General features: G+C 62.5%; 197 protein-coding genes and 1 tRNA gene. 106 read left to right on the forward strand and 92 right to left on the reverse strand.

The window, feature by feature from the left end:
* Positions 1-29: 29 nt before the first annotated feature.
* From ACCO56_RS25945 to ACCO56_RS25955, 3 genes are all read right to left on the reverse strand, one after another.
* On the reverse strand, positions 30-827 hold the full coding sequence (locus ACCO56_RS25945; RefSeq protein WP_433643796.1) for an FAD binding domain-containing protein: 798 nt from the start codon (positions 825-827) through the stop codon (positions 30-32).
* A 78-nt stretch (positions 828-905) separates the two neighbouring features.
* A complete protein-coding gene (locus tag ACCO56_RS25950; RefSeq protein ID WP_433643797.1) occupies positions 906-3,260 on the reverse strand; it encodes a xanthine dehydrogenase family protein molybdopterin-binding subunit in 2,355 nt (784 codons plus the stop codon).
* A gap of 48 nt (positions 3,261-3,308) precedes the next feature.
* Positions 3,309-3,797: a (2Fe-2S)-binding protein gene (locus tag ACCO56_RS25955; RefSeq protein ID WP_433643798.1), complete on the reverse strand. Its 489-nt coding sequence runs from the start codon at positions 3,795-3,797 to the stop codon at positions 3,309-3,311.
* 170 nt (positions 3,798-3,967) lie between these two features.
* Here ACCO56_RS25955 and ACCO56_RS25960 point away from each other — a divergent pair, with 170 nt between their 5' ends.
* Complete coding sequence (locus ACCO56_RS25960; protein WP_433643799.1) at positions 3,968-5,188, forward strand: FIST N-terminal domain-containing protein; 1,221 nt, start codon at positions 3,968-3,970, stop codon at positions 5,186-5,188.
* A gap of 8 nt (positions 5,189-5,196) precedes the next feature.
* Complete coding sequence (locus tag ACCO56_RS25965; RefSeq protein WP_433643800.1) at positions 5,197-6,537, forward strand: ATP-binding response regulator; 1,341 nt, start codon at positions 5,197-5,199, stop codon at positions 6,535-6,537.
* A gap of 316 nt (positions 6,538-6,853) precedes the next feature.
* Here ACCO56_RS25965 and ACCO56_RS25970 read toward each other — a convergent pair whose 3' ends face one another.
* The 3 genes from ACCO56_RS25970 to ACCO56_RS25980 form a co-directional block, all read right to left on the reverse strand.
* Entirely contained in the window at positions 6,854-7,531 is a 678-nt protein-coding gene (locus ACCO56_RS25970) for a response regulator (protein ID WP_433643801.1), read from the reverse strand.
* 220 nt (positions 7,532-7,751) lie between these two features.
* A complete protein-coding gene (locus tag ACCO56_RS25975) occupies positions 7,752-8,945 on the reverse strand; it encodes a Gfo/Idh/MocA family protein (RefSeq protein ID WP_433643802.1) in 1,194 nt (397 codons plus the stop codon).
* An 86-nt stretch (positions 8,946-9,031) separates the two neighbouring features.
* On the reverse strand, positions 9,032-10,090 hold the full coding sequence (locus ACCO56_RS25980; protein ID WP_433643803.1) for a sugar phosphate isomerase/epimerase family protein: 1,059 nt from the start codon (positions 10,088-10,090) through the stop codon (positions 9,032-9,034).
* A gap of 143 nt (positions 10,091-10,233) precedes the next feature.
* Here ACCO56_RS25980 and ACCO56_RS25985 point away from each other — a divergent pair, with 143 nt between their 5' ends.
* Positions 10,234-11,490, forward strand: coding sequence for an RNA polymerase sigma factor (locus ACCO56_RS25985; protein ID WP_433643804.1), 1,257 nt, complete (start codon positions 10,234-10,236; stop codon positions 11,488-11,490).
* Between the two features lie 72 nt (positions 11,491-11,562).
* On the opposite strand, the gene ACCO56_RS25990 is transcribed toward ACCO56_RS25985, so the two are convergent.
* Entirely contained in the window at positions 11,563-13,569 is a 2,007-nt protein-coding gene (locus tag ACCO56_RS25990) for an acyltransferase family protein (protein WP_433643805.1), read from the reverse strand.
* A gap of 272 nt (positions 13,570-13,841) precedes the next feature.
* Between ACCO56_RS25990 and hpaR the strand changes: the two genes are divergently transcribed.
* Together hpaR and ACCO56_RS26000 are read left to right on the forward strand one after the other, a co-directional pair.
* Entirely contained in the window at positions 13,842-14,321 is a 480-nt protein-coding gene (gene hpaR, locus ACCO56_RS25995; RefSeq protein WP_433643990.1) for a homoprotocatechuate degradation operon regulator HpaR, read from the forward strand.
* A 14-nt stretch (positions 14,322-14,335) separates the two neighbouring features.
* Positions 14,336-15,055 (forward strand): fumarylacetoacetate hydrolase family protein, encoded by a 720-nt coding sequence (locus tag ACCO56_RS26000; RefSeq protein ID WP_433643806.1) that lies wholly within the window; start codon positions 14,336-14,338, stop codon positions 15,053-15,055.
* 212 nt (positions 15,056-15,267) lie between these two features.
* On the opposite strand, the gene ACCO56_RS26005 is transcribed toward ACCO56_RS26000, so the two are convergent.
* The 3 genes from ACCO56_RS26005 to ACCO56_RS26015 are packed head-to-tail and all read right to left on the reverse strand — an operon-like array spanning position 15,268 to position 18,739.
* Entirely contained in the window at positions 15,268-15,588 is a 321-nt protein-coding gene (locus tag ACCO56_RS26005; RefSeq protein ID WP_433643807.1) for a hypothetical protein, read from the reverse strand.
* The gene (ctaD, locus tag ACCO56_RS26010) at positions 15,585-18,068 is read right to left on the reverse strand and encodes a cytochrome c oxidase subunit I (protein WP_433643808.1); all 2,484 of its coding nucleotides are present in this window, start codon (positions 18,066-18,068) and stop codon (positions 15,585-15,587) included. The genes ACCO56_RS26005 and ctaD overlap by 4 nt, the downstream gene beginning before the upstream one ends.
* Positions 18,065-18,739: a cytochrome c oxidase subunit II gene (locus ACCO56_RS26015; RefSeq protein ID WP_433643809.1), complete on the reverse strand. Its 675-nt coding sequence runs from the start codon at positions 18,737-18,739 to the stop codon at positions 18,065-18,067. The genes ctaD and ACCO56_RS26015 overlap by 4 nt, the downstream gene beginning before the upstream one ends.
* A 21-nt stretch (positions 18,740-18,760) precedes the next feature.
* On the opposite strand from ACCO56_RS26015, the gene ACCO56_RS26020 reads away from it, so the two are divergent.
* Complete coding sequence (locus tag ACCO56_RS26020; RefSeq protein WP_433643810.1) at positions 18,761-19,279, forward strand: DUF2231 domain-containing protein; 519 nt, start codon at positions 18,761-18,763, stop codon at positions 19,277-19,279.
* Here ACCO56_RS26020 and ACCO56_RS26025 read toward each other — a convergent pair.
* From ACCO56_RS26025 to ACCO56_RS26035, 3 genes are all read right to left on the reverse strand, one after another.
* Positions 19,246-19,761 carry a CopD family protein gene (locus tag ACCO56_RS26025; RefSeq protein WP_433643811.1) on the reverse strand — a complete coding sequence of 172 codons (516 nt, stop codon included), beginning with the start codon at positions 19,759-19,761 and terminating at the stop codon, positions 19,246-19,248. The genes ACCO56_RS26020 and ACCO56_RS26025 overlap by 34 nt on opposite strands.
* Positions 19,758-20,465 carry a cytochrome c oxidase assembly protein gene (locus ACCO56_RS26030; RefSeq protein WP_433643812.1) on the reverse strand — a complete coding sequence of 236 codons (708 nt, stop codon included), beginning with the start codon at positions 20,463-20,465 and terminating at the stop codon, positions 19,758-19,760. Before ACCO56_RS26030 ends, ACCO56_RS26025 begins: the two co-directional genes overlap by 4 nt.
* A gap of 409 nt (positions 20,466-20,874) precedes the next feature.
* A complete protein-coding gene (locus tag ACCO56_RS26035) occupies positions 20,875-21,357 on the reverse strand; it encodes a MaoC family dehydratase (protein ID WP_433643813.1) in 483 nt (160 codons plus the stop codon).
* Between the two features lie 213 nt (positions 21,358-21,570).
* Between ACCO56_RS26035 and ACCO56_RS26040 the strand changes: the two genes are divergently transcribed.
* Positions 21,571-22,359 carry an esterase/lipase family protein gene (locus tag ACCO56_RS26040; protein WP_433643814.1) on the forward strand — a complete coding sequence of 263 codons (789 nt, stop codon included), beginning with the start codon at positions 21,571-21,573 and terminating at the stop codon, positions 22,357-22,359.
* A 483-nt stretch (positions 22,360-22,842) separates the two neighbouring features.
* Here ACCO56_RS26040 and ACCO56_RS26045 read toward each other — a convergent pair whose 3' ends face one another.
* Together ACCO56_RS26045 and ACCO56_RS26050 are read right to left on the reverse strand one after the other, a co-directional pair.
* Entirely contained in the window at positions 22,843-23,283 is a 441-nt protein-coding gene (locus ACCO56_RS26045; protein WP_433643815.1) for a phasin family protein, read from the reverse strand.
* 58 nt (positions 23,284-23,341) lie between these two features.
* Positions 23,342-24,640 carry a DUF445 domain-containing protein gene (locus ACCO56_RS26050; RefSeq protein WP_433643816.1) on the reverse strand — a complete coding sequence of 433 codons (1,299 nt, stop codon included), beginning with the start codon at positions 24,638-24,640 and terminating at the stop codon, positions 23,342-23,344.
* Positions 24,641-24,840: 200 nt separating this feature from the next.
* Here ACCO56_RS26050 and ACCO56_RS26055 point away from each other — a divergent pair, with 200 nt between their 5' ends.
* On the forward strand, positions 24,841-25,323 hold the full coding sequence (locus ACCO56_RS26055) for a phasin family protein (protein WP_433643817.1): 483 nt from the start codon (positions 24,841-24,843) through the stop codon (positions 25,321-25,323).
* Positions 25,324-25,384: 61 nt separating this feature from the next.
* Here ACCO56_RS26055 and ACCO56_RS26060 read toward each other — a convergent pair whose 3' ends face one another.
* A complete protein-coding gene (locus ACCO56_RS26060) occupies positions 25,385-25,879 on the reverse strand; it encodes an anthrone oxygenase family protein (RefSeq protein WP_433643818.1) in 495 nt (164 codons plus the stop codon).
* Between the two features lie 62 nt (positions 25,880-25,941).
* Entirely contained in the window at positions 25,942-26,496 is a 555-nt protein-coding gene (locus tag ACCO56_RS26065; protein WP_433643819.1) for an N-acetyltransferase family protein, read from the reverse strand.
* A gap of 267 nt (positions 26,497-26,763) precedes the next feature.
* Here ACCO56_RS26065 and rirA point away from each other — a divergent pair, with 267 nt between their 5' ends.
* Positions 26,764-27,225, forward strand: coding sequence for an iron-responsive transcriptional regulator RirA (gene rirA, locus ACCO56_RS26070; RefSeq protein ID WP_433643820.1), 462 nt, complete (start codon positions 26,764-26,766; stop codon positions 27,223-27,225).
* Between the two features lie 19 nt (positions 27,226-27,244).
* Here the strand turns inward: rirA and ACCO56_RS26075 are convergent, their stop codons facing one another.
* The 5 genes from ACCO56_RS26075 to hemP form a co-directional block, all read right to left on the reverse strand.
* Entirely contained in the window at positions 27,245-28,036 is a 792-nt protein-coding gene (locus ACCO56_RS26075; protein WP_433643821.1) for a heme ABC transporter ATP-binding protein, read from the reverse strand.
* Between the two features lie 265 nt (positions 28,037-28,301).
* Positions 28,302-29,402 (reverse strand): FecCD family ABC transporter permease, encoded by a 1,101-nt coding sequence (locus ACCO56_RS26080; RefSeq protein WP_433643822.1) that lies wholly within the window; start codon positions 29,400-29,402, stop codon positions 28,302-28,304.
* A gap of 6 nt (positions 29,403-29,408) precedes the next feature.
* Positions 29,409-30,308: a heme/hemin ABC transporter substrate-binding protein gene (locus ACCO56_RS26085; RefSeq protein WP_433643823.1), complete on the reverse strand. Its 900-nt coding sequence runs from the start codon at positions 30,306-30,308 to the stop codon at positions 29,409-29,411.
* Between the two features lie 10 nt (positions 30,309-30,318).
* On the reverse strand, positions 30,319-31,377 hold the full coding sequence (locus tag ACCO56_RS26090) for a hemin-degrading factor (RefSeq protein WP_433643824.1): 1,059 nt from the start codon (positions 31,375-31,377) through the stop codon (positions 30,319-30,321).
* A gap of 11 nt (positions 31,378-31,388) precedes the next feature.
* A complete protein-coding gene (gene hemP, locus ACCO56_RS26095; RefSeq protein ID WP_433643825.1) occupies positions 31,389-31,589 on the reverse strand; it encodes a hemin uptake protein HemP in 201 nt (66 codons plus the stop codon).
* Positions 31,590-31,783: 194 nt separating this feature from the next.
* Here hemP and ACCO56_RS26100 point away from each other — a divergent pair, with 194 nt between their 5' ends.
* From ACCO56_RS26100 to ACCO56_RS26110, 3 genes are all read left to right on the forward strand, one after another.
* Entirely contained in the window at positions 31,784-33,982 is a 2,199-nt protein-coding gene (locus ACCO56_RS26100) for a TonB-dependent hemoglobin/transferrin/lactoferrin family receptor (protein ID WP_433643826.1), read from the forward strand.
* Between the two features lie 4 nt (positions 33,983-33,986).
* Positions 33,987-34,427: a hypothetical protein gene (locus ACCO56_RS26105; protein WP_433643827.1), complete on the forward strand. Its 441-nt coding sequence runs from the start codon at positions 33,987-33,989 to the stop codon at positions 34,425-34,427.
* Between the two features lie 301 nt (positions 34,428-34,728).
* Complete coding sequence (locus tag ACCO56_RS26110) at positions 34,729-35,043, forward strand: antibiotic biosynthesis monooxygenase family protein (protein ID WP_433643828.1); 315 nt, start codon at positions 34,729-34,731, stop codon at positions 35,041-35,043.
* A 240-nt stretch (positions 35,044-35,283) separates the two neighbouring features.
* On the opposite strand, the gene putA is transcribed toward ACCO56_RS26110, so the two are convergent.
* Positions 35,284-38,901 (reverse strand): bifunctional proline dehydrogenase/L-glutamate gamma-semialdehyde dehydrogenase PutA, encoded by a 3,618-nt coding sequence (gene putA, locus ACCO56_RS26115; protein WP_433643829.1) that lies wholly within the window; start codon positions 38,899-38,901, stop codon positions 35,284-35,286.
* A gap of 170 nt (positions 38,902-39,071) precedes the next feature.
* On the opposite strand from putA, the gene ACCO56_RS26120 reads away from it, so the two are divergent.
* Positions 39,072-39,524 (forward strand): Lrp/AsnC ligand binding domain-containing protein, encoded by a 453-nt coding sequence (locus ACCO56_RS26120; protein WP_433643830.1) that lies wholly within the window; start codon positions 39,072-39,074, stop codon positions 39,522-39,524.
* Here the strand turns inward: ACCO56_RS26120 and ACCO56_RS26125 are convergent, their stop codons facing one another.
* On the reverse strand, positions 39,525-40,727 hold the full coding sequence (locus ACCO56_RS26125; protein ID WP_433643831.1) for a cytochrome-c peroxidase: 1,203 nt from the start codon (positions 40,725-40,727) through the stop codon (positions 39,525-39,527).
* A 5-nt stretch (positions 40,728-40,732) separates the two neighbouring features.
* Positions 40,733-41,164 (reverse strand): FixH family protein, encoded by a 432-nt coding sequence (locus tag ACCO56_RS26130; RefSeq protein WP_433643832.1) that lies wholly within the window; start codon positions 41,162-41,164, stop codon positions 40,733-40,735.
* A 132-nt stretch (positions 41,165-41,296) separates the two neighbouring features.
* On the opposite strand from ACCO56_RS26130, the gene ACCO56_RS26135 reads away from it, so the two are divergent.
* Entirely contained in the window at positions 41,297-42,220 is a 924-nt protein-coding gene (locus ACCO56_RS26135; RefSeq protein ID WP_433643833.1) for a sugar kinase, read from the forward strand.
* A gap of 142 nt (positions 42,221-42,362) precedes the next feature.
* Here the strand turns inward: ACCO56_RS26135 and ACCO56_RS26140 are convergent, their stop codons facing one another.
* The 4 genes from ACCO56_RS26140 to ACCO56_RS26155 form a co-directional block, all read right to left on the reverse strand.
* Positions 42,363-43,382, reverse strand: a complete 1,020-nt coding sequence (locus ACCO56_RS26140; RefSeq protein ID WP_433643834.1) for an aldose epimerase family protein — start codon at positions 43,380-43,382, stop codon at positions 42,363-42,365.
* Between the two features lie 13 nt (positions 43,383-43,395).
* The gene (locus ACCO56_RS26145; protein ID WP_433643835.1) at positions 43,396-44,853 is read right to left on the reverse strand and encodes an NAD-dependent succinate-semialdehyde dehydrogenase; all 1,458 of its coding nucleotides are present in this window, start codon (positions 44,851-44,853) and stop codon (positions 43,396-43,398) included.
* A gap of 182 nt (positions 44,854-45,035) precedes the next feature.
* Positions 45,036-45,986: an AEC family transporter gene (locus ACCO56_RS26150; RefSeq protein WP_433643836.1), complete on the reverse strand. Its 951-nt coding sequence runs from the start codon at positions 45,984-45,986 to the stop codon at positions 45,036-45,038.
* Positions 45,987-46,075: 89 nt separating this feature from the next.
* Positions 46,076-46,684 carry a class I SAM-dependent methyltransferase gene (locus ACCO56_RS26155; protein ID WP_433643837.1) on the reverse strand — a complete coding sequence of 203 codons (609 nt, stop codon included), beginning with the start codon at positions 46,682-46,684 and terminating at the stop codon, positions 46,076-46,078.
* A 197-nt stretch (positions 46,685-46,881) separates the two neighbouring features.
* Here ACCO56_RS26155 and ACCO56_RS26160 point away from each other — a divergent pair, with 197 nt between their 5' ends.
* The 6 genes from ACCO56_RS26160 (at position 46,882) to ACCO56_RS26185 (ending at position 52,419) form a co-directional block, all read left to right on the forward strand.
* Complete coding sequence (locus tag ACCO56_RS26160; RefSeq protein ID WP_433643838.1) at positions 46,882-47,436, forward strand: histidine phosphatase family protein; 555 nt, start codon at positions 46,882-46,884, stop codon at positions 47,434-47,436.
* A 171-nt stretch (positions 47,437-47,607) separates the two neighbouring features.
* Positions 47,608-47,889, forward strand: coding sequence for an acyl carrier protein (locus ACCO56_RS26165; RefSeq protein WP_433643839.1), 282 nt, complete (start codon positions 47,608-47,610; stop codon positions 47,887-47,889).
* Between the two features lie 11 nt (positions 47,890-47,900).
* Positions 47,901-49,091 carry a beta-ketoacyl-ACP synthase gene (locus ACCO56_RS26170; RefSeq protein WP_433643840.1) on the forward strand — a complete coding sequence of 397 codons (1,191 nt, stop codon included), beginning with the start codon at positions 47,901-47,903 and terminating at the stop codon, positions 49,089-49,091.
* Between the two features lie 15 nt (positions 49,092-49,106).
* A complete protein-coding gene (locus tag ACCO56_RS26175; RefSeq protein WP_433643842.1) occupies positions 49,107-50,378 on the forward strand; it encodes a beta-ketoacyl-ACP synthase in 1,272 nt (423 codons plus the stop codon).
* A 34-nt stretch (positions 50,379-50,412) separates the two neighbouring features.
* A complete protein-coding gene (locus tag ACCO56_RS26180) occupies positions 50,413-51,441 on the forward strand; it encodes a zinc-binding dehydrogenase (RefSeq protein ID WP_433643843.1) in 1,029 nt (342 codons plus the stop codon).
* Between the two features lie 33 nt (positions 51,442-51,474).
* Positions 51,475-52,419, forward strand: coding sequence for a lipid A biosynthesis lauroyl acyltransferase (locus tag ACCO56_RS26185; protein WP_433643844.1), 945 nt, complete (start codon positions 51,475-51,477; stop codon positions 52,417-52,419).
* A 17-nt stretch (positions 52,420-52,436) separates the two neighbouring features.
* On the opposite strand, the gene ACCO56_RS26190 is transcribed toward ACCO56_RS26185, so the two are convergent.
* From ACCO56_RS26190 to ACCO56_RS26205, 4 genes are all read right to left on the reverse strand, one after another.
* Positions 52,437-53,342, reverse strand: a complete 906-nt coding sequence (locus tag ACCO56_RS26190; RefSeq protein ID WP_433643845.1) for a dimethyl sulfoxide reductase anchor subunit family protein — start codon at positions 53,340-53,342, stop codon at positions 52,437-52,439.
* Positions 53,343-53,577: 235 nt separating this feature from the next.
* Positions 53,578-54,345, reverse strand: a complete 768-nt coding sequence (locus ACCO56_RS26195) for a 4Fe-4S dicluster domain-containing protein (RefSeq protein ID WP_433643846.1) — start codon at positions 54,343-54,345, stop codon at positions 53,578-53,580.
* Positions 54,342-57,191, reverse strand: a complete 2,850-nt coding sequence (locus ACCO56_RS26200) for a molybdopterin oxidoreductase family protein (RefSeq protein ID WP_433643847.1) — start codon at positions 57,189-57,191, stop codon at positions 54,342-54,344. The genes ACCO56_RS26195 and ACCO56_RS26200 overlap by 4 nt, the downstream gene beginning before the upstream one ends.
* Before the next feature lie 86 nt (positions 57,192-57,277).
* Complete coding sequence (locus ACCO56_RS26205) at positions 57,278-57,703, reverse strand: L,D-transpeptidase (protein WP_433643848.1); 426 nt, start codon at positions 57,701-57,703, stop codon at positions 57,278-57,280.
* 300 nt (positions 57,704-58,003) lie between these two features.
* Between ACCO56_RS26205 and ACCO56_RS26210 the strand changes: the two genes are divergently transcribed.
* The 8 genes from ACCO56_RS26210 (at position 58,004) to ACCO56_RS26245 (ending at position 67,322) form a co-directional block, all read left to right on the forward strand.
* Positions 58,004-59,605 (forward strand): flavin monoamine oxidase family protein, encoded by a 1,602-nt coding sequence (locus ACCO56_RS26210; RefSeq protein WP_433643849.1) that lies wholly within the window; start codon positions 58,004-58,006, stop codon positions 59,603-59,605.
* A 46-nt stretch (positions 59,606-59,651) separates the two neighbouring features.
* Positions 59,652-60,056, forward strand: coding sequence for a c-type cytochrome (locus ACCO56_RS26215; protein WP_433643850.1), 405 nt, complete (start codon positions 59,652-59,654; stop codon positions 60,054-60,056).
* 88 nt (positions 60,057-60,144) lie between these two features.
* A complete protein-coding gene (locus ACCO56_RS26220) occupies positions 60,145-60,645 on the forward strand; it encodes a RidA family protein (RefSeq protein ID WP_433643851.1) in 501 nt (166 codons plus the stop codon).
* A 116-nt stretch (positions 60,646-60,761) separates the two neighbouring features.
* Positions 60,762-62,045 (forward strand): acetylornithine deacetylase/succinyl-diaminopimelate desuccinylase family protein, encoded by a 1,284-nt coding sequence (locus ACCO56_RS26225; protein ID WP_433643853.1) that lies wholly within the window; start codon positions 60,762-60,764, stop codon positions 62,043-62,045.
* Positions 62,046-62,167: 122 nt separating this feature from the next.
* Positions 62,168-63,649: an ABC transporter substrate-binding protein gene (locus ACCO56_RS26230; protein ID WP_433643854.1), complete on the forward strand. Its 1,482-nt coding sequence runs from the start codon at positions 62,168-62,170 to the stop codon at positions 63,647-63,649.
* A gap of 237 nt (positions 63,650-63,886) precedes the next feature.
* Positions 63,887-64,834 (forward strand): ABC transporter permease, encoded by a 948-nt coding sequence (locus ACCO56_RS26235; protein ID WP_433643855.1) that lies wholly within the window; start codon positions 63,887-63,889, stop codon positions 64,832-64,834.
* Complete coding sequence (locus ACCO56_RS26240; RefSeq protein ID WP_433643856.1) at positions 64,831-65,700, forward strand: ABC transporter permease; 870 nt, start codon at positions 64,831-64,833, stop codon at positions 65,698-65,700. The genes ACCO56_RS26235 and ACCO56_RS26240 overlap by 4 nt, the downstream gene beginning before the upstream one ends.
* On the forward strand, positions 65,697-67,322 hold the full coding sequence (locus tag ACCO56_RS26245; RefSeq protein ID WP_433643857.1) for an ABC transporter ATP-binding protein: 1,626 nt from the start codon (positions 65,697-65,699) through the stop codon (positions 67,320-67,322). The genes ACCO56_RS26240 and ACCO56_RS26245 overlap by 4 nt, the downstream gene beginning before the upstream one ends.
* 84 nt (positions 67,323-67,406) lie before the next feature.
* On the opposite strand, the gene ACCO56_RS26250 is transcribed toward ACCO56_RS26245, so the two are convergent.
* Positions 67,407-68,009: a cupin domain-containing protein gene (locus tag ACCO56_RS26250; protein WP_433643858.1), complete on the reverse strand. Its 603-nt coding sequence runs from the start codon at positions 68,007-68,009 to the stop codon at positions 67,407-67,409.
* Between the two features lie 413 nt (positions 68,010-68,422).
* Here ACCO56_RS26250 and ACCO56_RS26255 point away from each other — a divergent pair, with 413 nt between their 5' ends.
* From ACCO56_RS26255 to ACCO56_RS26310, 12 genes are all read left to right on the forward strand, one after another.
* Entirely contained in the window at positions 68,423-69,514 is a 1,092-nt protein-coding gene (locus tag ACCO56_RS26255; RefSeq protein ID WP_433643859.1) for an ABC transporter substrate-binding protein, read from the forward strand.
* Positions 69,484-70,596, forward strand: coding sequence for an ABC transporter ATP-binding protein (locus ACCO56_RS26260; RefSeq protein ID WP_433643860.1), 1,113 nt, complete (start codon positions 69,484-69,486; stop codon positions 70,594-70,596). Before ACCO56_RS26255 ends, ACCO56_RS26260 begins: the two co-directional genes overlap by 31 nt.
* Entirely contained in the window at positions 70,596-71,456 is an 861-nt protein-coding gene (locus ACCO56_RS26265; RefSeq protein ID WP_433643861.1) for an ABC transporter permease, read from the forward strand. The genes ACCO56_RS26260 and ACCO56_RS26265 overlap by 1 nt, the downstream gene beginning before the upstream one ends.
* A gap of 62 nt (positions 71,457-71,518) precedes the next feature.
* Positions 71,519-72,244 (forward strand): ABC transporter permease, encoded by a 726-nt coding sequence (locus ACCO56_RS26270; RefSeq protein WP_433643862.1) that lies wholly within the window; start codon positions 71,519-71,521, stop codon positions 72,242-72,244.
* A gap of 116 nt (positions 72,245-72,360) precedes the next feature.
* A complete protein-coding gene (locus ACCO56_RS26275; protein WP_433643863.1) occupies positions 72,361-72,612 on the forward strand; it encodes a hypothetical protein in 252 nt (83 codons plus the stop codon).
* Positions 72,613-72,631: 19 nt separating this feature from the next.
* Positions 72,632-73,114, forward strand: a complete 483-nt coding sequence (locus ACCO56_RS26280) for a (2Fe-2S)-binding protein (RefSeq protein ID WP_433643864.1) — start codon at positions 72,632-72,634, stop codon at positions 73,112-73,114.
* On the forward strand, positions 73,101-74,090 hold the full coding sequence (locus tag ACCO56_RS26285; RefSeq protein WP_433643865.1) for an FAD binding domain-containing protein: 990 nt from the start codon (positions 73,101-73,103) through the stop codon (positions 74,088-74,090). Before ACCO56_RS26280 ends, ACCO56_RS26285 begins: the two co-directional genes overlap by 14 nt.
* A gap of 1 nt (position 74,091) precedes the next feature.
* Positions 74,092-76,248, forward strand: a complete 2,157-nt coding sequence (locus ACCO56_RS26290) for a xanthine dehydrogenase family protein molybdopterin-binding subunit (RefSeq protein WP_433643866.1) — start codon at positions 74,092-74,094, stop codon at positions 76,246-76,248.
* A 96-nt stretch (positions 76,249-76,344) separates the two neighbouring features.
* A complete protein-coding gene (locus ACCO56_RS26295; protein WP_433643867.1) occupies positions 76,345-77,547 on the forward strand; it encodes a M24 family metallopeptidase in 1,203 nt (400 codons plus the stop codon).
* A gap of 377 nt (positions 77,548-77,924) precedes the next feature.
* Positions 77,925-79,013, forward strand: coding sequence for an ABC transporter substrate-binding protein (locus tag ACCO56_RS26300; protein ID WP_433643868.1), 1,089 nt, complete (start codon positions 77,925-77,927; stop codon positions 79,011-79,013).
* 65 nt (positions 79,014-79,078) lie between these two features.
* Positions 79,079-79,558 (forward strand): GAF domain-containing protein, encoded by a 480-nt coding sequence (locus ACCO56_RS26305; protein WP_433643869.1) that lies wholly within the window; start codon positions 79,079-79,081, stop codon positions 79,556-79,558.
* 103 nt (positions 79,559-79,661) lie between these two features.
* On the forward strand, positions 79,662-80,897 hold the full coding sequence (locus ACCO56_RS26310) for a M20/M25/M40 family metallo-hydrolase (protein WP_433643870.1): 1,236 nt from the start codon (positions 79,662-79,664) through the stop codon (positions 80,895-80,897).
* 125 nt (positions 80,898-81,022) lie between these two features.
* Here ACCO56_RS26310 and ACCO56_RS26315 read toward each other — a convergent pair whose 3' ends face one another.
* Positions 81,023-81,448, reverse strand: a complete 426-nt coding sequence (locus tag ACCO56_RS26315; protein WP_433643991.1) for a TerB family tellurite resistance protein — start codon at positions 81,446-81,448, stop codon at positions 81,023-81,025.
* A gap of 182 nt (positions 81,449-81,630) precedes the next feature.
* Between ACCO56_RS26315 and ACCO56_RS26320 the strand changes: the two genes are divergently transcribed.
* The 3 genes from ACCO56_RS26320 to ACCO56_RS26330 all read left to right on the forward strand — a co-directional run bounded on the left by ACCO56_RS26320 (position 81,631) and on the right by ACCO56_RS26330 (position 83,768).
* The gene (locus ACCO56_RS26320) at positions 81,631-82,416 is read left to right on the forward strand and encodes a TSUP family transporter (RefSeq protein ID WP_433643872.1); all 786 of its coding nucleotides are present in this window, start codon (positions 81,631-81,633) and stop codon (positions 82,414-82,416) included.
* A 44-nt stretch (positions 82,417-82,460) separates the two neighbouring features.
* Positions 82,461-83,273: a helix-turn-helix domain-containing protein gene (locus ACCO56_RS26325; RefSeq protein ID WP_433643874.1), complete on the forward strand. Its 813-nt coding sequence runs from the start codon at positions 82,461-82,463 to the stop codon at positions 83,271-83,273.
* A 78-nt stretch (positions 83,274-83,351) separates the two neighbouring features.
* A complete protein-coding gene (locus tag ACCO56_RS26330) occupies positions 83,352-83,768 on the forward strand; it encodes a VOC family protein (protein WP_433643875.1) in 417 nt (138 codons plus the stop codon).
* An 8-nt stretch (positions 83,769-83,776) separates the two neighbouring features.
* Here the strand turns inward: ACCO56_RS26330 and ACCO56_RS26335 are convergent, their stop codons facing one another.
* Complete coding sequence (locus tag ACCO56_RS26335; RefSeq protein ID WP_433643876.1) at positions 83,777-85,246, reverse strand: cobyric acid synthase; 1,470 nt, start codon at positions 85,244-85,246, stop codon at positions 83,777-83,779.
* A gap of 196 nt (positions 85,247-85,442) precedes the next feature.
* Between ACCO56_RS26335 and ACCO56_RS26340 the strand changes: the two genes are divergently transcribed.
* Both ACCO56_RS26340 and mmsB read left to right on the forward strand, forming a co-directional pair.
* Positions 85,443-86,618 (forward strand): isobutyryl-CoA dehydrogenase, encoded by a 1,176-nt coding sequence (locus tag ACCO56_RS26340; RefSeq protein ID WP_433643877.1) that lies wholly within the window; start codon positions 85,443-85,445, stop codon positions 86,616-86,618.
* Positions 86,619-86,637: 19 nt separating this feature from the next.
* Positions 86,638-87,519: a 3-hydroxyisobutyrate dehydrogenase gene (gene mmsB, locus ACCO56_RS26345; protein ID WP_433643878.1), complete on the forward strand. Its 882-nt coding sequence runs from the start codon at positions 86,638-86,640 to the stop codon at positions 87,517-87,519.
* A gap of 553 nt (positions 87,520-88,072) precedes the next feature.
* Here the strand turns inward: mmsB and ACCO56_RS26350 are convergent.
* From ACCO56_RS26350 to ACCO56_RS26360, 3 genes are all read right to left on the reverse strand, one after another.
* On the reverse strand, positions 88,073-89,458 hold the full coding sequence (locus tag ACCO56_RS26350) for an aspartate aminotransferase family protein (RefSeq protein WP_433643879.1): 1,386 nt from the start codon (positions 89,456-89,458) through the stop codon (positions 88,073-88,075).
* Between the two features lie 267 nt (positions 89,459-89,725).
* On the reverse strand, positions 89,726-90,871 hold the full coding sequence (locus tag ACCO56_RS26355) for an MFS transporter (protein WP_433643880.1): 1,146 nt from the start codon (positions 90,869-90,871) through the stop codon (positions 89,726-89,728).
* 96 nt (positions 90,872-90,967) lie between these two features.
* Positions 90,968-91,777: a DUF72 domain-containing protein gene (locus ACCO56_RS26360; protein WP_433643881.1), complete on the reverse strand. Its 810-nt coding sequence runs from the start codon at positions 91,775-91,777 to the stop codon at positions 90,968-90,970.
* Between the two features lie 171 nt (positions 91,778-91,948).
* Here ACCO56_RS26360 and ACCO56_RS26365 point away from each other — a divergent pair, with 171 nt between their 5' ends.
* The 3 genes from ACCO56_RS26365 (at position 91,949) to ACCO56_RS26375 (ending at position 96,766) form a co-directional block, all read left to right on the forward strand.
* On the forward strand, positions 91,949-93,526 hold the full coding sequence (locus ACCO56_RS26365) for a trimethylamine methyltransferase family protein (RefSeq protein WP_433643882.1): 1,578 nt from the start codon (positions 91,949-91,951) through the stop codon (positions 93,524-93,526).
* Between the two features lie 193 nt (positions 93,527-93,719).
* Complete coding sequence (locus tag ACCO56_RS26370) at positions 93,720-94,184, forward strand: endonuclease domain-containing protein (protein WP_433643883.1); 465 nt, start codon at positions 93,720-93,722, stop codon at positions 94,182-94,184.
* Complete coding sequence (locus tag ACCO56_RS26375; RefSeq protein ID WP_433643884.1) at positions 94,181-96,766, forward strand: GcvT family protein; 2,586 nt, start codon at positions 94,181-94,183, stop codon at positions 96,764-96,766. The genes ACCO56_RS26370 and ACCO56_RS26375 overlap by 4 nt, the downstream gene beginning before the upstream one ends.
* 312 nt (positions 96,767-97,078) lie before the next feature.
* On the opposite strand, the gene ACCO56_RS26380 is transcribed toward ACCO56_RS26375, so the two are convergent.
* On the reverse strand, positions 97,079-97,882 hold the full coding sequence (locus ACCO56_RS26380) for a phosphate/phosphite/phosphonate ABC transporter substrate-binding protein (protein ID WP_433643885.1): 804 nt from the start codon (positions 97,880-97,882) through the stop codon (positions 97,079-97,081).
* Between the two features lie 186 nt (positions 97,883-98,068).
* The gene (locus ACCO56_RS26385; RefSeq protein WP_433643886.1) at positions 98,069-99,070 is read right to left on the reverse strand and encodes a fatty acid desaturase; all 1,002 of its coding nucleotides are present in this window, start codon (positions 99,068-99,070) and stop codon (positions 98,069-98,071) included.
* 218 nt (positions 99,071-99,288) lie between these two features.
* Between ACCO56_RS26385 and ACCO56_RS26390 the strand changes: the two genes are divergently transcribed.
* Complete coding sequence (locus ACCO56_RS26390; RefSeq protein WP_433643887.1) at positions 99,289-100,125, forward strand: helix-turn-helix domain-containing protein; 837 nt, start codon at positions 99,289-99,291, stop codon at positions 100,123-100,125.
* A 43-nt stretch (positions 100,126-100,168) separates the two neighbouring features.
* Here ACCO56_RS26390 and ACCO56_RS26395 read toward each other — a convergent pair whose 3' ends face one another.
* Both ACCO56_RS26395 and ACCO56_RS26400 read right to left on the reverse strand, forming a co-directional pair.
* On the reverse strand, positions 100,169-100,627 hold the full coding sequence (locus ACCO56_RS26395) for an N-acetyltransferase family protein (protein ID WP_433643888.1): 459 nt from the start codon (positions 100,625-100,627) through the stop codon (positions 100,169-100,171).
* Positions 100,628-100,776: 149 nt separating this feature from the next.
* Positions 100,777-102,030 carry an OmpP1/FadL family transporter gene (locus tag ACCO56_RS26400; protein ID WP_433643889.1) on the reverse strand — a complete coding sequence of 418 codons (1,254 nt, stop codon included), beginning with the start codon at positions 102,028-102,030 and terminating at the stop codon, positions 100,777-100,779.
* 297 nt (positions 102,031-102,327) lie between these two features.
* Here ACCO56_RS26400 and bmt point away from each other — a divergent pair, with 297 nt between their 5' ends.
* Both bmt and ACCO56_RS26410 read left to right on the forward strand, forming a co-directional pair.
* A complete protein-coding gene (gene bmt, locus ACCO56_RS26405; protein WP_433643890.1) occupies positions 102,328-103,341 on the forward strand; it encodes a betaine--homocysteine S-methyltransferase in 1,014 nt (337 codons plus the stop codon).
* 312 nt (positions 103,342-103,653) lie between these two features.
* Entirely contained in the window at positions 103,654-104,634 is a 981-nt protein-coding gene (locus ACCO56_RS26410) for an SDR family oxidoreductase (RefSeq protein WP_433643891.1), read from the forward strand.
* A gap of 13 nt (positions 104,635-104,647) precedes the next feature.
* Here the strand turns inward: ACCO56_RS26410 and ACCO56_RS26415 are convergent, their stop codons facing one another.
* Positions 104,648-105,226 (reverse strand): hypothetical protein, encoded by a 579-nt coding sequence (locus ACCO56_RS26415; RefSeq protein WP_433643892.1) that lies wholly within the window; start codon positions 105,224-105,226, stop codon positions 104,648-104,650.
* Between the two features lie 494 nt (positions 105,227-105,720).
* Positions 105,721-106,452, reverse strand: a complete 732-nt coding sequence (locus tag ACCO56_RS26420; RefSeq protein ID WP_433643893.1) for a dienelactone hydrolase family protein — start codon at positions 106,450-106,452, stop codon at positions 105,721-105,723.
* A 402-nt stretch (positions 106,453-106,854) separates the two neighbouring features.
* Between ACCO56_RS26420 and ACCO56_RS26425 the strand changes: the two genes are divergently transcribed.
* Positions 106,855-107,637 (forward strand): SH3 domain-containing protein, encoded by a 783-nt coding sequence (locus tag ACCO56_RS26425; RefSeq protein WP_433643894.1) that lies wholly within the window; start codon positions 106,855-106,857, stop codon positions 107,635-107,637.
* 12 nt (positions 107,638-107,649) lie between these two features.
* Here ACCO56_RS26425 and ACCO56_RS26430 read toward each other — a convergent pair whose 3' ends face one another.
* Together ACCO56_RS26430 and ACCO56_RS26435 are read right to left on the reverse strand one after the other, a co-directional pair.
* Positions 107,650-108,279 (reverse strand): hypothetical protein, encoded by a 630-nt coding sequence (locus tag ACCO56_RS26430; RefSeq protein WP_433643992.1) that lies wholly within the window; start codon positions 108,277-108,279, stop codon positions 107,650-107,652.
* A 137-nt stretch (positions 108,280-108,416) separates the two neighbouring features.
* Positions 108,417-109,991: a trimethylamine methyltransferase family protein gene (locus tag ACCO56_RS26435; protein WP_433643895.1), complete on the reverse strand. Its 1,575-nt coding sequence runs from the start codon at positions 109,989-109,991 to the stop codon at positions 108,417-108,419.
* Between the two features lie 252 nt (positions 109,992-110,243).
* Here ACCO56_RS26435 and ACCO56_RS26440 point away from each other — a divergent pair, with 252 nt between their 5' ends.
* Entirely contained in the window at positions 110,244-110,942 is a 699-nt protein-coding gene (locus ACCO56_RS26440; protein WP_433643896.1) for a corrinoid protein, read from the forward strand.
* Between the two features lie 30 nt (positions 110,943-110,972).
* Here the strand turns inward: ACCO56_RS26440 and ACCO56_RS26445 are convergent, their stop codons facing one another.
* Positions 110,973-111,107 (reverse strand): EncA/B family entericidin, encoded by a 135-nt coding sequence (locus tag ACCO56_RS26445; protein ID WP_433643897.1) that lies wholly within the window; start codon positions 111,105-111,107, stop codon positions 110,973-110,975.
* A 63-nt stretch (positions 111,108-111,170) separates the two neighbouring features.
* On the opposite strand from ACCO56_RS26445, the gene ACCO56_RS26450 reads away from it, so the two are divergent.
* The 9 genes from ACCO56_RS26450 (at position 111,171) to ACCO56_RS26490 (ending at position 119,611) form a co-directional block, all read left to right on the forward strand.
* Positions 111,171-111,797, forward strand: coding sequence for a DUF1638 domain-containing protein (locus tag ACCO56_RS26450; RefSeq protein WP_433643898.1), 627 nt, complete (start codon positions 111,171-111,173; stop codon positions 111,795-111,797).
* Between the two features lie 58 nt (positions 111,798-111,855).
* A complete protein-coding gene (locus ACCO56_RS26455) occupies positions 111,856-112,431 on the forward strand; it encodes a DUF4893 domain-containing protein (RefSeq protein WP_433643899.1) in 576 nt (191 codons plus the stop codon).
* A 129-nt stretch (positions 112,432-112,560) separates the two neighbouring features.
* Positions 112,561-113,217, forward strand: a complete 657-nt coding sequence (locus tag ACCO56_RS26460) for an exopolysaccharide biosynthesis protein (RefSeq protein ID WP_433643900.1) — start codon at positions 112,561-112,563, stop codon at positions 113,215-113,217.
* A gap of 145 nt (positions 113,218-113,362) precedes the next feature.
* A complete protein-coding gene (locus tag ACCO56_RS26465; protein WP_433643993.1) occupies positions 113,363-113,665 on the forward strand; it encodes a virulence factor in 303 nt (100 codons plus the stop codon).
* Positions 113,658-114,245 (forward strand): methylenetetrahydrofolate reductase C-terminal domain-containing protein, encoded by a 588-nt coding sequence (locus ACCO56_RS26470; protein ID WP_433643901.1) that lies wholly within the window; start codon positions 113,658-113,660, stop codon positions 114,243-114,245. The genes ACCO56_RS26465 and ACCO56_RS26470 overlap by 8 nt, the downstream gene beginning before the upstream one ends.
* A complete protein-coding gene (locus ACCO56_RS26475; RefSeq protein WP_433643902.1) occupies positions 114,242-115,339 on the forward strand; it encodes a methylenetetrahydrofolate reductase in 1,098 nt (365 codons plus the stop codon). The genes ACCO56_RS26470 and ACCO56_RS26475 overlap by 4 nt, the downstream gene beginning before the upstream one ends.
* Before the next feature lie 46 nt (positions 115,340-115,385).
* Positions 115,386-116,345, forward strand: a complete 960-nt coding sequence (locus ACCO56_RS26480; RefSeq protein WP_433643903.1) for a methyltetrahydrofolate cobalamin methyltransferase — start codon at positions 115,386-115,388, stop codon at positions 116,343-116,345.
* 256 nt (positions 116,346-116,601) lie between these two features.
* The gene (locus tag ACCO56_RS26485; RefSeq protein WP_433643994.1) at positions 116,602-118,626 is read left to right on the forward strand and encodes an ASKHA domain-containing protein; all 2,025 of its coding nucleotides are present in this window, start codon (positions 116,602-116,604) and stop codon (positions 118,624-118,626) included.
* 70 nt (positions 118,627-118,696) lie between these two features.
* Positions 118,697-119,611, forward strand: a complete 915-nt coding sequence (locus tag ACCO56_RS26490) for an alpha/beta hydrolase (RefSeq protein ID WP_433643904.1) — start codon at positions 118,697-118,699, stop codon at positions 119,609-119,611.
* On the opposite strand, the gene ACCO56_RS26495 is transcribed toward ACCO56_RS26490, so the two are convergent.
* Positions 119,589-120,488 (reverse strand): LysR substrate-binding domain-containing protein, encoded by a 900-nt coding sequence (locus ACCO56_RS26495; protein WP_433643905.1) that lies wholly within the window; start codon positions 120,486-120,488, stop codon positions 119,589-119,591. The genes ACCO56_RS26490 and ACCO56_RS26495 overlap by 23 nt on opposite strands.
* A 122-nt stretch (positions 120,489-120,610) precedes the next feature.
* Here ACCO56_RS26495 and ACCO56_RS26500 point away from each other — a divergent pair, with 122 nt between their 5' ends.
* The 3 genes from ACCO56_RS26500 to ACCO56_RS26510 all read left to right on the forward strand — a co-directional run bounded on the left by ACCO56_RS26500 (position 120,611) and on the right by ACCO56_RS26510 (position 122,391).
* The gene (locus ACCO56_RS26500) at positions 120,611-120,796 is read left to right on the forward strand and encodes a hypothetical protein (protein ID WP_433643906.1); all 186 of its coding nucleotides are present in this window, start codon (positions 120,611-120,613) and stop codon (positions 120,794-120,796) included.
* Positions 120,797-121,099: 303 nt separating this feature from the next.
* A complete protein-coding gene (locus tag ACCO56_RS26505) occupies positions 121,100-121,240 on the forward strand; it encodes a hypothetical protein (protein WP_433643907.1) in 141 nt (46 codons plus the stop codon).
* 212 nt (positions 121,241-121,452) lie between these two features.
* Positions 121,453-122,391 (forward strand): GlxA family transcriptional regulator, encoded by a 939-nt coding sequence (locus tag ACCO56_RS26510; RefSeq protein ID WP_433643995.1) that lies wholly within the window; start codon positions 121,453-121,455, stop codon positions 122,389-122,391.
* Between the two features lie 3 nt (positions 122,392-122,394).
* Here ACCO56_RS26510 and ACCO56_RS26515 read toward each other — a convergent pair whose 3' ends face one another.
* Together ACCO56_RS26515 and ACCO56_RS26520 are read right to left on the reverse strand one after the other, a co-directional pair.
* Positions 122,395-123,237 carry a DUF1194 domain-containing protein gene (locus tag ACCO56_RS26515; RefSeq protein ID WP_433643908.1) on the reverse strand — a complete coding sequence of 281 codons (843 nt, stop codon included), beginning with the start codon at positions 123,235-123,237 and terminating at the stop codon, positions 122,395-122,397.
* A 114-nt stretch (positions 123,238-123,351) separates the two neighbouring features.
* Positions 123,352-125,913: a GcvT family protein gene (locus tag ACCO56_RS26520; RefSeq protein WP_433643909.1), complete on the reverse strand. Its 2,562-nt coding sequence runs from the start codon at positions 125,911-125,913 to the stop codon at positions 123,352-123,354.
* A 243-nt stretch (positions 125,914-126,156) separates the two neighbouring features.
* Here ACCO56_RS26520 and ACCO56_RS26525 point away from each other — a divergent pair, with 243 nt between their 5' ends.
* Positions 126,157-126,819, forward strand: coding sequence for an adenylate/guanylate cyclase domain-containing protein (locus ACCO56_RS26525; RefSeq protein ID WP_433643910.1), 663 nt, complete (start codon positions 126,157-126,159; stop codon positions 126,817-126,819).
* An 18-nt stretch (positions 126,820-126,837) separates the two neighbouring features.
* Here the strand turns inward: ACCO56_RS26525 and ACCO56_RS26530 are convergent, their stop codons facing one another.
* The 8 genes from ACCO56_RS26530 to ACCO56_RS26565 form a co-directional block, all read right to left on the reverse strand.
* Positions 126,838-128,019 (reverse strand): hypothetical protein, encoded by a 1,182-nt coding sequence (locus ACCO56_RS26530; protein ID WP_433643911.1) that lies wholly within the window; start codon positions 128,017-128,019, stop codon positions 126,838-126,840.
* A 220-nt stretch (positions 128,020-128,239) separates the two neighbouring features.
* Positions 128,240-129,700: an aspartate aminotransferase family protein gene (locus tag ACCO56_RS26535; protein WP_433643912.1), complete on the reverse strand. Its 1,461-nt coding sequence runs from the start codon at positions 129,698-129,700 to the stop codon at positions 128,240-128,242.
* Positions 129,701-129,713: 13 nt separating this feature from the next.
* Positions 129,714-130,721, reverse strand: a complete 1,008-nt coding sequence (locus ACCO56_RS26540) for an NAD-dependent epimerase/dehydratase family protein (RefSeq protein ID WP_433643913.1) — start codon at positions 130,719-130,721, stop codon at positions 129,714-129,716.
* Positions 130,718-131,146: an EamA family transporter gene (locus tag ACCO56_RS26545; protein WP_433643914.1), complete on the reverse strand. Its 429-nt coding sequence runs from the start codon at positions 131,144-131,146 to the stop codon at positions 130,718-130,720. Before ACCO56_RS26545 ends, ACCO56_RS26540 begins: the two co-directional genes overlap by 4 nt.
* Positions 131,147-131,252: 106 nt before the next feature.
* Positions 131,253-132,602 (reverse strand): FAD-binding oxidoreductase, encoded by a 1,350-nt coding sequence (locus tag ACCO56_RS26550; protein ID WP_433643915.1) that lies wholly within the window; start codon positions 132,600-132,602, stop codon positions 131,253-131,255.
* Complete coding sequence (locus ACCO56_RS26555) at positions 132,599-134,041, reverse strand: UbiA family prenyltransferase (protein ID WP_433643916.1); 1,443 nt, start codon at positions 134,039-134,041, stop codon at positions 132,599-132,601. The genes ACCO56_RS26550 and ACCO56_RS26555 overlap by 4 nt, the downstream gene beginning before the upstream one ends.
* 193 nt (positions 134,042-134,234) lie before the next feature.
* Positions 134,235-134,498 carry a hypothetical protein gene (locus ACCO56_RS26560; protein WP_433643917.1) on the reverse strand — a complete coding sequence of 88 codons (264 nt, stop codon included), beginning with the start codon at positions 134,496-134,498 and terminating at the stop codon, positions 134,235-134,237.
* Positions 134,499-134,650: 152 nt separating this feature from the next.
* Positions 134,651-137,152: a mechanosensitive ion channel domain-containing protein gene (locus ACCO56_RS26565; RefSeq protein ID WP_433643918.1), complete on the reverse strand. Its 2,502-nt coding sequence runs from the start codon at positions 137,150-137,152 to the stop codon at positions 134,651-134,653.
* A gap of 196 nt (positions 137,153-137,348) precedes the next feature.
* Between ACCO56_RS26565 and ACCO56_RS26570 the strand changes: the two genes are divergently transcribed.
* From ACCO56_RS26570 to ACCO56_RS26585, 4 genes are read left to right on the forward strand one after another with little or no spacing between them, the layout of a single operon-like run.
* Positions 137,349-138,608 (forward strand): sarcosine oxidase subunit beta family protein, encoded by a 1,260-nt coding sequence (locus ACCO56_RS26570; RefSeq protein WP_433643920.1) that lies wholly within the window; start codon positions 137,349-137,351, stop codon positions 138,606-138,608.
* 43 nt (positions 138,609-138,651) lie between these two features.
* Positions 138,652-138,921, forward strand: coding sequence for a sarcosine oxidase subunit delta family protein (locus ACCO56_RS26575; RefSeq protein WP_433643921.1), 270 nt, complete (start codon positions 138,652-138,654; stop codon positions 138,919-138,921).
* Entirely contained in the window at positions 138,918-141,908 is a 2,991-nt protein-coding gene (locus ACCO56_RS26580; protein WP_433643922.1) for a sarcosine oxidase subunit alpha family protein, read from the forward strand. The genes ACCO56_RS26575 and ACCO56_RS26580 overlap by 4 nt, the downstream gene beginning before the upstream one ends.
* Positions 141,901-142,491, forward strand: a complete 591-nt coding sequence (locus ACCO56_RS26585; RefSeq protein WP_433643923.1) for a sarcosine oxidase subunit gamma — start codon at positions 141,901-141,903, stop codon at positions 142,489-142,491. The genes ACCO56_RS26580 and ACCO56_RS26585 overlap by 8 nt, the downstream gene beginning before the upstream one ends.
* 244 nt (positions 142,492-142,735) lie before the next feature.
* On the opposite strand, the gene ACCO56_RS26590 is transcribed toward ACCO56_RS26585, so the two are convergent.
* Positions 142,736-144,487, reverse strand: a complete 1,752-nt coding sequence (locus tag ACCO56_RS26590; protein WP_433643924.1) for a hypothetical protein — start codon at positions 144,485-144,487, stop codon at positions 142,736-142,738.
* 318 nt (positions 144,488-144,805) lie between these two features.
* Here ACCO56_RS26590 and ACCO56_RS26595 point away from each other — a divergent pair, with 318 nt between their 5' ends.
* Positions 144,806-144,976 (forward strand): hypothetical protein, encoded by a 171-nt coding sequence (locus ACCO56_RS26595; protein ID WP_433643925.1) that lies wholly within the window; start codon positions 144,806-144,808, stop codon positions 144,974-144,976.
* A gap of 205 nt (positions 144,977-145,181) precedes the next feature.
* Here the strand turns inward: ACCO56_RS26595 and ACCO56_RS26600 are convergent, their stop codons facing one another.
* On the reverse strand, positions 145,182-145,922 hold the full coding sequence (locus ACCO56_RS26600) for an SDR family NAD(P)-dependent oxidoreductase (RefSeq protein ID WP_433643926.1): 741 nt from the start codon (positions 145,920-145,922) through the stop codon (positions 145,182-145,184).
* A gap of 99 nt (positions 145,923-146,021) precedes the next feature.
* Between ACCO56_RS26600 and ACCO56_RS26605 the strand changes: the two genes are divergently transcribed.
* The gene (locus ACCO56_RS26605) at positions 146,022-146,627 is read left to right on the forward strand and encodes a TetR/AcrR family transcriptional regulator (RefSeq protein ID WP_433643927.1); all 606 of its coding nucleotides are present in this window, start codon (positions 146,022-146,024) and stop codon (positions 146,625-146,627) included.
* 12 nt (positions 146,628-146,639) lie between these two features.
* Here the strand turns inward: ACCO56_RS26605 and ACCO56_RS26610 are convergent, their stop codons facing one another.
* Positions 146,640-147,350: a nitroreductase gene (locus ACCO56_RS26610; RefSeq protein ID WP_433643928.1), complete on the reverse strand. Its 711-nt coding sequence runs from the start codon at positions 147,348-147,350 to the stop codon at positions 146,640-146,642.
* Between the two features lie 175 nt (positions 147,351-147,525).
* On the opposite strand from ACCO56_RS26610, the gene ACCO56_RS26615 reads away from it, so the two are divergent.
* From ACCO56_RS26615 to ACCO56_RS26630, 4 genes are all read left to right on the forward strand, one after another.
* Complete coding sequence (locus ACCO56_RS26615) at positions 147,526-148,119, forward strand: helix-turn-helix domain-containing protein (protein ID WP_433643929.1); 594 nt, start codon at positions 147,526-147,528, stop codon at positions 148,117-148,119.
* Between the two features lie 17 nt (positions 148,120-148,136).
* On the forward strand, positions 148,137-150,587 hold the full coding sequence (locus tag ACCO56_RS26620; protein ID WP_433643930.1) for a GcvT family protein: 2,451 nt from the start codon (positions 148,137-148,139) through the stop codon (positions 150,585-150,587).
* A gap of 124 nt (positions 150,588-150,711) precedes the next feature.
* A complete protein-coding gene (locus tag ACCO56_RS26625; RefSeq protein ID WP_433643996.1) occupies positions 150,712-151,893 on the forward strand; it encodes a pyridoxal phosphate-dependent aminotransferase in 1,182 nt (393 codons plus the stop codon).
* Positions 151,890-154,334: a GcvT family protein gene (locus tag ACCO56_RS26630; RefSeq protein ID WP_433643931.1), complete on the forward strand. Its 2,445-nt coding sequence runs from the start codon at positions 151,890-151,892 to the stop codon at positions 154,332-154,334. The genes ACCO56_RS26625 and ACCO56_RS26630 overlap by 4 nt, the downstream gene beginning before the upstream one ends.
* A gap of 42 nt (positions 154,335-154,376) precedes the next feature.
* On the opposite strand, the gene ACCO56_RS26635 is transcribed toward ACCO56_RS26630, so the two are convergent.
* The gene (locus ACCO56_RS26635) at positions 154,377-155,657 is read right to left on the reverse strand and encodes an extracellular solute-binding protein (protein WP_433643932.1); all 1,281 of its coding nucleotides are present in this window, start codon (positions 155,655-155,657) and stop codon (positions 154,377-154,379) included.
* Between the two features lie 193 nt (positions 155,658-155,850).
* On the opposite strand from ACCO56_RS26635, the gene ACCO56_RS26640 reads away from it, so the two are divergent.
* Positions 155,851-156,501, forward strand: a complete 651-nt coding sequence (locus ACCO56_RS26640) for a GntR family transcriptional regulator (protein ID WP_433643933.1) — start codon at positions 155,851-155,853, stop codon at positions 156,499-156,501.
* Between the two features lie 10 nt (positions 156,502-156,511).
* Here the strand turns inward: ACCO56_RS26640 and ACCO56_RS26645 are convergent, their stop codons facing one another.
* Positions 156,512-157,903 (reverse strand): FAD-dependent oxidoreductase, encoded by a 1,392-nt coding sequence (locus ACCO56_RS26645; protein WP_433643934.1) that lies wholly within the window; start codon positions 157,901-157,903, stop codon positions 156,512-156,514.
* A gap of 95 nt (positions 157,904-157,998) precedes the next feature.
* Here ACCO56_RS26645 and ACCO56_RS26650 point away from each other — a divergent pair, with 95 nt between their 5' ends.
* From ACCO56_RS26650 to ACCO56_RS26670, 5 genes are read left to right on the forward strand one after another with little or no spacing between them, the layout of a single operon-like run.
* A complete protein-coding gene (locus ACCO56_RS26650; RefSeq protein ID WP_433643935.1) occupies positions 157,999-159,423 on the forward strand; it encodes an NAD-dependent succinate-semialdehyde dehydrogenase in 1,425 nt (474 codons plus the stop codon).
* Between the two features lie 54 nt (positions 159,424-159,477).
* Positions 159,478-160,347: a carbohydrate ABC transporter permease gene (locus ACCO56_RS26655; RefSeq protein ID WP_433643936.1), complete on the forward strand. Its 870-nt coding sequence runs from the start codon at positions 159,478-159,480 to the stop codon at positions 160,345-160,347.
* Positions 160,344-161,183 carry a carbohydrate ABC transporter permease gene (locus ACCO56_RS26660; RefSeq protein ID WP_433643937.1) on the forward strand — a complete coding sequence of 280 codons (840 nt, stop codon included), beginning with the start codon at positions 160,344-160,346 and terminating at the stop codon, positions 161,181-161,183. Before ACCO56_RS26655 ends, ACCO56_RS26660 begins: the two co-directional genes overlap by 4 nt.
* A 48-nt stretch (positions 161,184-161,231) precedes the next feature.
* Positions 161,232-162,905, forward strand: a complete 1,674-nt coding sequence (locus tag ACCO56_RS26665) for a GMC family oxidoreductase (protein WP_433643938.1) — start codon at positions 161,232-161,234, stop codon at positions 162,903-162,905.
* Positions 162,902-163,972: an ABC transporter ATP-binding protein gene (locus ACCO56_RS26670; protein WP_433643939.1), complete on the forward strand. Its 1,071-nt coding sequence runs from the start codon at positions 162,902-162,904 to the stop codon at positions 163,970-163,972. The genes ACCO56_RS26665 and ACCO56_RS26670 overlap by 4 nt, the downstream gene beginning before the upstream one ends.
* A 68-nt stretch (positions 163,973-164,040) precedes the next feature.
* Here ACCO56_RS26670 and ACCO56_RS26675 read toward each other — a convergent pair whose 3' ends face one another.
* Positions 164,041-164,862 (reverse strand): creatininase family protein, encoded by an 822-nt coding sequence (locus ACCO56_RS26675; RefSeq protein WP_433643940.1) that lies wholly within the window; start codon positions 164,860-164,862, stop codon positions 164,041-164,043.
* Between the two features lie 114 nt (positions 164,863-164,976).
* Here ACCO56_RS26675 and ACCO56_RS26680 point away from each other — a divergent pair, with 114 nt between their 5' ends.
* From ACCO56_RS26680 to ACCO56_RS26700, 5 genes are all read left to right on the forward strand, one after another.
* Positions 164,977-165,210 carry a hypothetical protein gene (locus ACCO56_RS26680; RefSeq protein ID WP_433643941.1) on the forward strand — a complete coding sequence of 78 codons (234 nt, stop codon included), beginning with the start codon at positions 164,977-164,979 and terminating at the stop codon, positions 165,208-165,210.
* Positions 165,211-165,434: 224 nt separating this feature from the next.
* Positions 165,435-166,439 (forward strand): ABC transporter substrate-binding protein, encoded by a 1,005-nt coding sequence (locus tag ACCO56_RS26685; RefSeq protein ID WP_433643942.1) that lies wholly within the window; start codon positions 165,435-165,437, stop codon positions 166,437-166,439.
* Positions 166,440-166,445: 6 nt separating this feature from the next.
* Positions 166,446-167,267, forward strand: coding sequence for an ABC transporter ATP-binding protein (locus tag ACCO56_RS26690; RefSeq protein ID WP_433643943.1), 822 nt, complete (start codon positions 166,446-166,448; stop codon positions 167,265-167,267).
* Positions 167,254-168,105 (forward strand): ABC transporter permease, encoded by an 852-nt coding sequence (locus tag ACCO56_RS26695; protein ID WP_433643944.1) that lies wholly within the window; start codon positions 167,254-167,256, stop codon positions 168,103-168,105. Before ACCO56_RS26690 ends, ACCO56_RS26695 begins: the two co-directional genes overlap by 14 nt.
* The gene (locus tag ACCO56_RS26700) at positions 168,105-168,692 is read left to right on the forward strand and encodes an NAD(P)H-dependent oxidoreductase (RefSeq protein ID WP_433643945.1); all 588 of its coding nucleotides are present in this window, start codon (positions 168,105-168,107) and stop codon (positions 168,690-168,692) included. Before ACCO56_RS26695 ends, ACCO56_RS26700 begins: the two co-directional genes overlap by 1 nt.
* Here ACCO56_RS26700 and ACCO56_RS26705 read toward each other — a convergent pair.
* The gene (locus ACCO56_RS26705; RefSeq protein ID WP_433643946.1) at positions 168,658-169,884 is read right to left on the reverse strand and encodes a winged helix-turn-helix domain-containing protein; all 1,227 of its coding nucleotides are present in this window, start codon (positions 169,882-169,884) and stop codon (positions 168,658-168,660) included. The genes ACCO56_RS26700 and ACCO56_RS26705 overlap by 35 nt on opposite strands.
* 1,540 nt (positions 169,885-171,424) lie before the next feature.
* On the opposite strand from ACCO56_RS26705, the gene ACCO56_RS26710 reads away from it, so the two are divergent.
* From ACCO56_RS26710 to ACCO56_RS26720, 3 genes are all read left to right on the forward strand, one after another.
* Complete coding sequence (locus tag ACCO56_RS26710) at positions 171,425-171,682, forward strand: DUF982 domain-containing protein (protein ID WP_433643947.1); 258 nt, start codon at positions 171,425-171,427, stop codon at positions 171,680-171,682.
* A 65-nt stretch (positions 171,683-171,747) separates the two neighbouring features.
* A complete protein-coding gene (locus tag ACCO56_RS26715; protein ID WP_433643948.1) occupies positions 171,748-172,026 on the forward strand; it encodes a DUF982 domain-containing protein in 279 nt (92 codons plus the stop codon).
* Between the two features lie 335 nt (positions 172,027-172,361).
* Positions 172,362-172,625, forward strand: a complete 264-nt coding sequence (locus ACCO56_RS26720; RefSeq protein WP_433643949.1) for a hypothetical protein — start codon at positions 172,362-172,364, stop codon at positions 172,623-172,625.
* 25 nt (positions 172,626-172,650) lie between these two features.
* Here the strand turns inward: ACCO56_RS26720 and ACCO56_RS26725 are convergent, their stop codons facing one another.
* Positions 172,651-172,926 carry a hypothetical protein gene (locus ACCO56_RS26725; protein WP_433643950.1) on the reverse strand — a complete coding sequence of 92 codons (276 nt, stop codon included), beginning with the start codon at positions 172,924-172,926 and terminating at the stop codon, positions 172,651-172,653.
* Between the two features lie 467 nt (positions 172,927-173,393).
* Positions 173,394-174,338 (reverse strand): homocysteine S-methyltransferase family protein, encoded by a 945-nt coding sequence (locus tag ACCO56_RS26730; protein ID WP_433643951.1) that lies wholly within the window; start codon positions 174,336-174,338, stop codon positions 173,394-173,396.
* Between the two features lie 348 nt (positions 174,339-174,686).
* Here ACCO56_RS26730 and ACCO56_RS26735 point away from each other — a divergent pair, with 348 nt between their 5' ends.
* The 5 genes from ACCO56_RS26735 (at position 174,687) to ACCO56_RS26755 (ending at position 177,224) form a co-directional block, all read left to right on the forward strand.
* A complete protein-coding gene (locus ACCO56_RS26735; RefSeq protein ID WP_433643952.1) occupies positions 174,687-175,031 on the forward strand; it encodes a hypothetical protein in 345 nt (114 codons plus the stop codon).
* A gap of 181 nt (positions 175,032-175,212) precedes the next feature.
* Positions 175,213-176,106, forward strand: a complete 894-nt coding sequence (locus ACCO56_RS26740) for an oxygenase MpaB family protein (protein WP_433643953.1) — start codon at positions 175,213-175,215, stop codon at positions 176,104-176,106.
* 157 nt (positions 176,107-176,263) lie between these two features.
* The gene (locus ACCO56_RS26745) at positions 176,264-176,449 is read left to right on the forward strand and encodes a hypothetical protein (protein WP_433643954.1); all 186 of its coding nucleotides are present in this window, start codon (positions 176,264-176,266) and stop codon (positions 176,447-176,449) included.
* Between the two features lie 10 nt (positions 176,450-176,459).
* Positions 176,460-176,660, forward strand: coding sequence for a hypothetical protein (locus tag ACCO56_RS26750; protein ID WP_433643955.1), 201 nt, complete (start codon positions 176,460-176,462; stop codon positions 176,658-176,660).
* Between the two features lie 231 nt (positions 176,661-176,891).
* Positions 176,892-177,224: a hypothetical protein gene (locus ACCO56_RS26755; RefSeq protein ID WP_433643956.1), complete on the forward strand. Its 333-nt coding sequence runs from the start codon at positions 176,892-176,894 to the stop codon at positions 177,222-177,224.
* Between the two features lie 387 nt (positions 177,225-177,611).
* Here ACCO56_RS26755 and ACCO56_RS26760 read toward each other — a convergent pair whose 3' ends face one another.
* The 3 genes from ACCO56_RS26760 to ACCO56_RS26770 form a co-directional block, all read right to left on the reverse strand.
* Positions 177,612-177,851 carry a hypothetical protein gene (locus ACCO56_RS26760; RefSeq protein ID WP_433643957.1) on the reverse strand — a complete coding sequence of 80 codons (240 nt, stop codon included), beginning with the start codon at positions 177,849-177,851 and terminating at the stop codon, positions 177,612-177,614.
* Between the two features lie 239 nt (positions 177,852-178,090).
* On the reverse strand, positions 178,091-179,290 hold the full coding sequence (locus tag ACCO56_RS26765) for a GGDEF domain-containing protein (protein ID WP_433643958.1): 1,200 nt from the start codon (positions 179,288-179,290) through the stop codon (positions 178,091-178,093).
* Between the two features lie 288 nt (positions 179,291-179,578).
* Positions 179,579-179,654, reverse strand: a tRNA-Lys gene (locus ACCO56_RS26770).
* 154 nt (positions 179,655-179,808) lie between these two features.
* On the opposite strand from ACCO56_RS26770, the gene ACCO56_RS26775 reads away from it, so the two are divergent.
* Positions 179,809-180,417, forward strand: coding sequence for a cysteine hydrolase family protein (locus ACCO56_RS26775; protein ID WP_433643960.1), 609 nt, complete (start codon positions 179,809-179,811; stop codon positions 180,415-180,417).
* A 13-nt stretch (positions 180,418-180,430) separates the two neighbouring features.
* On the opposite strand, the gene ACCO56_RS26780 is transcribed toward ACCO56_RS26775, so the two are convergent.
* Positions 180,431-181,348, reverse strand: a complete 918-nt coding sequence (locus ACCO56_RS26780; protein WP_433643961.1) for a PhzF family phenazine biosynthesis protein — start codon at positions 181,346-181,348, stop codon at positions 180,431-180,433.
* Between the two features lie 140 nt (positions 181,349-181,488).
* Here ACCO56_RS26780 and ACCO56_RS26785 point away from each other — a divergent pair, with 140 nt between their 5' ends.
* From ACCO56_RS26785 to ACCO56_RS26795, 3 genes are read left to right on the forward strand one after another with little or no spacing between them, the layout of a single operon-like run.
* The gene (locus ACCO56_RS26785) at positions 181,489-182,784 is read left to right on the forward strand and encodes an efflux RND transporter periplasmic adaptor subunit (RefSeq protein ID WP_433643962.1); all 1,296 of its coding nucleotides are present in this window, start codon (positions 181,489-181,491) and stop codon (positions 182,782-182,784) included.
* Positions 182,781-183,488 (forward strand): ABC transporter ATP-binding protein, encoded by a 708-nt coding sequence (locus tag ACCO56_RS26790; protein WP_433643963.1) that lies wholly within the window; start codon positions 182,781-182,783, stop codon positions 183,486-183,488. The genes ACCO56_RS26785 and ACCO56_RS26790 overlap by 4 nt, the downstream gene beginning before the upstream one ends.
* Entirely contained in the window at positions 183,488-184,699 is a 1,212-nt protein-coding gene (locus ACCO56_RS26795; protein WP_433643964.1) for an ABC transporter permease, read from the forward strand. Before ACCO56_RS26790 ends, ACCO56_RS26795 begins: the two co-directional genes overlap by 1 nt.
* 225 nt (positions 184,700-184,924) lie before the next feature.
* On the opposite strand, the gene ACCO56_RS26800 is transcribed toward ACCO56_RS26795, so the two are convergent.
* The 3 genes from ACCO56_RS26800 to ACCO56_RS26810 form a co-directional block, all read right to left on the reverse strand.
* The gene (locus ACCO56_RS26800) at positions 184,925-185,911 is read right to left on the reverse strand and encodes an MBL fold metallo-hydrolase (RefSeq protein WP_433643965.1); all 987 of its coding nucleotides are present in this window, start codon (positions 185,909-185,911) and stop codon (positions 184,925-184,927) included.
* 81 nt (positions 185,912-185,992) lie between these two features.
* Positions 185,993-186,709, reverse strand: coding sequence for a hypothetical protein (locus tag ACCO56_RS26805; RefSeq protein ID WP_433643966.1), 717 nt, complete (start codon positions 186,707-186,709; stop codon positions 185,993-185,995).
* 8 nt (positions 186,710-186,717) lie between these two features.
* Positions 186,718-187,830 carry an endonuclease/exonuclease/phosphatase family protein gene (locus ACCO56_RS26810; protein WP_433643967.1) on the reverse strand — a complete coding sequence of 371 codons (1,113 nt, stop codon included), beginning with the start codon at positions 187,828-187,830 and terminating at the stop codon, positions 186,718-186,720.
* Between the two features lie 200 nt (positions 187,831-188,030).
* On the opposite strand from ACCO56_RS26810, the gene ACCO56_RS26815 reads away from it, so the two are divergent.
* A complete protein-coding gene (locus ACCO56_RS26815; protein WP_433643968.1) occupies positions 188,031-188,324 on the forward strand; it encodes a PilZ domain-containing protein in 294 nt (97 codons plus the stop codon).
* 309 nt (positions 188,325-188,633) lie between these two features.
* On the opposite strand, the gene ilvC is transcribed toward ACCO56_RS26815, so the two are convergent.
* The 4 genes from ilvC to ACCO56_RS26835 form a co-directional block, all read right to left on the reverse strand.
* Positions 188,634-189,653: a ketol-acid reductoisomerase gene (gene ilvC / locus ACCO56_RS26820; RefSeq protein ID WP_433643969.1), complete on the reverse strand. Its 1,020-nt coding sequence runs from the start codon at positions 189,651-189,653 to the stop codon at positions 188,634-188,636.
* Positions 189,654-189,677: 24 nt separating this feature from the next.
* Positions 189,678-190,307, reverse strand: a complete 630-nt coding sequence (locus ACCO56_RS26825; protein ID WP_433643970.1) for a TetR/AcrR family transcriptional regulator — start codon at positions 190,305-190,307, stop codon at positions 189,678-189,680.
* Positions 190,308-190,499: 192 nt separating this feature from the next.
* Positions 190,500-192,437, reverse strand: coding sequence for a potassium transporter Kup (locus ACCO56_RS26830; RefSeq protein ID WP_433643971.1), 1,938 nt, complete (start codon positions 192,435-192,437; stop codon positions 190,500-190,502).
* 459 nt (positions 192,438-192,896) lie between these two features.
* The gene (locus ACCO56_RS26835) at positions 192,897-193,637 is read right to left on the reverse strand and encodes a pyridoxine 5'-phosphate synthase (protein ID WP_433643972.1); all 741 of its coding nucleotides are present in this window, start codon (positions 193,635-193,637) and stop codon (positions 192,897-192,899) included.
* A gap of 138 nt (positions 193,638-193,775) precedes the next feature.
* Here ACCO56_RS26835 and ACCO56_RS26840 point away from each other — a divergent pair, with 138 nt between their 5' ends.
* Positions 193,776-194,168 carry an STAS/SEC14 domain-containing protein gene (locus tag ACCO56_RS26840; protein ID WP_433643973.1) on the forward strand — a complete coding sequence of 131 codons (393 nt, stop codon included), beginning with the start codon at positions 193,776-193,778 and terminating at the stop codon, positions 194,166-194,168.
* 6 nt (positions 194,169-194,174) lie between these two features.
* Here ACCO56_RS26840 and ACCO56_RS26845 read toward each other — a convergent pair whose 3' ends face one another.
* From ACCO56_RS26845 to ACCO56_RS26885, 9 genes are all read right to left on the reverse strand, one after another.
* Positions 194,175-195,302 (reverse strand): ATP-dependent DNA helicase, encoded by a 1,128-nt coding sequence (locus tag ACCO56_RS26845; RefSeq protein WP_433643997.1) that lies wholly within the window; start codon positions 195,300-195,302, stop codon positions 194,175-194,177.
* 141 nt (positions 195,303-195,443) lie between these two features.
* The gene (locus tag ACCO56_RS26850; protein ID WP_433643974.1) at positions 195,444-197,693 is read right to left on the reverse strand and encodes a molybdopterin cofactor-binding domain-containing protein; all 2,250 of its coding nucleotides are present in this window, start codon (positions 197,691-197,693) and stop codon (positions 195,444-195,446) included.
* Positions 197,690-198,187, reverse strand: coding sequence for a (2Fe-2S)-binding protein (locus ACCO56_RS26855; protein ID WP_433643975.1), 498 nt, complete (start codon positions 198,185-198,187; stop codon positions 197,690-197,692). The genes ACCO56_RS26850 and ACCO56_RS26855 overlap by 4 nt, the downstream gene beginning before the upstream one ends.
* Before the next feature lies 1 nt (position 198,188).
* Positions 198,189-199,586, reverse strand: a complete 1,398-nt coding sequence (locus ACCO56_RS26860; protein WP_433643998.1) for a cytochrome c — start codon at positions 199,584-199,586, stop codon at positions 198,189-198,191.
* A 70-nt stretch (positions 199,587-199,656) separates the two neighbouring features.
* Positions 199,657-202,803, reverse strand: a complete 3,147-nt coding sequence (locus ACCO56_RS26865) for an efflux RND transporter permease subunit (protein ID WP_433643976.1) — start codon at positions 202,801-202,803, stop codon at positions 199,657-199,659.
* Positions 202,800-204,020, reverse strand: coding sequence for an efflux RND transporter periplasmic adaptor subunit (locus ACCO56_RS26870; protein WP_433643977.1), 1,221 nt, complete (start codon positions 204,018-204,020; stop codon positions 202,800-202,802). The genes ACCO56_RS26865 and ACCO56_RS26870 overlap by 4 nt, the downstream gene beginning before the upstream one ends.
* Before the next feature lie 216 nt (positions 204,021-204,236).
* Complete coding sequence (locus ACCO56_RS26875) at positions 204,237-204,833, reverse strand: LysE family translocator (RefSeq protein ID WP_433643978.1); 597 nt, start codon at positions 204,831-204,833, stop codon at positions 204,237-204,239.
* A gap of 47 nt (positions 204,834-204,880) precedes the next feature.
* The gene (ilvN, locus tag ACCO56_RS26880) at positions 204,881-205,453 is read right to left on the reverse strand and encodes an acetolactate synthase small subunit (RefSeq protein ID WP_433643979.1); all 573 of its coding nucleotides are present in this window, start codon (positions 205,451-205,453) and stop codon (positions 204,881-204,883) included.
* A 106-nt stretch (positions 205,454-205,559) separates the two neighbouring features.
* On the reverse strand, positions 205,560-207,341 hold the full coding sequence (locus ACCO56_RS26885) for an acetolactate synthase 3 large subunit (RefSeq protein WP_433643980.1): 1,782 nt from the start codon (positions 207,339-207,341) through the stop codon (positions 205,560-205,562).
* A gap of 396 nt (positions 207,342-207,737) precedes the next feature.
* Between ACCO56_RS26885 and ACCO56_RS26890 the strand changes: the two genes are divergently transcribed.
* Positions 207,738-209,540: an NAD(P)/FAD-dependent oxidoreductase gene (locus ACCO56_RS26890; RefSeq protein ID WP_433643981.1), complete on the forward strand. Its 1,803-nt coding sequence runs from the start codon at positions 207,738-207,740 to the stop codon at positions 209,538-209,540.
* A gap of 21 nt (positions 209,541-209,561) precedes the next feature.
* On the opposite strand, the gene ACCO56_RS26895 is transcribed toward ACCO56_RS26890, so the two are convergent.
* Positions 209,562-209,858 carry a hypothetical protein gene (locus ACCO56_RS26895; protein WP_433643982.1) on the reverse strand — a complete coding sequence of 99 codons (297 nt, stop codon included), beginning with the start codon at positions 209,856-209,858 and terminating at the stop codon, positions 209,562-209,564.
* Positions 209,859-209,863: 5 nt separating this feature from the next.
* Complete coding sequence (locus tag ACCO56_RS26900) at positions 209,864-210,430, reverse strand: helix-turn-helix domain-containing protein (RefSeq protein ID WP_433643983.1); 567 nt, start codon at positions 210,428-210,430, stop codon at positions 209,864-209,866.
* A gap of 199 nt (positions 210,431-210,629) precedes the next feature.
* On the opposite strand from ACCO56_RS26900, the gene ACCO56_RS26905 reads away from it, so the two are divergent.
* Both ACCO56_RS26905 and ACCO56_RS26910 read left to right on the forward strand, forming a co-directional pair.
* Entirely contained in the window at positions 210,630-211,385 is a 756-nt protein-coding gene (locus tag ACCO56_RS26905) for a hypothetical protein (RefSeq protein ID WP_433643984.1), read from the forward strand.
* A 122-nt stretch (positions 211,386-211,507) separates the two neighbouring features.
* Complete coding sequence (locus tag ACCO56_RS26910) at positions 211,508-213,322, forward strand: ATP-binding protein (RefSeq protein WP_433643985.1); 1,815 nt, start codon at positions 211,508-211,510, stop codon at positions 213,320-213,322.
* A 260-nt stretch (positions 213,323-213,582) separates the two neighbouring features.
* Here ACCO56_RS26910 and ACCO56_RS26915 read toward each other — a convergent pair whose 3' ends face one another.
* Entirely contained in the window at positions 213,583-214,371 is a 789-nt protein-coding gene (locus tag ACCO56_RS26915; protein WP_433643986.1) for a GGDEF domain-containing protein, read from the reverse strand.
* Positions 214,372-214,508: 137 nt separating this feature from the next.
* Complete coding sequence (gene miaA / locus ACCO56_RS26920) at positions 214,509-215,414, reverse strand: tRNA (adenosine(37)-N6)-dimethylallyltransferase MiaA (protein ID WP_433643987.1); 906 nt, start codon at positions 215,412-215,414, stop codon at positions 214,509-214,511.
* Here miaA and serB point away from each other — a divergent pair.
* Together serB and ACCO56_RS26930 are read left to right on the forward strand one after the other, a co-directional pair.
* Complete coding sequence (serB, locus tag ACCO56_RS26925; RefSeq protein WP_433643988.1) at positions 215,413-216,300, forward strand: phosphoserine phosphatase SerB; 888 nt, start codon at positions 215,413-215,415, stop codon at positions 216,298-216,300. The genes miaA and serB overlap by 2 nt on opposite strands.
* Positions 216,297-216,857, forward strand: coding sequence for a GNAT family N-acetyltransferase (locus ACCO56_RS26930; RefSeq protein WP_433643989.1), 561 nt, complete (start codon positions 216,297-216,299; stop codon positions 216,855-216,857). The genes serB and ACCO56_RS26930 overlap by 4 nt, the downstream gene beginning before the upstream one ends.
* Positions 216,858-216,924 lie beyond the last annotated feature (67 nt).

Consider the following 216,924-nt stretch of genomic DNA (forward strand, 5'->3'; position numbering starts at 1 on the left):
GGGGTTCGCGACGCCGGGTGCTCGACCGGTCAGCCGTTCGCTGCCGCGACGGCCCTCTTCGCCATGACGGCGATCAGGTTGGCGCGATATTCCGGAGAAGCGTGGATATCGCTCATGAGACCGTCCGAAGGGATCTGGATACCGTCGAGCGCGGACGCATCGAACTTCTTGGCAAGCGCTGCCTCGATCTCCTGCGAGCGGAACACGCCGTCTTCACCGGCTCCCGTGACGGCAACCCGGACACCGTCGTTGCCCTTGACCACGAACACGCCAGTCACGGCATAACGCGACGCCGGATTGGGGAATTTGGCGTAACCGGCCGTGCCCGGCGCGGCGAAGCGCACTGCCGTGACCATCTCTCCCTCCTCGAGGGCGGTCTCGAACAAACCTGTGAAGAACTCGTCGGCGGGGATCTCGCGCTGGTTCGTCACGATCGTGGCTCCGAGCGCCAGCATCGCGGCGGGATAGTCCGCAGCCGGATCGTTGTTGGCGATCGACCCGCCGATCGTGCCGCGATGCCTGACATGAGGATCGCCGATATGCGCGGCAAGATGGCTGATGGCCGGGCAGAGCTTCTTGAGCGCCTGGTCCGCAGCCACTTCGGCATGAGTGGTCGCCGCGCCGATCGTCACGTCGTTGCCGGAAATCGTGATGCCCTTGAGACCGGGGATGTGCATGAGATCGATGACATCCGACGGCGCTGCAAGGCGCGTCTTCATGGCAGGGATGAGCGTCATCCCGCCGGAGAGGAACTTGGCATCGCCGCCCTGTGCCTTCTTGACTGCATCGTCGACCGAAGCTGCTCGCTGATAGTTCACTGAATACATGTGGGGTGCCTCCCTTCCGGAGCCGGCGAGCGTATTGTGACAGGCGTCAACCCTGCACTACGGCCGCTCGCCCTTCGCTCAATGTTTTGTCGTCGCCTTGATCGCCGCCCAAACCTTGGCGGGCGTCGCCGGCATGGTGAGGTCATTGGTACCGATGGCGTCGGTGATCGCGTTGATGACGGCCGGCGGCGAGCCGATCGCTCCGGCCTCGCCGCAGCCTTTGATACCGAGCGGATTCCCTGGACAAGGCGTCTCGCTGGTCGACACCTTGAAGGAAGGCAGGTCGCTGGCGCGCGGCATGGTGTAGTCCATGTAGCTTGCCGTGATGAGCTGCCCGCTCGAGGCGTCGTACTGGCATCCTTCCAGCATCGCCTGGCCGACGCCTTGCGCGATGCCGCCATGCACCTGGCCTTCGACGATCATCGGATTGATGATCTTGCCGAAATCGTCCGCCGCGACGAACTGCACGATCTCGGTCGTGCCGGTCTCCGGATCGATCTCGACCTCGCAGATGTAGCAGCCGGCCGGGAAGGTGAAGTTGGTCGGATCGTAGAAGGCGCCTTCCTTGAGCCCCGGCTCCATGCCCGAAGGCAGGTTGTGGGCGGTATAGGCGGCTAGCGCCAGTTGGAACCACGGAACGTTCTTGTCGGTTCCGGCCACCTTCAGGGCGCCGTTCTCGATGACGATGTCGCCCTCGTCCGCTTCCATCAGATGCGCGGCGATCTTCTTTGCCTTGGCCTCGACCTTGTCGAGCGCCTTGACGATCGCCGACATGCCGACCGCGCCGGAACGCGAGCCATAGGTGCCCATGCCCATCTGCACCTTGTCGGTGTCGCCATGGACGATGGAAACGCTGTCGATCGGCACGCCGAAGCGCTCGCTGACGAGTTGCGCGAACGTCGTTTCATGACCCTGGCCATGGCTGTGGGAACCCGTCAGCACCTCGATCGTGCCGACGGCATTGACGCGAACCTCCGCGGACTCCCAAAGCCCGACGCCCGCCCCGAGCGAGCCGACCGCGGCAGAGGGCGCGATGCCGCAAGCCTCGATATAGCAGCTCATGCCGATGCCGCGCAGCTTGCCCCTCTGGGCAGCCTCCGCCTTGCGCCTGGCAAAACCCTGGTAGTCCGCCGCCGCCATCGCCGCGTCGAGCGAGGCAGCATAGTCGCCGGTGTCGTAGTTCATGATGACCGGAGTCTGATACGGGAAGCTCGTGATGAAATTCTTCCTGCGCAGCTCGGCCGGCGAGACTCCAAGTTCCCGCGCCGCCGTCTCGACGATGCGCTCGAGCAGGTAGGTCGCCTCGGGGCGCCCTGCTCCGCGATAGGCATCGACCGGAGCAGTGTTCGTGTAAACCGCCCGGACGTTGGCGTGAATGGCCGGGATGGCGTACTGGCCCGACAGCAGAGTGGCGTAGAGATAGGTCGGGACCGAAGACGAGAAGAGCGACATGTAGGCGCCGAAATTGGCGATCGTGTCGACCTTCAATCCCGTCATCCTGTTGTCCTTGTCGAAAGCGAGCTGCACTTCCGTCACATGGTCCCGGCCATGGGCGTCGGTGAGGAAGCTCTCAGTGCGATCGGCAACCCATTTGACCGGAACGCCGGTCTTCTTGGAAGCCCACAGGCAGACGATCTCCTCGGGATAGATGAAGATCTTGGAACCGAAACCGCCGCCGACATCGGGGGCGATGACCCGCAACTTGTTCTCCGGCGCGATGTTGTAGAAGGCGCTCATGACAAGGCGGGCGACATGCGGATTCTGCGACGTCGTCCAGCAGGTGTAGTGATCCTCTCCCTTGTCGTAATGGCCGAGCGCGGCGCGCGGCTCCATCGCGTTCGGCACAAGCCTGTTGTTGACGATGTGCATCCTGGTCACATGCGCGGCGTTGGCGATGGCCGCGTCCGTGACCTTCGCGTCGCCCAGTTCCCAATCGAAGATGAGGTTCCCATCGGCCTCCGGATGAAGCTGGGGCGCACCTGGCTTCAGGGCTGCCACGGCATCCGTAACGGCCGGCTTTTCCTCGTAGGTCACTTCCACGGCTTCGGCCGCGTCGCGTGCCTGTCCCTTGGTTTCAGCCACCACGATCGCGACGGCGTCGCCGACATAGCGCACCCGATCGACGGCAAGAGGCGACCACGCCCCCATTTTCATGGGTGTTCCGTCCTTGGAATGGACCATCCATCCGCAGATGAGATTGCCGATGCCGTCGGTTTTGAGTTCCCTGCCCGTCAAAACGCCGATGACGCCGGGCATGGACTGAGCCTTCGTCACATCGATCGCCGTTATATCGGCGTGCGCGTAAGGACTGCGTACGAAGGCGGCATGCTTCATGCCGGGAACCACCATGTCGTCGACATAGCGACCCGTACCGGTGATAAAGCGCCTGTCTTCCTTGCGCGCCACCCTGGCGCCAATGCCTTCCATTCCCATCAGAGTCCTCCTCCCGAACCAGTAAGCGAGTAGCGAAGGATACCGAGCCTAGGCGGCCGTCCTGGCGTCCTTCGCCATGGCCTGAGACGCGGCCAGGATCGCTTTGACGATGTTGTGATAGCCGGTGCAGCGGCAGATATTTCCTTCGAGTTCCGCCCGCACCGTCGGCTCGTCGAGCCCCTCGGGGTGGCGCCGAATCATGTCGGTGGCCGCCATGATCATGCCAGGTGTGCAGAAGCCGCATTGGAGGCCGTGGTGCTCGCGGAACGCTGCCTGCACCGGATGGAGGTCGGCCCCGTTGGCCAGCCCCTCGATCGTCACCACGCTGGAGCCTGAAGCCTGCGCGGCAAGCATGGTGCAGGATTTGACCGCCTTGCCGTCCACATGGACGACGCAGGCGCCGCATTGCGAGGTGTCGCATCCGACATGGGTGCCGGTCAGCCCGACATGCTCGCGCAGGAAATGGACAAGCAGGGTCCGGTCTTCCACCGACTTGGTGACACTTCGACCATTTACCGTGATCGTGACTTCAGACATTCAAGTCCTCCTCCCAAAGGCCTGCCGAACGGCCCAGCCCGCTCCATTTTCGTCCTTCGGCGAAACAATGCCGAGGGGGCAAATATGCGTATATTATACTTTCGGTCGCAAGGGCCTCGAATGGACATCTCCACCAAAGGGCATTGTCAAAACAGCCGGTCCGGACAAAGATGTCCACCCATGACGGCGCACGGCAGAAGGCGCCGCGGAAATGGAAGGAGGAAACCGCGCTGGCTGTTTCGCACACGACGTATGGCTGTGGGATGACGGTCCTGGCGGCTGGCGATGCCGACGCCGAAAGCTTCGCCGAATCGATCGCCGACGCGGCCGGCACCATCGGCGCGGGCTTTGCGCTGCTTTTCTTTTCGCAGTCCTGTATCCGCGCGGAGGATCTGGTCGGCGCGCTTCGCCGCCATGCACCGCACCTGCCTTACGCCGGCTGCTCGACCGCCGGCGAGATCACGCCTCATGGGATCGGCGACGGCGGAGCGGTTGCGATCCTCTTCCCGAGTGGCGCTTTCACGGTCGCGTCGGCGATGGTGAAGCAGGTTTCCTCGTCGGGATTGGACCTCGTCGCCGAACACGTCGCGCGCCTGAGAAGGCAGCTCGCCGATGCCGGCGCTCGACGGCAGGTCTTCGCGCTCTGCTTCATCGACGGCCTGTCCTATGCCGAAGAAGCGGTGACCTCGGCTATCCATTGGGGACTCGACGACATCCCTCTGATCGGCGGCTCCGCCGGCGACAACCTTCATTTCGAAACGACAAGCCTGATCGCCGACGGCGAGGCCGGATCGGACTGTGCCATCATCGCGCTTGTCGCGACCGACGTTCCCTTCCATGTGTTCAAGACCGAGAACTTCGTTCCGACCGGCGAAAAGCTCGTCGTCACTTCCTCCGATCCCGGCCATCGCATCGTTCGCGAATTCAATGCCGGGCCGGCCGCCGACGAATATGCCGCGGCGATCGGGATCGACGCCCAATCCCTGACGCCGATGAGCTTCGCCTCCCATCCCGTGGTGGTGCGGGTGGGCGGCGAGTATTACTGCCGGTCGATCCAGAAGGTTCATCCCGACGGTTCCCTTTCCTTCTTCTGCGCCATCGACGACGGCATCGTTCTCACGGTCGCCCAACCGAAGGGCATGGTGGAATCGACACGCACGGCATTGCGCATGGTCGACGAGAAGCTCGGAGGAACCGACGTCATTCTCGGCTTCGATTGCGTGTTGAGACGCCTCGATGCCGAGAACCGCCAGATCCTCCGCGACATTTCGGAGCTCTATCGGGCCAACCATGTCGTAGGCTTCGGCACCTATGGCGAACAGTATCGCTCGATGCATCTCAACCAGACCTTTACCGGCATAGCCTTCGGCCGTCGGCAGGCCGCGGAATAGGAGCCGCCATGGCCGCGCCGGAGATCAACGACGTCGACAGGCTGAAGCGCATCAACCAGGCGCTGATGTCGCGTGTCGAACGCGCCATGGACCAGCAGGGCAACGCCTTCTCGCTGTTCCAGACCGCGATCAATCTCGAGAACCGTGTGAAGACCCGCACCGAGGAATTGCGGGCCACGCTGCGCCGCCTCGAACAATCGAACATCGATCTCGTGGCAGCCAAGGACAACGCCGAACGGGCGAACATTTCCAAGACCCGTTTCCTGGCGGCGGCGAGCCATGACGTACTGCAGCCGCTGAACGCGGCGCATCTTTCCATATCCGCTCTCGCGGAACTCCAGACGAGCGAGGAAGGCCGCAAGCTCGTGCGGCAGGTCGAGCGCTCGCTGGAGACCATGGACGACCTTCTGAGGACACTGCTCGACATCTCGAAGCTCGACGCCGGCGTCGTGCGCCCGGAGGTCGGCGATGTCGCCCTCGAGCCGCTGTTTGCCGGGTTGAAATCGGATTTCCAGCCGCTGGCCGAAAAGAAGGGGCTCAGGCTTCGTTTCCGCCCGACATCCCTCAGCGTGCGCTCCGATCGCACCCTGCTTCGGCGCATCCTGCAAAACATCGTCTCGAACGCCATACGCTACACCGCCGAAGGCGGCGTGCTGGTCGGCCTGCGGCGCACGGACGGAATGGCGCGCATTGCCGTCATCGATACCGGCTGCGGGATTCCCGATCATGAGCATGAAGCCGTGTTCGAAGAGTTCCATCGTGTCGAGACGCCGCTTCGTGGCGATGCGGCGGGCGGCGGGCTGGGGCTCGGCCTGTCGATCGTGCGGCGCATGGTCGACGCGCTCGGTCATCGCCTGACCTTTTCGTCGCGGCTGGGTCACGGCTCCGTCTTCCGGCTCGAATTGCCGCTCGCCAGCGGCCCCGCGCCTGAACCGCAAAGCGTGCCGTCCGAGACGGAAGGGCCGCGCGGCTACGGCCTCTTCGGCACGAAGGTCCTGCTGGTCGAGGACGACGATGCCGTCCTGGAGGCGACCGGCGCGCTGTTGCAGCGCTGGCAATGCGTGGTGCGCGCCGCGACGTCGACCGAAACGGCACTGGCCGCGCTGGGCGACACGGACTGGGTGCCCGACATCATCATCGCCGACCAGCACCTCGATCATGGCGACCTCGGCAGCGAGACGATCGCCAGTGCCCGCCTCTACCTCCAGCGCGGCGTTCCCGGCCTAATCATCACCGCCGATCCATCTGACGAACTCCAGCAGGTGACGAAAAGCCTCGGTATCGAACTGATGCGAAAACCGGTCAAGCCTGCCCAATTGCGGGCATTGCTGGCGCATCTCTTGGCGTGAATGGGGACAGGTTCCTCCGGCTGGGATTTATAGCCACGGTCAATAAGATTACGGTGGGTATACCCCTTGTATGAGCGCCGCCAGATGAGGGGTGGTATCATATTTTTGCGGCTTCAAGCCTCACAAGCACAACGTTCACGGAAGAGTGCTATCTGTATTCTGATTCTGTATTCTTATTATGCGGATACATTTCGCCGAATTCGCTTGAATCCGTTTGTCTTTTCGGCGCGATTTCGACGAACTTCCTCCGCCTTTCTTCCGAGTTTTGAACGAGTTTCGATCGCTTTCACGCAGTTCCAGCGGACGCGCACGCCGCCTAGAAGCCCGTCGAATCCCGGAACAGATCCGCATTGTCCAGCTTCGACACCTCGATCACGGCCTGGGTGCGGCTGTAGACGTTGAGCTTGCGCAGGATCTCCGAAACGTGGGCCTTCACGGTCGTCTCGCCGACCTGAAGCTCATAAGCGATCTGCTTGTTCAGCATCCCCTGCTTCAACATTTGCAGGACACGCAGTTGTTGCGGCGTCAGTTTCGCCAGGCGCTGGAGCATTTCGGCGCGGTCGGAACCGTCGGTCTCCGGCGTCTGGCCGCCATAATTCTCGGGCACGTAGATGGCGCCGTCCATCACGCTGCGTATCGCCTGGGCAAGCTCGTCCTTGCGCACCGATTTCGGGATGAAGCCGGCGGCGCCGTAGGACAAAGCTTCCGAGATGATTTTCGGCTCCTCGTGGCCCGAGACCACGACCACCGGCAGGCGGGGATAACGCGTTCGCAGTTGCAGCAGCCCTTCGAACCCTTGCACGCCCGGCATGCTGAGATCGAGCAGTGCGAGATCGAAGGGCTTGGGATCGGCAAGGAACTCGAGCGCCTCTGCGACGCTGCGCGCCTCCACCGTATCCACGTCCGGATAGGCTATCCGGACCGCGCTATGGAGTGCCTCGCGAAACAAAGGATGGTCGTCGATGATCAGGAAGCGGGCCGTCTCGCTGGCCATGCTGCAACCTCTGCGGTTCGATCCGGCGGAAGGTCCCGAGTGTTTCCGGGACCCGAATTGACATGTCGGCCTGGCGCGACCCATGCTGCACGGCAAGATTAGCCGACGCCGGCGCGAGCGATTATTGTCAAATAGTACACTCCCTCCTGCGCCGATCGCGGCTTGCACTTCTCCAGAAACGCCGCGTTTCCCGTCGAACAGCCTTTCGCCTGCCGTCGTACTACAGTTTCACCCAGGCGCCGTTCTTGGCGGAGGACTTCACGCAGGCTTCCACGAACGCGACGCCTTCCACACCGTCCTGTACGGTCGGATAGACGACATCCTTGGCCGGCTTGCCGCCCTTCCTCCGGGCCGCCCGGATCGCACGGGCCGCTTCGGCGTAGATGTTGGCGAACCCTTCCAGATATCCTTCCGGATGGCCTGACGGCACACGCGTGACGCGCCCCGCCGCGGGGCCGGCCCCGGCCCCTGCCCGCGTGATCAGCTGCCGGGGCTGGCCGAAGGGCGTGAACCACAGGTAGTTCGGGTCGGCCTGCACCCATTCGATCCCGCCCTTGGTGCCGTAGACACGAAGCTTCAGCCCATTCTCGTGCCCGACCGCAACCTGGCTCGCCCACACCATGCCCTTCGCGCCCTTGCCGCTGCCCTTCGCCGCCGGCTTGAAGCGAAGCATCACATGGGCATTGTCGTCCAGCGCCCGGCCCGGGACGAAGGCGTCCAGATCCGCCGCGAGACTGTCGAGTTCGAGCCCGGTGACGAAGCGGAGCAGGTTGTAGGCGTGCGTGCCGATGTCCCCCGTCGCGCCCCCGGCTCCCGACTGCTTGGGATCCGTCCGCCAGGCGGCCTGCTTCTGGCCCGACGCCTCGATATTCTCCGTCAGCCAGTCCTGAGGGTATTCCGCCTGGATGACACGGATCTCGCCAAGCTGACCCTTCTGCACCATCTCGCGTGCCTGCCGGACCATCGGATAGCCCGTGTAGTTGTGCGTGAGCACGAAGATCTTGCCGCTCTTCTCGACGAGAGCCGAGAGCTTGCGCGCGTCGGCGAGGGTCGAAGTCAAGGGCTTGTCGCAGATGACATGAATGCCTGCCTCGAGGAATGCTTTCGCCGCCGGCCAATGCATATGGTTGGGCGTCACGATGGCGACAGCCTCGATGCCGTCGGGGCGCTTGGCCTCCGCCTTGGCCATTTCCTGCAAGGAGCCGTAGCTGCGGGCCGGATCGAGCCCGAGTTCGGCCGCCGAGGCTTTCGCCTTTTCGGGATTGGACGACAGCGCGCCTGCCACCAGCTGGAACTCGCCGTCCATGCGCGCTGCGATACGATGCACGCCGCCGATGAAAGCGCCCTGCCCGCCTCCCACCATGCCGTAGCGGATCGGTCCCTCCGCCCGCTCTTTCCTGCCCTCTATCGCCATGTGAACCTCTCTCCCAAAAAATGTTTGATCCGACGCGCCTATGCATGACGGCAGCACGCAACCGCTCCCCCGGCGGACGTGCCCGCTTAATCGATGCCGAGCATCGACCGAAGCTGCTTCTTGTCCACCGCTCCGGCGGCGAAATCGTCGAAAGCTCGTTCGGTCACGCGGATGATGTGGTGCTGAATGAAGGGCGCCCCCTCGGCCGCGCCATCCTGGGGATGCTTGAGGCAGCATTCCCATTCGAGCACCGCCCATGAATCATAGTCGTATTGCGCGAGCTTGGAGAAGATTCCGGTGAAATCGACCTGCCCGTCGCCGAGCGAGCGGAATCGACCGGCGCGATTCAACCAACTCTGATAACCGGAATAGACCCCTTGCCGTCCGTCCGGATTGAACTCGGCATCCTTCACATGGAAGGCCTTGATCCGCTCGTGGTAGATGTCGATGAAGGCCAGATAGTCGAGCTGCTGCAGCAGGAAATGCGAGGGATCGTAGTTGATGTTGGCCCTGGCATGTCCGCCGACGGCATCCAGGAACATCTCGAAGGTGACGCCGTCGAACACGTCTTCGCATGGGTGAAGCTCGTAGCCGATGTCCACGCCGGCATCCTCATAGGCGTCGAGAATCGGCTTCCAGCGCCTGCCGAGCTCGGCGAACGCCTCCTCGATAAGACCTGCCGGACGCTGCGGAAACGGATAGAGATAGGGAAAGGCCAGCGAACCGGTGAACGAAACCGAGGTATCCAGGCCCATATTCCTGGAAGCCTTGGCGCCGGCCTTCACCTGTTCCACCGCCCATTTCTGCCGCGCCTTGGGATTGTTGTGCACCTTGGGCGGCGCGAAACCGTCGAGCTGGCTGTCATAAGCGGGATGCGCGGCGACGAGCTGCCCCTGAAGATGCGTCGACAGTTCCGTCACCTCGACGCCGTTCTCGGCGCAAATGCCCTGGATCTCGTCGCAATAGGCCTTTGAGGAGGCCGCTTTTTCCAGATCGAACAGTCGGCCGTCCCAGGTCGGAATCTGGACGCCCTTGTAGCCGAGGTCGCCGGCCCATTTGGTGATGCTCTTCAGCGAATCGAACGGTGCTTCGTCGCCAGCGAACTGCGCCAGGAATATGCCTGGTCCCTTCATCGTCCTGGGCATGCCTTGTCCTCCGTTTCGGTGAAATTTCCTGCTCCGCAATCGATTACATTTCTCGAAGCGTTCGACAACGGGAAGATTGGCGAAGTTGTCCGGGAGGCCGCGACCGGGTTGCGCTCCGGCCCAAGGATGATCTAATCAGCGCCATGACGGGGACCGACATCAACCGGGCCATCGACGCCGTCTGGCGCATCGAGCAGGCCAAGCTCATCGCGAGCCTCGCCCGGATCGTGCGCGACGTCGGCGTGGCGGAAGAGCTGGCGCAGGACGCGCTGGTGGCGGCGCTCAAGCAATGGCCGGAACAAGGTATGCCGCGCAATCCCGCAGCCTGGCTGATGGCCGCGGCGAAGAACCGGGCTTTCGACCGGCATCGCCGCGAGAAGATGCTCGACCGCAAGCATCGGCAGATCGCCTATGAGCTCGAGGACGAACAGGCAAAAGGCCCCGATCTCGACGCGGCGCTCGACGATCATATCGGCGACAATCTGCTCAGCCTCATCTTTACGGCCTGCCATCCACTGCTGTCGTCTGATGCGCGGGTTGCCCTGACGCTGCGCCTTCTCGGCGGCCTGACGACGGACGAGATCGCCCGCGCCTTCCTTATCCCCGAGCCGACCGTCGCGCAGCGCATCGTGCGCGCCAAGCGGACGCTTGCCGAGGCCGGCGTTCCCTTCGAAGTGCCGCGCGGCCAGGAGATGGTCGAGCGCCTCTCTTCGGTGCTGGAGGTGATTTATCTGATCTTCAATGAGGGATATGCCGCGACAGCGGGCGATGATTGGTTGAGGCCGCAGCTTTCACAGGAAGCGATGCGTCTCGGACGCGTGCTGGCCGGGCTGACCCCCGGCGAGCCCGAGGTGCTTGGGCTGGTGGCCTTGATGGAGCTACAGGCCTCCCGCTTCGCCGCCCGCACCGGCCCCGACGGCGAACCGGTCTTGCTGCTCGACCAAAACCGGGGGCGGTGGGACCAGTTGCTGATCCGCCACGGCCTCGCCGCGCTGGCACGCGCCGAGGCCCTGGACAAGCCACATGGACCCTATGTGCTGCAAGCATCGATCGCCGCTTGCCACGCCCGGGCGCGCAAGGCAGAGGACACGGACTGGCCGAAGATCGCCGCACTCTACGCCGCGCTGATGCAACTGACGCCGTCGCCGGTGATCGAGCTCAACCGCGCTGTGGCGCTCGCCATGGCGTTCGGTCCGGCGGCTGGGCTGGAGATCGTGGATATGCTCGTCGCCGAAAAGTCGCTGCAGGCTTACCACCTGCTTTACAGTGTGCGCGGCGATCTCCTCTTCAAGCTCGGGCGATCGGGCGAAGCCAGGGCGGAATTCGAGCGCGCCGCGGCCATGACCCGCAACGAGCGCGAGCGCAAGCTGCTGCTCGAACGCGCCGCAGCTTGCGGGTAGTGGTGCAACTAAGGCAACAGCACGAGCACCCCTTCTGTCTTGCCGGACATCTCCCCCTGGCCGCAAAGTGCCCTATCGCCGCACTTCCCGTGCCTCCAGCCGTGGGAAGACAGCCCGTTCGAGCGATGGCGCAAGCGATTCGGCGTAAGGGGCGGCGATGTGCTGCCTGTCGCGATAGGTCAGCCTTCCGTCGATCATCGAGCTGCACTTGCGATCATCGCAGAACATTCCCGAGGTATCCACGTAAGGGATGCCCATCTCTGCCGCCGCCGCCTTCTCGGCTTCGTAGACACGATCGTCGAGGGCCTGGGAACGCGGCGTATCGCAAACCGCAGCTCCCCTCTCCTGCCAGAGCGCTCGTTGCACGCACCGGCTGACGTCGAGCTTGTGCAACGGGACATCGCGCAGCAGGACCACCTCTATGCCGGCATTCCGTAAGGTGTCGAGCGACGACTTCACGCCCTCCACCCAGGTGCCCACGTCGAGCGGATGGTAGGCATTGTCCTCGATATCGTTCTCGACATAGTGGTGGGAAAATTGCGACACGACCACCAGCGCCGGATCGAGCGAGATGATTTTGCGCATCGCCGTTTCGCGCCAGCGGTCGCACTCGTCGAACTTGCGCTTCATCGTGGCGCTCCACACCGTGACCCTGGCAGCCGGACACGCGCCCTTGAGATAGGTGACGAGGCGCCAGCCCTTCTCTCTCGCGATTTTGGCCAGCGGCGAGGACCAGTGATCGGCGTGCGAATCGCCGAACAGCACGACTGTCGTCTGCGACTTCCCATCTCCGAGTTCGCAGGCGACGGGTTCATCGATCTCGAGGGTCGACACGCAGGAGGAGCCGGCCTCGCGCGCCGCCGACTTGCGTTCGGCGCTCTTCTGAATGAAGAGCTGCTGGCTGTCGACGTGGCTTCCTGCGAGCCCGGCGCTCCCGTAGGCGACAGTGACGCCCATGGCCGTAAGCATGGCCGCAAATCCGAGCGACCGCCGGCTACGCGCCGTCAGCCAGCCGTTCCGGCGTATGGGATTCTCCACCAGATGGTAGGTCAGCATCGACAGGGCGAAGGTCAAAAGCAGGCAGCCCAGGCGGTCGGCCAGCGTGAGTTCGGGCTTCAGGATGGTCGCATAGACGATGACTGGCCAATGCCAGAGATAAAGGGAATAGGACAGCTTGCCGACCCATTGGAAGACCGGATTGCCGAGCCACCGATTGGGGCCTGTCGCGACCTGCCTTGCCCCGGCAAGGATCACGATCGCGGTTCCGACGACGGGCAGCAGCGCGGCGATTCCCGGGAAAGCCCCCTCTTCGGAGAGGGTGAGATACGCCACGGCGATCAGGACAAGTCCCGCCCAGCCGAGAACCGGCGAAGCCCTGAATTCCCGGGCCCAGGGCTGCGCGACGGCCAGCGAAATCAGCCCGCCGGCAGCGAACTCCCAGGCGCGGAAAGGAGAGAAGTAAAAGGCCCAAGGCTGCGAAACCGTCGTGAGCCAGGCGCATGCGGCGAAAGACACGGCCGCGACTAGTCCCATCTGGATGGCAAGGCCGCGCTTGCCCGGGCGAAGCCAGGCGAACAGCAGGAGCAGCGCCGGCCAGGCAAGATAGAACTGCTCTTCGACGGAGAGCGACCAGAAATGTATGAAGGGGTTGTCCGCGGCATCCGGCGCGAAATAGTCCAGCGACCATCGGATGAGCCATAGATTGATCACATAGGCCGAGGCATAGAGCGCTCCCTTCGAATAAAGCTGCTGCTCGGAAGGAGAGAGAACGAAATAGCCGACCAACAGCGTGATCAGGATGACCAGCAACGAGGCCGGCAGCAGGCGGCGCGCGCGCCGTGCATAGAACCGCCAGAGGTCGACTGTGCCCCGCTTGGCGATCTCGTTCTGCAGATGGCTGGTGATCAGGTAGCCCGAGATCACGAAGAAGATATCGACCCCGGCAAACCCGCCCGGCAGTTGGTTGAGGCCGAAATGGAAGGCCACGACTCCGAGAACGGCGATTGCGCGCAGGCCCTCAATGTCCGGTCGAAACGATTGTGAGCCGGCCAGCCGGCTTTGTTCCTTACTCTCTGGCATCCGCCTGTCGGAAACTCCTCGGAAAACGGGCCGAAGGTTCTGACCGAAACAAGCTGGGAGGCAAGGCAACATGTCTGTTGCGTTGCAACATGCTGTTACTGGCAGGCACGCCCGTGCCCGGGCGACTAACCCGCCCAAATGGCCAGGAGGCGATGTCGTCGAAGTCGAGATCGAAGGTATCGGCAGGGTCATGCGCAAGCGGTGATTGTACGGGCATTCCGGGAAGCAAGGATCGCCTTGCGATGCGAGTGAAACAGGCTAAAGCTGTGAATATGACCGAACCCGGCCTGAAGACCCGCCGCTCCGCGCTCCAGGAAGACACGCTGATGCCGCGCGACACGCGCCGGTCGCTGCCGATAGCCTTGCTGCGCGCGCGTGAGGCCGTGATGAGCAGGTTCCGACCCATGCTCGCGGCCCACGACGTCACGGAGCAGCAGTGGCGCGTCATTCGTGTGCTGGGCGAAACGAGCCCGCTGGACGCCACCGAACTCGCCGATCGGGCCTGCGTCCTGGCGCCGAGCCTTACCCGCATCATCAAGGCGCTCGAGGATCGTGGCCTGATCACCCGCGAACGCGATGCCAACGATGGTCGCCGCGTGCTCCTGGCGATCGCCCCGGCGGGAATCGCGCTGATCGGCAAGGTGACGCCGGAAAGCCGGGCCGTCTACGCCGATCTCGAGACCAGATACGGCGCCAAGCAGATCGAACGCCTGCTCGACATGTTGGACGAGCTGGCCAAACTCAAGCCGTAAAGGGACCATGCTCGATGAGTGGATTCGTGATCGACCTGCCGGAAAGCCCGAGCGTCGCGGTAGCCGCGACACAGGAGCGCTTTCCCGTGCGGCGGGTCTTCTGTGTGGGCCGCAACTATGCAGCCCATGCCCGGGAGATGGGCAATGATCCCGACCGCGAGCCTCCCTTCTTTTTCACCAAGCCTGCCGACGCCGTCGTCGACAGCGGGGCCGAGATTCCCTACCCACCGCTCACCAGCAACCTGCATCACGAAATCGAACTCGTCGTGGCGATCGGCAAAGGCGGATTCCGTATCGGTCGCGACGTGGCCCTCGAGCATGTCTGGGGATACGCCGTCGGGATCGACCTCACCCGCCGCGACCTGCAGGACGAGGCGAAGGCGACGCGCCGGCCATGGGATTGGTCGAAAGGGTTCGACCGCTCGGCGCCCTGCGGGCCGCTTGTCCGCGCCGAAGCATGGCACAAGCCGACGCACGGGCGTATCTGGCTCGCGGTCAATGGCGAGACCCGCCAGGATGCCGATCTCTCGGAGCTGATCTGGCCGGTCGCCGACATCGTTGCGATCTGCAGCGAAGGCGTGGAATTGCGGCCCGGCGACCTGATCTTCACGGGCACCCCGGCCGGCGTCGGTCCGCTTCAGGCGGGCGATCGGGTCGCCGGAGGTATCGATGGGCTCGGCGAGATCGAGCTTTCGATCGGACAGCCTAAAACAGGCAGGGCCGTGGGCGCTTAAACACGCAACCAGAGCCGATCGGGGACGAGCTTGCCGAAGGCAAGGCGGCGTGTCTCTCGCGACGCGCCGACAATGGGTGCTGCTTCGAGTGCCGCCGATCTATCCCGAAGTGGATCGATCGAACCTGCACAGACCGTCGTTCTCCCATACGCGACGGCGGCTAGTGGACGGATATAACGGTGAACATCATCCGCGCATCGACACCCGACTTGTCAGAGACAAGTCATGCTCATGACAACCGGAGAGAGGGTCCACATCGTGGCAACCAAAGCGGAGATGGCCAGGATCAGGCTAAGGCGACACACGAAAGGCGACGACGAGACAAGGCGGGGCGAGCGTAGGGCAATGATGAATGCGACTTGCAGCGCCGTGGCGGCGACCCAGGCCGCAATCAGGGCAACGCGGCCGGAAACGAGGTCTAGGCCTGCTTCGGTCCAGCGGTCGGAGCAGACAACACCCTGGAGCCCGTAGACGGCGCTGAAGGCGGCGAGCCAAACCGTGAGCGGGACCGAGATGCGGAGGATGTCGGTCACATCAACACTCCCGGCAGCCAAGCGGCGCCGAGGCCGAGTAGCGCGACCGCGGCGGCGTAGTCGGACCAAAGCCGCACGATCCGCACTTCGCCAATGCGCCGGACCGAGACGTAGCCACCCTTCGCCCGCAGAGCGAGGAACGCCGTCATCAGCCCAGCTAAAGCCGCATGGAACAGGACGTAGCCCGCCACCACCCAGAGCGTAGCGTCGTAGGCGTGGGCGTCGTGAGTGGTCCGCGCGAGCACCATCACGGCGGCGGCCCCGATCGCCAGGAGGCCTGCGAAGCCGAGGAAAAATCCCGGCCAAGGCTTGCCATTGGATTGAATGGCGCGATCGGCCACGCGGATGCCTGCGAGCGTCAACACCACCCCGCCCAGCGCCGATCCAAGTCCCGACAGGCCGAGATCCAGATAGGAGGGCGGCGGCCAGTTCGGCGCAACCGTCCAGAGGAAGGCATATCCGAAGAGAAGCGATCCGAAGAGAACACCGTCGGCGAGCAGCAGGAACAGCGACCCCCACCAGCCGGGTGGGTCGGGTGCGTCTGAAGCGAGCGGAAGCTCGAGCCCATGGCCCACATGTTGCGGGATCTGGTCCTCGCGGCTGCCAAGGCCCCAGGCCCACCAGACCGCGAGCGCCGTCACCCCCAGTGCGGAGAACGGGACGAGCCAGTAGGCCTTGATCAGCATTCCGACGAAGAAGACGCCGACGACGAGCGCCATGACGATGGGCAGTGCCGAGTTCGTCGGGAAGATGACGAGGTGCTTCGGCCGCCCGCTGGCGATCTCCACCGTCATGATCTCGCGCCGGCCGCTGGCGGGTGGTATTCCGAGATAACCCTCGCCGCGCGCGATGCGCAGGGGTAGATCCGGGTCGTCGTGGAGCGGGTGACGGCTGCGAACCTCGGGGATCGAGGCGAGATTGTAGGATGGGGACGGAGATGGCATGGCCCATTCCAGCGTCCCCGCCCGCCAGGGATTGCGCCGGCCGCGGGCCGCCACGGCTGCGTTCACCGCCACGTCGATGAGGACGAGCCCCAATCCGATCGCCATGACGAAACCGCCGATCGAAGCCAGAAGGTTGATGAGTTCCCATCCCGATCCGGCCTCGATTGAATGGATCCGCCGACGCATGCCGAGCAACCCCGCCCAGTGCAGGAGGAGGAAAGTCCCGTGGAAACCGAGGACGATCAGCCAGAACGCCGTCTCGCCCAGCTTGAAATAGCGCTTCCGGCCCGTGAAATGCGGCAGCCAGTAATAGAGCGCCGCAAGCATCGGAAAGACAAAGCCGCCAACCAGCACGTAATGGAGATGCGCCACGATGAAGTAGGTGTCGTGCGACTGCCAGTCGAATGGCACCATCGCCACCATGACGCCGGTAAGCCCCCCAATCACGAAGGTCGCAAAGAAGGCGACGATCCATCGCATCGGCAGCTGCATCTCCGGCCGGCCTTTCCAGATCGTCCCGATCCAGGCGAAAATCTGGATACCCGTAGGCAGCGCCACCAGCGTAGAGGCGGCTGAGAAGAAGGCCAGTCCCATATGGGGGATGCCGGTCGTGTACATGTGGTGGACCCATAGCCCGAAGCTCAGCACCCCGAGCGCCGCCGCCGCCGCCACGACCCAGCCGTATCCCAGGAGCGTGGTGCGCGCCATCACCGGCAGGATCGTGGAGATGACCCCGGCCGCAGGCAGGAAGATGATGTAGACCTCAGGATGGCCAAAGAGCCAGAAGAGGTGCTGCCACAGCAGGGAGTCTCCCCCCGCCTCAACCTGGAAGAAGGGCATACCGAAGGCGCGCTCGAGTTCGAGCAGGATCGAACCAAGGATCAGCGGGGGAAAGGCGGTCAGGATCATCACCGCCACGATCAGCATGTACCAGGCGAAGATGGGCAGCTTGTCCAGCGACATGCCGGGTGCTCGGTAGAGGAGCACCGTCACGACGATCTCGACCGCCGCCGAGATTGCGGAAATCTCCACGAAGGTGATTCCGAGGAGCCAGAAATCCGGATTGATTCCTGGCGATCCCAAGGTCGAGGAAAGCGGCGGATACAGAAACCAGCCGCTATCGGGCGCGATCCCCGCGAAGAGAGCAAAAATCAGCAGCGAACCGCCGAAGACGTAACACCAGAAGCCGAAGGCGCTGAGTCGGGGAAAGGCCAGATCGCGCGTCCCCAGCATCTTGGGCAGGAGATAAATCGTCAGCCCTTCGAAGAGGGGAATGGCGAACAGGAACATCATGATGGTCCCGTGCATCGTGAAGACCTGATTGTAGATTTCAGGTCCCATGAAGGCCGAGCGCGGAGTGGCGAGTTGCGCGCGGATCAGCATCGCGAGGACGCCGGCGATCACGAAGAACGTCACGGCGGCGAACAGGAACATCAGCCCGATGTCGTTGTTGTTCACGGTCGTGAGCTTGCCGCGCCACCCCGGACGGGCGGACCAGATGCGCTCGAGTTGCCGATGACGTCGGAGTGCATTCACGGAGACTCTCCCCGCAGGAAGGCGTCCCAGCCGGCTTCGTCATGTGCCCGCACGGTGAAACCGTGTCCAGTGTAGCCCCCGCCGTTGAATTCGGCGCCGAGCCCCGCATAATCGCCCGGCATGTCCGCTTCGATCCGCAGCACGTTCACATGGCCTGGGATGGCATCGAGCTTGCCGGCGAGCCGCGGAACCCAGAAGCTGTGGATCACGTCGGCCGAGGTGATCTTCACGTCCACCGGGCGGCCTGCAGGGATGTGGAGGACGCCCTCGGTCATGTGACCAGGCGTGTCGTCATAGGAGAAGCGCCAAACCCACTGCGCTCCCTCGGCGCCGACCGTGACGACTTCCGGTCTCGGGCGGGGCAGCAGCCGCTCGCCGATCAAGAGTCCGTAGACGGTCAAGGCCGCCAGCACAGTCATCGAGAAGCCGAGGCCGAGGCCCCAGATCCAGATCCGCTCGTGGCCGGTCTCCGCCTCGGGCGTTGCCAACTCAGGGCGGCGACGGAAGGCGAGAATGAGGAGCGCGACGACCAGCAGAAAGATCACCGCAGCCCCGAACAAGAGCGTCCACCACATCGTCGCGATGGTCGCCGCTGCCGGACCGGCCGGATGCATGGTGGACAGCGCTCCATCGCAACCGGCCAGCATCACGAGCGTTAGCAATCCGACCATCCCCCGCAGGAGAGCCCACCGATGGCCGAAACGCAGCCCGAGAACCGGGACCATACGCTCACCGACCCCGTTGCCCAGCATCCAGGCTACGACGAGACAGGGTCGAAGGTCGCGATTGCGAGCCATCCGATTCATGCCATGGCCGTGGCCTTCCCCATCGCGTTGACCTTCAGCAACTTCGGGGCGGACGTCTTCTACTGGTGGACCGGCGACGAATTCTGGGCCCGGGCGGGCCTCTGGGCGGCGGGGGTGGCCTTCCTCCTCGGCCTCGCTTCTGCTGCCACCGGATTGCCTGAGCTGTTGCTCGTTCCAGGCATCCGCGCGAGGGCCTCGGCCTGGACCCACGCCGCGGTCGCGATGGTGCTTCTGTCGGTCCTGGGCATCAACTGGGGCTATCGCCTTTACGGCTACGAGACTGCGGTGTTGCCCTATGGCATTCTCCTTTCGAGCTTCGGCGTCATCATGGTGGGCGCGACAGGGTGGCATGGCGGCAAACTCGTCTTCGACTACAACCTGGGCGGCGCGTCGAAGGGAAGCTGACGGCCTCGCGGCTCCATGAGCCAGTGCGGCAACGGGATCTTATCCAGTTCGGGTTTGGCCAGAACCAGAACAAGGATCGCCAGCACCAAGACCAGCAGCAGGAGCAGCGGAAGCAGGGGCGCGGGCGTCTGATGTTCTCCCTCGGTTTCGGCCACGGCGACGATCGTGCTGCCCAGCCAGGCGTGGAAGCCGACGAGCAGTGCCACGAAGACCAGTTTGGCGAACATCCAGGGGACAAAGACTTCCCGCATAAAGATGAGAAGGATGCCGGCGGCGATGGCCACCATGGCGGCAGGGGTGACGACCCAGGTATAGCCGTAATGGCAGGCCAGCCGGACCCGGCTGTAGTCCGCCTGTGCGATTGCCGGGTCGTGCCGTGCCAGCATCAGCGGCAACGCAAACAGTCCGGCGCACCAGATCACCAGCGAGGCGATATGAAGCGCCTTCAGATATGGGATCGCGCCGTCGAGCCACGCGATCATGAGGCTCCTTGCACCATGGTCCGCCATCCCCGGCGCGCCAAGAAAGCTCCCCAGACCGCAAAGGGAAGCCCAGCCGGGACCCACATGATGAGCCCTCCCAATTGCTGGTCGCCCAGCGGCGTAAAGCCCCAGGCCAAGGGGGCAACGGCGTGGATGGCGTAGAGCGGTTCCGGGGCGAAGGTGAGGAGCGCGCCGAGAAGCGCCATTTGCATGAAGCCGGCCAGGATGAACAGGAGAGCTCGGGCGGAACCCGGCCGCGGGTCGAAGACAGCGCGCCAGAAGGCGACCGCCGTCCCGAGCAGCGTCGCCTGCATCACCCAGTAGACCGCCATATTGCCGAGCGCGAGATCGTAGGCTCGCGGCAGATGCCATGCCCAGAGAATCCCGGTCGAGACGAGGAAGGGAACTGCAATGGACCGCACCTCACGTGCCGGCCAAGCCAGGGCGATCAGCGGAGCGGCGACTGCCACCAGCAGAACATGGTGGACGACGCGCGCCGAAAAGAGCGCCGCCGACAAGGGGCAAAGGGGCGAGACGAAAACGATTGCCAGAACCGCTACGGCCCACGCGCCCAGGCGGGTTCTTCCGATCCGGAGTGCGAAGAGCCCGAGTAACAGGAGCAGGACTGGATCGAGATTCCAGGTCAGCCAGAGCTCGCCCGGCTCCGGCGCCGGCCCGCAATAGGTCCCCTGCAGCGCCCCCATTATCCAGCTGCCCCGCAGTTCGAGGCAGGTATCTTCTCATACGCGTACGCGCCGGCAAGTCGGCCACCGAAAGCTTCGCACGACGCGCGGCGTCGGCGGGGATCGAAAAGAAGCGCATCGAGGTGTTGACGACTGAGCTTGCGCATCTGATTCCTTGCAGGCGACGATCATGAACACAGATCGACGCCCATCAAATTGGAACCGTTCCAGCCGTCGTAGGTTCCCTCGATCGGGATTTGTCCGGCTTTTTTGGCTGAACGAGCTATATCCACCAAAGCGGCTATAGCCCAGACAGCAGGTCCTGAGTCTAGAGCATTTCGCAGCCGACCGGAATCGGTCGGCGTCGCGAGAATGCGGCAAAACAAAGACCTAAAGCGTGTCACCCGAATCCGATTGCCAGCGACACGCTTTAGGCCTTGCTCGCTCGCGCGGGGACAAACATGACCAGCGTTTCGGTGATCAATGCGGGCTTTTCCTCACCTTCGATCTCGACGACGTTGTTGGTCTTCATCAGATATTGCGCTGATCCTTTTTCCTCGAACGAGACCAGAGTGGAACGCATGCGGACCCTCGATCCGGCTTTCACCGGCGCCAGGAAACGTACCTTGTCGAGGCCATAGTTGAGCATGGCAGCCGTGCCCTCCGGAACCGCGCCGATCTCGTAGCTCATCGATGCGACAAGCGACAGGGTAAGAAAACCGTGGGCGATCGGCCCTTTAAAAGGGCTTTCACGCTTGGCCCGCTCGACGTCCACATGGATCCACTGCTTGTCGCGGGTCGTCTCGGCGAATTGGTCGATCATTTGCTGATCGACCGTTACCCAGGACGACACGCCGAGTTCCTGGCCGATCATCGACGGCATGGTCGCGTAGGTCAGGGTCTGATTCAGCATGCTCAATTTCCTCTATGCGCCTGTCGCGCAGGCGATCTGCCTTCGACTCCGCCTCGCTGGAGGCAGAACCGGCCCGTGGCATCCCTGCGGGATCCCATCGGAATTCACGAGTTCAGCCCTATATCAAGGAGAGTTCATGCCCGCGAGCACCCCTCGCGGGATTCTTGATGTGCCAACCCGTGAGAAGCCCGACAGCATATCGAGGTTCTGAAGATGACAGTGCCTGCGCAGCCTTTAAGACCGCCCTCTCGGCTTCTGCTGGCCTTGGAGGTGAGAACGTTGCCGGAGCTCGGCAGCTTCGTGGCGTCCTGGCCCCTGCTGGCAGCCATGACGCCGGCGGGCGACGGCCACCCAGTCCTCGTCCTGCCCGGCCTCGTCACCAGCGATCGCGCCACCTTGCCGCTCCGCAGCTTTCTGCGGTCGAAGGGTTATACCGCGCATGGCTGGGAGCTCGGCCGCAACTACGGCCCCCTGCCGGACGTCGAACGGCGCATGATCGATCGGGTGAAGGAGCTAGTAGACACCCATGGCCGCACGGTGAGTATCGTCGGCTGGAGCTTAGGCGGCATCTATGCCCGCCAACTGGCGAAGATGATGCCGGAACGTGTCCGCACGGTGATTACGCTCGGCAGCCCATTCAACGGCGATCCGCGTGCGACAAACGCATGGCGGCTCTACGAATACACCTCGGGCTGCAAGGTCGACGAGCGCGACAACCACATGGGCGGGTCGATCTCGCAATCGCCTTCGGTGCCGACCACGGCGATCTACAGCCGCAGCGACGGTATCTGCGCCTGGCAGAGTTGCATGGAAAACGAGTTGCCGCATACCGAGAACATCGAAGTGGAAGCCAGCCATTGCGGCCTTGGCCATCACCCAGCCGCCGTCTACGCCATTTGCGACCGGCTGGCGCAAAGCGAAGGCGAGTGGAAGCCGTTCGACCGAAGCGGCTGGAAAGGCCTGTTCTTTCCCGATCCGAAGAGGCCGCCTCGCTGGAACTGATATCTCGGCGTCACTTCGACCGGTCGTAAATTGCCCCTCACTGTCCGCCGGACATCTCTCCCCGTCAAAAACGGCTATAATATTCACACTTCTGGAAATATCTTTCCGCATTGCTTGGCAGGTCCCCCTCTCCGTCTCGGCTTCGCCGAGCCACCTCTCCCCCACTTCGTGAGGGAGAGGAACAGCCGGCCGCATGCTTGGCGCCTTTCCTCTTCCCCACGAAGTGGGGGAGAGGTGGCTCGGCGAAGCCGAGACGGAGAGGGGGAGCCCGCCGCGCACGCCACGCTCACCTGCAAAGATCAGCAACCGCGCAGGAATGTGTGAATCCGATAGGCGAAATACGCGGGGAGAGAGACGACGGCCGCTTGGGTTTCGCCAGTCGCCAACGATGACGATTGGCGAAAGCGAGGATGACATCGTCCTTCTCCCCGTTTCTTCACCGGGAGGAGGTGCCGGCAGGCGGATGAGGGGCTTGCCCTAAGGTCAATCTTTGTCGCCGCCGGTATGATAGCTGTCGCGGATCTCCTCCATCGACTCCTGGATCCGCTTGCGCAGGATATCGATGGATTCCGCACCGGATCTTTTCATGATGTCCGCGACTTCTCCGGCGTTCTTGACTGCCGTCTCGAAGGTCTTCCGCGCAAAATCCGCTTGCTTGGTCATGATCTCCTGGGGGTTGCCGGGAACACGATAGCTCTGCGCCATATCGGTGATCTCGCGCAGCGTCTCCTGCAAAATCTCGCGTTGCTTGGCCATGACGGAGCTCGCGCCCGAGGCGCTGGCCGAGGCCGATTTCTGCAGCGCCTCGAGGTTCTTGCGATGGTATTCGAGCACCCTTTCGATTTCCATGCTCGGAAGCTTCAAGTCACGGCCGAGTTTCGCGAACATGTCGAAGACGGAATCCGATTCCGGTTTCTTGGCCATGGCATCTTCCTCCTTGAGGCGGCCGCCCAAGAGCAGATTAGAAGATTGGCGCCGCGGGTCAATTCGCGATGAACAGAAGCTCGATGGTGTAAAGCAACAGCCCGGCGAGGCCACCGATCACCATGCCGTTGAAACGGATGTACTGAAGGTCGCGGCCGATATTGATCTCGATCAGGCGGGTGAGCTGCGCGAGATCCCAACGCTTCACCTGGTCGGCGATGAATTTCGACACGCCGCTTTTCTGGGCCTCGACGAAAGAGGCGAGCGCGACGACGAATCCCTTGTTCATGTCGGCCCGGATCCGCGGATCGGAAGCCAGATGCCGGCCGACCTCGACGAACATGTTGCCCAGATGCTCCCTGATGCGGGATTGAGGAAGGCGCGCATCCTGTTCCAGGAACTGGCGCAGGCTGTCCCACATTTCCTGGGCGATGCCGGCAAGCTCGGGACGCGCGAGGAAATCGCGTTTGAGCTTTTCGGCCCGGCGCGCATAGTATGTGGAGCTGCGAAGCTGCTCGATGAAATTCTCGACGAAGTGGTCGAACTCGACGCGCAACGGATGGGCCTCATCGGCCCTCACCTCTTCGAGCAGCGCGCCCGCGGAAGCGACGATCTTTTTCAGGAGATAGGCATCGGCGCGAAAAAGATTGAAGAGTGACGGCAATTCCTCGCGTATCCTATCACGCATCGCGCCCAAAGCCTGTTCGTCGGACAGGAACCTGCCGAGTATCGTAGTCAATTCGTCGAGTAGTTTCTGGTGTCGCCGGTCCTCGGTGAAGGCGGAGAGCAGGTCGGCGGCTAGCGGCGCGATCTTTACCTTGTCGGCCTGCTCCAGCACGCGTTGTGAAACGAAGTCGCGCAGGCCAGACTCCTCGATCGCGCCAAGCATCTGCGGCACCAGCCGTGCGACGAACCGCGACAGGCCGGCTGAGCGCCCTCGGTCGGAGAGCCAATCCGCGACGAGAGCCGCGAAATCGACTTGGTAGAGCTTCTCACGAACTGGAGCAGGCGCAAGGAAGTTCACCTCGATGAAGCGGCCGAGATTGTCGGCGATCCGGTGCTGGTTCGCCGGGATGATGGCGGTGTGAGGGATGGGCAGGCCGAGCGGTCGCTTGAACAGCGCCACGACCGCGTACCAGTCAGCCAGCCCGCCGATGGTTGCGGCCTCGGCGAAAGCCGCGACAAAGCCCAGCAGCGGATAACGGTGCTCCAACGATTTCGCGGCAAGGAAGACGCCGACGCAAACGATAAGAGCGCCGGTGGCGACGAACTTCGTACGTCGCAGCGCCGACAGCTTTTCAGCCTCGCGCGGGTCGGGGGGAGCCGGCAGATCGGTGGATGGCTTTGTTCGGGTCATGTCCTGCTCCAGGCGGAAAATTCGGAAATCTAGCAGCTTACCGAACGATCGCATCGGTTTGGGTCAGCATCGTTCACCGCAAACATGTTGCAATGCACAATTTATGTTGCAATGCACAATATGGGTCACTATATGATCCTCATCCCCGGGCCCATGACGGACGGGGCTCCCATGGCTCCCCGACTGAGGATGGAAAACCGATGACCAAGACTTCTGCCAAGACCAATGGCGCTTCCGGCAGCTTTGCTTCGATCCAGGACGCGCTCGACAATATTCAGACGAAACTCGAAGTTCCCGCTGCGGCCCGCGACTTCGTGAAGCGCACCGCCGCCTCCGCTAGGGAACGCGCCGAGACCGCGCATTCCGGCGCGGCCGACCTCACCGAGGGTGTGGAGAAGTTCGCAGTCTCCATGGCTGGCGGCTACGCGAAGCTGACACGAGGCCTCCTCGACCTGACGCTCGCCAATGTCCAGCACTCCCTGTCGACCGTCGAGAAGCTCGCGGGCGCCAAGTCGGTCAACGAAGCCGTCCAGCTTCAGGCCGATTTCATCCGCGACAACGCTCAGGCTAATTTCGACCACGTGCGCAATGCGGCCGAGGACGCACGCACGACCCTCGCTCATGGCGCGCAGGCTGTCCAGACCGAGATCTTCAAGCTTTATGGCGGCGCCAAGGCTGCCTGACCCACTACCGCCTCCTGCATGACAAAGGCCCGGTTCCGCACCGGGCCTTTGTCGTTTCGTGTCAGCGGACTGCAAGAATAGCGAGGGAAAGAAAGGCAAGAGTTGCGAACACGGCGCGGGCGACATGCGAATATTCCCAGCGATCGCGCAGCTTAGTCCAGTCCTCCGGCTGCGCATCTTTCTTCCCGGTGCCGAAGGAAAAGAAACCGGCCCCGGCCCTTACGATCCTGGTTTCCGCCAGCCAGAAATTGTTCACGGGATGCGTGAACAGCCAGTAGATCGCGTGCATGACGATCATCGCGAGGAACGCTCCGAGCGCAAGCGGAAAGCCTGGGGATCCCCATGTCAGGACAACCAGAACCAGCGTGGCGAGCATGCCACCCGCCTCGCCCACCAGGCCGGCAACTGTAAAGCCGGGGTAATAGATAGGCTGGACGACCTTGTAGGCGTTCTTCTCCAGCCTCAGCTTTCCCGGAAACTCCAGCGCATGCGCAAGCGAGGTCGCCATCGCGACCGCGACCAAAAGAAGCGTCAGGACCTGAAAGGCATCGAACATCGCCCGCTCCGCGATCGTTGCTCGTCGATGCAAACGAGCAAACGGCGGGCCGGTTCCGTTGGCTACGCCGTTTCCGCCTGAGCGGCCCAGGCAGGCGTCATGAAGAACTGAAAGGGCTTGGATGCTACCGGCTCGAGTTCGATCACGCCGACAGTCTCGCCAGCCTCGAAGGAGAGCTTCGCCTTGAAACGGCGTGCCAGCGCCTTCATCGCCTCGTTCTGCGGGTGCGTGGTAACCAGCAGCTTGGTGTAGCCCAGCGCATAGGCATGGGCGATCAGCCGCTCGAACAGGCGCCCGCCGATGCCGCGATGCTGAAGCGCCCTCTCCACGCTGAACGCGATCTCGCCGGTCGGCTCGGGCAACTCCGGCCGCTCGTGCAGTTCCGCCGCACCCAGCACGCGACCGTCCTCGACATAGCCGATCACCGTCGCGCCATCATGGAAACAGCGTGCGGCGTAATTTTCCAGGAAAGCATCGTCGATGAGCCCGTTGAACCGATCGCGGCGGCTGGCCACGTCGAGTCTCAGCAGATGTTCCTGGAACCTGGGCAGATCGGAAGGTCTGAGTTGCCGGATGCTACCGCGCGGGGCGCCGGCATGATGCATGATCTCTTTCATGTCGTACTCCTCGTGGGTTCCTCCCCGAGTCTACGACTCTCGACGGCATACATATTGTGCGCTGCAGCATGGAATGCAACGGTAACCCAACGTCATTTCGCGCGATTTTCTCTGTGGCGCTCGCAACCTTGCCGGGTAGAACCTGGTTGACTCGCCGGCCCCGGAGAAACTTGACGGTAAATTTCAACTTAACTTGCGCTGTTGTCTGGAATTGTTCTAAGGTGTAGGCCATATCTCAGCAACGAGACTCCTCGCAAAGGAACCGTTATGCGGCTGACACGCCAGACCAACTACGCCATTCGCATCCTGATGTATTGCGCAGCCAACAACGACCGGCTGAGCCGCATTCCGGAGATTGCGAGCGCTTATGGCGTATCCGAGCTCTTCCTGTTCAAGATCCTGCAGCCCCTCGTGGAGAACCGCCTTGTCGAGACCGTGCGCGGCCGTAATGGCGGCGTCCGTCTCGGGCGGGCGGCCGACGATATCACTTTGTTCGACGTGGTGCGCGTGACCGAAGAGAATTTCGCGATGGCCGAATGCTTCGAAAACGACGCGACGGACTGTCCGCTCGTGGACAGTTGCTCGCTCAACGCCGCGTTGCGCGAGGCGCTCGGCGCCTTCTTCGAAGTGCTCCAGCGCCATACGATCGGCGAACTCGTGCGGGCCAAGACCAATGTCCGCTCGCTGCTGGGCATCGACCTTCTGGAGCAGCGCGCGCTGGCGGGCTGAGGCCGTGCCGGCGCTCCCGCTACAAGGCCGCGGATTGGGGAAGAACGAAAGGCGCATTGCCCGCTGGCAGCGCCCCCACTCTGAGGCGGCATTCGAAAACGCGAGACATCAGTTCGTCGCTCAGAACATCCGATGGTGAGCCGGCGGCGGCGAGCAGGCCCTTGTGCATGACATAGATGCGGTCCGCATACATGGCGGTCAGGTTCAGGTCGTGCAGGATCGCCACCACGCCCCCGCCCCTTTGGACGAAATCGCGGGCGATATCCATGATGATGAGCTGGTGCTTAATGTCGAGGCTGGAGACCGGCTCGTCGAGGAAGAGATAGCGCGGCCTTCCTTCCAGCACGGGAGCCCAGACCTGGCAGAGGACGCGGGCGAGTTGGACACGCTGCTGCTCGCCTCCGGAGAGTTCCTGGTAGAAGCGGCCGCCGAAACCGTCGAGATCGACACGCGCCAGGGCGCGCTCGGGCAGCCGCTCATCCTCGCCGGGCAAGGCTCCCGAACGCCCGCCGAGCAGGCCGAGCTTGACGATCTCGCGCACGGTAAAGGGAAACGAAAGTGCCGTCGCCTGGGGAAGGACTGCCCGCATTGCGGCCACTTCCCATGGCTTCAGCGAGGCCAGCGCGCGTCCATTGATGCTGATCGAGCCCGTGTAGGGCAGATCGCCTGACAGCGCCTTCATAAAGGTCGTTTTGCCGGAGCCGTTCGGTCCGACGATCGCGGCAAGCTCCCCTGGCCGTATGCCGAAGTCGACGTCCGAGACGATGCGTTTATGGCCGATGCTGACGGCGACGTCGCGAGCTTCGATCATCGTTCGACTACCTTTCATAACCCCAGGCAATAAGTCTTGACCTTTGGGCAAGCCCCTCATCCGCCTGCCGGCACCTTCTCCCCGTCAAGGTGTTTGGACTGGGGAGAAGACCGATGCCGTCTTCGCTTTCGCCAATCACCCACCGCTGGCGATTGGCGAAACCAATGCGGCCGTCGTCTCTTCCCCCGCAAATTCGCGGGGAAGATGTCCGGCAGGACAGTGAGGGGCTTCTCGCGACCGGTCAAAGATCTACGCCTATGGTATGTCACAAATCCAGGACGCCGCGCTTGCGCAACAGGATCCACAGGAAGAACGGAGCGCCGGCGGCGGCGGTCACGATGCCGATCGGCAACTCGGCCGGCGCCACGATGGTGCGGCTTACGGCATCGGCGAGCAGCAGCAGGCTTGCGCCCAGCAACGCGGAAGCCGGCAGCAGATAGCGATTGTCCGGTCCGATCGCGAGACGCAACATATGCGGCACGACGATGCCGACGAAGCCGATGCCACCGCTGACGGCGACGGAAGCGCCGGTGGCCGCGGCGACGGAGACGATCGCGACATATTTGAAGCGCTGCACGGGAATTCCGAGGTGATTGGCTGTCGCTTCGCCGAGGGCGAGCGCATTGAGCCCGCGCGCCAGGAACGGCGCGGCGGCAAGGGCGAGCGCGATGATCGGTCCGATCGCGGCGACCTTCACCCACGTCGCCCCCGCCAGCGAGCCGAGTTGCCAGAAGGTCAGATCGCGAAGCTGCCGGTCGTCCGCGATGAAGATCAGAAGACCCATGAGCGCTCCCGCGAGCGCGGCAAGGGCGATGCCGGCGAGAAGCATCGTTGCGACCGAAGTCTGCCCCCGCCGTGTCGAGATGCGATAAAGCACCAAGGTCGATACGAGGCCGCCGGCGAATGCCGCGATCGGCAGCGCGTAGATGCCGAGCCACGAAGCCACGGGTGCCAGAAAGGACGCTCCGAGCACGATCATTGCAACCGCGGCCAAGGCAGACCCGGCAGACACCCCGATCAGTCCAGGATCGGCGAGCGGATTGCGAAACAGGCCCTGCATGATGGCGCCGGCCACGGCGAGCGCGGCTCCGACCAGCATGCCCATGGCGACCCGCGGCATGCGGATATCGTAGATGATGATGCGGTCGCGTTCCGACAGCGCGCCGGCTTCGATTCCGGACAGCCAATCGCGCAGGACGGCCCAGGCGGAAGCATCCGATGCTCCCGATGTCAGGCTCAGTAGAATGGTGACGAGGAGTGCCGCCAGGAGAATGCCTATCGCCAGCCGGGCCCGGGCGGAGCGGTCACCCTGCATGGCTTGCGTTCTGCCGGCGTTGAATGCGCCGGCTGCCGAGGTGTCGAGCATGCCGCCTCAATCCGTGACCTGGTCGCCGTAAAGCGCTTTGGCGAGATCGCGCGCCGCGCTCGCGGTGCGGGGACCGAACCCCAGGAGATAGGCTCCATCCATGCGGATCAGGGCTTTTGCCTTCCCGGCGGGCGTCGGCGCAATCGCCGGATGGGCAAACAGCTCGTCCCCGATCTGGCTGTGTTCGCCGCCGCGCGTCATCATAAGAATGACGTCTGGCTTCGCGGTAATGACGGCCTCGTCGGAGACCTGCTTGTATCCCTGGAAGGAATCGATGACGTTGACGCCGCCCGCGAGCTTGATGATGCCGTCGCTCGCCGTACCTGTGCCCGCGGCGAGGAGCTTGCCGCCTTGCATGCTCAGGATGAAAAGCACGCGCTTGTGTTCCTTGATACCGGCCGTGAGCTTCTCGGTCGCCCTCAAATCGGCGTCGACGGTAGCCGCCAGGGCTTCGGCCTTGTCTTCGACCTCGAGAGCCTTGCCGACGATCTCGATCTTGGCGAGGATACCCTCGCGATCGAAGCGGTCCGGCACCGACACGAGATCCGCCCTCGCCTTCTTGAGGACGTCTATTGCCTCCCGGGGCCCGCTGCCTTCGAGCAGCAGGATGCCGGTCGGATCGACCGACAGCACGCCCTCGGGCGAAAGCTGGCGCATGTAGCCGACATCCGGCAGCGACAACACCGCTTCGGGAAAGACGCTTGTCTGGTCGCGGGCGACCAGCCGTTTCTCCTCGCCCAGCGCATAGACGATCTCGGTCACCGACCCGCCGATCGACACGATACGTGACGGATCGGAGAAAGCGCCGTCGATCTCGCTGGCACTGGCCGTATGAACTGAGAAAAGGCCGATGGCAGCAAGCGAAACGGCGCGCAGCTGCGCGCCGATGCTGGAGGGGAAACGCATGGTACTCTCCTCAGGCCGCCGTCGACTGCGGCACGCGCGGCAGGTTCTCCGCCAGGAAGCGCCAGTCGCCGCGCTCGGTTTCGCCTTCGTGGCGCGCACCGAAGAACTGTATGATCATCTCGCCATCGGCGCCATACGCCTCGATCGAGGTGACATGGCCGTCCTTGGTGGGCTTGCGAACCGACCAGACCTGCCGGATGTGGTCGAGCCGCAGATGCAGATGGAAGGTCTCGTCCATGACGTTGAGCCAGGGGCCCATCGGCTTGATGTTCTGCAACGGCCCCTTGTGGATCTGGATGCAGCCGCGATTGCCCACGAAGCACATGATCGGGACCTGCTCCTGGACGGCATGATTGAACATCGCGGAAAGCGCGTCGCCGTCGAGCAGCCAGGCATAGTCCTGGCCGACCATGCTCAGCGCCTGGAGCCGGGTGAGATTGAGCGCCTTCAGCATGCCGAAGAACTGATGCGTATCCGTGAGCCTGCTCCAGCGGTCGCGAAGTTCCTCGATTCCGGCAACGACACCGAGCTGAGTTGCACCGGCCTTGTCCGGCTCCGCCAATGTCACCGACTGCGACTGGTCGGCGGAGATCAACGCTTCCACGAGGTTCTGGTAAGCATAAAGGTTCGAATTGGCGCGCAGATGCACCTTGTGGACGGCCTCGCCCCGTGCGTCGAAGAACTGCAGGCTATGCCTGACATCGTTGCCGTCCCGCTTCTCGACGGCAAAACCATGGGCCCAGACCTTGGGGAAGATGCGCAGGTCGATCAGTTCGCCCAGAACCATGGCGCTGTGATCGCCGGTCACGACCTTGTCGTACACGCCGATCTTTTCATGCACGGCGCTCTCGTTGCGGGTGAGAGCCATCACCTCCCCTACGGCTTCGAGGCCAGCGAGCACATCATTGACGCGCGGCTCGATGCGGCGGACGCCTTCACCGCACCAGGCGGCCACGAACTCGGCCTCCGAGATACCTAGCTGGGTGGCGAGATCGCGCTCGCGCATCTTGGGGTTGTCGGCGCGCGCCTGCCTTATCGCAGGCGCATCAGGTCTTGCTGCGGCATTCATCGGGGATGGACCTACTTGTTGAGGATGAGCTTGCCCTGGCGGGTGATCTTCAGCCGGTACATCGCGCCGCGATGGTCGATGCTGATCTCGTGGTCGCCGTGGAAGAGCGATTCGCTGGTGACCGTCCTGACCGGAACCGGACGAACGGAGCGTTCGGCGGGCTGCGTGCGAAACTGCCCGTAGCGGTAATTTCCGGCGTTGTAGCTGTTCACTGTCGTGCCTCCTTCTCCACACCCGGCGCACAATCGGATCTCGTCCGGGGATTCAATCTTGACACTAATTATCAGGTTTAATACGCAGCGCAATACCGGATCAAAATAGTCAACATTTTGACGACCCGGAAGGGACGACATCGTGCGAGCCAGCGAAAGCCAGCCAGCAGCAACGACGATAAGGAGTTGGGCTGATGGGGCAGAATGCCTGGGAGAATAGCGCCACACCACGGCGGCGGAAGGCATTTCTTTTGACTGGTGCGGCGGCGATCGCCCTGATGGCGGCACCGGCCCATGCGCAGGAAACGACGGCAGGGCAGCAGCCCGCTGAAACCAATCAAACCGCGCCGGTCGAACAGGCTGCGCAGAACCAGAATGGCACCACGGTCCTCGACACCATCACCGTGGTGAGCCGCACCGGCGAGTCGGCGATCGGTTCCATGGCTTCAGTCAGCCAGGTGAGCGGCGAGCAGTTGGAACGGCGCATGGCGACCACGCCGCAGGAAGTGCTTTTCGGCGTCCCCGGCGTCACCGTCCAGACCGATGCCAAGCGCGCCGCGTCGAGCGTGAACATCCGCGGCCTGCAGGATTTCGGCCGTGTCGCGGTGATCGTCGACGGTGCTCGCCAGAATTTCCAGCGGTCCGGCCATGGAACCCAGAGCCTTTTCTTCATCGACCCCGCTCTTATCAAGCAGGTCGACGTCATTCGCGGCCCGGTCTCCAACACATACGGCTCTGGTGCCATCGGCGGCGTCGTGTTCTTCGAGACGAAGGATGCGACCGACTTCCTGCTCGATGACGAGACCTATGCAGGGTCGCTCACCGGCATGTACGACACGAACGCCGGCGGCTGGACGACGAGCGCGACCGGCGCCTACAAGTTCAACGAGGCCGCCGACGTGATCGCCAACCTCGTCTGGCGCGACTACGGCGACTACGAAGACGGAGGCGGAGACCGGGTCGTCGGGACCGGTTTCGACGTATTGAGCGGCATGTTGAAGAGCACGCTGCGGCCGACAGAAAACAGCGAACTCAAGCTCGGTTGGGTCGGCACGAAGGAAGACTGGAGCGAGGGAGCCGAAACTTCGGATCTCGATCTTGATCAGAACACCTTCACCGCCCGCTACAACGTCACCGATGACGAGCAGAGCTGGCTCGACCTGCACGTCAACTTTTCCTACAACAAGGCCGACCTGAACGAGACTTCCAATGTCGCCGTCAACCAGTTCGATCCCCGGACAGGCCGACGGATCACCATTCCCGCCGGTGCTCAAACCAGTTGGGACATCGGCACCACGGGGATCGACGTCTGGAACACGTCGCGTTTCGAAACCGGCGTCGTTTCCCACGAACTCACCTATGGCGGCGACTGGGTTTCCGACGACGTGACGACAGCAAGCCCGATCGGAGGCAGCGACTTCTACACGCCTTCAGGCAAACGCACGGTCTGGGGCGCCTATATCCAGGAAAAAATGCGCTATGAGTGGCTCGAAGTCGTCGGCGCTCTCCGCTACGACAGCTACGATCTGGATGGAACCACCGGCGACAGCTCGGGCAACCACCTCTCGCCCCGTTTGACGATTGGAGTGTCCCCTTTCCAATCCCTGCAGGGGCTTCAATTCTACGGCACCTACGCCGAGGGGTATCGCTCGCCGAGCATCAGCGAAACGCTCATCACCGGCCTGCACCCGAGCGGCGTAACCTTCCCATTCCTGCCAAATCCCAATCTCAAGCCGGAAATCGGAAAGACCTGGGAGGCAGGCGTCAACTACAGTCAGGATGGTCTTGTCTGGAGCGATGACACGCTGCGTATCAAGGCGGCCTATTTCAACAACAACGTCACCGATTATATCGGCGGACAGCAGCTTTCGGCCTTCGATCCGACAAGCGGGTGCCCGCTGCGTCCGGACTTGCTGCGCCCCGGCACAGGCTACATTCCGATTTGCTTCCAGTACCAGAACTTCGCCAAGGCCAAGATCGACGGCTTCGAATTCGAGGCATTCTACGACGCGGGCCGATATTTCGGCGGAGTCTCGGCTTCCATCATCGACGGTTATACCATCTCCAACGACGGCGAACGGGAAGACCTGCTGACGGTGCCCGCCTCTCAGGTCACGGCGCAGCTCGGTATGAGGGTGCTCGAGAACACGCTGAGCTTTGGCGGCGAGGTACAGTACAACGCGCCTCCAAAGGGAGCGACTTTTGCCGACGACTATACGCTCGTGAACCTGTTCGCGAGCTATCAGCCCACGAAGAACTTCCGTCTCGACTTCCGCGCCGACAATCTGTTTGACGTGAAGTACGCCAATCCGCTCAATGCGACCACCACCAGCGTGATCTACGAGCAGGGGCTGACCCTGAAGCTCGGCGCGACTGTTCGTTTCGGAGGATAAGCATATGAAGATGACTGCAAGGGCATTGCTTCGTTTCCTGGTCTCCGCGATGGCGATGCCGCTTGCGGTTGTTCCGGCTCTGGCCGAGGACCCGACGCCTGCGCTCCATCTCGAACTCAACGCCGTGCAGCCCTCCGACAAAGGTTGCAGGCTCACCTTCGTCGTCAACAATCAACTCGGCGCCGACCTCGAACGGGTCGCCTTCGAACTGGCTTTGTTCAATGAAGCAGGAGCCGTCGACAGGCTTACCGTGCTCGCCTTCAAGGAAATGCCGGCCGGCAAGATCAAGGTCAGCCGCTTCGACATAGCCGGGGCCGACTGCACCAAGCTGTCGCGCGTTCTGATCAACGAGGCGACGGAATGCGTGGGAGCCGGCGTCGAACCGGCCTCCTGCATGCGCCGGCTCGACACGACGACGAAGACCGGCATCGCCTTCGGCCTGTGAGGGCCGAAATCAAGGAAAGAACACAGTGCTTTTCTCCCGACTTCATGCCATCGCCGCTCCGCGGGGCGACGGCCTCCGCCCGGAACTCGCCGATATGTTGCGCCGATCCCAGGCAAGGATCGATGCAGGGCCGAAGCTCGTCGACCTCGCCTCGTATCGCAGCAAAGGCCTCGTGCAGTCCGGTCCCAACCCGTCGCCTGCGGCGCGAAAAGAGTTGCCCGAGGGAGTGATCCCCTTCCCGCTCGGAAACAGAACCAAGTAGCCACCCAGAAAGACGCCTGACGGCGTGGAAAGGAAGCCTATGTACATCGCCATGAACCGCTTCAAGGTGCAGAACGGGTCGGAGCAGGCCTTCGAGGATGTCTGGAAGAACCGGGACTCGTCCCTGGCCGAGATGAAGGGGTTCAAGGAATTCCATCTCTTGCGCGGCCCGGCCAACGAGGCGGAGGCCTACACGCTCTACGCTTCGCATACCGTCTGGGACAGCTATGAGGATTTCATCGCCTGGACGAAGTCGGAAAACTTCCGCGCCGCCCACAAGAACGCCGGCCAGAACAAGGTGCTCTATATCGGCCACCCCCAATTCGAAGGCTTCTCGGTCGTCGAAGGGGCGTGAGGGAGCCGTTTGCAGAGGACACGGTTACGGCAAACCCCTCACTGTCCTGCCGGACATCTCTCCCCGCATGCGGGGAGAGAAAGGCTGGCCGCAACCGTTTCGCAAACCCGCAACGTTGACGACTGGCGAAAGCCTTGGTGAGATCGTCTCTCTCCCCGCGCGCGGGGAGAGATGTCCGGCAGGACAGTGAGGGGCGATAGGCCGCTTCACCTCCACCCGTATCTCTTGCCGTTCTCCCTCTTACGCTGCCGCAAGCAAGCTGGCATTCCCTCCCGCCGCCGTAGTGTCCACGCACACCGCGCGCTCATGCGTGTAGGCGGCAGGATATATCTTCTCCACGATCAGCGGCACGATCGCGCCCTTGCGGGCGGCAAGTGCTTGCCGCAGAGGCCTGAGCGCTTCCAGCGAGCCCGAACAGGCCACGACATCGACGGCGAGCTCCTGCAAAGCGGAAGGCGCCAGGGTTCCATCGATGGCGGCCAGTGGGAGACCCTTGCCCGTCAGCGGCTGGAGGGCCGCCGGTGCTCCCGGCGCTACCGCCAGCACCGCATTTCCCGCCGCCAGAGCCTGGATCACTTGGGCAAGCAGTGTTTCGGCATCCGGCCCGAGGCAAAGCACGCGACCGCGCGGCACAAGCGACAGCGTGTTGGCCTCGCCTGTGGGACCGGGCAGATCGGCCTGTCCGTATTCGAGGGCGGCGGCAGCGGCGATCGCTTCCGCTGCCTTGCCGCGCAGATGCTTGCGCAGAATTGCGATGCGGTCGGCGCGCGTGCTCCAGCCACCCAGCGAAGGCGCGAGCAGATGGTCGGCGAGCGCGGTGGCGCTCACTGCCGTTCCCGCTGGAATCTCGCCTCCGGCGGCTTCCGATTTGCGGAAGCGGCGCAGGTAATTGGGGCCACCGGCCTTGGGCCCGGTGCCGGAAAGCCCCTCACCCCCGAAAGGCTGCGAGCCGACGACGGCGCCGATCTGGTTGCGGTTGACATAGATGTTGCCGGCATGAATGCCGTCGACCAGATGCTGCACCCTGTCTTCGATGCGGGTGTGGAGGCCGAAGGTAAGCCCGTAGCCTTTGCGGTTGATCGCGGAGATGACCTGATCGATTTCCTCAGCCTCGAAGGTCGCGACATGGAGCACCGGACCGAAGACTTCACGCTCCATCTCGCTGATGCCCTTGACCCTCAACACCTGCGGGGCGACGAAGCGGCCCTCGGCGGGGGCGTCGCGCCTCGCGACGAGGCGGCCCTTTTCCTCCATCGCCCTGGCGTAGTCGCTGATCGACTGCCTGGCCTCGTCGTCGATGACCGGTCCGACATCCGTCGAGATGTGCCAGGGATCGCCGACCGACAGCGCATCCATTGCTCCGGTCAGCATTTCCATCACCTTCTTCTCGACGTCCTTCTGGACGTAGAGGACACGCAGAGCGGAGCAGCGCTGTCCTGCGCTCTGGAAGGAGGAGGCGAGAATGTCGCGAACCGCCTGCTCCGGCAGCGCGGTGGAGTCGACGATCATGGCGTTGAGCCCGCCCGTCTCCGCGATCAGCATCGCGTCGGGCGCTGCCGTTTCGGCGAGTTGGCGCTCGATCAGCTTCGCGACCTCCGTCGAACCTGTGAAGCAGACACCCGCGATGCGCGGATCGGCCGTCAATGGCGCGCCCACCGAAGGCCCGTCACCCGGCAGGAGCTGGATAACGTCTTCGGGCACTCCGGCCTCGCGCAGCAGGGCCACCGCACGCGCGGCGATCAGCGGCGTCTGCTCGGCCGGCTTGGCGATGACGGCGTTGCCGGTGACGAGCGCCGCCGCGATCTGACCGGTGAAAATCGCCAGGGGGAAGTTCCAGGGCGAGATGCAGGCGATGACGCCGCGCGCATCGGTCCCGGCTTCCGCCTTGCCTGCCTCGGCCGCATAATAGCGCAGGAAATCCACTGCCTCGCGCACTTCAGCAACCCCATCGGCAAGTGTCTTGCCGGCCTCGCGTGTGGCAAGCGCGAAAAACTCGATCGCATTCGCCTCATAGAGATCGGCCGCGCGATTGAGGATCGCGGCGCGCTCGGCAACGGGTCGAGCCGCCCAGCGTGGCTGAACCTCGACAGCGGCGCGGACCGCGACGGGGACCTGCTCCGCGCTCGCCTCGTGCACCGTTCCGACGATCTCGTTCGGATTGGCGGGATTGATGATCTTGCGGGACTTGCCGTAGCCCGCGGCGCGCGTAACCGGCTTGGCCGACCAGCGATCGGGGCCGGCGAAGAGGGCGCGCCCCTCCTCGATTGCCGCGAGCGTCACGGCATCGGTGATGTCCCAGCCCTTCGAGTTGCGCCGGCCGGCTCCGAACAGGTCGGAGGGGCACGGGATCGCGGGATTGGCGGCAGGTCCTTGCCCGGCGATCGTGTCGAACGGATCGCGTGCGATGTCCTCTGCCTTCACCTCCTCGTCGACGATCTGGTGGACGAATGACGAATTGGCTCCGTTTTCCAGGAGGCGGCGCACGAGATAGGCAAGCAGGTCGGAATGGGCGCCTACCGGGGCATAGATGCGGCAGCGCGTGCCCTCGGCTTGGCGGACGGTCTCGTGCAAGGCTTCGCCCATGCCGTGCAGGCGCTGGAACTCGAAACTGTCGCGATCGGGCGACATGGCCAGAACTGCCGCCACCGTGTGGGCATTGTGCGTGGCGAATTGCGGGTAGATGCGGTCCGTCATCGACAGGAGCTTGCGGGCATTGGCGATGTAGGAGACGTCGGTATTGGGCTTGCGCGTAAAGACTGGATAGCCGGCAAGCCCCATCGTCTGGGCGCGCTTGATCTCGGTGTCCCAATAGGCGCCCTTAACGAGGCGCACCATGATCTTGCGATCGAGCTTCTCGGCAAGGGCGTAAAGCCAATCGATCACGAAGGAGGCGCGCGGCCCGTAGGCTTGGACCACGACACCGAAGCCATTCCAGTCGGCCAGCCGCGGATCGGAAAGCACGCGTTCTATCACGTCGAGTGAAAGGTCGAGGCGGTCGGCCTCCTCCGCATCGACGTTGAGGCCCATGCGCGCCTGCCGCGCGGCGAGCGCCAGGGAGAGGAGCCGTTCGGCCATCACCGGGAGCATGGTTTCCTTCTGCGATACCTCGTAGCGCGGATGGATGGCCGAAAGCTTCACCGAAATGCCAGGATTCCCACGGATATCGAAACCGACGGACGAACTCTTGAGCGACGAGATCGCATCCGCATAGGCCTGGAGGTAGCGCAACGCGTCGGTTTCGGTGCGGGCAGCCTCGCCAAGCATGTCGTAGGAATAGAGATAGCCCTTGGAGGTCATGGGCTTGCCGCGCTTCAAGGCTTCGGCGATCGTGCGCCCGAGCACGAACTGCTCCCCCATCTCACGCATGGCGGCGGCAACGGCCGTGCGGATGACGGGCTCGCCCAGCCGGCGCACCATGGCGCGCAGCGTCTTCTCTACGCCGCCCTCGCCCTCGTCGAGCACCTTGCCCGTCAGCATCAACGCCCAGGTCGATGCGTTGACGAAGATCGAGCTCGAGCCGCCGGAATGGGCCGACCAGTCATGCGGCGCGATCTTGTCACGGATGAGGTCGTCCATGGTCTCGGTGTCCGGCACCCGCAAGAGCGCTTCGGCGAGACACATCAACGCCACGCCTTCCCTCGTGGAAAGGCCATAGGCTTTGAGGAACACTTCCATGAGGCGCGGATCGGAGGAAGCGCGAACGGCCCGAACGAAATCCGCCGCGCGCTTCGAAATTCCGGCGCGGTCGCTCTCGGAGAGATCGGCCAGCTTCGCCAGACGTACCAGCGCCTCCGCCTCGTCCGGCAAATAATTCGCCCTGATCTCGTTTCGGATGGCTTCGAGTTCCTGCGCAGGCATGACAATCCCCGTCTGCAACGTGAGAGTGATCCGGAATCCGTCCGGCAGCAAGCCGGAACCAGGGCTCTATATCATGCTCACTCACCCGGCCCTCGACCGAAAATTTGCCGAAAGCAGTTCATTCGTTCCGTGATTTTGGGTATACTTCCGTGAATCGGACTACATCGGCCATGAATTCAGACCAATTGGACCGCATCGATCGCAACATCCTGGCCGCGCTGGCGAGCGACGGGCGACTATCCATGGCCGAACTCGCGCAAAAGGTCGGCCTTTCCAAGACGCCGGTCCAGGCCAGGGTAAAGCGGCTGGAAAGCGAAGGCTTCATTCGAGGCTACTCCGCCCTTATCGACCGCGAGCGCATGGGAGAAGGTCATGTGGCTTTCGTGCAGGTGAAGCTGTCGGACACCCGCTCGGCGGCGCTGGATGCTTTCAATCGCGCGGTCCAGGGGGTCCGGGAAATCGAGCAATGCCACATGATGGCGGCGAGCTTCGACTATCTCTTGAAAATCCGCACGCGCGACATCGCCGCCTACCGCAAGGTGCTGGGCGAGCGGATCTCGTCGCTGCCTCACGTCGCTCAGACATCGACCTTCGTGGCCATGGAGACGGTCAAGGATCGGTAGCTATTCCGAAAGGGTCCCGAGAAAGGCGATCAAGGCCGCGCGCTCGCGGTCGGAGATCCTGAGCGGCGCCAGTTCGGAGCGTCCGTTCGGACTGGCGGGGGCCCGTGCGTAGTGGTCGAGCACCTCATCCAGCGTCGCGAACTGGCCAGAATGCATGTAAGGCGGGCGGGAAGCAGCCCCTCGCAGGGACGGCGTCTTGAAGGCGCGCCGCAGTTCAGGCCCCTTCCCCACCATGAACTTCAGTTCAGTGCAGTCCTCCGGCCGCGCATCGCTGTAGGGGCCGAGGCAATTGAACGGGTCGGCAAGCACCTGCTCTGCGCCCGCTTCACGCCCCGTGTCCTCGGGCAGGCCGGGAGCGGGCGGCACGCCGGTATTGTGGAAATGATCGTCGGTGAAGCGAGGCCCATTATGGCACGTGATACAATTGCCGCGGCCAATGAACAGCCTGAGGCCGTAGATTTCCTGCTCCGTCAGGACGGCATCTCCCTCAGGCTCGCGACCCGCCTTGATCGCTTCGGCGAAACGGTCGAAACGTGTCGGCTCGTGAACTATGCTCCGCTCGAAAGCGGCGATCGCCTTTCCGAGGTTCGAGAATATCCGATCGACCTCGCTGCGCTGCGCGTCGGTCATTCCCGCCCAAGCCGCTTTTTCCCTCGCGTCTCCCAAAGGGCCGGCATTGGCGGGAAGTGCCGAAAGGTCGGGCAAAGGTCCGAAGATGCGCTCGTAGCGCTCCGCAAAAGTGTTGCGGATGAAATGCGCATAGGCCGTGCGGTTGCCGCCATGTTCGCGCGGATCCTCCATCGGCACGAGAGCCTGTGCCCACAGGCTGTCGCGCCGGCCATCCCAGAACAGGAAGGGGGAACGGGCGGCATCGGCGAGCGGCATCGACCTCCGGTCGGTCATGGCCAACCCCACCGACCGAGGCCGGTCGTCCTGGAACTGGCGATCGATCATATGGCAGGTAGCGCAGGCAACGGTGCCGTCGCGGCTCATCCTCTCTTCGAAGAACAAGGTCGCGCCGAAGGCCGCGGCCGATCGCTCATCCGCGAAACGGTTGCTCGGATCGGCAGGCAGCGGGGGCAGAGCGGACAGGGAAAGAGAGGCTATCGCGGTTTTTTCCGCCTCGCTCAACTCGGCAGGCCGACAGGCTGCGCCCAGAAGCGTAAAAGCAAGCAGGAAGCAGATGGTCGAATATCTGCCCATGATCGTCACAGGGCCACGTTGAATACCACCGCGTCGTTTCCCGGCGATGCCGAAATGGCAAACTCCAGCGTCCAATTGCCCGGCATGTTGAAACGCACGCCTTCGATCCTGTAGCGCCCGCCCCCCAGATACGCCGTCGCCTTTGGGGCCGTCGGAAGGCCATGGCCGTGCTGAGGCATACCGCCGCCGATCGCGATCTCGGCGTCTTCTATTGGCTCTCCGTCCGGCGTCGTAAGCGTGAGCACCCAAGCATGCATGACCGCCAGGGCGAGCGGCTCGATTTCGGGAGCAATCTCGACGTGGTAGCGTCCCCCGGCGGTCGTCTTCGAACGTGAAAGATCGAGATCGTCTGGTGGACTCATCAATGCATGGGTGACCGCAAGACCGGCGGCCACCACCATCACGACTGCAGCAATTACGATTACGATCCGCCGCAATTCCCGCTCCTTTCCGATTTGCCCGAACAGCTCGGGTCCCGCAGAACGGACCCAACGTCAAGTCCTTTCGGGCTTGGCCAAGGGATGTCCGCCGTTGTAGAGCGAAACGCAAAACCGGTGGAGGGAATTCCCATGGCAGGAAGCGGCGTGGCGTCGATCGGCGAGTGCATGCTGGAGCTGTCCGGCCGCCGGGAAGACCAGTGGCGCATGGGCTTTGCCGGCGACACCTTCAACACGCTCTGGGCTTTGCGTGCCCTCACGCCCCCTGATCGCGCGGCTGACTACGTGACGGCCTTCGGCGACGACCCGTTTTCTCGCGACCAGATGGCATTCCTCGGAGAGAACGGCATCGGGACCGCCGCAAGCCCGATCATTCCAGGAGCGCGTCCCGGCCTCTACGCGATAAGCCTGACCGGGGCCGAACGCTCCTTCACCTATTGGCGCTCCGACTCTGCCGCCCGCCGTCTGGCGGACGACCCTGCGCGCCTGGAAAAAAGCCTTGAGGATCGGTCACTTATATATTTTTCCGGGATCACTTTGGCAATTCTGGAAAAGGCGGCGCGCCAGACCATGATCGCCGCGGTCGCTGGCGCGCGCCGGGCAGGCGCCCTCATCGCCTTCGATCCGAACTACCGTGCGCGGCTGTGGCCGGACGCGGAGACGGCGCGGCAAGCGATCACCGAGGCTTTCGCGGTCGCCGACATCGCGTTGCCGACCTTTCCCGATGAGCAGGCGCTATTCGGCGACGAGACACCGGAAACCACCGCCAACCGCCTCAAACAGGTTGGAGTGAAGGAGATCGTGGTGAAGAACGGCGACGAGCCCGCATTGGTCACCGCGGGCGCCATCACGGAGATGGTGCCCGCAATGAAGGTGATAGCCATCGACACGACCGGCGCCGGCGACTCCTTCAACGGCGGCTATCTCGCCGGCCGCCTTGCCGGCCGTGACCCCACGGAAGCCGCCCGCTGCGGCCACGCGGTCGCCGCCGCCGTGGTGCAGGTACCCGGCGCGCTGGCGCCTTTCGAAGTACTGCAGGAAGCGTTTGAATTGTGACAGGGCGGCAATAGGGATTGACCCTTTGCAAGCCCCCTTGCATGCCGACACTCTCCCCGTGAAGGCTCGAGCGCGCGCATATTTCCGTTCGAGCGGGCCCGTCACTGTCAAAGACCAGCGCCCCCGGTGGTATCAGATGGGTCTACCCCAGCCTGAACCGATACTCGGTGATCTGCCGGTAGTCCGTGCCGGGGCATAGCGCGGCCTGCGGAAAATATGGGCGGTTGGGCGAATCCGGCCAGACCTGCGGCTCGAGCGCAAAGCCGGCATAGCCGGTATAATGGCGACCTCCCAGGCCGCGCCCCTTCGGCGCCAGCTTGTGGCCGGCATAGAATTGCAGGCCGGGCTCGGTGGTCCAGACCTCCATCTCGACGCCCCACAACGCGCCTTGCGCCCAGGCCGCCTGGCGCAGCGTGGTGCTGCGGCTCGCGGCCAGGCAGAAATTATGGTCGTACGCGACTTGCTCGCCGTTGACTTCCATACGGATCGGCCGGGCATGGCGAAAATCGAAAACGGTGCCGTCGACCGGCTCGACCACGCCGGTCGGGATCAGTTCGTCGTCGACGGGGAGATAAGCTCCCGCCGGCAGCATGAGGCGATGATCGAGCACATTGTTCGATCCGCCGTCGTCCAGATTGAAATAGGAATGGTGCGCGAGATTGCAGAGCGTCGGCTCCTCGGTGGCAGCGGTCAGCTCGATCGACAGCGTGCCGGGGATCTTGAGCCTGTAGGTGCAGGTTGCTTCGAGCGCGCCGGGAAAACCCATGTCGCCATCCGGCGAGTGAAGCGTGAACGTGACGAAATCGGGCCCATGCAGGGCCACTTGCCAGAGCTGCTTTGCGAAACCATGGGCGCCGCCATGCAACGTATGCTTGCCGAGGAAGTTCCTGTCGGCCTGGTGTCGCCTGCCGCCGATAATGAAGCGGCCGCCCTTGATGCGGTTGGCATAGCGCCCGGCAATCGCTCCCATATAGGGCGAATGCGCCGGGTAATCGTCGAAGCGTTCGAAGCCCAGGACGAGCGGCTCCTCATGCCCGGAAAGCCGAAGATCCTGAAGCACCGCGCCCCAGTTCATGGCGGCGGCCTTGAGGCCGCCGCCCTCTATGCGGAAAAGCTGGACGGCATCGCCGTCCGCCGTGATGCCGAAACGCTCGCCCTCCATCTCCCGGGAGCCCTTAGGCCCCGAGACCGCCGATGCAGACGTATTTGGTGTCGAGATAGTCTTCGATACCCTGGTGTCCACCTTCGCGGCCCAGGCCGGATTCCTTGACTCCGCCGAACGGCGCTTCGACCGTGGTGATCAGCCCCTCGTTGACGCCGACCATCCCGTACTTCAGGCCCTCCATCACCCGGAACGCGCGTCCGAGATCAGCGGTATAGAAATAGCAGGCCAGGCCGTATTCCGTGTCGTTGGCAAGCTTGACGGCCTCCTCCTCCGTGGTGAACTTGAACACCGGCGCAACGGGACCGAAGATCTCTTCCTTCATGAAGCGCATCGTCGTTGTGGCGTCGGCGATGACGGTCGGCTCGTAGAAGGAGCCGCCGAGCGCGTGGCGCTTGCCGCCCGTAACGACTTTGCCGCCCTTCGCCCTGGCGTCCTCCACCAGTTCCTCGACTTTCTCGACCGCCTTCTCGTCGATCAGCGGTCCCTGCTGCGTGCCGTCGTCCAGGCCGGAGCCGATCTTCAACTTTTGCGAGGCTTCGGCGAGCTTGGCGACGAACTCGTCATAGATACCCGCCTGGACGAAGAAGCGGTTGGTGCAGACGCATGTCTGGCCGGAATTGCGGTATTTCGCCACCATGGCGCCCTCGACGGCGCGATCGATGTCGGCATCGTCGAAGACGAGGAACGGCGCATTGCCGCCCAGTTCCATGGAGACCTTCTTGACCGTCGAGGCGGATTTCTGGATCAGCACCTTGCCCACCTCGGTCGAACCGGTGAAGGTGATCTTCTTCACCAGAGGATTGGTGCAAAGCTCGTCGCCGATCTCGCCGGCTGCGCCGGTGACGACGTTGACGACACCCTTGGGGAAGCCTGCCTCTTCGGCAAGCGCACCCCAGGCGAGACCCGAATACGGGGTCTGCGAAGCGGGTTTCACGACGACTGTGCAGCCGGCGGCGAGCGCCGGGCCGATCTTGCGCGACAGCATCGAGGATGGGAAATTCCAGGGCGTGATTGCCGCAACCACGCCCGTGGGCTCCTTGGTGACGAGAATGCGCCGATCGGCCCAGGGCGACGGCACGACATCGCCATACGCTCGGCGCCCTTCTTCGGCGAACCACAGCACGTAGGCGGCGGAGATCGCGATCTCGCCTTTCGCCTCGGTGAGCGACTTGCCCTGCTCCATCGTCAGCAATTCGGCAAGCGTCTGCTGATTGTCCATGATGGCATCGTGCAGCTTGCGCAGCAGCTTGTGGCGCTCGAGCACCGAGGTTTTCTTCCAGGTCTGGAAGGCGGCGTCCGCCGCCTCGATGGCGCGGCGGGTCTCGGCCCTGCCGGATTTCGGCACAATGCCGAGCTTGAGACCCGTGGCGGGGTTGATGACGTCGATGGTGGCGCCCGAATCGGCCTGGACCCATTGGCCGTCTATCAGGTTCGCCTGCCGCATATACGGGCTGGTTTTCTGGAGCATTTGTCCGTCTCCCTCCGGCACCTGCTCGGTGCCGGTTTGCTGTTCCATTCTCAAAAGCGCTTGGACGAACGCATTGTTCCAGGTCCGCGCCGCTTTCGCCGGGGCCGAAGCCATGGAGTGTTCTTACCTTACAGGATAAACCTGGATCAATCGCAATGCATTGGGACAAGCAGCGATCGCGGCTAGCCAAACACCATTTGCGCCAGCCAGAGCCAAAAGGCCGTCGTTACGACCGCCGAGGCAGTGGCAATCGTCATCTGGTTTGAAGCCAAGGCCTGGCCGGTTCCGAACTGGATCGCAATCAGATAGGAGTTGATGCCGGAAGGCAGAGCAGCGGTGGCGACCGCCACTTTCGCCGTGAGGGGCGGCAGTTCGAGCAGCCACGCCATGAGAAGAGCAACCGCGGGCATGAGGAACAGCTTCAGGCCCGACAGGACCAACGCCGCCATGACGTTTCCGGAGACGCCGAATTTCACCAGTCCCAGCCCCATGGCGAAGAGCGCAAGCGGTCCCGCTATGCTGGCCAGCGCGTCGACCAAACGTGCCCCGAGGCCAGGCAAGGGAATGCCGGTGAACCGCCAGGCCAGGCCAAGCAGAATGCCCCCGATCAACGGATTGGCGAAGAGTTTCCGCAGGAATTGGCCGACCAGCACCAGCGGACGAAGCTGCTCGTTGCCGTCGCGCCCGAAGATCCCGAACAGGATGATCGAGGCCGCCATCATTGTCGGCAGATGAACCGAGACGATGAGCGACAGGATCTCGACGCCCGGCTGGCCGAAGATGCCGAGCATGAAGGGAATGCCGAGAAGCACGGTGTTGGAGAAGGCAGTTGCCACGCCGCCGACGACCCCGGCCGCTCCATCGCGTCCGAAGATGCGGGTCATCGTCAGGTGACCGGCCGTCCATGCAACGGCCACGGCCGCGAAGTAGGCGGTCCAGAGCGCCCACGGGGCCGCGCCATGGAAGTCGGCCGTGATCATCGTCCGAAAGAGCAGCAGCGGCACGGCGACGCCGACCGCGAACTCCGACAGCGAATCTCCCGTTTCGGCCCGGAGATAGCCGGTCCAGCCGGCAAGATAGCCGAGCGCGACAAGACTGAAGACGAAAAGGACGGTTTCCGTGAGGGCAGACATCAACGGGCTGATAAGCGAGCGAAGGAGGAACCGCAATCTTCGGCACAAGCTTTCCGGCCTCCTGGCATAGAGACTGGGAACCGAACCGCTTACTTCCGGATGACCGGCCGCAGGGAGAATACCGCGCTTGGTTTCGTTGCCGTCCCCCTCGCCTCGCCGACATCGGGCACAGCATATTCGGCGATCTTGTCAAGGCGTTCGAGCGGCAGGAACTCTCGGCCGGGATCTCCGACCAGCACCATGCTTCCGGCGGCCAGGCAGCGATCGAGGAAGCCGAGTACCCGGTCGGCGAGATCTTTCGTATAAAACAGATCTCCGACCAGGACGAGGTCGATATCCAGTGCCGGCCCGTTCGTCAGGTCTTGGTCGATCGTCATGATCACGACACCATTCGCCTCGGCGTTGAGGCGAAGCGCTGCGACGGCATTGGGATCTATCTCCGCAGCCAGCACCTCGGCCGCATCGGACTTGCAGGCAGCAATGCCCACGATGCCGGAGCCGGATCCGAGATCGAGGACACGCCGCCCCCGCACGATCTCCGGCCGATCGAGAACATGGCGGGCAAGGGCCACGCCACCCGCCCAGGGATAAGCCCAGTAGGGGGCACTTCCGTTCCAGGTGAAGCGGCGAAGGCCGCTCGCCGGATGGGCAGTGTAAAGACGGATTTCGGGGAGCGAAGGCACCGCGAGCAGATGCATGCTCCTCCGGATGATGTGCGACGGATCATCGCGTCGGGAGCTTCGCTTGGCTTTTGTGCCCATTATTGCCTTACCCGCCGAACGTGTTGCGTGACAATCCTACCATGCCCGATCACGACCGGCCGCACCGGCCGTTGTGTTGGCTTGTTTTTCCCGATGCTTTCCCGTCCCTATATCCCGACAACCGGAGGAATCGCATGCTTCGACTGGCGGCCGCGCTCATCCTGCTCGTTTCGGCGACGACCGTCCACGCGACCGAAGCCGGCTGGGCGCTTTTGCGCGAAGGTGGTCACGTGGTTCTCCTGCGCCACGCCATGGTGACCGGCAGCGGCGATCCCGCTGGCTTCGACATAGACAAGTGCGCGACGCAACAGAAGCTGTCGGAGCGCGGCAAGCAGCAGGCGCGCAAGATCGGCGCGCTCCTGGCGGCACGCGCCGCGCCGATCGATCGCGTCTTGTCGAGTCGCTATTGTCGCGCGCTGGATACGGCCACCATCGCCTTCGAGGACAACAAGGTCGAACCGTTCGAGCCGCTGGACCTGATCTCGAAAGATCAGGCCAAGGCCGAAGCTCAGAATGCCGCCGTGCGGTCCGAAGTCGAAAACTTTACCGGAGACGGCAATCTGATCCTGGTAACGCACTTGGAGAACATCAAGGCGCTTACCGGAGCGGGCGCGCGCGAAGGAGAGGCGGTGATCGTCGGTCTCGACGGAGAGGCTCTGCGTGTGCTAGCTCGCATCATCTTCAATTGAGAATTTCAATTGAGACTGGGCAGAAACGGAACGATTCTACACAGGCCGAAACCTCCGCGGGAAAGCGCCAGCGTCCCAGCGGCAACAACATTCGCCCTTTTCCTGCCCGGAAAAACCGATTAGAGAGCCGGGCAAATCATGAAGATTCCCCCGGTTTCAGAGGGACACCCCGTGCCATCCACATTCGAACGCGTAGCCAAGATCATTTCCGACACGAGCGAGATCGACATCGAAACGATCACGCCGGAAAGCCACACAATCGACGACCTGGGCATCGACAGCCTCGACTTTCTCGATATCGTCTTTGCCATCGACAAGGAGTTCGGCATCAAGGTCCCGCTCGAGAAGTGGACGCAGAGCGTCAATGACGGCAAGGTCCCGACGGAAGAATATTTCCTCATGAAGAACCTCTGCGCCAAGATCGACGAGCTCGTGGCGGCAAAGGCCGGCTGATTTCCCGAAGCATGAGCGCTCGCGACGTCGTCATCACCGGTATCGGCCTTGTCTCCTCGCTTGGCGAGGGGCTCGACGCCCATTGGGAAAAGCTGTCCTCCGGGACGGCGGCGCCGATTATCGAGGCTGAACGCTACGCACCCTATACGGTCCACCCTCTCCCCGCGATCGACTGGAGCCTGCAGATCGCCAAGCGCGGCGACCAGCGCCAGATGGAGACATGGCAGCGGCTCGGAACCTATGCGGCCGGCCTCGCCCTGGACGATGCCGGCGTCAAGGGCGACGAAGCGCTCTGCTCGACCATGGACATGATCGTGGCGGCCGGCGGCGGAGAGCGCGACGAGCTCGTCGACCAGGCGATTCTCGAGGCCTCCGAGACGAGCGGCGACAGGGAAGTCCTGCTCAACGAGAAGCTGACGACGGAGCTGCGCCCCACACTGTTTCTGGCCCAGCTCTCCAATCTGCTCGCCGGCAACATTTCGATCGTCCACAAGGTCACCGGCTCATCCCGGACCTTCATGGGCGAGGAAGGGGCCGGTGTGGCAGCGGTCGAAACCGCGGCCGCGCGTATCCGTGCCGGCCAGTCGAGCCATGCTCTGGTCGGCGGCGCTTTTCAAACAGAACATTCCGACATGCTGCTCGGTTACGAGCTCGGCGCCTATCTTCATCGCGGCCCTTGGAAACCACTTTGGCAGCGGGCAGGCTCCGAAGGCGGCGGCATCGTCACCGGGTCGGGCGCCGCCTTCCTGGTGCTGGAATCGCGCGAGCATGCCGAGAAGCGCGGACGCAAGATCTACGCGAAGCTCGGGCGGGTAGTTTCGGAAAGGGTGAAGCGGCCCTCGGCCGACCTTGCAGACGCCATCGCCGCAATGCTGGAACAGGTGGAGCTCCCCGACACTCCGCTGCTTGCCATATCCGGCGCATCCGGGGCGCATGCCCCCACGGCCGCGGAAAAGTCCGCGTTTGAAAGGCGGCCGAACATCGTTCCGCGAGGCTTCGCCACCCTGACGGGCCACCTCAAGGAAGCGCAGTTCCCCTTCGCGGTAGCGCTGGCCGCCCTTGCCATCGATCGCCATTCCGCCTACCCGGTGTTCGACGCCACTGGCGAAAAGCCATTCACCGGCGCGCTGGATGCCGTACTTGCAACGGCAATCGGCTATTTCCATTTCGAAGGCATGGCGCTGGTTTCCGCGCCGAGCTGAGAGACGAGGCGCTTCATGGCCAGCATGACGGATCATATGGGACGCAAGGTCGTCGCCGTGACAGGCATCGGCGTCGTTACCTCGCTTGGCGTCGGCAAGAAGGACAATTGGGACGCCCTGACGTCGGGACGGTCCGGCATCCACGCGATCACCCGCTTTCCGATCGACCATCTCAACACCCGGATCGCCGGAACGGTCGATTTCCTGCCAGCCAGCAGTCAGGGGGCCAGCGCCCTCACCTATGAACTCGCGGCCCTTTCCGCCGAAGAAGCGCTCGCGGAGTCGGGCTTCGGCTCCTCCGACTTCAATGGACCGCTTTTCCTCGCCTCTCCTCCCGTCGAGCTCGACTGGAAGGATCGCTTCAAGCTTTACCACGCGGGCAAGGGTATCGAGGGCTATGGCCGCCTGCTCGAAGTGGCACGCAAGCTGAACTCCGCCGAGGTCTTCGGCGCCACGCAATTCGGCACCATCGCCGACAGGCTGGCCGAGCGATTCGGCGCGAGCGGACTTCCAATCACCTTGTCCACGGCATGTGCCTCGGGCGCCACAGCGATCCAGTTGGGTGTCGAAGCGATCCGTCGTGGGGAATGCGACCGCGCGCTTGCCGTCGGCGCCGACGGTTCGGCGACTGCGGAGGCGCTTATCCGGTTCTCCCTGCTGTCGGCCCTGTCGACGCAGAACGACGTGCCGGAAAAGGCGTCGAAACCCTTCTCGAAGGATCGTGACGGTTTTGTCCTTGCGGAAGGCTCTGCTGCCCTGGTGCTGGAATCACTGGACAGCGCTCTGGCGCGCGGCGCCGAAGTGCTCGGCGTCCTCAGCGGGTGCGGCGAACGCGCGGATGATTTCCATCGCACCCGCTCCAAGCCCGATGGTTCGCCAGCGATTGCCGCGGTTCGAGCAGCGCTGGCCGACGCCGGGTTCGCCGAGGACGAGATCGATTACGTGAATGCGCATGGCACGTCGACGCCCGAGAACGACAAGATGGAGCATCTGTCGCTGGCCACCGTCTTCGGCGAGCGGATGCGCACGATCCCCATCTCATCCAACAAATCGATGATCGGCCACACGCTTTCCGCGGCCGGCGCCATCGAAGCCGCCTTCTCGCTGCTGACCATGCGCGAAGGCGTCATCCCGCCAACCATCAATTACGACAATCCGGACCCCGCGATCGAACTCGACGTCGTGCCGAACAAGAAGCGGGCGGCGGATGTTCGCACTGTCATTTCGAACTCTTTCGGCTTCGGTGGCCAGAACGCCTGCCTTGTCATGGCACGCGAACCCGTCTAATTCGCCCGTCCGAAACCGAAAGGAACCGACGCCGATGCGCGCACTGCAGTTGATCGAGGACCGCAGGCTGGAAGCCGTGGACATTGCGCCGCCGCCGCCGCCGGCCGTCGGCGAGGTCACGCTGCGCCTCAAGGCGGTCGCCCTCAATCATATCGATGTCTGGGGCTGGCGCGGCATGGCCTTCGCCAAGCGCAAGTTGCCGCTTGTCATTGGCGCTGAAGCTTCCGGCGAGGTCGACGAGATCGGCCCCGGCGTGACGGGCCTGGTGCCGGGACAGCTCGTTTCGATCTATGGCGCGCGCACCTGCGGGCTGTGCAGGCCCTGCCGGGAAGGCCGCGACAATCTGTGCGAGCACGTTTCCGGCGTCCACGGTTTCCATCTAGACGGCTTCGCGCAGGAAAAGATCAATCTTCCCGCGCGCTTGCTGGTGCCTGCCCCTCCTGGCGTGGACGCGATCGGCGCGGCCGTCGCGCCTGTCACCTTCGGCACGGTCGAGCATATGCTGTTCGACAATGCCCGGCTGGAACCCGGCGAGACGATCCTCGTCCATGCCGGCGGCTCCGGCATCGGCACGGCCGCGATCCAGCTTGCCAAGCGCATGGGCTGCACAGTCATCACCACGGTCGGCTCGAACGACAAGATCGCCAAGGCCGAGGCACTGGGCGCCGACCACGTGATCAACTATCGCGAGGATCGGTTCGAAGGCGTGGTGCGCAAGATCACGAAGAAGAAGGGGGTGGACGTCGTCTTCGAGCATGTCGGCGCCGATACCTGGGCCGGCTCGATGCTGTCGATGAAGCGTGGCGGCCGCCTCGTCACCTGCGGCTCGACCTCCGGCGTGTCCACGTCGATGAACCTGATGCAGCTCTTCCAGCAGCAGTTGAAAATCTTGGGATCCTTCGGCTGCCGCATGGAAAACATGGCGGACGCCATGCAGAAGATGGCCTCCGGCCTCGTGCGGCCGGTCATCGACACGGAAGTGGAGTTCGGTTCCATCGACGCGGCGCTGAAGCGCATGGAAGGCCGCGATGTCTTCGGCAAGATCATCCTGCGCGTTTCCTGATATGATCGGCAGCGATAATCCACGGGGCGGCCGATGAGGCCGCTGACCATCCGCGTTCTCCAGCGACTGAGGACGCTGAACCACTGGATGGTCGCTCAATTCGCCCGGCTGGGGCTCGGCATTCTGCGCCGGTTGCCCCCGGACAAGGCGCTCAATTTCGCTGACCGCTTCGCCCGCAAAGTCGGCCCCTGGTTCGGACGCCATCGTGTGGCGCTCAACAATCTGCGGCTCGCCTATCCCGAGAAGAGCGAAACCGAGATCCAGCAGATCGCCTCCGACATGTGGGGCAACATGGCGCGGTTGGCGGCTGAATATATCTTCATCGAGCAGCTCTTCGACTTCGTGCCCTTCAAGGAGCCGCCGGGCCGGATCGAAGTTTCCGGCATCGAGATCTTCGAGCGCATCGCAGCGGAGAAGAAGCCGCACATCATCTTCACCGGCCATATCGGCAATTTCGAGCTTCTTCCCGTTGCCGCGGCGACCTTCGGCCTGAAGGTCACGGCGATGTTCCGCGCCCCCAACAACCCGTTCATCGCGGAGTATGTGTTCAACACGCGTCAGTCGGCCATGGGCGATCTCCTGGCCTCGCGGGCCGGTGCAGCACTCGCACTGGCACGCATCCTGGAGAATGACGGCAATGTCGGCATGCTGGTCGACCAGAAATTCTCCCATGGCGTACCCACGACCTTCTTCGGCCGGCCCTGCGAGACCAGCCCGCTGGTTCCAAAGCTTGCCCGCCAATTCGAATGCGACGTCTATCCGGCACACTGCGTCCGTCTGCCCGGCAACCGCTTCCGACTGACCTTGCACGAAAAGCTGGACCTGCCGCGCGAAGCCTCGGGACAGGTCGACGTGAACCGCACCACGCAGATGCTGAACGACGTCGTCGAAGGCTGGGTACGGGAAGCCCCGGGCCAATGGATGTGGTTCCACAAGCGCTGGAATATCGCGGGGCCGAAGCGGAAGGGCCGGCGCTAGCCGAGCGCTAGACCGGCTTAGCCGCCATAGTAGTTCATGACCGCATGGCGGGCCGTCGCAAAGAACAGCCAGCGCTCCGCGAGGATACCGACAAGGAAGAGCAGCACCGCTACGGCGCAAAGCAATGTCGGCAGGAAAACGCCGCCAACTGCGACCGCCGCCAGGACGAGCAGCCCCGGGGCAAGCCCGCCCACCACCACCGCGAACCGCTGGAGCTTCGCGGCGTGCTTTCGCGCGACGCGAAAGCCCATTTCATTTGTCAGATAGTTGTCGTTGACGTGAGGGCGCTCGAACAGGCGCACACGCCCGATATACCCGAGCCCGGTCGCGCTCTCAGGCGTCGAAAGAGGCTGGAGAGCCGCGAGGCGATGCCACCACATCCGCTTCACGATCCAGGCGGCTGCAACGAAGACCAGCGATGCCACAAGAATTCCCATCGACAGGGAGAAGAGCCCGGCGAGCAGAAGGCCGCCCGCCGCAGAGAACAGCAGGTAGCATGCCGGCGTGAGCGGGGTGTGCCACGCATCGACCGATTTCAGCGACGCGTAGATCATGGCCGTGCAATAGACCACGACGACGGAAAGCAGCGTGCCCGACAAGGCCGGGATCAGCAAATAGCGTCCCTCGATCACCGAGCCCCATGCCGATACGACGAGCGGCAGGAAGGTCACCACCGCCAGCACGCCCTCGCGCGAAAGCCAACTCGACCGCCACTGTGAGAACGCCCGCCATGCCCGTTGCGGATTGCCGAGGTGAAGCGTCGAGGACGACAGGCCGGCCGCGATCAACGCGAGCGCTAGAACATGGGCAATCCTGGTGGACAGCGCTGCCGGATCAAGCAGGCCAAGCCCGAGAACGGCCGCCAGCCCGTAGCCGAGGCCGGATAGTGTGGTGAAGACGATGATGGAAGGCGCTGGATGCATGATCAGGTAGCTGCGCCTTGGGCAGGTCTTCGCGTCTTCACACCCCCCTCTGTCCTGCCGGACATCTCCCCCTCAAGGGGGGAGATCGGCAGCTGCCTTCTCGGCGCTCCTCTTGCAACATTGCCGATTGTGGACCGCCGTCGCGACAGCCAATCTCCCCCCTTGAGGGGGAGATGTCCGGCAGGACAGAGGGGGGTGATGCGATCGACGACAAACCTATGCATTTTGCACACGTTCATATCCGATCCAGCATGCCGTCGAGCCATGCGAAGAACCCCTTCGCCCCTTCGGTGTGCTCCGCCAGCGGAAGCTGTGACGCGCTTGCGGAAAGGGGCGTGCGCGGCCTGGGCGGCAGGTACTTGTTGACCGGCTTCGTCCCTTGCTCCGGCATCAGGTCCATGCCGCCACGCTCCTCCACCATCATCGATACGGCCGAATGAGGATCCCCGAGGTCGCCGAAATGACGGGCATTGGCCGGGCAGGTCCGCACGCAGGACGGCACGCGATCCACTTCCGCGATGGTCTCGTTGTAGATGCGGTCGATGCAGAGCGTACACTTCTTCATCACACCCGCGGCCAGATCCATTTCGCGGGCGCCGTAGGGGCATGCCCAGGCGCAGAGCCCGCAGCCGATGCACTTCTCCTCGTCGACGAGCACGATGCCGTCGTCCCCGCGCTTGTACGAAGCGCCGGTCGGGCACACCGTCACGCAAGGAGCATTCTCGCAATGCAGGCAGGATTTCGGGAAATGCACGATGCGGGCCTGGCCGGCCTCTCCGACCACCTCACCGCCTTCGGGGGCGACCTCGAAACTGTGGACGCGGTTCAGCCATGCGCCGGAGACGTCCGCCCCGTAGGGGTGCTGGTCCGAAAGCGCGCTGCCATAGCCCCCGGTATTCCATTCCTTGCAGGAAACGACGCAGGCGTGGCAGCCGACGCAGATGTCGAGGTCGATGACGAGGCCGAGCTTCCTCGGCGAGGCAACGGCGGGAAGGCTGGTCATTGCGCCCACTCCTGGCCGTAGCGCAACTCCTCCGGCCGCGGCTGGTTCGGCTCAGGTTCGGAAAGGGCCGGCAATCGGGGCTCGCTGGTTTCGGAAGGCGATGCTTTCTCGATCCTCACCCTGAGATCGTACCAGGCGGCCTGGCCGGTGATGGGATCCGAATTCGACCACCTCAGCCCATCGCCCTTCGGCGGCAGAAGCTCATGGATCAGATGGTTCATCAGGAAGCCCTTGCGAGCTTCCGGGACGTCGCGATCGAGCGCCCATGCGCCCTCGCGCTTGCCGATGGCGTTCCAGGTCCAGATCGTGTCGGGGTTGACGGCGTCGCTCCTCGCAATCTCGACCTTGATGCGGCCATGATGCGAGATGACCCAGATCCAGTCACCGTCCTTCAGCCCATGGGCGTCGCAGATCATGCCCGGCACATAAAGCGGATTCTTGGTATGGATCTGCCGCAGCCAGGCGTTCATCGATCCCCAGGAATGGTACATCGCCGCAGGCCGCTGGGTCACGGCATGATAGGGAAATTCCAGCCTGTCGACCGCCGTCTCCTCGAAGGGCCGGTACCAATCGGGCAGCGGATCGAACGTATCGAGGATGCGCTTGCGGTGGGATTGCGGAGCAAAAGGCTCGCGCAAGCCCAGGGCGGAGAGACGGAACTTCTGGAGCGTCTCCGAATAGACCTGGAAGGTCACGGGTTGGGGCTGGTCGAAGAACCCCATGCTGACCGCGAAGTCCTGATAGGCCTTGTTGGCGTGCTTGAAGAACTGCGCCTCGAGCGGGATATGGGCCGAGAAGAACGAGCCGTTCTCGATATAGCGCTTCAACTGGTCGGGATTGGCCGCGCCGCGCCCCGTCCGATCTCCGTTCACACCCCTGAAGCCGGCCAAAGGCCCGATGCCCGGACGCCTCTCGTGCCGGACGATGTAATCCGCATAGTCCTTGTAGATCGCCTTGCCCCGGCTATCCACGAACCCCGGCAGCCGGAGCCGTGCACCCAGGTCGAGAAGCACGGTCTGGAAGCCCCGCACGTCGCGGTCGGGCTCGAGCACCGGCCAGCGGATCGCATCCTGCACGGCGTCCGGCTCGGAGATCGGCCGATCGAGCAGCGAGATGCAGTCGTGCCGTTCGAGATAGGTGGTATCGGGAAGTACCAGGTCGGCATAAGCGACCATCTCGGAGGAGTAGGCGTCGGAATAGATGATCCTGGGGACCCGATACTCGCCGGTTTCGGGATCCTTGTCCTCCAGCATCTGCACGACGCCAGCCGTGTTCATCGACGAGTTCCATGCCATGTTGGCCATATAGAGGAACAGCAGGTCGACGGGATAAGGATCGCCTGAATGAGCGTTGGCGATGACCATGTGCATGAGCCCATGGGCCGAGATCGGCGCATCCCACGAGAAGGCCTTGTCGATGCGTGCAGGCTTCCCTCCATCATCGACCAGGAGGTCTTCCGGCCCGCGCGGAAAACCGAGATGCGGCCCCGACAGCGGCTTGTTCGAGCCGAAATGCTCGGCCTTCCCATGTGGCGTCGGATGGGCCTCGACCGGCTTCGGATAGGGCGGTTCGAAGCGGAACCCGCCGGGACAATCCACCGCGCCGATCAGGACTTGGAGAAGATGCAGCGCGCGCGCCGTCTGGAAGCCATTGGAATGGGCCGAGATGCCGCGCATGGCATGGAAGGAGACGGGCCGCCCGACAAAGGTCTCGTGACGTTGACCGTTCACGTCCGTCCAGGATTGATCGACGGTAATCGCCTCGTCGAAGGCCACGCGGGCGATTTCGGCGGCGAGCCCGCGAATTGTTTCGGCCGGCACGCCAGTTTCGCCGGCGACGGCCTCCGGCGCGTATTTCGGGTCGAGATATTTTTCCGCCAGAAGCTGGAACGAGGGAACGGCGAAGCGGCCGTCCTCCAGTTCGAAGCGTCCGGAAAGCGCGGCGCGTGCACCCCTTGTTCCCCGGGGTACGATGCGCTCGGTCACGGTCTCGTAGACGAGTTCCCTGCCCTCGCCGTTCCTGGCGAAGAGGCCGTGCTCGGCGGTCCCCGGCGCATCGATAACCAGCCAGGAGGCGTTGGAGTACCGCATGAGGTAGTCGACGTCGATCCGCCGCGCCTTCAACAATTCATGGACAACCGCCAGGATGAGGAGCCCGTCGGTTCCCGGCCGGATTCCGATCCAGTTGTCGGCGACCGCCGAATAGCCCGTGCGGACCGGATTGACAGAAACGAAGCGTGCGCCGCGCTTCTTGAGCTTGGAGATGCCGATCTTGATCGGATTGGAATCGTGATCCTCGGCGACACCAAACATGACGAACAGCTTTGTGCGTTCCCAATCGGGCGCGCCGAATTCCCAGAAGGCTCCGCCGATCGTCATGATGCCTGCGGCGGCCATGTTGACGGAGCAGAAACCGCCATGGGCGGCATAGTTGGGCGTGCCGAATTGCTGGGCCCAGAATCCCGTAAGCGACTGTGATTGGTCGCGTCCGGTGAAAAAGGCGAGTTTTCGCGGATCGGTCTGGCGCACCTCGGCCAGCCAGGAAGTCGCCAGCGACAGCGCCTCGTCCCAGGAAATCTCCTTGAAGGTGCCGGATCCGCGCGGCCCGGTCCTAAGCAGCGGCGCCCTCAGCCGCGCCGGCGCGTAGTGCTGCATGATGCCGGCCGAGCCTTTGGCGCAGAGAACGCCGCGATTGACCGGGTGATCCCGATTGCCCTCGATGTAACGGATCTTGCCGTCCTTGATATGGACGTCGATACCGCAACGGCACGCGCACATGTAGCATGTGGTCTTGCGGACCTCGTCGGCAACGGGCGTCGACAGCGCGACGCGCGATTCGGTATCCATCTGCGATGCTCCCTGCCTCCAGTCATAGGGAGCGGATCGGCGAAAGGGAATGGCCCCAGACGCCAATTCACGGGGGAAGACGAAGGTCAGTTCGTGACGACGATGCGCGTGTTGCCCGGGCCGACCTGCTTGACGAGTGCATAAAAGGCCGCGGCATTCGCGGTGTCGAGCCTTACGCAACCATGTGAGGCCGGCGAGCCCAGGCGCTTGACGGCAGAGGTGCCGTGGATCGCATAGCCGCCATGGTAAAAGACCGAATACGGCATCGGCGCATTATCGTATTTGCGCGAGCGCCACATCTTGTGGAGCCGTGTCGGACGCCATGTTCCACGCGGCGTCACATAGCCCTTGCGCGCCGTCGAAACGGGCCAGGTGTGAATGACCCGCCCGTGCCTGGTCACTGTCATGGTCTGGGAGGAAAGTTGAATCCTAGCCTCGAGCCCTGCCGAAAAGGCCTGTGTCGAAATCGACGAAACCGCCAGCACGAGCGCCGCAACAAGGACCTTGTACATGCCACACCTTTCTGCCCAAGCTTTTTCTTGCTCGCGCGGAAGAAAAGCGCAGAATTCTGTATGTCCGGTAAATTTGATGTTGCTGAAATGCCGCAGCAACACGCGAGATTCGCGCGGCGGCCTTGGGCCTCTTTGAGCGCGCAATTGCGCCACAGATGGTCAAGAATTACGCCATTCATGACCACTCGATTGACACGAAGAGGTGTCGGCATAGTTTGACCAGTACGCGCTGGAACCCGCGTGCGGATTCCAAGGGAGGGGGCGCGAAGACGCGAGGCGGCACCTGAAAGGAACCCCAAAATGCAACAATACGAGGCATTTACCGGCATGAGCCGGCGCAAATTGCTGACGTTGATCGGCATGACTGCCGGCAGCGCCGCGATGTACCAGGCGATGACCAGTCTCGGGCTGGCGGCCGAATCGGGCTACAAGGGTCCTGTCAAGCTCGAGGGGGATCCGAAAGGGGCTTCGGTGCTCATCCTCGGCGCCGGACTCGCGGGCATGACCGCCGCGCTGGAACTGAGCCAGGCCGGCTACAAGGTCCGAGTATTGGAGTACAACAACCGCCCTGGCGGCCGCAACTGGACGCTGCGTGGCGGCGACACCTACACCGAACTCGGCGGCGCCACCCAGAAATGTGAATTCGACGAAGGCCTCTACATCAATCCCGGCCCTTGGCGCATCCCTTATCACCACAATGGCCTGCTGGCCTATTGCAAGCGGCTTGGCGTGGAATTGCAGCCGTTCCAGCAGATCAACCACAATGCCTTCCTCCACTCGTCCAAGGCATTTGACGGCAAACCGCAGCGCGTGCGCGACATCAAGACGGATTTTAGAGGCGGTGTCTCGGAACTCCTGGCGAAGGTCACGCAGAAGGGCCATCTCGAAGGCGATGTCACCAAGGAAGACCAGGAGATGCTGCTCGAGGCGCTGAAATCCTGGGGAGCCCTCGACAAGGACTTTGCCTACAAGGCCAGCCTCCACACCTCCGAATTCCGCGGTTTCGAGAAGGATCCCGGGGGCGGCTTGGGGGCGGCTCCGGTGCCGAGCCAGCCGATCGATCTTTCCGACATACTGAGTTCGCGGCTGTGGGCCAGCCTCGAGAACTTCGCCCTCTACGAATTCCAGACGACGATGTTCCAGCCGGTCGGCGGCATCGACATGATCGGCAAAGCATTTGCGCGCGAAGTCGGAGAGCTCATCACCTACAACGCGAAGGTCACGAAGATAGCCCAGGACGAAAAAGGCGTCACTGTAACTTACGAGGATACGGAGAAACCCGGGGCGGTCGAACAGGCGAGCGCTGACTGGTGCGTCTGCACCATACCGCTCACCATTCTCAGCCAGATCGAGATCAACGTCTCCGCTCCCATGCAGGCCGCGATCGAAGCGGTGCCTTACGCCTCTTCGGTCAAGGTCGGACTGCAGTTCAAGCGGCGCTTCTGGGAAGAGGACGACCTGATCTTCGGCGGTGTCAGCTACACCGACCTGCCGATCACGCAGATTTCGTACCCCAGCACCGATTTCAACAAGCCGGGCAAGGGCGTGCTTCTCGGCTGCTACACCTGGAACGGTCCGAACTCCTACGAGTTCACGGCCATGGCGCCGGAAGAACGCGTCAAAAGAGCCGTGGAGTACGGCGCGCAGATCCATCCGCAATACAAGGAAGAGTTCGAGAACGGCATCGCCGTCGCCTGGCATCGCTCGCCCTTCACGCTGGGCTGCGCCGGTGACTGGACCGAGGAAGCACGGAAGGAGCACTACGACAATCTCTGCCAGATCGACGGCCGGATCGTGCTTGCCGGCGAACACGCCTCCTATATCCCCGCCTGGATGGAGGGCGCGATCCTGTCGTCACTCGACGCGATCACCCGGCTGCACCAACGCGTCGTGGCGGGTTGACGCCCACTCGGGTTCAGAGCTTCTCAAAATCGCGAGGCATGTCATCATGACCAACCAAGCTTCAGGACGAGCAGTCCTTTTCACCGCCGCGTTGCTGGCCGCCGTACCCGCCGCTTTCGCCGATTCGGCCGGCGTCACGTTCAGCCAGGGCGACAAATTCACCGAGGAGACCGGCCAGGCGCTCTACGCGAATGTCTGCGCGGCCTGCCACATGGACCAGGGCCAGGGCGCCGTTGGGGCAGGCAAATATCCGGCGCTCGCCAAGAACGCGAATCTGGAAGCAGGCGGCTATCCGATCTATGTGATCCTGCACGGGCTGAAAAGCATGCCGCCCGTCGGCCAGATGATGAGCGACGACCAGGTCGCAGCCGTCGTCAATTATGTGCGGACGAATTTCGGCAACAATTATGAGGACAAAGTGTCGGCCGAGGATGTGGCCGGCAGCCGCTAGAGCCGCATTTGTGCGACGCCAGGTGATTCCACCTGGCTGCAAAATGCTCTGGCCCGGCGGAACGATCATCGAAAGAAGGAGTGATAGGATGAAGAAGATGCGGATAGGCGCCGCCACGCTGGTGGCCGGCTTGCTTGTGGCAGGTGTCGCGTCGGCCCAGGACGTCGTACGCTACAAGATCCCCAATTCGGATTTTCCGATCGCCCAGGCAGTCGAGATCCCCGCTGGCAAGACCACGGTCTATCTCAGCGGCGCGGTGCCGTCGGTCGTAAACGACCAGGCGGACAAAAACTCGGTGGAAGCCTATGGTGACACAAAGACCCAGACGGAATCCGTGCTCAAGGCGATCGAGAAGACCCTTGAAAGGCTCGACCTCAAGATGAGCGACGTATTCAAGATGCAGGTGTTCCTGGTCGGCGACCCGTCGAAGGAAGGCAAGATGGACTTTGCCGGTTTCATGGACGGCTATACGCAGTTCTTCGGAACCGAGGCGCAGCCCAATCTGCCGTCGCGCTCGGTCGTCCAGGTCGCGGGCCTTGCCAACCCCGGCTTCCTCGTCGAGATCGAGGTGACAGCCGTCCGGCCTTGACCTGAGGGCAGCGCCCTACTCTATTGTCCGGCGGTGAGGCCTGAAGCCTCGCCGCCATTTTTTATGGAAGGCGCTCGACGGACGCGCCTCAAGGAAAGTAACGGCTCGCAGCTCAGATGTATGACAAGCTTCTCGAATCGATCGACGGCCGGATCGACGATCTGGCGACGCTGACGGCCGATCTCATCCGCTTCCCCACCATCAATCCACCAGGCGAGGCCTACACGCCTTGCGCGGAATACATTGCGAGCCGGCTGAAGAAGAGCGGTTTCGAGGTCGAACTGATCCGGGGCGAAGGCACACCCGGCGACACCGACCGTTATCCACGCACCAACGTGGTCGCGCGCTTCGACGGCCGCAGCCCCGGCCCGACCGTGCATTTCAATTCGCATATCGACGTGGTCGAGGCCGGCGAAGGCTGGACTGTCGATCCGTTCGCCGGCGTAATCAGAGACGGCCGCGTCTATGGTCGCGGCGCCTGCGATATGAAGGGCGGCCTTGCCGCATCGATCGTCGCCGCGGAAGCCTTCATGGCCGTTTACCCCGACTTCCCCGGCGCCATCGAGATCTCCGGAACGGTCGATGAGGAATCCGGCGGCTTCGGCGGCGTCGCGTATCTCGCCGGCAAAGGCTACTTCTCCAAGCCGCGCGTCGACCATGTCATCATCCCCGAGCCGCTCAACAAGGACCGCATCTGCCTCGGCCATCGCGGCGTCTGGTGGGCGGAGATCGAAACGAGGGGCGAGATCGCCCATGGTTCGATGCCTTTCCTGGGCGACAATGCGGTGCGGCACATGGGCGCCGTCCTCGCCGCCTTCGAAGCGGAACTGTTTCCCGCTCTCGACCGCAAGCAGACGAAAATGCCGGTGGTGCCGGAAGGCGCGCGGCGATCGACCATGAACATCAACTCGATCCATGGCGGCCAGACGGAGGATTTCCGACCCGGCCTCCCCTCGCCCAACGTGCCGGACTGGTGCCGCCTGACCATCGACCGCCGCTTCCTCCTCGAGGAAGACATTGCGGAGGTGAAAGGCGAAATCACTGATATCCTCGACCGGCTGAAGCGCGAGCGGCCGAAGTTCGACTACGAGATTCGGGATCTCATGGAAGTGCAGCCCACCATGACCGACCGCGACGCGCCGGTCGTCACCGCGGTAGCTCAGGGCATCCGGGAGATATTCGATCGGGAGCCCGCCTATGTCATATCGCCGGGTACCTACGACCAGAAGCACGTCGCGCGAATCGGCCATATATACGACTGCATAGCCTACGGTCCCGGCATTCTGGACCTTGCCCACCGGCCCGACGAATGGGTCGGGATTGCCGATATGGTGGAATCGGCGAAGGTGATGGCGATCGGGCTCGACATATTGCTGCGCAAAGGCGCGGGACGGTTGTGAGCGCCGGTTCGCGAAACGAGAAACCGATTTTCAGGGGAAGAGGGGCAGGCGCAACAAACTCGATTTACTCGGGCCGAGATTCCGGCTTCAATCGCGCCTTCATTCGTGGGGAGAAAAAACAAATGAAAGTCTGGAAGACCATCCTGGCGGCGAGCGTCCTGGCGCTTGCGTCGAGCACGGCGGCGCTCGCGGCGCGCACCGATCTCGTGCTCGGGATTCCGCTCGAGCCGCCACACCTCGATCCGACAGCCGGCGCCGCGGCCGCTATCGACGAAGTGCTCTACGCCAATGTCTTCGAAGGCTTGACCCGCGTCGGCTCCAAGGGCGAAGTCCTGCCGGCGCTCGCGGAAAGCTGGACCATTTCGGACGACGGCAAGGTCTACACTTTCAAACTGCGCACCGGCGTGAAGTTTCATGATGGCACGGACTTCAATGCCGACGATGTGAAATTCTCTCTCGACCGCGCCCGCGCCGAAAATTCGACGAACGCCCAGAAGGTGCTCTTTGCGGCGATCGACACGGTCGAGGTCGTCGATCCTGCCACTGTCAAGGTTACGCTGAAGCGCCCGCAGGGTTCCTTCCTCTACAATATGGGCTGGGGCGATGCCGTGATCGTGGCCCAGGAATCGGCCGAGACCAATAAGGAGAAGCCGATCGGCACCGGACCGTTCAAATTCGACAACTGGGCGAAGGGCGCGTCGATCACGCTCTCCAAGAACCCCGATTACTGGGGTGAGCCGGTGGCGCTCGACAAGGCCGAATTCCGCATCGTGCCGGACGCCGCCGCCGCCATTCCCGCGCTGCTCTCCGGCGACGTGCAGGCCTTCCCCAATGTCGGCGTCGGCGATGCGCTCGCCCAGATCGAAGCCGATCCGCGCTTCAAGGTGGTGATCGGCTCGACGGAAGGCGAAACCATCCTGTCGACGAACAACAAGAAGGCGCCCTTCGACAACCTGAAGGTCCGCCAGGCGATCGCTCACACTCTCGACCGCAAGGCGATCATCGACGCGGCCTCCTCAGGTCTCGGCACCCCGATCGGCTCGCATTTCTCGCCGGCCAACGCCGCCTATGTCGACCTCACCGGCACCTATCCGCACGACATTGCCAAGGCCAAGGAACTGCTGAAGGAAGCCGGGTTCGAGAACGGCTTCAAGGCGACCTTGAAGCTGCCGCCGCCGGCCTATGCCCGTGATGGTGGCCAGGTGATCGCGGCGCAGCTGCGCGAAATCGGCATCGACCTCGAGATCATTCCGGTCGAATGGGCCGACTGGCTGTCGCAGGTCTTCACCAACAAGGACTACGACCTGACCATCGTGTCGCACACCGAGCCGAACGACATCGATATCTATGGCCGCAAGGACTATTACTTCAATTACGACAACCCGGACTTCGACAAGGTGCTCGCGCAGCTCGACGAGACGTCGGACGATGCCAAACGCACGGAACTCTACAAGCAGGCGCAGAAGATCCTTGCCGACGACGCCGTCAACGGCTTCCTCTTCGAACTCCCGAAGATCGGAATCTGGGACGCCAAGGTGGAAGGGCTCTGGGAGAACTCCCCGATACAGGCCAACGACCTCACCAAGGTGAAGTGGGTGGATTGATGAACGCCAGATAGGTTCGGGCTCCATGCTGCCCCTCACTGTCCTGCCGGACATCTCTCCCCGTTTGGAAACGGGGAGAGAGACGCCGCCCGCTTCCTTTGCGCCATTCTGGGACGACTGGCGAAAACAGCAACGGCTTCGGTCTTCTCCCCGTCCTTCACGGGGAGAAGATGCCGGCAGGCAGATGAGGGGCAGCGCACAGCGTCTACCTTGGAGCCCCAACCTCTCCCTCGCGAAATGACCGCCTACATCCTCAAACGGCTCGGTATCGGGATCGCAACCCTGCTCGTGGCCTCACTCGTCGTGTTCGCCGTGCTGGAGATCCTGCCCGGCGATCCGGCACAGCTCATGCTCGGCCTCAACGCGACCCCGGAGACGCTGGAGGCCTTGCGCCAGCAGATGGGCCTGCACCAGCCCTGGCCGGTCCGCTACCTGTCGTGGCTCGGCGGCCTGCTCACCCTGGATTTCGGCCGCTCCTACACCTATTCGGTACCCGTCATCGACCTCGTCCGCGAACGCGCCGTGGTTTCGTTGCCGCTCGCGGCGATCTCGCTCCTGCTGTCGACGGCGATTGCAATCCCGGTCGGCATTTTCGCCGCGTCGCGGCGCGGCCGCGCCGGCGACACCCTCTCCATGGGAACGGCCCAGCTCGGCGTCGCCATACCGAACTTCTGGTTCGGGTTGCTCCTGATCTATGTCTTCGCCGTCTGGCTCCGGCTTGTCCCTGCGGGCGGCTTCCCCGGCTGGGGCGCAGGCGTCTGGCCGGCGCTCAAGGCGCTCATCCTGCCGGCGATCGCGCTCGCCTTGCCGCAAGCGGCTATTCTCGCGCGTGTCACCCGATCCGCCCTGCTCGACGTGTTGAACGAAGACTACATCCGCACTGCCCGAGCCAAGGGCATGCCCCGCCGCTACGTCCTGTGGCGGCATGCCCTCAGGAACGCGATGATCCCGGTGCTGACCATCATCGGCCTGCAATTCGCCTTCCTGCTTGCCGGTACCATCATCATCGAGAACGTGTTCTACCTGCCTGGGCTGGGCCGCCTGATCTTCCAGGCGATCACCCAGCGGGACCTGATCGTGGTCGAAAGCGTCGTCATGCTGCTCGTTGCAGCCGTCATTCTCGTCAACTTCCTGGTCGACCTTTCCTACGCCGCGGTCGATCCGCGTCTGAGGGCACGCCAATGAGCGACCAGGCGCAGGTATCCGCCCCGCACGGAAACGCCTTCCTGTCGAAGGCGCTGGCCAGCCGCTCCTTCATGATCGGCTTCATGATCACGGCGCTGGTCGCATTGATGGCACTGGTGTCGTTCTTCTGGGTTCCGTACGACGTCACCGTGCTGCCGGTCGGCGACCGCATGAAGCCCCCGTCTTCGACGCATCTGCTCGGCACGGATCATTTCGGCCGCGACATCCTCTCCATGATCATGGTCGGATCGCGCAATTCCATCGCCGTGGCGCTGGTTGCGGTCGGCATCGGCATGGGCATCGGCGTGCCGCTCGGCTGCTGGGCCGCGGCGCGTGGCGGCCTCGTGGATGAGGTGCTGATGCGCTTCAACGACTTGGTCTTCGCCTTCCCTGCCCTGCTTTCGGCGGTCATGATCACCGCCATCTTCGGGCCGGGCGCGGTCAATGCCATCATCGCCATAGGCATCTTCAACATTCCGGTGTTCGCCAGGGTGGCGCGGGCCGGCGCGCTGGCGCTGTGGCCGCGTGAGTTCATCCTTGCGGCTCGTGCCGCCGGCAAAGGCAGCGCGCTGATTACGATCGAGCACATCCTGCCCAATATCGCCAACATGCTGCTCGTTCAGGCGACGATCCAGTTCGCGCTCGGCATCCTGGCCGAAGCGGGCCTCTCCTATGTCGGTCTCGGCGCGCAGCCGCCGATGCCGAGCTGGGGTCGCATGCTTTTCGACGCCCAGACCCGCATGATGGTGGCCCCCTATCTCGCTGTCTTCCCGGGCATGGCCATCGCTGTGACGGTGCTCGGCCTCAACCTGCTCGGCGACGGCCTGAGCGATATTCTCGATCCAAAGCTGAGGCGGGAACGGTGAGCCTGCTCGACATCGAGAAGCTGACCGTCGACATCGCCGGCGTGCCGGTGTTGAAGGGGATCGATCTGTCCATCGACGCCGGAGAGGTGATGGGGCTTGTCGGCGAGTCCGGCTCCGGCAAGTCGATGACCGCGCTCACGGTGATGCAGCTCCTGCCACGTTCGGCTCGCACGGGCGGCCGGGTCGTGTTCGACGGCACCGATATTCTCTCGGCCACCGAAGAACGGATGTGCGCCTTGCGCGGCAACGACATCGGCATGGTGTTCCAGGAGCCCATGACGGCCCTCAACCCGGTCAAGACTATCGGTGAGCAGGTGGCCGAAGGGATAAGATGGCACGCCCGCGTCGGCCGCGCGGAAGCCGAGGAGCGCGCACGCGCAATCCTGGACCGTGTCGGCCTCCCCGAGGCGAAGTTCCCGCTTTCGCGGTATCCGCACGAGCTGTCCGGCGGTCAACGCCAGCGCGTCGTCATCGCCATCGCCTGCGCGCTCAAACCCAAGCTGCTGATCGCCGACGAGCCGACCACCGCGCTGGACGTGGTGCTCCAGAAGCAGATCCTGGAGCTGTTGCGCGATCTGGTTAGGGAAAACAGGATGGGTTTGCTGCTCGTCTCCCACGACCTCGCCGTCGTCACCGGCATGGCCGATCGGATCACCATCATGCGTCACGGCGAGGTGATGGATGCCGGCGAAACGGCGCAGACACTGTCGGCCCAGAGCCACCCCTACACCAGGCAGCTCGCGCTGGCCTCGATGCATGTACCGGCACGCGCCAAGCAAAAGGTCGACACGAAACCTTCAGGCGGCCTGCTCGAAGTTCGTGACGTGATCCGCGACTATCCCGGACGGCGGGTTTCGCTTTTCCGGGCGGGCGAGCCGGTGCGGGCCGTCAATGGCGTCTCCTTCTCGATGGAACCTGGGCAATCGACCGCGCTGGTCGGCCGATCGGGCTGCGGGAAATCGACGCTTGCCCGCATGATCCTCGCGCTGGACAGGCCGACCGGCGGCGCCATTCGTTTCATGGGCGAGGACCTCGCGGCGAAAAGCGAGGACGCGTTGAAGCCCGCGCGCCGCAACATGCAGGTGGTGTTTCAGGACCCCTACGGCTCGTTCGACCCGCGCCATCCCGTGGAGCGGTTGGTCGCCGAACCGCTGCATCTCCTGGAAACGAAGCCCGGCGCGGCCGAGCGCCGCGAGATGGTGGCGGCCGCGCTGAACGAGGTCGGGCTTTCCCGGCGCGACATGGAAAAGTACCCGCATGAATTCTCGGGCGGGCAGCGGCAACGCATATCGATCGCCCGCGCCATCATCACCCGGCCCAAGCTGATCGTCGCCGACGAACCGGTCTCCGCGCTGGACGTGTCGATCCGCGCCCAGATCCTCGATCTGTTCGCCGATCTCAACCAAAGGCTCGGCGTTGCCTACCTCTTCATCACCCACGATCTGACGGTGGCCCGCGCGATCACCGACGACGTCATGGTGATGCATGACGGGCGGATCGTCGAGGCGGGAAAGACGGCGGACGTGCTCGACAATCCGCAATCGGATGCAGCCCGCGATCTGGTCGCCGCCGCACCCGATCTCCACCGGGCCATCGCCAGAAGGCTGCAGGAACAGGGCTGAGGGTGGACAGGCGTCTGGAGCGGGTACACCGCTGAAATGATGCCTAACAGAGCCGCATCCCACGACTTTAGCTCAAGGATTGGTCTAGAGATGAGGGAGCGTGCGTGTTCGACAGATTATCCATATAAAGCGCGCGGGCTCATCGCCACCATTCATCATGCTATGCGGTATGGAGCTATCGAAGTGAAAGCTGTCGCCAGGACGCAACTGAATATTCTGACTTCCCAGGTTCAGCGTGAAGTTGCCTTCGATAACAAACCCCGCCTTTTCACCGTCGTGAGTGAACGTCTGCGGCCCTGAGCTACCCCCCGGAGGTAAGGTGATAAGCATAAAATTCAGGTTTTCGGAATTCATGGACGACAGGAATTCCTTGATCAGCGCATTTTCGCCGATCACCAGCTGGCGGCGCCCTTCCCGGCGGACAACGTGCTGACTATCCACAAACGAATTCTGTTCGCCTTTCTGAACCAGTTCGCCCAGAGAAACATTCAGTGCCAAGCGAAGCTTGGTCAGCGTCCGCAGAGAAGGGATCGAGCGTCCCCTCTCGATCTGGCTTAGAAGACCGACCGACACATCCGCAGCCTTCGCGAGCGTACTCAAGGACCAGCCGCGCTGTTTACGCAGGGTTTTCAGCGAAACGCCGATCGCGATGGAATCGGCGTGTTCGCTTCCGTTCGTATCATTCATTTAGCGATTCCTTCGCATCGTCCGAACTTCGATACATAATTTCCAATCGTTCTTCAATAATTTGAACTTTTCAGTCCAGCACAACGGCGCAGGCCGGAGGCAAACGATGTCCAGACGCGCAATGGAGCCGCATCAGGGCAGCATCAAAAGGTTGCGGCGGCGCATCCGCGCATGGCTAGAGCTGCATCCGTGCCCGGCGGCAGCGAATGGCCGAACCTGGAAGTCAATCGGCTCTGCTCGCCGTTAATCCGTTAGAGCTCCGACCGCGACAAGCCGAGAGACGCCTCCGGCGGCCCCCCGCACCCCACGCCGAAGCCGCAGGGCCTGACGTATTCCTATAGGGGATTTTTAAAAAAAATGAATGACATTTCATCATTGTCGTGCTTTACCTGCAAAAAACGTAGGGGAGTAACATGACGACAATCAATACTCATTCGATCTCTCGGCGTGGCGTTCTTCGCCTAGCCGGCATTGCTGGTGCGGGAGTCCTGGCGATGCCCAGCGTACTGACAGGCAGAGCCGGTGCCTCCGGCACCCTCACGATACGCACGCTAGGAGGCGCGTACGAGGAGGCGGCCCGCAAAGTTTATTTCGAACCTTTCACTGCTGAGACTGGGATCACCATTCAGACTGTGCCGGCCAATTTCAGCAAACTCATCGCGATGCATCGATCGGGCAATGCCGAGATCGACGTGATCGACATTGGCGAAACGGGTGTCGTGCAACTGCGGGATGAAGGAGCGATTGAGAAGATCGCTTATGACGGCTGGGACACCACCGACGCCAGCAAGCTCGACAAAAAGGCGGTCTCGGAATTCGGCGTCGGGCATACCTACTTCGCAACCGTGCTCGGATATAACTCCAATGCCATCGCGCCCGAGAAGGCACCGGGGAGTTGGGCCGACTTCTGGAACACCGAAGCGTTTCCAGGGCCGAGAATGCTTGCCGACATCGCCTCCGGCGAACTGAATCTCGAGCAGGCTTTGATCGCTGATGGCGTACCAGTCGCCGAGCTGTACCCGCTGGATATTCCGCGTGCTCTGGAAGCGGTGGCAAGAATCCGTTCGAGCATTCGCAAATTCTGGGACACTGGCGCACTGTCTGCGCAATTGCTCGTGGACCAGGAAGTCGTGATGGGCAGCATCTGGAATACCCGCCTTCAGGCTGCCGCCGACGCAGGTGCGCCGCTGAACATCGTCTGGGACGGCGCCATGCAGCAAATGCAGTGCTGGGCGATCTCCAAAGGGAGCAAGAACATCGAGGGGGCACAGCGTTTCGTCGAGTTCGCGATGGCGCCCGAACGGCAGGCTGCGCTCGCCATGCTCATTCCAAATGGTCCAACCAATTCCGCGGCATACAGGCACATTACCGCTGAACGTGCCAAGATCCTGCCAAGCAACCCGGAATTCGCATCGAAGCTCTTCCTCCAGAATGCGCAGTGGTGGGTCGAAAACCGCGCGGCGGCTTCCGATGCATGGACGAAATGGCTGCTGGTGAATCGATGAGCGGTGGTATCATCGAGTTTCGTAACGTCACGAAGCTCTACGATAAGAAGCCGGCGGTCGACGAGGTAAGCTTCGATGTCGCTGAAGGTGAGTTCTTCAGCATCGTCGGCCCGAGTGGATCCGGCAAGTCTACAACCCTGATGCTGCTCGCCGGGTTCGTCCACCCGTCGAGCGGCGACATCAAAATCGGCGACAAATCGGTTGCGCAGCTACCGCCGCAGCACCGCGGCCTTGGAATGATGTTCCAGAGCTACGCAATCTTCCCACATCTCACAGTATTCCAGAACATCGCATTCCCACTGCAGGTAAGGGGAATGCGAACCCCGGATATTCGGCGCGAGGTGGACCGCGTCTTGGAGGTCGTGCGGCTGCAAGGCTTCCAGACGCGGTCGCCCGGCAGTCTATCAGGCGGACAGCTGCAGCGTGTTGCACTGGCCCGTGCAATAGTCTTCGGCCCGAAAGTGCTGCTCATGGACGAGCCCCTTTCGGCCCTCGACAAGGAATTGCGCAGTCACATGCAGCTGGAACTGAAGCGTATCCAGCAGGATCTGGGCATTACCGTCATCTATGTGACCCATGACCAGGGCGAGGCACTCTCCATGTCCGATCGCCTTGCGGTCATGAATCATGGTCGTATCATGCAACTCGGCGTGCCGCGCGATCTCTACGAACGCCCTGCCAACCGCTTCGTTGCGGGTTTCCTCGGTGAATCAAACCTGGTTCCTGGTATCGTAGAAGAGGTATCTTCCAACAAAACTGTCGTTCGCACTGCGTCCGGTGCCAATCTGCACGGAATTGCTCAGGCAAGATTCGACAAGGGCGACGGAGTTGTCCTCGCTGTCCGGCCGGAAAAGCTCCGACTGAGCGACCCGAACGCTTCAGCGAATGGCGAGACCGTCGGGCAAATCCGCCTATCGAGCTATGGTGGAGAGTACGTCCGGTATGCCGTGGGCGTCGGTGATCAGGAACTGATCGTAAAGGTTCTGAATTTCGGGCCTGAAACGACCTATGCGCCGGGACAGCGCGTGGCGGTTTCGTGGTCGTCCAGCGATGCACTGATCTTTCCGGAGGGCGCGGTGTGATGTCCGCCTCACTCGACGCCCAGGCGGAAAGCACGCAACGCAGGCGTTACCTGCTGCTTCTTACCGCGCCTGTCCTTGTGCTCCTGGTGCTCTTCGTCTACCCCGTCATGGGTCTGCTTACATACGCGGATCGACAGGGATCAGCGCTTTCCAACATGGCCATAGTGCTGACGGAGCCGCTATACCTCACCGTCTTCTGGCTGACCATCAAGACGGCGATCTATACGACGATCCTCTGCGTGGCCTTCGGCTACCCGCTGGCTTATGTTGCGATTAACCTGAGTCCCAAGCTGCAATCGATCGTCGTCGCGCTGGTCATTCTCCCGTTCTTTGTCAGCCTTATCGTCCGAACGTATGCGTGGATGGTCTTGCTGGGACGGAAGGGACTGGTGAACAGCGGCTTGCAGGCCTTGTCCCTGGGGGAGGAGAGCACTCAACTTCTTTACACACAAACAGGAGCGCTGATTGGCATGACCTACGCGTTGCTGCCCTTCGTCGTGCTGACCTGCTACAGTGTCATGAACTCGATCGATCAGCGATACATGCAGGCGGCCTACAGCTTGGGGGCGTCTCCGATGCAGGTATTCCTGCGTGTCTTCCTGCCGCTGAGCATGCCGGGGGTCCTCGGCGGAAGCATTCTCGTCTTCATCATGAGCCTTGGATTCTTCATCACCCCACGCCTAATGGGCGGGCCATCCGACCTTATGGTGGCGATGCTGATCCAGCACGAAGTCGAGATGACTTTGAACTGGCCCCTGGCAGCCGCGCTGTCGTTGTTCCTGCTCTTAGTGACGATCGTGGGCTTCATCGCATATGCGCGGCTCGTGAAACTTGAGAGCATGTTTGAGGGAAGCCGATGAATATGCGGCATGGTCAGCGGATCGGGCTCTGGACGGTCCTCAACCGCGGGATAGCGATAGCCGTGCTCATCTTCCTGGTAAGCCCGATCGTCATAGTTAGCATTCTGTCGTTCAGCTCGGCGGATACGCTGATGTTCCCGCCTCCCGGCTTCTCGCTCAGGTGGTATGAGCGGTTCTGGTCGATGACCTCTTGGTGGGATGCGCTCTGGATAAGCCTTAAGGTGGCGCTGCTGTGCACTCTATTTTCCACCGGGCTTGCATTGCCGGCTGCCTTTGCACTGGTACGCGGTCGCTTTCCAGGGAAGCGTTACATCTACGCTCTGATCTTCTCGCCTATGATTGTGCCCACGATCATCTCGGCTGTCGCCTTGTATTTCTTCTTCGGAAGGATCGGCGCAAACGGAAGTATTCTGGCGATGGCATTGGGCCATACTGTCCTGGCGCTTCCGATCGCCGTCATGGTCATTTGCGCCAGCCTTCAGGGTGTTGATCGAAGATATGAGATGGCTGCCTACAGCCTTGGTGCAGGTCCAGTCAGGACATTCGTGAGGATCACGTTTCCGTTGATCTGGCCGGCAACCGTCACGGCGGCACTGTTCTCCTTCCTCACGTCGTTTGACGAGCTGCTCATCCCAATGTTTCTTTCGGGCATATCCACCGAGACTCTTTCGGTGATGGTCTGGAACAGCCTCCTGCTCGAGGTCGACCCTATGATCGCTGCGGTGAGTACGCTGTTTGTCATCTCGACTGCGACAATACTTCTGATCGTCGCCGTGCTGAGGCGATGATCAGTCAAGAGTTCCGGGGGACCTAAGCCAACCCAATCGCTCCAAGCGGGCAGCTGCTCATCGACCCGTGGGGCCTGATCCTAGTCACAAACTGTTTTCGAAAATGACGAGGTAATATGTACTTCACTGCAAAGATAAGAGCGCGATCGGTGCACATCCGTTACGATGAAAACGGCGAATTGATCAAGCGCGACCTTCCCAACAACCGCCTCGTCGAAAAGGTCATCAAGCTCGATCGGATTCTCTCGTTCACCGAGGATCATCTGTTCGTTCAATGTCCGCACGATTCGGTCGAGGTGTGGGAGTATGAAGGCAATCTGGAAGGCGTGAAGGCAAAGCTAAGGGCTACCGGCAGCCTGATCGAATAGCCTCGATTGGAATTTCACTATGAATTCTCATGCCGTGTCGAAGCTGCGCCTGACGATCAACGGACAGCCATATGAGCTGTCCATTGATCCGCATCGTACTCTTCTGGACCTGTTGCGCGAAGATCTGCATCTCACGGGTACCAAGAAGGGTTGCGATCACGGCCAGTGCGGTGCGTGCACGGTTCACATCGACGGGAAGATGCGTCTGTCATGCCTACAGTTCGCAGCACAGATCGACGGGTGCGAGGTGCTCACGATAGAAGGTGTGACGGATGAATGCGGCGGACTGCATCCGGTGCAGCAAGCATTCATCAAGTGGGATGCTCTTCAGTGCGGTTACTGCACACCCGGCCAGATCATGTCTGCGATCTCGCTGCTGAAGGATCATCCCGATGCCACCGAGCCCGAAATCCGCGAATTGATGAGCGGCAATCTCTGCCGCTGCGGAGCACATGACAATATCGTCAAGGCAATTCGAGCTGTCGCCGATGCAGTCGCCTAGGTGGGTCTATCCGGATACGGTTCAGAGCGCCCTGACGGAACTCAATCGGCCGGGGAGCATGCCAGTTGCCGGCGGAACAACGATCGTGGACCTGCTCAAGCTCGGCCACCCCATTCCCGAGCGGCTTATCGATCTGAGCCGTCTGCCGTTGAAAGCGATAGAAGACCGCGACGACTCGATCATGCTGGGCGGCGGCGTGTCGAACACCGATGCGGCATATAGCGCGGTCGTCAGGAGAAGTTTCCCGGCGGTATCCGAAGCCATCCTGTCAGGTGCAACCCAGCAGATCAGAAACGCTGCGACCATCGCAGGCAATTTGCTGCAAGCCACGCGCTGCCTTTATTTCAGGGATCCTCGCTGGGCCTGCAATCGTCGTATCGCGGGCAGTGGCTGTTCGGCCATCGAAGCCCCGCAGCCGGGACACGCAGTCCTCGGAGTATCCTCGCAATGCATCGCGGTGCATCCGTCCGACCTCTCCGTCGCATTGGCTGCGCTCGACGCAGTCGTCATCGGCGAAACACCCAAAGGAACTTTAAGGGTTCCGATCGCCGCATTCTACAAAAGGCCGGACGACGAACGCGCCAGGGACTGCACATGGACGTCAGATTCGCTGATTACCGGCGTGGAACTGCCGAAATCCCGCCTGGCAAGCCGATCCGGCTATCTGAAGCTGCGGCATCGGGCATCCTACGAATTTTCATCGGCGGCGGTTGCTGCGGCGCTGCTTCTCGAAGATGGCGTCGTGAAGCACTTCTCCATGGCCCTCGGGGGTATTGCAACCATGCCCTGGCGCAACCTCGACGCTGAACGTCACCTGATCGGCAAGCCGCTTACCGTCGACTCCATCGATCAGCTCTGCGACCGAGTGCTTGATGGCGCGGTTACTTCCTCCAGCACGGACTACAAGATCGGACTGGCACGAGGTGGAATCCATCGATTGCTCGACCGGTTGGCGGCAGCGCAGAGGGGCACCTGACATGGATCGCGTCGATGCTCTGGAAAAGGTGACCGGCAAGGCGCAGTACGCTGCGGACTATCGGGCGGACGGCCAGTGCATTGCTCTCGCGGTCCGGTCCTCGATCGCATGCGGCCGCATCACCTCGATCGACACGTTCGACGCCCTGGCAATTCCCGGCGTCATTACGGTCGTGACACATCTCAACGCATCGGAATTCGGCTGGGATCATGATCCGGAAACAGACGCACTCGGAGCCGAGGAACTCGGCCGCGACGCCATGGGCGATCGATGCGCGACCGGTCTCGGATATCGCCCTCTGTGCTCGCCGGACATCGTTTTCGCCGGCCAGTGGGTTGCGCTCTGCGTTGCGGAGTCGATCGAAGCCGCCCGGGCTGCCGCCGCAGCCGTGAAAGTCGACTACACCACGCTTGCACCACACGAGAGCGATCCGATCCGGCCCGGGTTCTTCTTCGGCGCGGACATGCAATATTCACGCGGTTCGCCAAACGACGCACACCATTATACCGCTTCGCTGCACGAAACCTATGAAACGCCCGTGCAATTACACCAGCCCATGGAGCCTTCTGCGACGCTTGCCGTGTGGCATGGTGACGACCTTCGCATCTATGATTCCAACCAGGGCGTCCACGCGGCACGCGCCTATGTCGCCAGCAGCCTTCGACTTCCGCAACGCCAAGTCAGGATCGTCAGCGCCTATGTAGGCGGCGGGTTCGGCCAGAAGAACCAAGTCTGGCCTCATCAGGCGCTTGCCGCACATATCGCCCGCCGTCTGAAGCGGCCCGTGAGGCTGCAGCTTACGCGCCGGGACATGGCCGTCGCATGTGGCTATCGTTCCGAAACGACGCAGCACGTTACATTGGCAGCCGACCAGAAAGGCCGCCTCGGCTTGATGCGTCATGTCTCCGAGGTGCCCACCTCCCTGTCCGGCGGCTTCTTCGAGCCCTGCGGGTTGGGCACGACGATGCTGTACAAGGCTGATCGGATTGAAGTGGAGCACCTCGTTCGGCGCCGCGCAATTTCCACGCCGACCGTGCTCAGAGCCCCCGGGGAGGCGCCGGGATCCTTCGCGCTCGAGACCGCCATGGACGAGCTCGCCTTTCGGCTGCGCATGGACCCTCTCCGACTGCGCGTCGAGAACATCGCCGAACGCGACGAATACCATGGCCGCGAGTGGTCATCGAACCGTCTGCGCGACTGCTACGCAATCGGAGCTGCCCGGTTCGGTTGGCCCGATCACTTCGTCGAACCCCGGTCGCAACAAAGAAACGGTAAGCAGGTCGGCCTCGGCGTCGCCACCACGGCCTACCCGGCACCGGTCCTGCCTGCCGGGGTCCGGCTGACGCTAGACAGCACCGCTGGCCTGACCGTCGAAACCGCCGCCACAGATATCGGAACGGGAATGCGCACCCTGCTCGCACGCACCGTCGGGGAGCATCTGGCGCTCGACCCCAGATGCGTCAAGGTGGTGCTCGGTGACTCCGACCTGCCTGAAGCGCCGACTGCAGGCCGATCGAAGTCGACCGCCAGCATCCTGCCGGCCATCAAGGCTGCGTGCGAGGAGCTCATCGGAAAGCTGGACAGGCTCGCCGCAAAGGCCGAGCGCGGCAACGATCTTGCCGGACTCGTCGACAGATTGAAAAGCGCGGGGATCGAGCGGCTTTCAGCCGAGGCCCGGTCGAGCGGCGCGCCGAAACAGGGAAATTACTCCTTCTACTCCTTCGGCGTGCATTTCGTCGAAGTCGAGGTTGACGAGCTGATCGGCCGTCTGTCGATCGAGCGGGTGTTGTCCGTCCTGGATTGCGGCAAGATCATCAACGGCAGACTCGCGGAAAGCCAGATCAAGGGCGGCGTAATCTTCGGCATCGGCATGGCCCTGATGGAAAACGGACGGCGCCATCCGAAGGATCTGAGCATTCTTGCGGATAACCTTGCCGAATATGCGATCCCCGTGCACGCGGACATTCCCTTCATGGATGTGGTCTTCGTCGAGCATCCCGACACGGCCCTCAACGACGCAGGCGCGCGCGGGCTCGGCGAGATCGGGCTGCCGGGTGTGGCGGCCGCGATCGGCAATGCCGTGTTCAACGCGACGGGCCGAAGATGTCGCAGCTTGCCCATTTCCACCGAACTTTTGCAGGGAGGACGATCCAGCTGAAGGCATTCAGCCAACCTCTGGCCCTTTCTCACGCTCACGACGAGCACAGGCGAGCCCGCCTGCGCTGATGTTTTTCCAACGAGGATGACGACGGATATGACCGGTGAAACGAAAACCGTGCCCGATTGGACACGCAACAATGAGAATCTGAGCCTTTGCGTCAGCCGGGCTGAGATCGAACAGCGCCGGGACAAGGTCCTGGAAGGCATGAACAGAGACGGCATCGACGTCGCCGTGTTCACGACGCCGGAAACGATCTTCTATCTTACCGGCATCGCGCTCAATCGCTATTGTTACCAGCCGCTCCTGATAAGCGCGACAGGCGAGCACCGCTACATCTGCCGCTATATCGACGCTGCCTGGCAGGATGTCTGGGGACCGCAGAGCTGGGCCTCGAATTGGGTTTCGGTGCGCGACCATGACGATGTCACGGCCGTGGTTGCACAACTGATCCAAGAGATCCAGCCGAAGTCGAAGAGCAAGCCAGTCGTCGGCTTCGAACTGGACCGCGCTTCCATCAGCTATAATGGCGTCCTCAGGATCAGGGAACTGGTCGGCGCCGCCTCGGTAGTATCCTGCACACGGATCGCTGAAGATCTCCGCGTCATCAAGTCGCCGGCCGAACTCGATCTGATGCGTCGGGCCGGCAAGATCTCGGCGTTGCTGTCGGACACGATTGCAGACGCGATCCGCGCCGGAGCAACCGATGCCGAAGCTTCGATCGCCGCAGGGCAGATCTGCAACGAGCACAGCGGTACGCCGCGGCCTGCCCCGACGGTTCATACGGGTGCCGCCGCGGGAAACGGACATATGACAGCTTGGACGAACAGGCGGCCGGAGCCTGGCGAATCCGTCACCTGGCACGTCTCGGGCTTCGTCCACAACTACGCCTGTCCCATCGAGCGCACCATCATCCGTGGCCCGGACATCAACAAGATTGGCTCGCTCGTGGAAGCTGCCGCTCGTGCCGTCGAGAAGATGGTCGCCGAATTGCGCCCGGGCATGACCTCGGCTGAAGCCCACAATGTCTGCCTTCGTGCTCATCAGGCCAGCGGCGTCGACCACCTCTGGCGCAACCATGCAGGCTATTCGACAGGCATAAATTGGGTCGAGTTCGATCTGTTCCGAATACGCCCGAAGGATGAACGGCCACTGCGCCCGGGCATGACCTTGCATCTGGTTCCCTGTCTGACGGTTCCGGGCCTCACGAATGCACAGGGCAGCAGGGTAATCCTCATAACCGAGAACGGAGCCGAAGAACTGAACGATCACCCCATTTTCGTGCCGGGCTTCGAATAGCCCTGGTTGAAATGATCAGCATGTCCCCTGAAACGGGGGTGCTGATCAAGGTGGACGGGAGATTGAGTGGCGGGAGGCGTTCACTCCGAGCCGGCTTGTCGGGCACTTGGAACAACCCGCCATCCCGCCGCCGACACCAGCCACAGCCGAGTGGCTGCGCGGATCGACTCCCAGATGCGCCGTCTTCAAGGTCGCAGGCGCGTGACAGTCGGCATCATAGCAATCCCATCCAATTGCTCGCCTCCCAACGACCGAGGCGGCCGCGCGTGCTGCGTATGAGCGCGCGCCGCATCTCGCTGTTTTTTTCGAAAAAATGAATGGTAAGAGAAGACTTTTCACTATAGTAACATTCGAGCCAGCTGAAGGAGGGGATGAAAATGACTATTATGAATTCTCGTTACAATCGCCGTACTGTGCTGAAGGGCGCTGTCGTAACCGGTGCCGCGGCGCTCGTCACTCCGAGCATTCTCGGGCGCGCTTCGCTGGCAAATGAGCCACTGGTCGTTCGCACGCTCGGCGGATCATACGAAGACGCCGTGACGAAGGTCGTCTTCACGCCGTTCACGCAGACGACCGGCATCGCCATTCAGCCCGTGCCGGCAACGACCGGCAAGCTGCTTGCCATGCATCAAGCCGGGACTGCGGAGATCGACGTGATCGACATAGGCGCCATGGAGGCCATGCAGTTCATCGGAGACGGCGCTCTTGCATCGATTGACTATGGCAAGTGGAAAGACATCGATCCCGGCGATCTGGATGCTGAAGCGCGCGGCGACTACTACGTCGGCCACACCTATTACTCAGCCGTCCTCGCATACAACACGAAAGTGTTCAGCTCGGGCGACGCGCCGCGGAGCTGGGCCGACTTCTGGAATGCAGAGCGCTTCCCAGGACCGCGAATGCTTGCCGACCTCGCTTCCGGCTTCGTGGATCTGGAACAAGCCCTTCTAGCGGACGGGGTCGCGCCGGCCGATCTCTATCCAATCGACATTCAACGGGCTTTGGGCGTGATGTCCAAAATTCGTCCTCACATTCGAAAATTTTGGGACACGGGTGCTCTTTCCGCCCAGATGCTTACCGATCAGGAAGTCGTCATGGGGAGTATCTGGAATACCCGTGCCCAGGTCGCGATCGACAATGGTGCGCCAATCGCTATCGAATGGAACGGTGGTTTGCTGCGCATGCAGGGCTGGGCCGTCGCCAAGGCGTCGAAAAAGCAAGCCGAGGCACAGCGCTTCATCGAATTTGCTCTCGCCCCGGAGCGGCAAGCCGCCCTCGCAGCGCTCATTCCGAACGGGCCGACGAACAAGAAGGCATTCGAGCACATTTCCGCTGAACGGGCTGCAATCCTGCCAAGCAATCCTGCCTTCGCGGCAAAGCAGATCCATCAGAACGTGGAATGGTGGAACACAAACCGTTCCATCGTTGCCAAGGAATGGTCCAAGTGGCTGCTTGAGAACCGGTAATGGGTGATCAGATCGGCTCGCGCATGTGGCCACGCAGGAAGAACCGAGCAGACGGGTGCAGTGAGATGAGTGCGCTGGAGAGATTTTCTGAAAGCCTGTCTGTGCCCGATCAACCCGATGCAGCCTTCGGTGCATTTTGCAGCCTGGCCAATGAAGAGATAGGATTAACCCTCTTCACCGCCTTGATATACGACAAAGCCGGAGCCACGGTTCGCCGGGCATGGTCGAATTCGCCCAGACTGTTTCCAATCGGTTCTGTCAGTCCGGTTCCCGATCCCGCTTCATACGAAGCGGGATTGAAAGTCATCAATGATCGCCAAGGCATCATAGAAGCATTTCCACACCATGAGGCGATCCTTGCGGTGAATTGTGAAAGCAGCCTCGCCTTGCCCGTCGTGGTTGGCAGGCAGTTTCTCGGCACGTTGTGCTTGCTGCATCGAGCAGGTCATTTCACGCCAGACCGCGTGAAGCGAGCACAGGGGCTGATGGTTCCTGAAACCGTCTGTTTCCTGATCGAACAGAGATTTGGATCCAGAGCTCGATAGCGCGGCTGAAATACTCGCCGGTGTGCATCTCGCGCATTACGAATCAGGCAGCAGTCTTGACGCTCGGCACACCTTGGCGTTGCGCAGTGAGGGAAAGAACAGCATGAATGAGATAAGGCAGCAGATCCTGGAATGGATCGCTCGGGATGAGAAGGATCTCATAAGGTTCTTCTCGCAGTTGGTGCAGTGCAAGTCACCCAATCCCCCTGGCGATACCACAGCGGCGATGCGGCATGTCCAGCATTTTCTCAAGGAGCAAAATCTAGCATACCGGGAGGTCAATGCGCGGGACACCTGGCCCAACATGATCGCCTCCTTCGACACCGGCCGGCCAGGGCGACACCTTATGTTCAATGGCCATCTCGACGTTTTTCCGGCGAGCAATCAGCCCGGCTGGACCGATGACCCGTGGAGCGGGAAGGTTGCCGATGGGCGGATATGGGGACGCGGTACCGGTGATATGAAAGCCGGTTTGACAGCTTCGATATTCGCATACGCCTACCTTTCTCGCTTGAGAGACCAGCTGAAAGGCAAGATTTCTTTGACCGTTGTCTCCGACGAGGAGAATGGTGGAGAGTTCGGGGTCGGCTACATGTTCAAGAAGATCGAACAGGAAATGTCGGCCGACTGCGTCATTAGCGGTGAATCCACTACACCACGCGGCGTTGCATTTGGCGGGAAGGGCAACATCCAGTTCATAGTTCAGGTAGCGACGCCTGGTGCTCACGCGAGCGCACCGTTCAAGAGCGCAAATGCGATTCGGATTGCCAGCGATATTATCCGGGATCTCGACGATCTGGCGTCGATCCCTGTCCACGTGCCCGAAAAGATGGCGTTGATATTGAATGATCCGAAAGTTCAGGAGCTAATGGGTGCAGGAGCGGAATACATATCAAAAACCACGCTCAACGCCGGTACGATCCATGGAGGGGCGAAGGTGAACGTCATCGCATCCGATTGTGCGTTCGAATTTGAAGCACGTATTCCGATCGGTGTCGATCCCGATGCGGTAGTCGAGCGGGCGCGTGCCATTGTCGCTCGATATCCGGAAGCGGTGATCACATCTCTGAGCGTCGCGCCTCCCGACTATTGCGATCCGACCGCTGAGTTAGCCACTGTGTTGCAGGATACGGTAGAAAGTCTAGGTCGCCCGCGACCGGTCATGTTCGTCTCGTCCGCATTGTCCGACTGCAAATATTGGCGTGATCGAGGTATTCCGGCCTTCTGGTATGGCCCAACCCCCGTTGCCGGTACTGCGAACGAATCCGTATCAATCGATGAGTTTTTGAACCTCGTCCGAGTTCATTCGCTAGCCGCTGCACGATATCTATGCAAGTGAGATAGCGATCATGGAAACTGTCGGCTAGGCTGCGCCGATAGTGCATCAGGCACCGACCACTATAGCGCGGCAAGGCGAAAAATGTGCCGGGAGTAGGCGCACACATAGCTTAGCTAGCCCTGCCGCTACTCCCTCACCAGATCCACCGGGCTGAGACCCAGCATCTCCAGCGTGCGGCGGAGCAGTCGCACTTCGTTCTTGGCAAGCTGCTTGTCGGCCTTGGCGATCTCCGCCATGTGCTTTGCCAACATCCTGCGACGCTCGTCATCCATGTCCTGGAACATGGCGATCGCCTGCGAGCCGCTGGTCTCGTAGCCGAACTCGTTGAGATATTCGATGACGGCATCCATGCTGGCTTCGGGAATGCCGAAGGAATCCTGGCAAATGCGCCGCAACGTTGCCATTTCGGTTTCACTTGCCGTGCCGTCGGCCAGGATCATCCGGAACAGCAGGAGCAGTTCGGCCGACAGCACCGGGTCGTCTGCAACCCGCCGCACCCCCGGATCGCCCTCGAACAGCTGATATATCCTGGCCAGCATTCCCTGAGACATGCCCGAGCGCTCCTCGATCTCGATCCCTGCGAGTCTATGGCATCGGCGTTCGGGAACTTCAAATCCAAACCGATGGTCCATGCCGAAATTGCCGCATGCCGCCACGCGAATTCGGCCTTGCGCCGGATGGCTGCCTGTGATCGAAGCGGCTGCGTCCTGCATCCTACCCCGCCACTCCCGACATGTTCGACCTCGCTGCCGAAACCGTGCTTTTTCTGGCCGTTGGCGCTTTCGCTGCTGGCTTCATCGATTCCATCGCCGGCGGCGGTGGCCTTGTCACCGTGCCCGCCCTGCTGCTTGCCGGCTTTAGCCCGGTCGAGGCCCTCGGCACGAACAAGCTGCAGGGCTTGTTCGGTTCGGGCTCGGCGACGATCGCCTATGCTTCGAAAGGTCTCGTCGATCTCCGGCGGCAATTGCCCTCGGCTGTGCTTTCGTGCCTCGGCTCGATTGCCGGGGCGCTGTTGGCGACTGTCCTGCCCGGCGAATGGCTGCGACTGGTCATGCCTTTCATGCTGATCGCCATCGCGCTCTACTTCGCCCTCAAGCCCAACATGGGGGACGTCGATCGCACGCAGCGCCTTTCGCCTTTCCTGTTCGGCTTGCTCGTCGTGCCGCTGATTGGCTTTTATGACGGTCTCTTCGGCCCGGGCGCCGGCTCTTTTTTCATGCTCGCCTTCGTAGCCCTGGCCGGATACGGGATATTGAAAGCCACGGCCCATACGAAGATGCTGAACTTCGCGTCGAATATCGGCGGCGTCGTCACTTTTGCCTTCGCCGGGGCGATTTACTGGAAGGTCGGTCTCCTGATGGGCGTGTGCCAATTCCTCGGCGCGCGCCTCGGCGCCAGCCTGGCGATGAAGATCGGCGCGCGGCTGATCAAGCCTCTTCTCGTGATCACCTGCATCGCGCTCGCCGTCCGTCTTCTCGCCGACCCGACCCATCCTCTGAGACTGGCGATCGGCTTCTAGGCCAAGCCCTTCCTGCGAGACAGGTTCGGCATTATTCTCCGCCGATGTCCTTTCACGCGACCAATCCTGAAGCACCTTTACGGCTGGTTCGCCAGACGCCGGAACTCGCGGGCATTGTCGAAGAGATCATCTGCTATCGCGAGAACGGCCGCGGCATCGAGAGCGATGTCGAGACGGCGGCGCTGGTCGTGCCCCTGGTCATCAATTTCGGAGACAGGTTCGGTATCGGGCTCGGATGCCAGCCCGGGATCGCCGGCCGCTACGGCAGCTTCACCTCCGGTCTTTTCGCTGGCCCCGTCATCATCAATTCGACCGGCAACGCCGAGTGCATCCAGATCAATTTCACGCCTCTCGGCGCGTGGCGCTTCTTCGGCCTGCCGATGAGCGAACTGTCGGCCCGGATGGTAACGCTGGACGAACTCGGCGACCGGGAAATCAACAGGCTGCGGCAACATCTCGCTGACGAGGCGGATTGGAAGCGCCGGTTCGACATGATCGAGGATTTCGTCATCCGACGCGTGCGGCGATCGCCGCCTGCCGATCCCGCGCTCGGCTGGGCTTATCGGTACATGCTCGACAACGGCGGCCAGATCCGAATTGCGGATATTGCGGGGAAGCTGGATTGGAGCCGCAAGCACCTTGCGCAGCGCTTCCGCCTGCAGCTAGGTCTCCCGCCAAAGGCGATTGCTCGCATCATCAGGTTTCGCGCCGCACTCTCCATGAGCAAGCTGACAGGACAGCCCGATTGGGCCGACATCGCAGCTGCTTGCGGTTATGCGGACCAAGCCCATCTCACGCGCGAGTTCGGCGACTTGGCTGGCATGAGCCCGACGCGCTGGCATGCCAAGGCCGCGTGATCAGGTTACAAACCTTCAAGACCTGACCCGGCACTCCGGCGAGACTGATATTCATTGAGCAACCGAGGGAGAAACGCCATGCCTACCATCGAGGCTCCGCGCATCTTCGCCACTTTCCGCTATCGTGACCCCGCTTCCATGATCGACTGGCTGACCAAGACTATCGGTTTCGAGCTACGCGTGAAATATGGAGAAGGCGAAGACATCCATCACGCCGAACTGACGTTCGGCTCGTCGATGATCATGGTCGGCAAGGCCCGCGACGACGACTATGGGGCCATGGTCGGATTTCCCGGCGAGCCTGGGGGAAAATCGCTCTACGTGGCCATCGACGACGCCGACGCCCTCTACGCCCGCGTCAAGTCCGCTGGAACGGAAATCCTGGAAGAACTGCACGACAAGGATTACGGCAGCCGTGACTTCATTTGCCGCGATCCCGAAGGCAATGTCTGGTGCTTCGGCACTTACTGGCCGAGAGCCGACGAACCCGCATAGGAAATAGTTTACCTGGCCGCGGCAAGGATGGCATCGCAGTCGAGATGCGTCTCGAGGTGGTCGGCGATCGCATCGAGCGCCTTCTCCACTTCTGCCCGATAATCGATGCCGCCGCCCGAGACCCCCAAACTTTCCAGAAACTTGGCGCGAAACGCGTCGGCGGCGAAGAGGCCGTGAAGATAGGTGCCGAACACCTTGCCATCGGGCGAGGTTGCGCCGTCATCGGCATTGCCGATCACTGTCACCGGGCGCAGGCAATCAGGACCCGTCGTGCGACCGAGATGAATCTCGTAACCCTCAAGCGGAGTGTCGAAGCGGACCGAGCGCGCGGCGACATTGCGCACCGTCTTTTCAGGCTCCATCACCGTCTCGATGTCGAGCAGTCCGAGACCCGGCGCTTCCCGCACCGTTCCTTCTATGCCGTGGGGATCACGGACCACGCGGCCCAGCATCTGATAGCCTCCACAGAGGCCGACGACATACCCCCCACGACGGCGATGCTCAAAGAGATCACCGTCCCAGCCGTTCTCGCGAAAGCGCTGGAGGTCGCCGATCGTCGATTTGGAACCGGGGATGACGACGAGCCTGGCATCGGCCGGAAGCCTGCGGCCCGGCGACACGAACACAACTTCGATCCGTGGTTCGGCCCGAAGTGGATCCAGGTCGTCGAAATTGGCGATGCGATCGAGCATCGGCACCGCGACCTTGAGTGCACGCTCCTCGCCCGAAGCCAGGCGTTCAAGGACGACGGAATCCTCCGACGGCAGAAGCGCGGCCTCCTTCAGCCAGGGCACAATGCCAAAGCAACGCCAGCCCGTGAATTCCTCGATCGCGGTAATGCCGCTGTCGAACAGGTTCGGATCGCCACGGAACTTGTTGATGAGGTAGCCGACGATCATCCGCCGGTCTTCCTCCGGCAAGATGAGATTCGTGCCGGCGATGGAAGCAATCACTCCACCCCGATCGATGTCGCCGACGAGAATCACGGGACAGTCGACACGCGTGGCAAAACCCATATTGGCGATGTCGCGAGCGCGCAGATTGATTTCGGCCGGCGACCCCGCCCCTTCTACCACGACGAGGTCGGCGCCCTCGCCCACCTTGCGCCAGGAATCCAGCACCGCATCCATGAGCTTGGGTTTGAGGTTCTGGTAGTCGCGCGCCTTGGCCTGGCCGAACACCTGGCCCTGGACCACGATCTGGGAGCCGATATCGCTCTGCGGCTTCAGCAGCACGGGATTCATGTGAATCGATGGCGCGACCCCGCAGGCCATCGCCTGCAGCCATTGCGCCCGACCGATCTCACCGCCGCCGGTCTCGCCCGGCATGTCGGCGACTGCGGCGTTGTTCGACATGTTCTGCGGCTTGAAGGGGCGCACATTTATGCCCCGGTTGCGCGCCAGACGACATAGCCCGGCGACGAGCACCGTCTTGCCGACATCCGAACCTGTTCCCTGGAGCATGATCGCCTTGGCCATGAAACGTTGCCTAACCGACCGATCGCGCTCCCGCAATGACCGACCTCTGAACAAGCCGATTTGTGCAGGTTTAGGTCAACCGCCACGGTCCGTTCCGCATATGCGCACAACCGTTCCGCAACGGCTCGGATTGCACAGTGACGTCATTGATCTAGACTAAGGCTCACGAAAAGCAGGACGACACAGGGAGGCCGCCATGGACGCGACAGTGGATGCGACCGGTGGACAATTCGAGCTCAATGAGGATCAGCGCGCCATACAGGAAATGGCGGAAGCCTTCGCCGCCGATCGCGTCGCACCCCATGCACTGGAATGGGACAAGAACAAGCATTTTCCCGCTGACGTCATCCGCGAGACCGGCCCGCTCGGCTTCGGTGGCATCTATGTGCGCGACGATGTCGGCGGCTCCGCCCTCGGCCGGCTCGATGCCGTTCTGATTTTCGAGGCACTCTCCAAGGCCTGCCCGGGCTTCTCGTCCTTCATCTCGATCCACAACATGGCTGCGTGGATGGTCGACACCTTCGGCAATGAGGAACAGCGCCAGCGTTTCCTGCCGAAACTCACCTCGATGGAATGGCTGGCCAGCTACTGCCTTACGGAACCCGGTTCGGGTTCGGACGCGGCCGCGCTGAAGGCGCGCGCCGTGCGCAGCGGCGGCAACGGCAGCGACTACGTGCTCAACGGCGCGAAGCAGTTCATATCCGGCGCCGGCGACAGCGACGTCTATGTCGCCATGGTGCGCACCGGCGAGGACGGCCCCAAGGGAATCTCCACTCTTGTCATCCCTAGGGATGCCCCCGGCCTGTCCTTCGGTGCGAATGAGAGCAAGATGGGTTGGCACATGCAGGCAACCCGCCAGGTCATTTTCGAGGATTGCAAGGTCCCGGCCGAAAACCTGCTGACCGGCGAAGGTGCCGGTTTTCGCATCGCCATGGCCGGGCTCGACGGCGGCCGGCTGAACATCGCCGCCTGCTCCCTCGGCGGCGCGCAGGCGGCACTCGACAAGGCCCTGGCCTATGCCGGCGAGCGCTCGGCCTTCGGCCGGAAGATCAATCAATTCCAGGCGTTGCAGTTCAAGCTTGCCGACATGGAGACCGAACTACAGGCGGCGCGCTTGCTGCTATACACCGCCGCCTCCAAGCTTGACCGCAAGGCGCATGACGCCTCGAAATGGTCTGCCATGGCCAAGCGCTTCGTCACCGACAAGGGCTTCGACATCGCCAACGACGCGCTGCAGATCCATGGCGGCTATGGTTATCTGCACGACTATGGCGTGGAAAAACTGGTCCGCGACCTGCGCGTTCATCAGATTCTGGAAGGCACCAACGAGATCATGCGCGTGATCATCGCGCGCCATCTGGTCGGCCGTTGAAGCAACCTGGAGGAAACAAATGACAACGATCGCCTTCATCGGCCTCGGCAACATGGGCAATCCCATGGCCGCAAACCTGGTCAAGGCCGGCCATACCGTCCTTGGTTTCGATCTCGTGCCGGAGAATCTCGAGATCGCGCGCGCCAACGGCGTGACGATTGCCGCCGACTCCGGCGCGGCGGTCAAGGACGCCGAAGTAATCGTCACCATGCTGCCGGCCGGCAAACATGTTATCTCGGTCTATGAGGAAATCGCACCGAAGGCTGCCAAGGGGGCGCTGTTCATCGATTCCTCGACGATCGACGTCGAGTCCGCGCGCAAGGCCCACGCCATCGCGGCCAGCCACAATCTGCTATCGGTCGACGCGCCCGTCTCCGGCGGGACAGGCGGGGCTGCGGCTGGAACACTGACCTTCATGGCGGGTGGCTCGAAAGAGGCTTTCACCAAGGCCGAGCCGATCCTGCAGCCTATGGCCGGCAGAATCGTCCATTGCGGCGATGCCGGTGCCGGCCAGGCTGCAAAGATCTGCAACAACATGATTCTCGGCATTTCGATGATCGGCGTCGGCGAAGCTTTCGTGCTGGCCGAGAAGCTCGGGCTTTCGCACCAGGCGCTGTACGATGTCGCATCCACCTCGTCAGGCCAATGCTGGTCTCTCACCACCTACTGCCCAGTGCCGGGTCCGGTGCCCGCATCGCCCGCAAACCGGGACTACAAGCCAGGCTTCGCGGCAGCCTTGATGCTCAAGGATCTCAAGCTTTCCCAGGAAGCGGCGCAGGCGGCAGGCGCAGCCACCCCCCTCGGCGCCGAGGCGACCCAGCTCTATGCCCTATTTAACGCGGCCGGCCACGGCGGGACCGACTTTTCCGGAATTATTCGTTTCCTTCGCGGAGAGCAGTGAGATCGACGGCTCCCCGTGTGCGGCTACGACTCACTGGTTGGTAGTCCCCCTCTCCGTCTCGGCTTCGCCGAGCCACCTCTCCCCCATTCCGTGGGGAAGAGGAAGGGCGCCGAGCATGCGGCCGGCGATTCCTCTCCCTCACGATAGTGGGGGAGAGGTGGCTCGGCGAAGCCGAGACGGAGAGGGGATCTGTCGCACGCTCCACTTTCATCTGCAAAGGATTGGCAGTCAGGCGACCGTGCAGGAAAGTGCGTGTCCGATAGCCACTTGCGGGAGATGTCCGACAGGACCGTGCGGGGCCAATATGTTCCTTAAATCTCTCGGCAGAAGAAAAAGCGCAAATTTAGATTTGCTTAAGCACTCGATAACCCGGCGGTAACAATGTCCCTGTAGAAAGGACAACAAGGCGGTGATCGCAGCCGCCTACCGCTCCGGATAAGGTCTCGCGTACCGGAGCCGTTACCATCGCCGAGTGTGTTTGCGTCGGCCATGTGTTCTTGTGGCGAAGCCGTGCTTCCCCCAGTGGGCAAGCGCGGTTTTCGCCTTTGGGCGGTTAAGTCCGAATGCGGGCGAGATCGTCCTTGGCCAGGTCGAGCGCCTTGCGGATCCGTTCGCAGGCCATGTCGATGATGTCGCGCGTCCAGATCAGCGGCGGCGACATGATCATGGTGTCACCGGTAGCCCTGAGCATCATGCCGTTGGCGATGGCATGGTCGCGCACGACCACCGCCGCGCTGCCGGCTGGCTCGAAACGTTGCTTCGTTGCCTTGTCCTTGACGATCTCTATGGCCCCCATCAACCCGATGGAGCGCACCTCGCCGACAAGCTCATGATCGGCAATGCGCTCCTCGAGCGCCTCCGCGAAATAGGGGCCGGTGTCGTTCTTCACGCGCTCGACGAGACCCTCGCGCTCGATGATCTCGAGGTTCCGCAGGCCCACGGCGCAGGCCACAGGGTGTCCGGAATAGGTGTAGCCGTGATAGAATTCGCCGCCCTTCTCGATGATCGTCGAGGCGATGCGGTCGCCGACCAGCAATGCCGACAGCGGCTGATAGCCCGAAGTCAGCGCCTTGGCGGTCGTGATCGTGTCCGGTTCGATGCCGAAGGTTTGTGCGGCGAACCATGATCCAGTGCGGCCGTAACCGGTGATCACCTCGTCGAGCATCAACAGCACGTCATATTTGCGGCAGATGCGCTGGATTTCCGGCCAGTAACTTGCCGGCGGGATCTTCACCCCGCCAGCACCCATGATGGGTTCGCCGATGAAGGCCGCGACGTTTTCGGGCCCAGCCTCGAGGATCGCATCCTCGACGGCCTTCGCAGCACGCAGGCCGAAATCATGGTCGCTTTCGCCCGGAAGCGCCAATTCATAGGCATAGGGCATCATCACATGGACGATGTTGGGCACGGCGCCGCCGAGTTGGCTGTGCATGCCTTCCATGCCGCCGAGCGAAGCGCCCGCGACGGTCGAGCCGTGATAGGCCATCTCGCGCGAGATGATCCGGTTCTTCTGCGGCTTGCCTTCAAGCGCCCAGTAGTGACGCACGAGGCGAACGGCCGTATCGTTGGCTTCGGAGCCGGACGAGCCGTAGAAGAGCTGATTGATGTTGGCGGGCGCGAGTGCAGCGATCTTCGCGGCGAGCAGCACCGGGGTGGGCGTCGAGCAGCGGAAAAAGGAGTTGTAGTATGGCAGTTCCTTCATCTGCTCGTAGGCCGCCTCGGCGAGTTCGGTGCGACCGTAGCCGACATTGACGCACCACAGGCCGGCCATTCCGTCGAGTATCTCGTTGCCTTCCGAATCGTAGATGAACGGCCCGTCGGCACGGGTGATCATGCGCGAACCCGCGCCGCGAAGATCCTTGTGGTCGGTGAACGGATGAAGATGATGCGCCGCGTCGATCGCCTGCAGCTGCTTCAGCGAAAAATTTTGATAGGTCATGGGCTTGGTCTCTTCTCTTGAATCGATCCGGCAAGCCGCCGGGCTGAATTCATGGGAGAAGGACGGGAGGCGAATAGCCGATGCGCGCGCACAGGCGCAAAAGCTCCGCATGCCTCGTGCGCGGCGAGGGCGTCACGGCAATGTCGAGATGACGAGGATGGGCGTCAAAGGCGCTCATGTCGCAACAATAGCCGAGTGCGACGGGAGGCTTCAAGCGCTGGTGTAGTCGCGATCGTCAATGCCCCGATCGCGTGATCCTTCGCGCGGTCAAGCGCTCTCCGCCGTCCGGCGATAGTACAGCAGCCCGGCCAAGGCCAGGCAAAGAGCGCCGAGGGTCAGCGGCAGGCCCTGAATTCCCACGGCATCCATGACGACGCCCGCCACCGGGGGGCCGGCTATACCGCCCACGCCCCAGAACAGGGCGAAGGCCGCGTTGCCGGCAATCAGCATCGGTCCTGAAAACCGGTTCCCCAATTCGATGAGCGCCATCGTATAGATGCCGAAAGACACGGCGCCGAGAACGAATGCAAGCGGCCAGACCAGCAGGGTGCTGAACAGAAGCGGCAGCAAGGCGCACCCTGCGGCGCAGGCCAGGGCACACAGGAAAAGCCCTTGCGAGGGGCCGATACGCTCTGCGATCATTCCGAAGGGAACCTGCAACGCAATATTGCCGGCCACCAGGACGGCGAGCAGCGCGGATGTCATCGTTTCAGAACTGCCGTAGCCCCCTGCGTAGATCGATGTCAGGGAAAGGATGGACTGTTCGAAAGCAGCGGCAGCCAGGACTGCGAAGAGCAGAAGCCGGGCGAGCGGTATGAAGCGGATCACGGACGCCTGCTCTTCGCCGTCGTGGAACTCGGGCAGACGCGCCAACACCAGAGCAAGGCAGAGCGCGCAGCCGCCAAAAGCGGCGATGCCGACGAGAAAGGGCATCCAGCCTTCGCTGCCCACGATCGCCAGCGTCAAAGGCCCGGCCGCGAAACCGGCCGACACGACAGAGGTGTAGACGCCGATGATGCGGCCCCGCGTGGCCGGCGGCGTAAGCATGATCAGCCAGGTCTCGCTGATCACATAGAGCGGGTTGATCGAGAAACCGAGCAGGAAGCGCAGCGGAAACCAGAGCCACACATCCTGCGTCCAGCCGATCAGCGCCAGGAAGGTCGCGCCCAGTCCGGCGCAGATCAATGCCAGCCGACCAGCCCCGATGGCCCTCACCAGAGGGGGGATGACGGGCGCCGACAGGATGAAACCGAGCGGCGTCATTGCGGCGGAAAGGCCGATCAGGGTCGATGAGGTTCCCTGCCGCTGCAGGATGAAGGAGAGCAGCGGATATGTCAGGCCCTGCGCGATCGCGAACACGGCAACCGTCGCAATCACGCCGGCGATCGCGGCCCAGGAGATTTTCGCAAGCATCCCCGATGCTGACCTTCAAAAGCAATCGGCCGCCTCGCGGCCTGGCAGACAGTCCAGCATGCCACCGATCGTCGGCGGTTCATTGAGACACGGGAGCTATTTCACGCTTCCAGCGGACGCTTCCGCAGGCATCGCCTCGCGTGTGACGAGCGCCAGCAGCCTTTCCGCATCGGCCGGCGCAGCACTCTTCACGTCGTTGTCGAAGAAGCACCAGACTTCACGCTCCTGTCGCCTCCATTTTGCTATCGACCGGGCCCACTCCGCCAGCATGTCGTCGCTGTAGCTGCCGTGATAGCGGCCGGTTGGCCCGTGGTTTCGGATATAAACCCAACTCGCCGTCACTTCCCGCGGCGCCGGGGCAGATGCATGGTCGGAGATGCAAAGCGCCGCATCGTTTTCCCGAAGCAGGTCGAAGATCGTCGCGTCATACCAGCTCTCGTGGCGGAATTCGAAAGTATAGCGGCGCGAACGCGGCAGCCGAGCGACGAAGGCGGCCAGGCGTTCCCTGTCGACTTTCATGCGCGGATGAAGCTGGAAGAGCACAGGGCCAAGCTTGTGACCGAGCAGGGAAAGCCTGTCGTCGAGCAACTCAAGTGAATGGTCGTCGACCAGCAGGCGGCGCCAATGGGTGATGAAGCGTGACGCCTTCCAGGAAAATCGAAAATCCGGCGTCGTTGAACTGGCCCAGTTGCGGACGGCGGCAGGTGTCGGTGTTCGATAGAAGGGTGCGTTGAGTTCTGCTGCGTCGAAGCGCGACGAATAGAAGGTCAGCGCGTTCTTTTTCGGCAGGTCCCTCGGATAGAACGGCCCCCACCAGTCCGAATAATGCCAGCCCGATGTGCCGACCCGCAGTTTCCCAAGGCGCGCGCGCGGTGCCTTGCCGGCGGATGATCGTGAAAGGGTCATTTCCAAGCTCGTCCCGATGACATCGGTCAAACGCGTGACGAGACCATTGGTTACCCGGCAGGAACGCATTCGGCCATGTCGTTTCCCTTACGCTAGTGGTCGTCGCATCCGTACCGGCAGCGTATCGCGCGGTTCAATATGCGGCCGACAATGCCCAGAAGGATCCTCTCCATGACCGCCGCGCTCAATCCTGTCGAACCGGCTCTCAGCTCCGACCGCCATCGCCGGGGTGGGCGTGCGGGCAAGCGCGCCGGAACCTCGGCTCACTTCGAACAGGCACCGTTTCGGCAGTTGAAGATCCCCTACCCGCCCACCAAGCTGATCTCCGACGACGAGCTGGAATCGATCCATCTCGCCTCGTTGCGCGTGCTGAAGGAGATCGGGGTCGACGTTTTGCACGACGAGGCCCGGCGCATCATGAGGGCGCATGGCGCGGATGTGCGGGAAGGCAGCCTACGCGTTCGCTTCGACGCCGACATGATCATGGAGCTGATCGCGCATTGCCCGCCGGAGTTCACGCTTCATGCCCGCAACCCCTCTCACAATGTCCGTTTCGGTGGAAACAACCTGGTCATCTCGCAGATGGCCTCCGCGCCGAACTGCTCGGACACGGATCGCGGCCGGCGGCCGGGCAACCAGCAGGATTATCGAAACTTCCTGCGCCTGGCGCAGATGCATAACATCCTTCATACGACCGGTGGCTATCCCGTGGAGCCGATCGACATCCACCCCTCGATACGGCACCTCGAATGCATTCGGGATCTCGCCACGCTCACCGACAAAGTGTTCCACATCTATTCGCTGGGGCGCGAGCGCAATGTCGACGGTATCGAGATCACCCGCATCGCCCGAGGCGTCTCCCGCGAGCAGCTCATGAACGAGCCCTCGGTCTACACCATCATCAACACCAACTCGCCGCTCAAGCTCGACATTCCCATGATGGAGGGCATCATCCAGATGTCGTCCATGGGCCAGGTCGTGATCGTGACGCCCTTCACGCTTTCCGGAGCCATGGCGCCGGTCACCATTGCCGGCGCGCTGGTGCAACAAAATGCCGAGGCGCTGGCGGGCCTCGTCTTCACGCAGATGGTGAAGAAGGGCGCGCCGGTTGGTTATGGCGGCTTCACCTCCAACGTGGACATGAAGTCCGGCGCGCCCGCCTTCGGCACGCCGGAATACATGAAGGCGCAGCTCATCGGCGGCCAGCTTGCGCGGCGCTACAACATTCCCTACCGCACCTCCAACGTCTGCGCGGCAAACGCCGTTGATGCCCAGGCGGCTTACGAAAGCGTGTTCTCCCTCTGGGGCGCGATCCAGGGCGGGGCGAACTTCATCCTTCACGGCGCTGGCTGGCTGGAGGGCGGCCTGCGCTGCTCCTATGAAAAAACGATCCTCGACATCGACCTTCTCCAGATGGTGGCGGAATTCCTGACGCCGCTCGACCTTTCGGAAGACGCGCTCGCGGTGGAAGCGATCCGCGACGTCGGCCCCGGCGGCCATTTCTTCGGCACCCCCCACACGCAATCCCGCTACAAGTCCGCCTTCTACGCCCCGATCATCTCCGATTGGCGCAATTTCGAGACATGGGCCGAAGCCGGGTCGCCGACTGCGATGGAACGCGCCAACCGCATCTGGAAGGAGCGCCTGGCGGCTTACGAGGAGCCCTTCATGGACCCGGCAATCCGCGAGGAGCTCGACGCCTTCGTCGAAAGACGCAAGGCCGAAGGCGGCGCACCGACGGATTTCTAGGTTCGTGAAACGCAATCGACCCCCTCTCCGTCTCGGCTTCGCCGAGCCACCTCTCCCCCGATCGACGGGGGAGAGGAATCGCCGGCCGCACGCTCAGCACCTTTCCTCTTCCCCACGACGTGGGGGAGAGGTGGCTCGGCGAAGCCGAGACGGAGAGGGGGCGGCCTCCCGTCCCACCACCGGTCTTTGACTCATGGCCAACGAGACGAACCGCAGCCGCCGAAAAGCCGGAACGACCGAGCGGAGCCGCTCACTACGACAGGCGGGCAATGAAGCAGAGTCCCTGCTGTGGCTGGAACTGAAGGCGAGACGGCTCGGCGGTTACCGGTTTGTCCGGCAGTTCCCCATTGGCCCATATTTCGCCGACTTCCTATGTCGCAGCGAACGGCTGGTTGTGGAGATCGACGGAAGTCACCATGAAGGCTCCACCTATGACCGTCGCCGCGACGAGTTCATGCGGCAGCATGGTTTTTCCGTTCTGAGGTTCTGGAACATCGACATATTCAAACAGCGCACGTCAGTCTGCGAAACGTTACTTGCTGCCCTGGATGGCCGCCTCTCCAGCGACATGCGCGCCCGGGATATTCGTTTCGTATATGCGCCTGATCTTTCCTCCAATCCTGATTCAACACACGTGGAACCGGAACCAACATCATGAAATCCCATGCGAAAGCGGTTGTCGTCGGCGGTGGTGTCGTTGGCTGCTCGGTGCTTTATCACCTCGCCCGCGCCGGCTGGGCCGACGTCATTCTGATCGAGCGGTCGGAGCTGACCTCGGGTTCGTCCTGGCATGCCGCAGGCGGATTCCACACGCTGAACGGAGATCCGAACGTCGCCAAGCTGCAGGCTTATACCGTGCAGCTTTACAAGGAACTGGAGGAGCTCTCCGGCCAGTCCTGCTCGCTTCACCTCACCGGCGGCATCATGATGGCGGATACGCCCGAGCGCATGGATTTCCTGCGGCTCGCGCACGCGAAGGGCCGTTATCTCGGGATGGACACGGAGCTGATCACCCCGTCCGAAGCCAAGGCCATGTTCCCGCTGATGGACGAGACGAACTTCGTCGGGGCCATGTGGGACCCGGTCGAAGGCCATCTCGATCCGTCGGGCACAACCCATGCCTATGCCAAGGCCGCCCAGAAGCTCGGGGCCGAGATCGTGCTGCGCAACCGTGTCCTCGAGCTTACCCAGGATCCGGACGGCACCTGGAACGTCGTCACGGAGAAAGGCACTGTCAAGGCCGAACACGTCGTGAATTGCGGGGGCCTGTGGGCTCGCGAGGTCGGCCGCATGGTGGGCGTCGAACTGCCGCTGCTCGCCATGGAGCACATGTACCTGCTGACTGAACCGATGAAGGAGGTCGAGGAGTTCAACCGATCGACCGGGCGGGAGATGGTGGGCGTGCTCGACTTCAAGGGCGAGATCTATACCCGCCAGGAGCGCAACGGCATCCTGCTCGGAACATATGAGAAGGCGTGCAAGCCATGGTCGCCGGTCAACACGCCGTGGGACTTCGGCCATGAATTGCTTGTCCCCGACCTCGACCGCATCGCCCCGTCGCTCGAGGTCGGCTTCAAGCATTTCCCCGGTATCGAGAAAGCGGGTATCAAGCAGATCATCAACGGGCCGTTCACCTTCGCGCCGGACGGCAATCCGCTGGTCGGCCCTGTCCAGGGCCTCACGAATTTCTGGTGCGCCTGCGCGGTCATGGCCGGCTTTTCGCAGGGCGGTGGCGTCGGCCTGGCTCTGTCGAACTGGATGGTCGAGGGCGATCCCGGCTTCGACGTTTGGGGCATGGACGTCGCCCGTTTCGGCGAATGGGCGACGCTACGCTACACCAATGCCAAGGTGCGCGAGAACTATTCCCGCCGCTTCTCCATCCGATTTCCGAACGAGGAGTTGCCCGCTGCGCGGCCGGCCCAGACGACGCCCCTCTACGACACGATGGTGGCGCAGAACGCCGTCATGGGCGACAGCTGGGGCCTCGAGACCCCGCTCTGGTTCGCACCGCGAGGCACCGAGCCCCGGGATGTCGTCTCCTATCACCGCTCCAACGACTTCGAACATGTCGGCAACGAGGTGCGCGCAACGCGTGAGCGCGTGGGCGTCACCGAGATCGCGAATTTCGCGAAATACGAAGTCGCCGGTCCAGGCGCCGAGGCCTTTCTCAACAGGCTGATGACCAACCGCATGCCGAAGAAGGGCCGCATCGTTCTCACTCCGATGCTCAACGAGTTCGGCAAGCTCATCGGTGACTTCACGATCGCCAACACCACCGGACGGACCGGAGAGGAAAGATTTATGATCTGGGGATCATCGGCGGCGCAGAAATACCACATGCGCTGGTTCGAGAAGCATCTGCCAAGGGACGGTTCGGTGCGCATTCACCGTTTCGACCAGACCTTGGTCGGCCTTTCTATCGCGGGCCCAAAAAGCCAGGCGCTGCTGCAGAAACTCGTCGACGAGGACGTATCGACAAGCGCTTTCAGATTCATGGATTTTCGCGAGATGGCGGTCGCAGGGGCGCCCTGCCTGGTGAACCGCATCACCTATACCGGCGATCTCGGCTACGAGATTTGGATGCAGCCTGCCTATCAGCGGCTCGTCTATAGCGCTGTCAAGGAGGCTGGCGAGGAATTCGGCATCGTCGATTTCGGCATGCGCGCGCTTCTTTCCATGCGGCTGGAGAAGAATTTCCCGACCTGGTTCCGCGAGTTGCGCCCGATCTACGGCCCCTTCGAGGGTTCGATGGATCGCTTCGTTCGGTTGGAAAAGAACGACTTCATCGGCCGCGAGGCAGCGGCACGGGAAAAGGCCGAAGGCCCGAAGCTGCGTCGTGTCTCGCTGATCGTCGACGCGGCCGACGCGGATGTGATGGGCGACGAGCCGATCTGGGCAAAAGTCGGCGACCGCGATTTCGGCACCGTCGAAAAGCCCCATGGTTATGGCGCGCCGCGCTTTGATGCGACAGGTGAGGAGGTTCGCAGCTCAGCCGCCGCGAGCGGCGCCTCCGGCGTGCGCGGCATAACCGATGGCGAGTGGCGCGTTGTCGGCTGGGTCACCTCGGGCGGTTATGCGCATTACGTCCGGAAATCGCTGGCGCAGGGTTATGTTCCGGCCGCGCTGGCGGAGAACGAGAGCGAGGGCCTGTTCGAGATAGAGATCCTGGGCCAGCGCCGCGCGGCGCGGATCAACACCGAGCCGCTCTTCGATCCGGCCGGCGAAAAGATGCGGTCGTGAACCGGACCGAACCGAACGGTGCGATTACCCGGGCGTCTCTAGCATGCCATCAATACCATGGGCGTTATCTTTGACCGTCGCGAGTTGCCCCTCACTGTCCTGCCGGACATCTCTCCCCGCGACCGGCGGGGAGAGAGACGCCGACCGCCCGGGTTTCGCCAGTCGTCGACGGCGGACGATTGGCGAAAGCGAAGACGACATCGGTCTTCTCCCCGTCTTGGTGTTTGGACCGGGAGAAGGTGCCGGCAGGCGGATGAGGGCTTGCTCGACGGTTAGTCGTTGCCGCCGGTATCAATCCGCTCGACGTGCATCTTATCTCCGGCTGAGAATATCCCTCAGAACATCGACGACTTCCGGCGGTGTTTTCTTCGAGGTGATGAACGGCAGTCCCTTGCGCTTTCCCGTCCATCCGACAGGCTCGACGTCGGCTGCCTGCGGCTTGTATAGCTGCGCCAGTCTCCAGCTCCTGCAGTCGATCGCGCAGACATCCGCCCTGCCCTCGGCGACCGCCGCGATGGATGCACGGTGCGCGCCCGTGGCGATGCGCTCGGAGAATATCTGGAGGCCCTCGCCAAGCGCCTCCAGATCCCGGGTGAGTGCCATGATGCCGGACATGGAGTCGAGGCTGTTGTAAGCGAGCCGCTTGCCGCGGATGCGGTCGAGCGGGATGAGAGGAGAGGCGCTGGAAGGTGCGGCCACTCCATGGGAATTCTCGGCGCTGCGCCGCATCAATATTGCGCTGGAATAGAGTTCCCCGCGGCCGCCTTCGAACCCGTCGTAGCTCGGCTGACCAACGAAGGTCACATGGTTTGCGAGCCCCAGCTCCATGGGGCCCCAGCAGGTCTGCGCAAGAAGCAATTTGGGATGCAGCCATAGGGCATGGAAGTCCAGCTCATCCGGTGGAAGCGTCGCCGGATCAGGGGCAAGTATCGTGCCTGCCTCGTCGCGGATACCCCCGGGAACAGGAGGCAGATCGGCGTTGCGAAGAGAGCGCCGGTCCGGCGCGTCAAAGCCGGCATCCCGAATGAGTTCGCGCAGCCATGCCCACTCGGCATCGGTCTCGCTGCGCGTCTCGCACCAGTCATACATGGGCAGGGCTGCGATAAATCCGGTCATGATGGGATATCAGCTGCGATGTGCAAGATTTGCAAGCAGGCCTTACAGACCGTTCGAGAATTCGCTCCGGCGAGGCAGATGGCGTGGTTTTCGAGAACCGGAGCGGAGCGTACATGGGGTACGTGAGCACCGGAAGCGCAGAAAACCGCGTCAGATGTCCGCCGGAGTAGAATTCTCAAACGGTTTTTATTCCTTGGGCGGCTCGGCCGGTACCGGTGCAGTGCCGAGCCCGCTCACATTGCGAGCCCTCACCCGCGGCCGGAAGGCCCTTCCCGGCTCGGGCACGCGACGCAGAACAGGATGCACCACCGGCTCCTTGGGCTTGAACGCATATTGTCTGAGGAGCGCAAAATAGCCTGGCACGACATAACCGTTGTTGCCGCGTATCCATTCTTCACGCCGCTCGCGGAAGAGCCGCGGCAGCTCGTACCAGGCAACCGTCGGCCTCTTGTGGTGCACGAAGTGCAGGTTGTTGTTGAGGAACAGGAAGGACAAGGGCGAGTGCTCGACGATGATGGTCCGCCCTTCCGGATGCTCCGACCATTGATGCTCGGCATAGGTGCGGATCGAGATGATCGATTGGCCGATCCATGTCGGGACGAGGATGTAGAGCCAGAGCGGCATGCCGAAGCCGTAGACGACGATCGGGATGATCGCGGCCAGTCCGATCGCGTGGAGGAGCCAAGCCCGGCGCACGGCGGCATCGCCTTCCCATGCAAGTCTCGCTTCGCTGATGAAGAAGCCGATGCTCGACAGCCATGGGCCGAGGATGAAACGCCCGATCATGGTGTTGTTGATCTTGAGCAATCGTTTCATCGGCTCCGGCAGTTCTTCGTGCTGCCAGAGCGCCTTATAGTAGCTCTCGGGATCGTCGAGCGGATCCGTCAGTCGCTCATCCGCATGATGGCGCAAGTGAATCCATTTGAAGCGCCGGTAGGGCCAGACAAGACCGATCGGCAGGAAGACGAACGCCTCGTTGATGTTTGCGTTGCGGGTGGGATGCCCATGCAGCACCTCGTGCATGAGCGACGAATGCAAGGCCAGCGTCAATGACAGGAGGGTAAGGGCGAGGAGCGGATAGTGAGGCCAGAGGAAGAAACCGGCTCCTGCCCAGATCGCATAGCAGGCTACGGCCAGGAGCACCGTGGGCCACTCGATTTTCCTTTGTCGTTTGCCAGCCGTCACCATTCCCGAACCGATCGCCCCAGACCGGAATCCCCATTCCTGACAGCATGGTGTCAGGAGAGCTTGATGACAGCAACGAGACAATGCGCAGGAAATGTTGATATTGCGCTGCTTCAGCCGCAATTGTTATAAATTGTCAACAGCAGCTGGGATTATCAGCCTATCATGGTCGAAATCTGCAATGATGTTGGAAAACCATTCTCCGGGTAAAAGGAAGGGCGATGGACAAGCGCGATCTGTCAACTATCTTCCGGGATCGGCTGAGAACGCTTCTGCAGCGCTCGGGAGCGAACCAATCCGCCTTCGCCTCGGCAGTCGGCATCGATCGATCGGCCCTGTCGCAGCTTCTTTCCGGCGCTTCCACGCGCCTGCCGCGCGCCGAAACCCTGCTCAACATCGCATCCGAACACAAGGTGTCGCTCGACTGGTTGCTGGGTCTCAGCCAGGACGAAGGGCTGACCGGCGAGATACGCGAAAGTCTCGAGATCGAGGAGGCGGCCGGCGGTTTCGACCGTACGCTCCTCGCGACCTGGCATGCGGAAGCGGCGGGAACCAAGATCCGCTATGTGCCGGCCGGCTTTCCGGATCTCCTGCGCACCGACGCGCTGATCGAATATGAGGCCGGCATTTCCAACAAGAGCCGTGAGGCGCAACTGGGCGAAACCCAATACCGCATCGACTATAGCCGGCGTCCGGAAACGGACATGGAAGTCTGCATGCCGCGCCACACTTTGGAGATCTTCGCCCGCGGCCTCGGCATCTGGGACCGGTTCCCGCCGGAGGCGCGCGCCGAGCAACTCGACCACATGGCCCGCCTGCTCGACGATCTCTATCCCAGCTTTCGCCTTTACCTCTACGACGGCCGGATGCGCTACTCCATACCCTACACGATCTTCGGCTCACTGCGCGCCGCGATCTATGTAGGGGACATGTATCTCGTGCTCAACGCCATCCAGCCCGTCCGCACTTTGACGCGGCATTTCGACAATCTGATCCGCGCAGCCGATGTCAATGCCCACGAGGCTGCTTCGTTCACCGCCTCCCTCAGCCGGCTCTAAGGAGCTGGACCATCCATTCGGAAGACCAACGGGATCGATGTGCCTACAGCGCCTTCTTGAACCCCAGATGGCTGGCGGTGAACCCCAGTTCCTCATAGAACCTATGCGCCTCCGGCCGCTCCTTGTCCGTTGTCAATTGAACAAGGCTACAGCCGCGAGCGCGGCATTGCTCGAACGCCCATTCGAACATGCGCGTCCCGATGCCGGTGCCACGATATTCCCGGGCGATGCGGACAGCTTCGATCTGCCCCCGCCATGCGCCCCGCCTGGAGATACCTGGAATGAAGGTGAGCTGGAGCGTTCCGATCACCTGTTCCCGGTCAATGACGACTGCCAGCATCTGGTTGGGATCGGCGTCGATCGCCGAGAAGGCTGCCTGGTATGGTTGCGACAGCGGGAGGCTCGTATCTTCTCTTCTAGCGCCGAGAGGATCGTCGGCCAGGAGCGTGACGATTACAGGCAAGTCAGACGCTTGCGCGCGCCGAAACTGAATGTCGATCATGGCCGGCAGTAATAGGAACGATGCGGAGTGACGGCAAGGACCGGCAAAAGGGGCCTGGGTTTCCAAAGACGGGATCGGCGAATCCAACGACGATTTTCATCGTCAAACTTCGAGGAAGTTTGAGCAAGCGCCCCGGCGGATTGAGGGTGCTATCCGCCGAATTTGTAGCGAATGCCGAGCGAAATGATGTCGGCGCTGCCCTCCGCCGTGCCGGCGTAGCGGAAGCCGGCCGTTGTTTCGTCGACCGGCGCATCCTCCACGAATATGTGCGAATAGCCGGCGTCGATCGAAAGCCGCTCGTTCCAGTTGTAGCTAGCGCCAATGCTGGCCCAGACGCGATCTGCGTCGGGAAGGCGCATGGTGCGGTCCTCGTCCGTGGTCGGCGCGATCTCGTAACCGAGACCGGCCCGGAACGTCCAATTGGGGTCGTACTTGTACTCGCCGCCGAGCGAAAAGAACCAGCCATCCTCGAAATTGAGCGGCAGGCTTGAGCGGGCCGGCGAACCGGTGAACGGCACGGTCTGGATGCGGCTCCAATTCGTCCATTCCATGCCGGCCATGACGGTGAAAGCATGGTTGATGGCCTGACGCACGCCGACCGATAAAGTGTCGGGGAGCGTCACGTCGGCACGGATCGGATAGGACCCGGCTGGTATGGTGCCGAGCGGCGTCCGCAAAGGGACATCGAAGGCCTGGCTGCCATCCAGCGAATGTTTGACGGCCGATCGGTAGCCGATGCCGATGGTGGTGCCGTCGAACGGCGTGAGCGTCACGCCGGCGACGAATCCTACGTCGGTGGAGTCACCCTCGAGTCGCTGCCGTGGTGGAGAGGCGACCGGTGCAAGCGCCGTTTGGATGTCGACGTCGAAATACTGGATCTGCATCCCGACGGCGGCGCTGATCATGTCGTTGAACTTGAAGCCGACAACAGGGGTCACGTTGATCGATGTCGCCTCGGCGTCGAGATGACTGAACATCCCGACCCATGGCGCGTCGGACGTCGTGCTGAAACCATACGGTGCGTTGACGCTCATGCCGAAATAGAGCCGATCGGTGACAGGCATCGCGAAATAACCGGCCGGCACAATGCCGACCTCGCCGACGTTGCCGCCATTGCCTCTAATGGCCAACCCCGTGAGACTTGAACGCGCGGGGTCTACGTCGAGCTCCGAGCGCGGGAAAACGGTTGTCAGATTGCCTTCGATGGTGATTCCGCTGACCGTCGTCACGGCCGCCGGGTTCCAGAACATCGAGCTGATCGAATCGCCCGGCGCCGCCATGCCGGCGAAACTGGAGCCCTGCCCGTAGGCGGATTGCTCGCGGACCGCGAAGCCCCCCGCCTGCGCTGCCGAGACAAACGCTACCATCGCCCCGACCGTCGAAACGAAGAATATTGCGCGCATCTCAATACTCCCGACGGCCGCCGCGGCATCGAGCCGATCGTGGTGCCAGGCGATCGCGGGCAAAGCGGCTGAGGCGCATTTATGAGGTCCCCTCTGCACCAAAACCCAAGCCCGCCCTCGTTGTGAGGGTGAAATACTATTGTTTGGCTTTCAATTGCTTTTTGACCCGAACGGAAATGCGTCGTCCTGTGTGACGCATCGGCCACAGAACTAGATCCAGGCAGTGCCTTGAAGTCGATCTCGAATAGATATAAGGATTTCTTTATATCTTTATCTCCCGCTACCGAGACTTGTCCGATGATCAATCCGATCGACGTCCTCCTCGCAGAAAAGGGCGTGCTTCTGGCCGATGGCGCGACCGGCACCAATCTTTTCGCCATGGGGCTGGAAGCCGGCGAAGCGCCGGAATTGTGGAACGAGAGCGCACCCGAAAAAATCGCGGCGCTGCATCAGGGCTTCATCGATGCCGGTGCCGACATCATCCTCACCAATTCGTTCGGTGGCACGCGCCACCGGCTGAAGCTCCATCATGCACAAGACCGCGTCCATGCCCTCAACAGCCGAGCGGCGGAGATTGCGCGCGCGGTTGCCGACAAGGCCGGCCGCAAGGTGATCGTCGCCGGCTCTGTCGGCCCCACCGGCGAATTGCTCGCGCCGCTCGGCGCTCTCACCTATGAGGAGGCGGTGGAGGCCTTCGCCGAGCAGATCGAAGGGTTGAAGGCAGGGGGCGCCGAGGTCGCCTGGATCGAGACCATGTCGGCGCCCGAGGAAATCCGCGCCGCCGCGGAAGCCGCGATCCGTGTCGGGCTGCCCTATACCTATACCGGTTCCTTCGACACCGCCGGACGCACCATGATGGGACTGCTTCCCCGGGATATTCATGGCGTCGCCGACGGGTTGGCTGCCGCTCCGCTCGCCGTCGGCGCCAATTGCGGCGTCGGTGCGGCCGACATCCTGGCCTCCTTGCTCGACATGACCGACGCCAGGCCGGACGCCACGGTGATCGTGAAGGGCAATTGCGGCATTCCGGAATTCCGCGGCTCGGAAATCCATTATTCCGGCACGCCGGAACTGATGTCCGACTATGTCCGCCTTGCCGTCGACGGCGGCGCCAGGATCGTCGGCGGTTGCTGTGGCACGTCCTTTTCCCACCTCGCCGCCATGCGCAAGGCGCTCGATGCGCATCGCAAAGAGAACCGCCCTACCCTGGACACGATCGTCGAGCGCATCGGCCCATTGCGCAACAAGGCTGCCAGTTCGAACGGCACTGCCGGCGAAGGCCGGCGTGAACGCCGCCGGCAGCGTGCCTGACTTTTGAAGCCTTCCGGCGTAGCGGGTACGGTGCGGACCGGATCCTCGGGTAATTCCCGCCCTTCGGGCCCGGGGGATGACGATTGCGCGGAGGGCATCCCCCGATAGCCAAGGTTTGTGCTTGGCATTCCGTTCTCCACTTCGTCATCATCGGGCCGAAGCCGAGCGAAGCGCGTGACGCAGCAGCCTCGTCGTCCCTGCCTCGCTTGCCCGCGCGCCTTCGGCATTTCCGGCAGAAATTTGCATCTTCCTCATGCTCAACCATTCAAGCGGTCAGGCGTTACACCTCGACACGGCATAAGGAGATCGACAATGGCCACGACCCCGGTTTCCGCACAGGCGGAGGCGAAGAAACAGCGCTCGATCCAGAGGAAAGTCGACGCGCGCGACGCGAAAAGAAAAGGCGACGGAAAGGAGAAAGGCGGCGCGATGCAGGCCGGCGCCCGAGAATATCCCGAACCGCCCTTCCCCAAGCAACATCATCCCAAACCCGGCATGGAGCACGACATCGAGCCGCAACCGCTCTATGACGCGCCCTTCTATGTCGGCTCGAAAAAGCTGGAAGGAAAGATTGCACTCGTGACTGGTGGCGATTCCGGCATTGGCCGCGCCGTCGCGGTCCTCTTCGCCAGGGAAGGCGCGGACGTGGCGATCGCCTATCTTTGCGAGCATAGGGACGCCGAAGCAACGAAAAGGGCGGTGGAAAAGGAGGGGCGGCGCGCGATCCTTCTGCCGGGCGATGTCAGCGAGCGCGATTATTGCGAAAAAGCGGTGGCCGAGACGGTAAAGCAGTTAGGACGGCTGGACGTGCTGGTGAACAATGCCGCGTTCCAGATCCACGAGGTCGATTTTGAAGACCTGACCGAGGAACATTTCGACACAACGCTGAAAACCAACCTCTACGGTTACTTCCATATGGCGCAGGCGGCAGTTGCCCACATGAAGCCGGGAGCCGCGATCATCAACACAGGGTCGGTCACAGGTATAGAAGGCAGCCCCGATCTGGTGGACTATTCGATGACAAAGGGTGGCATCCATGCCTTTACCCGCGCGCTTTCCAGCAACCTGATCGGGAAAGGCATCCGGGTGAATTGCGTCGCTCCCGGTCCGGTCTGGACACCGCTCAACCCCTCGGAAAAACAGGCCAAGGCTGTTTCGACTTTCGGCTCGAAAACGCCGATGAAGCGGCCGGCACAGCCGGAGGAGATCGCGCCGGCTTACGTGTTCCTGGCTTCGCCGCACTGCTCGAGCTACATTACCGGCGAGATCCTGCCGATCGTCGGCGGCTACTGAGTTGTCGCGGCCATCAAGCTCCAGCCGCGGGAAGCGTTTCGCGATACGACAGGAGCACATAGACAAAGAGAAGCACACCCGTCAGTTCCGCGCCCTCTTCCACAGTGGTGGCGAGGCGATAATTCAACGAATCGAGGCCGCCTGCTTCGGCCATCGCCCCGCCCACCATTTCCATTCCCACCGCGCCGAACAGAAAGATCGCTGCCGAGAGCATCAGGAGCGTGGCGAGCCGTGGCGGGAACGACCGGATAAAGGGAATGAACGCTGCAAGCCCAAGCAAGGCCAGGAGCCCTGCAGGCGCAGCCCAGGCGAAATAGAACAGCCCCGTATTGTCGAATTGCGAAGCCAGGCCGGCGGAGATCTTCTCATGGACGCCTGAGAACTCGTCGAAGGACAGGAGCAGAAACAAGCCCGCCAGGAAGAGCCAGTGCCATTTGAAACGGCTATTGCGGAGGAAGGCCACTTGTCCGAGTTGAAAGAGCACCTGTGCCGCGAAGAAGAAGGCAAGGACAGATATCCAGGTGAAGGCGCTCTGCTCGACGTCTACATCGAGCAGCCATATCTTCGACGATTTGGAAATTGTACCCTCCAAAAGCAGAACGTCCTGGAGGAAGCTCGCCAACAAAACGAGAAAAGCAAAAGAAGCAACAACGACGAAATACGCTCGCCAACCGGGAAAAGTATCTGAAATTGGCCAGGGATGACTGGGAAGCGCGCCTGCGCGGCGAGGTTCATATTGCATTGCACAACCCCCGCTTGTCTGACACAGATCTGTCACAAAAGTGTCATAAACAGTCGCACTACTTTCGGAGTAATGTCAACCTCGGGAGGATTGGCATGAAACTCTCAACTAGCCCGAACGCGGTAACAGGGGCCGCCATACTCTGTGGCCTCGTCCTGTTGGCAGCATTAGTCGTTATTTCGGGACTGGAGATCGCGCTGCCGCGCGGCTGACGCGGCACTCGACCTTACGTATTGGTTCCAAATGATGGGCTAACCCTTTGTGCGTCCGTTGCCTGGCGGCAGCTTTCGTGTCGGTTGTGCCTAATTCGCGACGCGAAGCACTTCCTCTTGACCTACAGAACTCTACCCTCGCAAGGCTTCCCCGAAGAACGTGGTCAGGCGTCTCCAATGGCGTTCCGCGCCGTCAGCGTCGAAGACGCCATGGTCCGGCACGGCCCATCCGTGTCGCATGCCGACATAGTTCTCGATGATGTGGTCCACTTCGGCGCGGCGCAGCGCCTCTGCCAATCGCCCGGACTGCTCCGGTGGGAAGCTCTGATCGATACCGGCGACGCCGACATAGACGCGAGCCTTGATCTTGGCGGCATTGCTTGCCGGGCTGTCCGGAGTATCGGCGGCGAGATGGCCGCCATGGAAGCTCGCGGCTGCCGCGATCCGCTCCGGAAAGGCGGCAGCCGCATTGAGCGCACGGGCGCCACCCATGCAATAGCCGACCGTTCCGATCGGCCCCCGCGCCCCGGCACTATCCAACGCTTCGACGAAGGCCGCCGTGTCGCGCTGGCTCATGGCCTGGGTCGTGCCGGAGATCATCGCCATGAGCTCGCCGCGCGTCTTCTCCTCGCTGAAGGCAGTTTTCGCGTCGTACGGGCCATAGGGGCCCGAGCGGTAAAGAAGGTCCGGCACGAGGACGAGGTATCCCTGCCCGGCCAGCCGCGACGCCATGGCGTCGAGTGCCGCACGAGGCCCGAACGCGTCCATGTAGAGGATAACCCCGCATCCGTTCGGACCAGTGCCGAACAGGCCGGCTTTCGCGACACCGTCCCGCGTTCTGATCTCGATGTTCGATTTCGTCATGAGCGGCTCCTCCCTTGCGGCCAATGTGGTGGCCAAATTGCAGCAAACCGAGCGACCATGGTAAACTTCTTATGAATGTGGCACTCTGAACGCGGCAAAGCCACAATCGCGGAGCAGTTAGTCGGGTCGGGGCGGGGATAGTAGTCTTGCGTGGAGAGTGCGTTGACAAGCCCGTCTGAGCGGGAAACGGTCCCGCAACATGTTCAAGCCCCCCTTCCAGAACAAGCTGAAGCAAAACAGCTCGAGCCGAGAACCCGGCGTCTTCTGCTGAGCGGAGCCACTCTTGTCGCCCTCGCCAGTCTTGGCGCATTGGCCGCGTTTTTCACGGCTCCCTTCGCCGATCCGCCATCGAACGGTCCCGGGGCCCCGACTTCGATCGTGCCGCCCTCCGCGGCGAAACCCATGGACAAACCTTCCATGTCCGGCACGACCGCGAGCGAGGCTCTGCGCCAGCTGACATTGGAGGCGCGCCAGCGGGAAGCGCAGAAGAATGACGCTCAGCCCGAGGTGGAGGCGCTGGCTGCCGACGACCCCCGCTGGGCCAAGACCGGCATGCCCCCCGCCGAAGACAAGCCGTCGGCGCCACCGTTGGCCGACACGACCGAAGGCTTGAACAGTGCCGAGGATGCCACCCCGTTCGGAACTGCGGAAGGATCGACCCAAGAGGGCCTCGCCGCGCCCATGGAACAGCAATCGCCACCTCCTGCCACTTCGCCGCCTGACAATCCGACGGGGCCTCTGGACGAGGCGTCGCCGCCAATGTCCCCCGAGCCGGCCGATGAGACGGCAACTGCCGCCATTTCCCCTGCCGAAACGGAGACCGAAACCGCCGAGACCACGCCATCAAGGGAGCCGGCTGAGCCCGCCGGAAGCGGCGCCGCCCCGTCCAGCAATGTCACCGTGACGACGCATGTCAAAATGCGATCCGGGCCTCGTGATGAAGCCGCCGTCGTCACGATCATTCCGGACAATGCCGTCGTCGGGCTCGTCAAATGCGAGTCCTGGTGCGAGGTCGTTTACAAAGGCCATCGCGGCTTCGTCTACAAGGGCTTCATCGATGGCCGGGGCGTCGCCGCCAAGCGGCCTCAGGCACAGGCCCCTGCAGCACAACAGCCACCGACCGAACCGAACGCCCCCAAGCCCGAAACTCCGAAAGCCGCCGATCTCAATAGTATCGGGCGTTGACCGGCCCGCGGATCAAGCAGCGAATGCCCTCATATGGAACGCCTGCATGTCCTCGGGATAGCGGTACGACGTGCCGTGTGGGCAGGCGTTGCGATCGAGGCAACCGGCCACCAGGCATGTCTGTCCGTCCTTCGAGCGCACATGAGCCAGACACTTCTGATAGGCAAATCCCGCTTCCGAATGAGCTCCGGTCGGGCACGATTTCAGGCAAGGTTTCCCGACACATAGATCGCAAAGATGAATCGTCTCGAGAGGTTCTCCGACAGGGACGGCAACCTCCAGCAGCAGAGCCCCGCGATAGGCGTGCCAGAGCCCGTAGACGGGATGCATGAGGATGCCGAGGGGGGACGGCTTCAGCCTTTCGGCGCGCATCGCCCATTGCTGGAAGGGCAGATACGGCCGGTCGGAAGGGAAAACGGCTCTTGCCCCATGTTTCCGCGCGATACCATCGATGACATCCCGGCTCCAGCGATCCAACGGATCGTCGACATCGCTAGGTTGTCCGTACCGCCACGCCTTGAAATACGGCCAGTGCGAGGCTCCCGCATGCCCCACAAGCACGGCTGATTTGGCCGGTCCCCCTGATGGTCCGGCTGGAGGATCGTCGGCTTCGCCGAAATTAAAGCCGCCGCGCAGGATCATGCCGGCGTCGGCGAGACAAGCGGATATGTCGGTCAACAGGCGCACGGCTATCCCGGTCCCGGTTCGGAGAACGCGCTCCGCCAGACCTCCTTGTGGATGATGTCGGCCACTTTAGCCCGGCCTGACGCGGGCTCCTTTCATGTGAAAGCGTCGGGCATCGAAGCCTTCTTCCTGGCGATGAAGCTTCTGAGTTCCTCGTCGATCCCCGGATCGATCGCCGGCGCCTCGTAGCTTTCGAGCCAGCGCCGCGCGAGCTCATTGGCGCGCTGCGGCGCCGTTTTCTCGCCTTCCGCCTGCCACTGCTCGAAGGAATTGTTGTCGGCGATGTTGGATCGATAGAATGCCGTCTGGAAATTCGCCTGGGTATGGTCGCAGCCGAGATAATGACTGCCCGGCCCCACCTGGCGGATGGCGTCCATCGCCTGCCCGTTCTCGGAAAGATCGACGCCCTCGGCGAATTTCTGCTGCATGCCGAGCTGGTCGATGTCCATCATGAACTTCTCGTAGCATGAGGCAAGTCCACCTTCGAGCCAGCCAGCCGCATGGAGAACGAAGTTGGTGCCGGCAAGCAGCGTGGAGTTGAGCGTATTGGCGCTCTCGTAGGCCGCCTGCGCATCCGGGATCTTGGAGGCGCAGAGCGATCCGCCGGTGCGGAAGGGAAGGCCCAGGCGACGGGCAAGCTGCGCCGCGCCGTAAGAGACCAGTGAAGGTTCCGGCGTTCCGAAGGTCGGCGCGCCCGACTGCATGGAGATCGAGGAGGCGAATGTGCCGAACAGCACCGGGGCGCCGGGCCGGACGAGCTGCGTGAAAGCAGCGCCGGCCAGGACTTCCGCCAATACCTGGGTCAGCGTGCCCGCGACAGTCACCGGGCTCATCGCCCCGGAGAGGATGAAAGGCGTGACGATGGTCGCCTGGTTGGCGCGAGCATAGACCTTCGCCGCACCCAGCATCGTTTCGTCGAACACCATGGGCGAGTTGGCGTTGATCAGGTTGATGACGACGGTATTCTCATCGACGAATGTTTCGCCGAACAAGATCTTGGCCATTGCGACCGTGTCCTCGGCTCGTTCCGGCGCCGTGACCGAGCCCATGAACGGCTTGTCCGAATAGCGCATATGCGCATAGACCATGTCGAGGTGACGCTTGTTCACCGGAACGTCGACCGGTTCGCACAAGGTGCCGCCGGAATGGTGGATCGCCGGCGCCATATAGGCGAGCTTCACGAAATTGCGGAAGTCCTCGATCGTGGCGTAGCGACGGTTGCCGTCGAGATCGCGCACGAAAGGCGGTCCATAGACCGGCGCGAATACGGTGGCGTCGCCGCCGATCCGGACCGAGCGTTCGGGGTTGCGGGAATGCTGGGTGAAGCTCGACGGCGCCGTTTTCAGGAGCGATCGCGGCAGTCCCCGTGGAAAATGCACGCGCTGGCCCTTCACGTCGGCCCCGGCCTCCTTCCACAAGGCCAGCGCCTCGGCATCGTCGCGGAACTCGATGCCGATCTCCTCGAGTACCCTATCGGCATTCTTCTCGATCAGAGCCAGGCCTTCTTCGTCCAGCACCTCGTAAACCCTGATCTTCCGGCGGATATAGGTAAGCGACTGGCCCGGACCGCCGCCGGAGCGAGCCGCTCGGCGCGCCGCGGCACCACCGCGTTCGCCTCTGCCGCGCCTGCCGCCGCCCGCTTCCTGACCGGCTGCGAGGTTGTCTTCCATGGCCGTATTCCCTGAATCATGTCTCGTCGCGTCGAGCGACCTTGGCTGGATCGTAGTCCGCCACCCTAACGGAAACGGCCAGCCAGCGCCAAACCCTGTCGTAAAATCGACAGGAAAATCACCGGCTTCCCGGTCGCTTTCGTTCTGCAGAAGGTCGCAATTCGGCTATGGCGCCGGGGTCGCTTGGCTCTAGATATTGACGGGGAAACAGGGGTCTTTCGGGACCTCCCAGCGCGGCGCGAGGAGCCTTCCATGTCCGACGACGAGATCATCCTGTCCGAACTGTCCGACGACGAACTTGTCCAGCAGATGCATGACGATCTCTATGACGGCCTCAAGGAAGAGATCGAGGAAGGCACCCGCATCCTGCTCGACCGCGGCTGGGCGCCCTACAAGGTCCTGACCGAAGCCCTGGTGGAAGGCATGCGCATCGTCGGCGAGGATTTTCGCGACGGCATCCTGTTCGTGCCGGAAGTGCTGCTGTCGGCCAATGCGATGAAGGCTGGCATGGCGATCCTCCGCCCGTTGCTCGCGGCAACCGGCGCGCCCAAGCAAGGCAAGCTCGTCATCGGCACGGTCAAGGGCGACATCCACGATATCGGCAAGAATCTCGTCGGCATGATGATGGAGGGTGCCGGCTTCGACGTGATCGACCTCGGCATCAACAATCCGGTCGAGAACTATCTGAATGCCATCGAAGAGCATCAGCCTGACATTATCGGCATGTCGGCGCTGCTCACCACGACCATGCCATACATGAAAGTCGTCATCGATACGATGAAGGAAAAGGGCATTCGGGACGACTACGTCGTTCTCGTCGGTGGTGCCCCTCTCAACGAGGAATTCGGGAAAGCGGTAGGCGCCGATGCATATTGCAGGGATGCCGCCGTGGCTGTCGAGACAGCCAAGGAATTCGTCAGGCGCAAGCACAATCTACGCGCTACGGCGTAGTTCAGCTTGCCCGCCTTTCTCATTCCACCGTCAGTCGACGGTATCTTCGACGGCGTTCGCGGTGGCCTTGACATCCCTGCCGACGCCGCGAACCGTGTTCGCGCAGGCAGTAATCATCAGGGCTGAAATGATCAGGGCAAGCGGAGCAAGCCTGGACAGCTTCATGGACGTAATCTCCCTCTTTCGCTACTTTCAAGCGAACGAACGAACAAAGGCCACAGTTGTTCCATGACGGGCGACCGTCTCGACACCAAGCCCCGGAAGCTGCGGGTGATCGCCTGCGGAATGCTGGCGCGCGAAGTGCTGGCGGTAAAGCAGCAACTCGGCCTCGATCATCTCGATCTCAAATGCCTGCCGGCCGAGTTTCATTTCCACCCCGACCGCATACCGGCAGCCATGGATGCGGCCATCGCCGAGGCACGGGCCGAAGGCTTCGACCAGATCTTCGCCGGCTACGGCGACTGCGGCACGGGTGGGCTACTCGACCGCGTGCTCGAAAAGCATGGCGTCGAGCGGATTGCCGGGCCGCATTGCTTCGCCTTCTATCAAGGCAATGCCGCGTTCGAGGCATCGGGCGAGGCGGACATGCTGGCCTTCTACATGACCGATTTCCTTTGCCGCCAGTTCGATGCCTTCTTCATTCGCCCACTCGGCTTGGACCGTCACCCCGAACTCGCGAAGGACTATTTCGGCAGCTACGAGAAGCTGATCTATCTAGCCCAGACCGATGACCCGGCGCTCGACAAGGTCGCCGAAGGCGCGGCGCGGATGCTCGGCCTCGCTTATGAACGTCGGGCGACCGGCTACGGCGATCTGGCTACTGCGCTCAAACGCGCTGCCTCCAGCCCGCGATGAACACTAAAGCGCCCACATTCCGACGCTCTCCTACCGTCGTGCTACATCCGGAGAAAGAATGACCCCGAGAACAGCCCTCGCCGCGCTTCTGCTCTTCGCGGCGAGCCCGGCTTTAGCCGATGGCGTCGTCGATAAAATCATGACGGATGCCGACAAGGTCAGGCTGAGAAACTACGAAGCCGTGAGAGCTCTAGCGCTTGCGGAGGCCAAGGCAGGCGGAGCACCCCAGGACATAGGTCAATTGGAGGCCACCTTTTCCAAGCCGGCCATCTCGTTTTCCGATTTCGACATGACCGGCGAATGGCGGTGCAGGACGACGAAGGCCGGCAAGCTCGTTCCGCTCGTCGTCTACGGGTGGTTCAAATGCAGGGTGACCGACGACGGATCAGGCTGGATGCTGGAGAAGCTGACCGGCTCGCAGCGCACCAAGGGCCGCTTCTACACCGACAGCGATACGCGCCTCATCTATCTCGGCTCAGGCTACGTGGCCGGAGAAAAAGCCAAGTCTTATGGTGCTGGACCAGAAACAGACCAGGTAGGGTATGCCTTCCGCACCGGATTGTCGGAATGGCGCATCGAGATGCCCTCGCCTCGCCGCGAATCCAAGCTCGATATCCTCGAATTCCGCCGCTGACAGAGGAAATGGAACGTCGTCCCGCCCCCGAAAGCACGCAAAGGCGCTCGAGCGCGTCATCAACGGTTAACCCGCCAAGAGCATAATCCGCACGGGGCATGGCCGCGAAGACGGCTTGGGGAAAAAGGCATGGGCGATCAACAGAGCAGCTTCGACGAAGTGGCGATTGCAGGCGTGGCGCAGCGGCGTCCGGCTCGGCTCTCTCGCCTCTTCATGCGCATCGCGCGCAGGCCTGGGGAACGCGTTTCGGTCCGATGCATTCATGACGCCTTGGGGGAACGAGGCTTCGCTGCGCTGCTGGTCGTTTTCGCCGCTTTCAATCTCATCCCCATGCCTCCCGGAGCTTCGACCTTCCTCGGCCTGCCCATGGTGGTCGTGGCCGCGCAGATGATGTGCGGCAGCCGCCGCGCCTGGTTGCCCGCCTTCGTCATGGACCGCTCGATCTCGGCCGATCAGTTCCGCTCGGCCATGGGCTGGGTGGTGCCTCGCCTCATCCGCCTCGAGCGCATCATCCGCCCGCGCTATTGGCCGTTCTGGCGCAGGCAGGGCGATTGCGTGATCGGTTTCCTGGCGTTTGTCATGGCAGTCGTGGTGACCTTGCCGATCCCGCTGGGCAACTGGCTTCCCGCTTTTTCCACGGCATTGATGGGGCTGTCGCTCGTCGAACGCGACGGACTTCTCTTCGCGGTCGGCGGCCTCGTCGGCGTGGCGGCGCTGACCGTCACGGCGGTCGTGGTCGGCTCGGTCGGCGCAGCCACCTATGCTGCCCTCGGCTGGCTCTTCTGAAGCCTACACTCCTTCGCGCGCCACGCCATCGCCTCTTCGCGACATCGAGGCACGTCGCTTTTGAATGCGCCCGCGTCGTCCCATGAGAAGCGGGGTGCATGCGCTTGCGGCAATGCTCGGGACAATCTGGCAAAGCGGGCTCGAAATGGCGGAACTGATTGTCGTTTATTGGCGCGATATCCCGGCGCAGGTCATTGTGAAGAAGGGCCGTCAGAGCGCCAAGCGTGAGCTGCCGCTGCGCTTCACCGAAGCGATCGACATGTGCGCGATGCGGACCGGCGCCGGCGAGACGGATGCCTATCTTGCCGAATGGCGCAAGGCAGAACCGGTAACGGTTTCCGACGACCTCGAAACCGAAGCGGAAAAGGCCTTCCAAGACCTCGATGCACAATACGATCGGGAGCGACTGGTCGCCCTGGTCAAAGCAGGCGGCAAGGAAGATGTCTGATACGTCGCCGACCGTCACCCAAGCGACGCTGGTCAGGAAGGCAGCGCCGAAAAGCGACTACAAGCCGGCGGACGTATCGCCGCAAAGACGCGTTCAGCGTCGCTACACAATGCGGCTGTGGTCCGTGCGGCACTCGCGCCTGCTCGAATGGTTCTATGCCCGTTTCGCCGATGCTTTCCTGACGCTCCATCCGCTCTGGAAAGCGATCGGCTACGGCCGGGTCGAAGCTCCGGTGACATTCGTCGAAAAGCGTGTGAAGGGCTTGCTGTTCGACTGCCGCATGTGCGGCCAATGCGTGCTTTCGTCGACGGGCATGTCCTGCCCGATGAACTGCCCCAAGCAGCTTCGCAACGGTCCATGCGGTGGCGTACGCGCCAATGGCAATTGCGAGGTCGAGCCCGACATGCCCTGCGTCTGGGTGAAGGCCTGGGAAGGATCGCGCAACATGCTCCACGGCGATGCCATCCTCGACGTCCAGAAGCCGGTGGACCAGTCATTGCGCGAAACCTCCGCCTGGCTGCGCGTGACCGCGCTGGCCGCGGCGGAACGGGAGAAGAAACGTTCGGGAGCCTTGGCATGAACGGCCGTCCGCCGCAGCGCGACGAGAACCCTGAAGGCGCACATCTGCCGCTGGATCCCCTTCCCGGCCATTCCTCTCGCGGACGCCTCGAGCGCATCTTGCGGCGCGGCGAGTTCGCGGTGACGGCGGAACTCAATCCGCCGGACAGCGCCGATCCGGAAGACGTCTACAACCGTGCCAGGATCTTCGAGGGCTGGGTGGACGGCATCAACGCCGTCGATGCCTCCGGCGCCAACTGCCACATGTCTTCCGTCGGCATCTGCGCCTTGCTCACCCGCATGGGCTATGCGCCGATCATGCAAATCTCCTGCCGCGACCGCAACCGCATCGCCATCCAGGGCGATGTGCTGGGCGCGGCCGCGATGGGGGTCGGCAACATATTGTGTCTCACCGGCGACGGCGTGCAGGCCGGCGATCAGCCGGGCGCCAAGCCGGTATTCGACCTCGACTGCATGTCGCTGCTCGAGACCATCCGGGTCATGCGGGACGAAGGCAAGTTCCTTTCGGGAAGAAAATTGACCACGCGGCCGGAAGTGTTCCTCGGCGCGGCCATCAACCCGTTCGCCCCGCCCTATGATTTCCGCCCCTACCGGCTCGGAAAGAAGATCGCCGCCGGCGCGCAGTTCGTGCAGAGCCAATACTGTTTCGACGTCCCCATGTTCCGCGAATATATGAAGCGGGTGGTCGACCTCGGCTTCGCCGAACGATGCTTCATCCTGTGCGGCGTCGGTCCGCTCGCCTCGGCCAGGACCGCTCGGTGGATCCGCTCGAACGTGCCGGGCGTCCATATACCGGACTCGGTGATCGAACGGCTCGAAGGCGCGGCCGACCAGAAGAAGGAAGGCAAGCAGCTGGCGATCGACATCATCAACGAGGTCAAGGAGATCCCCGGCGTCTCCGGCATCCACGTCATGGCCTATCGCCAGGAGGAATATGTCGCAGAGATCGTCGACGAATCCGGCGTGCTGAAAGGCCGCCGGCCCTGGAAACGCGAGGCGCGCCGGGACGACCAGCTCGTCGCCCAGCGGCTCGAACACATACTGCATGACAATGTCACCGAAACTCAGGCCGAGATGGTGAAGACGGCGCATTGAGCCGGCTTGCGGCATCGACGCAACGAACTTGTCCCACGGAGAGATCATGACCCGCACCATCGTCGCCTCGGCGACAAAAGAGATCATCATCGGTTTCGACCAGCCTTTCTGCGTGATCGGCGAGCGCATCAATCCGACCGGCCGCAAGAAGCTCGCCGCCGAGATGATCGCCGGCAATTTCGATACTGTTCGCAAGGACGCGCTGGAGCAGGCCGCCGCCGGCGCCACCATGCTCGATGTCAATGCCGGGGTCACTGCCGTCGATCCCAACGCGACCGAACCGGCGTTGCTGGTGCAGACCCTGGAGATCGTCCAAGAGCTGGTTGATCTGCCTCTGTCCATCGACAGCTCGGTGACGGCTGCGATCGAGGCGGCACTGAAAGTCGCCAAGGGACGTCCGCTGGTGAACTCGGTGACCGGCGAGGAAGAGAAGCTCGAAGCCATCCTGCCGCTGGTGAAGAAGTACAATGTCCCTGTCGTCGCGATCTCGAATGACGAGACCGGCATCTCCATGGATCCGGACGTGCGTTTCGCCGTCGCCAAGAAGATCGTCGAGCGCGCAGCCGATCACGGCATTCCCGCCCACGACGTTGTGGTCGATCCGCTGGTCATGCCCATCGGCGCGCTGGGCGATGCCGGCCGGCAGGTCTTCACGCTGTTGCGCCGGCTGCGCGAAGAGCTGAAGGTCAACACAACCTGCGGCCTCTCCAACATCTCCTTCGGCCTGCCGCACCGCCACGGCATCAACGCGGCCTTCATTCCCATGGTGATCGGCGCCGGCATGACCAGCGCCATCATGAACCCTTGCCGGCCGCAGGAAATGGAGGCCGTTCGCGGCGCCAATGTTCTGGCGGGCACGGACGAGCACTGCACGACCTGGATCAAGACCTACAAGGACTACAAGCCGGTCGAAGGCGGCCATGCCGCCCCTGCTCCGATTGAGACCGCAGCGAACAATGGCGCCCGCCGCCGCGGCGGCCGCGAGGCGAGAATGGCGAGAGGGTAGAGAGTTCCATCGTGCTCGGCATCACCCCCCTCTGTCCTGCCGGACATCTCCCCCTCAAGGGGGGAGATCGGCCGTCACGTACGTTGTCGCCAATCGCCACGGCTGCGAGAGTATCGTTGATGCCGGAGCTGCCAATCTCCCCCCTTGAGGGGGAGATGTCCGGCAGGACAGAGGGGGGTGGCGCCGAGTGTCCGCATCCCGAGGAAGCACTGAATTGAACCCTCCCGCCAATATCACCGACCCGCTCGTGCTTTTCATGCCGTCCGGCAAGCGCGGGCGCTTTCCCAAGGGCACGCCGATCCTCGACGCAGCGCGATCGCTCGGCGTCTATGTGGAGAGCGTGTGCGGCGGGCGGGCCACCTGCGGGCGCTGCCAGATCGAGGTGCAGGAAGGCAGTTTCGCCAAGCACAAGATCGTCTCCTCGCACGGGCACATATCGGCCAAAGGCCCCAAGGAGGAGCGCTACGAGCGCATCCGCGGCCTGCCGGAAGGCCGTCGCCTCTCCTGTTCCGCCACGATCGAGGGCGACCTCGTCATCGACGTGCCGCAGGACACCGTCATCAATGCCCAGGTGGTGCGCAAGGCCGCAACCGACAGGGTCATCGAACGCGATCCGGCCGTCCATCTCTGCTACGTCGAGGTGGACGAGCCGGACATGCACAAGCCGCTCGGCGACCTCGACCGGCTCAAGTCCGTCCTCGAGAAGGACTGGGGCTGGAAGGACCTCCTGATCTCGCAGCATCTCATCCCGCAGGTGCAATCGATCCTGCGCAAGGGGAATTGGACCGTCACCGCCGCCGTCCACCGCGACGCCGGCTCTTCCCGACCCTTCATCATCGGACTGTTTCCCGGCCTGAAGAACGAGGCCTACGGCATTGCCTGCGACATCGGCTCCACGACGATCGCCATGCATCTCGTGTCGCTTTTGTCGGGCCGCATCGCCGCGTCGTCCGGCACGTCAAACCCTCAGATCCGCTTTGGCGAGGATCTGATGAGCCGCGTTTCCTACGTGATGATGAATCCGGACGGCCGCGAAGCGATGACCAAGGCCGTGCGCGAGGCGGTCAACGCACTAATCGCCAAGGTGTGCCAGGAAGGCGGGGTCAACAAGGAAGACATCTTCGACTGCGTGTTCGTCGCCAATCCGATCATGCACCATCTCTTCCTGGGCATCGATCCGACAGAACTCGGCCAGGCGCCGTTCGCGCTCGCCATTTCCGGCGCGCTGCAATGTTGGGCACGCGAACTCGACATCGCCGTCAATCCCGGCGCGCGCCTCTATATGCTGCCATGCATTGCCGGCCATGTCGGTGCCGATGCGGCGGCCGCCACCCTGTCGGAGGGCCCATACCGGCAGGACAGGATGATGCTGCTGGTCGATGTCGGCACCAATGCCGAGATCGTACTCGGTAACCGCAAACGGGTCGTCGCGGCCTCGTCGCCGACAGGGCCGGCCTTCGAAGGCGCGGAGATTTCCTCCGGACAACGCGCCGCGCCCGGCGCGATCGAGCGCGTGCGCATCGATCCCGAAACGCTTGAACCCAGGTTCCGCATCATCGGCGTCGAGAAATGGTCGGACGAAGAAGGTTTCGCGGAAGCGGCCGCGGCGACGGGTGTTACAGGCATCTGCGGCTCGGCGATCATCGAGGTGATCGCCGAGATGTATCTGTGTGGCATCGTCTCCGAAGACGGGGTGGTCGACGGCACGCTGGCCGGCAGAAGCCCGCGCATCCTTCAGAACGGCCGCACGTTCTCCTATCTGCTCCATGACGGCGAGCCGCGCATCACTGTCACTCAGAATGACGTGCGCGCCATTCAGCTCGCCAAGGCCGCGCTTTATGCCGGGGTAAAGCTTCTCATGGAAAAGCAGGGCATCGACCATGTCGACACGATCCGCTTCGCCGGAGCCTTCGGCTCCTTCATCGACCCTAAATACGCCATGGTGCTGGGGCTGATCCCGGACTGTGAGCTGTCGGAGGTGAAGGCCGTCGGGAACGCGGCCGGCACCGGTGCATTGATGGCGTTGCTCAACCGCAACCATCGCCGCGAGATCGAAACGGAAGTGGCGCGCATCGAGAAGATCGAGACAGCGCTCGAACCCCATTTCCAGCAGCTTTTCGTCGACGCCATGGCCTTGCCCAACAAGGTGGACCCTTTCCTCAAGCTCTCGGAGCAGGTGAAGCTGCCGCCACGCAAGGCGGTCTCGGAAGGCCTCGGCGGCGGGGATGGCGCGCCTCGCCGGCGCTCCCGCGAGGAACGCGCGGCACGGCGCAGGAGCTGATTGACTTTTCAGCTGGCTCCGGCAGGTTTGGGAAAGTCCGAGCGGGCGCGGCCGCGCCGTGGAATTCCGTATGCCGAGCCTGAAAAGCCATCTCGTCGCCCTGGTTCTCAAGCACAGCCGCAAGAAGGCGTTCACCAGCGCCGAGGGGTTGCATCGCTGGATCGACCGTGCGCGCAAGACGCAGGACCACCGCCCGCCCGCCAAGATCGCTGCGCGCCTGGACGTCACGAAGCGTGACGTCCATGGGTTCCCGGTATACGAGATAACGTCGGCACGTCCCGGTTCCATGCGCATCCTCTACCTGCATGGAGGCGCCTATGTCTTTGAGATCACCAAGTTTCATTGGGGGCTGATCGCCGAAATGGCGGAGCGGCTTTCCGCGCGCATTACCGTGCCGATCTATCCGCTGGCGCCGGAACATGACTTCCACGCCATGTTCGGCATGGTAAACGAGGTCTACCGCCAGATGCTTTCCAAGATGCCAGCGGAAGACATCGTCTTCATGGGCGATTCTGCCGGCGGCAATATGGCCGTTGTGCTCACCATGATGGCCCGACAGGAAGGCCTGCCTGCACCGTCCCGGCTGGTGCTGATCTCGCCCGGCCTCGACATGTCGCTGGCCAATCCGGAGATTTACGAGGTGGAGCGCATCGACCCTTGGCTCGGCATCCCCGGCGGAATGGAAGCAGTGCGCCTCTACGGAGCCGGCATCGCACCCACGGATTGGCGCATCAGTCCGGTCTATGGAGATCTCGCCACCCTGCCCCCAACGCTGCTCTTCGCCGGGACCCGCGACCTGCTCTATCCCGACAGCAAGCTTTTCGCCGAACGGGCGCGTGCGGCGGGCGTCGATGTCGAACTCGTATCCGGTCCCGGCATGATCCACGTCTGGCCGCTGATCGATATGCCGGAAGCCCGGAAGGCGCGCGACAGGATGGTCGCCTTTCTCAGCATGCCCGTGCTCAGAACCGTCCCGTCTCCCTGAACACCTCGAAGGCGGCACGGATGTGGTCGGCAGCCGCCTGCACAGGCGGGCTGGCCTCCGGCGAAACGATCATGGCCACGCTGTAGGTTCCGATATCCGGCATCCCATCCTTGGTGCTGAGTTCCACCATGTCGCAGCCCAGAAACGATTTCGGCAACGGCGCCACGGCAAGGTCGGCCATGATGGCGGCACGTTGCCCAGCGGTATGCGCGCTCATATAGGCAATCCGGAAATTGCGCCCTTCCCGACCGAGCGCCTCCAGCGCGCCCGCACGCCAGGCGCAACCCTCCTCCCATAGTGATACCGGCAACGGCTCGCGCAGATGAGCGCAACCGCCCTTGGCGCCCGCCCAGACGATCGGTTCCGTCAGCAGAACCTCCGTACCCTCCATGCTGACCTTGAAGGAATTGGTGAGCAGCGTGATGTCGAGCGTGCGGTCGTCCATGCGTCGGCGAAGATTGCTGCTCTGGTCGATGACCACGTCGACGGCGATCGACGGATGCGACTGGGCGAAACGCTTCAGGACATGCGGCAGGACACGCTCGCCATAGTCGTCCGGCGAACCCAGGCGGACCACGCCGGTGATATCGGGAACGATGAACTTCGACACCGCCTCGCGATTGATCGCCAGCATGCGACGCGCGTAACCGAGCAGCATCTCGCCATCGGTGGTCAGGGATACCGAGCGCGCATCCCGCGAGAACACGGCGCGCCCCAGAATATCCTCCAATTTCTTGATCTGCATGGAGACGGCCGAGGGCGTGCGGAACACGGCATTTGCCGCCGTCGTGAAACTGCCGGTTTCGGCAATCGCAACGAAGGTGCGCAACACGTCGAGGTCAAGCAGCGGAAGCGGATGATTGAGCGGAGCAGTCATGGCACGCCTTCAATTTTATTGAATTGGACGATCATTCCATTTCGTTTGATTGAACACTAGGGAAGCGCGATAGTCAACATGGATCGGAAGGAAACCGGTCGCCAACAGAGAGGAGAAGGACAATGTCGCTCATCTCAGCATTGCGGCATTACGCAAATGATTGGCAGGCAGCGCGGGCCGAGATACGGACCCGGCGGATCATCGATGCCCTGCCGCTGGAAGTTCAGAAGGATATCGGCTGGCCCGACGCGGTCCGCCACCACCGCCTCCCGCTCAGCGTCGGTTCCTGGGCCGGGGGAAACAGATAATGTCGAGGGAAACTGGCCTGCCGCGGGCCGGCAGGCCAACTCCCCCGCGAGCGACGCGAGGCCGGCACGGCGTCCCTGAACAAAGTGGGCCGCCGGCAACCGGCGATTTCAACGCCTTGTAATCCATGCAAGAAATTGGATAGGTGCGGCAGCAGGTCGCAGCCCTGATGTCGCTTTTGCCGTGGGCCGCTTCGTATTTTGCGCCTTATGCGTGCCGCGCGATTACTATATCCAGCGCGTCAACGAGATGCCCCACTCCAGCACGCGAAGGCACCCGTGTAACGACGGCATGGAGCCTGTGTCATGAAACTCTTCTCCCGCTTTTTCTCTGCCCGTCGCTCTACCAACATGACCACCACGTTGGAGCGCCAACGCCTTGGCAAGACGATGCCTGGGCAGACCGCCGCCATCGCGGGGACGAGGCTCGGCGTGTTCGTCGGTTGATCGGAAGGGCGTCGCTGTTCGAAAAGCGTCACGCGTCGCAAATTTTGTCGCTCCCTTCCGATGCAGGCGATTGACAACAATCGCTTTTGCTAAGACGCTTTGCTGATCGCGACATTCTGTTCGCGTCATAGCGCTTCGGGGGGAGGTCCGTGAACGCTGTCAAGCATCCGATCAAACGATCGCTGGTTTTCTTTCTCGTACCTGATTTCACCATGGTCGCCTTCGCGACCGCGCTGGAACCGCTGCGCATTGCCAATCGAATGCTGGGCTACGAGGCGTATCGTTGGCGCCTGGCGAGCGCCGACGGCAAGCCGGTGCCGGCCTCGAACGGCGTCCTGTGCGCCGTCAACACCTCGCTCGACGACGAGCGGCGGAAGATGGCTGGCCCCGAGCGTCCGTCGATGGCGATCGTCTGCAGCGGCATCAATGTCGAGACTTATCAGAACAAGTCCGTCTTCGCCTGGCTGCGCGAGGAATACAATCGCGGCGTGGCGATCGGCGGCCTGTGCACGGGCGCACATGTGTTGGCGGCGGCCGGCCTGCTTTCCAACAAGCGCTGCGCGATCCATTGGGAAAACCTGCCGGGTTTCTCCGAAGCCTTCCCCAAGGCCAATGTCTTCGCCGACCTCTTCGAGGTCGACCAGAACATCTACACCTGCGCCGGGGGTACGGCCGCACTGGATATGGTGCTCAAGCTGATCGGGGACGATTTCGACGACAGCCTGGTCAACCGTGTATGCGAGCAGGTGCTGACGGATCGTGTCCGCAGCCCGACCGACCGTCAACGTCTGCCGCTCAGAGCTCGTCTGGGCGTACAGAACGCCAAGGTGCTCAGCATCATCGAATTGATGGAAGCCAATCTTTCGGAGCCCTTGTCGCTTATCGAGATCGCCGACGATGTCGGCCTGTCGCGCCGCCAGATCGAACGGTTGTTCCGGCACGAGATGGGCCGCTCGCCGGCACGATATTATTTGGAGATCAGACTCGATCGCGCCCGCCATCTCCTGATCCAGTCGTCGCTACCCGTGGTGGAAGTGGCCGTCGCCTGCGGCTTCGTCTCGGCTTCGCATTTCTCCAAATGCTACCGCGAGCTCTATTCGCGCTCGCCTCAACAGGAGCGGGTGGACCGCAAGCAGCTGTTGGCGGCATAGACCCTACCGCACGTCCCACATGCCCGAACGGTCGCGCCAGAGCTTCTCGCCGGCCATGCAGTCGTAGCCGGATTTGTCCTGGGCGAGCAGCACCGGCAGGCGGCCTTCGTTGGCTCCGGGTCGAGGCGCGGTACCGGCCAGCTCCAGCACCAGCTTGCGACGCACCGCTTCCGGGAACTGCGACCAGTCATTGACCGGAATCATGAAGGCGCCCGGCCCGCCGATCACGCAGTCGGCGTAATAGCGATCGAGATCCTCGACATCATAGGCGCTGACCAGGCCGCCATTGGTCATCAAGGGCAGGCCATTGATGATGATGCCCTGAGCGACCACCGCGTCGCGGGTGAAGTGGACGGGAGCACCCTGGTTGTTAGGGCCATCGCCCGAGATGTCGATGACGCGCTTGGCGCCACGGAACTGGCTCTCCGCGAAAAGGTCGGCTCCGAACTCCAGCGCGCTCGAGATCGAAGTGCGACGCGCGCTGCTGGGCGGCGTCGTCGACAGGCGCGCCGCGATCCTCTCTGCATCCTGCCGCGTCTCGATGACAGTCCAGGGGACGACGACATGATGCGTGGTCGTTCCGGCCCATTCGAAATAGGTGATGGCGATCCGTCCGTTGGCGCCTTGCGCGATGGCGTCGATCACACGCTGGTCGGTCAAGGCCGCCGCGTAGCCATCGCGTTGGATGTCGAGCTCGGTCGGCGACATCGACAGTGACACGTCGACGGCAAGGACGAGTTCCACGTCCACCGCTTCGGAGGCTCGGGCCTGTTGAAAATTGAAGAGAGCCAGCGCGAGGACCGCGCCGAGAGTCAGAATCCGCCGAGGGCAAAGCAGACGAGACATCCGCAAAGTATATGCAGGACATCACGCGAATAAAGAAATGGCGCGCCGGAATTGCACGGCCCTGCTTCACATTTGCGCGATCTGCCACCTCGGCCGCCCCGCGTGGCGCTGTCCTCAGCTCCGGGGCCTCAGGTTCTCCGGGTCGTACAGCGGCTTGTAGCCAACCGCCGCCACTTCGACCGGATAGATCTCGCCGAAATATTCGACGTTCAGCTTGCGGCCTTGCTGGCAATACGCCCATGGCAGGTATGCGAGCGCGATGTTCCTGCCGATGGTCGGGCCGTAAGCGACAGAGGTCGTGAAGGATCGGCGGCCGAGTTCATCGACCAGCGTCGTGCCGGTCTCGGGATCCATCACCGGCATCGTGCCGACCGGATAGCGGGCGACGCCCTTCGAATCGACATTGTCCGTCATGACGAGCGTGCAGAGCATGGCCGGCTGTTGCGCCCTGGCGCGATATTCCAGATGCTTTGCCTTGCCGCGAAAATCGGCCTCCTTGACCTTCGGTCGGGCAAGATCGGCCTCGAAAAGATTGTATTCCGTCAACAGATCCGCATTCTGCAGGCGCAGGCTCTTCTCCATGCGGCGGCTGTTGGCATAGGTTTCGACGCCAACGGCCATCGCGCCGGTCGACCGCAATGCGTCCCAGACGGCCAGCCCGTCCTCATAGGTCATATGCAGTTCCCATCCCTGCTCTCCCACATAGGAGATGCGGAAGGCGGTCACTTCTTTTCCGGCGATCCTGACGGGCTTTATAGCGGCGAAGGGAAAGGCGTCCGGCGTCAGGCCGTTCGGATCCTCCACGACCCTCTGCAGCGTCGAACGTGCGTTCGGCCCCCAGATGCCGATGGTGATGAACTTCTCCGTCACGTCCGTAATGGTGACATCATAGCCTTTGTCTTCGGCTACCCGGCGCATGTAGTTGAAGTCGCGCGGTCCGGCATCTGCGCCGTCGACCACACGGCAGCGATCGGTCATGCGGAACACGGTCAGATCCGCGCGCACCATGCCCTCGTCGTCGAGGAAGTGGGTATAGATGCCTTTGCCGATCATGTTGTCGCCGCCGATCCTGGCGGCGCACAGCCATTCCATCAGGGCGACATGATCGGGCCCCTCGACGTCGTAGATCGCGAAATGCGACAGGTTCACGATGCCGCAATCCTCGCTCATGGCGAGATGTTCGGCATTGGAGACTCGCCAGAAATGGCGGTTGTCCCACTCGTTCTCGCGCCGCGGCACGCGGTTGCCGTACTTCTCCAGCAGGTGCTCGTTGGCGGCATAGCCGTGCGCGCGTTCCCAGCCGCCGAGTTCCATGAAATAGCCACCGAGTTCCTTCTCGCGCTCCCAGAACGGAGAGCGGCGCACGTTTCGGCCGGTTGCATAGGGCTCGCGCGGATGCACCGCCGGATTGTAGATCTTCTGCGCCGCTTCCCCGCAGCGGCCTTCGATGAACTTCTCCTCCATCTGATGCGGATAGAAACGCGCATAGTCTATTCGCGCATGATCGATCGGCGTCCGGCCGTCTGTCATCCAGTCGGCGACGAGCTTGCCGATGCCGGGGCCGTCCTTGACCCAGACCGCAACGGCATACCACAGCCCCCTCACCTTCTGGCTCTCGCCTACGGAAGAGCCGCCATCCGCTGTCACCTGGAGAAGTCCGTTGAAGGAATGGCTCTCGTTATAACCCAGTTCTCCCAGGATCGGCGTGAGTTCGATTGCGCGTTCGAGCGGCTCGAGGATCTGTTCCATGTCGAGATCGCGTTGCGAGGGCGACAGGCGGGCCTGGTCCTTCTCCAGGACATCGCGCGGATGGCACAGGCGCGGATTGGTCTGCTCGTAATAGCCCCACTCGATCTGCCCGCCTTCCGCGGTTTTGGGATCGCCGGTGTCACGCATGTAAGCCGAGTTGCCCTGGTCGCGCAGGAGCGGCCAGCCGATCTCCTTCCCGGTCCCCGCGAACTCGGTATAGGGCCCAAAGAAGGTGAGCGGATGGTCGACCGGCATGACCGGCAGGTCCTCGCCCGCCATTTCCGCGATCAGGCGGCCCCAAATGCCCGCGCACACCACCACATGGTCGGCTTCGATCGTGCCACGATCGGTCACCACCCCTTTGATGCGGCCGTTTTCGATGACGAGCGATCGGGCCGGCGTGTTCGCGAAGGCCTTGAGCTTGCCCGAGGTTTCGGCCTGGTCGACCAGCTTGCCCGCAACCGTTTGCGAGCGCGGGACGACGAGGCCGGCATCGGGATCCCACATGCCGCCCTGCACCATTTCCTCCTGGAGCAGCGGGAATTTCTGCTTGACCTCGGCGGGGCCGATCAGGCGTGCGCGCGTGCCGAAGGCCTTTGCCGAGGCCACCTTGCGCCTGATCTCCTCCATGCGGGCGTCGTCGCCGACGCGGGCGATCTCAAGACCGCCGACACGCGCGTAGTGGCCCATCTTCTCGTAGAAATCGATGGAGTAGAGCGTCGTCCAGCAGGACAGGAAGTCATGGCTGGTCGTGTAGCAGAAGTCGGAGGCGTGCGCCGTCGAGCCTATATCGGTCGGGATGCCCGACTTGTCGATGCCGACTATGTCGTCCCATCCGCGCTCGATCAGGTGATGGGCGACGGATGCTCCAACAATACCACCCAATCCGATGATGACGACCTTCGCCTTTTCCGGAAACCCTGCCATTGACCGCCACTCCGAAGTGATGCTGCAGGCGGAATATAGGTCGGTGCGGCAGCGCGATTGCAGCCTGTTTGCGACATTGCCAAAAGGCCGCGCGACTATTCAATCGACTTCGGGTCGAAACATCTCGCTGCCGCGGACTTGATGCCCGATCGGCACGGACATAGTTGCCATCCACCTGCGGTGCCGGCAGGCAGGCCCAAGGTAGTCCAAGGTACACGCATAGAAAGGAGCGCCAAGAACGACATGGACAAGAGCCCGACCTCCCTCAGCGCATCGGCAACCGTTGCGTTCATCGACCTTGCGGGCTTCAGCGCCATTGCGGATGTCTACGGAGACGAATCCGCGCTTGCCGTGCTCGAGATCTTCGAGGGCAAGGTGCGCGAGGCTCTCAGCGATTACGCGCCTCCGATCAAATGGATCGGCGACGAGGCGATGCTTTCGTTTCCAGACCCTGAAAGTGCAATCCGGGTTTTGGGAGCGTTGCTGCACGCTTGCCGCAACGACCCGCGGCTCCCCCTGACCCGGACGGGGCTCAACCATGGACCAGTTATCCAGAGGGATGGAGACCTGTTCGGATCGACCGTCAACATAGCGGCGCGCATTGCCGAGCTTGCGTCTCCCGGCCAACTGCTTGCCACTCGGTCCGTTGCCGATGCGGCCGCCAGCTGCGGGATTCTGGTGAAGGACCTCGGAAAGACGGCCCTGCGATCGCTGGCCGGAGAAGTCGACCTATTTGAAATCGAACTCGCCCCGGCGCCCGACCCGGCCTGGATCGATCCCGTTTGCAAGATGCATGCACCTTTTGCTTCCTATCGACGAGCCAAACAGGAGGGGCCGTGGTTTTGCTCGCCCCATTGTGAAGAAGCATATTGGAAGTCGCCGCAGACCTACCCGTTGTCGCGATGAAGATCGCAGCCCCAATGGTCAGCGGCCGCCGTCGAAGCGCGGCTTCCACATGGTTGCGAGCAGGACCGCCATGCCGCCGATGAAGATGAAATAGAAACGGTCGTCCGGCAACGGGAAGCTGGCGAACTTGCCGAGCGTGCCGATCGCCAAGGCGAAGACCAGGGCGTTGGCGCGGGCCGAACCGATCCGCCCGGCCCGATTGAGGAGCGCCCAAGCAGCGAGCAGCAAGGCAAGAATCGCAGGCCAGTCGTTGTCCATGATCGCGACCAGCACGCCGCGGGCGTAACCGCGGGCGAATGCGCTGAACGAAAAGTCGGGATGGAAGTTCGCCATCGAATTCTGGATCTCCACGCAGGAGAAATAGAAATGCGCCCACCAGCCAGGGTGCCCACCGAATTTTGCGACCACCACGCTGCCGGCGAGTGCCGAGACGAAAGTGACGAGAAACGGCAGAATCCGCCAACCGAAGGCTATAGCGGTCAACAGCAGCGCGAAGAGCAGGATGACATTGTCGGGGCGGATGAAAACGGACACGAACAACACCAGGCAGGCGGCGATGTCGCGACCGCGCGCCAGGAGATAGATCGCGAAGAGGGAGATCAGCGATACGAGCATGTCGGGAACCACGGCAGTGGCCATGTGCCCGTAGTCGGCAAGCAGCAGCATCGGCGCCAGGAGGAACGCCCCTTGCAGCGCATCTTCGCGATGGAGCCAGTAGAGGCAGAGCACGCCAAACCCCAGCGAAGGCAAGGCGCTGAGCAGAATGGAGGCCGTGACGAGGCCTGTGAGTGGCTCGATCGTCCGCAACAAGGCCGTATAGGCGATCTTCACGCGATACATCGACAATTGGGACTGGAAGTCCGCGGGGTTCTCCCATTGGTTCCGGTTGTAGGGATTGCTGTATTGAAGGTGATAGAGCTGGGACTCGCTGGCGCCTTCTGTGATGCGCTGCCAGGTTTGGGCATGGAGTTCCGCAGGATCGGAGTAGCGATCCTCAAGCGCGGTTGCGACATAGGCGACCATGTCCCAATTGTAGTCTGGGCGGACAAGCGCGTAGACCGAGATCGCCAGGCAGACGAGTGCGAAGAAGACGGCGGCGAGACGATCGAGAAGCGTTTTACTCCCCGCTGCCTGGATCAGGCGTTTTGCAAGCCCGGTGTGCAGGGCCCATCCCGCCAATGTGCCTTGTAGTGCGCTCATTGTCTTCCCCCGTGCGTATACTACCCCTCATCCGACCTCGCTTCGCGAGGCCACCTTCTCCCACAAGGGGAGAAGGGGGAGCTTGGCATATAGGCTTCTGCAAATCGCCGACGCGGACGATTGGCGCGAACGGTCCTGCCAGCCTTCCCTTCTCCCCTTGTGGGAGAAGGTGGCCGCGCGAAGCGCGGTCGGATGAGGGGTGTGCCCCCTGCGCCGCCTCCTAACTCACCTGGCTCTTCACGAAATCCTTCACGATCGCGACGATGCCGCGGCCGAGTAGGCTGTCGAGCGCGTCGACGAACCGGTCGACATGTTCGCTCGTACAGATCAGCGGCGGTTCGAGGCGGATGACGTTGCGGTTGTATTCCGTGAAGGCGACGAGTACGTCGTAGTCACGCAGCAGCAATGCGCCGACAAAGCCTGAGAGCGAACCTTTGAGCTTGTCGTCCAGGACGCTCACCACGGGACGCAGCACCATCGGCAGCGTCTGCGAGAAGTCATGAAATTCGAGCCCGACCATCAGGCCCTTGCCCCGCACGTCCTTGATGATTTTCGGATACTTCGCCTTGAGCGCGAGCAGCCGGTCGAGCAGATAGTCGCCGACTGCCGAGGCGTTGTCGATCAGCCCTTCATCGTAGAGGACGTTCAGGGCCTCGATCGCCGTGATGGAAGCTTCGCCGATGCCGCCGAAGGTCGCCGCCGCGTGGATCATCGCCGTCTTCGGCGTGCCATAGGCCTTCATGTATACATCACGGCTGGCGATCATCGCGCCGACCGCCGCCTTGCCGCCGCCCAGCGACTTCGCCAGCGCGGTCACGTCGGGCACGACGCCATAGTGCTCGAAGGCGTAGAACCGGCCCGTCCGGCCGTAACCGCACTGCACTTCGTCGGCCACCCAGATCACGCCGTACTGGCTGCACAGCGCCCTCAGCCTTTGCCAATACTCGGCCTCGGCCTGGATGATGCCTCCGCCGCCCTGGATCGTCTCCAGCACGATCACGCCGATCGCAGGATCCGACTTGAACGCGTTCTCGACCGCTTCGATATCGCCGAAGGGCACACGCACGGTGTTGTCGACGAGCTTGAATTCGCCGCGGTAGAGCTGCCCGTCGGTGATCGACAGGACGCCTTTCGTCTTCCCGTGAAAGGAATTCTCCGCATAGACGATCTTCGGCCGCTTCGGCCCGGCGGCACGCTCCGCCACCTTGATGGCCGCCTCCATCGCCTCCGATCCGGTCGAACCGAGGAAGACCATGTCGAGATCCCCGGGCGAACAGGCGGCGAGGTTGTGGGCGAACGCCGTCGCATATTGGGACATGAAGGCGATTGCGATCTCATGCCGCTTCTCGTCCTGGAACTTGCGGCGGGCGTCCAGGATCTTCGGATGATTATGGCCGAAGGCGAGCGAGCCGAAGCCGCCAAAGAAATCGAGGATCGCGCGGCCGTTCTGATCGTAATAATACATGCCTTCGGCGCGCTCGACCTTGATCTTGTGGAAGCCGAGCAGCTTCATGAAATGCAATTGGCCGGGATTGACGTGGGCCTTGAACAGCTCGGTCATTTCGGCCACGCCGAGCTGCTTGGCCTGCTCGACGCTGATCAGCTTCGGCTTGGAAATCCCGTTGCGCGGGGAAACGCTCGTGGCGGCACCGAGCTCCGCCGGTTTGGTCATGACGGTCATTGGTCCCTCTCCCTCACTCGGCCGGCACGTGGCTCGGGGCCACGGCCTGGCCATCCTTCTTGGCGCGATATTCCCGATAGGCAGCGATCAGCATGTCCTCGTCGCGGTACTGCGGCACCCAGCCGAGATCACGCTCGGCCTTGGAGACGTCGAGCACGCACATCTCGTCGGCGATGAGATATTGCTCGGGGTCCATGATCGGCATGTTCAGGCGATCGAGCAGGTCGAGCGTCCGCTTCACCGCCCAGGCGGGCGTCGGCAGGAGAAACGATTTCGATCCCGCATCCCGGATCAGGTCGCCGAGCAGCTTGCGCACGGGCGGCGGATTGAGCGAGCCGAGATTGTAGGCCTCGTTCGGAACGCCCGCCTTCCAGGCGAGCCTTGCTGCCTCCGCGCAGTCGAACACGGAGATGAACTGATAGGGATTCCTGCCGGATCCGATCATCGGCACAGGCAGGTTCCAATCTATGAGCTTGAACAGCTTCGCCAGGATGCCGAGGCGACCCGGGCCGATGATGAGGCGTGGCCTGAACAGCGAGATCCTCATGCCCTTTTCGCGCCATTCCGCCGCGAGTTCCTCGGTCTTGAGCTTGGACAGGCCGTATTCGCCGAGCGGTGCGGCCGGATGATCCTCGGTCTGGGGCCAGACATGGGTGTGGCCATAGATCATGTCGGTCGTGTAGTGGACGAGTTTAGGCGCTCCAGCCTTGTCCATGGCCCGGATGATGTTCTCGGTCCCGTGATAATTGACCGGCCAGAAGAAATCGTGGCGCTTGGCTCGCACCTGGATCGGCGACAACATCTTGGCCGAGAGATTGTAGATCATGTCGTCGGGCCGGATGCCGACACTCTCGACCGCGGTTGGGTCGGTCACGTCGCATTGTACGAAGCGGGCTTGCCGGTAGTGCGGGAGTTCGCTCTTGGCGATATCGGCGACGATCACCTCCTCGCCGTCGGCCAGCAGTTTCGGAGCAAGGTGGCGGCCGACGAAACCATCGCCGCCGAAGATCACATGTCTCATCGAACGAGCTCACTTGTCTGGATTGGAGTCTTGGCATCGCTTGCTGCAGCATGGCCGCTGCCGCCCTGGGCGATCAGCACGGTGCCGATGCAGATGAAGCCGATGCCCGCGATACGGAATGCGTTGAGGTCTTCGCGGAAGACGAAATAGGCGAATATCGCCACGGCGACATAAGCCAGGCTCAGGAAAGGATAGGCGAAGGAAAGCTCCACCTTGGACAGCACGTAGAGGTGCGAAGCCATCGAGACCACGAAGGTCAGGAGACCGGCGAACACCCAGGGGCTGAACACGATCTGCAGAAGCTTGACGACCGGGTTGACGCCCTCGAACGAGATCGGTCCGAGCGTGATCATGCCCTGCTTCAGCATGAGCTGCGCAGCGGCATTGGTCATCACAGTGAAAAGTATGAAGACGATGTATTTCATTCACCACCCACCCGTCTGTATTTCTGATACAAAATCCGGAAAGATTTCATGAAAGCCGGATATTGCTTTCGATCGATTGACACCCGCCCCATTTACTGACCGCCTTTCACTCCGCTGCGAGCGCCTGGTCCGGGGCGGGCAGGCGCAACGCCGTGCGTGCCCAGAAGGCTGAGAGGAAGGCGGGGTCACGCATCGACTCCAATTCATGCCAATCCGGGAACGAGGCGGCGAAGGTCGCGGGGCCCATGCGCGCGTCCTTGTAGGGGTTGACCGCGCCACCGGCCGCGATCGTGATCCGATCGAGCTCGGCGAGCAGCGCTAGGGTCGGCGCACCGCCGTTGGGGAAATCGAGCGTCAGCGTATAGCCTGGACGCGGGAATGAGAGGAGCGCGGGCGAGCCGACATCGCCGAAGCGTTTCAGCACTGTAAGAAATGACCCTTGTCGGGCCTCCCGTGCGGCCGCCAGCATTTCAGGGATCGCTTCGCGAGCAGGCCCGAAGGGGATCACGCTCTGATGTTGGAAGAGGCCGCGCGGCCCGTAGAGCCGGTTCCAGTTTCCGACACCGTCGAGCGGAAAGAAGAAGCTCTGATAAGATGTCTGCCGAAGGCCCGCTCCCCTGCCTTTTTTCCAGTGATAGGCCGCGTTGAAGACGGACAGGAAGGCCCGGTTGAGCACGCTGACCGGCAGCCGGAACGGCACGGAAAGAAGCGTCCGCGAATCCCTTGCAGACCTCGCTCCATGCTGCGCGTGGTTGCCCGTCATGAGCAGGCCCCGGCCGGCTTTTCTGCCGGTCGCCAGTTGATCGATCCAGGCGACGGCGTATTCATTGGCCTCGTCGGCGGCTTCGGCCAGATCGAAATATTCGCCGAGATCGCGGAAACGAGCCACCGTCTCGGCGACGTCCAGCGACGGTACGGGCATGAGCCTGATCGTGGCGGACAGGATCAGTCCCGTGAGCCCCATCCCACCGATAGTCGCCGCGAACAGCCGGGATTCGGACGAGGTCGAACACTGCCGGATCCGGCCGTCGGAACGGAGGAGACGCAGGGATTCGACATGCCGGCCGAAGCTGCCCCGGCGATGATGGTTCTTGCCGTGGATATCGTTGGCGATGGCTCCGCCGAGCGTGACGGATTGCGTTCCCGGCACCACCGCCGGGAAGAAGCCATGGGGCGCAGCGCAGGCAATGATGTCGCTCAGCAGCACTCCCGCCTCTGCCTCGAGCAGCCCTGTCTCGGGATCGAAGGACAGGATGCGGCTCATGCCGCGCATGTCGACTACGGTTCCGGAGTGGGCTTGGCACGAGTCGCCATAGCTACGGCCGTTGCCATAGGCCAGGAACGACCGGCCGCAGAGATCACCTGCCTTGAGCGCGGCAATCGCTTCGGCTGGAGAGAGCGCCTGTCCGGCCGGTGGCGTCGCAAGCCCGAAGCTGGGATAGGTCGAGAGGCTCATGGCATGGTGCTCGCGACGAACAGCAGCACTGCCCCGATGCCGATGACGAGCTGGCTTCTCCAGTCGCTGACGATGAAGACGACAGGATCGTCATGCATCTCGTCGCGACGCGCCAATATCCAGACGCGCATCGTCAGATAGAGCACGATCGGCGCCAGCGGCCATACCATCCAAGGATGCGGATAGAGCTCCCGGACGGCCTCGCTGTCGATGTAGAGCGCCAGGACCAGGGCGGCCGAGAAGGCCGCCCCCATGCCGGCCTGCGCGATGATATCCTGGTCCTCCGTGCGGTAGCCGCGGCCCGCTATGCGTTCCTTTGCCGGAAGAGGCGTGGAACGCAGCTCGACATAGCGTTTGACCAGCGCCAGCGACAGGAAGAAGAAGATCGAGAAGGCGAGCAGCCAGAATGACACGTCCGTGCCTGTCGCGGCGGCCCCAGCCAGGATGCGGGTCGTATAGAGGGCGGCAAGCGCCAGCACGTCGATCAGGAGCATGCGCTTCACCGACAGGGAATAGGCCGTCGTGCCGATGAGATAGGCGACGAGAGCGCCCCAGAAGAGCGGCGGCAGGAAGGCTGCCGCCATGGTGCCGATCACCAGCAGGACCGCAACCGCGCCAAGCCCGAAGCGCATCGTCAGCAGCCCGCTGGCGAAAGGCCGGTTGCGCTTCGTGGCGTGCCTGCGATCGAGCGCCAGGTCGAAGAAGTCGTTGAGGATGTAGACGGCCGAAGCCATGGCGCTGAACGAAACGAAAGCGAGCAGGCAGGCCAACAGCATACCGACGTCGAAATATTCATGCGCCAGCACGACCGGGACCGCGATCAACGTGTTCTTCAGCCACTGGTGGGCACGCAGCATCTTGACGATCGTCCGCCAACTCGGCTTCGCCGCCTCGACCAACTCGCAGCCGCGCTCGGCCTGCCAGCGCGCCGCCGGACGGTCAGGCGCGACAACGATCGCCGCCCGCGCGGCGTCGAACACCGCGAGGTCGTGGCGGCTGTTGCCGGCATAATCGAAGCCACCGTCACCGTAGGCCTCGACCAGTTTCGCCTTTTTGCGCTCGGAAGTGATGTTGTTCGGCCCGTCGGTAGCGATGACGCGATCGAAGATGCCCAGATGTTCGGCTACCGCCTCGGCGAATTTGCGAGGTGTACCTGTTGCGAGCACGACCTGACGCCCTGCCGCGCGTTCCCTGCGCAGCCGCTCCACCAGCGCTGTTCGATAAGGCAGGAGCGTCGCATCGATGTCGACGCGCGAAGCGATCTCATTCTTCAGGCGCGCCGGACCGCCGATCGCGAGCCACAAAGGTGCCATGAACAGGAAAAGCGGGTTCTTCCGAAGGAGGAGAAACAGGCTTTCCCAGAGAAGATCGGTCGCGATCAACGTGCCGTCGAGATCGACAGCCAAAGGTACCGCCGCCCGGTCCGATCGAGCATCCATCGTTGCCACCCCTCAACACCCCACGCCGCTGCGCGTGGGACCGTCATAAGGGGCACATTGCTACCGATGGTTAAATCGGGCTCTTCGCCAAGCTGGCAAAGGACTATTTCCGGTTGCAAGGTTAACCGGCGATTTCCGAAAATGATAAAGGCCGGGCAATTGGCCCGGCCCGCAATTGGAAGATAAGGCCCTGTTACTTGATCCTGGCGGCGCCGCCCGAGATCTCCACGATCTCAGACCCGGTCAGAGCTTGGCGATCGCCGTTCGGCATGGTCACGAAACAGCCGTTCGCGCAGAACTCTACGGTTTCGCCGGCCCCGATCGTAAGCTCGTTCCTGCCGCCGTTCTCGGTCACGATGAGCGTGTGCGGCTCGGAGTCCAAGTTGACGGCACTGGCCGCCATCCCCATGCCGCTTGTCGCCAGAAGCCCGGCCAGCGCGAGGCTGATTTTGTTCATTGCGGTATCGGTGTTCCCACCGCCTCTGTTGCACTGAGAAGGGGCTTTCGCGGCCTTCTTGCAAGGGACCTTATAGGACAGAGATGCTGAACGGCAACTGAATGCCCCGTTCAGCCTCCGGCAGCCAGAAATACCTGCAGTCCGGCTCGGTTTCAGCTCAGATCCGGGTCCGGTTTTCTGGTTCTATTCCGGCCCCTTGCTTTCCGCGACGCGGCGGCCGCAACCTGGGCCGCAGCCTTGTCCTTGTACTCCATGAGCTCGGCATCGGCCTTGTCGTCATCATGCGGCCATTCGCCGTTCGAAGCCTTCTCGACCACGGCACGTGGGGTCGAGGGGATTTCGATATTTTCGCGGTCGAACGTCTCCAGGATCGCAAAGCGGATATCGTTGAGAACCGAGTTCTGGTTGAGGATGTCGGCGACGAACAGTCGGATCTCGAACTCGAGCGCGGCCGGGCCGAAGTTCAGGAAGATCACGAACGGTTCGGGATTCTTCAGCACCAGAGGGTGGCTCTTGGCGATCTCGGTCATGACTTCATGCGCACGTCTGGCGTCCGACCCGTAGGCCACATTCACCCGGATGTCGACGCGACCCAGCCTGTTCTTGTGCGTCCAATTGCCGACCGAGGAGTTGATGAGCTCCGAATTGGGCAGGATCACCGTCTGACGCTGGAACGTCTCGATTTCGGTGGCACGCACGCTGATCTTCTTCACCGTGCCGCTCACGGTCCCGGCGACGATCCAGTCGCCGGCCTTGAACGGACGTTCCGCGAGAAGGATCAGGCCCGAGACGAAGTTCGACACCACATTCTGCAAGCCGAAGCCGATGCCGAGGGAGAGCGCGCCGGCAACAAGCGCGAGGTTGGAGAGGTCGATGCCCGCGGCCGACACGCCGATGAGCCCCGCCAACGCGACGCCCGCATAACCGACCGCCGTCCGTATCGAGTTTCGCACGCCCGCATCGACCTTGCCGCGCGCCATGACGGAGCCGTCGAGCCAGCCCTGGAACCAACGGGTAAGGAAATATCCGACGATGAAGACGACGATGCCGGTGAGGATTCCCGTCAAAGAGAAGGAAAAGGACCCGATTTTTATCTCGGTCGCGAACTTATAGACGAAACCGGTGATGTCACCGAGTTGAAACCCCCACAGTATCATGATCAGCGGCAGGCCGATGACCACGACGAAGATGTTGACTGCGATGCTGACGACAAGCCCGAGTTGGTCGAGCGTAGCTTCATCGAGCTTGAAGAACCGGCCCAATCGGGCGCCGAATTTCGTATTGACGAAGGCGCCCTCGTCCGACATGGCCCGAGACGAGAGAAAGCCGATATACATGGTGGCCAGAACCGCACCCGTGACGACGATCTGGGTCGACAGGAAGCGCGCGAAGCCGAGGTAGCCGAGAAGCGAGGCCACGACGGTCACGCCCCCCAGAAGGAAAAGTGCGTAGCGAAGAAGCGCGGGCCATCGCCGTGGCCGGCCATCCTCGTCGACCGACGGCTTCACGAGCCCGATCATGACGACCAGAGACCCGGTCAGCACGGTCGTGATAAGGCTCTCTCCAACAGTCAGCGCAAGCGGCGAACTCTGCACCTGATAGACGCTGCCCAGGAAATAGTCGATGCCGGTGAAAAGCGCCGTGGCGAAGACCAGCCAGTGCAAAAGCCGCGCGGCTCGGGTGTCGACTTCGACCAGGCGCCAATTGGGCAGGTTGGGCGAGAACACCGCGCGCCCCAGCCGGTCCACGAAGAAGACGATGCCGATAACGAAAAACAGCGTGGAGAGCATCACGCTGATATCGATGCGCAGCACGCCGAAATAGTCATAGAGAAGGTAAGTCAGCGCCAGAAAGGCGCTGACGGCCATGGTTGGAAGGAGGGTCGACCAGAACGCCACCGAGAGGCGGCTGAGATAGGACGGCTCCTCCACCAGCGGGTCCGGATCGAAAAGGTCACCGAACAGACGCCGTCCGCCGAAAAACAGCACGACGGCCACAAGCAGCGCAAAGAACGTGGCAGCCAGCATCGACTGCCACTTGTACTGGATGACGAAACGCAGCCATGAAGAAACCGTGTGGTAGAGCCGCGTGGCTTCGCCATAGGAGGCGCTTGCGACCTCGCCGAGCAGGGTGGGATTGATGTCGTAGCGCTTCGTCAGGAGGCTCTGGAACAACTCGCGACGTATGTCGCCGATATTGCCGACGAGGCGATTGACACGGATCGACTGATCCTCCGCCTGTCCAAGCAGAGCATTGATTTCGGCCTTCTGCTCGGCGAGCGACCGGCGCTCGGATGAAACGACTTCCGGTTCGGGCGGCTGGCCCTCGGCGGGCGCCGCGCCGAGTTGCCCGAGCCTGGTGTTGATTTCGTTCAGGCGCGGCCGGAAGGCGACGCCACTGCCCAGCAATTCGCGGCCGATCTCTTCCAGCTGGGCCCGTAGGTCCACGAGATGGGCGTCGTCCTGGGTGTTTGCCGCGACGTCCTTCTCGAGACCGTCGATGCGGGCGGTAAGCCTGGCGATGACCTGCTGTTGCGCCGCGACGAGATCGGGCTCGGTCGTGGCGCCATTCTGCGCGCGAACGAGCGACGCTTGCATGGCGACTGTCATCGCTACGAGAATAACGGCGAAGAAGCGAAAGAATCTGATCGGCATGGTTCGCGACAGGCTGGAGCCTTTATGTGTCGGAATAGAGTTGGCCCTAGATAAAGCGGGAGATGGTCGGGAGCAAGTCGACACGGCGGGCTTGTTAAGCGAGGTCGGCCATGCGAAAGGCGGTGGCGGAATATTGGCCTTGAGGGGACGGGGGGCCCGATAATGTGCCGCATCGTCCGAAACGGATTCTTCAACGATGGCGGAATACTCGGTCTTTTCGTTGCTCCGCAACGCGCTCAACGGCAACCGTGACTGGAAGCCGGCCTGGCGCAAGCCTGAACCCAAGCCGGCCTACGAGGTGATCGTCATCGGCGGCGGAGGACACGGCCTGTCGACCGCCTATTACCTCGCCAGGGAACACGGCATCACCGACGTGGCCGTGCTGGAAAAAGGTTATCTCGGTTCCGGCAATGTCGGCCGCAATACCACGGCCGTGCGCTCGAACTACCTTCTGCCGGCCAATACGCGCTTCTACGAGCATTCGATGAAGCTCTGGGAGAACCTTTCCCACGACCTCAACTACAATGTGATGTTCTCGCAGCGCGGCTGTCTCAACCTCGCCCATACGCCGGCACAGCTCGACGACTATGCTCGGCGCGGCAACGCCATGCGCCACGAGGGCATCGATGCCGAGCTGATGACGCCGGCCCAGCTGGCGCGGGAAGTGCCGGGCCTCGACCTCTCCGCTTCGGCCCGGTTCCCGATCGTCGGTGGGCTGATGCAGCGCCGGGCCGGCACTGCGCGTCATGACGCCGTCGCCTGGGGCTACGCACGTGGGGCCGACCGCCGCGGCGTCGACATCGTGGAGAACTGCGAAGTGACGGGGTTCCTGCGCGACGGCGATCGTGTCGTCGGCGTGACCACGACGCGCGGCGAGATCAGGGCCAGAAAGGTGGCCGTCGCCGTGGCCGGCAGCACGGGACATGTGATGCGGCTCGCCGGCATCGACCGGCTGCCGATCGAAAGCCATGTCCTGCAGGCTTTTGTCTCCGAATCCCTCAAACCCATCGTCCACACCGTCCTGACCTTCGGCATGGGTCATTTCTACATGTCGCAATCGGACAAGGGCGGGCTCGTCTATGGCGGCGACATAGACGGCTACAATTCCTACGCCCAGCGCGGGAACCTGCCGATCGTCGAAGACGTGATGAGCGAGATGCTGGCGCTGTTCCCGAGCCTTGCCAGCGTGCGGGTGCTGCGCTCGTGGGGCGGCGTCTGCGACATGTCCATGGATGGATCGCCGATCATCACGACCGGCCCGCTGCCGGGCATGTATCTCAATTGCGGCTGGTGTTATGGCGGCTTCAAGGCCACGCCCGCCTCGGGTTTCGCCTTCGCCTGGACGATTGCCCGCGACGAACCCCATGAGATCAGCGCTCCCTTCACCCTCGACCGCTTTCACCGGGGCCTGGTGATCGACGACAAGGGCCAGGGGGCGACGCCCAGATTGCACTAGGCTATCCATCCATGCCGCACAACGTCACCCAGGAGGTAACTCCATGCTGATCTCCTGCCCCTATTGCGGGCCGCGCGACGTCTCGGAATTCACCTATCAGGGCGATGGCAATCGAGGGCGACCGGATCCGGCTTCCACCGACCAGGCCGAGTGGAACGCTTATGTCTATGATCGCCTCAATCCAGCCGGCGACCATAACGAAATCTGGCAGCACTCCGGCGGATGTCGCAGCCACCTCGCGGTGATCCGCAACACCGTGACGCACAAGATCTCCAGCATTTCCTTCGTCCGCAAGCCGGGAGCGGGCGCATGACGGCGCGGCGCATCGACGGCGGACGCATTGACCGCAGCCGCGCCATCCGCTTCACCTTTGATGGGCGCCCCTATTCGGGGCATCCCGGCGACACTCTCGCTTCGGCTCTCCTTGCCAACGGCGTTTCGCTGTTCGGCCGCTCGTTCAAGTATCATCGTCCCCGCGGTCTCCTCGCTGCCGGCGTCGACGAGCCCAACGCGCTGGTAACGGTGCTGCGGGGCGACAGTCGCGAACCCAACATCCCGGCCACGACGATCGAGCTTTACGACGGCCTCGAAGCAGTCAGCCAGAACCGCTTCCCGTCCCTCGCCTTCGACATCAGCGCCATCAACCAGCTGGCAGGAAAATTCATGTCGGCAGGCTTCTACTACAAGACCTTCATGGGTCCGGTGATCGGTCCGCTGAAGGGCACGCGCTTCTGGATGTTCTGCGAGTATTTCATCCGACGCGCCGCCGGCCTCGGCCGCGCCGGCCTCGTCGCGGACAAGGCGCGTTACGAACGCATGAACGCCTTCTGCGACCTGCTCGTCGTCGGTTCGGGACCGGCCGGCCTGATGGCGGCAAAGGCGGCCGCCGATCAAGGACGACAGGTCATGCTGGTCGAGCTCGATCCGCGCTTCGGCGGATCGACGAACTGGTCGGGTGAGGTCATCGACGGAATGGCGGCCGCCGAATGGGCGGAACTGATGGTGCGCGACCTTTCTTCTCGGGCCAATGTACGCCTGCTGCCGAGAAGCACCGCCTGGGGATATTACGACGACAATACGATTGCCGTAGTGGAGAGGGTCACCGACCACAGGGCGGAAGCGGCCGAAGGCGAGCCGCGGCACCGCCACTGGACGATCCGCGCCGGCAATGTCGTGCTGGCGATGGGCGCGCTGGAGCGACCACTCGTTTTTCCCGGAAACGACCGGCCGGGCGTGATGCTGGCGAATGCCGCCCAGCGCTACGCGAACGAATTCGGCGTGCTCGCCGGCGAAAGGATCGCCGTTTTCACCAACAATGACAGCGCATATCGCGCGGCGGCGGCGCTGAAGGATGCCGGCTCCACGATCGCCGCAATCGTCGACATGCGCGAATCCGTTTCGGACGCGGCGCACGCGATCGCCGCCAGGATCGAGACCGAACTGCTGGCCGGCCATGCCGTCGTCGACGTGGAGGGCGGTAAGACGATGACCGGCATCAAGGTCCAGAAATACGATGCCGCCTCTTCCGCTCCGTCGGGCGATCCCCGCAACATTGACGCAGATCTCCTGATCATTTCCGGCGGATGGTCGCCGGCGATACACCTTGCGAGCCAGGCGGGCTCCAGGCCGGAATGGGATCCGGCGCTGCAGGCCTTCCTTCCGCCGAAACCGACGCAAAGCTGGATCGGTGCCGGAGCATTCACCGGCACGTTTTCGACACGCGGCGCCCTCGAGCAGGGTCGCAAGGCAGGTCTTGCTGCGGCTGGAGTCGATATTCCCCTCGGAACCTTGCCGGAGGCGGACGAAAGCGATCTCGATCCACGCCCGGCTTCCACGCTCGAAGTGCGTGCCAAGGGCAAATCCTTCGTCGATTTCCAACACGACGTGACAGCCGACGACGTGAGGCTCGCCCATCGCGAAGGCTTCGTCTCGGTCGAGCACCTCAAGCGCTATACCACGCTCGGCATGGCGACGGATCAGGGGAAAACGTCGAACGTGCCGGGGCTCGCAATCATGGCCCGGGCGCTGGGCAAGGCGATCGCCGATGTCGGCACCACGCGTTTCCGGCCGCCCTTCACGCCCGTTTCGATCGGCGCGCTGGCCGCCGAGCGTTACGGCCACCTGAAGGCGGAACGGCTGACGCCCATGCACGACTGGCATGTCGAGAACGGCGCCACCATGTATTCCGCCGGCCTGTGGTTCCGCCCGCAGATCTACGGCCTTCCCGGCGAGACCGTCGAGCAGGCCTATGTCCGCGAAGCGAGGGCGGTGCGCGAGAGCGTCGGCATCGTAGACGTTTCCACGCTCGGCAAAATTGCGGTCAAGGGGCCGGACGCGGCGACGCTCCTCGACCGCGTCTACACCAATGTTTTTTCGACGCTTCCCGTCGGCAAGGCACGCTATGGCCTGATGCTGCGCGAAGACGGCTTCGCTTTCGACGACGGCACGACCTGGCGGCTGGGAGAGAACGATTTCCTGATGACCACGACCACCGCCAATGCCGGCAAGGTCATGCAGCATCTCGAATATTTCCTGGACGTCGTCTGGCCTGACCTCAAAGTCGCCGTCACGTCGGTCACCGACGAGTGGGCGGGAGCAGCCGTTGCGGGCCCGAACGCGCGCAAGGTCCTGGAGGCCTGCGTCGGCAAGGCGGCGGTGGACAATGCCGCCCTGCCCTTCATGGGGATCGTTCACGGCGAGATCGATGGCGCGCCGGTGATGGTCTGCCGCCTCTCCTTTTCCGGTGAGCTGGCCTATGAGGTCTATTGCGGCGCCGGCTTCGGCACCCTTGTCTGGGAAGCATTGCTGGACGCGGGAAAACCCTTCGGCATCGTGCCTTACGGCCTGGAGGCGCTCGGTACGCTTCGCATCGAGAAAGGCCATGTCACCGGAGCCGAGATCGACGGCCGCACCACGGCGCGGGACCTGCACCTCGACTGGATGCTCTCCAGGAAGAAGCCTTTCATCGGGTCGGCCATGATGGATCGCGAAGGTCTTGTCGACCAGGACCGCCTGCAGCTTGTCGGCCTCGTCGCGCTCGACAATAGCGCGCTCTACGGAGGCGGGCATGTCGTGGAGAAGCTGGATCGCCATCGGCCACACGATTCCCTCGGCCATATCACGGCGACCTGCTATTCGCCGGCGCTCGGCAAATACATCGCGCTTGCCCTCGTCAAGGGTGGCAAGTCCCGCCTGGGAACACGGACATATGTCTCCGATCCGCTGCGCGACCGTTTCGGTCCGGTCGAGATCGTCAGTCACCACTTCTTCGACCCTGAAGGGACGCGCCTGCATGATTGAGCCGGTTTCACCTCTCCTGCCGGTCTGGCAGCCAGGCATGCATGGCAACCTTGATGCCGGTGCGGCCGGCGTCGTCCTGACCGAGACGCGGCCAGGCTCGATCGCCGAGATTACGGCCTGGCCCGGGTCCGAGAACGAGGTCCGTGCCATCATCGGGAAAATCACCGGCCTGGTCCTCCCGGACGAGCCAGGTGGCGGAGCTGCAGGCGCGACCAAGGCAGCCTTCGGCTTTGCGCCGCGACGCTTCCTGGTCATCGACCAGGCGACAGGAACGGATGGCGAGCTGGTCGAGGCGGTCGACGATCAGCACGGGACGGTGACGCCCCTCTCCCACGGACGCACTGCGATCCGCCTGTCTGGCCCGAAATCCGAATGGGTCCTGGCGAAATTGTTCGCGATCGATTTCTCGCGCCAGGCGTTTCCCGTCGGTTCAGCCCGCGCCACCGCGCATCACGACATCTTCGCGCAGATCCAGCGCACGGGTGAAGACCAGTTCGACCTCTATGTCTTCCGCTCCTTCGCCCGGAGCTTCTGGACGACGTTATGCCATGCCGCGGCTGAAGTCGGTTATGAAGTGAAGTAATACCGCGGGGATAAGGATTGGCGTCGGGCAAGCCCCTCATCGGCCTGCCGGCCACTTCTCCCCGTCAAGCACGGGGAGAAGATCGCTGTGATCTCCACCTTCGCCAATCATCAACGTCTCCGACTGGCGAAATCTAAGCGGCCGGCGTCTCTCTCCCCGCTTGCGGGGAGAGATGTCCGGCAGGACAGTGAGGGGCAACTCGCGACCGGTCAAGATCAACGCCAATGCGATGACACACCGAGTGTCAGAGCCGCTCGAGGTTCAGGAAGCTTGCATCGCCTTGCCAGGCTTTGGACAATTGCTCAGCGGCCTTGCTTTCGGCCGCCGCATCGCCCTTCGCTTTTGCGGCCTGCTGAAGGCCATAAAGCGCCCAGGCGCTGCCGCGTGATCGCTCGAGCGCGGCTTTGAATTCCTTCTCGGCTTCGTTGGGATGACCGGTCTTCAGCAATGCCGCTCCGAGTGACTGCCGGACCGGATAGTACCAGTATGGAGGCTCCATATAGGGGATCGTGTCTTCGGTCTCGGCGGCCCTCTTCCAGAGATCGACGGCGGAGCTGTCGTTGCCTTCGGCCTGTGATGCGCGCGCCAGCACGACATTCTCGGCGACCTCCAGGACCGGGCGGGCCGGAATGGCCCAGGCGTCCATGACGGACCAGTCCGTTTCCTGGGCAATCCTGTGGATCGCCTCGGCCTCCTTGCGGGCGCCGGCGACATCTTTCTTAGCCGCGGATGCCGCGCCGCGCGCGTAGTGCCACATCGCCTTCACATAGGGCGGCGCGCCAGGCGGTTCCGGCATGGCAAGAACGGTGTCGGGGTCGCCGTACTGTGCCCAAGCGAAATAAGGGGCCGCCTTGACCGGCTGCGCGATCGGAATCGCGGCGACGACCTCGTTGGTCAGCCACTTGTCGAGCTTCTCGGCCTCTTCGAGCACCGTCTTCCCGTCTCCGAGAAGCTGCGCCGACACCAGCACGAAATGAACGTTATGGGAGTAGTAGCCGATCGGGTAGACGCCGGCCGCGCCTGTCCGGCTGATATAGTCTTCATCGACTTTGGAGGCATCCTCATTGGACTTGAGGGAGTCGGCATAGCGGCCGACCCGGTAATAGATGTGGCTCGGCATATGCACGATATGCCCGGCACCCGGCATCAGCGCCGCCAGGCGGTCGGCATAGGCCTCGGCGCGCTCCGGCCGATCCGACGCCTCCACGAGATGAATGTAGAGGTGGATCGCCCCGGCATGCTTGGGATCTCTGGCGAGAACGCTCTCCAGTCGCTTCTGGATGTCGGCGGCCCTGCCTTTGGGTTCCTTGCCGCCCGGCTGCCAGTAGTCCCAAGGCTGGGTGTCCATCGCCGCCTCCGCGGCAAGGACCGCCAGATCGAGATCGTCCGGATATTTGTCGGAGAGAGCCGCCGTCGCGTCGGCAAAGGCCGCGTCGAGCTTGGGCCTCTCGGACGCGGGATCCTCCGAATAGCGGGTGGCCACCGCGGCGATCAGATCCTTTTCCTTCTGGCTTGCACCGTCGGCAAGGGATTGCGCCTTGCGAAGCGCAGCGATGGCCGGCGCGTTAGCCTCCGGATCCATCGGAGCATTGATGTTCGGCCCGAGGACAAGCGCCTCGCCGAGGAAACACATGGCGCAGGTCGGATCGAGCTTCTGGGCCTTGCGGAAGGCGCGCCTTGCTTCGGCATGGTTGAAGTTGGCCGCCAGCCTGAGTCCCTGGTCAAAGTAGCTTTGCGCTTCCGGGCTCTTTGTGGTCACCGGGTATTTCAACGAGCCGAGGTCACTCCACAGTGGCGGATCGCCTTCCTCATAGGCCTTGATGACTTCGCCGATCTGGGCCGAAGCCGGGAGGTTGGCGACACGACAATGGGGTGTTTGGGCAGTGACGTCGCCGGCCTCGGCCAAGGAGAGATGCGCAATTCCAGCACCAGCACCGAAGCCGACGCAAAGAAGCGCGGGCAAGCCTGCAACTTGTAGAAGATTGGGAAAACTCATGTTCTCCTCCCACATTTCTCGTGAGCGAACAGAATTTCGTTCGACCGATACAATAATTTTTATGGTCTTCCAAAAAATAAGCTTTCTCAAATCAAATCGCCGTTTCAACTATTCCGAAGACAGATGAATTTCAGCAACCTAATTGTGCGCCAATTCTCCCGAAGAAGTGCATACGAAATAATACAGCGTTGCAGAGGGCGCTCGCGAGCGGCACCACCGACCCCGAACTACACCGCTGAGACACGACCCGAACCGGTTGAGTCACGCGGTAGGGAACCATCACAGCCCTGATCTGTTGGGCCAGGAAGGAGTGGCGTAATGACCGAATTCCTATGGCTTTTGCTTGTTGCTGCAGGGCCGGTGCTTCTCGGCGCGGCTGCGGCCTACGCACTTCTCAACCGGCGGCGACTGACGCCAAGCGAGAAATCCGCCCAGAAACGGGGCACCGAGAAGCTATATCGTGAGCGCGACGTTTCCCACCCACGGTGATCGCTGATCATATTCACCCATCTCGCACGCGCGAGTGCATAAGTCCGCTTGAACATGCACGACATGCGGCCTGGCTAGCGAAGCCGGGCATTACAGAACGGAGTGCCGCTCCGTTAGCGCCGCGCCAGACCGCCGCTTCGTCCTGAACGCGTCCGGCTGGCGCCGGGCGCGGCGCGGCGAACCATGAATTCGGCCGAGAGCGCTATCAGGCGTTCGCTCCGCCGTCGACGGTGAATTCGGCGCCGGTGACGCTCCCAGCCTGGGCGCCAGTCAGGAAGGCAACCATGGCGGCAACATCCGCTGGATCTCCGAAGCGTGGAATCGCCATCAGCGCGCGCTGCCCATCGGCGCCGGGACCGCCGGCCGGGTTCATATCCGTGTCCGTCGAGCCGGGATGGACGACGTTCACGGTGATGCCCTTCGGTCCGAGATCGCGCGCCAGCCCCTTCGTCATGCCGATCAGGGCAGCCTTGCTCAGGGAGTAGAGGCTCAGCCCCTCGCCGGGCACGCGAATCGCCATATTGCTGCCGATCGATACGATCCTGCCCCCCTTGCCCATGTGCGCCGCGGCTGCCCTGGAGGCGAGAAACGGAGCCCGAAGATTGATAGCGACGGTCTTCTCGAAATCGTCGAGCGTCAGCTCCTCCACCGGAGCCGCATGGAAGATGCCGGCATTGTTGACCAATATGTCCAGCCGGCCGAAATGCTCGATCGTTCGCGCCACAGCAGCCTCGATCGCATCGGCATCGAGATTGTCCGCCTGGATCGCCAGCGCCCGTCCATCGGTCGCCTCGATATCGCGGACCACTTCGGCGGCACGATCGGGCGATTGCGCATATGTCAGCGCCACCGAGGCGCCGTCTGCCGCCAGCCGGCGCGCGATCGCGGCACCGATTCCGCGGCTGCCGCCGGTCACGAGCGCCACCTTCCCCATTAATCCGGACATGTCGTACTCCATTTGTGTATTGATCGATACATATTTGGTGACAGGCTTGCCCGATGCGGTCAAGCAATTTATTTATCGATCGCTACAGAAGGAGACGCGATGGCTGAAAGAGGCCGCCCACGTGCATTCGACAGGAGTTTCGCTCTGGCGCGGGCGATGGAATTGTTCTGGGCCAAGGGCTATGACAATACTTCAATGAGCGATCTGACGGCGGCGATGGGCATCAATTCGCCGAGCCTTTACGCAGCCTTCGGTTCGAAGGAGGCATTGTTTCGCGAGGCCGTCCGGCTCTATGGCCGGACCGAAAGCCCCGAGATCTGGCAGGCTATCACTGAGGCTGCGACGGCCAGGGATGCGGTCGCCGGCTTCCTGCACACGACTGCCGACGCCTTCACGAAGCCGGGCAAGCCTGCAGGCTGCCTTGTCGTGCTCGGCGCTCTTCACGCCAGCGACACGAATGCGGGCGTATGCCAGACGCTCAGGGATCTGCGCGCGGAAAATGTGACCACGCTGCGCGAAAGGCTCGACCTTGCCGTCGCCGCGGGCGAGCTTCCCTCCGGACTCGACAGCGCCTCCGTCGCGGCCTTTTACGTGACCGTCCAGCAGGGCATGTCCATCCAGGCGCGCGACGGCGCGGGCAGGGAAATGCTCCATGCCATAGCCGACGGGGCAATGGCCGCATGGGACAGGTTGGTCGGGCGATGAGCGATCAGATGATCACTTCAGAAACTTGACCCATTCTTCCTGGGGTGCCCGCTCGGTTCGGAAGTTGTTCTCCGGCTTCGAGGTATCCTCGTAGCCAAGCGCGATGCCGCAAACGAGGATCTCCTCGTCGGCCATGCCGATCACCGGCCGGATTTGCTTGTGATAGGGCGCAAAGGCCGCCTGGGGACAGCTATGCAATCCCCGCCCCCGTGCCGCGATCATGATGTTCTCGAGGAACATGCCGAGGTCGATCCAAGAGCCCTGATTCAATCTTCGATCGATCGTGAACAGCATGCCGACGGGCGCATCGAAGAAGATGAAGTTCCGGTCGTGCTGTTCGCGCATCCGATCCACTTCGCGGCGTCCGATACCGAGCGCGGAATAGAGACCGAAGCCGACAGTCCTGCGCCGCGTCAGATAGGGCTCGAAGAATTGGTCGGGATAATATTTGTACTCGTCCCAGACCGCCTTCTCCGCCCGGACACCGGAATTGAGAATCGCGTCGGCGATCCTGTCCTTCACCGCGCCAGTGGTCACATAGACCCGCCAAGGCTGCATGTTGGTGCCCGATGGCGCGCGGGACGCCACGTCCAGGATTTCACGTATGGTGGCATCGCTGACCGGATCGGGCAGGAAAGCGCGCACGGACCGTCGCGACGTGATCGCCTCATCGACGATCGCCGCCTCGTCCATAAGATCATTTTTTCTTTCCGGTGCGAGCATGATTCAAGACTTTCCGCAGTCCGGATTCCGACCCCTGACGAACTTCCCCCGTGAGCAGCCTTTGCACGAGCCGCTTTCATACCGCAAGCAAATCTTGCGCCCTGTGAAATTTACATTGATTTTTTCACGAACCCGTCACATATGAAATTCCTGCTTTCTTTTTCATGAGGCTGCCATGCCGTCACGACCAGCCCTTCAGGACGCGGGAGAAGCGCCCGAAGGCGCAATGCTGGCGGGCGACATCCGAGCCCTGCGCAAGGCGCGCGGCCTTACGATTTCCGAAGTCGCCATCCGTCTCGGCCGGTCGGTCGGCTGGGTCAGCCAGATCGAACGTGGCCTGTCCGTGCCGTCGCTCGGCGACCTCAGAGCCCTTGCCGGCCTCTTCGGCGTGCCGCTCAGTCTTTTCTTCGCACACGACGTCGCCGACGATGCGGAGCGCGGCGTGATCGTGCGCGCCGGACGACGGCGCATCCTCGGCACGAGTGATTCGGGTCTGGTGGAGGAACTGCTCTCGCCGGATCTTGGGGGGAGCTTCGAGCTCCTTCGCTCCGTCTTCGCGCCGGGTGCCGAACTTGCCGACTTGGCCAATCGGCCGACGGAAGAAGCAGGCTATATCGTCTCGGGCCGTTTCGACATCGAGATCGCCGGAAACTGGCACCACCTGGCGGAAGGCGACAGCTTCCGTTTCAGCAGCAAGCCGTTTCGCTGGAAAAATCCCGGCACTGAGCCGGCAGTGGTCATCTGGGTGGTGTCGCCGCCTGTCTATTGAACCTGGAGGGAGGAGCAATGACTGATTTGCCAAGCACGGCCCGCGTGGTGATCATCGGCGGCGGCGCCGTCGGCGTCTCGTCCCTTTATCATCTGGCGAAGGCCGGCTGGACCGACTGCATTCTTCTCGAGAAGAACGAGCTCACGTCCGGCTCGACCTGGCACGCAGCCGGCAACGTTCCGACCTTCTCTTCCTCCTGGTCGCTGATGAACATGCAGCGCTATTCGGCTGCGCTTTATCGCGGCCTCGCCGAGGAAGTCGGTTATCCCATGAACTATCACGTCACCGGTTCCCTCCGGCTCGCCCACACGGATGAGCGCATGCAGGAATTCCAGCGCGTCAAGGGGATGGGCCGCTATCAGGGCATGGCCATCGATGTAATCGGACTGGACCAGATCAAGGCGCATTATCCCTTTATCGAGGCGCATGAGCTGAAAGGCGCCCTTTACGATCCGAGCGACGGCGATATCGATCCGGCACAGCTCACGCAGGCGCTCGCCAAGGGCGCCCGCGACCGGGGCGCAAGGATCGTGCGTTTCTGCCCGGCCACGGCCGTGGGCAGGAAAGGCGGCGACTGGATCGTCACGACGCCGCATGGCGAGATCGGCTGCGAGTATGTGGTGAACGCCGCCGGCTACCGGGCGGCCGAAGTCGGCAGGCTGTTCGGCCGCAACGTACCGATGATGGTGATGAGCCATCAATACATCCTGTTCGACGAGATCCCCGAGCTCGCCGCGTGGACACGCGAGAACGACCGGAAGCTGCCGCTGCTGCGCGACGTCGACACTTCCTATTACCTGCGCCAGGAAAAGAACGGCATGAATCTCGGGCCCTATGAGCGCAATTGCCGCGCCCATTGGGCAAGCCCCGGCGATCCCATGCCGGACGACTTCTCCTTCCAGCTCTTCCCGGACGATCTGGAGCGGCTCGAGCACTATCTCGACGACGTGGCCCGCCGGGTGCCGATCCTCGGAACGGCCGGCCTTTCGAAGGTCATCAACGGCCCGATCCCCTACACACCCGACGGAAACCCGCTGATCGGCCCGATGCCGGGCGTGCCCAAGGCATTCGAGGCCTGCGTCTTCACCTTCGGAATCGCCCAGGCCGGCGGCGCCGGCAAGGTGCTCGCCGAATGGGTGACCGAAGGCCGTACGGAATGGGACATGTGGTCCTGCGACCCTCGCCGCTTCACCGCCTTCGCTTCGGAAAAGGACTATTGCGTCGCCAAGGGCATGGAGGTCTACGGCCACGAATACGCGATCCAATTCCCGCGCCTGGCCTGGCCGGCCGGCCGCAACCGCAAGCTCTCGCCGATCCATGACCGGATCGCGGCGCTGGGCGCGCAATTCAACGCCTACAACGGTTGGGAACGGGCGACGTGGTACGCAAAACCCGGTGACGACGTTTCGGAGCTGGCGGCGCAAACCTTCGGGCGATCCGGGCCGTGGGAGGAACGCGTCCGGCAGGAATGCCTGACGGTGCGCGACGCCGCCGGCATCCTGGACCTGCCCGGCTTTTCGCGATTCAGGCTGCAAGGCAAAGGCGCCCGCGACTGGCTGTCCACCATGATCACGGGCAACGTGCCGAAACCCGGCCGGATCGGCCTCGCCTATTTCGCCGACGACGCTGGCCGCATCGTCACCGAAATGTCGATCATGGCGCTGGATGAGGATTTCTTCTTCCTGATCACCCCGGCCGTGGCGGAACTTCACGACTTCGAGTGGCTAGAGAGGCATCTTCCCCAAGGGACTCGAATGTCTCTACAAAATGTCACAGACAGTTTCACATGTCAGATCCTCACCGGCCCGAACTCGCGCGACATTCTGGCCGAGATCACCGAGGCCGATCTCAACCTGCCCTGGCTTTCACACCAATCGGTCCGGATCGCCGACCGCTGGTGCCAGCTCGTCCGGGTTTCCTTTGCCGGCGAACTGGGCTGGGAAATCCATTCCAAGCTCGACGATACCGCAGCGATCTTTGACGCCGCATGGGCGGCCGGCCAGAAACACGGCTTGAAGCCGTTCGGGATGTTCGCCCTCGACGCGCTACGCCTCGAAAAGGGATATCGCGCCTGGAAGCAGGATCTTTCGACCGACTACACCGTACTCCAGGGCGGCCTCGAACGTTTCGTCGCTTGGAACAAGCCCGACTTCAAGGGAAAGGCGGCGCTGCTCGACGAGAAGCAGCAAGGCGTGAAGAAACGTTTCGTCACGCTGCTCGTCGAGGCTGGCGACTACGACGCGCCGTACATGTCGACGCTCTGGCATGACGGACAGATCGTCGGCGAGACGACGTCGGGAGGATGGGGCTACCGGCTGAACAAGTCGATCGCGCTCGGCATGCTGCGCGCCGACCTCGCCCAACCCGGAACGCAGGTGGAAATCGAGATCTTCGGTCAGCGCTACCCGGCGCTGGTGCAGGAAGACAAGCCCCTCTGGGATCCAGAGAACGCACGCTTGAGAGGATGACGTGCCCGCGCGTCTCTGCCCCTCGCCGGAAGTGGCCCGAAGAGCCGGATGGGGTGGCGCTGTTTGACACCTTCTCCGCCCTGCTATGCTAGGCGTTTCCCCCATGATCACGAGAAAGCACCGTATGCCCCATCCCTCCTCCCGCATCACCGGCATCATTCCATCCGGCAAGGACGGCTGGGAGGTCCATTTCTTGGCCATGACACGCAGGCAGGCCGGCGAGGACATCATCATGCTGTCCGTGGGCGACCATGATTTCGACACGCCGTCCGAGACGGTGGAGGCTTGCGTGAGAGCCGTTCGCGACGGTTTCCATCACTATACCCAGCTTCCCGGCATTCCGAAGCTTCGCAAGGCCATGGCCGACGTTTCGACCCGCTCGACCGGCTGTATCACCGACAAGGACGAGATCATCGCCACGCCCGGAGGCCAGGCGGCACTCTACGCAGCCGTTCAGGCCGTGCTGGATCCCGGTGGCCATGCGATCGTCGTGGCTCCCTATTACGCCACCTACCCCGGCACGTTCCGCGCCGCCGGGGCCGGTTTCACTGTCGTCGAAACCCGCGCCGAGGACGGCTTCCAGCCGAATGTCGCAGCGATCGAAAAGGCGGTCGAGCCGAACACGCGCGCGATCCTCATCAACACGCCGAACAATCCGACCGGGGCGGTCTATACGCGCAAGTCGCTCGAAGGCATTGCGGAGATATGCATACGCCACGATCTGTGGCTCCTGTCCGACGAGGTCTACTGGACGCTCGGTGGCGGCGAACACATTTCGCCACGCTCCTTGCCCGGCATGGCGGAACGCACATTGGTCCTCAACTCGATGTCGAAAAGCCACGGCATGACCGGCTGGCGCATCGGCTGGGTGACCGGTCCGACGAGCCTGATCCGGCAACTGGTCAGCCTCAACCTCGTCACCACTTACGGCCTGACCGACTTCGTCTCCCATGCCGCCACCGAGGCGCTCGAAAACGACTATGGCGTGAAGGAAATCGCCGAGCGATACGCGGCGCGCCGCACCGTCTTCCTCGACGCCGTGCGCGGCATGAACGAGGTCACCGTGCGAGGCTCGGCCGGTGGCATGTATGTCATGCTCGATGTGCGTGCCGTGGAGCCCGATTGCGAAAAATTCGCCTGGGCCTTCCTAGAAAAGGAAAGGGTCAGCGTGATGCCGGGCATCAGCTTCGGCGACGCCGCCAAGGGCCATGTCCGCATCAGCCTGTGCCAGCCCGAGGACATCCTGCGCGAGGCGGCCGAGAGGCTGCGCCGTTTCGTATCAACCCATCGGAGCAAGGCCGCATGAAGCCGATTCCCGCAAAGGCGCGCGCGGTCATCATCGGCGGCGGCGTTTCCGGCTGCTCGGTCGCCTACCATCTGGCGAAGTTGGGCTGGAGCGACATCGTGTTGCTGGAACGCAAGCAGCTTACCTCAGGCACGACCTGGCATGCGGCGGGATTGATCGGGCAGTTGCGCGCTTCGCAGAACATGACGCGTCTCGCGAAATATTCGGCGGACCTTTATGTGAAACTGGAAGCCGAGACCGGTGTCGCCACCGGAATGCGTCAGGTCGGATCCATAACCGTGGCCTTGACCGAGGAGCGCAAGCACGAAATCTATCGGCAGGCTTCGCTAGCGCGCGCCTTCGATGTCGACGTGCGCGAGATTTCGTTGGCCGAGGTGAAGGAGATGTATCCGCATCTCAACGTCTCCGGCGTGGTCGGCGCGGTTCACCTGCCGCTCGACGGCCAGTGCGATCCCGCCAACATTGCCATGGCGCTCGCGAAGGGCGCCCGTCAGAGAGGCGTGGGGATCGTCGAGAATGTGAAGGTGACGGACGTCCACGTCAGGGACGGCCGCGTCACCGGCATCTCCTGGGAAAGCGGTGGCGAGCGCGGCACGATCGACAGCGACATCGTCGTCAACTGCGCCGGCATGTGGGCGCGGGAATTGGGCGCCCGGAACGGCGTCGCCATTCCCCTCCATGCCTGCGAGCATTTCTATCTCGTCACCGAACCCATTCCCGGCTTGTCTCGGTTGCCGGTGCTGCGCGTTCCCGACGAATGCGCTTATTACAAGGAGGACGCCGGCAAGATGATGCTGGGCGCCTTCGAGCCCGTCGCCAAGCCGTGGGGCATGGCTGGCATCCCGGAAGACTTCTGCTTCGACCAGTTGCCGGAGGATTTTGCTCATTTCGAGCCGATCCTGGAGATGGGCGTCAAACGCATGCCGATGCTCGGAACCGCCGGTATCCATACCTTCTTCAACGGGCCGGAGAGTTTCACGCCGGACGACCGCTACTATCTCGGCGAAGCGCCGGAGCTTCGCGGCTACTGGGTGGCAGCGGGCTACAATTCGATCGGTATCGTCTCGTCGGGCGGCGCCGGCATGGCGCTCGCGCAATGGATCCATGACGGGGAAGCACCCTTCGATCTCTGGGAAGTCGACATCCGTCGCACCCAGCCCTTCCAACAGAACCGTCGCTATCTCCGGGAGCGTGTCTCGGAAACGCTTGGGCTGCTCTACGCCGACCATTTCCCCTATCGGCAAGTCACGACCGCCCGTGGCGTCCGCCGCTCGCCGCTGCACGAACACCTGAAGGCGCGTGGCGCCGTCTTCGGCGAGGTCGCCGGCTGGGAACGCGCCAACTGGTTCGCGCGCGACGGGCAGGAACGCGAGTACCGCTACTCCTGGAAGCGACAGAATTGGTTCGACAACCAGCGCGACGAACACCTGGCGGTGCGCAATGGCGTCGGCCTTTTCGACATGACCTCCTTCGGCAAGATCCGGGTCGAGGGGCGCGACGCTCTCGCCCTCCTGCAGCGGCTTTGCGCCAACGATCTGAACGTCCTTCCTGGCAGGATCGTCTACACGCAGATGCTGAACCGCAAAGGCTGCATCGAAAGCGACCTCACCGTCTCGCGGCTTTCCGAAACTGCATTCCTGCTCGTCGTACCAGGGGCGACGCTGCAACGGGATTTGGCATGGCTGCGCAAGCATCTCGCCGAAGAATCCGTGGTGATCACCGACGTGACCGCCGCTGAGAGCGTCCTTTGCCTGATGGGACCGAGGTCCCGAGAGCTGATCCAGAAGGTGAGCCCGAACGATTTCTCAAATGAGACCAATCCCTTCGGCACGTTTCAGGAGATCGAGATCGGCCTGGGTCTAGCCCGTGCCCACCGTGTCACCTATGTCGGCGAGCTCGGTTGGGAACTCTATGTACCGACCGACCAGGCAGCCCATGTTTTCGAGGCCATCGAGGCGGCAGGCGAGGAATTCGGCCTGAAACTGTGCGGACTTCACGCGCTCGATTCCTGCCGCATGGAGAAGGCGTTCCGCCATTTCGGCCACGACATCACGGACGAGGACCACGTGTTGGAAGCGGGCCTCGGCTTTGCCGTGAAAACCGCCAAGGGTGATTTCGTCGGCCGCGACGCCGTGTTGCGCCGAAAGGACGAGGGCCTGTCGCGCCGGCTCGTCCAGTTCAGGCTTGCCGATCCCACCCCCCTCCTCTTCCACAACGAAGCGATCGTTCGCGACGGCCGGATCGTCGGCACGATCACCTCTGGCAATTACGGTCACCATCTCGGCGGCGCGATCGGGCTGGGCTACGTACCCTGCCGGGGCGAAAGCGAAGCCACGCTGCTTTCGTCCTCCTACGAGATCGAGATCGCCGGCGAACGCTTCGCGGCCGAAGCGTCGCTCATGCCGATGTACGATCCGAGGGCGGAGCGCGTGAAGGCCTAGAGCGCTCCTGCCATAGCTGTTTTCCCGTCAGGGCCTTGTGTTCTATTTCGCAAGCCGCTCGATGCGGGACTGCATGGAGCTTGCGGCGTTCTCCGGCGACTTCAAGCCGAGCACGGCCGCCTGCGACTCCTCCCGGAAGATGGCCGCCACTTCGATTGAACGCTCGAAGGATGACGGGATCACCTGCGCGATTGTCAAAGCCTCCGATTCGGCCTTGGTGTAGGGAAATTTCTGCTGCAGGCGAGGATCCGAATAGGCGGACGGATCCACGGGTCCGTTTCCGTTCATGGCGATGCGGATCGTGGCCTCCTTCGTGGCCAATGCGCGCATCAGTGAGTAAGCCAGATCCTTGTTCTTGGCATTGCGCGGAATGGCCATCGACCAGATTTCCGTGATGGCGGTGCCCTTCGGATTTGTGGCCGAAGGCGTCACCACCACATCGATCTGCCCGGGAAACTTCGAACTGTCGGGATTGTTGTAGACCGAGTAGCGCGCGAACGGATCGATCGCCATGGCAGCTTGGCCGTTCTGCATAGCAGTGATCACGTCGTCGATGGTCATCGTCGCATAATTCTGCGCCAGCACGCCGTCCTTGTAGAGCTGAGCCATGGTCGCCAAGCCCTTCACCATTTCTGGGCTATCGGCAGTGACCTTGCCATTCTCGTCGAACAGCCGCGCGCCGAATGCTGAAAGGAGAGTCAGGACCGCGACGTGTTCGTCGCCGGAATTCATGACCAGTCCCGCCACTCGCGTGCCGTCCGGTCGGGTATAGCTCATCTTGCGGGCGGTTTCGATCAGCTCGTCGAGGGTCTTCGGCGCATGGTCCACTCCCTGCTCGGCAAACAGCGTCTTGTTCCAGTGCAACCCGGTCGTGGCATGGCGGAACGGGATTGCGGTCAGGTGCCCCTCATAAGTCAACGCCTTCTTCATGGGGTCGGGAATAGCATCGAGAATCTCGATCGGTTCCGCTTTCAGGCGATCGTCCAATGGCTCGAGCAGAGCGGCGATACGCGGCGTATGGAACTTGTTGATCACGAATGCCAAGTCGACCGAGCTCTCAGCCAGCGATAGTTCGCGCCCAAGACGATCATGAATCGGATCGATATTGCCGGTCACCCAGTTCAGTTCGACTGAATTCGCCTTTGCCCATTCACCGGCGACGTCGCCCCCACTCGTCCCGGCGACGAGCCCGCGCGCCACGTTTTCGTGCACCTTGTGGGAAAGGACGGTGACCGTCTTGGTTTGTGCCCCCGCCACCGAGAGACAAAGTCCGGTGCAAACCGTCACACCGGCGGCCAGAACCATACGCCTCGTAAATCTCATAACCACTCCTCCATGTCTGATTGTCAAGAAATTGGATCCATTGGTATGGATCCAATCAGGAAATGAGCCTTTGGTCAATTGCCTCTCGCAACGCGGGGCGGCTGGACAACGAGCAGAACCATGCCTAGCATTCTTGGATCCATGATTGCGGATGTGTCCGCCTAGAGCTGGAGGTCGATGCGTGGAACGGGCGGTGCGTTTTAAGAGTGCGGCGGACTACGCCACCTCCGAAATCCAGCGTATGATTCTGGCCGGCGAATTGCCTGCGGGAGAGCGACTGGACCAGATTCGGCTTGCCGAGCAGCTCGACGTCAGCCGTCATCCTGTCCGCCAGGCGATCGAACGGCTGGCGGAACGAGGATTTGTCCAGCTCAGCCCCCATCGTAGCGCAATCGTAACGGCACATTCCGTCAGCGATCTCATCGAGCTCTACTCTCTGCGCGAAAAGCTGGAGGACATGGCGCTTCGTGCGAGCTGGCCTGCCCTCGCGACCGGAGGAATAGCGGAACTGGAGGCGATCCACGCGCGGCTCGCAGCGCAGGATTCCCAGTCCGATATCGAAGGCTACATGCATGAGAACAGGGCTTTTCATCTGCGCTTCTATCGCGATTGCGGCAACCGCCATCTGCTGCGCACGATCGCGACGCTTTTCGACCTGTCCGAGCGCTATCAGCGGACGGCCCTGAACACCGAGCGGCGACAAAACCAGTCGCGGGAAGAGCATGCCGCGATGATGGATGCTCTTCGCGCCAAGGATCTGGAACTCCTGAGCGAGCGACTGAAGGCGCACAACCGTGGAACCCAGGAGCAGGTCTGCGCCCTGCTCACCGCGAACGGGTCCTAGCCCGTTCCTTTCAGCGGGTGCCGTCCAGGATCGCACCCTGCTCGCGCAAGGTCTGGCGCAGGCGACCGACCGGAATGTCGCGCAGATTGGCGTGATTTGTCTGTCCGGCAGCCATCGCGGTCAGGCTGCCAGCTGCCTGCCCCATGGCCATACAACTGCCCATGACGCGGGCCGATCCTTGCGCCTCACGGCTGGCGGAAAGGCAGCGCCCCGCGATGACCACATTATCGATGCCTTTCGGCAGCAGGCTTGAAAGCGGTATATCGTAGGAACCGCCATCTGCCACCGGAATGCGGATCTGGCCGGTTCCGTCCTGATGAATGTCGACATGGTGGCAGCCCTTGGCAACGCCGTCGTCGCGTTTTCTGGCTTCCAACACATCTTCCGCCGTAAGAATGTAGTCGCCGACGACGCGCCGCGTTTCGCGTATCCCGATCCGAGGCGACATTCCCGAGATACTTGCCGCACCGAAACCGGGAACCGAATTGCGCAGGAATTCCGCGCATTGGAACACCTGGCCGGAGAGAACGCGCAAGGCAGTTGCGACATTGTCCGTTCTCGTCGGATCATCGAGCGCAATGCGCGTGGCGTTGATGCATACCTCGCGACGCACATCCGAGGTCGGCTGGATCATCACCAGCGCGGTCGGGAACATCTGCCCTGTCTGGATGGCGTTGCCGAGCAGCGGGCCATCTCCCTTGAAAAATACGCAGGGCTGGCCTTGGCGATAGATTTCCTCGGTGATCTCGCGATCCGTACGTCCCCCGCGTATTGCATCGCTCTCGCCGACGGCCACGCATTCCGGATGATCCCGGACGTAAGACAACAGCGCCTCGCCGTCCACATTGGCCATTCGAAACATCATCGACATGGGCTGGGGCTTCTCGTCCCGCCCCACGCTGAGCATCTCCGCGCCGGCCATGGCACAGAGGTCTCCGTCGCCGGAGGCATCCACAAAGGCGCGTGCGGAGAGCAACTGCCGCCCTGCCTTGTTGCGGACGATGACCCCGGAAACCTTGCCGCCGGTCTGGACGACCTCCTCGGCGAAGGTCTGCAGATAAACGCTTACCCCGGCATCGAAGACCAGACGGGGAATGGCGATCTTCATGATTTCCGGATCGTAGGCGACGTACTGGATCAGCCGCCAGTCGTTCAGTTTAGCCACGAAGCCGCCCATGCCACGGCAAAGCTGCAGCAGGTCGTTGAGGACCCCTCCCACAGTGTCCTCCCCCCGACCGTTGATGGCGCCGTCGACGGTCATTCCCGTCAGCAGTTCCCCACCGAGCATCTGCCCTGCTTCCACGAGCGCCGTCCTTGCCCCGTTTCGCGCCGCCGCCACTGCGGCGGCAATTCCGGCGCTGCCTCCCCCAAGCACGATGACGTCATAGTCTACGTTCTTCACGATCGGTCTCCCTTCGTTGCCGCGTCGAAGAGGTTATTGCAATCTTGGATCCATGATGCAATATGCTTCATGCAATCGAATGAAGGGAGGAGCCATTGCAGTGGGGCAAGCTCAACATCGCGGGGAGCAACAAGGACCAGAAGCAGGGGGATGCGGCAATCAACGATCCCGCGACCGGTGCGCCCATCGGCTATGTGCCCGCCATGTCCGCCGAAACGGTACGTTCCGCGATCGGCATGGCGCATGATTCGCTTGCCGGGTGGTCGGCAACCGTGCCGCAGGAGCGGTCCAGAATATTGCGACGCCTCTCGCAATTGATTGCCGAACATGCCGAGGATCTTGCTCATCTCCTGACTGCGGAGCAGGGCAAGCCCTTGGCCGAAGCGCGCGCCGAAATCGGATCTGCGGCCGGCTATTTCGAGTTTTTCTCCGAGGAAGCGCGCCGCTTGAACGGCGAAATCATTGCTTCGCCGCGTGCTGATAGCCGCCTCCTCGTCACGCACAAGCCGATCGGGGTTGTCGGTGCCATTACGCCATGGAACTTCCCGGCATCGATGGTCGCGAGAAAGCTGGCACCGGCCTTGGCGGCCGGCTGCACCGTCGTCCTGAAGCCAGCACCGCAGACGCCGCTTTCAGCGCTGGCGATGGCCGAGCTGGGTCGTCAGGCAGGGCTTCCCGAGGGCGCCTTGCAGGTCGTCACGGGAGATGCGGCCACGATCGGCGCAGTACTGACGGGGGATCCACGCATCAGCTTCCTGAGCTTTACCGGCTCGACGGCCACGGGCCGCCTCCTCTACCAGCAATGCGCCGGAACGATAAAGAAGCTCGGGCTGGAACTGGGCGGCCACGCACCTTTCATCGTTCTTCCCGATGCCGACATTGAAAAAGCGGCAACGGCAGCCGCGGCGGCCAAGTTCCGCAACTCCGGCCAGACCTGCGTCTGCCCGAACCGGTTCTTCATCCACGAGGCGGTCTATGCCGCGTTTCTCCAGCGCTTTCTCGTCGAGGTGGACCGGCTTGTCCCGGGAGACGGACGCGACCCGAAAAGCACGCTGGCTCCTCTGATCGATCAAGCAGCCCTCGTGAAGGTGGAGCGTCACGTGTCCGACGCATTGGGCAAGGGCGCAAAGCTGACCCGCGGCGGCCGCCGCGCGCCCATCGGCGGAAACTGGTACGAAGCGACAGTGCTCGAGAATGTCGGACCGACGATGATGGTGTCCTGCGAGGAAACATTCGGTCCGGTGGCGGCCTTGAGCAGCTTCACCGATCTTGATCAGGTCAAGGCCTCGGTCAATGCGTCGCAGTACGGCCTGGCCGGTTACATCTGGGGGCGCGACATCGCAATGTTGCTGAAGACCGCCGAGTCGCTGGAACTCGGCATGGTCGGGATCAACGCTATCCATCTCGGAATGGAAATGGCGCCGATCGGTGGCGTCAAGCAATCCGGACTTGGCCGCGAGGGGGGACATGTCGGAATCCTGGAATATTGCGAGCCGCAATATCTCCTGCTCGGCGTATAGCCGGGGCCCGGCCGGCTCGCTCATGACGACAACCAATCACAAAACGGAAGATACATGCACAGTCGGCCGCGCCTGACCACTTGGCTCTACATGTCGCCGCTCCACCTGCTCTTGCTCGCCATCCTGACGATACCCTCACTATATGTCCTGTGGCTCAGTTTGAACGAGTCCAGTTACGGAACCGGACTTACATGGGTGGGGCTCGACAATTACCGAGCGGTCTTTGAAGACGGTTACTTCTGGCGAGCAGCGGTCAACACGTTCTTCGTTGTCAACGGCGTGGTCTATGTCGAGCTGCTGCTGGGGCTCGCGCTCGCAACACTGTTCGTATCCGGCGTCCCCCTTCGCGGCTTGATGTTCGCCTGCGTCCTGATGCCTTACGCCATCTCCGAGGTCGTGGCTGTCCTTGTCTGGAAAATGATGATGGATCCGAGCGTGGGCGCCATCGCGCGAAGCCTCGAAGGCATGGGCTTCGGCATGCTGAACTGGAGCGCTTCGCCTGTCATCGGGCTGACGCTGGTCGGCGTGATCAATATCTGGACCCACCTGCCCTTCACGTTCCTGATGATCTACGCCGGACTCCTCGCGATCGACTCTTCGCTCTACGAGGCAGCGCAGATCGACGGCGCCACACGCTGGCAGCGCTTCATGCGGATCACGCTGCCTTTGCTTGTACCGACGCTCCTGATAACGCTTATCTTCCGTCTCATCTTCGCCTTCCGAATGTTCTCGGAAGTTTGGCTGCTGACCAAGGGCGGACCGGCGCGCATGTCGGAGGTCCTCGCCGTCTACCTCTATCAGCACGGTTTCCGTTACGGCGATTTCGGCATCGCCTCGGCCACGGGGTGGATGATGGTGCTGGGCTCCCTCCTGCTGGCGTCCGTATTTCTTCTTGCCATGCAGCGCAGCATGAAGGGCGCATGATGCAGACGACTTTCTCACCGCTCGAGCGGATCGCTCGCGGCCTTTTCCTGGCCTTCATGCTGGTCTGGTCGATCGGGCCGATTCTCTTCATCGTGATGTCGTCGTTCAAGCGCCAGGTGGATATCTTCACCTACCCGCCGAAACTCGCCTTCACGCCGACCGTCGACAACTACTTCAAGCTGGTCAGCCAATGGCAAGGTTTTTTCAACGCCATGGGAAACAGCTTGATCGTGGCGCTGGGTGCCACCGTCCTTGCGGGCGCCGTCAGCTTCCTCGGCGGATATGCCTATTCGCGATATCGCAGCAGGCTGACCTCATGGATGGCGGTCTACATGATCGCGGTCCGCGTGCTGCCACCGATAGTCGTGACACTGCCCTTGTTTCCTGTCGTCGACCGGCTTGGCCTCAGCGACACCCACATCGTGCTGATCCTGCTTTACGCGACGTTCTGGGTGTCGCTGAACACAATGATCATGAAGAACTTCTTCGATCAGATTCCTTATGAATTGGATGAGGCAGCCTATGTCGACGGCGCCAGCGAATGGCAGTTGGTCAGCCGCATCCTCGCGCGCCTGACGCTCCAAGGCATGGCGGCAGGGTCGATCTTCGTCTTCGTGTATGCCTGGAACGAGTACCTCTTCGCATTGATCTTCACCACCAACAACGCCAAGACCGCGCCGTTGATCCTGAGCGAGCTCATGGGAGCGGTCGACGGTACGGAATGGGGCGTGCTTTTCGCAGGGGTGACGCTGCAACTCATGCCCGTCGTGCTGCTCGTTACATTGGCGCGTCGCTATCTGATCGCCGGCCTGACGGCAGGAGCGGTGAAGGGCTGAGACAGCATCGCAATCCATGCAGCCAGGCGCTCCCTCGGATCAAACATCATGAACAATCCCGAAACATACGATTATATCGTGGTAGGAGGCGGCTCCGCCGGCTGCCTGCTTGCCGCCCGCCTCAGCGAGGATGCCGGCACCTCCGTGCTCCTGATCGAGGCCGGCCCCCGGGATCTTAACCCCTGGTTGCACGTACCGTCGGGTTTCTTCAAGACCATCAACAATCCGCGCTACGACTGGCGGTATGAAACCGAACCGGAGCCGGCGCTCAACAACCGCCGTATCGCGTGGCCGCGCGGGCGCGTTCTGGGCGGATCGAGCGCGATAAACGGACTGATCTACATTCGTGGGCATGCGGACGATTTCAACGACTGGGCGCAACGAGGCAATTCCGGATGGGGTTGGGCCGATGTTCTTCCGGCCTTCCGGGCGGTGGAGTCGCAGGCACGAGGCGCCAGTGAGTTCCACGGAGCCGGTGGGGGCCTGGGCGTCGAAGACCCGGCCGTGGGATTGGAGCTGGTCACCCGCTTCATCGAGGCTGGCAGGCAGGCCGGACTGCCCTTGAATGACGATTTCAACGGAGCCGGCCAGGAAGGGGTAGGCCGCTTCCAGCTCACCACGAAGCATGGCCGTCGTTCTTCCAGTGCCCGCTCGTTCCTTGCAGCGGCCGCCCGCCGACAGAATCTGAAAATCCTCACCGGCGTTGAAGCCGAGCAGTTGAAACTGGAGGGAAGCCGCGTCACCGGCATTCGTTGTCGTCGCCACGATAAGGTTCTGCATCTGCGTTGTCGCAGGGAAATCGTCCTGACCGCGGGCACCATCGGCTCCACGCAGATCCTTCAGCTTTCCGGCATTGGAGATCCCGAACGACTCGAAGCCGTCGGGATAACGCCGACACACGCCCTCCCCGGGGTCGGGCGGCACCTTCAGGACCATCTGCAGTCGCGTCTGGTCCTGCGCTTGAACCGCCCGATCAGCCTGAACAGCTTGACCCGCGGGCCATCTCGAAAACTGCTTATCGGCTTGGACTATCTCCTGCGTCGCAAGGGGGTGCTGAGCTTCGGCGCGTCCCTGGCGGGAGGCTTTGCCCGGACGCGACTGTCGCCGGATCGACCCGACGTGCAGTTTCACTTTCAGCCGCTAAGCCTCGACAGCTACGATGGCGGGCTGCATCCCTTCCCGGGCGCGACGATTTCCGCGTGCCAGTTGCGGCCAGAAAGCGAGGGAACGATCTTCGTTGTCTCGCCCGATCCTGCGGTCCGTCCCGAAATCCGCGCAAACTATCTCGCGACCGAGCGCGACCGGCTCACGATGGTCGAGGGATTCCGCTGGACGCGTCGTATCGCGTCGGCTCCCGCTCTGGCAGAGATGGTCGCGGAGGAATACCGGCCCGGTCCGGCGGTCGAGAGCGACGACGAGATCCTCGACTACATACGGACGACCGGCAGTTCGATCTATCACCCCAGCGGCACATGTCGGATGGGCCCCGACCCCGATCGCGGTGATGTCGTAGACTCGCGCCTGCGGGTGCACGGGCTGGCGGGAATCAGGGTGGCGGATTGCTCGATCATGCCGCGGCTGATCTCCGGCAATACCAACGCGGCAGCGATCATGATCGGCGAGCGCGCAGCCCAATTCATACGGGAAGACATGGCGGCAAGCATTGGCGGCGCCGTGCCGACGACCACACCAAGCTCGCACGGAATAGGGAGATTTGCATGACAGAGGTCAAACTTTCCGGCATCCGGAAATTCTATGGCAAGCTCGAAGTCATTCCCTCTCTCGATCTGCACATCGAGGATGGCGAGTTCGTGGTGCTGGTCGGCCCATCGGGGTGCGGCAAGTCCACCCTGCTGCGCATGATCGCCGGCCTTGAACAGATCGACCACGGCGATCTTCTGATCGCTGGCAGGCGGGTCAACGATCTGTCTCCGAAGGAGCGCAACATCGCCATGGTCTTCCAGAACTATGCGCTCTACCCTCACATGACGGTTCGAGAGAACATGGCGTTCTCCCTGCGGCTGGCCAAGGGCGACAAGGCGGTAATCGACAAGCAGATCGGCAGGGCGTCGGAAATCCTCGGACTCGCGCCGTTGCTCGACAGACTGCCGCGGCAGCTTTCCGGCGGACAGCGCCAGCGCGTCGCCATGGGCCGCGCCATCGTGCGCGACCCCGCCGTGTTTCTGTTCGACGAACCGCTCTCGAACCTCGACGCCAAGCTGAGGGTGCAGATGCGAGCCGAAATCCGCCGCCTTCACGACAGGCTCGGGGCAACGACGATCTACGTAACCCACGACCAGATCGAGGCCATGACGATGGCCGACAAGATCGTGGTGCTGCGGGACGGCACGGTTGAGCAGGTGGGCCGCCCCATGGATCTATACTTCAGGCCGGCGAACCTTTTCGTTGCCACATTCCTTGGGAGCCCCGAGATGAACCTGTTGCCCGCTACCCGCGATCCGGGAGGCTTTGACCTCGGGGAAGACGGGAAGCTTGCGGGCGAAGGCCGGTCTGGCGGAACGGGTCCCCGCGACGTGACGATTGGCATCCGCCCCCACGACATAAGGCTTCAGCCCGCGGAAAACGCCGCGGTCACCGCGGCGGTCGCGCTTGTGGAGCGAACCGGGGCCGAGACGGTCATCACCGGCACGCTCCCGAGCGGCCGCACCGTCTGCGTCGTTGCGCCCGGGCAGATCGCTGCACGTGCGGGCGACCGCATCGGCTTGGCATTCAACCCGGCACATCTTCATTGCTTCGACACGAAGAGTGGGCACGCGCTGGCGAGCTAATTCGATCGGCACCTCGGCTTTTCAGCGGTGATCTCTCACCGCCCTGGAAGAGGGCTTGGGAAGGCGAGCTACTTCAGGTAATCCGCGAGCTTCGCCTTGCGTATGTCACGGAGCAGGCGCACGAAGCCGGCGGCCTGATGCTCGGCGGTCAACCGGCCCTTCTCGGCCGTGGCCACGGCCGCATTGCCCACCACGCCGTGCGGATTGAGATCGGCGGCAAGCCACGCGAAGGCATGCGTGCCGGTGTGTCGCAACAGCTCGAAGTCCTTCTCCGCCTGGGCTACGCCGGAGACGAAGTTCTCGGCCTTCGACATATCGACCAGATCCGGCCGGAAATGCAGCATCAGCGAGGTCTCGACATCGCCGCCATGGATGCCGTGGCGATCCTCGAGTTCTGGATACATGCCGGCAGGGCGCCCGAAACGCTGCCAGCTCGTCTTCACGGCCATCATGGAGAAGCGCACACGCAATTCACGCGTGACGATGCCCATGATCTCCTCGTTCCCGCCATGCGAATTGACGACGACCAGCTTGCGCACGCCGACGCGGGCGACGGAAGCGCCGAGTTCGGTCCACGCATCGATCAGCGTGGCCGGCGGCAATGTCAGCGTACCCAGCGCATGGATGTGCTCGTTCGATTTACCGACGGCCTGTACCGGCAGGATGCGAACGTCCAGATCGACGGGCAAGCTGGCGATGACCGTCTCCAGCATGCCCTCCATGATGGTCGTGTCGGTCGAAACGGGCAGATGCGGCCCGTGCTGTTCGATGGCCGCGACCGGCAGCACGGCGATGGTCGCTTCGGGATCGATCGCGGCAAACTCGGTCGTCTTATAGTCGCCCCACGAGGCGCGCCTTCCCGTTCCCGTCACATCAACCTCGCCGGACATCAACTTCCCGATTTGCATATTTCAGGCCGGCGTCTTTTGTAAGGCCCAGACCACCAAATTTGCCTAAGGCGCCCGCGGCCCTAGATATCCAAGCACACCACCTCGGAGACGACCATGCTGATTATCTGGCTCGGCGGAGCGCTTGTCATTGCGGGGCTGCTTTATCTCGCCGGACAAGCCATCTGGCGCGGTCGAATGAGCGAGGCGCCGCAGGCGCGTCCGGCTCCGTCAAAAGGCACCCTGGAGCCGCCGCAGCGCGGCGTCCGGTTTCTTGCACTCGGGCCGAACTGGCCTGGGCTGGCCTTGATGGTTGCCGGTGCTCTCCTGCTCCTGGTCGGCGCTCTCTGAGTTACCACAATCCACCGCGTTTCAGGACGCCGCGGCCGCCTCGGCACTTGTGGACAGACGTGCAAAAAATAGGCACCATGCCGGAGGCGAAGGCATAAGCCACCCGGCTATGTCCACCCGCCGGCCCCAGGCTGCCGACTTGGTCCGGCACGCCCGATGGCACACATCTTGCTTTTCTTTTAGCGTCGTGCTCCCCGGCGCGGGGGCGAAAATGGGTGGTGTCGATGAACAGCAACTACAGAATTTGCGGGGCCGCTTTGGCATTGCTGGCGGCCTCCGCGATGAGCGCGCAAGCCGCCGAAAAGGTGAGCTTCGGAACCAACTGGCTCGCGCAGGCCGAGCATGGCGGCTACTATCAGGCCGTAGCGGATGGCACCTATGCTGCCTGCGGCCTCGACGTCACCATCGTGCCCGGGGGACCGCAAGTCAGCGGCCGCCCCCTGCTGCTGGCAGGCAAGCTCGACTTCTACATGGGCGGCAACCTCCTGCAGGCTTTCGACGCCGTGCAGCAGAACATCCCGCTCAAAATCGTCGCGGCCACGTTCCAAAAGGAGCCACAGGTCGTGATGTCCCATCCGGGCCAGGGCCTCGACAAATGGGAAGATCTGAAGAATGCCGACCAGTACATCATCGGCGACGAGGGTGCCCAAAGCTTCCTTCAGTGGATGATCACCGAATATGGCTTCGATCCCGCTAAACGCGTGCCTTACACGTACAACACCGCCCCCTTCCTCGCCAATCCGAAGTCCATTCAGCAGGGCTACGTGACCTCCGAGCCTTTTGCGGTGGAGAAGGAGGGCGGTTTCAAGCCGAACCTGTTCCTGCTGGCCGACTATGGTTTCTCCACCTACGCGACGACGATCGAGACGATGGACAAGACCATCACCGAGCGGCCTGATGTCGTGCAGTGCTTCGTCGATGGCTCGGCCAAGGGCTGGTACAATTATCTCTACGGCGACAACAAAACCGCCAACGAGATGATCAAGAAGGACAATCCCGACATCACCGACGAGCAGATCGCCTTTTCGATAGACAAGATGAAGGAGTTCGGCATCGTTGATTCCGGCGACAGCGAAAAGCTCGGCATCGGCGCTATGACGGACGAACACATCCAAAGCTTCTATGACAAGATGGTGAAGGCGAAGGTCGTGCCGGCAGGACTGGACATCAAGAAGTCCTACACTCTGCAGTTCGTCAACAAGGGCGTCGGGCTCGATCTCAAGAAATAAAGCCGCATGCTTCAGAAACAGATTGCGCGGCAAGGCGGGGTGGCTGGCGCTCCGCCCCTCCTGCTCTTCCGACATGTCGCAAAGACCTTCTCCAGCGGAGTCGTTGCCTTGCGGGACGTCAATCTGGCGGTCCGCGAAGGCGATTTCGTGAGCCTTCTCGGCCCGTCCGGGTGCGGGAAGTCGACCGCCTTGCGCTTGATCGCCGGCCTGGCGATGCCCACCTCCGGCCAGCTCGACTGGCGGGGCGGAGATGCCGGGCGCGGCGACATCGGCTTCGTCTTCCAGGAACCGACACTCCTGCCCTGGGCGAGCGTTTTCGACAATGTGTGGCTGCCGTTGCGGCTTAGGGGCGTCTCGCGCGCACAGGCGGAGGCGTCCATCCGCGAGATGCTCGAGCGCGTTCATCTCACAGGCTTCGAGGACGCTGTGCCGCGCGAGCTTTCCGGCGGCATGAAGATGCGCGTTTCCATCGCCCGGGCACTGGTGACGCGGCCGAAGGTGTTGCTGATGGACGAACCCTTCGCAGCCCTGGACGAGATCACCCGCTTCAAACTGAACGACGATCTCCTGGAGCTATGGCTGGACCAGCGCTTCACCGCCATTTTCGTGACGCACAGCGTCTTCGAAAGCGCATTTCTTTCCAACCGAATCGTGGTCATGGCGGCGCGCCCGGGCCGGGTCCATGGCGAGCTGGCCGTAGAAGCGCCATATCCCCGCGACGCCGCCTTCCGGACCTCGCCGGAATATGCCGAGCTCTGCCGGCAGGCATCGGCCATGCTTTCCCAAGCCATCGATGCAGGATCGGGAGAGACGCATGGCGATACTTGATGGGAACGCGAGCCCGATCGACGCTCAGGAGAAGCGCCGCCTGCGCAGCGAGAGGCTGGAGCGGATCGGCCGCTGGCTGCTGCCGCTCGCCATCATGATACTGGCGATCTGGTTTTGGGACCGCATCTGCGTCTGGAACGAGATCCCGCAATATATCCTGCCTCGTCCCGGTGTCGTTCTCTCCACCCTCTGGAGCGACGCCCCGCTTCTGTTCTCCTCGCTGCTCGTCACGCTGAAGATCACATTCCTCGGCCTTCTGCTGGCAGTGGTCGGCGGCGTCGGCTTGGCCGTGCTCTTCGCCCAGTCGAAATGGGTGGAAATGTCGTTCTTTCCTTTCGCCGTCGTGCTGCAGGTGACGCCGATCGTCGCGATCTTTCCGCTGATCAACATCTACGTCGGCAACCAGACGGCCAAGCTCCTGCTCTGCGCGTGGATCGTCGCCTTTTTCCCCATCCTGTCCAACACGACGCTTGGCTTGAACTCCGTGGACCGCAATCTTCGAGATCTTTTCGCCTTGAACGGCGCGAGCCGCTGGCAGCAGCTCCGGCATTTGCGGCTGCCCGCGGCGATGCCGTATTTTCTCGGCGGCCTGAAGATCGCCGGCGGCCTTTCGCTGATCGGCGCGGTGGTAGCTGAGTTCGTCGCGGGTGCAACGGGCCAGTCTTCCGGCCTGGCGTCGCGCATCATCGAGGCGGGCTATCGCCTGAATGCGCCTCGTCTTTTCGCTGCCCTGATCCTGATCTCCGTCACGGGCATCGTGATCTTCCTTGTGCTCTCGCTCGTCTCGCATCTCATTCTGCGACGCTGGCACGAAAGCGCGCTGAAGCAGGACCAGTGATGCGCGTCCTCGTGGTCTACTGCCATCCGGTGCCGGACAGTTTCTGCGCCGCCATACGTGAAGCAGCGCTTGAAGCCCTTGTGGCGAGAGGCTGGGAACCGCGGTTGATCGATCTCTATGCGGAGAAGTTCAATCCGGTGATGTGCTGCGCCGAGCGGCGCGCCTACAACGACCGCGCGCCCGAGGATCCCGCGCTCGCGGCTCACCTCGACCATCTCCGGTGGGCGGAAGCGATGCTCTTCATCTATCCGACCTGGTGGTACGGCCTGCCAGCGATGCTGAAGGGGTGGCTGGACCGGGTCTGGGCAAAGGACGTCGCCTTCGCACTCGACGGCGAAGACGCCAAGATCACGCCGCTTATGACCCATGTCCGAAAGCTCGGCGTCATCACCACTTGCGGCGCCGCCCGCTGGTGGTCCTTCGTCATCGGCCAGCCCGGCCGCAAGACGCTGCTGCGCGGCATCCGCGCGCTCTGCGCGTGGCGTTGCTCCACATTCTACCTGGCGCACTACCGGATGGATACGTCGACGCCGGAAAGCCGCGCCGCGTTCATCAGGCGGGTGAAGAGGAAACTGGAGAGGTTCTGATCTCGCGCGAAAGCGCGGGAGCGAGTTCGCCCATGTGGGCGACCTCGATGTCGCTCAAACCGAGCCATGCCGCCACGTCGGAGAGTTCGGTCGCCAGCGCCTCGGCAACATGAGGCGGAGCCTCGGCTTCGCGATGCGAGGCCATAACTCGCAGCACGCCAGCCTGGCGGTCGGCCTTGAGATCGACCCGCGCAGTGATAGCCTCGCCGAGCAGAAAGGGCAGCACGTAATAGCCGTGGACCCGCTTTTCGGCGGGCGTATAGATCTCGATCCGGTAGCGGAAATCGAACAGCCGCTCGGCGCGGGAGCGCTCCCAGACGAGCGGGTCGAAGGGCGACAAGAGCGCCTGCGCTTCGATCTTTCGCGGTACGCGCGCCCCCTTGTGGAGATAGGCTTGCTGGCTCCAGCCCTCGACCTTCACCGGCAGCACCTCCCCGGCTTCGATCATCTCCGGCAGGCGCGCCTTCACGTCCTCCGGCGGCAATCGGAAATAGTCGCGCAGATCGCTCGCCGTAGCGACGCCCAGCGCGCGAGCCGCGATGCCCAACAATTCACGGATCGCGTCGTCGGCCGTGGGCACCGGCGCCGAAAGCACCGACGCCGGGAGAACGCGCTCGGGGACATCGTAGACGCGCTCGAAGCTCGGCCGCCGCTCCGCGGTTGTCACGCGACCCGTCCAGAACAGCCATTCAAGAGCGTGCTTCACGTCGCTCCAGCCCCACCAGCCGCCCTGCCCCCGCTCCCCGTCGAAGTCCGATGCGGCGAGCGGTCCCCGCTCCGATATTTCCTTCAACACTTTCGCGATGTAGTCGGCATTCTCGCGACCGTAACGGACAAGACCGCCATAGACCCTTTCGCCGCGTTCGGCGCGCTCCATGCGCCAGCGCATGAGCGGGTACAGCTCGAGCGGCAGCAGCGAAGCCTCGTGTGCCCAATATTCGAACATCATGCGCTTCCTGCCGCGCGCATTGTCGTCGATCAGGTTTAGCGGGTACGCGCCCAGCCTGGAATAAAGGGGCATGTAGTGCGCCCGGACCAGGACGTTGACCGAGTCCATCTGGAGCAGGCCGTTCCGGCCAAGGAAACGCCTGAGATAGCGGCGGTCGACTGTCGCGGCCGGCCGCTTTTCGCCGAAACCCTGGGCGGCGAGCGCAATTCGCCTTGCAGTCTTCAGCGAGATCCTTTCCTTCATGCCCGCACTACCTCCACCTTTCCGGGACTTCGTAGCGGGGCCACCGCCCTCACCGCAAGCCGCGAGCCGGTCCGCCGTGGCCTCATACTGACAGTGTGGTGTCAGCAGGGGGAGTCGTGCTTCAAATTGACGCCAGCACCCGCCAAGTGCCCGAAGCTCGCCGATCGTGCCTAACAGCCCAAAGAAACTCCGCAGGGGCGTCACAGGCTTGCGAGACGCATCGGCAAAGAGGCGTCGCGGCTGCCAACATCCAAACCTTCCTGAAAAGGAGCGGTACCATTGGACGATCGTCGGCTCAGCTTTTCGACCGACACGGCTACTTCAAATGGGGATGTGTCCCCGGCCCTCCCGCCAAGGTTAAGATTCCGCCGCCTCGAGAGAGGTTAACGGGCGCAGCTCCATGCCCCATAGGTCCTGGCTGGCCCCTCCTTGCGGAGACCAGCGCTCCGCCGGTCCATCGACCGAGGAGCCGCCCGTTAGATCAGGATTAACGCCTCATTAAAAACAGCATGCGATCACCTGCCATCCGTCGGGCGCGGGTTGGATTTTTGTTATAGCGGTTGCCAGCATTCCGTTGGTGGCCGGCAGGAAGGTGACACGCATGGCCTACAATTGGGAGCGCGGACCCACGATTCTCGAACGCCATTGGAAGAAGGCTGCCGCAGCCATTCTGGCTTTGGCCGCTGCTTGGCTGGTCCTGGCCCTCTTGCCTGCTTGACGTGGCCGCCGCCGCGGCCCGAACCCTATGGGAAGACATGCCATGTACATCAAATATTCGTGACAAGTAGCCCGTCACGCGAAATAAAATTTCCAGAAATAAAAATCCCCGCAAAGCCAAGCATCTTGACAACCATTTCTGGATCGCAATCATAGGTACTGCTCAGATGTACGTGGGCCCCGTGTAAACAGGATAATACGGGGCAGTTCATCCGGCCTGGGCTCTCGACGCAGACGAAGCCCGTCCGTGCGGAGCCTATGGTATGCCCCCATGCCCAAAACTCCCACCGGTCTTCCCTGCGCGTTCAACGGCGGTAAATGTAGCGGGGTGTGCCATGCGTGTTCATGTTGGACCGGCGAAGCGTCCGGGCAATGAACGGACGATATTCAACCAGCCGCTCGAGCAAGGGGAGATCGCGTCAGACGGGGACGACGTCTGCCTCTCCTTCTGCGCGGTGGGTATCTATGACGGCCAGTCGCAGTATCGTTATACGATGAAATTTTCGCGCAGCGAGCTCCGGAGCATCCTTACTGCAGGTAGTTCTGGAGAGCATCTCGAGGCTGCTGAATAGTCGGAAACAATTCTCCTTCGCCTATCGCTGGCCGGATCTAGAAATCCGGCCAGCGCAGGAGATTTTGTTTTCCTTCGGACTGCTGACTACTCCGCCTATACAATTGATCTACGCCTCTGTTCGTCCAAATGGCGCGGTTAGAACGGAACGGCCGCCGTGCTAATTGGAAGGCATGGCAGAGGAGCTTCATTGTTCGCTGGAACCATGTACCGCGTTGGGAGTTAGGCCCTCGCCGCTAATGGAGGCCCGACTTGAATACCCGATTCCCAAAACCCGTAGCCGTCAGCGATGCAGCGCGTTCGATCCTTGTGGAAGACGCCGAAAGTGCGGCAGAGTTTCTCTTGAAACGATGGCCGACCTTTCGTGGCCCGCGCCATGCCGACGCCTGCGCCATATCCCTCCTGGTTGCGAGCGGCAGGGAAACGGCAAGCGTTGCGCACGCTGCTTTCGTCGCCGCTGCTCGCGAGGCAGACATCCTGCTTCCATATCCCTCGACCGCCGGGACCTGACACTCGGCGTCAAGCCCTTCTTCCAGCCCCCCCGAATAAAGCCTTCAGACCACCGGAGGAAGAAAATGAGTGACCGTCCATTTCCTATCCCTGTCGAAATCTCTCTAGATCCGGGTCACCGCCGCATCGTAGCGAGTGCATGGGAGGGAATAGAGTTCCTGTCTCAATACCGACCGGCACGGCCCGGTCCGAAATACCGGGCAGCGCTCAGAATCTGCCGCGACGCCATTGATGGTTGGCAGCCTGCGGCCAAGGCGCGTCGCGCCTTCGTGGCTGCGGCACGGGAGGCGCATTTGCTGGCACGGGCTCCGTCTCGCATCCTCGAATCGCCGCGCCGCAAGTGACCCGCCGGACAACGGAGCCCCGGAAAAGACGTCACCCGCGCTGCATCGCCAAAGCCGAACAGCTTCGTTGTTGAGAATGCACGCAACACAAGGAGAACTTGCTAGGAGCTGAATGCCCGTCTTTGAACTGGTGAGCAGGACTGTCTTTGCCGTCACCAGCATCGCGCTGATGGGGAGCTTTTCGCGCTTCCGGGCAGGAAGTCGGTTCAACTCTTCTCGAAGCGGTCGGCTACACCATCATAGCGATCGCGGTATTCGACGTCGGAAAATACCTGTTTGAAGAAGAGGCCATTCGTGCACGCGAGATGCGGCAGCCTGGCGAAGCCAGACGCAGCATGACCAAATTCATTTCGACGATCGCGATCGCGGTGTTCCTCGAGTCGCTCGTGTCCATGTTCGAGGCGAGCAAGGAAGATATGCGAACGATGGTTTATCCGACCCTTGCTCTTTTTGGCGGTGTCGCCTTGGTCGTCGGTCTCGGTGTTTACCAGCGATTGAGCGTGGTTGTCGAAAAGCACACTGGTTCTACGCGAGAGGGAGGCAAGGAAAAACGACCTCGTAATGGACGGCCGGCGCAACGAAGCATCGACAACGCCTGAGGCCGTAGCGTCGTCGGTGCGTGGCTTACGCTCTCCGATAATGCTTCCCGAAGACTGCAGGGCGAAACGGGAATACGTTGCCGTCGCGATCACGGACGATCCAATCATCGATCTCGGCGATCCGCACCACGCCGCCATTGTCGATCTCCATCTTCAGCAATGCGGTCTGGGAATCGACAATTCGTACCTGCCCGCTCCTCAGCTTCGCCAGAATCCACCCCGGCTCCTCCGCCTGGTTGCCTCCCGCAGTCCATTGAAAGGCGTCGATCGTCGACCCGTCACTCCTGGCAATGAACTTCATGGGATCCTCCCTTCCTGCACTCGTGCAGAACGATATCTCGGCAGACGGGTTCCAGAGCACTCTTGCGAAGCCAACCAAGCCCTCACGACGTGCGTCGGGCACGTCAGTCTCGCCATTTCCCTGTTCCATATCGAGGCATGTCAAGGCAGCCTCTCTGATTGCGCGTCCCCCTGTCGGCCATCTGGAAAACGGCAGAGCGAAAACCCAAAACCATCGCTGTGGCGTCGCGACCTTGCAAATACCGCCGGCCCTCCGACGATACTGGCGACGCCGGCAACCAGCAGGAACAGGAAGGCGAGAGGCCAACCGTAGTCGTTGACCGCCCGCTCGGGAATCAGCGGCCTGAGCAATGTGATGATCCTGTTTGTCGAGTATCTTCGCGGAAACGCGGACTGTCTTCACAAAGTTCCAGCGAAGCGTGTCATCGCGCAATCTATCGTGATTTTCTCTCAGGACTTATTCCGACCTCACGGTGCCGTGCAGGCCATGCAGATCTGCTCGATGTGCCGATGATCCGTGCCACAACAGCCGCCGAGCACGTTGATCCGCGGAAACCGCCTTCGCAATGCACGATACTGTTCCCCGAGAGCCACCGGGTCGCCGGCGTCGAGCTCCGTGGCCTCGTCGAGTTCCTTGTGGCTGCGCTCCGAAGCGTTTGCCCGGATGCCACGAATGCGGTCGGCCCATGTCTCGCCGGAATGGAGCTGTTTCTCGAAGTGGGTCGGGTGAGCGCAGTTGATCATGTAGTAGGCCGGCCCCGCGTCGGTTAGGGCGTCGACCATCCCGATTGCCTCCTTCAGGCTGTCGCCCGTCGGCAGGCAGCCGTTGGTCTCGACCGTGAACGAAATGGCTACCGGAAGTCCGGCGGTTTGAGCGGCTCGGGTGATGCCGATAGCCTCGTTGACGTTGGTCATGGTGATAGCGGTAACCAGGTCGACGCCAGCGGCTGCAAGGACGCCGATCTGCTGGCCATGATAGGCCTCGGCCTCCTCCGGCGTCATGAGCTTCCCCGGATCATAGCCGTCGCCGCGCGGGCCGACGCAGCCGCTGATGACCATCGGCGAACGGTCCGTCTCGAATTCTGCCTTCAGATCATGGAGAAGCACGATTGCGTTGCGGTTGGCATCGTCGAGGGCGTTCGACGAATACCCTAGTTTTTCGCCCCAGTCGGGGCTCGCCCGCCAGGTCGCACTCTCCAGGATGAAACCTACGCCGTTGTCGCGAGCGACCGCCGCGTGGCGGGCATAGTAATTGCGCAGGGCGACGGTACCCTCCTTGTCCTGAAGGAGAAGGAATGCAGCGAAATAGGGCAGCTCGAGACCTTCATGAAAGATCAGTGTGGTCTCGATCCCGCCATCGGTCAGAAAAATGTCGCCGGCCAGTTGTGGCAAATGATGTTCATTCCCCATCATTCTCATGTCCTTTGGTGACTATCGCCATGTAAATCCGGCAGAGGGCCGGCATCTCGCGAAGCAAGCAATTTAAACCAAGACTTTTTCAGGAGTTTTTCCGATATCGTTTCAGTTGTTTCATGACCCGATGTCGGCCAGCCGATCTACGATCTTTTTCGGCCAAGAGCTGTGCTCGGTCGGTATAAGCCCCACTGGATTTCGGACCTACACTTGAGGGTTGTGACAAGCCGCTCGAACCTCTCTTGAGGTGAAAGCTGCTTCAGCATGCGAAACCCTTGTCCTTTCGGAACGTTAGTAGCCCGCATCATCAAGGTGCCCTTCACCCTCCAGCCGAAAGGATCGATTGAAATGGCCGATGACAGAACTACCCCGGAAACGACAACTCGCGAGGCCCAAGAGGCGCTGGAAAAGCAGGTTGCTCAAATGAAACGCGAGATCAACAAGATCAACCGAATGTTGGCAGGACGGGCTGAGGAAACAGCAGAGGAAGTAAGTGGATGGTACAATGGTGCCACGGAGCGTGCTTCCAGGGCCACCCAGGCTCTCAGAACGCAGGCACAAACTGTTTCCGAAGCAGTTCGCGAAAATCCAGGCACCGTTTCTTCAGCAATGTTCCTCGGCGGCATCGTCGGGTTCGCGATCGGTTGCCTGTTCAGCCAAGCGACATCGGAGTCGCACCGGCGCTGGTACTAGCCGACGGCACGGGCCGTATCGCTGGTAAAGCCCCAGGCGGCCGCGTTTTCTCACGCGGCACACCCACGCGGTCCACCAGGCTTGGCGCCTCGTTCAAGAGCGAGGCGGTCGGCCTGGGAACGACGGGTTGTCCAACACGCCTTCGGACCCATTTCTGGAGAGAACCGAACTGAGTTCGCCCATGGTTGTTCGCCGAGTGATCGCCATGCTCTCCGAAAGAGCCGGCGAATTGATGAGCCCTCCTCCGGGTTTGGAGTTCGACTACTCCAAGCCGAAATATGAGGCAGCCCTGGTCGATGCGGATTCCGTGTCCTGGCGGATATTCAAGAATCCCGTTGCCCTTTTCGTCGGCGGAGTAGCGGCCGTTATTCTGGAACTTGCCGAACCGTCGGTGCGGACCGGGGTGTGGGATCACAGCTCCTTTCGCAAGGACGCGGTTACCCGTCTTCGACGAACAGGCGCTGCTGCTATGATGACCGTGTATGGACCCCGCACGGCGGCGGAGAAGATGATCAAAGGTGTTGTGCGCGCACACGAGAGGGTTCGCGGCACGACACCCACGGGGCTGCGATACCACGCCAATGATCCACGATTGTTGAACTGGGTCCAAGCGACAGCATCTTATGGCTTCATCGAAGCCTATCATCGTTTCGTCCTGCCACTTTCTCCAGAGGAGCGATCGGCGGTGTTTCGCGAGGGTGCCGCGGCCGCCGAGCTCTACGGAGCGACCGGCGCTCCCAAAAGTCTGTCGGATTGGGAAAGCCTTCTTGAGGCTATGCGGCCGGCGTTGGAACGATCGGAGATAATTTTCGAATTTCTCACCATCATGCGCCGGGCGCCGGCCATGCCTTGGCCGTTGCGCCCCTTCCAGCGTCTGCTGATCCAGGCGGCCGTGGATATCGTTCCGACAGACCTGCAGGTCGCATTGGGGCTCCAGCGCCTGGGACTGTCGCCCCTGCAGCACCGGATAGTGCGCTTCGCCGGGCGTGTCGCTGACCGAATACCACTGCTTACCGCGCCGCCGGCACAGGCTTCCATACGCATGGGCCGCGAGCCGGACGCTCTCTACCGCTGAAGCTTCTGCTGTGACTTCTTCTCCACATGCAGAGCGTCGGCTTTATTCGATTCTGCCGGAACACCTGTCCTCCTCCACCGTTGGAAAAGATCGGGAGAAGCGGATGCGGCAATGGGCTGGCACAGCTTCTCCAATCCCACATTCAGAGAGAAGCACGATGTCCACCAAGCTACCGCCCGTCCCGCCGCAGAACCGGAGTCCGAAGGGATCCGGTGAACAAAAGCAGGCAAATCCGGACGATCTACATCATGGCACCCAGGGCGCACCCGATCCGGATCGGCAAGGACAGCAGGCAAACACCAAGGTCAATACGACCCACCAGGGACACCAGCAAGACCGCTGAGGAGCAGGCCATGTCGACATCGAAGAAGGCGCCTCAAACCATTCGCCAAGGCGGGCCCGGAGCATCTCATGAGAATGCCAAGGCCCCTTTGGAGGTCAAGAAGCCGCCTGCGGATGATGAGCGCCGCAACACGAGCCGCGTTTCGGGAGGCGGCGGCGAAAGAGATCGCCACCACACTCACGATCCAGGTAAAAAGCGCGGGAAGCTCTAACCTCTCGGCGGGGCCCTTGCCGCGCGCTGGCTCCTTGCCTACACGCACGAACGGTAGGTCCCGCTCTCCGTCTCGGCTGCGCCGAGCACCTCTCCTTCACCTTGGGGAGGGAGAGGACCGCTGACCTTGCACTCGGCGCCTTTCCACGAAGTGGGGGAGAGGTGGCTCGGCGAAGCCGAGTTGAAGAGGGGGACGGCGCGCCGCGCGCCATCGTTGTGAAGGAGGAGTTCGATGCGAGTCATTTCTGCCATCTTATCGTTGTTCTGTTTCTTCATAATGCCGGCCCAGCCTTTGATCGCCCAGGAAAAGCGTTTCGCTGATGCGACGGAGACCAATCAAAAACTGATGGATCTCTATGAACACACCGGCGACATATGCCTCCGCAACCCAAGTCGCGATGTCCAGGTGACCGTCGCCTGTATGTCGATGACGGTCTACGGTTTGGCGCTGAACGAAAGAGGCCTGTGCTACGGTAAACGTGACGAAGCGAATGCCTTCAAGAAGTGGCACGAATGCCAGGAAGATTCCGATCGCTTTTCCGAGAGTAGCCTGACAAGCTTCTGACCGACGATTGTCCGTGCATCCGAGCGCATGGCCAGGAATACTAAGCATCGGTTGAATCTGAACAGTCCGCGCAAGATATATCGAGCAACCGGGCAAGCAAGCGATTTATAAGATGGCTATCTCGACTCCAGGGAGAAACATCTTACGCAACGTAAATGATTATTACCATGATTTAACAATATTTCTTACAGTATTCTGATAGGCCTATCTTGCGGCCGTTAGAAGCCGCGGCGGCCGGCGCGCTCAGGCAATTCAAAGTTGGGGTCGCCGGCCGCAACCTATCGGGCCCTCGTGCAGTGCCCGACTGGTGCTCGGCGGCGATCCAACTCGAACTCGGCCTTCTCGCCGGCATCCCTGGTCGCGACGTGGAGCGTTGCGATCCTATGCTCAATCGTCAATGGGATTGTTGGTAGGCCTCGGCGTAACGTTTGCTTGATCGGGCGCATCGCTGCGACGCTCAGGGAATGGATCGGGCAGAGGATTATCGGCTGGTCTTGCTTCCCCGCTCGTGTCGGGGTTGACCGGTGCTCCTCCTTCGTCGGTATTCGTTTCGTCCCGGCGCTTGTGCGGCAGGCCTTCGGTCTCGGGCGTTCTTACCGGCGGCACGTTTTTGGGATTGTCGGACATGTCATCGCTCCTGGTTCGCGGAGCAAACCGAACCGCCGAAAAATTGTTCCGACGCTCAGATGGTCGGGCTCCGGCGTGCTGGCCGCCTATCGTTGCTCGGCGCTGCCGGATCCTCGCTACGAGGTGAGCTCTACCAGAACGGCATTCAGCGCCGCCAGCAGCACGCGAGATGCACCAGATAGCGCCGCGAGCGATGATTGCGCGGCGGTGTCGGATCAAGAAGTTGCTTCGCGCCCTGGCTAAGCACAACTACCACGTCTTCGGCTCATGCCGGAGATCCTCCTGGAATTATCCGAAAGGGGCATCACCGCTATCTCGACACAATCCCGCCCCTTCGATTTGGCCCGATAGAGAGCAGCATCCGCGTGGTCGAGAACCGCCTCAAGAGGCTCACTGCTAAGCGCAACAGCGACACCGATGCTCACCGTGACGGTATGAGAACGCGGAATATCTCGGTGGGGGGTCGCAGCAAATGTTGACCGAATGTTCTCCGCAAATGCCCGAGCGCCAACGATATCCGTACCGCGCAAGAGCCCTACAAATTCCTCACCACCTAGACGGCCGATAGTGCAGCCAGCCGCTGCCGCCTCCATGACCCGAGCGAAGTCCTGGATCACCGTATCCCCTGCCTTGTGTCCGTAGGCGTCGTTCACCTTCTTGAATTCATCTATGTCGCACAAAACGACGGCGAATGTCTCCTCTTTGGCCAGGCTCGCAGCAAGAGAGAAAAAGCCGCGTCTGTTGGGAATTCCCGTAAGTGGATCGGTGAGAGACTGTGTCCGGAGGTCTTTCAAAAGGTCAGTTGTGATCCTTTGAAGAAAGAGGATGGCGAGCAAGACCCACATCAACATCGCCAAAAACCTGAAGCTGATGCCCCACCAGGATCCTGTCACGTCCGTCTCAACCTGGACAGGCGTGTCGAAGGCGTAAATGAAGAGTGGTCGGCCAACGAGCATGGCAGCCGTAACTATGAAAGCTACCGCGGTGAGATAGTCGACCGTATCGATCCCCTTGTGCTTCATCGTCGCCCTGGCGGCGATCACGAACATCGCGGCTGCGCCCACGCTTGCTGCCGTTCCACGTGCAATGATGATTGGCTCGACAAAGCCGAACCATAACCCGGCCAGGATCGTTGCGGCATAAATCGGGAGAAGAAGATGGTCTGGTGTTCGGCACTCGTGCCGGACGATTACACCGCGCGCGGCAAAATACGCCATTCCGACCAGAAGTGCATTGGCGAGAAATGAGTAACCGGCGGCGTCCTCCAGAAACATGCGGACCAAACCGATAGTGGACCCGATGAACCCGCAGGCATAAGAAAGCGACCAATTAATCACATGGCGGCGCTCTTTCTGACCCAGCCAAACACAAAAGAAAGTCACGCAAAGAGCGGCCGAAATGACCGGCAAATTTGCTGCGAGCAGATATGATCGTTCCATACCCCGTAGTCGCGGAGGAAGCACTAATTTTGGGTAAGCGACCGTTTGGCCTTCGCGCTGGTGTCGCCGTCCGTTTCGATTGGTGGATCGATCCGCTCGAGTTCGCTTTCTGGTTGCCATCTCTGACCGGCCTGCGCTGTCCTCTTGCCACTGCCGCAGACTTTCACGCCTGTCGAGCAACGTCGCCGTTTCGAACGTGATTGCATGCGGTTCATCGACCAGCCGCCAGACCGTGGCACGGCTAAGATTTGAACGCGTGGCGATATCGGCGAGGTATATTGAGGAATTTGGTGGGTGTGCACAGGATCGAACTGTGGACCCGCTGATTAAGAGTCAGCTGCTCTACCAACTGAGCTACACACCCACACCCGCTCGGCAGCGGTTGATGGCGCATATAGCCATAGCGACTTGGCCTGTCCAGACCATTTTCTCTCCATGTTGCGGAAATCACAACAGAAGCCGGGAACGCCGCAGCACAAACGGAGTTGAACCCACTCCAACTGTGCGGAGTTCCTGGCATGGCAGCTTCCGGCCTGACATACGGCCCTCTTGACGCAGGCACGATCCATTTGTGCATCGATATGCAGCGGATATTCGACGAAGGCGCGCCCTGGGCGACACCGTGGATGACCCGCGTTTTGCCCAATGTGGAAAAAATCGTCGCCCATTGCCCGGCCAGGACGATCTTCACGCGCTTCGTACCGGCAGAACGCCCCGGCGAAGGTGTCGGGGCGTGGCAGCGCTATTACCGGCGATGGGCCGAAGTTACGATCGAAGCGATCGGTGCGGAGAAAATCGAGCTTCTGCCTTCACTTGGCCGATTCGTGCCGCCGGCCACGATCATCGACAAACGTGTCTATTCGCCCTGGACCGAGGGCAGGCTGGACACCCTTCTTGCGGGCAGCGATGTCAATACGCTCGTCATGACTGGAACGGAGACCGATATCTGCGTTCTGGCGACAGTGCTGGGTGCGGTCGACCGGGGGTATAGGGTCGTTCTTGTGACCGACGCACTGTGCAGTTCGTCCGACGAGACCCACGACGCCCTTATGACCTTCTACCACCAGCGGCTCGCCCAGCAGGTCGAAACCGCCGAAACGAGCGAGATCCTGGAAGGCTGGCGGTAGCCTGTCGCAAGGCTCAAACCGCCAAGGTCCCCTCGGCGAACTTCACCGCGTGACCGCCGATTCGTGCCGTTGCGATTCGCCCCTGTTCGATATCGAGCTCCAGGCGGATACGGGACGGCCTTCCCATCTCCATGCCCTGCTCGATCCAATATTGCCCGGGACCGTCCACCGGCCTGTCGAAGTGCTGGATGGCGCCGGCGAAGGCCGCGGCCGCCGATCCGGTGGCAGGATCTTCGTAACCGGGGCTGCCCGGCACGAACATGCGCGCATGGAAGGCGCAGTCCTTGGCCGTCGTTTCGCGCGTGTAGACATAGGCGCAAGCCGGCGCGCCTCCTTCACGCGTCGGGGCGAGGTCGAGCCAAGCGGGACCGTCCAACCGCGCGCGGCCTGCTGCCGCGAGTGACGCGACAGGCACGGTGATGTACGGCACGCCTGCTGACCACAGGCCGACACGATGGTTCTCGAAGCCGATCTCCTGTGCATCGAGCCCGAGCGCCGCGCCAATCGCCTCGGCGCTGGCCGATAAGGGTAATTGCTCCGGCAGCTTCGGCAAATCGAATTCGGCAAAGGCCAGTTCGCCGTTCCGGGTGACCGCACAGCGCACCGGGCCCACCTTCTCCTCCAGGACAAAGATGCCCGCATGCTGCTCGCCCGCCTCGGCAGCGGCCTGCGTCAAGGCGATCGCCGTGCCGACCGTCGGGTGGCCGGCGAAGGGCAATTCGTATCCCGGCGTAAAGATGCGCACATTCGCCCGATGGAGCGGGTTGGTCGGAGACAGCAAGAAAGTGGTCTCGGACAGATTGAACTCGCGGGCGATGCGCTGCATCGCCGTGTCGTCCAGACCCTCGGCGTCGAAGACGACAGCCAATGGGTTGCCGGCCAGAACCTTGTCGGCGAAGACGTCATAGATGGCGTATCGGCGCTTCGACATACCGCTTCTCCTTCAATTGCCGCTCCAGCCGGCCATGCCGCAAAGAAAACATGAGCGAAATTTAATTTGAAATCGGCGGCCACACATATGATCTGGCATGTGTAGGGACTCTTTAGAGCGCATTTTGGGAGAGGTCCGCAATGGACCAAATTGTCAATCGGCCGCGGGTGGAGAACACCCCGCCAATCGAGGCGGCTCTCGCACTCGACCCCAAGGCGCGCGGCCCTAGGCGCCGCCGGCTTGGTCTCTACGTCTTGGCGGCGCTCATTGCCGCCAGCGCGATCTATGGCGGCTACCGCTCTTTCGGCGCTCCGGCGCCGGGCCCGAGCTTCGCCACGGTGCCGGCCGAGCGCGGCGATCTGACTGTCGAGGTCTCGGCCACCGGCACGCTGCAGCCGCTGATCCAGGTCGACATATCCAGCGAACTTTCGGGCGTCGTCCGATCCGTCGCCGTGACGGAAAATCAGCACGTCGCCAGGGGTGATGTCCTGGCCGCCCTGGATACGGCCAGAATTACCGCCCAGGTCGAGCGTAGCGAGGCTTCCGTGAAGGCGGCGGAAGCGAAGCTGGCCGATGCGCGCACGACATTGCATGAAACCGAGCAGAGCTTCACACGCACCCAGCAGCTCACGGCTCGCGGCATGGCGACGACCCAGGCGCTCGATACGGCGACAGCGGCGCGCGATCGGGCGGCCAGCGCCGTGTTGAGTGCCGAAGCCAATCTCGCCATCGCCGCCGCCGAGTTGAAGCTGCAGCAAGCAGACCTCTCGAAAAGTACCATCTACGCGCCGATCGACGGCGTCGTCCTGACCCGCTCGGTCGATCCCGGCCAGACGGTCGCCTCGTCGTTTCAGGCGCCAGTTCTATTCGTTATCGCGGCGGATCTGGCCAAGATGGAGCTGAAAGCCGCCATCGACGAGGCCGATATCGGCACAGTCAAACCTGGCCAGAAGGCGAGTTTCACCGTCGACGCCTTTCCCGGGCGCACCTTCGACGCCGACATTCGCGACATCGCCTATGCCTCGGTCACGACCGACGGGGTCGTGACCTACGATGCCCGGCTCGACGTCGAAAACCAGGAACTGCTCCTGCGGCCGGGCATGACCGCCACTGTTTCCGTCATCACCAAGGAGGCGAAGGACGTCATCACCGTTCCGAGCGCGGCCTTCCGCTACCGCCCGACGGTCGCCGACACTCGCTCGGGTTGGAGCCTGCAAAGCCTTTTCATGCCTCGCATGCGGCGTGGCATGGGCCAACGCCCGCGCGATACCGCACCCGACGGCATGCGCACCCTCTACGTGCTGGAGAATGGCCAACCCAAGCCCGTGCGTGTCCGGACAGGATCGACCGACGGCGAACTGACGGAGATCGTGTCCGGCCTCGAACCAGGCGACCAGGTGATCGTCGGCGACACACCTGCAGGGCGAGGCCAATGAGCGCGGCTGAACCGCTGGTCACCTTTGACAAGGTCTGGAAGACCTATGGCGAAGGCGATGCCAGGGTGCATGCGCTGGCCGGTGTGGATCTGGCGATCGGCCGCGGCGAATTCGTCGCCATCATGGGCCCGTCGGGCTCGGGCAAGTCGACGGCAATGAATATCATCGGCTGCCTGGACACGCCGACCGCCGGACGCCACGGCTTCCAGGGCATCGATGCGGGAACGCTCGATCGCGGCCGCCGCGCACTGCTACGCAATCTCTATATCGGCTTCGTCTTTCAGGGCTACAACCTGCTTGCCCGCACGACTGCGGTCGAGAATGTCGAATTGCCGCTGATCTATCGGGGCGTCGGCGCGGTGGAGCGGCGCAAGCGCGCCCTCGAGGCGCTCGACCAGGTCGGGCTCGCCGGCCGTGCCGGTCACACTCCGGCCGAGTTGTCCGGTGGCCAACAGCAACGCGTGGCGATCGCCAGGGCCATCGTGACGAGACCCACCCTGCTCGTCGCCGACGAGCCGACCGGCAATCTCGACACGACGCGCAGCCATGAGATCATGGACCTGCTCACCGGCCTCAACCGCGATCTCGATCTGACCGTCGTCATGGTCACGCACGAACCCGACATCGCGGCCTATGGGGACCGCACGGTCCGCTTCCTCGATGGCCATGTCGAGTCCGACGAGTTCAACTCCGAGGCGGCGTGATGCTTTACGAAACGGTGAAGCTCGCCCTGACGTCGGTGCGCCGCAACATGCTGCGCTCGATCCTGACATTGCTCGGCATCGTGATCGGCGTCGCCGCCGTCATCGCCATGATCACCATCGGCAGCGGCACCACGGAGAAGGTGAAGGCCGACATCTCGAAGCTGGGCAGCAACCTCCTGGTTGTCCGCGCCGGCCGCCCGCCGCAGCCGGGTTCTCCGCCCGAGCGGGCCATCAGAGCCCTCGAGCACAAGGAAGTTGACGCGCTTACGCAGAATCTCGACGGCGCGCGCGCGATCTCCGCAGCGTCCCAGAAGACCTTGCGTGTCGTCTACGGCACGGAAAGCCTGACGGTTTCCGTCACCGGCACGGACACCGGTTATTTCGATGCGCGTGACTGGAAGGTCGCTTCCGGCCGGGCCTTCACCGAATCGGAAGTGCGCGGCGGGACCGGCGTCTGCCTGCTGGGTGAAACGGTTCGGCAACAGTTTTTCGGCGCGGGCGATCCGGAGGACATGACCATACGAGTGGGCAGGATGAGCTGCAAGGTCATCGGCGTCCTGGAATCCAAGGGCTTCTCTGGTTTCGGCCAGGACCAGGACAATGTCGTCCTGATGCCGCTGTCGGCCTTCCAGCGCCGGGTGATGGGCAACCGCGACATCGAGAACATCTATGTCTCGGCCGACGACGCCACGCCGACATCCGTGGTTCAGGAGCGCATCGAGAACATTTTGCGCGACACCAGGCGCATCGCGCCAGATCGCGAAGACGATTTCTCGGTGCGCGACATGACCCAGGTGGCGGAGGCCATGGCCAGCGCGACGAATGTGATGACCGGCATGCTCGGGGCGGTCGCAGCCGTCAGCCTGCTGGTCGGCGGCATCGGCATCATGAACATCATGCTGGTCTCCGTCACGGAACGTACGCGCGAGATCGGCATCAGGCTGGCCATCGGCGCGCAGGAACGCCACATCCTCGTGCAGTTCCTGGTCGAGGCCACGGTGCTTTCCTTGCTCGGAGGGCTGATCGGCATCGCGCTTGGCCTCGGCCTGGCCGGCCTCGCCAGCCTCACGCTCGCGATCCCGTTCAGCCCGAGCCTCGCCATTGTCCTGCTCGCCGTGGGCTTCTCCGCGCTGATCGGCATGGTGTTCGGGTTCTTCCCGGCACTCCGCGGCGCCCGGCTCGACCCGATCGAGGCGCTGAGGCACGAATGACCTCACGTCCTTCCAGGCTCTCTGGAGCACCTCTAATCCGACCGCTTCGCGGCCACCTTCTCCCACAAGGGGAGAAGGGAAGACCGGCCGCAACGCTCACGCCAATCGCCAGCGTTTGCGATTGGCAGTTGCGCTCGTGCTACGCTCCATCTTCTCCCCTTGTGGGAGAAGGTGGCCGCGAAGCGGTCGGATGAGGGGTGCTCTAGAGGACGCCGACTCAGGCGCTCAAGGTGCCGCGCTCCATTGCACCGGTACAAGCTGGAAGCCGCTTCCGTCCTTCGCGATATGACCCGTGGCGGGAAATGGCGCATGGTAGAATGCTACCTGCATGCGATCTTCAGCGGCCCGGTCGAGCAGCTTGCGCCGCGTTTCGATAGCCAGCGGCCCATCCATGTCGAATACGGCGGTCCAATCAGGATTGCGGACGAAAAGAGCGGGATGATTGGTCGTATCCGACATGGCCATCAGCGCTCCTTCGCCGGACGACAACGCGAACGCCGTATGGCCTGGCGTATGCCCGGGCGCCGCTATCGTCGTGATCCCCGGAACGACCTCCTTCTCTGGCCCAAAACGCTCGACCTTGTCGGCAATCGGTCCGAACACACGGCGCACGTTCTGGAATGCGCCCTTGGCCTGTTCGGATGCCGCGCTCATGTTGGCATCATCCATCCAGAACGCCCATTCCGCCTCGGGCACCAGAACCTGGGCATTGGGAAACACGGCCGTGCCGTCTTTCAGACGGAAACCGTTGATGTGGTCACCATGGAAATGGCTGAAGATCACGGTCGAGACATCGGCAGGATCGAAACCCGCGGCCTCAAAGTTGGCCATCCAGGTGCCCGTGGTGGGCGCGCCGGAATCGCCGTTGCCGGTGTCGATCAGCGTCAGCTTGTCACCGTCCTGGATTGCGAGAGTGGTGAAGGTGATGTTCAGCGCGTCCTTCGGAAGGAAGGCTGCTTCCATCGCCTTCTGAACGTCCGCCATTTCCGCGTTCTTGATGAAGCCTTCTATAGGCCGGGTGGCGAAGCCGTCATTGATGGCCGTGACGATGAGATCCCCGATTTTGTAGCGATAGAACCCCGGAGCCTGGCCAGCCTGCGCTGGCTGGGCATGCGCACTGCCGGTAGAAAGCCGCGCACCAAGCATGGCGCCAGCCGTGAGCGCTCCGGCGCCGATCATCAAATCCCTGCGCGACGCACCAATCGAATTCATCGGAGTCTCCCCGTTTGCTTTGCTTGGAGCGAAGACTATTTCGTGCAGCACGGTCCCACGTGTAACTTTTACGTGAGTTGGCTAGTGCTTCGGCGGGTTGGCGAAGTGCCAGTCGATCAGCGGCGCCATGTGCGAGATGAGCTTGTCGGGGATGTCCCGGGCATTGCGGATGACGACAGGTTCTTCGATCTCCGGCTCCTCCTCGCCGGCAATGAATTGCCGGATGCGGGCTGCGACCGTATCGGCGTCCTGATCGAGGAAGTAACGGCGGAAGATGACCGTCCCGGTTGCGAGCGATATGAAATACTGCCGGTCCTCGCGCGCGGCATGGTCGATCGAAATCCCGGTCTCCTCCTTCACTTCCCGCGCCATGTTGAGATGAAGATCGGCTTCTCCTCCGGGGAAATCCTTGGGCTCGAAGGAACCGGCCGCAAAATAGACGCGACCCGGATTGGCCGTGTGCGGGCCCATTCTAATCGCAACCAGCGCGTTGTCGGCCGCGACCAGCATGGCGTGGGCGAAAGCGTGTTCCGCGCTTGTCGAACGATGACGCCGCCAATGCATGAAGGTGGCGAAGCGAATGGCGTGACAACACCCGTCCAGATTCCTGCCGTCATAGGAAAGCGCCGACAGCAACACCGTCGTGCCGTCGAACAAGGCAGGGTTGCCCGCTTTCTCCGCACGCCAGTTCTCCTCGATTGCCGTGAGGTTTTGCGTTTCGAACGGATGCGGATCGGGTACCAGGCGGACATTCACCGTGTCGACGGAACAGATGCGGTCGCGAGGCAGATCGAACACGGGGAAGCTCACACGATGTCGAGGGAAACGGCAACAGGGCAGTGGTCGGAAGCCTTGGGCCGGTCCCAGCCGACGCGCGGATACCGTTCGGCCTCCTGTCCGGCCGGGAAGATCGTCCGCCAGGGTTGGCCCCCACGCACAATGTCCGGAACAGCCCCTTGGTTCTGGCGTGCCAGCGCCGGGGACAGCAGGATATAGTCCAATTGGCAGAGATGCCGCTCCTCAGGGCCGCGCGTGTGATAAAGCGTCCAGCGGTCCATTTCCGGGCGCCGCTCGACGACATTCTCGCAAAATCCGTCGGCAAGCAGCACGTCGAGACTGGACGTCGTTTCGTCGACGACAGTGAAGCGATAACCGGCGTGCCTGTCCCCTCCTATCGTGACTCGCTGACGGTAGTCGTTCAGGTCGCCGCAGATCACCCAACGCTTGCCGGCCGCATGATCGCTCCCGAACCGATCCTCTATGATCCGGCGAACCGCCTTGGCCTCGGCGATGCGGATCGGCATGGACGAGTCCCGGCCGGGAATGCCGTTGCGGGCGCTGCCCATCGATTTGAAATGCACGCAGTAGATCGTGAGCGGCTTGCCGCCGACACGCACGTCGATCTCCAGGCAATCGCGGCGGAAGATGCGCTCGAACGCTTCGTTGCCCAGGGCGGCGAGTTCGGGCGTGTGCAGACCGAATTGCTCGTAGGTGACGTGGGCGTGGCTCGTCATGCGCACAAACTCGATCGGCTGCCCGTGGCTCGTTTCCTCGCGCATCATCACCGCCACGTCGATGCCGCGGCTGTCATTGCCGGTCGAGGTGTATTTGTTGCGGTAGCCCTCCCCGACCATCTTGAAGAGGTAGCCGTATTCAAAGGCCTTCAGCGCCTCCAGATTGTCGACCTCCTGCAGGCAGATGATGTCGGCGCGACTGTCGGCAATGGCAAGCGCCGTCAGTTGTCTTGTGTCGTCGGCATGGGCAATGGCGCGGGCCTGCTCGAGCTGCCGGTATTCCGCCTCGCTCTTGATCTCGAACAGCGAGAGGGTCCGGTCCTGGTTGAGCTGATTGCGAAAGCCCGAGAAATCGAACCGGCGCATGAGGTTTTCGACATTGAAGGTAGCGATCCGAAGCGACATGGGCGGGAGCTTTGCCCGCAACTCCCGCCAAAAGCAATGCACGTTCAACGCAGGCGCGAAATCGCCATCATGACACGAGCCGCATGATGGAACCACGTAGCCGCCCGGCCGCCGTGGGCGTGTCAGCTTTTCAGCTCCGTTAATCGACTTTTGCTTTTGTGCCTGTAAGGAGTCGGGCGTATCGCTTCGGAGTTCAGGAAATGTCTATCCCGACCGAAAACGAAAACAGGGACGAGCACAGGCAACGTGTCCTCAAGGGCGCATCGATCCTGAGCGGCGTTGCCGCATCCGAAGTCAAATGCACGGTCCGCAACCAGCACCGCAACGGCGCGGAGCTGAAAGTCGCTGCCGATTCCCGCGTGCCCCAGGAATTCCTACTCTATATCCCCGTCGACGGCATCGCCTATAAATGCGAGCTGCGCTGGCGCAGGGGCGAGCGGCTCGGCGTCATGTTCACTGGAACGGAGGCGAAGCCACACTGGCACTATGGGTGAGGCTGCGGGCCGACAAGTCGCGTCAGCGCTGCAGGCCAAGGCACCGACGGTAAAGGCATGTTTTGGGGGGCATTCCGGCACGGATTGATCGTCTGAGCGGGCCCCTCATCGGCCTGCCGGCCACTTCTCCCCGTAAACGGGGAGAAGGACGCTGTCATCACCACTTTCGCCAGTCACAGGCGTTTGCGATTGGCGAGATCCGCGCGGCCGGCAACTCTCTCCCCGCAAGCGGGGAGAGATGTCCGGCAGGACAGTGAGGGGCCATTCGTGACCCTCACGAACCAAGACGTAATATTGGCTTCGTCGCCCTTAGTTCTTCGCCTTGTCCACGAGCTTGTTCTTGGCGATCCACGGCATCATACCGCGCAGCTTCTCGCCGACCTGCTCGATCTGATGGCTGTCGTTCATGCGGCGGATACCCTTGAAGCGAGCCAGGCCCGAACGGTACTCCTGCATCCATTCCGAGGTGAACTTGCCGGTCTGGATATCCTTCAGCACGCGCTTCATCTCGGCCTTGGTCTCGGCGGTGATGATACGTGGGCCGGAGACGTATTCGCCCCACTCGGCCGTGTTGGAGATCGAGTAGTTCATGTTGGCGATGCCGCCCTCGTAGATGAGGTCGACGATCAGCTTCACCTCGTGCAAGCACTCGAAATAAGCCATTTCCGGAGCGTAGCCGGCTTCCACCAGCGTCTCGAAGCCGGCGCGGATCAGCTCGACCAGGCCGCCGCAGAGCACGACCTGCTCGCCGAACAGATCGGTCTCGCATTCCTCGCGGAAATTCGTCTCGATGATGCCGGAGCGGCCGCCGCCGACACCGCAGGCATAGGAGAGCGCAAGGTCGAGCGCATTGCCGGAGGGATCCTGATGAACCGCGACCAGGCACGGCACGCCGCCGCCCTTCTGATATTCGCCGCGCACGGTATGGCCCGGGCCCTTCGGTGCGACCATCAGCACGTCGACACTCGCCTTCGGCTCGATCAGGCCGAAATGAACGTTGAGGCCGTGCGCAAAAGCGATCGCCGCTCCGTCGCGGATGTTGGGGGCGATCTCGTTCTTGTAGATGTCGGCCTGGAGTTCGTCCGGCGTCGCCATCATCATCAGGTCGGCCCATTTCGCGACCTCGGCCACGGACATGACCTTGAGGCCGTCGGCCTCGACCTTCTTGGCGGTGGGCGATCCGGCCTTGAGGCCGATCGCGATTTCCTTCACACCGGAATCCTTGAGATTCAGCGCATGCGCCCTGCCCTGGCTGCCATAACCGATGATGGCGACCTTCTTGCCCTTGATGAGATTGAGATCGGCGTCGCGATCGTAATAGACACGCATCCTGGTGCTTCCTTCCTAGTTTGATCAGAGGCCGGTATCCGCCGGCCCGGCGTTTGCTCCGAAAAGAGCGAGGAACTGCTTCGTTGCAAGGGCCGCATCGCGGCCGATCTCCTCCGCAGTCATTGTCAACCGGTCGCCGAGCAGCAACCGGATCTGCACGTCCCTAGCAACGAGGCCGAAGAAAGTGCGAAATGCCGTTTCCGTGTCGCCGAAGCGAAGCAGCCCGGCGTCGCGGCCGGCATCCAGCACCGGCTTGAGGCGCCGCCCCATGGCGAAACGGCCGTTCTCGAGCACGATCGCGCCGAGATTGGTTCGGCCCGAGCCAGCATGGCTGACTGCCAGGCGGTTGAGCGCGATGGAAGTGGCGCTCGAGATGACGGAGAGCCAATTTTCGGCGAACTGCTCGAGACTCGCGGTCAGCGACGCCAAGTCGAGGCGCGCCCGATCCACGGGCGCGACCCGCACCTTGGATGCCTGCCAGCGGACCGTCGCAGTCAAAAGCCCGTCGCGATCGCCGAACCATTTGTAGAGCGTTTCCTTGGAGCAACTGGCGCGCCGGGCTACGGCGGTCATGGTGATACGGTCACCTTCCTCTACCATCAGCGCGAGCGTGGCATCGAGCACGTCCTGCTGACGCGCCGATGGCTCCTCCATGTACTTTTCCAAGGCTTCCTGCACGGGTCGCCGCTCATCCATCTGGCAGGCCCGAAGCCGTACCGTACGTTACGGTTCGGTTATCGCGTATTTTTCGGTGCCTCGCAAGTGCGAGGATGGAATTTCACTGCCAGTGAGCAGCAGATATCCTGGAAGCGCGTGGGCGACGCCGCACAACCGCCTGGCGTCGTGTCAGATCGCCACCTGCGTGCCGATCTCGACGACGCGGCCCGTCGGGATCTGGAAATATTCCGTGGCGTCGGCGGCCGTTCGCGCCAATCCGATGAAGAGCCGGTCCTGCCAAAGGGGCATTCCTGAATTGGGCGAGGCCTTAAGAGAGCGACGCGACAGGAAGAAGGATGTCGTCATGATGTCGAACTTCCAGCCTTGTTTACGACAGATGGCGAGAGCGCTCGGTATGTGCGGCTGCTCCATGTAGCCGAAAGTCAGCTTAACCCGCATGAACAGGTCGTTTATCGGCTCCATCTTCGCTCGCTCGCTGTTGGGAACGACCGGCTGCTGCGCCGTCACGACCGAGAGGATGACATTGTGCTCGTGCAACACCTTGTAATGCTTCAGCGAGTGCATCAGCGCGGTCGGCGCGCTCAGCGGGTCGCTGGTGAGAAACACAGCCGTTCCCGGCACGAGTTGCGGCGGCTTCTTGGACATCTGGGCAGCCAGGAAATCGAGCGGGATCTCGTTTTTCCTGGTTTTCTCGAACAGGAAGCGGCTGCCCCTTACCCAAGTCGCCATGATCACGCCCATGATGATGGCGACGCCGATTGAAACCCAGCCCCCGTCGAGCACCTTCACGGCATTTGAAACGAAGAAGCCGAGGTCGATGATACCGAAGAGCGCAGCAAGTCCGATTGCAACGGCGATGTTCCACTTCCACAGCCGCACCATCACGACGAACAGCAGGGCTGTGGTCACCACCATCTCGCCGGTGACCGAGATGCCGTAGGCGGAAGCGAGGGCACCGGACTCTCCGAACCCGACCACGAGCAGCATGACGCCCAGCGCCAGCAGGAAATTGACCCGCGGCATATAGATCTGGCCGAGCTGGGTTTCCGACGTATGCTGGATTTGGATGCGCGGCAGAAGGTTGAGCTGCACGGCCTGACGCGTCAGCGAATAGGCGCCGGAGATGACCGCCTGGCTGGCGATCACCGTCGCCGCGGTCGCGAGCCCCACCATGGGTAGCAGCGCCCAGGGCGGAAGCATCTCGAAAAACGGGTTATGCGGCACGCCGCCATGCGACAACACATAGGCGCCCTGCCCGAAATAGTTCAGCAGCAGGCATGGAAAAACGAGGGCGAGCCAAGCCATTACGATCGGCCGTCGGCCGAAATGGCCGAGGTCGACATAAAGGGCTTCAGCGCCGGTCACTGCCAGGAAGATCGCGCCGATCGTGACGAAGGCGATCTGGGGCTGGGCCGAAAGGTAGGACACCGCGTAAAGCGGGTTCACGGCCAGCACGATGGAGGGATCGTCGAATATGTGGAGGAGTCCGAAACCGCCCAGGGCAAGAAACCAGACAAGTGTCACCGGCCCGAATACGGAAGCGACGCCAGCCGTGCCGAAACGCTGCACGGCGAAGAGCACCGCAAGGATCAAGAGCGTTGCCGGCACCACATAGGGATCGAAGGCCGGCGTCACCACTTCGAGACCTTCCACGGCCGACAAAACGGAGATCGCGGGCGTGATGATGGCGTCGCCGAAGAACAAGGCCGCCCCGCATATGCCGAGCGCCAGGATCGCGGCCGGACGCGTCGGGAAGCTGCCCCGAGCGAGCGCCATGAGGGAAAGCGTCCCGCCTTCGCCCCTGTTGTCGGCCCTAAGGACGAAAACGACATATTTGATCGTGACGATCACGGTGAGCGCCCAGACGATCAGCGACAATACGCCGAAGATCTCCTCGCGCGTCGCAATATTGCCGCCGGACGAGACACGAAGCGCCTCACGGAAAGCGTAGATCGGGCTCGTTCCGATGTCGCCGAACACGACACCCAAGGCACCCAGCATCAGAACGCCGAGCCGCTGTCGCGCAGGGCCTTCGAGCGGTTGCGACGAATCCGTTGCAGCCTGGCTTCCGGTATCAGCCTGACTGCCTGCTCCGGCTTCGGCCATGGAAAACCCACTTCACGTTAACGGGCGGGGTCCGATAGTCCTGTTGTGATGCAAAAGCAAGCCCGGCTTGCGCCATTCAAGTTTCCGCTATGCTTTCCCCGTGAGCAAAGAAATAGCCTTCGCCCCCCTCCTGGCAAGACAATCCTGCCGGGATTATAGCGGCGCGAGCCCAGGATCGCCCGCCCTGTTCGGGCCGGGCGCACTCAACGTGTTTCTCTAATGCCACGATGACCGCATCCCCCACGCAGCACCCCCCTCTGGCCTGCCGGCCATCTCCCCCTCAAGGGGGGAGATTGCCTGTCACGTATGGTCCGCTCATCATTGACGTGGGCCGAAGAGGCGCCGACATCGAATCTGCCAATCTCCCCCCTTGAGGGGGAGATGTCCGGCAGGACAGAGGGGGGTGCCAGCGCGGCAGTAATTGCCAAGACCATGGATGCTGAGATGACGGCCGCCAATCTACCAGCCGCAGGCCTTCAGGAACCGCGTCACGGTACCGGCCATGCCATGTTCCAACGCGTCGGCCGTCAGGCCATGGCCGATCGACACCTCGGCCAGGTCCGGGATGCGCTTCGCAAGCGCGGGCAGATTTGCCACGGTCAGATCATGGCCGGCATTGACCTCCAGGCCCGCGGCCCTTGCCGCATCGGCCGTTCTGCCGAGTTTCTCCAGTTCGCTCGCGGCCTTGGCGGGAGCGTCATGGAAGCTCCCATAGGGTCCTGTGTAAAGTTCGATCCGATCTGCTCCGGTGTCGCAGGCAGCTGCCACGCCCTCCGGGTCGGGATCGGAGAACAGCGAGACGCGGAAGCCGCCCTTCTTCAACCGCTTGACGATCGGCGTCAGGAACGCCGCCTGGGCGCGAAAATCCCAGCCATGGTCGGACGTCGCCTGCGCCGGATCGTCGGGCACCAATGTCACCTGCTCTGGCTGGTTCTTCTCGACCAGGCGCAGGAAATCCTCGGTCGGATACCCTTCTATGTTGAATTCTGCCTGAGGGAACTCGTCATCGATCAGGGCGCGGATATCCGGCAGATCGGAATGACGCGTGTGCCTCTCGTCCGGCCGCGGATGAACTGTCAGCCCGTGCGCCCCGGCCGCGAGGGCGATGCGGCCGATTCCGGTGACGCTCGGCCAGGGCAGATCGCGCCGGTTTCTCAGCATGGCGGCGGCATTGAGGTTTACGGAAAGCTTTGCTGGCATGTTATTCTCGCTTAGACGCCGGAATGCCGGGCGGAGGTGCTGGCGAACCTATAGCGCGTGGAACGGGAACACACAGGAGATTTTTGTGTTCCAAGTGGAATTCACGCCGAGTTCGGGACACCCCTTAAGATGCAAACTATGGATCCCCTCCCCGCAATCCGCCGCATCGACACCGATCGGAACGACCTTTGCGCACTCGAGGTCGTCGGAAGATTTACGGCGGCCGATCTGGAGAACGCTTATGGGTTGCTCCAGGCGGCCTATGAGGAGCACGAAAAGATCGACCTGCTTGTCCGCATCAGCGACTATGAAGGCTTCGACTGGAATGCCGCGCTCGACGAATCCATCGTCGGCGCCAAATCGCAGGCGTTGCGTCATATCCGCAAATATGCGGTGGTCGGCGGGCCGGCCTGGATGCGGCTGGCGGTCGGCGTTTTCGCGCCCTTCATGTCGATCGATGTCCGGCACTTCGGCATGAAGGATGAATCTGCCGCATGGGAATGGATCGGGGGGCAACCGATCATCAGGTAAAGGAGCTCAGCGCACGACGGTCAGGCGCTTGGCCGCCCGCGTGATCGCGGTATAGAGCCATCGTTGGCGCGTATCCTTGAACGCGAAGCTCTCGTCGAACAGCACGACGTCATCCCATTGGGAGCCTTGGGCCTTGTGCACGGTAAGCGCATAGCCGTAGTCGAAATCGTCGAAGCGCTTCTTCGTGTTCCACGGAATTTCGGCCTCGGGGTCTTCGAAGGCCGCCTTCAGCAGCTTGATCTTGGCGATGCCGCGATCGGGATCGTCCTCTTCCGGCGAAACGAGCAGATTGATGCCTGGCTTCACCGTCTCGCGGGATGAGCTCATCACCTTCCACAAGGAGCCGTTCAACAGGCCCTTGTTCGGATCGTTGCGCAAGCAGACGAGCTTGTCGCCGGCTTGCGGATAGTCGGCCGTGAAACCCTTGAGTTCGCGCAGCCGGCCATTGTATCGACGCCGCGTGCGGTTCGTTCCGACCAGGACCTGGTCGGCAGCCAGGACCAGATCCTGATTGACCTGCTCCCGGCCGATCACCTGAGCAGTGCCGTAGTCGCCGCGCATGAACTCGCGGCCCTCGCGCACGTCGAGCGCCAGCTGGATGATCGGGTTGTCGCGGGCCTGCCGATGGATTTCGGTGAGCAGGAAATCCGGTTCGTGCTCGGTGAAGAAACCGCCTCCCGAGATAGGCGGCAACTGTCCGGGGTCGCCGAGAACCAGGATAGGCGTGCCGAACGACAGCAGGTCACGGCCGAGTGGCTCGTCGACCATGGAACATTCATCGATGATGACGAGCTTGGCCTTGGCGATCGGGCTCTGGCGGTTGAGAGCGAAGGTCGGCGACATCGAGGTTTTGCCGGTGACCTCGTCCTCGACAGCCTCTTCGCCCCGCGGCCGATAGATCAGGGAATGGATGGTGCGTGCATTGGTCGCCCCCTTGGAACGCAGCACCTGGGCGGCTTTGCCGGTGAATGCGGCGAATTGCACCTGTCCGTCGACATGTTCGGCGAAGTGTCGCGCCAATGTCGTCTTTCCGGTCCCGGCATAACCGAACAGGCGGAAGACCTGGGGGCGGCCAGCCTTCAGCCACCGCGCCACAGCCTTCAGTGCGTCATCCTGCTGCGGAGAGAATTCCATCACACCGACAGACAGGATTCTTTCGGAAAGGGCAAGGATTTTGACCAGTGTGCTCCATGCAGGCAGGTGCACTACCATCATTGGACGCCGCGCGCCTGCCAAGGCAGAACCGATTGGCGGTGCCGCTAAGAGCCGAGGCAATCAGGTGGCTGACGCGCGAAACGCCTCCTTTATGCGCGAATGCGTCAGCGGCAGGTCGTAGAGCCTGGCGCCAATGGCGTTGCGCACGGCATTTGCCACCGCCCCCGCCGTCGGACCCTGCGCGGCTTCGCCCGTGCCGAGGAAGGGCTCTCCAGGGCGATCGATGACCTCCACCTGCACGGAATCGGGAACGCTCGCAAAGCGCAGAATAGGGTAGCTCGACCAGTCGACGCTGGTGATGCGCGTGCGGTCGAACGTCACCTGCTCGTACAATGTCCAACTGGCCGCCTGAAGAATGCCGCCTTGGACCTGGTTGTGAATCCCGTCGGGATTCACTGCTTCGCCACTGTCGATAGCCGCCGCAGCGCGGACGACGCGCGCACGGCCGGTCGCCGGTTCGACCTCGACCTCGACCGCAAGCGCCAGATAAGCGGCCAGGTTCTTGTATCTGGCGAACGCGAAACCCTTGCCGCGACCACGCGGCAAGGACCCGTTCGCCCAGCCGAACGCGCTGGCTGCGCGCTCGACGACGTCCCGGGCGCGCTGATCGTCGAGATGACGCAGCCGGAAATCGACAGGATCTACCCCGGCCCGGATCGCCAGCTCGTCGATTGTACTTTCGATCGCGAAGACATTGGCATATGCGCCCAACGCCCGGAGCGCCGAGACGCGCAGCGGCATGTCGGGGAGAAAATGCCAAAGCACGCGCTTATTGGGTATGACGTAGAGCGGATTCGCGTTGCGGTCGCCACTGCCGGCGGGGCTGATCTTGAGCTCCGGGGTTTTCGGAGTGAAGCCCTCGGCCTTGTGGCGCGCCGCGAGAAGTGCGGCTGCGCCTCCCGGGCGAGTGGAGTGGATGTTGCTCCAAACGTCGTAGGTCCAGTCGCTGATCAGGCCGTCACTGCCAAGTTCGGCCGCAACCGACATCACCATGCCCGGCCCAAACGGCTCCCATGCATGCTCCTGCTCGCGCATCCATTGGACGCGTACGGGGCGTCCCGGCAATTTCGAAGCGATCAGGGCAGCGTCGCCTGCCGCATCATCGGCTCCGTTCTGCCCATAGCATCCCGAGCCCTCCATATGGACGACGCGGACGCGCTCGATCGGCAGGGCCAACATCTCGGCGACGGCCTCGCGGTTCGGATACACGCCTTGTGTATGCGACCAGACCCTCATTCCCTCGCGCTCGTCCATATGCGCAACCGCGCAGGAAGGCCCGATCGAGCCGTGGATCTGGTAGGGACGGGTGAAAGTCGCCTCGAACCTGTCGCCCGAGAGATCGAGCGTACCTGCCTCGGCAACCGTGCCGACCTCGCGTTCCAGGGCGCGCAATGCTGTCGGCAGATTTTCCTGGTCGGGAAGCGTTTCGGTCTCGTCCCATTGCGCGGCTCTCGCCAGAGCGCGCATCGCGCTGATGGCCTGAAATTCCTTCTCGGCTGCAACGGCGAGGAAATTGCCGTCCCGGATCACCGCAACGACACCGGGCATTGCTTCGACCCCACTGCCGTCTACGTCCCGTAGCTTCGCGTCGTAGCTCGGCGGTCGCACCACGCGGGCATGCAGCATGCCTTCGAGCCGGAGGTCGTGGACATAGGCAATACCACCAGTGACCTTGGCCGGGATGTCCACCCGCGCGAGGCTTTTCCCGATCTGGCGATGGGCATCCGGCGGTTTGAGCGGCGAACTCGTGCTCGCCTCGACGTGAAGGTCAAGTCCGGCGACAAGCTCTCCATAGCGCGCCGACTGTCCGTCGCTTGTCGAGATGCTCCCATTCTCGGCTTTCAGTCCATCCACGGGCACGCCGAGCCGCCGACCCGCTTCTTCGAACAGGAGCGCTCTCGTCTGCGCTGCTGCGTGACGAACTGCCGTCGCGCTGTTCTGCATGGATTGGCTCCCGGCCGTGAATCCCTCGTCGGGGGTGCGCCCGGTATCCGCGGTCACCAGCTCGATGATTCCGGGCTCGACATCGAGTTCTTCCGCGGCGACCTGGAGTATAGCCGTGCGAATGCCTTGTCCGAGCTCCGCCTTCCCCGTGAAGACCGTGATCTTCCCCTCGGCATCGATCCTGATCCAGGCATCGAGAAAGGGCGTGTCTTCCAGGCTGCCAGGCCGCTTCGTCGGCGTATCGGAAAGCGGCGCCGGTTGCTGCGTCTCCTGTGCGGAACCCTTCCGTGGGAGCGAAAACGACACGACCAGCGCGCCCGTACCCTTGAGGAGGCTGCGCCGGCTCGGTTCGAAGGCACTACTCATCCTGCGCTCCCTTCCGTCTGACCGCTGGCGGCCGACTTCATCAGCTCTGCGGCACGGTGGATCGAGGCGAGAATGCGCATATGGGTGCCGCATCGGCAGAGGTTGAAAGCCAGCGCCTGCCGGATTTCGGCGTCCGTCGGCGATGCGTTTTTTTGAAGCAGCGCCTGCGCCGCCATCATCATTCCAGGAATACAGTAGCCGCATTGCGCTGCCTGGAGTTCGATGAAGGCCTCCTGCATCGGACCCGGCTGCTCTGCAGTGCCAAGCCCCTCGATCGTCGTGACCGTCCTGCCTTGAACCGCCAGCAGGGGCGTCACACAGGACAGGACGGCTGCGCCGTCGACCATTACGGTGCAGGAGCCGCATTGGCCGAGGCCACAGCCATATTTCGCGCCGTTGAGCCCGAAATCGTCGCGCAGCACGTAGAGCAAAGGGGTGGAAGGGTCGGAATTGGTTTCCTGTTTGCTTCCGTTGACCGTCAATGAAATAGCCATGTCAGTACTCCGCGCCAACATTGGTCGGCGCCCTCTCGATACCGTCGGATGGACGTATGGTGACCGGGTAATCCCCACTGCGCGTGGCCCGGACCATCTCCTCGACACCGTCCCATGCTTCCCTTCCGGAAAAGCGTGCCCGCATGTAGGCGAGCAGTTCACCGACCTGACGGTCATCGAGAGCACCGGCGAAGCCAGGCATGACGGAACTCGCCTCGCCGTCGGCGGGCGGCAGGCCGAAGAGAGTTACGTTGACTATGTTCTGCGGGCTGGCGGCATTGACGGCCGTGCTCAATCGGAAGTCGAGTCCTCCAAAGGGAAGAGGTCGATCGGACTCGTGGCATGTGGCGCAAGCTGCCGCGTAGATCGCCGCGCCTTCGCCATGGATATCGCTGCCCTGCGGCTGTACCACGCTATCGACGGCCTGGACCACGTCTCCGGATTTCGCGGCGTCGCTTCGGACCTCCTCCAACAACCGGTCGGCCTCGGCGCGGCGCTGGTCGGACGGTTCGCCCATGATCGAGGCGACATAGATGGCGATCGCCTCGATGTCGCTGTCGGGCAACCCGCCCAGATTGCCGGTGACCTCGGCCATCGGGCCTCGCGACACGCCATGCAGTTCGTGCCAGCCATTGCGCAGGTAGAAGGCCAGGCTGTCCTCATTCCATGGTATCGGTGCCGGCGAGCTCTCGTTGATCGCGTAGGCGATCCAGCCTTCAGCCTCGCCTCCCCCGAAATGGCGGCTGGAATCCGCGGCGCCAAGCGCATTGCGCGGTGTGTGGCAGGCGCCGCAATGACCGAGGCCTTCGGCGAGATAGGCGCCACGATTCCATTCCGCGCTCTGTTCCGCGACGGGCTGGTGCGGCCCTTTATCGAGGAACAGGAACTTCCACCCGGCAAGCAGGGGGCGGAAACCGAGCGGGAAGACCAGATCGTTCTGGCGCGGCTCGGCACGAACAGGTTCGCGTGTCATCAGATAGGCGTAGAGGGCGCGATTGTCCTCGTCGGTGACGCGAGTGAAATGATCGTAGGGAAAGGCCGGATAGAGATGCCGACCCTCGCGGTCGACCCCTTCGCGCATCGCCCGCCGGAACGCCTCCTCCGACCATCGCCCAATCCCCGTCTCGGGATCGGGTGTGATGTTGGTGGAATAGATCGTTCCAAATGGTGTCGGAAGCGGCAATCCGCCTGCAAACGCCTTCTCTCCCGGAACTGTGTGGCACGCGATGCAATTGCCTACAGCCGCCAACTGTGCGCCGCGTTCGAGGAGATCGGCGCCGAATTCCGCCGTCTCCCCAGAGATCGGCTCTATCTCTGATCTCCAGGCAAAAGCTGCGAAAGCCGCGCCGCCCAAGACAACGAGGCCTAAGACAATAAGAACAATCCGTACAACCATCAGACCGTGCAACGTTCCATGCACGACGCAAAAGCATGGATCTTCAAATAGTTCCGTTCCTCGGCAAAATCATTTAGGCTGAACTCGTCCCCCGCCGCCGATCACGGCTGCTTTGGGCGAAATCCGCGGGATTGCTTCCCCCTTTCGGACGTCCGAAGCGCAACAGCCAGTGGGAAAACTGTTCCATATACAAATAGATGACCGGGGTGATGAACAGGGTCAGCGCCTGTGACAGGAGCAGCCCGCCGACCACGGCAATACCGAGTGGCTGGCGCAGCTCGGCGCTGGCGCCCGCTCCCATCGCGATGGGGATCGTGCCCATCAGCGCGGCAAGCGTGGTCATCATGATCGGACGAAAACGTATCAAACAGGCTCGATGAATAGCCTCGACCGGTTCCCTGCCCTGGCGCCGAAGCATCAGCGCCACGTCGATCATCATGATCCCGTTCTTCTTGACGATTCCGATCAGCATCAGAATTCCGATCACCGCGATGACCGAAAGATCGAGGCCAGCGAATCGCAAAGCCACCAGCGCTCCAAGCACCGCCGACGGGAGTCCTGTCAGGATCGTCAACGGGTGGATAAAACTTTCGTAGAGCATGCCGAGCACGACATAGATCGTCAGGATCGCCCCGGCGATGAGAAGGCCTTGATTGGCGAGCGAACTCTGGAATGTCTTCGCTGTGCCCGCAAAGGTGGTCGAGATGGTCTGCGGAATGCCGATTCTCTCCTTGAGTGCCGCGATTTCGCGAACGCTGTTACCCAGGGCGACACCTCGAGGCAGGTTGTAGGAAATCGTCACCGCCGGAAGTTGGCCGAGTTGATTGACGGTAAGTGGCCCGGCAGTGCGCTCGACGGTGGCGAACGCACCGATCGGGACGATGCTGCCATTCGACGTCCGTACCTTCAGCGCCAGCATTCTCTCGGGCGACCAGGGAATCCGAGGATCGAGTTCGATGATCACGGCATAGCTGTCGGTCAAACCGAAGATGGTCGAGACCTGCTCGAAGCCAAAACCAGCATAAAGCGTCGAGCGGAGCGTTTCGGCGTCCACACCCAGCATCGCGGCCTTGTCGCGGTCGACCTTGAGGGTTGCCTGGAGCGCATTCAAATTCAGATCGGTGGCCACATCGACGAACGTAGAGCGGTCGGCGCTCATGGCATCCGCCAGCTTCTGCGCCCAGAGATTCGTCTCGGAATGGTCCAGCCCTTGCACGGCCAATTGATATTGGCTCTTCGAAGCCCGCGTGCCGATGTTCAGGTTCTGCACTGGAACCATGAAGGTGGCGATGCCGGGCACAGCGGCGAGCTGGCGCCTGAGGTCGGAAAGCACGGTATCGAGCGGCGGACGCTGATCCCTGGGTTTCAGCTCCACGAACATCCTGCCAGCGTTCAACGCGTTCGCTCCCCCACCCCCGCCGGCGCCGACCGAGGAAGCCACATGGGCGACATAGGGCGACTGCGCAAAGACTTCGGCCACCTGCTGTTGAAGCTTGATCATGGCATCGAAGGAAATGTCCTGCCTGGCCTCGGTCGACACACTCAGCTGACCGATGTCTTCCTGCGGGAAGAAGCCTTTGGGCGCGCTCTGCAGAAGCCAGACGGAGATGATCGAAGTCGCGACGAAGACCAGCAGGACAGCAAGGCTGTGGCGAAGGCAAAGAGACAAAAGCCGGTCATAGGCCTTGAGCAGTCGGCCCCGGCAGGATCCGTCGTCTTCGCCTCCCCTTCGGCCCCGACTGGGTGTTCCGAGCAGCCGCGAGCACAGCATTGGCGTCAGCGTGAGCGAAACGAACATCGACGCCAAAATGGCAACCGTGACGACCACCGCGAATTCGTTGAAGATACGGCCGACCACGCCGCCCATCAGCAGAACGGGAATGAACACCGCCACGAGCGACACCGAGATCGAGATGATGGTGAAGCCGATCTCGCGCGCGCCCTTGAAAGCGGCATCGAACGCCGGCAGGCCGTCTTCTTCCATGTGCCGATAAATGTTCTCCAGCATGACGATTGCGTCGTCGACGACCAGCCCGACTGCAAGCGTCAGACCCATCAGCGAGATATTGTCGATGGAGAAATGGAAGAGATACATCATACCCAGCGTCGCGATCAGGGAGATCGGCACGGCCACCGCGGGTATGACGGTCGCCGTTACCCGACGCAGGAACAGAAAGATGACCATCACGACCAGGCCGATGGTCAGGGCCAGGGTAAGTTTTACGTCGCTTACCGCGGCGCGAATGGATGTCGAGCGGTCGTTGAGCAGCCGGATGTCGGCCGCGGCAGGCATTTGGGCCTTGAACGATGGGAGCAGCGCCTTCACACGGTCGACCACGTCCACCGTGTTGGCGTCGGGTTGACGCTGAACGGCGAGCAGGACGGCGCGGGAGCCGTCATACCAGCTCGCGGTATTGGTCACTTCGACGGAATCGATGACGCGCGTGACGTCACCCAGCCGCACCGGATGCCCGTCACGGCTGGCGATGACCACCTGCGCGAAATCCGATGCGTTCTTGAGATCCGTATTCGTCGTGATGGTCAGCTGCTGGTGCGCGTTGGACAGCGTGCCCAGCGGCGTGTTGCTGTTGGCATTCGTAATGGCGTCGCGCAACTGGTCGACGGCGATACCCCGTGCGGCAAGCGCGGTCGGATCGATCTGGATCCGTACGGCATATTTCTGGCTGCCGAAGATGGCCACTTGCGCCACGCCATCGATGGTGGACAGAAACGGTGAAATCACGTTTTCGGCAAGGGCATCGAGATCCGTCAGCGGAACGATGTCGCTCACCAGCGCCAGTATCAGTATTGGGGCGTCTGCCGGATTGACCTTGCGATAGCTGGGTGGGCTCGTCATCTCCGGGGGCAACGTCCGCAGGGTTCGGGCGATGGCTGCCTGCACATCGGCCGCCGCCGCATCTATGTTGCGGTCCAGGTCGAACTGGATGGCGATCGAGGTCGAGCCAAGGGAGTTGGTCGTGGTGATGGAATCGATTCCAGCAATCGTGGCGAATTGCTTGATCAGAGGAGTGGCAACCGAACTCGCCATGGTCTGCGGCGAAGCGCCGGGAAGCGAAGCCGAAACATTGACGACGGGGAAATCGGCGCGAGGCAAGGCTGCCACGGGAAGGAACTTCAAGGCGAACAGTCCGCCGAGCACCAGCGCGAACGACATCAGCAGCGTGGCGACAGGACGGCGGATGCAGAAATCGGATATCATGGCCGTTTGTCGGGATTGTCGCCGGCCTGGGTGGCAGTTGGCCCGGGCCGGGCTCCCGGGTCATATCGAACCTTGCTCCCCTGCTTCAGATGGGCCTGGCCATCGACGACCACGCGCTCGCCATTGCTCAGTCCGGCGTTGATGGCACTATTCCCCCCCTCGTCGAGCGCCACCGTGACCGGGCGGACCTCGACCGTGTCGTCGCCTCTCACGACGTAAACGAACGCCCCCTTTTGTCCGGACTGAACCGCGACGGTCGGTATCGAGGTCATGCCGCTCATCACTCCGGCTTCGAGCACGACATCGACGTACTGACCCGGCCAAAGCGCCAGGTCCTTGTTCTGGAATCGCGCCTTGATTGCCACTGTGCCCGAGGCGGTGTCGACCGAGGAATCGACGAAATCCAGTGAACCCGTCGCCACCGGCGTCTGTTGGTCGGCGAGATAGAGGTCGACCTTTGCCACCGCGGGCCCGCCAAGCGCCTTTTTGAGCAGAGGCAGATCCGTTTGCGGAAGATTGAACCCGACGTCGAGCGGATCCATCTGCGTGATCGTCACCAGCGATCTCGGCGCGCCGCTGGTGACAGGCGAGACGAGATCGCCGATGGTGACGGCGACGGCGCCGAGCCGGCCGGAAATGGGCGCGGCTATGGTGGCATATCCGAGTTGCACCTGATCCGCTTCCACCGTGGCATGGTCGGCTTTGATCGTGCTTTCCAGACCGCGCTCGGCGGCGAGCGCCTGATCGTAGGCCTGCGCCGTACCTGCCTGCTTGTCGGCGAGATCGCGCGCCCGTTCCAGGTCCGCCTTTGCACTGGCGAGCAGCGCCTGGTCCTTTTCGAGGGCGGCCTGATCGCGATCGAGCTGAGCCTTGAGTGCGCGGTCGTCCAGCTGGAACAGGGTGTCTCCGGCCTTCACCATCTGGCCATCCCGGATCGGGATGGCGATAACCGCGCTGGCAATGCGCGCGCCGATCTCGGCCACTGCCGGCGACAGGACAGAACCGATCGCATACCGGCGCACCGGAAAGTCGGCAGTCGATGCCACGGCTGTGACGACCGAAACGGCCGGCGCTGCATCCACATCCGCCGGATCCGGTCGGACGGCCATGCCTGAACGGTCCGCGAATTGGCGCAACGCTGCTCCGGACCAGCCATGGTTCACGGCAATAGCCGCCCCGGCCACCAGGAACAGCAAAATCACGTTCGCCCGGCGCATCGGCGGACCTCGATGGAGTTATTTACCGCCGTCGCTTAGAGCATGTCGCGCGATCGAGAGCTGCGCGGCATGCGTAAGCTGTTGTATTTGCATGTCTTTCACCCAAAACCACGGCACATTTTTGGGCGACATGCAATAAATAGCGCGGATTGCCGGCAAAAAAGGGTGAAAGACCGTACCTTACGAAGATTTAACCAGCTTGTCGCGATGTGCGAGCTAACCCAGCATCGGCCAAAGGGTGACGGCCAACAGCAGGCCCATGGCGACGTTGAACCATTTGAGCCGTGTCGGATCGGCCAGAAAGCCGCGCAATGCCGAGCCGAACGCCGCCCAGGTGGACACGCTCGGCAGGTTGACGGCCGCAAAACCAAGAGCAACGATCAGCATCGAAACCAGCGGAGCGCGCGGGTCGGTGTAAACGGCCATGCCGGTGATCGCTATCATCCACGCTTTCGGGTTGACCCATTGGAACGCGGCCGCCTCACCGAACGTCATTGGCCGCGCATCCGCGCCCTTCTTGTCGCCGAGGGAACGGGACATGGCGATGCGCCAGGCCAGATAGAGCAGATAGGCGCCGCCGGCGATCTTCAGCGTCAGATGGAGAGCCGGAAACGCCGCCAGCAGCGCGCCAAGCCCAAAGCCCACCGCAAGGAGCAGGAGAAGAAAGCCGGCACCTATCCCAAGCATATGCGGCATTGTTCGGCGAAAGCCGAAATTCACGCCGGAGGCGAGCAGCATCAGGTTGTTCGGCCCCGGTGTGATCGAGGTCACCAAGGCGTAGACCAGCAATGCGAAAAACATGTCCGGCTGCATGGCCAGCTATCTCTTGCTAGGGGAAAAAGGTGCGTGACCGGCAGGTCTCACATGCCCTGCGGCCCGCGATTCATCGCGGCGATGCCCGTTCGACAGATCTCGACCAGGCCGAGCGGCTTCATGATGGCGATGAACTGGTCGATCTTGGAGCTCTTGCCGGTGATCTCGAAGATGAAATGCTCGGTGTTCGCATCGATGACCTTGGCGCGGAAGGCATCCGCGAGCCGCAGCGCCTCGACGCGAGCCTCGCCCGTGCCGGTGACCTTGACCAAAGCGAGTTCACGCTCCAGCGGCGTTCCGTTGCCGAGATCGTCGGCAAGCACCGTCAGGTCGACCACCCTATGCACCGGGACGATGCGCTCGAGCTGATGCTTGATCTGTTCCAGCACGTGATGGGTCCCGCTTGTCACGATCGTGATGCGCGACAGATGCTTCTCATGCTCGGTTTCCGAAACGGTCAGGCTTTCGATGTTATAGCCGCGGCCTGAAAACAGACCGATGACTCGGGCAAGAACGCCCGGCTCGTTGTCGACGAGCACGGAGAGAGTGTGCTTCTCCAGCTTCGCCGTTTCCTTGGAGATGAAATAGGCCGAGCCGGTGGCTTGTAGGTGGGCGCTCATCTGAGTTTGCTTTCTCTAATACTTTCAATTTGGAGCGGTGTTCGAGCGGCTCGGCTTGCCGACGTCGCCCGGAAAGGGCGGCGGGTCTGTCGCCCGCCGCTCCTTGTTACACCAACTCCCTGCCCTTGGCGTCGATCGCGTTTGCGACCGCCTCGTCCGTTGCCTCGTCGGGCAGGAGCATCTCGTTGTGCGCCTTCCCCGAAGGGATCATCGGGAAGCAGTTGGCGAGGTTCGCCACCCGGCAGTCGAAGATCACCGGCTTGCGCACGGAGATCATTTCCCGGATGGCGTCGTCGAGGTCGCCGGGCTTCTCGCAGCGGATGCCGTGGCCGCCATAGGCCTCCGCCAGCTTCACGAAATCGGGCAGCGCCTCGGTATAGGAGTGCGAGAGCCGATTGCCGTGCAGCAATTGCTGCCACTGGCGGACCATGCCCATATACTGATTGTTGAGAATGAAGATCTTGATCGGTGCCTCATACTGCACCGCCGAGCTCATCTCCTGCATCGTCATCAGGACCGATGCGTCGCCGGCAATGTCGACCACGAGCGAATCCGGATGCGCGATCTGCACGCCGAGAGCCGCCGGGAGCCCGTAACCCATGGTCCCCAGTCCGCCCGAAGTCATCCAGCGGTTCGGCTTTTCGAAGCCATAGTGCTGCGCGGCCCACATCTGGTGCTGGCCGACCTCGGTGGTGATGTAGGTGTCGAGGTCCTTGGTCAAGGCATAAAGGCGCTCGATCGCGTATTGCGGCATGATCACGTCGTCATTTGCCTTGTAGGCGAGCGAATCCCTGGCCCGCCATTTGGCGATCTGCTCCCACCAGGGATGGAGCGCCTTCTTGTCGGCACGACCCGAAGCACGCCACAGCCGCACGAGATCCTCGAGAACCCGCCCGACATCGCCCTGGATCGGGATATCGACCGGCACGTTCTTATTGAGCGAGGACGGATCGATATCGATGTGGATCTTCTTCGAATTGGGCGAGAAGGCATTGAGCCTGCCCGTGATGCGGTCATCGAAACGCGCGCCGATACAGAGCATGACGTCGCAGTCATGCATGGCCATGTTGGATTCATAGGTGCCGTGCATGCCCAGCATGCCGAGCCAGTTCTTGCCGGAGGCCGGATAGGCGCCGAGCCCCATCAGGGTCGAGGTGATTGGGAAACCGGTGAGGTCGACCAGTTCACGCAGCAGATGACTCGCCTCCGGGCCGGAATTGATGACGCCGCCGCCGGAATAGATGATGGGCCGTTTCGCCTCGACCATCAAGGCGATCGCAGCCTTCACCTTTTCAAGGTCGCCCTGGACCTTCGGCTGGTAGCTGGTGCGCGGCGCCGTCTGCGGCGGAACATAGGTGCCGGTGGCGAACTGCACGTCCTTCGGTATGTCGACAACGACCGGGCCGGGACGGCCCGTGGTCGCGATGTGGAAGGCCTCGTGCAGGATTGCCGCCAGCTCGTTCACGTCCTTCACCAGCCAATTGTGCTTGGTGCAGGGGCGCGTGATGCCGACCGTGTCGCATTCCTGGAAGGCATCCGAGCCGATCAGGGAGGTCGGCACCTGGCCGGTGATGCAGACCAGCGGAATGGAGTCCATCAACGCGTCCTGCAGCGGGGTGACCGCGTTGGTGGCGCCAGGCCCCGACGTGACCAGCATGACGCCGGCCTTCCCGGTCGAGCGGGCGTAACCTTCCGCAGCGTGGCCGGCGCCCTGCTCGTGGCGGACGAGGATATGCTGGACGTCCTCCTGCTGGAAAAGCTCGTCATAGATCGGAAGGACCGCGCCGCCCGGATAGCCGAAGATATGCTGGACGCCGTTGTCCTTCAGCGCTTGCACCACCATCTCGGCGCCCGTCATTTCGCGCCGTTCGCTCGTTCCGTTGGTCATCCGTCTGGTCCGTCTCTCTTCGCCTGCCGGCTTGCTGCTGATCGTATAGTCGTTCGGGCAATAAAAAAGGCCCCCGAGGGAGCCTGCTTTCAGCGCATGGGTGGATTTCGCCCGGCGGTCACACCGCCTTGCCCATGCGCCTTCCTACTACGAGAATGAGTGCGTTCGTCATGGGCGCGGAGAATAAGAGCGCTTGGCCAGATAAGTCAACGGTGCCTCAGCGTTTTTTCGCCGCCCGGCGCCGATTAAAGGGCATCCAGATCGCCGCTTCCCATAAGGGATTGAAATATCACCAAACTATGGTGGGGGTGACGAAGGCGCGCAAGTTCCGGATACTGGTCTTTCCGGGCCGGAAGCCCGGCGGACGATACATTCAGGATCCGTGGGAGGATATGCATGCTCGACAAGGCGCCCAACCAGAAACTCTCCGCCCTACTCGAAAACTTCGGCCAGGCTCTTGCGGCCGGAGACATCGACAAAGCCGTCAGCCTGTTCCAGGAAGACTGCTATTGGCGCGATCTCGTGGCGTTCACCTGGAACATCAGGACGATGGAAGGACGCGACCAGATTCGGGCCATGTTGGAAAGCCAGCTACCCGGGACGAAGCCGGCCAACTGGGCCATCGCCGAGAGTGAGGACGCGACGGAAACGGACGGCGTCATCGAAGGCTGGATCACTTTCGAGACGGATGTCGCACGTGGTTTCGGGCATATCCGGGTGAAAGAAGGGAAGATCTGGACGCTGCTCACCACCATGGCGGAACTCAAGGGGCACGAAGAGCCGATCGGTTATGCGCGTCCATTAGGCGCCAAGCACGGTTCGGGCAAGAACCGCAAGTCGTGGAAGGAGGAGCGCGACGAGGAAGCCGCCGAACTCGGCTTCAGCCGCCAGCCCTATTGCGTCGTCATCGGCGGAGGCCAGGGCGGCATCGCGCTCGGAGCGCGACTGAAGCAGCTGGGCGTCTCGACGATCATCGTCGAGAAGAACGAGCGCGCCGGAGACAGCTGGCGCAAACGCTACAAGTCTCTCTGTCTCCACGACCCCGTGTGGTACGACCATCTTCCCTACATCGATTTCCCCAGGAACTGGCCGGTCTTCTCGCCGAAGGACAAGATCGGGGACTGGCTTGAGATGTATGCCAAGGTGATGGAGCTCAACTACTGGACGTCGACCGAGGCGAAGAGCGCCACCTATGACGAGGAAAAGAAGGAATGGAACGTCGTGGTGCGGCGCGACGGCAAGGACATCGTTTTGCGGCCGAAGCAGCTCGTCCTTGCCACCGGCATGTCAGGAAGGCCCAACATGCCCCAGTTCAGGGGCATGGAACGTTTCAAGGGCGACCAGCACCATTCCTCGAAACACCCCGGACCCGATGCCTATGCGGGCAAGAAGGCGGTGGTGATCGGCTCCAACAACTCGGCCCACGACATCGCCGCGGCCCTTTGGGAAGCAGGCGCCGACGTGACCATGGTCCAGCGCTCCAGCACACACATCGTGCGCTCCGACACGCTGATGGAGATCGGCATGGGAGCGCTCTATTCCGAGCAGGCGGTCGAGAACGGCATCTCCACCGCCAAGGCGGACATGATCTTTGCGTCGATCCCCTACCGGATCCTGCACGAGTTCCAGATCCCTCTCTACCAGCAGATGAAGGAGCGCGATGCGGAATTCTACGGAGGACTGGAGAAGGCGGGCTTCATGCTCGACTGGGGCGACGACAATTCGGGCCTGTTCATGAAATACCTGCGCCGCGGCTCAGGCTACTATATCGATGTCGGCGCCTCGCAACTGATCATCGACGGCTCGATCAAGCTGAAGAGCGGCTCACAGGTCGAGGAGATCACCGAGAAATCGGTCGTCCTGGAAGACGGAACCGAATTGCCGGCCGACCTCATCGTCTATGCGACGGGTTACGGCTCGATGAATGGCTGGGCGGCCGAACTGATATCGCAGGAGGTCGCGGACAAGGTCGGCAAATGCTGGGGACTTGGCTCGGCCACCACCAAGGACCCTGGCCCTTGGGAGGGCGAGCAACGCAACATGTGGAAGCCGACGCAGCAGGAAGCCTTGTGGTTCCACGGCGGCAACCTGCACCAGTCGCGTCACTATTCCCAGTTCCTGGCCCTGCAGTTGAAAGCTCGCCAGGAAGGAATCCCGACACCTGTCTACGGCATGCAGGAAGTCCATCACCTGCGTTGACGGAGATGGCCCGACGCCGGTTCACCGTTTGCGCCGGCGTCGAGCGGCGCGGATCTCGGCGATGCGGTCGGCATCCTCTTCCTGCAGGTGCCGGCCACGTTCCAGGATTTCGAGCGTGTATTCCTCATAGGTAAGGCCGATGCGCTCGGCTCGCTCGAGGCGCATCAGCATGACCTCGTGGCTCGGCGCTTTCCATGCCTTCGCATGGGCCGATTTCCAGGCGAGGAACCGATAGGGGTCGCCCTTTCCCCAAGGCGGCCCCTCATAATCGTCCAGCGGCGGGCCGCCATTATGAGAGCGGTTCACACGACGTTGCACTTTGCTCAGTTCCTCACCACGGCGACGGCATAGACGGCGGCTTGCGGTCCCGGAGCATGAAAGCTGCAGTCGGCGGGCGCCCCAAGCGCAAGGCAGTCGCCCGGCTCCATCGCGTGGACGACGCTACCTTCGGTGAAGTGCAATCGGCCAGCGATCAGCCAGATCTGCTGGCGGATGAAGGCGTAGGATGCAGCCGGGAATTCGACCGTGGCGCCAGCCGGCAGTTCGACATGGATCAGCTCGAGCGGCATATCGGTCGCGGGCGAGAGATGTCGCCGGACGTAACCGGTCTGCGGATCCCTCCAGACCGGCTGGTCGGCCCTGCGCAACAGGCCCCCGGAATGCAGTTCGGCGCGCGCGATCAGGGACGATAACGTCATTCCATAGGCGGATGCGATCCGAACGAGAAGCGTCGCCGTCGGGCTAGCCTTGCCACGTTCGATCGCGCTCAGCATTGCCTTCGAGACGCCTGAACGATCAGCTAGGTCGCCGAGCGACCAACCGCGTGCGATCCGGTCTGCGTGGATGCGTGCTGCGAGTGCGTCGACGATTTCGTTCTCGATATCAGACATTCGTACACTATGATGAAAAGCCTTGCTCCGTGCAACCCTGCGCTTCGGCGTGAACTCCCAACCGATTCTTAGTAACCCCCGGGTGCCATCCGAAGCATTGGGTCTTTCCGCTAAATCGAAAGCCGGCGAACGGGCTGAATTGACTTTCCCCAAACGAATTGTCTAGCTCTTCTTAGGAAGACCGGGAGGATCCGCGACTATGCTTTCTGGCGGGAAATTCGAGGCTTACTTCACTTCACGAGACCTTATCGACCATGCGGTTTCCAGCATCGACGCCGCGGACTGCTTCTCCGAGCCCTTCCCCCATATTTTCTTCGAGAACTTTTTCCCGAGAGAATTCTACACGCGGATGCTGAAAGCCTTCCCAAGTGAAGGATACAGTTCGATCGCCCGCAACGGCACGCGGCTCGAACTTCCGCTCTATGACGGGCACATCGACAAGATCGACGGCGGCTTGCGGGGTATATGGCAGGCAGTTTCGGAGACACTGACCTCGGCGGAAGTCGAGAATGCCATTCGCAGACAATTGCGAACCGGGCTGGAGATCCGCGCGCGTGGCGACCGGGTTGCCGGCCCCGATGCCTTGACCATGGTGGCGAGGCCCGTCCTCTACGTGGACAAGGATGGCTACAAGATCAATCCGCATCCCGACACGCGCAAGAAAGTCGTCACAATGCAATTGTATTGCCCGACGGACGAAAGCCAGCGCGAACTCGGCACCACGCTCTATCAGGCCTCGCTGAAAGGCTTGCTGCATGTCGGCTCGTACGGTCTGGAGCCTGTCAAGACGTTCCCCTTCCTGCCCAATGTCGGATATGCTTTCGTCGTCCTGAAGGCCCGTCATTCGCCGACCGGCATGAGTTGGCACGGGCGACCGACCATCAAGACCACCTCGGATCAGCCTCGGCTGTCGATCCTCAACACCTATTACGTGAACGAGACCCTCAAGCCTTGACCGATAAGAATGGAGCGAAGGCCTTAAGCGGGCCTTCACCCTCTCGTCTCACGAGGTCTTAACCCGGCTCCGGCCATACTCGTCCGGTGCCCGGAAAGGGCCGAGGTCGGGGAACACCAGCAATGTATGTCGAGCGGAACGCGGGCGAAGCCATCTCGCAGGAGCGTCGCCATCCCGGGCAGCCCGATGATCGGGCCCTTGGCCGCATCGTGCAATGCGACGGCGCGCGGGCCACGGTTGCGGCGTTCGCCGATGGCGGGAACGGCGTCGCCAACGGGCTTTGGACGGTCGGTCGGCTGATTTCGGTCAATCTCGGCCCGACGCGGACGGTTGGTCTCGTTTACGCGATCGCCAAGGCCGATCGCGTCTGGGCTTTCGACCAGCAGAACGCCATCGAAGTCAGCATCGAGTTGATCGGCGAGGTTCGTGACGATCCTGCAAGAGGCACGCCCCTCTTCGATCGCGGCATCACGACCTATCCGCATATCGGCGCTGTCGCGCATCGCATCCGCGCTCGGGACTTGCAAGCGATCTACGATCTCGCGGGGCGAAATGCCATCACCGTCGGGAGCCTGTCGCAGGACGACAGCATCGAGGCCTGCATCGCGATCGACGACACGTTGAACCGGCATTTCGCCGTCGTCGGCACCACAGGCGTCGGCAAATCGACGGCCGTGGCGCTGCTCTTGCGCAAGGCATTGGCTGCACGCCCCGATCTGCGCGTGCTGATCCTCGATCCGCACAATGAATTCGCCTCGTCCTTGCCGGACGAGGCTGTACGCATCGACACTTCCACGCTCGACTTGCCGTTCTGGCTGTTCCGGCTCGAGGAACTGACGGAGGTGCTGTTCCGCGGCCGGGAAGCCGCCGCAGAAGAGGTGGATCTGCTCCGCGAGCTGATCCCGGTCGCCAAGGGCCTCTACCGGAACCCGAATGCCGGGATCTACACGCGGCGCGGTGCCGATCCGATGACGGCCGATACACCGGTGCCTTACCGCATGGCGGATCTGCTGAAGCTGATCGACGAGCGCATGGGCCTGCTCGAAACCAAGAATGACAGGCCGGTCTACCGCTCGCTCAAGATACGCATAGAGGCTGCTGTGACCGACCCGCGCTACCGCTTCATGTTCAGTTCACGGCTCATCGAGGATACGATCCACGAGACCATCGGCAGGATCTTCCGTGTGCCGCATCAGGGCCGTCCGGTCACCTGTTTCGAGATGGCCGGCATGCCTTCCGAAGTGGTGAATTCGGTCTGTTCGGTACTCGCGCGTCTTGCTTTCGATCTTGCTCTATGGAGCGAAGGCAGGCTGCGGCTCCTGGTGCTTTGCGAGGAGGCGCACCGCTACATGCCGGCCGATAAGCGTCTCGGCTTCGCGCCGACGCGGCATGCCCTGTCCCGTATCGCCAAGGAGGGCCGCAAGTACGGCTGCTCGCTGGGCATTATCACCCAGCGCCCCGGAGAACTCGACCCGACCGTGTTGTCGCAATGCTCGACCGTCTTCGCCATGCGGCTCGCCAACGAACAGGACCAGGCGATCATCCGCTCGGCCATCGCCGACTCCTCGGCTTCGACGCTGTCGTTTCTGTCCTCCATGGGACAGCGCGAGGCGATCGCCTTCGGCGAAGGCGTCGCGACGACCATGCGGCTGAAATTCGAGAAGCTCGACACGGCCCTGTTACCTGGCGCGGCCGGGAAGAACAATGCCGACCACATGATCGCCGGCAATAGGGATGTCGACCTCGCAGCCATCGTGGGGCGCCTGCGCAATGTCCCCAAGGCCCCGGAATCCAGCTCGTTCGGCGAGCCTGTGAGCCCGCTACGCCAGGCCGGCGAACCGGAATTTCGCCCGCCGGTCGTCCAGTCGCGACCCGAAGACGATTTCGGCTACGGGCTCAAGCCGACGGTATTCGGGGTTCGTCCGCAACGGGACTAAGGGGCCCTCCCCCTCTACATTCCAGTGCGTCCTTCGAGGCTCACTTCGCTCGCGCCCTCAAGATGAGGAAGGTCGGCGTTATGCACCAATCTCAGAACCGGAGACGAGGCGAGGAGGATACCTGGAGGGATTGAGTCGATATTCGCGCTCGCCCATCGGGGCCGGCATCGCGGGCGCCTCAGGATACGGGGCCTGGCACCCACCTCCTCATCCCGAGGTGCGAGCGAAGCGAGCCTCGAAGGACGCACTATGAGAGCATCCTAAGCGCAAATGCGGTTCCGCCCCATGCTCTTGGCCTGGTAGAGCAGCCTGTCGGCGCGACGATAGAATTCTTCCGCCGTCTCCTTGCCATCCCACACCGCGAGCCCCAGGCTGGTGGTGACATTCAGCCTGGCATTGCCCGATTGGATGGCCATGTTGGCGATGGCTCCCCGGATGCGCTCGGCGAACTTCGTCAGCCGCTCGCCATCCATGTTGGGCGTCACCACCGCAAACTCCTCGCCGCCGAGCCGGGCGGCGACATCGTGGTAGCGCGTGACGCCCTTCAGGCAGGTGGCCACCGCCCGCAGCACTTCGTCGCCCACGTCGTGACCGTAGGTGTCGTTGACTTGCTTGAAGTGGTCGAGGTCGAGCAGCATGAGGCCCACCGGCCGGTTGATGCGGCGGAACTCCTCAATGTACTCCCGCAGCGCATCGTCGAAATAGCGACGATTGTGCATGCCGGTCAAAGCGTCGGTCAACGCGGCCTGTTCCAGCGTCTCCGAACGCCGGCTGAGGGTCATGGTCATCGCGCGCAGCTTGCCTTCTTCCTTCACCTGTGTGCGGATCAGCGGATAGATGAGGAATATGCCGAAGATCAGGGCGGTCGCCTGGAGAACGGCCGTGATGTAAAGAAGCGTCTTGAGATCGGCTATACCGTCGATCCCCCTGGGATCCGATTGGGCCGTCACATCCTGCAGCACGTCATAGGCATAAAACGTCACGACGCCGGCCGCGAGGAGCACGACGATAAAAACGAAGAATGCCGATTCCGCTTTGTGGAAGCGCATTGCCTACCCGCTGGACACCAGCCCCTTATCCCATCAAGGGCCTTACGCGAAGTTAATCGCTGCAACTACTACGGGATAAACACGAAAATACAACCTGCTTGCCGATGGTCGTCCCCAGGATTTTCCGCAAGGGCTGGTCAAATCTTCCGCCACTCCGGTCCGAGCTGGTGCCGGAACCATGTTGCCTGGCGTTTCGCGTATTGCCGCGTTGCGATCTTCGCGCGCTCGATCGCTTCGGCCATTTCCATTCGCCCCTCCAGCGCCGCCTGAAGCTCGCGAAAGCCGATAGCCTTCATGGCCGGCAAGGTCGGATCGAGTTTCAAGCCGGCAAGCGCCCTCACCTCGTCCAGCACACCGCCTTCGATCATCCGGTCGAACCGCGCGTCGATACGCCTGACAAGCTCTTCGCGGGCCGGCCGGATCTGGAGGAACCGCGCCGTTGCGCGATCGACGAGCGGCCTGCCCCGATCCGCCTGCCAGGCCAGGATCGACCGGCCGGAAGCCTCGAGCACCTCCAGCGCCCGAACGATCCGCTGGCCGTCGGACGGCCAGATCATCCGCGCCGCTTCGGGGTCTCTTTCGGACAGTAAAGCGTGCAAGCTTTCAGCGCCGCCTTCGGCGAGCTCATGGCGCAGCCGATCGCGCACTTCGGGAGGAATGTCGGGCATTTCCGACAGCCCTTCGACCAAGGCTCGGAAATAGAGTCCGGTACCGCCGACGAAGATCGGCATCTTGCCGGCGAGCGCGCCGCTTCGCGCCAGCCGTTCCACGTCGCGCAGCCACGCGCCGGTCGAGTAGGCCTGGCTCGGATGTACATGCCCATAGAGCTCATGCCGCGCCCTGGCGAGTTCGGCCGCCCCGGGCCGGGCAGTCAGAACATCGAGGACCGAATAGACCTGCATGGAATCGGCGTTGACGACGACACCCCCATGGCGCTCGGCCAAATCCAGCGCCATGGCCGACTTGCCGCTGGCGGTCGGTCCGGCTATCAGGGTCGCATTCTTCACGAGGCCTTCGGCCTCTCCCGCTGCGGATTGCCCCATGCCTCTCGTCGCCACGCTGATCGCTCGCCCGGAACACCGGTCCCTGTCCATCCCGCTAGCGCATAAGGCCTCGCAAGCGGTCGAGGCAAGCGCAATCGACTGGCTGGCCGAGGAAGTCGCGTGCGACCTGGCACTTCCGCGGAGCGCCGATGCGGCGGACATCGAACGCCGCTTGCGCGAGTACCTTGCCGGCGAGCCGATCGACATCGTCGTCCAGGAGTCCGCCACACGGCGCAAGAAGATCCTGATCGCGGACATGGATTCGACCATGATCGACCAGGAATGTATCGACGAACTGGCCGATGAAATCGGCATCAAGGAACATGTCGCAGCCATAACGGCACGGTCCATGAATGGCGAGATCGCCTTCGAGCCGGCGCTGCGCGAACGCGTCGCACTGCTCGAAGGCCTGGAGGCTCAGGTCGTCGAGACCATCATCGCCAAGCGCATCACCCTTGCGGCGGGCGGCCTCGAACTCGTCGCGACGATGCGCGCCCACGGCGCCTGGACCGCGTTGATATCTGGCGGTTTCGATGTCTTTACATCGCGTATCGCGGCCAGGCTCGGCTTCGACGAGAACCGCGCCAACAGGCTCATCGAACGCGAAGGCAAGCTCGCGGGCCGCGTCGCCGAGCCGATTCTCGGCCGGGCGGCCAAGGCCGAGGCGCTGCTCGATATTTCGGCGAGGCTGGGACTTACACCCGCCGACGCGATCGCGGTCGGCGACGGCGCCAACGATCTCGACATGATCCGCATGGCCGGCAGCGGCGTGGCGCTTCATGCCAAGCCCGCAGTCGCCGCGGAGGCGCGCATGCGTATAGATCATGGCGACCTCACCGCCTTGCTCTACATACAGGGCTACCGCCGCAGCGAATTCACGACATGACGCCGATCAGGACCGAGCGCCTCATCCTGCGCAACTGGGAAGAGCGGGACCGCCCTCTCTTTCATCGCATCAATTCCGATGAGCGCGTGATGGAGTTCTTCCCGTTCCGCCGCGACCGCGCGCAATCCGATGCCCTTTTCGACAAGCTGCGGGATTTCATCGACGCGAACGGCTTCGGCTTCTCGGCGATCGAGATTGCCGCGACCGGTGAATGCGCTGGTTTCGCCGGCCTTTATCGGGCCGACTATCTCGAGCCGTTCTTGCCCGCCGATACGATCGAGATCGGATGGCGCCTCGCGCCCGAATACTGGGGCCACGGTTATGTCACGGAGGCAGCGCGGGCGCATCTCGCTTACGGTTTTGGGACCCTCGGCCTCAACGAGATCGTTTCTTTCGCGGTCCGGAGTAACGGGCGCTCGACCGCGGTGATGGAGCGCCTCGGCATGCTACGAGATGAGGCGGGCGATTTCGACCATCCAAGCGTCCCGGACAGCCACCCGGCGCTGAAGCGCCACGTGCTGTACCGGCTGCCACGCGAGAGATGGATGGGCACGTAGGGCGGCCGGCTGGCGCGCCGAAAAACCCTCATCCGACCTCGCTTCGCGAGGCCACCTTCTCCCACAA

Source organism: Mesorhizobium sp. 1B3, assembly GCF_050958605.1.
GTDB lineage: Bacteria > Pseudomonadota > Alphaproteobacteria > Rhizobiales > Rhizobiaceae.

Bases quoted from the DNA above. Each gene is read 5' to 3' on its own strand.
- ACCO56_RS26665 (WP_433643938.1), top strand. From the start codon at position 161,232: ATGAACAATCCCGAAACATACGATTATATCGTGGTAGGAGGCGGCTCC.
- ACCO56_RS26830 (WP_433643971.1), bottom strand. From the start codon at position 192,437: ATGGCCGAAGCCGGAGCAGGCAGTCAGGCTGATACCGGAAGCCAGGCT.
- ACCO56_RS26035 (WP_433643813.1), bottom strand. From the start codon at position 21,357: ATGCTGAATCAGACCCTGACCTACGCGACCATGCCGTCGATGATCGGC.
- ACCO56_RS26825 (WP_433643970.1), bottom strand. From the start codon at position 190,307: ATGGAGGAGCCATCGGCGCGTCAGCAGGACGTGCTCGATGCCACGCTC.
- ACCO56_RS26580 (WP_433643922.1), top strand. From the start codon at position 138,918: ATGACGGCGCGGCGCATCGACGGCGGACGCATTGACCGCAGCCGCGCC.
- ACCO56_RS26275 (WP_433643863.1), top strand. From the start codon at position 72,361: ATGTACTTCACTGCAAAGATAAGAGCGCGATCGGTGCACATCCGTTAC.
- ACCO56_RS26870 (WP_433643977.1), bottom strand. From the start codon at position 204,020: ATGCGCCGGGCGAACGTGATTTTGCTGTTCCTGGTGGCCGGGGCGGCT.
- ACCO56_RS26190 (WP_433643845.1), bottom strand. From the start codon at position 53,342: ATGCATCCAGCGCCTTCCATCATCGTCTTCACCACACTATCCGGCCTC.
- ACCO56_RS26440 (WP_433643896.1), top strand. From the start codon at position 110,244: ATGTCCGACGACGAGATCATCCTGTCCGAACTGTCCGACGACGAACTT.
- ACCO56_RS26380 (WP_433643885.1), bottom strand. From the start codon at position 97,882: ATGACCGGATTTATCGCAGCCCTGCCCATGTATGACTGGTGCGAGACG.
- ACCO56_RS26495 (WP_433643905.1), bottom strand. From the start codon at position 120,488: ATGACTGCTCCGCTCAATCATCCGCTTCCGCTGCTTGACCTCGACGTG.
- ACCO56_RS26575 (WP_433643921.1), top strand. From the start codon at position 138,652: ATGCTGATCTCCTGCCCCTATTGCGGGCCGCGCGACGTCTCGGAATTC.
- ACCO56_RS26065 (WP_433643819.1), bottom strand. From the start codon at position 26,496: ATGAAAGAGATCATGCATCATGCCGGCGCCCCGCGCGGTAGCATCCGG.
- ACCO56_RS25985 (WP_433643804.1), top strand. From the start codon at position 10,234: ATGACGGGGACCGACATCAACCGGGCCATCGACGCCGTCTGGCGCATC.
- ACCO56_RS26000 (WP_433643806.1), top strand. From the start codon at position 14,336: ATGAGTGGATTCGTGATCGACCTGCCGGAAAGCCCGAGCGTCGCGGTA.
- ACCO56_RS26105 (WP_433643827.1), top strand. From the start codon at position 33,987: ATGAAGATGACTGCAAGGGCATTGCTTCGTTTCCTGGTCTCCGCGATG.
- ACCO56_RS26045 (WP_433643815.1), bottom strand. From the start codon at position 23,283: ATGGCCAAGAAACCGGAATCGGATTCCGTCTTCGACATGTTCGCGAAA.
- ACCO56_RS26795 (WP_433643964.1), top strand. From the start codon at position 183,488: ATGCTTTACGAAACGGTGAAGCTCGCCCTGACGTCGGTGCGCCGCAAC.
- ACCO56_RS26460 (WP_433643900.1), top strand. From the start codon at position 112,561: ATGGGCGATCAACAGAGCAGCTTCGACGAAGTGGCGATTGCAGGCGTG.
- ACCO56_RS26760 (WP_433643957.1), bottom strand. From the start codon at position 177,851: ATGTCCGACAATCCCAAAAACGTGCCGCCGGTAAGAACGCCCGAGACC.
- ACCO56_RS26565 (WP_433643918.1), bottom strand. From the start codon at position 137,152: ATGCCGATCAGATTCTTTCGCTTCTTCGCCGTTATTCTCGTAGCGATG.
- ACCO56_RS26445 (WP_433643897.1), bottom strand. From the start codon at position 111,107: ATGAAGCTGTCCAGGCTTGCTCCGCTTGCCCTGATCATTTCAGCCCTG.
- ACCO56_RS26285 (WP_433643865.1), top strand. From the start codon at position 73,101: ATGCAGTCGCCTAGGTGGGTCTATCCGGATACGGTTCAGAGCGCCCTG.
- ACCO56_RS26695 (WP_433643944.1), top strand. From the start codon at position 167,254: ATGGCGATACTTGATGGGAACGCGAGCCCGATCGACGCTCAGGAGAAG.
- ilvN (WP_433643979.1), bottom strand. From the start codon at position 205,453: ATGAGCGCCCACCTACAAGCCACCGGCTCGGCCTATTTCATCTCCAAG.
- ACCO56_RS26605 (WP_433643927.1), top strand. From the start codon at position 146,022: ATGGCTGAAAGAGGCCGCCCACGTGCATTCGACAGGAGTTTCGCTCTG.
- ACCO56_RS26845 (WP_433643997.1), bottom strand. From the start codon at position 195,302: ATGGAATTCTCTCCGCAGCAGGATGACGCACTGAAGGCTGTGGCGCGG.
- ACCO56_RS26475 (WP_433643902.1), top strand. From the start codon at position 114,242: ATGAACGGCCGTCCGCCGCAGCGCGACGAGAACCCTGAAGGCGCACAT.
- ACCO56_RS26240 (WP_433643856.1), top strand. From the start codon at position 64,831: ATGAGCGACCAGGCGCAGGTATCCGCCCCGCACGGAAACGCCTTCCTG.
- ACCO56_RS26360 (WP_433643881.1), bottom strand. From the start codon at position 91,777: ATGACCCTTTCACGATCATCCGCCGGCAAGGCACCGCGCGCGCGCCTT.
- ACCO56_RS26325 (WP_433643874.1), top strand. From the start codon at position 82,461: ATGTCCTTTCACGCGACCAATCCTGAAGCACCTTTACGGCTGGTTCGC.
- ACCO56_RS26355 (WP_433643880.1), bottom strand. From the start codon at position 90,871: ATGCTTGCGAAAATCTCCTGGGCCGCGATCGCCGGCGTGATTGCGACG.
- ACCO56_RS26680 (WP_433643941.1), top strand. From the start codon at position 164,977: ATGCTGATTATCTGGCTCGGCGGAGCGCTTGTCATTGCGGGGCTGCTT.
- ACCO56_RS26685 (WP_433643942.1), top strand. From the start codon at position 165,435: ATGAACAGCAACTACAGAATTTGCGGGGCCGCTTTGGCATTGCTGGCG.
- ACCO56_RS26505 (WP_433643907.1), top strand. From the start codon at position 121,100: ATGAAACTCTTCTCCCGCTTTTTCTCTGCCCGTCGCTCTACCAACATG.
- ACCO56_RS26620 (WP_433643930.1), top strand. From the start codon at position 148,137: ATGACTGATTTGCCAAGCACGGCCCGCGTGGTGATCATCGGCGGCGGC.
- ACCO56_RS26255 (WP_433643859.1), top strand. From the start codon at position 68,423: ATGACGACAATCAATACTCATTCGATCTCTCGGCGTGGCGTTCTTCGC.
- ACCO56_RS26350 (WP_433643879.1), bottom strand. From the start codon at position 89,458: ATGACCTATCAAAATTTTTCGCTGAAGCAGCTGCAGGCGATCGACGCG.
- ACCO56_RS26740 (WP_433643953.1), top strand. From the start codon at position 175,213: ATGGTTGTTCGCCGAGTGATCGCCATGCTCTCCGAAAGAGCCGGCGAA.
- ACCO56_RS26525 (WP_433643910.1), top strand. From the start codon at position 126,157: ATGGACAAGAGCCCGACCTCCCTCAGCGCATCGGCAACCGTTGCGTTC.
- ACCO56_RS26520 (WP_433643909.1), bottom strand. From the start codon at position 125,913: ATGGCAGGGTTTCCGGAAAAGGCGAAGGTCGTCATCATCGGATTGGGT.
- ACCO56_RS26755 (WP_433643956.1), top strand. From the start codon at position 176,892: ATGCGAGTCATTTCTGCCATCTTATCGTTGTTCTGTTTCTTCATAATG.
- ACCO56_RS26225 (WP_433643853.1), top strand. From the start codon at position 60,762: ATGTATGACAAGCTTCTCGAATCGATCGACGGCCGGATCGACGATCTG.
- ACCO56_RS26655 (WP_433643936.1), top strand. From the start codon at position 159,478: ATGCACAGTCGGCCGCGCCTGACCACTTGGCTCTACATGTCGCCGCTC.
- ACCO56_RS26135 (WP_433643833.1), top strand. From the start codon at position 41,297: ATGGCAGGAAGCGGCGTGGCGTCGATCGGCGAGTGCATGCTGGAGCTG.
- ACCO56_RS26480 (WP_433643903.1), top strand. From the start codon at position 115,386: ATGACCCGCACCATCGTCGCCTCGGCGACAAAAGAGATCATCATCGGT.
- ACCO56_RS25955 (WP_433643798.1), bottom strand. From the start codon at position 3,797: ATGTCTGAAGTCACGATCACGGTAAATGGTCGAAGTGTCACCAAGTCG.
- ACCO56_RS26625 (WP_433643996.1), top strand. From the start codon at position 150,712: ATGCCCCATCCCTCCTCCCGCATCACCGGCATCATTCCATCCGGCAAG.
- ACCO56_RS26705 (WP_433643946.1), bottom strand. From the start codon at position 169,884: ATGAAGGAAAGGATCTCGCTGAAGACTGCAAGGCGAATTGCGCTCGCC.
- ACCO56_RS26400 (WP_433643889.1), bottom strand. From the start codon at position 102,030: ATGCGCGCAATATTCTTCGTTTCGACGGTCGGGGCGATGGTAGCGTTT.
- ACCO56_RS26810 (WP_433643967.1), bottom strand. From the start codon at position 187,830: ATGTCGCTTCGGATCGCTACCTTCAATGTCGAAAACCTCATGCGCCGG.
- ACCO56_RS26410 (WP_433643891.1), top strand. From the start codon at position 103,654: ATGGCCACGACCCCGGTTTCCGCACAGGCGGAGGCGAAGAAACAGCGC.
- ACCO56_RS26040 (WP_433643814.1), top strand. From the start codon at position 21,571: ATGACAGTGCCTGCGCAGCCTTTAAGACCGCCCTCTCGGCTTCTGCTG.
- ACCO56_RS26365 (WP_433643882.1), top strand. From the start codon at position 91,949: ATGACCGCCGCGCTCAATCCTGTCGAACCGGCTCTCAGCTCCGACCGC.
- ACCO56_RS26090 (WP_433643824.1), bottom strand. From the start codon at position 31,377: ATGAATGCCGCAGCAAGACCTGATGCGCCTGCGATAAGGCAGGCGCGC.
- ACCO56_RS26855 (WP_433643975.1), bottom strand. From the start codon at position 198,187: ATGGCTATTTCATTGACGGTCAACGGAAGCAAACAGGAAACCAATTCC.
- ACCO56_RS26885 (WP_433643980.1), bottom strand. From the start codon at position 207,341: ATGACCAACGGAACGAGCGAACGGCGCGAAATGACGGGCGCCGAGATG.
- ACCO56_RS26195 (WP_433643846.1), bottom strand. From the start codon at position 54,345: ATGACCAGCCTTCCCGCCGTTGCCTCGCCGAGGAAGCTCGGCCTCGTC.
- ACCO56_RS26555 (WP_433643916.1), bottom strand. From the start codon at position 134,041: ATGGATGCTCGATCGGACCGGGCGGCGGTACCTTTGGCTGTCGATCTC.
- ACCO56_RS26455 (WP_433643899.1), top strand. From the start codon at position 111,856: ATGACCCCGAGAACAGCCCTCGCCGCGCTTCTGCTCTTCGCGGCGAGC.
- ACCO56_RS26900 (WP_433643983.1), bottom strand. From the start codon at position 210,430: ATGTCTGATATCGAGAACGAAATCGTCGACGCACTCGCAGCACGCATC.
- ACCO56_RS26735 (WP_433643952.1), top strand. From the start codon at position 174,687: ATGGCCGATGACAGAACTACCCCGGAAACGACAACTCGCGAGGCCCAA.
- ACCO56_RS26145 (WP_433643835.1), bottom strand. From the start codon at position 44,853: ATGCTCCAGAAAACCAGCCCGTATATGCGGCAGGCGAACCTGATAGAC.
- ACCO56_RS26910 (WP_433643985.1), top strand. From the start codon at position 211,508: ATGTATGTCGAGCGGAACGCGGGCGAAGCCATCTCGCAGGAGCGTCGC.
- ACCO56_RS26835 (WP_433643972.1), bottom strand. From the start codon at position 193,637: ATGCCAGCAAAGCTTTCCGTAAACCTCAATGCCGCCGCCATGCTGAGA.
- ACCO56_RS26290 (WP_433643866.1), top strand. From the start codon at position 74,092: ATGGATCGCGTCGATGCTCTGGAAAAGGTGACCGGCAAGGCGCAGTAC.
- rirA (WP_433643820.1), top strand. From the start codon at position 26,764: ATGCGGCTGACACGCCAGACCAACTACGCCATTCGCATCCTGATGTAT.
- ACCO56_RS26635 (WP_433643932.1), bottom strand. From the start codon at position 155,657: ATGAGATTTACGAGGCGTATGGTTCTGGCCGCCGGTGTGACGGTTTGC.
- ACCO56_RS26170 (WP_433643840.1), top strand. From the start codon at position 47,901: ATGAGCGCTCGCGACGTCGTCATCACCGGTATCGGCCTTGTCTCCTCG.
- ACCO56_RS26540 (WP_433643913.1), bottom strand. From the start codon at position 130,721: ATGAGACATGTGATCTTCGGCGGCGATGGTTTCGTCGGCCGCCACCTT.
- ACCO56_RS26055 (WP_433643817.1), top strand. From the start codon at position 24,841: ATGACCAAGACTTCTGCCAAGACCAATGGCGCTTCCGGCAGCTTTGCT.
- ACCO56_RS26230 (WP_433643854.1), top strand. From the start codon at position 62,168: ATGAAAGTCTGGAAGACCATCCTGGCGGCGAGCGTCCTGGCGCTTGCG.
- ACCO56_RS26025 (WP_433643811.1), bottom strand. From the start codon at position 19,761: ATGATCGCGTGGCTCGACGGCGCGATCCCATATCTGAAGGCGCTTCAT.
- ACCO56_RS26615 (WP_433643929.1), top strand. From the start codon at position 147,526: ATGCCGTCACGACCAGCCCTTCAGGACGCGGGAGAAGCGCCCGAAGGC.
- ACCO56_RS26140 (WP_433643834.1), bottom strand. From the start codon at position 43,382: ATGGAGGGCGAGCGTTTCGGCATCACGGCGGACGGCGATGCCGTCCAG.
- ACCO56_RS26465 (WP_433643993.1), top strand. From the start codon at position 113,363: ATGGCGGAACTGATTGTCGTTTATTGGCGCGATATCCCGGCGCAGGTC.
- ACCO56_RS26375 (WP_433643884.1), top strand. From the start codon at position 94,181: ATGAAATCCCATGCGAAAGCGGTTGTCGTCGGCGGTGGTGTCGTTGGC.
- ACCO56_RS26180 (WP_433643843.1), top strand. From the start codon at position 50,413: ATGCGCGCACTGCAGTTGATCGAGGACCGCAGGCTGGAAGCCGTGGAC.
- ACCO56_RS26610 (WP_433643928.1), bottom strand. From the start codon at position 147,350: ATGCTCGCACCGGAAAGAAAAAATGATCTTATGGACGAGGCGGCGATC.
- ACCO56_RS26470 (WP_433643901.1), top strand. From the start codon at position 113,658: ATGTCTGATACGTCGCCGACCGTCACCCAAGCGACGCTGGTCAGGAAG.
- ACCO56_RS26690 (WP_433643943.1), top strand. From the start codon at position 166,446: ATGCTTCAGAAACAGATTGCGCGGCAAGGCGGGGTGGCTGGCGCTCCG.
- ACCO56_RS25975 (WP_433643802.1), bottom strand. From the start codon at position 8,945: ATGGCGATAGAGGGCAGGAAAGAGCGGGCGGAGGGACCGATCCGCTAC.
- ACCO56_RS26435 (WP_433643895.1), bottom strand. From the start codon at position 109,991: ATGGAAGACAACCTCGCAGCCGGTCAGGAAGCGGGCGGCGGCAGGCGC.
- ACCO56_RS26370 (WP_433643883.1), top strand. From the start codon at position 93,720: ATGGCCAACGAGACGAACCGCAGCCGCCGAAAAGCCGGAACGACCGAG.
- ACCO56_RS26905 (WP_433643984.1), top strand. From the start codon at position 210,630: ATGCTTTCTGGCGGGAAATTCGAGGCTTACTTCACTTCACGAGACCTT.
- ACCO56_RS26785 (WP_433643962.1), top strand. From the start codon at position 181,489: ATGGACCAAATTGTCAATCGGCCGCGGGTGGAGAACACCCCGCCAATC.
- ACCO56_RS26060 (WP_433643818.1), bottom strand. From the start codon at position 25,879: ATGTTCGATGCCTTTCAGGTCCTGACGCTTCTTTTGGTCGCGGTCGCG.
- miaA (WP_433643987.1), bottom strand. From the start codon at position 215,414: ATGGGGCAATCCGCAGCGGGAGAGGCCGAAGGCCTCGTGAAGAATGCG.
- ACCO56_RS26015 (WP_433643809.1), bottom strand. From the start codon at position 18,739: ATGGTCGGATTGCTAACGCTCGTGATGCTGGCCGGTTGCGATGGAGCG.
- ACCO56_RS26850 (WP_433643974.1), bottom strand. From the start codon at position 197,693: ATGAGTAGTGCCTTCGAACCGAGCCGGCGCAGCCTCCTCAAGGGTACG.
- ACCO56_RS26155 (WP_433643837.1), bottom strand. From the start codon at position 46,684: ATGCATCTGCTCGCGGTGCCTTCGCTCCCCGAAATCCGTCTTTACACT.
- ACCO56_RS26110 (WP_433643828.1), top strand. From the start codon at position 34,729: ATGTACATCGCCATGAACCGCTTCAAGGTGCAGAACGGGTCGGAGCAG.
- ACCO56_RS26310 (WP_433643870.1), top strand. From the start codon at position 79,662: ATGAATGAGATAAGGCAGCAGATCCTGGAATGGATCGCTCGGGATGAG.
- ACCO56_RS26570 (WP_433643920.1), top strand. From the start codon at position 137,349: ATGGCGGAATACTCGGTCTTTTCGTTGCTCCGCAACGCGCTCAACGGC.
- ACCO56_RS26670 (WP_433643939.1), top strand. From the start codon at position 162,902: ATGACAGAGGTCAAACTTTCCGGCATCCGGAAATTCTATGGCAAGCTC.
- ACCO56_RS26875 (WP_433643978.1), bottom strand. From the start codon at position 204,833: ATGCAGCCGGACATGTTTTTCGCATTGCTGGTCTACGCCTTGGTGACC.
- ACCO56_RS25950 (WP_433643797.1), bottom strand. From the start codon at position 3,260: ATGGGAATGGAAGGCATTGGCGCCAGGGTGGCGCGCAAGGAAGACAGG.
- ACCO56_RS26715 (WP_433643948.1), top strand. From the start codon at position 171,748: ATGAGTGACCGTCCATTTCCTATCCCTGTCGAAATCTCTCTAGATCCG.
- ACCO56_RS25990 (WP_433643805.1), bottom strand. From the start codon at position 13,569: ATGCCAGAGAGTAAGGAACAAAGCCGGCTGGCCGGCTCACAATCGTTT.
- ACCO56_RS26725 (WP_433643950.1), bottom strand. From the start codon at position 172,926: ATGAAGTTCATTGCCAGGAGTGACGGGTCGACGATCGACGCCTTTCAA.
- ACCO56_RS26175 (WP_433643842.1), top strand. From the start codon at position 49,107: ATGGCCAGCATGACGGATCATATGGGACGCAAGGTCGTCGCCGTGACA.
- ACCO56_RS26585 (WP_433643923.1), top strand. From the start codon at position 141,901: ATGATTGAGCCGGTTTCACCTCTCCTGCCGGTCTGGCAGCCAGGCATG.
- ACCO56_RS26915 (WP_433643986.1), bottom strand. From the start codon at position 214,371: ATGCGCTTCCACAAAGCGGAATCGGCATTCTTCGTTTTTATCGTCGTG.
- ACCO56_RS26260 (WP_433643860.1), top strand. From the start codon at position 69,484: ATGGACGAAATGGCTGCTGGTGAATCGATGAGCGGTGGTATCATCGAG.
- ACCO56_RS26600 (WP_433643926.1), bottom strand. From the start codon at position 145,922: ATGTCCGGATTAATGGGGAAGGTGGCGCTCGTGACCGGCGGCAGCCGC.
- ACCO56_RS26780 (WP_433643961.1), bottom strand. From the start codon at position 181,348: ATGTCGAAGCGCCGATACGCCATCTATGACGTCTTCGCCGACAAGGTT.
- ACCO56_RS26315 (WP_433643991.1), bottom strand. From the start codon at position 81,448: ATGTCTCAGGGAATGCTGGCCAGGATATATCAGCTGTTCGAGGGCGAT.
- ACCO56_RS26675 (WP_433643940.1), bottom strand. From the start codon at position 164,862: ATGTCCGGCGAGGTTGATGTGACGGGAACGGGAAGGCGCGCCTCGTGG.
- ACCO56_RS26745 (WP_433643954.1), top strand. From the start codon at position 176,264: ATGTCCACCAAGCTACCGCCCGTCCCGCCGCAGAACCGGAGTCCGAAG.
- ACCO56_RS25965 (WP_433643800.1), top strand. From the start codon at position 5,197: ATGGCCGCGCCGGAGATCAACGACGTCGACAGGCTGAAGCGCATCAAC.
- ACCO56_RS26265 (WP_433643861.1), top strand. From the start codon at position 70,596: ATGTCCGCCTCACTCGACGCCCAGGCGGAAAGCACGCAACGCAGGCGT.
- ACCO56_RS26535 (WP_433643912.1), bottom strand. From the start codon at position 129,700: ATGACCGTCATGACCAAACCGGCGGAGCTCGGTGCCGCCACGAGCGTT.
- ACCO56_RS26235 (WP_433643855.1), top strand. From the start codon at position 63,887: ATGACCGCCTACATCCTCAAACGGCTCGGTATCGGGATCGCAACCCTG.
- ACCO56_RS26340 (WP_433643877.1), top strand. From the start codon at position 85,443: ATGGACGCGACAGTGGATGCGACCGGTGGACAATTCGAGCTCAATGAG.
- ACCO56_RS26630 (WP_433643931.1), top strand. From the start codon at position 151,890: ATGAAGCCGATTCCCGCAAAGGCGCGCGCGGTCATCATCGGCGGCGGC.
- ACCO56_RS26200 (WP_433643847.1), bottom strand. From the start codon at position 57,191: ATGGATACCGAATCGCGCGTCGCGCTGTCGACGCCCGTTGCCGACGAG.
- ACCO56_RS26800 (WP_433643965.1), bottom strand. From the start codon at position 185,911: ATGAATTCGATTGGTGCGTCGCGCAGGGATTTGATGATCGGCGCCGGA.
- ACCO56_RS26775 (WP_433643960.1), top strand. From the start codon at position 179,809: ATGGCAGCTTCCGGCCTGACATACGGCCCTCTTGACGCAGGCACGATC.
- ACCO56_RS25980 (WP_433643803.1), bottom strand. From the start codon at position 10,090: ATGCCCAGGACGATGAAGGGACCAGGCATATTCCTGGCGCAGTTCGCT.
- ACCO56_RS26425 (WP_433643894.1), top strand. From the start codon at position 106,855: ATGGACAAACCTTCCATGTCCGGCACGACCGCGAGCGAGGCTCTGCGC.
- ACCO56_RS26385 (WP_433643886.1), bottom strand. From the start codon at position 99,070: ATGGTGACGGCTGGCAAACGACAAAGGAAAATCGAGTGGCCCACGGTG.
- ACCO56_RS26485 (WP_433643994.1), top strand. From the start codon at position 116,602: ATGCCGTCCGGCAAGCGCGGGCGCTTTCCCAAGGGCACGCCGATCCTC.
- ACCO56_RS26125 (WP_433643831.1), bottom strand. From the start codon at position 40,727: ATGGGCAGATATTCGACCATCTGCTTCCTGCTTGCTTTTACGCTTCTG.
- ACCO56_RS26930 (WP_433643989.1), top strand. From the start codon at position 216,297: ATGACGCCGATCAGGACCGAGCGCCTCATCCTGCGCAACTGGGAAGAG.
- ACCO56_RS26160 (WP_433643838.1), top strand. From the start codon at position 46,882: ATGCTTCGACTGGCGGCCGCGCTCATCCTGCTCGTTTCGGCGACGACC.
- ACCO56_RS26500 (WP_433643906.1), top strand. From the start codon at position 120,611: ATGTCGCTCATCTCAGCATTGCGGCATTACGCAAATGATTGGCAGGCA.
- ACCO56_RS26220 (WP_433643851.1), top strand. From the start codon at position 60,145: ATGAAGAAGATGCGGATAGGCGCCGCCACGCTGGTGGCCGGCTTGCTT.
- ACCO56_RS26205 (WP_433643848.1), bottom strand. From the start codon at position 57,703: ATGTACAAGGTCCTTGTTGCGGCGCTCGTGCTGGCGGTTTCGTCGATT.
- ACCO56_RS26075 (WP_433643821.1), bottom strand. From the start codon at position 28,036: ATGATCGAAGCTCGCGACGTCGCCGTCAGCATCGGCCATAAACGCATC.
- ACCO56_RS26490 (WP_433643904.1), top strand. From the start codon at position 118,697: ATGCCGAGCCTGAAAAGCCATCTCGTCGCCCTGGTTCTCAAGCACAGC.
- ACCO56_RS26750 (WP_433643955.1), top strand. From the start codon at position 176,460: ATGTCGACATCGAAGAAGGCGCCTCAAACCATTCGCCAAGGCGGGCCC.
- ACCO56_RS26420 (WP_433643893.1), bottom strand. From the start codon at position 106,452: ATGACGAAATCGAACATCGAGATCAGAACGCGGGACGGTGTCGCGAAA.
- putA (WP_433643829.1), bottom strand. From the start codon at position 38,901: ATGCCTGCGCAGGAACTCGAAGCCATCCGAAACGAGATCAGGGCGAAT.
- ACCO56_RS26280 (WP_433643864.1), top strand. From the start codon at position 72,632: ATGAATTCTCATGCCGTGTCGAAGCTGCGCCTGACGATCAACGGACAG.
- ACCO56_RS26295 (WP_433643867.1), top strand. From the start codon at position 76,345: ATGACCGGTGAAACGAAAACCGTGCCCGATTGGACACGCAACAATGAG.
- ACCO56_RS25970 (WP_433643801.1), bottom strand. From the start codon at position 7,531: ATGGCCAGCGAGACGGCCCGCTTCCTGATCATCGACGACCATCCTTTG.
- ACCO56_RS26865 (WP_433643976.1), bottom strand. From the start codon at position 202,803: ATGATATCCGATTTCTGCATCCGCCGTCCTGTCGCCACGCTGCTGATG.
- bmt (WP_433643890.1), top strand. From the start codon at position 102,328: ATGATCAATCCGATCGACGTCCTCCTCGCAGAAAAGGGCGTGCTTCTG.
- ACCO56_RS26210 (WP_433643849.1), top strand. From the start codon at position 58,004: ATGCAACAATACGAGGCATTTACCGGCATGAGCCGGCGCAAATTGCTG.
- ACCO56_RS26030 (WP_433643812.1), bottom strand. From the start codon at position 20,465: ATGGGGGCGCTGCAGGGGACCTATTGCGGGCCGGCGCCGGAGCCGGGC.
- ACCO56_RS26660 (WP_433643937.1), top strand. From the start codon at position 160,344: ATGATGCAGACGACTTTCTCACCGCTCGAGCGGATCGCTCGCGGCCTT.
- ACCO56_RS26305 (WP_433643869.1), top strand. From the start codon at position 79,079: ATGAGTGCGCTGGAGAGATTTTCTGAAAGCCTGTCTGTGCCCGATCAA.
- ACCO56_RS26590 (WP_433643924.1), bottom strand. From the start codon at position 144,487: ATGAGTTTTCCCAATCTTCTACAAGTTGCAGGCTTGCCCGCGCTTCTT.
- ACCO56_RS26545 (WP_433643914.1), bottom strand. From the start codon at position 131,146: ATGAAATACATCGTCTTCATACTTTTCACTGTGATGACCAATGCCGCT.
- ACCO56_RS26430 (WP_433643992.1), bottom strand. From the start codon at position 108,279: ATGATCCTGCGCGGCGGCTTTAATTTCGGCGAAGCCGACGATCCTCCA.
- ACCO56_RS26765 (WP_433643958.1), bottom strand. From the start codon at position 179,290: ATGGAACGATCATATCTGCTCGCAGCAAATTTGCCGGTCATTTCGGCC.
- ACCO56_RS26720 (WP_433643949.1), top strand. From the start codon at position 172,362: ATGACCAAATTCATTTCGACGATCGCGATCGCGGTGTTCCTCGAGTCG.
- ACCO56_RS26450 (WP_433643898.1), top strand. From the start codon at position 111,171: ATGACGGGCGACCGTCTCGACACCAAGCCCCGGAAGCTGCGGGTGATC.
- ACCO56_RS26730 (WP_433643951.1), bottom strand. From the start codon at position 174,338: ATGATGGGGAATGAACATCATTTGCCACAACTGGCCGGCGACATTTTT.
- ACCO56_RS26250 (WP_433643858.1), bottom strand. From the start codon at position 68,009: ATGAATGATACGAACGGAAGCGAACACGCCGATTCCATCGCGATCGGC.
- ACCO56_RS26890 (WP_433643981.1), top strand. From the start codon at position 207,738: ATGCTCGACAAGGCGCCCAACCAGAAACTCTCCGCCCTACTCGAAAAC.
- ACCO56_RS26020 (WP_433643810.1), top strand. From the start codon at position 18,761: ATGGCCGAAACGCAGCCCGAGAACCGGGACCATACGCTCACCGACCCC.
- ACCO56_RS26215 (WP_433643850.1), top strand. From the start codon at position 59,652: ATGACCAACCAAGCTTCAGGACGAGCAGTCCTTTTCACCGCCGCGTTG.
- ACCO56_RS26100 (WP_433643826.1), top strand. From the start codon at position 31,784: ATGGGGCAGAATGCCTGGGAGAATAGCGCCACACCACGGCGGCGGAAG.
- ACCO56_RS26050 (WP_433643816.1), bottom strand. From the start codon at position 24,640: ATGACCCGAACAAAGCCATCCACCGATCTGCCGGCTCCCCCCGACCCG.
- ACCO56_RS26550 (WP_433643915.1), bottom strand. From the start codon at position 132,602: ATGAGCCTCTCGACCTATCCCAGCTTCGGGCTTGCGACGCCACCGGCC.
- hpaR (WP_433643990.1), top strand. From the start codon at position 13,842: ATGACCGAACCCGGCCTGAAGACCCGCCGCTCCGCGCTCCAGGAAGAC.
- ACCO56_RS26595 (WP_433643925.1), top strand. From the start codon at position 144,806: ATGACCGAATTCCTATGGCTTTTGCTTGTTGCTGCAGGGCCGGTGCTT.
- ACCO56_RS26395 (WP_433643888.1), bottom strand. From the start codon at position 100,627: ATGATCGACATTCAGTTTCGGCGCGCGCAAGCGTCTGACTTGCCTGTA.
- ACCO56_RS26815 (WP_433643968.1), top strand. From the start codon at position 188,031: ATGTCTATCCCGACCGAAAACGAAAACAGGGACGAGCACAGGCAACGT.
- ACCO56_RS26330 (WP_433643875.1), top strand. From the start codon at position 83,352: ATGCCTACCATCGAGGCTCCGCGCATCTTCGCCACTTTCCGCTATCGT.
- ACCO56_RS26530 (WP_433643911.1), bottom strand. From the start codon at position 128,019: ATGAGCGCACTACAAGGCACATTGGCGGGATGGGCCCTGCACACCGGG.
- ACCO56_RS26300 (WP_433643868.1), top strand. From the start codon at position 77,925: ATGACTATTATGAATTCTCGTTACAATCGCCGTACTGTGCTGAAGGGC.
- ACCO56_RS26390 (WP_433643887.1), top strand. From the start codon at position 99,289: ATGGACAAGCGCGATCTGTCAACTATCTTCCGGGATCGGCTGAGAACG.
- ACCO56_RS26185 (WP_433643844.1), top strand. From the start codon at position 51,475: ATGAGGCCGCTGACCATCCGCGTTCTCCAGCGACTGAGGACGCTGAAC.
- ACCO56_RS26560 (WP_433643917.1), bottom strand. From the start codon at position 134,498: ATGAACAAAATCAGCCTCGCGCTGGCCGGGCTTCTGGCGACAAGCGGC.
- ACCO56_RS26150 (WP_433643836.1), bottom strand. From the start codon at position 45,986: ATGTCTGCCCTCACGGAAACCGTCCTTTTCGTCTTCAGTCTTGTCGCG.
- ACCO56_RS26080 (WP_433643822.1), bottom strand. From the start codon at position 29,402: ATGCTCGACACCTCGGCAGCCGGCGCATTCAACGCCGGCAGAACGCAA.
- serB (WP_433643988.1), top strand. From the start codon at position 215,413: ATGCCTCTCGTCGCCACGCTGATCGCTCGCCCGGAACACCGGTCCCTG.
- ACCO56_RS26790 (WP_433643963.1), top strand. From the start codon at position 182,781: ATGAGCGCGGCTGAACCGCTGGTCACCTTTGACAAGGTCTGGAAGACC.
- ilvC (WP_433643969.1), bottom strand. From the start codon at position 189,653: ATGCGTGTCTATTACGATCGCGACGCCGATCTCAATCTCATCAAGGGC.
- ACCO56_RS26700 (WP_433643945.1), top strand. From the start codon at position 168,105: ATGCGCGTCCTCGTGGTCTACTGCCATCCGGTGCCGGACAGTTTCTGC.
- ACCO56_RS26085 (WP_433643823.1), bottom strand. From the start codon at position 30,308: ATGCGTTTCCCCTCCAGCATCGGCGCGCAGCTGCGCGCCGTTTCGCTT.
- ACCO56_RS26335 (WP_433643876.1), bottom strand. From the start codon at position 85,246: ATGGCCAAGGCGATCATGCTCCAGGGAACAGGTTCGGATGTCGGCAAG.
- ACCO56_RS26515 (WP_433643908.1), bottom strand. From the start codon at position 123,237: ATGTCTCGTCTGCTTTGCCCTCGGCGGATTCTGACTCTCGGCGCGGTC.
- ACCO56_RS26510 (WP_433643995.1), top strand. From the start codon at position 121,453: ATGGTCGCCTTCGCGACCGCGCTGGAACCGCTGCGCATTGCCAATCGA.
- ACCO56_RS25945 (WP_433643796.1), bottom strand. From the start codon at position 827: ATGTATTCAGTGAACTATCAGCGAGCAGCTTCGGTCGACGATGCAGTC.
- ACCO56_RS25960 (WP_433643799.1), top strand. From the start codon at position 3,968: ATGTCCACCCATGACGGCGCACGGCAGAAGGCGCCGCGGAAATGGAAG.
- ACCO56_RS26320 (WP_433643872.1), top strand. From the start codon at position 81,631: ATGTTCGACCTCGCTGCCGAAACCGTGCTTTTTCTGGCCGTTGGCGCT.
- mmsB (WP_433643878.1), top strand. From the start codon at position 86,638: ATGACAACGATCGCCTTCATCGGCCTCGGCAACATGGGCAATCCCATG.
- ACCO56_RS26120 (WP_433643830.1), top strand. From the start codon at position 39,072: ATGAATTCAGACCAATTGGACCGCATCGATCGCAACATCCTGGCCGCG.
- ACCO56_RS26840 (WP_433643973.1), top strand. From the start codon at position 193,776: ATGGATCCCCTCCCCGCAATCCGCCGCATCGACACCGATCGGAACGAC.